At 55.5% G+C, this 222,278-nt stretch carries 247 protein-coding genes, 2 tRNA genes, 1 other RNA gene, 9 pseudogenes and 1 other annotated feature (1 of these 260 only partly in view); of the genes and pseudogenes, 138 read left to right on the forward strand and 121 right to left on the reverse strand.

Going from position 1 to position 222,278, the window contains the following annotated elements; genetic code table 11:
* Positions 1–77: 77 nt before the first annotated feature.
* Entirely contained in the window at positions 78–962 is an 885-nt protein-coding gene (locus tag ACJ69_RS04490; protein WP_059346517.1) for a D-hexose-6-phosphate mutarotase, read from the reverse strand.
* Positions 963–1,035: 73 nt separating this feature from the next.
* Complete coding sequence (gene gapA / locus ACJ69_RS04495; RefSeq protein ID WP_023311257.1) at positions 1,036–2,031, reverse strand: glyceraldehyde-3-phosphate dehydrogenase; 996 nt, start codon at positions 2,029–2,031, stop codon at positions 1,036–1,038.
* Positions 2,032–2,371: 340 nt separating this feature from the next.
* Between gapA and msrB the strand changes: the two genes are divergently transcribed.
* Together msrB and ACJ69_RS04505 are read left to right on the forward strand one after the other, a co-directional pair.
* Positions 2,372–2,785, forward strand: coding sequence for a peptide-methionine (R)-S-oxide reductase MsrB (gene msrB / locus ACJ69_RS04500; protein ID WP_029739831.1), 414 nt, complete (start codon positions 2,372–2,374; stop codon positions 2,783–2,785).
* A gap of 56 nt (positions 2,786–2,841) precedes the next feature.
* A complete protein-coding gene (locus ACJ69_RS04505; protein ID WP_196239757.1) occupies positions 2,842–3,105 on the forward strand; it encodes a YeaC family protein in 264 nt (87 codons plus the stop codon).
* Positions 3,106–3,150: 45 nt separating this feature from the next.
* Here ACJ69_RS04505 and pncA read toward each other — a convergent pair whose 3' ends face one another.
* From pncA to sppA, 3 genes are all read right to left on the reverse strand, one after another.
* Positions 3,151–3,792 carry a bifunctional nicotinamidase/pyrazinamidase gene (gene pncA / locus ACJ69_RS04510; protein ID WP_029739829.1) on the reverse strand — a complete coding sequence of 214 codons (642 nt, stop codon included), beginning with the start codon at positions 3,790–3,792 and terminating at the stop codon, positions 3,151–3,153.
* Positions 3,793–3,801: 9 nt separating this feature from the next.
* Complete coding sequence (gene ansA, locus ACJ69_RS04515) at positions 3,802–4,818, reverse strand: asparaginase (protein WP_008500705.1); 1,017 nt, start codon at positions 4,816–4,818, stop codon at positions 3,802–3,804.
* A gap of 62 nt (positions 4,819–4,880) precedes the next feature.
* Entirely contained in the window at positions 4,881–6,737 is a 1,857-nt protein-coding gene (sppA, locus tag ACJ69_RS04520; protein ID WP_059346520.1) for a signal peptide peptidase SppA, read from the reverse strand.
* A gap of 167 nt (positions 6,738–6,904) precedes the next feature.
* Between sppA and ACJ69_RS04525 the strand changes: the two genes are divergently transcribed.
* The 3 genes from ACJ69_RS04525 to ACJ69_RS04535 all read left to right on the forward strand — a co-directional run bounded on the left by ACJ69_RS04525 (position 6,905) and on the right by ACJ69_RS04535 (position 10,528).
* A complete protein-coding gene (locus ACJ69_RS04525; RefSeq protein WP_047648067.1) occupies positions 6,905–7,456 on the forward strand; it encodes an NAD(P)H nitroreductase in 552 nt (183 codons plus the stop codon).
* A gap of 116 nt (positions 7,457–7,572) precedes the next feature.
* On the forward strand, positions 7,573–8,616 hold the full coding sequence (selD, locus tag ACJ69_RS04530) for a selenide, water dikinase SelD (RefSeq protein WP_059346521.1): 1,044 nt from the start codon (positions 7,573–7,575) through the stop codon (positions 8,614–8,616).
* Positions 8,617–8,620: 4 nt separating this feature from the next.
* Entirely contained in the window at positions 8,621–10,528 is a 1,908-nt protein-coding gene (locus ACJ69_RS04535) for a DNA topoisomerase III (protein WP_059346524.1), read from the forward strand.
* Between the two features lie 71 nt (positions 10,529–10,599).
* Here ACJ69_RS04535 and gdhA read toward each other — a convergent pair whose 3' ends face one another.
* Positions 10,600–11,943 carry an NADP-specific glutamate dehydrogenase gene (gdhA, locus tag ACJ69_RS04540; protein ID WP_059346525.1) on the reverse strand — a complete coding sequence of 448 codons (1,344 nt, stop codon included), beginning with the start codon at positions 11,941–11,943 and terminating at the stop codon, positions 10,600–10,602.
* Positions 11,944–12,171: 228 nt separating this feature from the next.
* Between gdhA and ACJ69_RS04545 the strand changes: the two genes are divergently transcribed.
* Positions 12,172–12,450, forward strand: a complete 279-nt coding sequence (locus ACJ69_RS04545; protein WP_054829931.1) for a DUF1496 domain-containing protein — start codon at positions 12,172–12,174, stop codon at positions 12,448–12,450.
* Here the strand turns inward: ACJ69_RS04545 and ACJ69_RS04550 are convergent.
* Positions 12,410–12,826, reverse strand: a complete 417-nt coding sequence (locus tag ACJ69_RS04550; RefSeq protein WP_032657918.1) for a pyrimidine (deoxy)nucleoside triphosphate diphosphatase — start codon at positions 12,824–12,826, stop codon at positions 12,410–12,412. The two genes, ACJ69_RS04545 and ACJ69_RS04550, sit on opposite strands and share 41 nt — an antisense overlap.
* 75 nt (positions 12,827–12,901) lie before the next feature.
* On the opposite strand from ACJ69_RS04550, the gene ACJ69_RS04555 reads away from it, so the two are divergent.
* Positions 12,902–13,471 carry a carboxymuconolactone decarboxylase family protein gene (locus ACJ69_RS04555; protein WP_054829932.1) on the forward strand — a complete coding sequence of 190 codons (570 nt, stop codon included), beginning with the start codon at positions 12,902–12,904 and terminating at the stop codon, positions 13,469–13,471.
* Positions 13,464–14,080, forward strand: a pseudogene (locus ACJ69_RS04560) (CDP-alcohol phosphatidyltransferase family protein). The gene ACJ69_RS04555 and the pseudogene ACJ69_RS04560 overlap by 8 nt, the downstream one beginning before the upstream one ends.
* On the opposite strand, the gene ACJ69_RS04565 reads toward ACJ69_RS04560, so the two are convergent.
* The 6 genes from ACJ69_RS04565 to xthA all read right to left on the reverse strand — a co-directional run bounded on the left by ACJ69_RS04565 (position 14,077) and on the right by xthA (position 20,252).
* Entirely contained in the window at positions 14,077–15,384 is a 1,308-nt protein-coding gene (locus ACJ69_RS04565; protein ID WP_059346527.1) for a sulfurtransferase, read from the reverse strand. The pseudogene ACJ69_RS04560 and the gene ACJ69_RS04565 sit on opposite strands and share 4 nt — an antisense overlap.
* Before the next feature lie 73 nt (positions 15,385–15,457).
* Positions 15,458–16,078 (reverse strand): ATP-binding cassette domain-containing protein, encoded by a 621-nt coding sequence (locus ACJ69_RS04570; RefSeq protein ID WP_059346529.1) that lies wholly within the window; start codon positions 16,076–16,078, stop codon positions 15,458–15,460.
* Positions 16,078–17,607 carry an ABC transporter permease family protein gene (locus tag ACJ69_RS04575; RefSeq protein WP_059346532.1) on the reverse strand — a complete coding sequence of 510 codons (1,530 nt, stop codon included), beginning with the start codon at positions 17,605–17,607 and terminating at the stop codon, positions 16,078–16,080. The genes ACJ69_RS04570 and ACJ69_RS04575 overlap by 1 nt, the downstream gene beginning before the upstream one ends.
* Entirely contained in the window at positions 17,580–18,740 is a 1,161-nt protein-coding gene (locus tag ACJ69_RS04580; RefSeq protein WP_407027164.1) for an ABC transporter substrate-binding protein, read from the reverse strand. The genes ACJ69_RS04575 and ACJ69_RS04580 overlap by 28 nt, the downstream gene beginning before the upstream one ends.
* Positions 18,741–18,755: 15 nt before the next feature.
* A complete protein-coding gene (locus ACJ69_RS04585) occupies positions 18,756–19,439 on the reverse strand; it encodes a TVP38/TMEM64 family protein (RefSeq protein ID WP_059346534.1) in 684 nt (227 codons plus the stop codon).
* Positions 19,440–19,445: 6 nt separating this feature from the next.
* Positions 19,446–20,252, reverse strand: coding sequence for an exodeoxyribonuclease III (gene xthA, locus ACJ69_RS04590; RefSeq protein WP_023311273.1), 807 nt, complete (start codon positions 20,250–20,252; stop codon positions 19,446–19,448).
* A 433-nt stretch (positions 20,253–20,685) separates the two neighbouring features.
* On the opposite strand from xthA, the gene astC reads away from it, so the two are divergent.
* The 7 genes and pseudogenes from astC (at position 20,686) to ves (ending at position 28,396) form a co-directional block, all read left to right on the forward strand.
* Entirely contained in the window at positions 20,686–21,906 is a 1,221-nt protein-coding gene (gene astC, locus ACJ69_RS04595; protein ID WP_029742016.1) for a succinylornithine/acetylornithine transaminase, read from the forward strand.
* On the forward strand, positions 21,903–22,937 hold the full coding sequence (gene astA / locus ACJ69_RS04600; RefSeq protein ID WP_023311275.1) for an arginine N-succinyltransferase: 1,035 nt from the start codon (positions 21,903–21,905) through the stop codon (positions 22,935–22,937). The genes astC and astA overlap by 4 nt, the downstream gene beginning before the upstream one ends.
* A complete protein-coding gene (gene astD, locus ACJ69_RS04605; RefSeq protein ID WP_054829545.1) occupies positions 22,934–24,421 on the forward strand; it encodes a succinylglutamate-semialdehyde dehydrogenase in 1,488 nt (495 codons plus the stop codon). The genes astA and astD overlap by 4 nt, the downstream gene beginning before the upstream one ends.
* A complete protein-coding gene (gene astB, locus ACJ69_RS04610; RefSeq protein WP_059346536.1) occupies positions 24,408–25,733 on the forward strand; it encodes an N-succinylarginine dihydrolase in 1,326 nt (441 codons plus the stop codon). Before astD ends, astB begins: the two co-directional genes overlap by 14 nt.
* A gap of 10 nt (positions 25,734–25,743) precedes the next feature.
* The gene (gene astE / locus ACJ69_RS04615; RefSeq protein WP_054829546.1) at positions 25,744–26,709 is read left to right on the forward strand and encodes a succinylglutamate desuccinylase; all 966 of its coding nucleotides are present in this window, start codon (positions 25,744–25,746) and stop codon (positions 26,707–26,709) included.
* 338 nt (positions 26,710–27,047) lie between these two features.
* Positions 27,048–27,542: an ATP-independent periplasmic protein-refolding chaperone Spy gene (gene spy / locus ACJ69_RS04620; RefSeq protein WP_023311279.1), complete on the forward strand. Its 495-nt coding sequence runs from the start codon at positions 27,048–27,050 to the stop codon at positions 27,540–27,542.
* Between the two features lie 297 nt (positions 27,543–27,839).
* Positions 27,840–28,396, forward strand: a pseudogene (ves, locus tag ACJ69_RS04625) (environmental stress-induced protein Ves).
* Here ves and cho read toward each other — a convergent pair.
* Complete coding sequence (gene cho, locus ACJ69_RS04630; RefSeq protein ID WP_197937158.1) at positions 28,374–29,252, reverse strand: excinuclease Cho; 879 nt, start codon at positions 29,250–29,252, stop codon at positions 28,374–28,376. The pseudogene ves and the gene cho sit on opposite strands and share 23 nt — an antisense overlap.
* Positions 29,253–29,430: 178 nt before the next feature.
* Positions 29,431–30,255: an ammonia-dependent NAD(+) synthetase gene (nadE, locus tag ACJ69_RS04635; RefSeq protein WP_059346538.1), complete on the reverse strand. Its 825-nt coding sequence runs from the start codon at positions 30,253–30,255 to the stop codon at positions 29,431–29,433.
* Between the two features lie 232 nt (positions 30,256–30,487).
* Here nadE and osmE point away from each other — a divergent pair, with 232 nt between their 5' ends.
* The 7 genes from osmE to chbG all read left to right on the forward strand — a co-directional run bounded on the left by osmE (position 30,488) and on the right by chbG (position 36,337).
* Positions 30,488–30,832 (forward strand): osmotically-inducible lipoprotein OsmE, encoded by a 345-nt coding sequence (gene osmE, locus ACJ69_RS04640; RefSeq protein WP_010430142.1) that lies wholly within the window; start codon positions 30,488–30,490, stop codon positions 30,830–30,832.
* A 280-nt stretch (positions 30,833–31,112) separates the two neighbouring features.
* The gene (chbB, locus tag ACJ69_RS04645; RefSeq protein WP_008500676.1) at positions 31,113–31,430 is read left to right on the forward strand and encodes a PTS N,N'-diacetylchitobiose transporter subunit IIB; all 318 of its coding nucleotides are present in this window, start codon (positions 31,113–31,115) and stop codon (positions 31,428–31,430) included.
* A gap of 79 nt (positions 31,431–31,509) precedes the next feature.
* A complete protein-coding gene (gene chbC, locus ACJ69_RS04650) occupies positions 31,510–32,868 on the forward strand; it encodes a PTS N,N'-diacetylchitobiose transporter subunit IIC (RefSeq protein WP_054829549.1) in 1,359 nt (452 codons plus the stop codon).
* Between the two features lie 47 nt (positions 32,869–32,915).
* Complete coding sequence (chbA, locus tag ACJ69_RS04655; RefSeq protein WP_023311284.1) at positions 32,916–33,263, forward strand: PTS N,N'-diacetylchitobiose transporter subunit IIA; 348 nt, start codon at positions 32,916–32,918, stop codon at positions 33,261–33,263.
* A gap of 5 nt (positions 33,264–33,268) precedes the next feature.
* Positions 33,269–34,111 (forward strand): transcriptional regulator ChbR, encoded by an 843-nt coding sequence (gene chbR / locus ACJ69_RS04660; RefSeq protein ID WP_071789366.1) that lies wholly within the window; start codon positions 33,269–33,271, stop codon positions 34,109–34,111.
* A gap of 109 nt (positions 34,112–34,220) precedes the next feature.
* Positions 34,221–35,576 carry a 6-phospho-beta-glucosidase gene (locus ACJ69_RS04665; RefSeq protein ID WP_059346539.1) on the forward strand — a complete coding sequence of 452 codons (1,356 nt, stop codon included), beginning with the start codon at positions 34,221–34,223 and terminating at the stop codon, positions 35,574–35,576.
* 11 nt (positions 35,577–35,587) lie between these two features.
* The gene (gene chbG / locus ACJ69_RS04670; RefSeq protein WP_059346541.1) at positions 35,588–36,337 is read left to right on the forward strand and encodes a chitin disaccharide deacetylase; all 750 of its coding nucleotides are present in this window, start codon (positions 35,588–35,590) and stop codon (positions 36,335–36,337) included.
* 124 nt (positions 36,338–36,461) lie between these two features.
* Here the strand turns inward: chbG and katE are convergent, their stop codons facing one another.
* Positions 36,462–38,711 (reverse strand): catalase HPII, encoded by a 2,250-nt coding sequence (gene katE, locus ACJ69_RS04675; RefSeq protein ID WP_059346543.1) that lies wholly within the window; start codon positions 38,709–38,711, stop codon positions 36,462–36,464.
* Positions 38,712–38,797: 86 nt separating this feature from the next.
* On the opposite strand from katE, the gene cedA reads away from it, so the two are divergent.
* Complete coding sequence (gene cedA / locus ACJ69_RS04680) at positions 38,798–39,154, forward strand: cell division activator CedA (RefSeq protein WP_074166726.1); 357 nt, start codon at positions 38,798–38,800, stop codon at positions 39,152–39,154.
* A 48-nt stretch (positions 39,155–39,202) separates the two neighbouring features.
* Here the strand turns inward: cedA and ACJ69_RS04685 are convergent, their stop codons facing one another.
* The 3 genes from ACJ69_RS04685 to hxpB all read right to left on the reverse strand — a co-directional run bounded on the left by ACJ69_RS04685 (position 39,203) and on the right by hxpB (position 42,085).
* Complete coding sequence (locus ACJ69_RS04685) at positions 39,203–40,594, reverse strand: L-cystine transporter (protein ID WP_029740442.1); 1,392 nt, start codon at positions 40,592–40,594, stop codon at positions 39,203–39,205.
* A 127-nt stretch (positions 40,595–40,721) separates the two neighbouring features.
* On the reverse strand, positions 40,722–41,312 hold the full coding sequence (locus tag ACJ69_RS04690; RefSeq protein ID WP_014883483.1) for a metal-dependent hydrolase: 591 nt from the start codon (positions 41,310–41,312) through the stop codon (positions 40,722–40,724).
* A 101-nt stretch (positions 41,313–41,413) separates the two neighbouring features.
* Complete coding sequence (gene hxpB / locus ACJ69_RS04695; RefSeq protein WP_033145270.1) at positions 41,414–42,085, reverse strand: hexitol phosphatase HxpB; 672 nt, start codon at positions 42,083–42,085, stop codon at positions 41,414–41,416.
* Between the two features lie 148 nt (positions 42,086–42,233).
* Between hxpB and ACJ69_RS04700 the strand changes: the two genes are divergently transcribed.
* A complete protein-coding gene (locus ACJ69_RS04700) occupies positions 42,234–42,770 on the forward strand; it encodes a YniB family protein (protein ID WP_047648045.1) in 537 nt (178 codons plus the stop codon).
* Between the two features lie 35 nt (positions 42,771–42,805).
* Here ACJ69_RS04700 and ACJ69_RS04705 read toward each other — a convergent pair whose 3' ends face one another.
* From ACJ69_RS04705 to pfkB, 3 genes are all read right to left on the reverse strand, one after another.
* Positions 42,806–43,666 carry a fructosamine kinase family protein gene (locus ACJ69_RS04705; protein ID WP_029740438.1) on the reverse strand — a complete coding sequence of 287 codons (861 nt, stop codon included), beginning with the start codon at positions 43,664–43,666 and terminating at the stop codon, positions 42,806–42,808.
* A 105-nt stretch (positions 43,667–43,771) separates the two neighbouring features.
* Complete coding sequence (ghoS, locus tag ACJ69_RS04710) at positions 43,772–44,062, reverse strand: type V toxin-antitoxin system endoribonuclease antitoxin GhoS (protein ID WP_054829550.1); 291 nt, start codon at positions 44,060–44,062, stop codon at positions 43,772–43,774.
* Positions 44,063–44,168: 106 nt separating this feature from the next.
* The gene (pfkB, locus tag ACJ69_RS04715) at positions 44,169–45,101 is read right to left on the reverse strand and encodes a 6-phosphofructokinase II (RefSeq protein ID WP_059346545.1); all 933 of its coding nucleotides are present in this window, start codon (positions 45,099–45,101) and stop codon (positions 44,169–44,171) included.
* A 295-nt stretch (positions 45,102–45,396) separates the two neighbouring features.
* Between pfkB and ACJ69_RS04720 the strand changes: the two genes are divergently transcribed.
* Complete coding sequence (locus ACJ69_RS04720) at positions 45,397–46,155, forward strand: DUF481 domain-containing protein (protein WP_059346547.1); 759 nt, start codon at positions 45,397–45,399, stop codon at positions 46,153–46,155.
* Positions 46,156–46,235: 80 nt separating this feature from the next.
* On the opposite strand, the gene yniD is transcribed toward ACJ69_RS04720, so the two are convergent.
* Positions 46,236–46,343, reverse strand: a complete 108-nt coding sequence (gene yniD / locus ACJ69_RS25140; RefSeq protein ID WP_008500658.1) for a small membrane protein YniD — start codon at positions 46,341–46,343, stop codon at positions 46,236–46,238.
* A gap of 98 nt (positions 46,344–46,441) precedes the next feature.
* Positions 46,442–46,534 carry a stress response membrane protein YncL gene (gene yncL / locus ACJ69_RS23840; RefSeq protein WP_071886547.1) on the reverse strand — a complete coding sequence of 31 codons (93 nt, stop codon included), beginning with the start codon at positions 46,532–46,534 and terminating at the stop codon, positions 46,442–46,444.
* A gap of 321 nt (positions 46,535–46,855) precedes the next feature.
* Here yncL and thrS point away from each other — a divergent pair, with 321 nt between their 5' ends.
* The 16 genes and pseudogenes from thrS to selO all read left to right on the forward strand — a co-directional run bounded on the left by thrS (position 46,856) and on the right by selO (position 60,705).
* On the forward strand, positions 46,856–48,784 hold the full coding sequence (gene thrS / locus ACJ69_RS04725) for a threonine--tRNA ligase (RefSeq protein ID WP_008500657.1): 1,929 nt from the start codon (positions 46,856–46,858) through the stop codon (positions 48,782–48,784).
* Between the two features lie 3 nt (positions 48,785–48,787).
* On the forward strand, positions 48,788–49,330 hold the full coding sequence (gene infC / locus ACJ69_RS04730) for a translation initiation factor IF-3 (RefSeq protein ID WP_014069901.1): 543 nt from the start codon (positions 48,788–48,790) through the stop codon (positions 49,328–49,330).
* 97 nt (positions 49,331–49,427) lie between these two features.
* Positions 49,428–49,625: a 50S ribosomal protein L35 gene (rpmI, locus tag ACJ69_RS04735; protein WP_003030583.1), complete on the forward strand. Its 198-nt coding sequence runs from the start codon at positions 49,428–49,430 to the stop codon at positions 49,623–49,625.
* A 51-nt stretch (positions 49,626–49,676) separates the two neighbouring features.
* On the forward strand, positions 49,677–50,033 hold the full coding sequence (gene rplT, locus ACJ69_RS04740; protein ID WP_000124850.1) for a 50S ribosomal protein L20: 357 nt from the start codon (positions 49,677–49,679) through the stop codon (positions 50,031–50,033).
* 116 nt (positions 50,034–50,149) lie between these two features.
* Positions 50,150–50,274 (forward strand) — a sequence feature (Phe leader region).
* Complete coding sequence (gene pheM, locus ACJ69_RS25145) at positions 50,155–50,199, forward strand: pheST operon leader peptide PheM (protein ID WP_001386830.1); 45 nt, start codon at positions 50,155–50,157, stop codon at positions 50,197–50,199. (Overlaps the previous feature by 45 nt.)
* Before the next feature lie 62 nt (positions 50,275–50,336).
* Positions 50,337–51,320: a phenylalanine--tRNA ligase subunit alpha gene (gene pheS / locus ACJ69_RS04745; RefSeq protein WP_029740434.1), complete on the forward strand. Its 984-nt coding sequence runs from the start codon at positions 50,337–50,339 to the stop codon at positions 51,318–51,320.
* A gap of 15 nt (positions 51,321–51,335) precedes the next feature.
* Positions 51,336–53,723 (forward strand): phenylalanine--tRNA ligase subunit beta, encoded by a 2,388-nt coding sequence (gene pheT / locus ACJ69_RS04750; RefSeq protein WP_059346549.1) that lies wholly within the window; start codon positions 51,336–51,338, stop codon positions 53,721–53,723.
* Between the two features lie 4 nt (positions 53,724–53,727).
* Complete coding sequence (ihfA, locus tag ACJ69_RS04755; protein ID WP_003857805.1) at positions 53,728–54,027, forward strand: integration host factor subunit alpha; 300 nt, start codon at positions 53,728–53,730, stop codon at positions 54,025–54,027.
* Positions 54,028–54,130: 103 nt separating this feature from the next.
* Entirely contained in the window at positions 54,131–55,111 is a 981-nt protein-coding gene (gene btuC / locus ACJ69_RS04760; protein ID WP_054829551.1) for a vitamin B12 ABC transporter permease BtuC, read from the forward strand.
* A 34-nt stretch (positions 55,112–55,145) separates the two neighbouring features.
* A complete protein-coding gene (locus ACJ69_RS04765) occupies positions 55,146–55,697 on the forward strand; it encodes a glutathione peroxidase (RefSeq protein ID WP_059346550.1) in 552 nt (183 codons plus the stop codon).
* On the forward strand, positions 55,697–56,452 hold the full coding sequence (gene btuD, locus ACJ69_RS04770; protein WP_059346552.1) for a vitamin B12 ABC transporter ATP-binding protein BtuD: 756 nt from the start codon (positions 55,697–55,699) through the stop codon (positions 56,450–56,452). Before ACJ69_RS04765 ends, btuD begins: the two co-directional genes overlap by 1 nt.
* A gap of 74 nt (positions 56,453–56,526) precedes the next feature.
* Positions 56,527–56,991, forward strand: a complete 465-nt coding sequence (locus ACJ69_RS04775) for a C40 family peptidase (RefSeq protein ID WP_023335377.1) — start codon at positions 56,527–56,529, stop codon at positions 56,989–56,991.
* 294 nt (positions 56,992–57,285) lie between these two features.
* A pseudogene (locus ACJ69_RS25150) lies at positions 57,286–57,459 on the forward strand (EAL domain-containing protein); the annotation flags it as partial.
* Positions 57,460–57,528: 69 nt separating this feature from the next.
* On the forward strand, positions 57,529–58,509 hold the full coding sequence (locus tag ACJ69_RS04785; RefSeq protein WP_000019402.1) for an IS5-like element IS5 family transposase: 981 nt from the start codon (positions 57,529–57,531) through the stop codon (positions 58,507–58,509).
* Positions 58,510–58,652: 143 nt separating this feature from the next.
* Positions 58,653–59,201: pseudogene (locus tag ACJ69_RS04790) on the forward strand (EAL domain-containing protein); the annotation flags it as partial.
* Between the two features lie 61 nt (positions 59,202–59,262).
* Positions 59,263–60,705, forward strand: a complete 1,443-nt coding sequence (selO, locus tag ACJ69_RS04795; protein ID WP_059346555.1) for a protein adenylyltransferase SelO — start codon at positions 59,263–59,265, stop codon at positions 60,703–60,705.
* Between the two features lie 40 nt (positions 60,706–60,745).
* Here the strand turns inward: selO and ACJ69_RS04800 are convergent, their stop codons facing one another.
* The 5 genes and pseudogenes from ACJ69_RS04800 to ACJ69_RS04820 all read right to left on the reverse strand — a co-directional run bounded on the left by ACJ69_RS04800 (position 60,746) and on the right by ACJ69_RS04820 (position 65,519).
* A complete protein-coding gene (locus ACJ69_RS04800) occupies positions 60,746–61,516 on the reverse strand; it encodes a 3-hydroxybutyrate dehydrogenase (RefSeq protein ID WP_059346557.1) in 771 nt (256 codons plus the stop codon).
* A gap of 10 nt (positions 61,517–61,526) precedes the next feature.
* Positions 61,527–62,918, reverse strand: coding sequence for a GntP family permease (locus ACJ69_RS04805; protein WP_054829552.1), 1,392 nt, complete (start codon positions 62,916–62,918; stop codon positions 61,527–61,529).
* 44 nt (positions 62,919–62,962) lie between these two features.
* Positions 62,963–64,144 carry an acetyl-CoA C-acetyltransferase gene (locus ACJ69_RS04810; protein WP_059346560.1) on the reverse strand — a complete coding sequence of 394 codons (1,182 nt, stop codon included), beginning with the start codon at positions 64,142–64,144 and terminating at the stop codon, positions 62,963–62,965.
* 9 nt (positions 64,145–64,153) lie between these two features.
* The gene (locus tag ACJ69_RS04815) at positions 64,154–64,810 is read right to left on the reverse strand and encodes a CoA transferase subunit B (RefSeq protein WP_059346562.1); all 657 of its coding nucleotides are present in this window, start codon (positions 64,808–64,810) and stop codon (positions 64,154–64,156) included.
* Positions 64,811–64,812: 2 nt separating this feature from the next.
* Positions 64,813–65,519: pseudogene (locus ACJ69_RS04820) on the reverse strand (CoA transferase subunit A).
* A gap of 140 nt (positions 65,520–65,659) precedes the next feature.
* Between ACJ69_RS04820 and ACJ69_RS04825 the strand changes: the two are divergent.
* Positions 65,660–66,562 (forward strand): LysR family transcriptional regulator, encoded by a 903-nt coding sequence (locus ACJ69_RS04825; RefSeq protein ID WP_059346564.1) that lies wholly within the window; start codon positions 65,660–65,662, stop codon positions 66,560–66,562.
* Between the two features lie 19 nt (positions 66,563–66,581).
* Here the strand turns inward: ACJ69_RS04825 and aroH are convergent, their stop codons facing one another.
* Positions 66,582–67,628, reverse strand: coding sequence for a 3-deoxy-7-phosphoheptulonate synthase AroH (aroH, locus tag ACJ69_RS04830; protein ID WP_059346566.1), 1,047 nt, complete (start codon positions 67,626–67,628; stop codon positions 66,582–66,584).
* Positions 67,629–67,780: 152 nt separating this feature from the next.
* Positions 67,781–68,614 (reverse strand): posphoenolpyruvate synthetase regulatory kinase/phosphorylase PpsR, encoded by an 834-nt coding sequence (gene ppsR, locus ACJ69_RS04835; protein WP_029740422.1) that lies wholly within the window; start codon positions 68,612–68,614, stop codon positions 67,781–67,783.
* A gap of 335 nt (positions 68,615–68,949) precedes the next feature.
* Between ppsR and ppsA the strand changes: the two genes are divergently transcribed.
* From ppsA to ACJ69_RS04850, 3 genes are all read left to right on the forward strand, one after another.
* A complete protein-coding gene (gene ppsA / locus ACJ69_RS04840) occupies positions 68,950–71,328 on the forward strand; it encodes a phosphoenolpyruvate synthase (protein WP_023311316.1) in 2,379 nt (792 codons plus the stop codon).
* Between the two features lie 233 nt (positions 71,329–71,561).
* Complete coding sequence (locus ACJ69_RS04845) at positions 71,562–72,962, forward strand: MFS transporter (protein WP_059346568.1); 1,401 nt, start codon at positions 71,562–71,564, stop codon at positions 72,960–72,962.
* A gap of 3 nt (positions 72,963–72,965) precedes the next feature.
* A complete protein-coding gene (locus ACJ69_RS04850) occupies positions 72,966–75,341 on the forward strand; it encodes a glycoside hydrolase family 3 N-terminal domain-containing protein (RefSeq protein WP_059346569.1) in 2,376 nt (791 codons plus the stop codon).
* Between the two features lie 6 nt (positions 75,342–75,347).
* On the opposite strand, the gene rprA is transcribed toward ACJ69_RS04850, so the two are convergent.
* Positions 75,348–75,455: antisense sRNA RprA (gene rprA / locus ACJ69_RS04855), an RNA gene on the reverse strand.
* 209 nt (positions 75,456–75,664) lie between these two features.
* Entirely contained in the window at positions 75,665–76,780 is a 1,116-nt protein-coding gene (gene ydiK, locus ACJ69_RS04860; protein ID WP_029739766.1) for an AI-2E family transporter YdiK, read from the reverse strand.
* Positions 76,781–76,979: 199 nt separating this feature from the next.
* On the opposite strand from ydiK, the gene ydiJ reads away from it, so the two are divergent.
* The 3 genes from ydiJ to ACJ69_RS04875 all read left to right on the forward strand — a co-directional run bounded on the left by ydiJ (position 76,980) and on the right by ACJ69_RS04875 (position 80,723).
* The gene (gene ydiJ / locus ACJ69_RS04865; RefSeq protein WP_059346572.1) at positions 76,980–80,036 is read left to right on the forward strand and encodes a D-2-hydroxyglutarate dehydrogenase YdiJ; all 3,057 of its coding nucleotides are present in this window, start codon (positions 76,980–76,982) and stop codon (positions 80,034–80,036) included.
* Entirely contained in the window at positions 80,033–80,443 is a 411-nt protein-coding gene (gene menI, locus ACJ69_RS04870) for a 1,4-dihydroxy-2-naphthoyl-CoA hydrolase (RefSeq protein WP_023311321.1), read from the forward strand. Before ydiJ ends, menI begins: the two co-directional genes overlap by 4 nt.
* Positions 80,444–80,528: 85 nt before the next feature.
* Positions 80,529–80,723 (forward strand): YdiH family protein, encoded by a 195-nt coding sequence (locus ACJ69_RS04875; protein WP_003857766.1) that lies wholly within the window; start codon positions 80,529–80,531, stop codon positions 80,721–80,723.
* Positions 80,724–80,811: 88 nt separating this feature from the next.
* Here ACJ69_RS04875 and fdhF read toward each other — a convergent pair whose 3' ends face one another.
* The 4 genes from fdhF to ycgZ all read right to left on the reverse strand — a co-directional run bounded on the left by fdhF (position 80,812) and on the right by ycgZ (position 84,026).
* Positions 80,812–82,962, reverse strand: a complete 2,151-nt coding sequence (gene fdhF, locus ACJ69_RS04880) for a formate dehydrogenase subunit alpha (protein WP_054829555.1) — start codon at positions 82,960–82,962, stop codon at positions 80,812–80,814.
* Positions 82,963–83,153: 191 nt separating this feature from the next.
* Positions 83,154–83,432: a biofilm/acid-resistance regulator YmgB/AriR gene (locus ACJ69_RS04885; protein ID WP_023311323.1), complete on the reverse strand. Its 279-nt coding sequence runs from the start codon at positions 83,430–83,432 to the stop codon at positions 83,154–83,156.
* Positions 83,433–83,461: 29 nt separating this feature from the next.
* Positions 83,462–83,782 carry a hypothetical protein gene (locus tag ACJ69_RS04890; RefSeq protein ID WP_059346574.1) on the reverse strand — a complete coding sequence of 107 codons (321 nt, stop codon included), beginning with the start codon at positions 83,780–83,782 and terminating at the stop codon, positions 83,462–83,464.
* A gap of 4 nt (positions 83,783–83,786) precedes the next feature.
* Positions 83,787–84,026, reverse strand: coding sequence for a regulatory protein YcgZ (gene ycgZ, locus ACJ69_RS04895; protein ID WP_029739771.1), 240 nt, complete (start codon positions 84,024–84,026; stop codon positions 83,787–83,789).
* A 337-nt stretch (positions 84,027–84,363) separates the two neighbouring features.
* On the opposite strand from ycgZ, the gene ACJ69_RS04900 reads away from it, so the two are divergent.
* The 9 genes from ACJ69_RS04900 (at position 84,364) to ldtE (ending at position 93,443) form a co-directional block, all read left to right on the forward strand.
* A complete protein-coding gene (locus ACJ69_RS04900) occupies positions 84,364–85,584 on the forward strand; it encodes a diguanylate phosphodiesterase (RefSeq protein ID WP_029739772.1) in 1,221 nt (406 codons plus the stop codon).
* 188 nt (positions 85,585–85,772) lie between these two features.
* Positions 85,773–86,501, forward strand: coding sequence for a MerR family transcriptional regulator (locus ACJ69_RS04905; RefSeq protein ID WP_029739773.1), 729 nt, complete (start codon positions 85,773–85,775; stop codon positions 86,499–86,501).
* Positions 86,502–86,814: 313 nt separating this feature from the next.
* On the forward strand, positions 86,815–87,183 hold the full coding sequence (gene sufA / locus ACJ69_RS04910; RefSeq protein WP_008500631.1) for a Fe-S cluster assembly scaffold SufA: 369 nt from the start codon (positions 86,815–86,817) through the stop codon (positions 87,181–87,183).
* A gap of 8 nt (positions 87,184–87,191) precedes the next feature.
* A complete protein-coding gene (gene sufB / locus ACJ69_RS04915; RefSeq protein ID WP_059346575.1) occupies positions 87,192–88,682 on the forward strand; it encodes a Fe-S cluster assembly protein SufB in 1,491 nt (496 codons plus the stop codon).
* A 9-nt stretch (positions 88,683–88,691) separates the two neighbouring features.
* Positions 88,692–89,438: a Fe-S cluster assembly ATPase SufC gene (gene sufC / locus ACJ69_RS04920; RefSeq protein WP_059346577.1), complete on the forward strand. Its 747-nt coding sequence runs from the start codon at positions 88,692–88,694 to the stop codon at positions 89,436–89,438.
* Complete coding sequence (gene sufD, locus ACJ69_RS04925) at positions 89,413–90,684, forward strand: Fe-S cluster assembly protein SufD (protein WP_054829556.1); 1,272 nt, start codon at positions 89,413–89,415, stop codon at positions 90,682–90,684. Before sufC ends, sufD begins: the two co-directional genes overlap by 26 nt.
* The gene (sufS, locus tag ACJ69_RS04930; RefSeq protein WP_054829557.1) at positions 90,681–91,901 is read left to right on the forward strand and encodes a cysteine desulfurase SufS; all 1,221 of its coding nucleotides are present in this window, start codon (positions 90,681–90,683) and stop codon (positions 91,899–91,901) included. Before sufD ends, sufS begins: the two co-directional genes overlap by 4 nt.
* A gap of 14 nt (positions 91,902–91,915) precedes the next feature.
* Entirely contained in the window at positions 91,916–92,332 is a 417-nt protein-coding gene (gene sufE, locus ACJ69_RS04935; RefSeq protein ID WP_047648025.1) for a cysteine desulfuration protein SufE, read from the forward strand.
* 97 nt (positions 92,333–92,429) lie between these two features.
* A complete protein-coding gene (gene ldtE, locus ACJ69_RS04940) occupies positions 92,430–93,443 on the forward strand; it encodes a L,D-transpeptidase LdtE (protein ID WP_054829558.1) in 1,014 nt (337 codons plus the stop codon).
* Between the two features lie 60 nt (positions 93,444–93,503).
* Here ldtE and lpp read toward each other — a convergent pair whose 3' ends face one another.
* The 5 genes from lpp to ACJ69_RS04960 form a co-directional block, all read right to left on the reverse strand.
* Entirely contained in the window at positions 93,504–93,740 is a 237-nt protein-coding gene (gene lpp, locus ACJ69_RS04945; protein ID WP_001082307.1) for a murein lipoprotein Lpp, read from the reverse strand.
* 309 nt (positions 93,741–94,049) lie between these two features.
* Positions 94,050–95,471, reverse strand: a complete 1,422-nt coding sequence (gene pykF, locus ACJ69_RS04950) for a pyruvate kinase PykF (RefSeq protein ID WP_029739779.1) — start codon at positions 95,469–95,471, stop codon at positions 94,050–94,052.
* A gap of 7 nt (positions 95,472–95,478) precedes the next feature.
* Entirely contained in the window at positions 95,479–95,775 is a 297-nt protein-coding gene (ynhH, locus tag ACJ69_RS26030) for a protein YnhH (RefSeq protein WP_423250730.1), read from the reverse strand.
* A 73-nt stretch (positions 95,776–95,848) separates the two neighbouring features.
* Positions 95,849–96,994, reverse strand: coding sequence for a trans-sulfuration enzyme family protein (locus ACJ69_RS04955; RefSeq protein ID WP_059346579.1), 1,146 nt, complete (start codon positions 96,992–96,994; stop codon positions 95,849–95,851).
* Between the two features lie 11 nt (positions 96,995–97,005).
* Positions 97,006–98,376: a pyridoxal-phosphate dependent enzyme gene (locus ACJ69_RS04960; RefSeq protein WP_059346581.1), complete on the reverse strand. Its 1,371-nt coding sequence runs from the start codon at positions 98,374–98,376 to the stop codon at positions 97,006–97,008.
* A 400-nt stretch (positions 98,377–98,776) separates the two neighbouring features.
* On the opposite strand from ACJ69_RS04960, the gene ACJ69_RS04965 reads away from it, so the two are divergent.
* The 4 genes from ACJ69_RS04965 to fumD all read left to right on the forward strand — a co-directional run bounded on the left by ACJ69_RS04965 (position 98,777) and on the right by fumD (position 101,620).
* Positions 98,777–99,799 (forward strand): methionine ABC transporter ATP-binding protein, encoded by a 1,023-nt coding sequence (locus tag ACJ69_RS04965; RefSeq protein WP_029739782.1) that lies wholly within the window; start codon positions 98,777–98,779, stop codon positions 99,797–99,799.
* Positions 99,792–100,460 (forward strand): methionine ABC transporter permease, encoded by a 669-nt coding sequence (locus ACJ69_RS04970; protein WP_054829559.1) that lies wholly within the window; start codon positions 99,792–99,794, stop codon positions 100,458–100,460. Before ACJ69_RS04965 ends, ACJ69_RS04970 begins: the two co-directional genes overlap by 8 nt.
* A 27-nt stretch (positions 100,461–100,487) precedes the next feature.
* Positions 100,488–101,300: a MetQ/NlpA family ABC transporter substrate-binding protein gene (locus tag ACJ69_RS04975; protein WP_008500616.1), complete on the forward strand. Its 813-nt coding sequence runs from the start codon at positions 100,488–100,490 to the stop codon at positions 101,298–101,300.
* A 110-nt stretch (positions 101,301–101,410) separates the two neighbouring features.
* Complete coding sequence (gene fumD / locus ACJ69_RS04980; protein WP_008500615.1) at positions 101,411–101,620, forward strand: fumarate hydratase FumD; 210 nt, start codon at positions 101,411–101,413, stop codon at positions 101,618–101,620.
* Here the strand turns inward: fumD and ACJ69_RS04985 are convergent.
* Genes ACJ69_RS04985 through ACJ69_RS05000 form a run of 4 tightly spaced genes read right to left on the reverse strand, consistent with a single transcriptional unit; the run spans position 101,601 to position 104,695 of the window.
* Positions 101,601–102,287 (reverse strand): amino acid ABC transporter permease, encoded by a 687-nt coding sequence (locus ACJ69_RS04985; protein ID WP_059346583.1) that lies wholly within the window; start codon positions 102,285–102,287, stop codon positions 101,601–101,603. The two genes, fumD and ACJ69_RS04985, sit on opposite strands and share 20 nt — an antisense overlap.
* Positions 102,271–103,047 carry an amino acid ABC transporter permease gene (locus ACJ69_RS04990; RefSeq protein WP_054829561.1) on the reverse strand — a complete coding sequence of 259 codons (777 nt, stop codon included), beginning with the start codon at positions 103,045–103,047 and terminating at the stop codon, positions 102,271–102,273. Before ACJ69_RS04990 ends, ACJ69_RS04985 begins: the two co-directional genes overlap by 17 nt.
* Positions 103,047–103,862, reverse strand: a complete 816-nt coding sequence (locus ACJ69_RS04995; protein WP_054829562.1) for an amino acid ABC transporter ATP-binding protein — start codon at positions 103,860–103,862, stop codon at positions 103,047–103,049. Before ACJ69_RS04995 ends, ACJ69_RS04990 begins: the two co-directional genes overlap by 1 nt.
* Before the next feature lie 2 nt (positions 103,863–103,864).
* Complete coding sequence (locus ACJ69_RS05000; protein ID WP_167347084.1) at positions 103,865–104,695, reverse strand: ABC transporter substrate-binding protein; 831 nt, start codon at positions 104,693–104,695, stop codon at positions 103,865–103,867.
* 245 nt (positions 104,696–104,940) lie between these two features.
* On the opposite strand from ACJ69_RS05000, the gene ACJ69_RS25440 reads away from it, so the two are divergent.
* Positions 104,941–105,108, forward strand: coding sequence for a hypothetical protein (locus ACJ69_RS25440; protein WP_014831607.1), 168 nt, complete (start codon positions 104,941–104,943; stop codon positions 105,106–105,108).
* A gap of 92 nt (positions 105,109–105,200) precedes the next feature.
* Here ACJ69_RS25440 and ACJ69_RS25155 read toward each other — a convergent pair whose 3' ends face one another.
* On the reverse strand, positions 105,201–105,341 hold the full coding sequence (locus ACJ69_RS25155) for a hypothetical protein (RefSeq protein ID WP_003857665.1): 141 nt from the start codon (positions 105,339–105,341) through the stop codon (positions 105,201–105,203).
* 125 nt (positions 105,342–105,466) lie between these two features.
* Between ACJ69_RS25155 and ACJ69_RS05015 the strand changes: the two genes are divergently transcribed.
* Together ACJ69_RS05015 and ACJ69_RS05020 are read left to right on the forward strand one after the other, a co-directional pair.
* A complete protein-coding gene (locus tag ACJ69_RS05015) occupies positions 105,467–106,249 on the forward strand; it encodes an MBL fold metallo-hydrolase (protein WP_059346585.1) in 783 nt (260 codons plus the stop codon).
* Between the two features lie 72 nt (positions 106,250–106,321).
* The gene (locus tag ACJ69_RS05020; protein WP_023335425.1) at positions 106,322–106,957 is read left to right on the forward strand and encodes a carbonic anhydrase; all 636 of its coding nucleotides are present in this window, start codon (positions 106,322–106,324) and stop codon (positions 106,955–106,957) included.
* Between the two features lie 28 nt (positions 106,958–106,985).
* Here ACJ69_RS05020 and ACJ69_RS05025 read toward each other — a convergent pair whose 3' ends face one another.
* From ACJ69_RS05025 to mdtK, 4 genes are all read right to left on the reverse strand, one after another.
* Complete coding sequence (locus ACJ69_RS05025; protein ID WP_059346587.1) at positions 106,986–108,581, reverse strand: FAD-NAD(P)-binding protein; 1,596 nt, start codon at positions 108,579–108,581, stop codon at positions 106,986–106,988.
* A gap of 118 nt (positions 108,582–108,699) precedes the next feature.
* Positions 108,700–108,776: transfer RNA gene (locus ACJ69_RS05030), tRNA-Val, on the reverse strand.
* Positions 108,777–108,780: 4 nt separating this feature from the next.
* Positions 108,781–108,857 (reverse strand) — tRNA-Val (locus tag ACJ69_RS05035).
* A gap of 153 nt (positions 108,858–109,010) precedes the next feature.
* Complete coding sequence (gene mdtK, locus ACJ69_RS05040) at positions 109,011–110,384, reverse strand: MdtK family multidrug efflux MATE transporter (RefSeq protein ID WP_029739789.1); 1,374 nt, start codon at positions 110,382–110,384, stop codon at positions 109,011–109,013.
* Between the two features lie 225 nt (positions 110,385–110,609).
* On the opposite strand from mdtK, the gene ACJ69_RS05045 reads away from it, so the two are divergent.
* The gene (locus ACJ69_RS05045) at positions 110,610–111,254 is read left to right on the forward strand and encodes a riboflavin synthase (protein WP_059346588.1); all 645 of its coding nucleotides are present in this window, start codon (positions 110,610–110,612) and stop codon (positions 111,252–111,254) included.
* A 30-nt stretch (positions 111,255–111,284) separates the two neighbouring features.
* Here ACJ69_RS05045 and cfa read toward each other — a convergent pair whose 3' ends face one another.
* Entirely contained in the window at positions 111,285–112,433 is a 1,149-nt protein-coding gene (gene cfa / locus ACJ69_RS05050) for a cyclopropane fatty acyl phospholipid synthase (RefSeq protein WP_029739791.1), read from the reverse strand.
* A 298-nt stretch (positions 112,434–112,731) separates the two neighbouring features.
* Complete coding sequence (gene punC, locus ACJ69_RS05055) at positions 112,732–113,931, reverse strand: purine nucleoside transporter PunC (protein ID WP_059346590.1); 1,200 nt, start codon at positions 113,929–113,931, stop codon at positions 112,732–112,734.
* 114 nt (positions 113,932–114,045) lie between these two features.
* Here punC and punR point away from each other — a divergent pair, with 114 nt between their 5' ends.
* The gene (punR, locus tag ACJ69_RS05060) at positions 114,046–114,957 is read left to right on the forward strand and encodes a DNA-binding transcriptional activator PunR (protein WP_059346592.1); all 912 of its coding nucleotides are present in this window, start codon (positions 114,046–114,048) and stop codon (positions 114,955–114,957) included.
* 17 nt (positions 114,958–114,974) lie between these two features.
* On the opposite strand, the gene purR is transcribed toward punR, so the two are convergent.
* Positions 114,975–116,000 (reverse strand): HTH-type transcriptional repressor PurR, encoded by a 1,026-nt coding sequence (gene purR, locus ACJ69_RS05065; protein ID WP_023335431.1) that lies wholly within the window; start codon positions 115,998–116,000, stop codon positions 114,975–114,977.
* A 297-nt stretch (positions 116,001–116,297) separates the two neighbouring features.
* On the opposite strand from purR, the gene cydH reads away from it, so the two are divergent.
* The gene (gene cydH, locus ACJ69_RS25160; RefSeq protein ID WP_008500596.1) at positions 116,298–116,387 is read left to right on the forward strand and encodes a cytochrome bd-I oxidase subunit CydH; all 90 of its coding nucleotides are present in this window, start codon (positions 116,298–116,300) and stop codon (positions 116,385–116,387) included.
* A 163-nt stretch (positions 116,388–116,550) separates the two neighbouring features.
* Positions 116,551–117,717, forward strand: a complete 1,167-nt coding sequence (locus tag ACJ69_RS05075; RefSeq protein WP_059346594.1) for an MFS transporter — start codon at positions 116,551–116,553, stop codon at positions 117,715–117,717.
* Positions 117,718–117,755: 38 nt separating this feature from the next.
* Here the strand turns inward: ACJ69_RS05075 and sodB are convergent, their stop codons facing one another.
* Together sodB and ACJ69_RS05085 are read right to left on the reverse strand one after the other, a co-directional pair.
* Positions 117,756–118,337, reverse strand: a complete 582-nt coding sequence (gene sodB / locus ACJ69_RS05080) for a superoxide dismutase [Fe] (protein ID WP_023311353.1) — start codon at positions 118,335–118,337, stop codon at positions 117,756–117,758.
* 122 nt (positions 118,338–118,459) lie between these two features.
* On the reverse strand, positions 118,460–119,233 hold the full coding sequence (locus ACJ69_RS05085; protein ID WP_029739796.1) for a C40 family peptidase: 774 nt from the start codon (positions 119,231–119,233) through the stop codon (positions 118,460–118,462).
* Between the two features lie 338 nt (positions 119,234–119,571).
* Between ACJ69_RS05085 and grxD the strand changes: the two genes are divergently transcribed.
* Positions 119,572–119,919 (forward strand): monothiol glutaredoxin 4, encoded by a 348-nt coding sequence (gene grxD, locus ACJ69_RS05090; protein ID WP_003832760.1) that lies wholly within the window; start codon positions 119,572–119,574, stop codon positions 119,917–119,919.
* A 44-nt stretch (positions 119,920–119,963) separates the two neighbouring features.
* Here grxD and rnt read toward each other — a convergent pair whose 3' ends face one another.
* The 5 genes from rnt to eptA form a co-directional block, all read right to left on the reverse strand.
* Entirely contained in the window at positions 119,964–120,614 is a 651-nt protein-coding gene (gene rnt, locus ACJ69_RS05095; protein ID WP_059346595.1) for a ribonuclease T, read from the reverse strand.
* Between the two features lie 95 nt (positions 120,615–120,709).
* Entirely contained in the window at positions 120,710–121,117 is a 408-nt protein-coding gene (gene gloA / locus ACJ69_RS05100) for a lactoylglutathione lyase (protein ID WP_013096923.1), read from the reverse strand.
* Positions 121,118–121,217: 100 nt separating this feature from the next.
* Complete coding sequence (gene nemA, locus ACJ69_RS05105; RefSeq protein WP_023311356.1) at positions 121,218–122,315, reverse strand: alkene reductase; 1,098 nt, start codon at positions 122,313–122,315, stop codon at positions 121,218–121,220.
* A gap of 53 nt (positions 122,316–122,368) precedes the next feature.
* Positions 122,369–122,968 (reverse strand): TetR/AcrR family transcriptional regulator, encoded by a 600-nt coding sequence (locus ACJ69_RS05110; protein WP_054829564.1) that lies wholly within the window; start codon positions 122,966–122,968, stop codon positions 122,369–122,371.
* Positions 122,969–123,009: 41 nt separating this feature from the next.
* A complete protein-coding gene (eptA, locus tag ACJ69_RS05115; protein WP_059346597.1) occupies positions 123,010–124,635 on the reverse strand; it encodes a phosphoethanolamine transferase EptA in 1,626 nt (541 codons plus the stop codon).
* Positions 124,636–124,784: 149 nt separating this feature from the next.
* Between eptA and ACJ69_RS05120 the strand changes: the two genes are divergently transcribed.
* The 3 genes from ACJ69_RS05120 (at position 124,785) to sodC (ending at position 126,568) form a co-directional block, all read left to right on the forward strand.
* Entirely contained in the window at positions 124,785–125,024 is a 240-nt protein-coding gene (locus tag ACJ69_RS05120) for a DUF1289 domain-containing protein (protein WP_008500587.1), read from the forward strand.
* A 48-nt stretch (positions 125,025–125,072) separates the two neighbouring features.
* The gene (locus ACJ69_RS05125; RefSeq protein WP_032638255.1) at positions 125,073–125,969 is read left to right on the forward strand and encodes an aldo/keto reductase; all 897 of its coding nucleotides are present in this window, start codon (positions 125,073–125,075) and stop codon (positions 125,967–125,969) included.
* 80 nt (positions 125,970–126,049) lie between these two features.
* The gene (gene sodC, locus ACJ69_RS05130) at positions 126,050–126,568 is read left to right on the forward strand and encodes a superoxide dismutase [Cu-Zn] SodC (protein WP_045887807.1); all 519 of its coding nucleotides are present in this window, start codon (positions 126,050–126,052) and stop codon (positions 126,566–126,568) included.
* On the opposite strand, the gene ACJ69_RS05135 is transcribed toward sodC, so the two are convergent.
* The 3 genes from ACJ69_RS05135 to ACJ69_RS05145 are packed head-to-tail and all read right to left on the reverse strand — an operon-like array spanning position 126,547 to position 129,679.
* Positions 126,547–128,580, reverse strand: coding sequence for an FUSC family protein (locus ACJ69_RS05135; RefSeq protein ID WP_059346599.1), 2,034 nt, complete (start codon positions 128,578–128,580; stop codon positions 126,547–126,549). The genes sodC and ACJ69_RS05135 overlap by 22 nt on opposite strands.
* Positions 128,580–129,440, reverse strand: a complete 861-nt coding sequence (locus ACJ69_RS05140; RefSeq protein WP_059346602.1) for an efflux RND transporter periplasmic adaptor subunit — start codon at positions 129,438–129,440, stop codon at positions 128,580–128,582. The genes ACJ69_RS05135 and ACJ69_RS05140 overlap by 1 nt, the downstream gene beginning before the upstream one ends.
* A gap of 2 nt (positions 129,441–129,442) precedes the next feature.
* Positions 129,443–129,679 (reverse strand): DUF1656 domain-containing protein, encoded by a 237-nt coding sequence (locus ACJ69_RS05145; protein ID WP_054829565.1) that lies wholly within the window; start codon positions 129,677–129,679, stop codon positions 129,443–129,445.
* 186 nt (positions 129,680–129,865) lie between these two features.
* Here ACJ69_RS05145 and slyA point away from each other — a divergent pair, with 186 nt between their 5' ends.
* Positions 129,866–130,306 (forward strand): transcriptional regulator SlyA, encoded by a 441-nt coding sequence (gene slyA, locus ACJ69_RS05150; RefSeq protein WP_032651029.1) that lies wholly within the window; start codon positions 129,866–129,868, stop codon positions 130,304–130,306.
* A gap of 36 nt (positions 130,307–130,342) precedes the next feature.
* Here the strand turns inward: slyA and ACJ69_RS05155 are convergent.
* Positions 130,343–131,704: pseudogene (locus ACJ69_RS05155) on the reverse strand (MASE4 domain-containing protein).
* 199 nt (positions 131,705–131,903) lie between these two features.
* Positions 131,904–132,371, reverse strand: a complete 468-nt coding sequence (gene slyB / locus ACJ69_RS05160; RefSeq protein WP_023311367.1) for an outer membrane lipoprotein SlyB — start codon at positions 132,369–132,371, stop codon at positions 131,904–131,906.
* A gap of 255 nt (positions 132,372–132,626) precedes the next feature.
* On the opposite strand from slyB, the gene anmK reads away from it, so the two are divergent.
* From anmK to pdxY, 5 genes are all read left to right on the forward strand, one after another.
* Positions 132,627–133,751 (forward strand): anhydro-N-acetylmuramic acid kinase, encoded by a 1,125-nt coding sequence (gene anmK, locus ACJ69_RS05165; protein ID WP_047648005.1) that lies wholly within the window; start codon positions 132,627–132,629, stop codon positions 133,749–133,751.
* 93 nt (positions 133,752–133,844) lie between these two features.
* Positions 133,845–134,168, forward strand: coding sequence for a C-type lysozyme inhibitor (gene mliC / locus ACJ69_RS05170; RefSeq protein WP_059346604.1), 324 nt, complete (start codon positions 133,845–133,847; stop codon positions 134,166–134,168).
* A gap of 57 nt (positions 134,169–134,225) precedes the next feature.
* The gene (gene pdxH, locus ACJ69_RS05175; protein ID WP_059347809.1) at positions 134,226–134,882 is read left to right on the forward strand and encodes a pyridoxamine 5'-phosphate oxidase; all 657 of its coding nucleotides are present in this window, start codon (positions 134,226–134,228) and stop codon (positions 134,880–134,882) included.
* Between the two features lie 125 nt (positions 134,883–135,007).
* Positions 135,008–136,282, forward strand: coding sequence for a tyrosine--tRNA ligase (gene tyrS / locus ACJ69_RS05180; protein ID WP_059346606.1), 1,275 nt, complete (start codon positions 135,008–135,010; stop codon positions 136,280–136,282).
* A 66-nt stretch (positions 136,283–136,348) separates the two neighbouring features.
* Positions 136,349–137,209, forward strand: coding sequence for a pyridoxal kinase PdxY (pdxY, locus tag ACJ69_RS05185; protein ID WP_054829567.1), 861 nt, complete (start codon positions 136,349–136,351; stop codon positions 137,207–137,209).
* Between the two features lie 60 nt (positions 137,210–137,269).
* Here pdxY and gstA read toward each other — a convergent pair whose 3' ends face one another.
* The 12 genes from gstA to blr form a co-directional block, all read right to left on the reverse strand.
* On the reverse strand, positions 137,270–137,875 hold the full coding sequence (gstA, locus tag ACJ69_RS05190; protein ID WP_054829568.1) for a glutathione transferase GstA: 606 nt from the start codon (positions 137,873–137,875) through the stop codon (positions 137,270–137,272).
* A gap of 100 nt (positions 137,876–137,975) precedes the next feature.
* A complete protein-coding gene (gene dtpA / locus ACJ69_RS05195) occupies positions 137,976–139,484 on the reverse strand; it encodes a dipeptide/tripeptide permease DtpA (protein WP_032657721.1) in 1,509 nt (502 codons plus the stop codon).
* A 591-nt stretch (positions 139,485–140,075) separates the two neighbouring features.
* Entirely contained in the window at positions 140,076–140,711 is a 636-nt protein-coding gene (gene nth, locus ACJ69_RS05200; protein WP_008500570.1) for an endonuclease III, read from the reverse strand.
* Positions 140,708–141,394, reverse strand: a complete 687-nt coding sequence (locus tag ACJ69_RS05205; RefSeq protein WP_029740314.1) for an electron transport complex subunit E — start codon at positions 141,392–141,394, stop codon at positions 140,708–140,710. The genes nth and ACJ69_RS05205 overlap by 4 nt, the downstream gene beginning before the upstream one ends.
* 2 nt (positions 141,395–141,396) lie before the next feature.
* Positions 141,397–142,017, reverse strand: coding sequence for an electron transport complex subunit RsxG (gene rsxG / locus ACJ69_RS05210; protein WP_029740313.1), 621 nt, complete (start codon positions 142,015–142,017; stop codon positions 141,397–141,399).
* A 10-nt stretch (positions 142,018–142,027) separates the two neighbouring features.
* Complete coding sequence (gene rsxD / locus ACJ69_RS05215; protein ID WP_047648002.1) at positions 142,028–143,080, reverse strand: electron transport complex subunit RsxD; 1,053 nt, start codon at positions 143,078–143,080, stop codon at positions 142,028–142,030.
* On the reverse strand, positions 143,081–145,216 hold the full coding sequence (gene rsxC / locus ACJ69_RS05220) for an electron transport complex subunit RsxC (RefSeq protein WP_059346609.1): 2,136 nt from the start codon (positions 145,214–145,216) through the stop codon (positions 143,081–143,083).
* Positions 145,209–145,787: an electron transport complex subunit RsxB gene (gene rsxB, locus ACJ69_RS05225; protein WP_059346611.1), complete on the reverse strand. Its 579-nt coding sequence runs from the start codon at positions 145,785–145,787 to the stop codon at positions 145,209–145,211. Before rsxB ends, rsxC begins: the two co-directional genes overlap by 8 nt.
* The gene (gene rsxA, locus ACJ69_RS05230) at positions 145,787–146,368 is read right to left on the reverse strand and encodes an electron transport complex subunit RsxA (protein WP_014883581.1); all 582 of its coding nucleotides are present in this window, start codon (positions 146,366–146,368) and stop codon (positions 145,787–145,789) included. The genes rsxB and rsxA overlap by 1 nt, the downstream gene beginning before the upstream one ends.
* A gap of 75 nt (positions 146,369–146,443) precedes the next feature.
* Positions 146,444–146,884, reverse strand: a complete 441-nt coding sequence (locus ACJ69_RS05235; RefSeq protein WP_029740310.1) for a DUF2569 domain-containing protein — start codon at positions 146,882–146,884, stop codon at positions 146,444–146,446.
* An 86-nt stretch (positions 146,885–146,970) separates the two neighbouring features.
* Positions 146,971–147,186, reverse strand: coding sequence for a transcription modulator YdgT (gene ydgT / locus ACJ69_RS05240; RefSeq protein WP_013096896.1), 216 nt, complete (start codon positions 147,184–147,186; stop codon positions 146,971–146,973).
* Between the two features lie 231 nt (positions 147,187–147,417).
* Positions 147,418–147,543 (reverse strand): division septum protein Blr, encoded by a 126-nt coding sequence (blr, locus tag ACJ69_RS05245; protein WP_168112406.1) that lies wholly within the window; start codon positions 147,541–147,543, stop codon positions 147,418–147,420.
* Between the two features lie 243 nt (positions 147,544–147,786).
* Between blr and ACJ69_RS05250 the strand changes: the two genes are divergently transcribed.
* On the forward strand, positions 147,787–148,827 hold the full coding sequence (locus ACJ69_RS05250) for an oxidoreductase (protein WP_059346612.1): 1,041 nt from the start codon (positions 147,787–147,789) through the stop codon (positions 148,825–148,827).
* A 52-nt stretch (positions 148,828–148,879) separates the two neighbouring features.
* Here the strand turns inward: ACJ69_RS05250 and add are convergent, their stop codons facing one another.
* The 25 genes and pseudogenes from add to ACJ69_RS05365 all read right to left on the reverse strand — a co-directional run bounded on the left by add (position 148,880) and on the right by ACJ69_RS05365 (position 162,828).
* Positions 148,880–149,881: an adenosine deaminase gene (add, locus tag ACJ69_RS05255; RefSeq protein ID WP_029740308.1), complete on the reverse strand. Its 1,002-nt coding sequence runs from the start codon at positions 149,879–149,881 to the stop codon at positions 148,880–148,882.
* Positions 149,882–149,977: 96 nt separating this feature from the next.
* Positions 149,978–151,150 (reverse strand): MalY/PatB family protein, encoded by a 1,173-nt coding sequence (locus tag ACJ69_RS05260; protein WP_059346614.1) that lies wholly within the window; start codon positions 151,148–151,150, stop codon positions 149,978–149,980.
* 48 nt (positions 151,151–151,198) lie between these two features.
* Positions 151,199–152,605, reverse strand: a pseudogene (gene malX / locus ACJ69_RS05265) (maltose/glucose-specific PTS transporter subunit IIBC); the annotation flags it as partial.
* A 44-nt stretch (positions 152,606–152,649) separates the two neighbouring features.
* Positions 152,650–153,930 (reverse strand): site-specific integrase, encoded by a 1,281-nt coding sequence (locus tag ACJ69_RS05270; protein WP_059346617.1) that lies wholly within the window; start codon positions 153,928–153,930, stop codon positions 152,650–152,652.
* A gap of 32 nt (positions 153,931–153,962) precedes the next feature.
* A complete protein-coding gene (locus tag ACJ69_RS05275; RefSeq protein WP_054830143.1) occupies positions 153,963–154,211 on the reverse strand; it encodes an excisionase family protein in 249 nt (82 codons plus the stop codon).
* A 112-nt stretch (positions 154,212–154,323) separates the two neighbouring features.
* Positions 154,324–154,560 carry a hypothetical protein gene (locus tag ACJ69_RS05280; protein ID WP_153251231.1) on the reverse strand — a complete coding sequence of 79 codons (237 nt, stop codon included), beginning with the start codon at positions 154,558–154,560 and terminating at the stop codon, positions 154,324–154,326.
* An 8-nt stretch (positions 154,561–154,568) separates the two neighbouring features.
* A complete protein-coding gene (locus ACJ69_RS05285) occupies positions 154,569–154,760 on the reverse strand; it encodes a hypothetical protein (protein ID WP_054830141.1) in 192 nt (63 codons plus the stop codon).
* Between the two features lie 9 nt (positions 154,761–154,769).
* Positions 154,770–155,009, reverse strand: coding sequence for a DUF4222 domain-containing protein (locus ACJ69_RS05290; protein ID WP_054830140.1), 240 nt, complete (start codon positions 155,007–155,009; stop codon positions 154,770–154,772).
* Complete coding sequence (locus ACJ69_RS05295; protein ID WP_054830139.1) at positions 154,987–155,331, reverse strand: phage protein NinX family protein; 345 nt, start codon at positions 155,329–155,331, stop codon at positions 154,987–154,989. The genes ACJ69_RS05290 and ACJ69_RS05295 overlap by 23 nt, the downstream gene beginning before the upstream one ends.
* A complete protein-coding gene (locus ACJ69_RS05300) occupies positions 155,328–155,546 on the reverse strand; it encodes a TraR/DksA family transcriptional regulator (protein ID WP_054830138.1) in 219 nt (72 codons plus the stop codon). Before ACJ69_RS05300 ends, ACJ69_RS05295 begins: the two co-directional genes overlap by 4 nt.
* Before the next feature lies 1 nt (position 155,547).
* Positions 155,548–155,973: a hypothetical protein gene (locus tag ACJ69_RS05305; protein ID WP_054830137.1), complete on the reverse strand. Its 426-nt coding sequence runs from the start codon at positions 155,971–155,973 to the stop codon at positions 155,548–155,550.
* A gap of 91 nt (positions 155,974–156,064) precedes the next feature.
* Positions 156,065–156,256, reverse strand: a complete 192-nt coding sequence (locus tag ACJ69_RS05310; RefSeq protein WP_054830136.1) for a DUF1382 family protein — start codon at positions 156,254–156,256, stop codon at positions 156,065–156,067.
* Positions 156,253–156,570: a hypothetical protein gene (locus tag ACJ69_RS05315; RefSeq protein ID WP_054830135.1), complete on the reverse strand. Its 318-nt coding sequence runs from the start codon at positions 156,568–156,570 to the stop codon at positions 156,253–156,255. The genes ACJ69_RS05310 and ACJ69_RS05315 overlap by 4 nt, the downstream gene beginning before the upstream one ends.
* Entirely contained in the window at positions 156,567–156,785 is a 219-nt protein-coding gene (locus ACJ69_RS05320) for a hypothetical protein (RefSeq protein ID WP_054830134.1), read from the reverse strand. The genes ACJ69_RS05315 and ACJ69_RS05320 overlap by 4 nt, the downstream gene beginning before the upstream one ends.
* Positions 156,782–157,384, reverse strand: coding sequence for a phage N-6-adenine-methyltransferase (locus tag ACJ69_RS25905; protein ID WP_320204344.1), 603 nt, complete (start codon positions 157,382–157,384; stop codon positions 156,782–156,784). Before ACJ69_RS25905 ends, ACJ69_RS05320 begins: the two co-directional genes overlap by 4 nt.
* Positions 157,373–158,692 (reverse strand): annotated as a pseudogene (locus ACJ69_RS05325) (DNA cytosine methyltransferase); the annotation flags it as partial. The gene ACJ69_RS25905 and the pseudogene ACJ69_RS05325, both read right to left, overlap by 12 nt.
* Positions 158,689–158,853 (reverse strand): hypothetical protein, encoded by a 165-nt coding sequence (locus ACJ69_RS25445; RefSeq protein WP_167347073.1) that lies wholly within the window; start codon positions 158,851–158,853, stop codon positions 158,689–158,691. The gene ACJ69_RS25445 and the pseudogene ACJ69_RS05325, both read right to left, overlap by 4 nt.
* Positions 158,850–159,278 (reverse strand): hypothetical protein, encoded by a 429-nt coding sequence (locus tag ACJ69_RS05330; RefSeq protein WP_054830133.1) that lies wholly within the window; start codon positions 159,276–159,278, stop codon positions 158,850–158,852. The genes ACJ69_RS25445 and ACJ69_RS05330 overlap by 4 nt, the downstream gene beginning before the upstream one ends.
* Positions 159,275–159,955: a lambda exonuclease family protein gene (locus ACJ69_RS05335; protein ID WP_059346619.1), complete on the reverse strand. Its 681-nt coding sequence runs from the start codon at positions 159,953–159,955 to the stop codon at positions 159,275–159,277. The genes ACJ69_RS05330 and ACJ69_RS05335 overlap by 4 nt, the downstream gene beginning before the upstream one ends.
* Positions 159,952–160,797, reverse strand: coding sequence for a phage recombination protein Bet (gene bet, locus ACJ69_RS05340; RefSeq protein WP_059346621.1), 846 nt, complete (start codon positions 160,795–160,797; stop codon positions 159,952–159,954). Before bet ends, ACJ69_RS05335 begins: the two co-directional genes overlap by 4 nt.
* A gap of 18 nt (positions 160,798–160,815) precedes the next feature.
* Positions 160,816–161,097 carry a host nuclease inhibitor GamL gene (gene gamL, locus ACJ69_RS05345; RefSeq protein WP_054830131.1) on the reverse strand — a complete coding sequence of 94 codons (282 nt, stop codon included), beginning with the start codon at positions 161,095–161,097 and terminating at the stop codon, positions 160,816–160,818.
* 7 nt (positions 161,098–161,104) lie between these two features.
* Entirely contained in the window at positions 161,105–162,181 is a 1,077-nt protein-coding gene (locus tag ACJ69_RS05350; protein ID WP_059346623.1) for a V-type ATP synthase subunit I domain-containing protein, read from the reverse strand.
* A gap of 70 nt (positions 162,182–162,251) precedes the next feature.
* A complete protein-coding gene (locus tag ACJ69_RS05355) occupies positions 162,252–162,461 on the reverse strand; it encodes a cell division protein FtsZ (protein ID WP_000607101.1) in 210 nt (69 codons plus the stop codon).
* Complete coding sequence (locus ACJ69_RS25450; RefSeq protein WP_000218995.1) at positions 162,458–162,616, reverse strand: hypothetical protein; 159 nt, start codon at positions 162,614–162,616, stop codon at positions 162,458–162,460. Before ACJ69_RS25450 ends, ACJ69_RS05355 begins: the two co-directional genes overlap by 4 nt.
* Entirely contained in the window at positions 162,613–162,828 is a 216-nt protein-coding gene (locus ACJ69_RS05365; RefSeq protein WP_023330697.1) for a hypothetical protein, read from the reverse strand. Before ACJ69_RS05365 ends, ACJ69_RS25450 begins: the two co-directional genes overlap by 4 nt.
* A gap of 275 nt (positions 162,829–163,103) precedes the next feature.
* Here ACJ69_RS05365 and ACJ69_RS05370 point away from each other — a divergent pair, with 275 nt between their 5' ends.
* On the forward strand, positions 163,104–163,313 hold the full coding sequence (locus tag ACJ69_RS05370) for a hypothetical protein (RefSeq protein ID WP_023303584.1): 210 nt from the start codon (positions 163,104–163,106) through the stop codon (positions 163,311–163,313).
* Here the strand turns inward: ACJ69_RS05370 and ACJ69_RS05375 are convergent.
* The gene (locus tag ACJ69_RS05375; protein WP_063945715.1) at positions 163,300–163,482 is read right to left on the reverse strand and encodes a hypothetical protein; all 183 of its coding nucleotides are present in this window, start codon (positions 163,480–163,482) and stop codon (positions 163,300–163,302) included. The two genes, ACJ69_RS05370 and ACJ69_RS05375, sit on opposite strands and share 14 nt — an antisense overlap.
* Before the next feature lie 347 nt (positions 163,483–163,829).
* Between ACJ69_RS05375 and ACJ69_RS05380 the strand changes: the two genes are divergently transcribed.
* Entirely contained in the window at positions 163,830–164,039 is a 210-nt protein-coding gene (locus ACJ69_RS05380) for a hypothetical protein (protein WP_054830145.1), read from the forward strand.
* A 27-nt stretch (positions 164,040–164,066) separates the two neighbouring features.
* Here the strand turns inward: ACJ69_RS05380 and ACJ69_RS05385 are convergent, their stop codons facing one another.
* The 3 genes from ACJ69_RS05385 to ACJ69_RS05395 all read right to left on the reverse strand — a co-directional run bounded on the left by ACJ69_RS05385 (position 164,067) and on the right by ACJ69_RS05395 (position 165,664).
* On the reverse strand, positions 164,067–164,375 hold the full coding sequence (locus ACJ69_RS05385; protein WP_225381483.1) for a hypothetical protein: 309 nt from the start codon (positions 164,373–164,375) through the stop codon (positions 164,067–164,069).
* A complete protein-coding gene (locus ACJ69_RS05390) occupies positions 164,376–164,810 on the reverse strand; it encodes a hypothetical protein (protein ID WP_054830130.1) in 435 nt (144 codons plus the stop codon).
* Positions 164,811–164,971: 161 nt separating this feature from the next.
* Positions 164,972–165,664: an XRE family transcriptional regulator gene (locus ACJ69_RS05395; RefSeq protein ID WP_015571542.1), complete on the reverse strand. Its 693-nt coding sequence runs from the start codon at positions 165,662–165,664 to the stop codon at positions 164,972–164,974.
* Between the two features lie 105 nt (positions 165,665–165,769).
* Here ACJ69_RS05395 and ACJ69_RS05400 point away from each other — a divergent pair, with 105 nt between their 5' ends.
* The 9 genes from ACJ69_RS05400 to ACJ69_RS25460 all read left to right on the forward strand — a co-directional run bounded on the left by ACJ69_RS05400 (position 165,770) and on the right by ACJ69_RS25460 (position 170,569).
* Positions 165,770–166,003: a transcriptional regulator gene (locus ACJ69_RS05400; RefSeq protein WP_054830129.1), complete on the forward strand. Its 234-nt coding sequence runs from the start codon at positions 165,770–165,772 to the stop codon at positions 166,001–166,003.
* Between the two features lie 30 nt (positions 166,004–166,033).
* Positions 166,034–166,600 (forward strand): toxin YdaT family protein, encoded by a 567-nt coding sequence (locus ACJ69_RS05405; RefSeq protein WP_054830128.1) that lies wholly within the window; start codon positions 166,034–166,036, stop codon positions 166,598–166,600.
* 89 nt (positions 166,601–166,689) lie between these two features.
* Complete coding sequence (locus ACJ69_RS25455) at positions 166,690–166,836, forward strand: hypothetical protein (protein ID WP_015571544.1); 147 nt, start codon at positions 166,690–166,692, stop codon at positions 166,834–166,836.
* Positions 166,829–167,725: a hypothetical protein gene (locus ACJ69_RS05410; protein ID WP_048982990.1), complete on the forward strand. Its 897-nt coding sequence runs from the start codon at positions 166,829–166,831 to the stop codon at positions 167,723–167,725. The genes ACJ69_RS25455 and ACJ69_RS05410 overlap by 8 nt, the downstream gene beginning before the upstream one ends.
* Complete coding sequence (locus tag ACJ69_RS05415) at positions 167,715–169,148, forward strand: DnaB-like helicase C-terminal domain-containing protein (protein WP_059346627.1); 1,434 nt, start codon at positions 167,715–167,717, stop codon at positions 169,146–169,148. The genes ACJ69_RS05410 and ACJ69_RS05415 overlap by 11 nt, the downstream gene beginning before the upstream one ends.
* Entirely contained in the window at positions 169,148–169,444 is a 297-nt protein-coding gene (locus ACJ69_RS05420) for a hypothetical protein (RefSeq protein WP_054830127.1), read from the forward strand. Before ACJ69_RS05415 ends, ACJ69_RS05420 begins: the two co-directional genes overlap by 1 nt.
* Positions 169,441–170,013: an ead/Ea22-like family protein gene (locus tag ACJ69_RS05425; protein WP_054830126.1), complete on the forward strand. Its 573-nt coding sequence runs from the start codon at positions 169,441–169,443 to the stop codon at positions 170,011–170,013. The genes ACJ69_RS05420 and ACJ69_RS05425 overlap by 4 nt, the downstream gene beginning before the upstream one ends.
* Entirely contained in the window at positions 170,010–170,390 is a 381-nt protein-coding gene (locus tag ACJ69_RS05430; protein WP_054830125.1) for a hypothetical protein, read from the forward strand. The genes ACJ69_RS05425 and ACJ69_RS05430 overlap by 4 nt, the downstream gene beginning before the upstream one ends.
* 2 nt (positions 170,391–170,392) lie before the next feature.
* Complete coding sequence (locus tag ACJ69_RS25460) at positions 170,393–170,569, forward strand: hypothetical protein (protein WP_167347074.1); 177 nt, start codon at positions 170,393–170,395, stop codon at positions 170,567–170,569.
* A 93-nt stretch (positions 170,570–170,662) separates the two neighbouring features.
* On the opposite strand, the gene ACJ69_RS05435 is transcribed toward ACJ69_RS25460, so the two are convergent.
* A protein-coding gene (locus tag ACJ69_RS05435) for an IS3 family transposase (RefSeq protein WP_116799391.1) occupies positions 170,663–171,870 on the reverse strand; the annotation gives its coding sequence in 2 pieces (ribosomal slippage) (positions 170,663–171,549 and positions 171,549–171,870; 1,209 coding nt in all).
* Positions 171,871–171,940: 70 nt separating this feature from the next.
* Here ACJ69_RS05435 and ACJ69_RS25640 point away from each other — a divergent pair.
* From ACJ69_RS25640 to ACJ69_RS25175, 34 genes are all read left to right on the forward strand, one after another.
* Complete coding sequence (locus tag ACJ69_RS25640) at positions 171,941–172,573, forward strand: hypothetical protein (protein ID WP_059346629.1); 633 nt, start codon at positions 171,941–171,943, stop codon at positions 172,571–172,573.
* Between the two features lie 503 nt (positions 172,574–173,076).
* Positions 173,077–173,532, forward strand: coding sequence for a YbcN family protein (locus tag ACJ69_RS05450; protein WP_054829861.1), 456 nt, complete (start codon positions 173,077–173,079; stop codon positions 173,530–173,532).
* Positions 173,532–173,702 (forward strand): NinE family protein, encoded by a 171-nt coding sequence (locus ACJ69_RS05455; RefSeq protein ID WP_000106777.1) that lies wholly within the window; start codon positions 173,532–173,534, stop codon positions 173,700–173,702. The genes ACJ69_RS05450 and ACJ69_RS05455 overlap by 1 nt, the downstream gene beginning before the upstream one ends.
* Positions 173,699–174,367 (forward strand): serine/threonine protein phosphatase, encoded by a 669-nt coding sequence (locus ACJ69_RS05460; RefSeq protein ID WP_054829860.1) that lies wholly within the window; start codon positions 173,699–173,701, stop codon positions 174,365–174,367. Before ACJ69_RS05455 ends, ACJ69_RS05460 begins: the two co-directional genes overlap by 4 nt.
* Positions 174,360–174,644 (forward strand): hypothetical protein, encoded by a 285-nt coding sequence (locus ACJ69_RS05465; protein WP_000048136.1) that lies wholly within the window; start codon positions 174,360–174,362, stop codon positions 174,642–174,644. The genes ACJ69_RS05460 and ACJ69_RS05465 overlap by 8 nt, the downstream gene beginning before the upstream one ends.
* On the forward strand, positions 174,641–175,000 hold the full coding sequence (locus ACJ69_RS05470; protein WP_021571188.1) for a RusA family crossover junction endodeoxyribonuclease: 360 nt from the start codon (positions 174,641–174,643) through the stop codon (positions 174,998–175,000). Before ACJ69_RS05465 ends, ACJ69_RS05470 begins: the two co-directional genes overlap by 4 nt.
* Positions 174,997–175,113 carry a hypothetical protein gene (locus ACJ69_RS25170; RefSeq protein WP_153251232.1) on the forward strand — a complete coding sequence of 39 codons (117 nt, stop codon included), beginning with the start codon at positions 174,997–174,999 and terminating at the stop codon, positions 175,111–175,113. Before ACJ69_RS05470 ends, ACJ69_RS25170 begins: the two co-directional genes overlap by 4 nt.
* Positions 175,113–175,613, forward strand: coding sequence for an antiterminator Q family protein (locus ACJ69_RS05475; RefSeq protein ID WP_059346630.1), 501 nt, complete (start codon positions 175,113–175,115; stop codon positions 175,611–175,613). Before ACJ69_RS25170 ends, ACJ69_RS05475 begins: the two co-directional genes overlap by 1 nt.
* Before the next feature lie 859 nt (positions 175,614–176,472).
* Entirely contained in the window at positions 176,473–176,814 is a 342-nt protein-coding gene (locus tag ACJ69_RS05490) for a phage holin, lambda family (protein ID WP_023311421.1), read from the forward strand.
* A complete protein-coding gene (locus tag ACJ69_RS05495) occupies positions 176,798–177,241 on the forward strand; it encodes a lysozyme (RefSeq protein ID WP_102046760.1) in 444 nt (147 codons plus the stop codon). The genes ACJ69_RS05490 and ACJ69_RS05495 overlap by 17 nt, the downstream gene beginning before the upstream one ends.
* Positions 177,238–177,708: a lysis protein gene (locus tag ACJ69_RS24855; protein WP_054829858.1), complete on the forward strand. Its 471-nt coding sequence runs from the start codon at positions 177,238–177,240 to the stop codon at positions 177,706–177,708. Before ACJ69_RS05495 ends, ACJ69_RS24855 begins: the two co-directional genes overlap by 4 nt.
* 189 nt (positions 177,709–177,897) lie before the next feature.
* Complete coding sequence (locus ACJ69_RS05505; protein ID WP_032665504.1) at positions 177,898–178,584, forward strand: Rha family transcriptional regulator; 687 nt, start codon at positions 177,898–177,900, stop codon at positions 178,582–178,584.
* A gap of 141 nt (positions 178,585–178,725) precedes the next feature.
* Positions 178,726–179,097: a hypothetical protein gene (locus ACJ69_RS05510; protein WP_023277179.1), complete on the forward strand. Its 372-nt coding sequence runs from the start codon at positions 178,726–178,728 to the stop codon at positions 179,095–179,097.
* Between the two features lie 3 nt (positions 179,098–179,100).
* Positions 179,101–179,739 (forward strand): putative metallopeptidase, encoded by a 639-nt coding sequence (locus tag ACJ69_RS05515; protein WP_054829857.1) that lies wholly within the window; start codon positions 179,101–179,103, stop codon positions 179,737–179,739.
* Positions 179,740–179,770: 31 nt separating this feature from the next.
* Positions 179,771–180,229, forward strand: a complete 459-nt coding sequence (locus ACJ69_RS05520) for a DUF2280 domain-containing protein (protein ID WP_054829856.1) — start codon at positions 179,771–179,773, stop codon at positions 180,227–180,229.
* On the forward strand, positions 180,222–181,469 hold the full coding sequence (locus ACJ69_RS05525; RefSeq protein WP_054829855.1) for a PBSX family phage terminase large subunit: 1,248 nt from the start codon (positions 180,222–180,224) through the stop codon (positions 181,467–181,469). Before ACJ69_RS05520 ends, ACJ69_RS05525 begins: the two co-directional genes overlap by 8 nt.
* A gap of 14 nt (positions 181,470–181,483) precedes the next feature.
* Entirely contained in the window at positions 181,484–182,836 is a 1,353-nt protein-coding gene (locus ACJ69_RS05530) for an anti-CBASS protein Acb1 family protein (RefSeq protein ID WP_054829854.1), read from the forward strand.
* Positions 182,790–183,719, forward strand: a complete 930-nt coding sequence (locus ACJ69_RS05535; RefSeq protein ID WP_059346632.1) for a phage minor head protein — start codon at positions 182,790–182,792, stop codon at positions 183,717–183,719. The genes ACJ69_RS05530 and ACJ69_RS05535 overlap by 47 nt, the downstream gene beginning before the upstream one ends.
* Positions 183,720–183,722: 3 nt before the next feature.
* The gene (locus tag ACJ69_RS05540) at positions 183,723–184,985 is read left to right on the forward strand and encodes a hypothetical protein (protein WP_047064334.1); all 1,263 of its coding nucleotides are present in this window, start codon (positions 183,723–183,725) and stop codon (positions 184,983–184,985) included.
* A 12-nt stretch (positions 184,986–184,997) separates the two neighbouring features.
* Positions 184,998–185,453, forward strand: coding sequence for a gp53 minor capsid family protein (locus ACJ69_RS05545; protein WP_032676278.1), 456 nt, complete (start codon positions 184,998–185,000; stop codon positions 185,451–185,453).
* A gap of 14 nt (positions 185,454–185,467) precedes the next feature.
* Complete coding sequence (locus ACJ69_RS05550; RefSeq protein ID WP_032676277.1) at positions 185,468–186,565, forward strand: major capsid protein; 1,098 nt, start codon at positions 185,468–185,470, stop codon at positions 186,563–186,565.
* A 9-nt stretch (positions 186,566–186,574) separates the two neighbouring features.
* Positions 186,575–186,871: a hypothetical protein gene (locus ACJ69_RS05555; protein WP_032676276.1), complete on the forward strand. Its 297-nt coding sequence runs from the start codon at positions 186,575–186,577 to the stop codon at positions 186,869–186,871.
* Between the two features lie 58 nt (positions 186,872–186,929).
* On the forward strand, positions 186,930–187,331 hold the full coding sequence (locus tag ACJ69_RS05560; RefSeq protein WP_054829867.1) for a DUF7370 family protein: 402 nt from the start codon (positions 186,930–186,932) through the stop codon (positions 187,329–187,331).
* Positions 187,331–187,519 (forward strand): hypothetical protein, encoded by a 189-nt coding sequence (locus tag ACJ69_RS25645; RefSeq protein ID WP_054829866.1) that lies wholly within the window; start codon positions 187,331–187,333, stop codon positions 187,517–187,519. Before ACJ69_RS05560 ends, ACJ69_RS25645 begins: the two co-directional genes overlap by 1 nt.
* Positions 187,503–187,865, forward strand: coding sequence for a hypothetical protein (locus tag ACJ69_RS05570; protein ID WP_054829865.1), 363 nt, complete (start codon positions 187,503–187,505; stop codon positions 187,863–187,865). Before ACJ69_RS25645 ends, ACJ69_RS05570 begins: the two co-directional genes overlap by 17 nt.
* Positions 187,866–187,872: 7 nt before the next feature.
* On the forward strand, positions 187,873–188,310 hold the full coding sequence (locus ACJ69_RS05575) for a hypothetical protein (protein WP_017384090.1): 438 nt from the start codon (positions 187,873–187,875) through the stop codon (positions 188,308–188,310).
* Positions 188,307–188,693 carry a phage tail termination protein gene (locus tag ACJ69_RS05580; RefSeq protein WP_045339753.1) on the forward strand — a complete coding sequence of 129 codons (387 nt, stop codon included), beginning with the start codon at positions 188,307–188,309 and terminating at the stop codon, positions 188,691–188,693. Before ACJ69_RS05575 ends, ACJ69_RS05580 begins: the two co-directional genes overlap by 4 nt.
* Before the next feature lie 15 nt (positions 188,694–188,708).
* A complete protein-coding gene (locus tag ACJ69_RS05585; protein WP_045339749.1) occupies positions 188,709–189,443 on the forward strand; it encodes a phage tail tube protein in 735 nt (244 codons plus the stop codon).
* A 40-nt stretch (positions 189,444–189,483) separates the two neighbouring features.
* On the forward strand, positions 189,484–190,227 hold the full coding sequence (locus ACJ69_RS05590) for a DUF6246 family protein (protein WP_232248375.1): 744 nt from the start codon (positions 189,484–189,486) through the stop codon (positions 190,225–190,227).
* Positions 190,228–190,319: 92 nt separating this feature from the next.
* The gene (locus ACJ69_RS05595) at positions 190,320–190,850 is read left to right on the forward strand and encodes a KilA-N domain-containing protein (RefSeq protein ID WP_059346634.1); all 531 of its coding nucleotides are present in this window, start codon (positions 190,320–190,322) and stop codon (positions 190,848–190,850) included.
* A 346-nt stretch (positions 190,851–191,196) separates the two neighbouring features.
* On the forward strand, positions 191,197–191,718 hold the full coding sequence (locus ACJ69_RS05600; protein ID WP_048962465.1) for a hypothetical protein: 522 nt from the start codon (positions 191,197–191,199) through the stop codon (positions 191,716–191,718).
* 47 nt (positions 191,719–191,765) lie between these two features.
* On the forward strand, positions 191,766–195,128 hold the full coding sequence (locus ACJ69_RS05605; protein WP_059346636.1) for a tape measure protein: 3,363 nt from the start codon (positions 191,766–191,768) through the stop codon (positions 195,126–195,128).
* Positions 195,128–195,475, forward strand: coding sequence for a phage tail protein (locus ACJ69_RS05610; protein WP_054829853.1), 348 nt, complete (start codon positions 195,128–195,130; stop codon positions 195,473–195,475). Before ACJ69_RS05605 ends, ACJ69_RS05610 begins: the two co-directional genes overlap by 1 nt.
* 21 nt (positions 195,476–195,496) lie before the next feature.
* Entirely contained in the window at positions 195,497–195,652 is a 156-nt protein-coding gene (locus ACJ69_RS25175) for a hypothetical protein (protein ID WP_022651023.1), read from the forward strand.
* Here ACJ69_RS25175 and ACJ69_RS05615 read toward each other — a convergent pair.
* The gene (locus ACJ69_RS05615; protein WP_022651024.1) at positions 195,631–195,828 is read right to left on the reverse strand and encodes a hypothetical protein; all 198 of its coding nucleotides are present in this window, start codon (positions 195,826–195,828) and stop codon (positions 195,631–195,633) included. The genes ACJ69_RS25175 and ACJ69_RS05615 overlap by 22 nt on opposite strands.
* A gap of 165 nt (positions 195,829–195,993) precedes the next feature.
* Here ACJ69_RS05615 and ACJ69_RS05620 point away from each other — a divergent pair, with 165 nt between their 5' ends.
* From ACJ69_RS05620 to ACJ69_RS23880, 6 genes are read left to right on the forward strand one after another with little or no spacing between them, the layout of a single operon-like run.
* Positions 195,994–196,698, forward strand: a complete 705-nt coding sequence (locus tag ACJ69_RS05620; protein ID WP_023303627.1) for a phage minor tail protein L — start codon at positions 195,994–195,996, stop codon at positions 196,696–196,698.
* Positions 196,698–197,417 (forward strand): C40 family peptidase, encoded by a 720-nt coding sequence (locus tag ACJ69_RS05625; protein WP_054829864.1) that lies wholly within the window; start codon positions 196,698–196,700, stop codon positions 197,415–197,417. Before ACJ69_RS05620 ends, ACJ69_RS05625 begins: the two co-directional genes overlap by 1 nt.
* Positions 197,360–197,893 carry a tail assembly protein gene (locus tag ACJ69_RS05630; protein ID WP_059346638.1) on the forward strand — a complete coding sequence of 178 codons (534 nt, stop codon included), beginning with the start codon at positions 197,360–197,362 and terminating at the stop codon, positions 197,891–197,893. The genes ACJ69_RS05625 and ACJ69_RS05630 overlap by 58 nt, the downstream gene beginning before the upstream one ends.
* A 9-nt stretch (positions 197,894–197,902) precedes the next feature.
* A complete protein-coding gene (locus ACJ69_RS05635) occupies positions 197,903–201,682 on the forward strand; it encodes a TipJ family phage tail tip protein (RefSeq protein ID WP_081051419.1) in 3,780 nt (1,259 codons plus the stop codon).
* Positions 201,682–202,629, forward strand: a complete 948-nt coding sequence (locus ACJ69_RS05640; RefSeq protein WP_054829852.1) for a DUF6453 family protein — start codon at positions 201,682–201,684, stop codon at positions 202,627–202,629. Before ACJ69_RS05635 ends, ACJ69_RS05640 begins: the two co-directional genes overlap by 1 nt.
* A 56-nt stretch (positions 202,630–202,685) precedes the next feature.
* Positions 202,686–203,894 (forward strand): tail fiber domain-containing protein, encoded by a 1,209-nt coding sequence (locus ACJ69_RS23880; RefSeq protein ID WP_063849362.1) that lies wholly within the window; start codon positions 202,686–202,688, stop codon positions 203,892–203,894.
* A gap of 94 nt (positions 203,895–203,988) precedes the next feature.
* Here the strand turns inward: ACJ69_RS23880 and ACJ69_RS05650 are convergent, their stop codons facing one another.
* Positions 203,989–204,255: a DinI family protein gene (locus tag ACJ69_RS05650; protein WP_054829850.1), complete on the reverse strand. Its 267-nt coding sequence runs from the start codon at positions 204,253–204,255 to the stop codon at positions 203,989–203,991.
* 86 nt (positions 204,256–204,341) lie between these two features.
* Here ACJ69_RS05650 and ACJ69_RS25650 point away from each other — a divergent pair, with 86 nt between their 5' ends.
* Together ACJ69_RS25650 and ACJ69_RS05660 are read left to right on the forward strand one after the other, a co-directional pair.
* Positions 204,342–204,581 carry a hypothetical protein gene (locus tag ACJ69_RS25650; RefSeq protein WP_054829849.1) on the forward strand — a complete coding sequence of 80 codons (240 nt, stop codon included), beginning with the start codon at positions 204,342–204,344 and terminating at the stop codon, positions 204,579–204,581.
* The gene (locus ACJ69_RS05660; RefSeq protein WP_023306078.1) at positions 204,581–204,898 is read left to right on the forward strand and encodes a hypothetical protein; all 318 of its coding nucleotides are present in this window, start codon (positions 204,581–204,583) and stop codon (positions 204,896–204,898) included. The genes ACJ69_RS25650 and ACJ69_RS05660 overlap by 1 nt, the downstream gene beginning before the upstream one ends.
* 139 nt (positions 204,899–205,037) lie before the next feature.
* Here the strand turns inward: ACJ69_RS05660 and ACJ69_RS05665 are convergent.
* Positions 205,038–205,232: pseudogene (locus ACJ69_RS05665) on the reverse strand (PTS sugar transporter subunit IIBC); the annotation flags it as partial.
* 177 nt (positions 205,233–205,409) lie between these two features.
* Here ACJ69_RS05665 and ACJ69_RS05670 point away from each other — a divergent pair.
* The gene (locus tag ACJ69_RS05670; RefSeq protein WP_023311457.1) at positions 205,410–206,438 is read left to right on the forward strand and encodes a Mal regulon transcriptional regulator MalI; all 1,029 of its coding nucleotides are present in this window, start codon (positions 205,410–205,412) and stop codon (positions 206,436–206,438) included.
* A gap of 2 nt (positions 206,439–206,440) precedes the next feature.
* On the opposite strand, the gene ACJ69_RS05675 is transcribed toward ACJ69_RS05670, so the two are convergent.
* Positions 206,441–207,337, reverse strand: coding sequence for a LysR family transcriptional regulator (locus ACJ69_RS05675; protein WP_054829848.1), 897 nt, complete (start codon positions 207,335–207,337; stop codon positions 206,441–206,443).
* A gap of 107 nt (positions 207,338–207,444) precedes the next feature.
* Between ACJ69_RS05675 and ACJ69_RS05680 the strand changes: the two genes are divergently transcribed.
* Positions 207,445–208,425: an MBL fold metallo-hydrolase gene (locus ACJ69_RS05680; protein WP_059346641.1), complete on the forward strand. Its 981-nt coding sequence runs from the start codon at positions 207,445–207,447 to the stop codon at positions 208,423–208,425.
* Positions 208,426–208,440: 15 nt separating this feature from the next.
* The gene (locus ACJ69_RS05685; protein WP_059346643.1) at positions 208,441–209,295 is read left to right on the forward strand and encodes an alpha/beta fold hydrolase; all 855 of its coding nucleotides are present in this window, start codon (positions 208,441–208,443) and stop codon (positions 209,293–209,295) included.
* A 38-nt stretch (positions 209,296–209,333) separates the two neighbouring features.
* Here the strand turns inward: ACJ69_RS05685 and ACJ69_RS05690 are convergent, their stop codons facing one another.
* Together ACJ69_RS05690 and manA are read right to left on the reverse strand one after the other, a co-directional pair.
* Positions 209,334–210,875 (reverse strand): YdgA family protein, encoded by a 1,542-nt coding sequence (locus tag ACJ69_RS05690; protein ID WP_054829847.1) that lies wholly within the window; start codon positions 210,873–210,875, stop codon positions 209,334–209,336.
* Between the two features lie 99 nt (positions 210,876–210,974).
* Complete coding sequence (manA, locus tag ACJ69_RS05695) at positions 210,975–212,150, reverse strand: mannose-6-phosphate isomerase (RefSeq protein WP_059346645.1); 1,176 nt, start codon at positions 212,148–212,150, stop codon at positions 210,975–210,977.
* Between the two features lie 199 nt (positions 212,151–212,349).
* Here manA and fumA point away from each other — a divergent pair, with 199 nt between their 5' ends.
* Both fumA and fumC read left to right on the forward strand, forming a co-directional pair.
* The gene (gene fumA / locus ACJ69_RS05700; protein ID WP_029740299.1) at positions 212,350–213,996 is read left to right on the forward strand and encodes a class I fumarate hydratase FumA; all 1,647 of its coding nucleotides are present in this window, start codon (positions 212,350–212,352) and stop codon (positions 213,994–213,996) included.
* A gap of 139 nt (positions 213,997–214,135) precedes the next feature.
* Positions 214,136–215,530 carry a class II fumarate hydratase gene (gene fumC, locus ACJ69_RS05705; RefSeq protein WP_029740298.1) on the forward strand — a complete coding sequence of 465 codons (1,395 nt, stop codon included), beginning with the start codon at positions 214,136–214,138 and terminating at the stop codon, positions 215,528–215,530.
* Here fumC and tus read toward each other — a convergent pair whose 3' ends face one another.
* From tus to rstA, 4 genes are all read right to left on the reverse strand, one after another.
* Entirely contained in the window at positions 215,531–216,460 is a 930-nt protein-coding gene (gene tus, locus ACJ69_RS05710) for a DNA replication terminus site-binding protein (RefSeq protein ID WP_054829862.1), read from the reverse strand.
* A gap of 73 nt (positions 216,461–216,533) precedes the next feature.
* Positions 216,534–217,832 (reverse strand): two-component system sensor histidine kinase RstB, encoded by a 1,299-nt coding sequence (gene rstB / locus ACJ69_RS05715; RefSeq protein ID WP_047647993.1) that lies wholly within the window; start codon positions 217,830–217,832, stop codon positions 216,534–216,536.
* Between the two features lie 75 nt (positions 217,833–217,907).
* Entirely contained in the window at positions 217,908–218,168 is a 261-nt protein-coding gene (locus ACJ69_RS05720; RefSeq protein ID WP_059346647.1) for a hypothetical protein, read from the reverse strand.
* Between the two features lie 253 nt (positions 218,169–218,421).
* A complete protein-coding gene (gene rstA / locus ACJ69_RS05725; protein ID WP_021241154.1) occupies positions 218,422–219,138 on the reverse strand; it encodes a two-component system response regulator RstA in 717 nt (238 codons plus the stop codon).
* 128 nt (positions 219,139–219,266) lie between these two features.
* On the opposite strand from rstA, the gene ACJ69_RS05730 reads away from it, so the two are divergent.
* On the forward strand, positions 219,267–219,602 hold the full coding sequence (locus ACJ69_RS05730) for a GlpM family protein (protein WP_054829846.1): 336 nt from the start codon (positions 219,267–219,269) through the stop codon (positions 219,600–219,602).
* Here ACJ69_RS05730 and folM read toward each other — a convergent pair.
* From folM to ydgH, 3 genes are all read right to left on the reverse strand, one after another.
* Positions 219,599–220,321: a dihydromonapterin reductase gene (folM, locus tag ACJ69_RS05735; protein WP_059346649.1), complete on the reverse strand. Its 723-nt coding sequence runs from the start codon at positions 220,319–220,321 to the stop codon at positions 219,599–219,601. The genes ACJ69_RS05730 and folM overlap by 4 nt on opposite strands.
* Before the next feature lie 39 nt (positions 220,322–220,360).
* Positions 220,361–221,743, reverse strand: a complete 1,383-nt coding sequence (locus tag ACJ69_RS05740; protein ID WP_029740292.1) for an amino acid permease — start codon at positions 221,741–221,743, stop codon at positions 220,361–220,363.
* Between the two features lie 185 nt (positions 221,744–221,928).
* Positions 221,929–222,278: the 3' portion of a DUF1471 family protein YdgH gene (gene ydgH, locus ACJ69_RS05745; protein WP_024909331.1), read on the reverse strand. It continues 595 nt past the right edge of the window; 350 of the gene's 945 nt are visible here — the last part of the coding sequence; the start codon falls outside the window, past its right edge — the gene reads right to left on this strand; its stop codon occupies positions 221,929–221,931.

Raw genomic sequence — 222,278 nt, forward strand, 5'->3', positions numbered from 1 at the left:
TGTGCATTAATTCAGTGCAATCTATGCATTAAAACGGGGCGCTTGCGCCCCGTTTGCATTAGTGTGGTGCAGGGAAATTATCGCTTAACAATCCGAATCGTCTGCCCTAAACGAGACGGTTTTTCTTCACTCGCTTTCTGCGGGTTGGTCACGCGAGCCGTTTCCACGCAGACAAACGTTTTATATCCATCATCCGTCATGTCGGCCATGCTGACGGACAGCGCAGGACCCGGGTTCCAGCCCACCACGTCGCTGTGATGATGATGGACCACTTCAATGCCGCGGTTCAGGGCGCCGTCGTGAATCACGCTGCACGGTTCCGGGTGCAGGTAAACGCGATCGGTACGGTCAGGGAATGCCTGAACGCCGTCGCTCAGTTTGCCTTCTTTCGCGTTATCCACTTTATCGATATAGGTATCGCCCAGGCCGCTCACCTTCACTGCGCTGATATCACCCACGTTGAAATAGGTGTGCAGGGCAGAGGTGGTTTCGAACTCGCCGTGAGCTTCCAGTTCTATTTCACAGGTTTTACCCAGCTTGAAGCGGGCATACAGGGTGAAATCGTGCGGCCAGAGGGCGCGGGTTTCATCATTAGCCTGCAGCTCAAAGGTCAGCACTGCGCCGTTGTCATCTTCGTTATGCGCTTTCAGCGTCCACTGCTGGTTGCGGGCAAAACCGTGAGACGGCAAACCCGGCTGTGCGGACGGGCCGAACCACGGCCAGCAGATCGGTACGCCACCGCGGATTGCGGCCCCTTTTTTGAAGGAGGTCGCATCGCTCAGCCATAAGCCTTCAGCTTCGCCTTCCGGTTTCCAGGAGAGCAGGTGAGCGCCGTTCAGCGCCACGGATGCTTTGACGCGCGGATGGTCAACGACGATAACGTCGGCACCGTCAATCTGACGGCGGGAGAGCACAGGGGTAAGTTGTTCGACTACCGGAAGTGCAAAAATTTTATTAATCATTAAGCAATCCTCTGTCTTATAAATAAAAAAAGGCGACCGAAGTCGCCTTTTTGGATCAAGCACTCATCTCAACTTATTTAGAGATGTGAGCGATCAGGTCCAGTACTTTGTTAGAGTAGCCGGTTTCGTTGTCGTACCAGGAAACCAGTTTCACGAAGTTGTCGTTCAGTGCGATACCTGCTTTAGCATCGAACACGGAAGTGCAGATTTCGCCGTTGAAATCGGTAGATACAACGTCGTCTTCGGTGTAGCCCAGAACGCCTTTCATTGCGCCTTCGGAAGCAGCTTTGATTGCTTTCTTAATTTCTTCATAAGAAGCAGCTTTTTCCAGACGAACGGTCAGGTCAACAACGGATACGTTAGGAGTTGGAACGCGGAACGCCATACCAGTCAGTTTGCCATTCAGTTCTGGCAGTACTTTACCTACAGCTTTAGCAGCACCGGTAGAAGATGGGATGATGTTCTGAGCCGCGCCACGGCCGCCGCGCCAGTCTTTGTGAGACGGGCCATCAACGGTTTTCTGAGTAGCGGTGGTTGCGTGAACGGTAGTCATCAGACCTTCGATGATGCCGAAGTTGTCGTTGATAACTTTAGCCAGCGGTGCCAGGCAGTTGGTGGTGCAGGATGCGTTAGACACGATATCCTGGCCAGCGTAAGTTTCGAAGTTTGCACCACGAACAAACATTGGGGTGTTGTCTTTGGAAGGACCAGTCAGAACAACTTTCTTCGCACCCGCAGTGATGTGTTTACGTGCAGTTTCGTCGGTCAGGAAGATACCGGTTGCTTCAGCAACAACGTCAACACCGATTTCGTTCCATTTCAGGTTAGCTGGGTCTTTTTCAGCAGTAACGCGGATGGTTTTGCCATTAACAACCAGGTGGCCGTCTTTCACTTCAACGGTGCCGTCGAAACGACCGTGAGTTGAGTCGTACTTCAGCATGTACGCCATGTATTCAGCGTCCAGGAGATCGTTGATACCAACGATTTCGATGTCAGAACGTTTCTGAGCAGCACGGAAAACAATACGGCCGATACGGCCAAAACCGTTGATACCTACTTTGATAGTCATATATTCCACCAGCTATTTGTTAGTGAATAAAAGGTTGCCTGTAAAATTACAAAAACCTTACGCAGCGTCAAGCGGAATCGTGTCAATCATTGCGACAAATCAATCCTGTGACTAACGTTTGTGCGACTGACTCGCCTCACTTTCCCTTTGAGCTTGCACCCATATGGGGGCTGAGCCGGGATTTTAAAGTCCTCGCAGGATAAAAATGTGAACATGATCACAATTGCCTGACCGCTTATTCGCGACACATAAGTTTAGATCAAAAGTGCACGCAAGGGTGTTAATGTTTTGTTAGAATCCGGGTTGAAAGATGTCTGTTTCTACAGCGAGATGTAAGCATATGTCGAACCAACGTAACCCTGACGATTTGAAAAAAAACCTCACAGAAATGCAGTTTTACGTGACGCAGAATCACGGGACGGAACCGCCGTTCACCGGGCGTTTACTGCACAATAAGCGAGACGGCGTCTACCACTGTCTGGTCTGTGATGCCCCGCTGTTCAATTCACAAACGAAATTTGATTCTGGCTGCGGCTGGCCGAGTTTCTACGAGCCGGTGAGCGATGAGGCCATCCGCTACCTGACCGACTCGTCGCACGGCATGGTGCGCACGGAAATTCGCTGCGGCAACTGCGATGCGCACCTTGGGCACGTCTTCCCGGATGGCCCACAGCCTACGGGCGAGCGTTTCTGCGTAAACTCAGCCTCAATGAGCTTCACTGACGACGAAAACGGCGACCAGGTGAAGGGTTGAAAAAACGATTCAGCAAATTATTCCTCTAAAAGGGCGCGAGTGTGAATATTGATGACATGATTAGCGGCATGACGCCGGAAATTTATCAGCGTCTGGTGACCGCCGTAGAGCTGGGAAAATGGCCCGACGGCGTCGCGCTGACGCCGGAGCAAAAAGAGAACAGCCTGCAGCTGGTGATGCTGTGGCAGGCGCGCAATAACACCGACGCGCAGCACATGACTATCGACACCCAGGGCCAGATGGTGATGAAAAGCAAGCGCGAGCTGAAAGAAGACTTCGGCATTACGCCGAAGCCGATTGCGACGATGAAAATGCAATAACGGTGCGGGTTGATACCCTCTCCCACAGGGAGAGGGCGTAAAAGACTACGCCTGCGTTTCCAGCCAGTCTTCGAGCGTATACAGCGTTGCGCCTTCCGCAGCCATATCCATAAACGCCTGAGCGCTGTCCTGCGGGTTAATGTTCACCCCGCGGCAGCCGTCGGTGATGACGCTGACGGTATAACCTAACTGGAGCGCGTCCAGCACGGTAAACTTCACGCAGTAATCCGTCGCCAGGCCCAGCACGACCAGCTCCGTGATTTCGTGATGACGTAACCACGCGTCCAGCGCCGTTTTCTGGCGATGCCCGTTATCAAAAAACGCGCTATAGCTGTCGATAGCCGGGTTTTCACCTTTATGGAACACCGCGTCGATGGCTTTCTGATTCAGAAGCGGATGCAGTTCCGCGCCTTCCGTCTGCTGTACGCAGTGATCCGGCCAGAAGGTTTGCGCCAGCCCATCGAGTTCCCCCTGAGTGAACGGCTCAACGTTGTGCTGGCTGGCAAAGCTGCCGTGATTCGCCGGGTGCCAGTCCTGGCTTGCGACAACGGCTTCGCCGCGGGCTTTACACCAGTCAATCAGCGTGTTTGCCACGTCAACGGTGCTGTCACCTTCGGCGACGGCCAGCGCACCGCCCGCGCAGAAATCATTTTGCAAATCGACCAGTAGCAGGGCGCGTTGCTTCATGAGCACTCCTTATTCGTCCGGGGTCAGCTCGCCGCGCAGGTTTTGCATCATCGCGCTGCGAATGGACTGAATGTCCAGATCCTGACTCAGTAAATAGTGAAGTTTAGTCAGCGTTGCCTCAACGGTCATATCGAAGCCGCTGATGACTCCCGCATGCGCCAGCGCGTTGCCGGTGGCATAGCCGCCCATGTTGACCTTTCCGGACATACACTGGGTCAGGTTCACGACCACAATTCCGCGCTCGCTGGCTTCCTGGAGCTCTTTCAGGAACTCGCCGTTCTGCGGGGCATTACCTACGCCATAGGAGCGCAGAATCAGCGCTTTCACCGGCTGGCGAAGGAAGTTACGCACCACGTCAGCAGAGATACCCGGGTAGATAGTGACCACGCCAATCGGTTGCGGAGTGATCGGATGCACGATCAGCTCGCCGGCGGTGTTCGGCGCAGGCGGCGTGCCCAGACGACGAATATGAATCCCGGCCTCCAGCAGCGGCTGCAGGTTAGGGGAGGCGAAGGCGTCAAAACCGTCGGCATGGGCTTTGGTGGTGCGGTTGCCGCGATACAGACGGTTATTAAAGAACAGCGACACTTCGTTGATCGGGTAATTCGCCGCTACGTACAGGGAGTTCAGCAGGTTGATCTGCCCGTCTGAGCGCAGCTCCGCCAGCGGGATTTGCGACCCGGTGACGATAACCGGCTTGCTCAGGTTCTCCAGCATGAAGGAGAGCGCCGAGGCGGTAAACGCCATGGTGTCGGTGCCGTGCAGGATCACGAAGCCGTCGTACTGGTCGTAATGGGCTTTAATGTCATCCGCGATGTGCTGCCAGTCTTCCGGCGTCATGTCGGAGGAGTCCATCAGCGGCTCGTATTCATGGATGGTGAAGTCAGGCATTTCCGGACGGTGGAATTCTGGCATCAGCGCAAGCTGACGCTGAAGGTGGCCGGAGACAGGGATATAGCCGTTTTCAGAGCGCTGCATACCGATGGTACCGCCAGTGTAGGCTACATAAATCGATTTCTTCTGCATGGTAGTGAGTTCTTGTTCTTCAAAAGAAAAAATCCCCTCTTCGCGGGAAGAGGGGACGGTTTTTAACGGACGTTAGCGCAGGTCAGGCAAAACGCGTAACGACTCTGTGGATCGTTAAAGGCCGCAAGCTTATCGCTTTCCGCCTTCATCGCTTTCGCTGCCGTGGCGACCGGCGCAGGCAGGTAAGCCTGCATCGCCTCCGGCAGCATGGCGCGTACCGAGCCGGACATACTGTCCATGACCATATCGAAGAACGACGGCTCGTCCTGGTAATACTCGATATGCCACTGCTTGAGCTTCGCCAGCTCGGCGGCTTTCTTCACCGCGTCATCGAAGTCGCCCAGGCTGTCCACCAGACCGTTGCTCTTCGCATCCTGGCCGGTCCAGACGTGGCCCTGTGCGATCAGGTCGATCTGCTCAGGCGTCTTTTTACGCGAGTCTGCGACTAGGGTGATAAAGCGTTTATAGCCGTTCTCAATGCTGAGCTGCATCATCTCAGAGACTTCCGGCGGCAGGGATTTGGTCACCGACACATCCGCCAGCGGAGAGGTGGCCACGCCATCGGTATGCACGCCCAGAGAATCCAGGCTGTTCTCCACGGTGTTGATCACCCCGAAGATGCCAATCGAACCGGTCAGCGTGCTTGGGTTGGCCACGATGTAGTTGGCTGGCGTTGAGATCCAGTACCCCCCGGAGGCGGCCATTCCACCCATGGATACGACGACCGGCTTGCCGGCGGCACGCGCCGCGGCCAGTTCAGCGCGGATCACCTCGGAGGCGCTGACGCTGCCGCCAGGGCTGTTCACCCGCAGGACGATCGCTTTCACTTTTGGATCCAGGCGAGCATCGCGGATTTGTGACGCGGTAGTATCGCCGCCCACGTTCCCCGGAGTCTCCTGGCCGTCCATGATGGCGCCGTTGGTAAACACCACCGCGACGCTGTCACCGCTGTCATCCGGTTTTTTCGTCGAGTAATCATACATGCTGATGGCGCTGTAATTTTTATCCTCTTTGCTCCAGCCAAACTGCTTGCTCAGGGATTTTTCAATCTCGGCGCTGGTGCCCAGGGCATCAACCAGTTTGTTATCCAGCGCGTATTTCGCGGTATCACCGTCAACCTTACGCAGGCCATCCAGCACGCCCTGCGCGCCCGGGAACGCCTGCTCAGGCGTAATCTGGCGGTTAGCGGCAACGGTGCCCAGATAGTTCTGCCACAGCTCGCCAATCCAGCGGCTGTCCGCTTCACGGGCGGCAGGAGACATATCGTCGCGGATAAACGGCTCGACGGCTGATTTATACGTGCCGACGCGGAAGACGTGGGTGGTGACCTTCAGCTTGTCGAGCAGGGATTTGTAGTACAGGCCGTTGGTGGCAAAGCCGTGCAGATCCACCGTCCCCTGCGGGGAGAGCCAGATTTTATTGGCAAAGCTCGCCAGATAATATTGTCCCTGGCTGTAGCTGTCGCCCACGGCAATCACCGGCTTGCCGCTGTCGCGGAATTCGCGCAGCGCTTTACCGATGTACTGCATTGAAGGCTGATCGCCTCCGGCAAAATCTTTCAGATCCAGTACGATCCCGGTGATGTTCCGGTCGTCTTTTGCCTTGCGGATGGTATCGACGATATCGAACAGGGAGTTTTCCTGCAGACGATCTGAGGTTGCGCCAAACAGCTGGCGACCAATCACGCTCAGGCGACTGCTGGTGGACGGCTTATCAACGATGACGCCGGTGATATCGAGTAATAGCGCGCCGCGCGTTGAATGCTGCGCCTGATTCGCATTGCTGATATGCATCCAGATGCCCGCGCAAACCAGAACCAGGAAGATGAAGAAGATGTTCATCACCAGGTTGCGGACGAAGTTGAGCAGTCTCCACGTCCATTTAAAGAAACCGGCAATGATTCGCCAAAGGGTTCGCATGTATTCTCCCTAACCAGAAAATGACTGTTTCCGTCGCCACTGGACGGTAATGTTGGGTTATCGTAATGACCCAACCGCCACTTGTCAGCAGGAATCGCCTGCCAGGCTGTAACAAAATCTGCCGTCGTGTTAATTTTGTGAGTAAATTTCAAGAAAGGAGTTAACCAATGGACGCACTCGAACTGCTTGTTAACCGCCGTAGCGCTTCCCGTCTGGCCGAACCTGCCCCGGCAGGCGAGCAGCTGGAGAACATTCTGCGTGCTGGCATGCGTGCCCCCGATCACGGCACGCTGCAGCCGTGGCACTTCTTTGTGATTGAAGGCGAAGGCCGCGATCGTTTCAGCCAGCTGCTGGAGCAGGGCGCGGTTGCCGCCGGGCAGGATGAGAAAGGTATCGACAAGGCGCGCAATGCCCCGTTCCGCGCCCCGATGATTATCGCCGTCGTGGCGAAATGCCAGGCTGACCATAAGGTGCCGGTCTGGGAACAGGAAATGTCCGCAGGCTGTGCGGTCATGGCGATGCAAATGGCCGCCGTCGCGCAGGGCTTTAACGGTATCTGGCGTACCGGTGCGCTGACCGAAAGCCCGGCGGTCCGTGACGGTTTTGGCTGCGGCGAGCATGACAAAATTGTCGGTTTCCTCTATCTCGGCACCCCGCAGCTTAAAGCCTCGAGCACCATCAGCGTGCCGGACACCACGCCTTTCGTCAGCCGTTTCTGATCACGCACGCTAAACTGTCTGGATTCTGAGCATCTGCCGCAGAATTCAGACAGTCATACTTACCTCTTTATGGAATGAGCGCTACCATAGCGCGATTGAGATGACAGGAGACGTCCATGAGCGAGCAAACCATTCGTTTAACGCAGTACAGCCACGGAGCCGGTTGCGGTTGTAAAATTTCCCCGAAAGTGCTGGAGACCATCCTGCACAGTGAACAGGCGAAGTTTGTCGACCCGAACCTGCTTGTCGGCAACGAAACGCGTGACGATGCTGCAGTTTATGACTTAGGTAACGGCACCAGCATTATCAGTACTACCGACTTCTTTATGCCGATTGTCGACAACCCGTTCGACTTCGGGCGCATTGCGGCTACCAACGCCATCAGCGATATCTTCGCGATGGGCGGTAAGCCGATCATGGCGATTGCCATTCTGGGCTGGCCGATCAACACCATCCCGCCGGAAGTGGCCCGTGAAGTGATTGATGGCGGTCGTTTTGCCTGCCAGCAGGCGGGGATTGCGCTGGCCGGTGGTCACTCTATTGATACGCCCGAACCGATCTTCGGCCTGGCCGTTACCGGCGTGGTGCCGACCGAACGCGTGAAGCGCAACAGCACCGCCCAGGCGGGCTGCAAACTGTTCCTCACCAAACCTCTGGGCATTGGCGTGCTGACTACCGCCGAGAAAAAATCGCTGCTGAAACCGGAGCACAAAGGTCTGGCAACGGAAGTCATGTGCCAGATGAACCTCGCCGGTGCGGCGTTTGCCAATATCGACGGCGTAAAGGCGATGACCGACGTTACCGGTTTTGGCCTGCTGGGGCACCTTTCTGAAGTGTGTCAGGGCGCGGGCGTGCAGGCGCAGGTCTGGTATCAGGACGTGCCGAAGCTGCCGGGCGTGGAGGAGTATATTGCTCAGGGAGCGGTTCCGGGCGGTACCCAGCGCAACTTCGCCAGCTATGGTCACCTGATGGGCGAAATGCCCGAGGAGTGGCGCAACCTGCTGTGCGATCCGCAAACCTCCGGCGGCCTGCTGCTGGCGGTCACGCCGGAATCCGAAGCTGAGGTTCAGGCCACTGCCGCCGAGTTCGGCATCACCCTGACGGCGATCGGCGAGCTGGTGACCGCGCGCGGCGGCCGCCCGATGATCGAGATCCGTTAATTCGATGCGGTTGTTTATTGCCGAAAAGCCGAGCCTGGCCCGCGCCATTGCCGACGTGCTGCCTAAACCGCATCGCAAGGGCGACGGCTTTATCGAATGCGGTAACGGACAGGTGGTCACCTGGTGTATTGGTCACCTGCTTGAGCAGGCGCAGCCGGATGTCTATGACAGCCGCTACGCCCGCTGGAATTTAAACGATCTGCCCATCGTGCCGGAAAAATGGCGCCTGCAGCCCCGTCCTTCGGTTACCAAACAGCTCAACGTGATCAAGCGCTTCCTGCATGAAGCCGCTGAAATCGTTCACGCGGGTGACCCGGACAGGGAAGGACAGCTGCTGGTGGATGAGGTGCTGGACTACCTGGAGCTGGCGCCGGAAAAGCGCCAGCAGGTGCAGCGCTGCCTGATCAACGATCTCAACCCGCAGGCCGTCGAGCGGGCGATTTCGCGCCTGCGCGCCAACAGCGAGTTTATTCCGCTGTGCGTCTCGGCTTTAGCCCGCGCCCGCGCCGACTGGCTGTACGGCATCAACATGACCCGCGCATACACCATTCTTGGGCGCAACGCGGGCTATCAGGGCGTACTTTCCGTGGGGCGCGTGCAGACGCCGGTGCTGGGGCTGGTGGTGCGTCGTGATGAAGAGATTGAGAACTTCGTCGCCAAAGATTTTTTCGAAGTGAAAGCGCATATCGTCACGCCTAAAGACGAGCGCTTTACCGCCGTCTGGCAGCCGAGCGATGCCTGCGAATCGTACCAGGATGATGAGGGGCGCCTGCTGCACCGTCCGCTGGCGGATCATGTGGTTAACCGCATTACCGGCCAGCCTGCTATTGTTACCAGCTATAACGATAAACGGGAATCAGAACCCGCGCCGCTGCCGTTTTCGCTTTCTGCACTTCAGATTGAGGCGGCAAAAAAGTTTGGCCTGAGCGCGCAGAACGTTCTGGATATCTGCCAGAAGCTCTACGAAACCCATAAGCTCATCACCTATCCGCGTTCGGACAGCCGCTATCTGCCGGAAGAGCACTTTGCCGGTCGCCACTCGGTGATGAACGCCATCGGCGTGCACGCGCCGGATCTGCTCCCGCAGCCGGCGGTAAACCCGGACACCCATAACCGCTGCTGGGATGATAAAAAAGTCGATGCCCACCACGCGATTATCCCGACGGCCCGCGCCAGCAGCGTCAACCTGACCGAGAACGAAGCGAAGGTCTATAACCTGATCGCCCGTCAGTACCTGATGCAGTTCTGCCCGGACGCGGTATTCCGTAAGTGCCTGATTGAGCTTGAGATTGCCAAAGGTAAGTTTGTCGCCAAAGCGCGTTTCCTCGCAGAAGCGGGCTGGCGCACGCTGCTCGGTAACAAAGAGCGCGATGAAGAAAACGACGGTACGCCGCTGCCGGTGGTCGCTAAAGATGACGAACTGCTGTGCGAGAAGGGCGAAGTGGTTGAACGTCAGACCCAGCCTCCGCGCCATTTCACCGATGCGACGCTGCTGTCGGCGATGACCGGGATCGCCCGGTTTGTACAGGATAAAGATCTGAAGAAGATCCTGCGCGCCACCGACGGTCTGGGGACGGAAGCAACCCGCGCGGGGATCATCGAGCTGCTCTTTAAGCGCGGCTTCCTGGAGAAAAAGGGACGCTATATCCACTCAACGGAGCCGGGCCGGGCGCTAATCCACTCTCTGCCGGAGCTGGCCGCGAGGCCGGACATGACCGCGCACTGGGAATCGGTGCTGACGCAGATCAGCGAGAAGCAGTGCCGCTATCAGGACTTTATGCAGCCGCTGGTTGGGACGCTTTATCAGCTGATCGATCAGGCGCGCAGCACGCCGGTGAAAACGTTCAGAGGGATGGTTGCACCCGGTAGCGGCGCGAAGAAACCGTTCAAGAAGAAAAAGAGCGCGGCCTGATACGCCCGGTTTTCTCCCTCTCCCTGTGGGAGAGGGCCGGGGTGAGGGCACCCGGCCGCACGCTGTAAACCTTAAATCACGCCTTGACCAATCATCGCATCCGCCACCTTCACGAACCCGGCGATATTCGCCCCGCGCACGTAGTTGGTTTGCGATGCCTCGCCGCCGTACTCCACACAGGCATGGTGAATATCCAGCATGATATGGTGCAGGCGCGCATCCACTTTCTCGGCCTTCCAGCCGAGACGCGCGGCGTTTTGCGCCATCTCGAGGCCGGAGGTCGCCACGCCGCCCGCGTTAGCGGCCTTGCCCGGTGCAAACAGCACGCCCGCCTCAAGGAACAGGTCCGTCGCGTCGATGGTGGTCGGCATATTCGCCCCTTCGGCCACCGCTTTTACGCCGTTGCTAATCAGGGTACGCGCGGCGTCCGCATCCAGCTCGTTTTGTGTTGCGCACGGCAGGGCGATATCCACCGGCACGCCCCACGGCTGTTTCCCTTCCAGGTAGGTCAGGCCAAACTCCCGGGCATAATCCGCCACGCGGCCGTCGCGGCTGGCTTTGATCTCACACAGGCGCGCCAGCTTCTCTGCCGTGAAGCCCGCTTCATCCACCACCGTGCCGCTGGAGTCAGAGGCGGTCACCACGCGAGCGCCAAACTGCATCGCTTTCTCAATCGCATACTGCGCCACGTTACCGGAGCCGGACACCGCGACGCGCATGCCTTCAAAGCCTAAACCGTGACGCTTGAGCATCGCCTCGGTGAAGTAAACCAGGCCGTATCCTGTCGCTTCCGGGCGGATCAGGCTGCCGCCAAACGACAGCCCCTTGCCGGTAAAGACGCAGGCGCTGTTGTTGGAGAGCTTTTTCATCATCCCGGCCATAAAGCCCACTTCACGTCCGCCCACGCCGATATCACCGGCAGGAACGTCGGTATCCGGGCCGAGGTGGCGGTAGAGTTCGGTCATCAGCGCCTGGCAGAAGCGCATCACTTCGCCTTCGCTTTTGCCTTTCGGGTCGAAATCGCTGCCGCCTTTCCCGCCGCCCATCGGTAGCGTGGTGAGGGCGTTTTTAAAGGTCTGCTCGAAGCCGAGGAATTTCAGAATCGACAGGTTCACGGACGGATGAAAACGCATGCCGCCCTTAAACGGACCAATCGCCGAGTTAAACTGAACGCGCCACGCGCGGTTAACCTGTACCTGGTTGCGATCGTCAACCCACGTCACGCGGAACTGGATCACGCGCTCTGGCTCGACAAGGCGTTCAAGCAAAGACATCTGGCGATAACGCGGGTTTTGTTCAAGGAAGGGCCACAGGGTGGTCATAACTTCACGCACGGCCTGCGCGAACTCGCTTTGGTGCGGGTCGCGCTGCTGAACATAGGCAAGGAAACTTTCCAGAGAGCGTGTCTGATCCATAGATATAAGAACCTCTTATCGTATTTTATGTTTATTACTTATGCGATTTGTGTTGTTTTTTTGACTATACCACCCGTACCGCTTTGTGAGGCAAGCAGAAATTTATGACGAAAGGGAAATTAATGAGAGGACGGGCGTCATAACGAAAAGCGATGAAGAGATAAATTAAAGGTTCGGCTCTGGTTTACCGTTATAGTCATTATCAAGGAACTACTGGAAGATGTGTCTATGAAACGTTATCTACTCACCGCGTTATGTCTGATCTTTACCGCAGGCGTGCAGGCCAACCCCATTCTCCCGGACGTGGAGGTGAATGTGCCGCCGGAAGTGTTTAGCTCCAGCGGCCAGAATCAAACGGTGCAGCCCTGCAATCAGTGCTGTATCTATCAGAATCAGAACTACTCGGAAGGGGCCATTGTGAAAGCGGACGGCATTCTGCTGCAGTGCCAGCGCGACGAGCGCGCCATCAGCACGAACCCGCTGGTCTGGCGTCGCGTAAAACAATAAACGCTTCCAGCAGCGGAATATCCGCCGGGGCTAAGGCGTAGCCAAACGCCTCTTCCGGCGTACACCACGCGAGCGCGCTGTGGTAGTGCGCCGTGAGTTCGCCGCGAAAAGCAGGGACGTGCCAGGCATGCAGGTTGATCAACCGCTGCGACACTTCCCGCTGGTGGCTTGCCACGTATTGCCCCGGCAGGGCGTCAATGCCCAACTCTTCACGCAGCTCGCGGATAAGCGCTTCTGGCTGGGTTTCTCCGGCCTCGACTTTACCGCCTGCAAATTCCCACATTCCCGGCTGATCGGCGTGGGCAGGGCGCTGCGCCAGTAAAATGTTGCCGTCTTTTTCGATGATGGCGGCAACGACATCGAGTGTTTTTAGCATGATCGTCAATAATTGATAGCGAAAAAAGACATATTATCGTGCCCTTTCTCAGAGTCCAGTAAACAGGAGAATCAGGTGAAAGAGTCCACCGCCTGGGTTGCCCCCCTCGAATCCCTTCCCGCCAGCCTAAAACCGATAGCCGCCATGCAGAAAAAGCATTTTGGCGCGGTGCTGAATCCCACCCGCTGGTGGGGGCGAATGCCGCGTCTGTTCTGGCTGGTGGCGCTGTTTGTCGGCTTTCTGGAACGCCGTCGCGCGCGCCTGACGCCCGCGCTGCGCTCGCTGCTCATGACGCGGGTATCCCAGCTCTGTCACTGCGCTTTCTGTATTGATGCCAACAGCCTGCGTCTGGCCGAGCGCTGCGGCGCGCTGGATAAGGTTCACGCCGTGAGCGACTGGCATGATTCCACTTTGTTCACCGAGCAGGAGCGCGCGGCGCTGGCCTACGCCGAGGCGGTGACCGCCACGCCGCCCAGAGCGGATGAGGCTATCAGAACGACGCTGAAACGCCACTTCGCGGACGATGCCATCACCGAGATGACGGCGCTGATTGCGTTTCAGAATCTCTCCGCCCGCTTTAATGCCGCGCTGGATATTCCGGCGCAGGGGCTGTGCGCCACGTTTAACGAGACTCCTCATGCTTGACCGTCACCTGCACCCGCGGGTTAAGCCCGTTCTGAATCGTCTGGTTTCCGTGATGGATAAGCCGGGCATCACGCCCGACGGATTGACCCTGACCGGGTTTGCCATCGGCGTGCTGGCGCTGCCGCTTCTGGCCCTCGGCTGGTATCCGGCTGCGCTGGCTGCCATCGTGCTTAACCGCCTGCTGGACGGTCTGGACGGCGCGCTGGCGCGGAGGAGAGGGCTGACCGATGCGGGGGGATTTCTCGACATCGCGCTCGATTTTCTGTTCTACGCCCTGGTGCCGTTTGGCTTTGCGCTCGCGGCTCCCGCAGAAAATGCGCTGGCGGCCGCCTGGCTGCTTTTGCGTTTATCGGTACCGGCAGCAGCTTTCTGGCGTTTGCGGCGCTGGCCGCGAAGCACGACATCGACAACCCCGGCTATGCGCACAAGTCGTTTTATTACATCGGTGGGTTAACGGAAGGGACGGAGACCATCGCGCTGTTCGTGCTGTGCTGCCTGTTTCCGGCGCACTTTACGCTATTCGCGTGGGTATTCGGCGCCCTGTGCTGGCTGACCACCACAACGCGCGTCTGGAGCGGTTATGTGACGCTGAAGTCACTCAACCCTTAGAGAGCGCTTTCTGGCCCGCGCTCTCCGGTGGTGACCGGGTTCTGCGGGTGACTGCTCCATTCGTACCAGCCGCCGTCATAGACGGCGACATTCTTCCAGCCCATCGCCCGGGCGTACATAAAGGTTTCTGACGCCCGCCACCCGGTGCCGCAGTAAAACGCGACGTGCTGTTCCGGCAGAATATTCCAGCGCTTCCACTGGGCGGCGATATCGTCCGCGCTGCGCATGGTGCCATCCGGGTTATGGAAGTCTTCCATATGGGTCGCGTCGCTGCCCGCGTGACCCCAACGGGCACCGGCTATTTCACCTTTTGGCTTGATGTAGCTGTAGCCGCTGGTTTCGCCGATGAACTCCGGCCACGAACGAATGCTGACCAGGGAGGCATCCTGACGGTGCAGCATCCCGCGCGCCTGTTCCATATCAACCATCAGCTGCGGCTGGCCGGGGATCGGCGCGCCGAAATCGGGTGCTGGCGTCACTTTGCCGGGCGTGCCGCGTTCAACCGGGAGGCCTGCATCCGACCACGCCTTCCAGCCACCGTCGAGAATGCGCACATCCTGCACGCCCGCATACAGCATGATCTGCGCCACGCGCGCGGCGGCGTAAACGTCACGGCCATACAAAATAACGGTGGTGTCGTGACGGATCCCGTGCTTCGCCAGCATCGCTTTCAGCTTGTCGTCGGAGACTTTATTCCACAGCGGCTCGCTTTCCACCTCGTTGGTGTCGATGTAGCCCGCGCCGGGAATGTGGTTCAGCAGGTAAAACTTCGGTGCGCCCCAGGCGGCTTCAATCACTTTCCAGTCACCAGCCGGCGCGGCGGTCACGGGTTTACCCTGCTGGAGGCAGTGGATCCACTGCGGGTAAACCAGCTGTTCAAAGTGAGGCAGGCGCTGAAGGCGGTCGGGCGTCTGCAGCGCGTCGCTGAGCAGCGAGACCTGGCGGTATCCGGCTTTCTCCAGGCGGGACTTCACCGCCAGGTTATCGTTCTCGTCGCCGTACAGGGCGATGGCGGTTGCAGGCGTAAGCTGATGTTGTTTTGCCCAGCTCGCAATCTGCTCGTCGCTCATTGCGCCCAGCCAGGCGGCAGCAAGGTTGAGTGCGGCGGGTTCGTGGCCGGAGGGGCCGCTGAGGGTCTGCGGCCAGCCGTTGTAAAACGTGCTGGGACGGGTATCGACAGGCGTGCCGTGCTGCGCCTGAAGCTGAGACAGCGTCATCACGTTGGGCATATCAGCCGCCAGAGAGGAAAAGGAAGCGAGGCCGCAGAGCAGGGCCAGCGCGGTCAGTTGAGAAACACGTTTCATCGAATAACCTGACGTCAGTAAAAGAGGGGGGCATTGTCGTCTCTCCGGAAACGGAAAACATTGCGTTAGCACATTATTGCCAGCGAGAAATCTCAATCAGCTTGCCGCCGGGCGGAATATCGTCTTCATCGTGCGTGACCAGCACCACCGGGATATTGCGCGCGCGGACGGCGACAAATACCCATGTCCGAAACGTTGTGCGCAGCGTTTTATCGAGGCGGCTGAACGGTTCGTCCAGCAGCAGCGCCTGCGGCTCTGCGAGCAGGGCGCGCAGCAGGCTGACCCGTGCACGCTCACCGCCGGAGAGGGTGGCCGGATCGCTGGCGTAATGGCCGCTCAGCCCGGCGGAATCCAGCGCCTGCTCGACCGCTTCCCGACGCGCTCTCCCGACGATCCGCTCAGGCAGCGCCAGCAGCAAATTTTGCCCGACGCTGAACTGTTCAAACAGCAGCGCGTCCTGAAAAAGTATGCCCAGCCCGCGGGATTCAACGGGAAGGCCGTCGCAGCGACGCGCGTCGAGCCACAGTTCGCCCCGCGCCTGAAAATCGTCTGACAGCGCGCCGACCATCCACGCAAAAAGGGTCGATTTGCCGCTGCCGGACGGCCCCATCAGGGTAACGATCTCCCCGCGAGGAACGAAAAAACTGACCTCGCGGAAAAGTGGTTCGATGGTGAGATGGTTTACCTTCAGCATTATCGTAATCCTTGACGGTAGCGGCCCGCGAGCCGGGATATCAGGGCGGCAAGACCGAACACCGTGCCCGTCACCAGCAGTAATCCCAGCGCCCTGCTGGCGAGAACGGGGATGCTGCCCCCGCTGCTGAGCGCGACGGTTTCGGTGGTCAGCGTGGCGAAACGCCCCGCGCCAAGCCAGAGCGTCGGCATGTATTGCGCCATGCTGACGGAAAAGCCGGTGGCAAACGCCAGCAGCGCCGGGCGCACCAGAAGGGGGCATTTCAGCAGTAAGAATATTTTCGCCCGTCGCCAGCCGAGCGTTCTGGCGGTAAGGATAAGCCGGGGATCGATCCGCCGCCAGGCGGGCTGCAGAACCAGCAGCATCCACGGCAACACCCACAGCAGATGGCTCCAGAGCACGGCGGCATAGTGCCCGTCGAGCCCCAGACGCAATGCAATAAAATATTGCCCGGTGACGAGCGGCAGCGCCGGAAGAGCGAGCGGTGACCACACCCACGCAGCGCCTCGCTGCGGTCCCCATTCCAGCCAGAGAAAAATGACGATGAGGGCGATCAGGCTCGACAGCAGGCCGAAGGAAAGGCTGGTCCCCACGGGACCCACGTCGCCCCCTTGTGCCAGCATCAGCAGTACCGCGGCGCACAGGATGCCGCACGCGGGCAGTAACCCGCCTAATGCCCGCTCAGGCAGGACGAGTGGAGAACGGGGGCGCGTCCCCGCGAGATTCGGGATCGTGCGACGCCATGCTTTCCAGAGGCCGTACCCGAGGGCGGCAAGCGCGGCCAGCAGCATAAGGAGAAGCAGGCACAGCAGCATTCCTTTTGCCTGCTGCTGCTCGTCGCCCTGGCTTAGCCATTGCCAGGCCAGCACGGCCAGGGTGGGCGGGTTACCGGGCCCGAGAACGATCGCCACGTCCACGACCGAGAGCGACCATGCCAGCACCGCCAGCATCACCGCGCCGAGGACAGGGGCGATCGCCGGGAGGATCAGCCAGCTGAGCGTCTGATAACGCCCGTAGCCAAAGGTTTGCAGGACGATCTTCTGCTGCGCGAGCCGTTGTTCCGGCAGTACGGCGTAAATGGCCCACAGCACGAACGCGCTCTCTTTGACCGCGAGCGTCAGGCCCAGCCCGACGCCGTGGCGGTCAAACGGAGCCGTACAGACGGTACAGAGCTGATAAAACAGACCGCCCTCGGCAAACAGCAGCAACGCGCTGGTGGCGAACGCCACATGGGGGATCGTCAGTAGCCAGGGCAGTCGGGTCGTGAGGCGCCGCCAGCGTTGACCGGGCCACAAAAGGCAGACGAAGAAAAGGGCAATCAGCAACGCCCCCAGCGTGGCGATGAGCGTTGAGACCAGCGTGGCGACGGTCGCCTGAGGCAGCTGCGGATCGTTCAGCAGCCGCTGCCAGTTTGTCGCAGAAAGCGCCGGTGCGAACAGCATCACGCCAGCGGGCAGGATCGGCAGATAAATCACCGCCATCGCCAGCCAGACAAGCCCGCTCAGCGGGTGCCGTAACGACGCAGCCATTCCTGCTCCAGCGCGTTCACCCAGGCGGACTGCGGCTCTGCAAGCACCTGCGGCAGCCCCTGAGGCGTATGGTCCAGCAGCTGTTTCGCGTTACCTTCGGGCAGCGTTTTCGCATCCAGTACGCTCGGGTCTCCCCAGACGGCCGGGTCGGCCTTGCGGATTTGCGCCTGAGGCGACAGCAGGAAATTGGCGACCACTTTTGCACCCGCGCTCGCGCCGGCATTGGCCGGGATAGCCACAAAATGGACGTTGCCGAGCATCCCGCTATGGAAACCAAAGCTGTAGCTGTCGGCAGGCAGTTCGCCGCTCGCCACTTTCTGCTGCGCATGGGCCGGGTTAAAGGTCAGCGACAGGTTCAGACTGCCGCTGGCAAGCAGGGCATCCATCCGCGCAGGCGAGGGAGGGAAATCTTTTCCTTCGCGCCACAGCAGCGGATGCAGCTTATCGAGGTAGGTCCACAGCGGCGCCGTAACCTGAGCAAACGTTGCATCGGGCGCTTTTTGTAAAGCCTCAGGGCGATCGGTGAGCGTCAGAAGCAGCTGCTCAAGAAATGCCGTGCCGGTAAAATCGGGCGGGCGGGGATAGCTGACCTTGCCCGGGTGCTGCTGCGCGTAGGCCAGCAGCGCCTGAGGATCCTCCGGCGGCGTCGGCATGCTGGATTTGCGGGCGATAAAGGTCAGCTGCGCGCCGCCCCATGGGGATTCCGTCCCGTCGGTGGGAATAGCAAAATCTTCCGTGACGGGTTTACGGGTATCGACATAGCGCCAGTTTGGCAACGACTGCGCCCATCCGGTTTGCAGCAGGTTCGCCTCTTTTAACGTGCGGAAGTTTTCGCCGTTGACCCACAGCAGGTCAACCGAGCCGTTGGCCTTACGCCCCGCGGCGGCTTCCGTCTGGATCCGTTTTACCGCATCGGCGGCATCCGCCAGCGGGACGATTTTTAGGGTAATGGCGTAGTGCGTTTGCATCTCACCGCTGACCCACTCAAGGTAGCGGTTGACCGCCGGATCGCCGCCCCAGGCGTTAAACCAGACGGTCTGGCCTTTGGCCTGCTGTTGGATAGCGTGCCAGCTTTCGGCGGCACAGAGGGGGGCTGCCAGCAGCAGACCGGTCAGGAACGCGCAAAAACGCACACGGCGCATAATGCCTCACTTTTTAGCAGACGGGAGATAACGGGAAAACAGCCGGCGCGTGGCCAGCGGCAATAACCCCAGTAGTGTAAAGGCGATTAGCATGCCCGGCGACAAAATATCGCGCAGCGACGCCACTTTCCCCAGCTCGCGCCCGGCATTCAGAAAGACAAACGTCGCGGGCAGCATGGCGACCTGGCTGACCCACCAGTAGTGATATACGCCAATGCGGGTCAGCCCCATCAGCAAATTCACCAGGAAAAACGGGAACAGCGGCATCAGGCGCAGGGCAAAAAGATAGCCCGCGCCGTCATGCGCCATACCGGCGTTCACCGTTTTCATCTGCTGAGCAAACCGACGCTGGACCCATTCGCGAAGCAGATAACGGCTGGCGAGCATCGCAAGCGTGGCTCCGAGCGTGGAGGCAAACGAGACCAGCACGGTGCCTTCCCACAGGGGAAATAACGCCCCGCCCAGCAGGGTGAGGATCGCCGCGCCGGGGATCGACAGAGCGGAGACCACCACATAGAGCGCAAAAAAGATCAGCGCGCTTCGCAGCGGCGCGTGGTCAACATGGGAGAGGAGTGCCTGCTGGTGGGTTTTAATCCCTTCCAGGGAGAGCGTGCCTGGGGGAAGCATGACAAACGTCAGAATAAATGCGCCCAGAAGGGCGCACAGGAAAGCGAGTTTTCGAATGTTCACGCGTCATTACAGCTTGAATTTAGCCCACACCGGCGCGTGGTCAGACGGTTTTTCCATGCTGCGGATCTCATAGTCGATCCCGGTTTCGATGCAGCGCTCTGCCAGCGGCGAACTGGCGAGCAGCAGGTCGATACGCAGGCCGCGGTTGTCGTCAAAGCCTTTTGAGCGGTAGTCAAACCACGAGAAGCGATCCTGCGTGTCCGGGTTGGCGGTACGGAAGGTATCCACCAGCCCCCAGTCCAGCAGGCGCTGCATCCACTCGCGCTCTTCCGGCAGGAAGGAGCATTTGCCGGTACGCAGCCAGCGTTTGCGGCTGTCTTCACCGATGCCAATATCCAGATCGGTCGGGCTGATATTCACATCACCCATGATCAGCACCGGATTGTCTTTGTTGAGTTCGGTTGTCAGGTAGTTCTGCAGATCCTGATAAAACTTGGCTTTGGCCGGGAATTTGGTCGGATGGTCGCGGCTTTCGCCCTGAGGAAAGTAGCCATTAATCACTGTGATGTTACCCAGCGGGGAAGGCAGCTCCGCCATGATGATGCGGCGCTGTGCTTCTTCGTCATCGCCGGGAAACCCGCGGCGGACTGAAACTGGCGTCTCTTTGGTCAACAGCGCAACGCCGTAATGGCCTTTCTGCCCATGATAGAAGACGTTGTAGCCGAGTTTCGCCACCTCTTCGAGGGGGAACATATCGTCGTGAACCTTGGTCTCCTGCAGGCCGATCACATCTGGCTGATGTTGTTCAACGATAGCTTCAAGCTGATGGGGGCGGGCGCGCAGGCCGTTGATATTAAAAGAGACAAATTTCATAGTCGCTGCCAGTGCAAGGTGAATAGTGCATGGATGGTAGCAGAATTTGCGTCAACTGTTACCGGGTTCGACCAATAACTGCGACAGATAATGCCGCTGGTGCAATATTTGCACCATTCTGACGCGCCTCGCCCTCAAACAGGGCGTAAATGACCGATAAATTTCGCGAGCGATCACAATTCCAGAATTATATTTGGCCTGTGCATACTCTTTCTGATTTTCATGCGGCAAAGCGCCGCTTGTCGTAAAAATATTCACTTATTATGCAGTAACAGTGAATAACTCCATATCGTAACTTGTTGATATTCTGTTACCCAAATCCGTTTATGCATTTTTATCGCTGGCTGGCACGAAGGCTGCAATCTACATTCACAGTGCAAACACCCAATTATTTAACATTCAAATAACTTTTTATTTACCGGATGAGGTCGCTATGTCTCTGTCAATTACGCGTGAAAATTTCGATGAATGGATGATGCCGGTTTACGCTCCGGCGGCTTTTATTCCGGTTCGTGGGGAAGGCTCGCGCCTGTGGGATCAGCAGGGTAAAGAGTATATCGACTTTGCAGGTGGGATTGCGGTCAACGCGCTGGGTCATGCGCACCCTGCGCTGCGTCAGGCGCTGAATGACCAGGCGGCGAAGTTCTGGCATACCGGCAACGGCTTTACCAACGAGCCTGCGCTGCGCCTGGCCAAAAAACTGATCGACGCGACGTTTGCCGAAAAAGTCTTTTTCTGTAATTCGGGGGCGGAAGCCAACGAAGCGGCGCTGAAGCTGGCGCGCAAATATGCGCATGATAAATTTGGTACCCACAAGAGCGGCATCGTGGCGTTTAAAAATGCCTTCCACGGGCGCACGCTGTTTACCGTCAGCGCGGGCGGCCAGCCTTCCTACTCGCAGGATTTCGCCCCGCTGCCGCCGGATATTCGTCACGGCATCTATAACGATCTGCAGTCCGCCAGCGAGCTGATTAACGACACCACCTGCGCGGTGATCGTCGAACCGATGCAGGGCGAGGGCGGCGTGCTTCCGGCGCAAAAAGCCTTCCTGCAGGGGCTGCGCGAGCTGTGCGATCGCCACAACGCGGTCCTGATTTTCGACGAAGTGCAGACCGGCGTGGGCCGCACCGGCGAGCTGTATGCCTATATGCACTACGGCGTGACGCCGGACGTGCTGTCGACCGCCAAAGCGCTGGGCGGCGGCTTCCCGATTGGGGCGACGCTGACCACCGATAAATTCGCCAGCGTGATGACCGTGGGTACCCATGGCACCACCTACGGCGGCAACCCGCTGGCCACCGCCGTCGCCGGGCAGGTTCTCGACATCATTAACACGCCTGAGGTGCTGAAAGGCGTTAAGCAGCGTCACGACTGGTTTGTCGAGCGCCTGAATGCCATCAACGGCAAAACGGGGCTGTTTAAAGAAATTCGCGGTCTGGGGCTGTTAATCGGCTGCGAGCTCACCGCTGAGTTTGCCGGGAAAGCTAAACTTATTTCACAGGAAGCGGCAAAAGTGGGCGTGATGGTGCTGATTGCCGGTGCCAACGTAGTGCGTTTCGCGCCGGCGCTGATCGTCAGCGAGGAAGAGGTGCAAACCGGTCTCGACCGTTTTGCGCTGGCGTGTGAAAAAGTGAAATCCGGGGTGTCATCATGATGGTCATCCGTCCCGTTGAGCGCGGCGATCTCGCCGGGCTCATGCAGCTTGCCGGTAAGACGGGAGGCGGGCTGACCTCGCTTCCTGCCGATGAAAAAACGCTGTCGGCGCGCATTGAGCGCGCCCTGCAAACCTGGCAGGGGACGTTGCCAAAAAGCGAACAGGGGTATGTGTTCGTGCTGGAAGACACCGACACGGGGACCGTAGCCGGGATCTGCGCCATTGAAGTGGCCGTCGGGCTTAACGACCCGTGGTACAACTACCGCGTCGGCACCATGGTTCACGCCTCGAAAGAGCTGAACGTCTATAACGCGCTGCCCACGCTGTTTCTCTGCAATGACCACACGGGCGCCAGCGAGCTGTGCACGCTGTTCCTCGACCCGGCGTGGCGCAAAGAGGGCAACGGCTATCTGCTCTCCAAATCGCGCTTTATGTTTATGGCCGCCTTCCGCGATCGCTTTAACGAAAAAGTGGTCGCTGAGATGCGCGGCGTGATCGACGACACCGGCTACTCGCCGTTCTGGGAGAGCCTGGGCGAGCGCTTCTTCTCGATGGAGTTCAGCAGGGCGGACTATCTCTGCGGCACCGGCCAGAAAGCCTTTATTGCCGAGCTGATGCCGAAGCATCCTATTTATACCCATTTCCTCAGCCCGGAAGCGCAGGCGGTGATTGGCGAAGTCCATCCGCAGACCGCGCCTGCCCGCGCGGTGCTGGAGAAAGAGGGGTTCCGCTACCGGAACTATGTCGACATCTTTGACGGCGGCCCAACGCTTGAGTGCGATATCGACCGCGTGCGCGCGATCCGTAAAAGCCGTCTGGTTGAGGTCTCTGAAGGTCAGCCCGCGCCGGGTGACTGGCCCGCCTGTCTGGTGTCGAACGAAAATTACGCCAATTTCCGCGCCATGCTGGTGCGTACCAACCCGAAATGTGAACGTCTGGTGCTGACGGCTGCAGAACTGGATGCCCTGAAATGTAACGCCGGCGATACGGTTCGCCTGGTGCGTCTCTGCCCTGAGGAGAAAACAGCATGACATTATGGATTAACGGTGACTGGGTCACGGGCGAAGGCGAAGAGCGCGTAAAAACCAATCCGGTCGGAAAAGAGGTGCTCTGGAAGGGGCATGACGCCAGCGCCGGGCAGGTAGAACAAGCCTGCCGCGCCGCGCGCCGCGCGTTTCCGGCGTGGGCAAAACAGCCTTTCGCCGTGCGCCAGGAAATTGTTGAAAAGTTTGCCGGGCTGCTGGAGGCAAATAAGGCCGAACTGACGCGCATCATCGCGTCTGAAACCAGTAAACCGCGCTGGGAAGCGACAACCGAAGTGACGGCGATGATCAACAAAATCGCCATTTCGGTGAAGGCGTACCACACCCGTACCGGCGAACAGCGCACCGACATGCCGGACGGCGCGGCCACGCTGCGTCACCGTCCGCACGGCGTGTTGGCGGTATTTGGCCCGTATAACTTCCCGGGACACCTGCCGAATGGCCACATTGTGCCTGCGCTGCTGGCGGGCAATACCGTTATTTTCAAACCGAGCGAGCTCACGCCACTCACCGGCGAGGCGGTGGTTAAGCTGTGGGAACAGGCCGGCCTGCCGCCGGGCGTGCTGAACCTGGTGCAGGGCGGGCGGGAAACCGGTCAGGCGCTGAGCGCGCTGAGCGATATCGACGGCCTGCTGTTTACCGGCAGCGCCGGTACGGGCTATCAGCTGCACCGCCAGCTGGCAGGGCAGCCGGAGAAAATTCTGGCGCTGGAGATGGGCGGCAACAACCCGCTGATTGTGGAAGACCCTGACGATATCGACGCCGCGGTGCACCTGACGATTCAGTCCGCCTTTATTACCGCCGGACAGCGCTGCACCTGTTCCCGCCGTCTGCTGGTGAAGCGGGGCGCGCAGGGGGATGCCTTCCTGAAGCGTCTGGTTGAAGTGAGCGCGCGTCTGGTGCCTGCCGCGTGGGATGCCGACCCGCAGCCGTTTATCGGCGGGCTGATTTCCGAACAGGCCGCGCTGAACGTGCTGAAGGCCTGGCAGGACCACGTCGCGCGCGGCGCGAAAACCCTGCTGGAGCCGAAGCAGGTTCAGCCGGGTACCTCGCTGCTGACGCCGGGCATCGTGGAAATGAGCGGCGCGAGCAACGTGCCGGATGAAGAGGTCTTTGGCCCGCTGCTGTGCGTCTGGCGTTACGACGATTTCGATGCGGCCATTGCGATGGCGAATAACACCCGCTACGGCCTGTCGAGCGGTCTGATTTCACCGCATCGCGAGAAGTTTGACCAACTGCTGCTGGAAGCGCGCGCCGGGATTGTGAACTGGAATAAACCGCTGACCGGGGCCGCGAGCACAGCGCCGTTCGGCGGCGTAGGCGCGTCGGGCAACCATCGCGCCAGCGCGTGGTATGCCGCCGATTACTGCGCGTGGCCGATGGCGAGCCTGGAAACTCCGACGCTGACGCTGCCGGAGACGCTTAATCCGGGGCTGGATTTTACCGGAGGGGATCGTCATGAAAGCGCGTGAGGTTAACTTTGACGGGCTGGTGGGGCTGACGCACCACTATGCCGGTCTCTCTTTTGGTAATGAAGCCTCGACGAAGCACCGTTTTCAGGTCTCCAACCCGAAGCTGGCGGCGAAGCAGGGGCTGCTGAAGATGAAAGCACTGGCGGATGCCGGTTTCCCGCAGGCGGTGATCCCGCCTCAGGAACGCCCGAACGTGGCAGTCCTTCGTCAGCTCGGCTTTAGCGGTACCGATGAGCAGGTGGTTGAAAAAGCGGGTACGCAGACCCCGCACCTGCTCTCCGCGGCAAGCTCCGCCTCCTCGATGTGGGTGGCAAACGCCGCGACCGTCGCGCCGTCAGCCGACACGCTGGATGGCAAAGTCCATCTGACGGTGGCGAACCTGAACAACAAATTCCACCGCGCTACAGAAGCGGAAACCACCGAGCGCGTGCTGCGCGCCATTTTCAACCATGACGCCCATTTTGAGGTGCATCAGGCTCTGCCGCAGGTAGCGATGTTTGGCGACGAAGGCGCGGCCAACCATAACCGCCTGGGGGGCGACTATGGCGATCCGGGCCTGCAGCTGTTTATCTACGGGCGAGAAGAGGGGGGGCACGCCGCGCCAACCCGTTATCCTGCTCGTCAGACGCTGGCGGCCAGCCAGGCGGTTGCTCGCCTGAACCAGGTCAATCCTTCCCAGGTGGTTTTTGCCCAGCAAAACCCGCATGTGATTGACCAGGGCGTTTTCCATAACGACGTGATTGCCGTCTCTAACCGCCAGGTACTGTTCTGCCACGAGCAGGCGTTTGCCCATCAGGATAAGCTGCTCGCCACGCTGCATGAGCGCGTGCGCGGGTTCACGCCAGTCCAGGTGCCCACGGAGGCGGTGAGCGTGCAGGACGCGGTAGAAACCTATCTGTTCAATAGCCAGCTGCTGAGCCGTGACGATGGCAGCATGATGCTGGTCCTGCCGCAGGAGTCCCGGGATCATCAAGGCGTGTGGCGCTACCTGACGGAGCTGGTCAAGGCCGATAACCCGATTGACGAGCTGCGCGTGTTTGATCTGCGCGAAAGCATGGCTAACGGCGGCGGTCCAGCCTGTTTACGTCTGCGCGTGGTCCTGACCCAGGACGAAATGCAGGCGGTGAACCCCGCGGTCATGATGAACGATACGCTTTTTACGCGGCTGAATGACTGGGTCGATCGCTACTATCGCGATCGTCTGACGCAGGCGGATCTGGTTGACCCGCAGCTTCTGCGTGAAGGGCGCGAGGCGCTGGACGCGTTATCGACAATCCTGCAGCTGGGATCGGTTTATCCGTTCCAGCGCTAAAGGAGTGGATATGGAAAATTTACTGGCGCTGACCCTGGCCGATGAGACGCCGGAACAGAAAGAGGGGGACGGCCCCTCGTTTCGCTGGCGGTGGCTGGGGCGCGGGGTGCTTGAACTGACGCCGACCGTCAAAAGCGATCTCTCTCTGCTGCTTTCCACGGGTATCCACGGGAATGAAACCGCACCCGTTGAGATTGTTGATCTGCTGCTGCGTGCGCTGTATCGCAATGAGATCGCCCTGAAGTGCCGCGTGCTGGTGGTGCTCGGCAATCCACCTGCGCTGGCGCAAAACAAACGGTATCTGGTGAGCGACATTAACCGCATGTTCGGCGGCCGCTGGTCGCAGTTTCCTCAGAGCGATGAAACGGCGCGGGCAGAGTGGCTGGAGAACGTCGTGACCGCGTTTTTTGCCACCGCGGGACCGGCGCGCTGGCATCTGGATCTGCATACGGCAATCCGCGCGTCCTACCACGTTCGCTTCGGCGTTCTGCCGCAGCGCAGTCAGCCGTGGGATGAAGCGTTCCTGAGCTGGCTGGGTGACGCCGGGCTGGAGGCGCTGGTATTTCATCAGGCGCCGGGCGGAACGTTTACCCATTTCACCTGTGAACGTTTCGCTGCGCTGGCCTGCACGCTGGAGCTGGGAAAAGCGCTGCCGTTCGGCCAGAACGATCTGACCCGCTTTGCGCCTACGCATCTCGCCCTTCGGGCGCTGCTGGGAGGAAAGGCTCCCGAGCACGTGCATCAGCCCGTTGAGCGCTATCGTGTCGTACAGCAGATCACGCGCCGCAGCGATGCCTTCCTGCTCCATATGGCCGCGCACACCCTGAACTTCACGCCGTTCCGCAAAGGGGCGCTGCTGGCTGAGGATGGCGAGGAACGTTACGAGGTGCAGAAAAACACCGAGTATGTTTTATTCCCTAACCCCACCGTCGCGTTTGGCCTGCGGGCCGGGCTGATGCTGGAAAAAATATCCTGAACCTTTCCCCTCTCATCGTCCGGGAGGGGGAAGCAAAAAACTTTTCTTAACGATTAAAGCGCTTGCGCTTGTTTTGCAGAATATTCCTGGTGAATTGCTTTATTATTGATCTGCACTTCGCTATACTTCTGCTAAATTTCTTTAAAATCATCGCATTGAATATTTATTGTTGCAACTCTCCACGCTTTATCCTTATTTCCTCCACATTTGACGAAAATTTGTTTTTTACACTTTCATTGTTTTACCGTTGCTCTGACTAATTGACGATAAACCCCGTAAAGTTAATCTCGTCAACACGGCATAGCGCCGAAGAATAACTGAAAGAAAGGAAATAAATTATGCGTAAGTTTACTGCACTGTTTGTTGCTTCTACCCTGGCTCTGGGCGCTACCAGCATGGCGTTCGCCGCAGATACTGCGACCACTACGACTGCCGCGCCTGCTGAAGGCAAAATGATGATGCATCATAAAGGTCCGGGTATGCACAACGAGATGATGATGTTTAAGGATCTCAACCTGACGGATGCGCAGAAGCAGCAGATCCGCGACATCAGAAAAGGTGAGCGCGACCAGATGAAACGTCCTCCGCTTGAAGAGCGCCGTGCGATGCATGACATCATCGCCAGCGACAGCTTCGATAAGGCGAAAGCCGAAGCGCAGATCGACAAAATGGCCGAGCAGCACAAAGCCCGCATGCTGGCTCACATGGAAACCCAGAACAAGATCTACAACATTCTGACCCCGGAACAGAAAAAACAATTTAATGCGAATTTTGAGAAGCGTCTGACAGAACGTCCGGCGATGGAAGGTAAAATGCCAGCACCAACCGAATAATCGGTTCACACTCTTAAGACCGCCGGGATCCTGTCCACAAAAGCGCAACCGCTGTGGACAGGACCGGCGGTTTTTCTTTCCTGCCCTCTTGCCTGCCGCCGCCAGCGCGGTATCCTCCTGTAGTCGCTTCAGAGAATGTTTGCAGAGTCATGGCGTTAGAATTTTTATTAACGTTCCGCTAAGGCCTGCCCGCTCTGCTGCCGATACTGTTTCTGTGAATACCCAACGATAACAAACAAGACAGCAACGATAGCGATATCCTTGCCCTGGCACGGGTTGTGCCATTCAGGAGTGGTGATGGAGTTCTTTGATATCCGTAAGATGCCGGTCAGCCTCTGGCGCAATGGTGCTGGCGAAACGCGTGAGATTTGCTGCTTCCCTCCCGCGACGCGCATTTTCACTGGCGTGCCAGTATTGCGACGATTGCCAGCAACGGCGAATTCTCCTCGTTTCCCGGTGTTGACCGGGTGATTACCTTGCTGGAAGGGGGAGAGGTGACGCTGGATGCGGGACAGGCGTTCTCCCATACTCTCAAGCATCATCAGCCCTACAGTTTTGCCGGCGATTTGCCGGTGAAAGCGCTGCTTTGTGATGGGCGGATGGCGATGGACTTTAACATCATGACCCGGCGCGACTGCTGCCGGGCGAAGGTGCGCGTTGCTGACCGAACCTTTACCACCTTTGGCTCACGTGGGGGCGTGGTATTCGTGCTAAGCGGGGCGTGGCAGCTGGGCGATAAACTGCTGACAGCCGATCAGGGGGCCAGCTGGGAGGAGGGTACCCATACGCTGCGTCTGCTGGAGGCTCAGGGCACCTTATTGTTCAGCGAAATCACGTGGCTGCCGGGTCATTGAGCACTATGATCTCAAACTTTCCGGCCAGGACAGGTTTACAGAGAATTTTATAGCCATCGTGGTCAAATCCGGCGGGCGTGCGCAGCAGGGTTGCCGCGTCGTTGATGTCGTCGACGGCGCCCAGCCAGAGCCAGTTGTTGACGATGTGATACTGGGTCATTGCCTCGCCCACCTCTTTTAGCGCAACGGCGCTTTCCCAGGGCCAGCAGTTCACGCTGATGGCCGCCAGACCGGTGAGAAGCCGGGCGTGATGCGCCTCAACGCTCTCTTTCCCGCAGCAGGCACCGGCGCAGCGCTTCAGCGCGGATCGAAAACAGGCGCGTCCGCGGGTGGTTGCCTCCAGACCTAAAAGGCTGTAGCAAAGCTGTAAATCGTCCGCCAGCGTCTGCAGCGCCTGGAGCGCGGCGCGTTTATTGGCGAACAGCCCATAGAGATTCGGGGCATGAGAAAAATCGACGTCGCGCGCGTAGACGACCTGCGGCTTGCCATTGTTTATCTGCAGGGAGCAGAGCTGACGGTTGCGGCGCAGGCGCTTATTGAACAGCGGCTGTTGTTCTTTTATCAACCGCGCCTCCAGCAGCAGCGCGCCCATTTCTCCCGCCGTCTGGAACCAGGTAATGCGTCGCGACTGGCGCAGCATGGCGGCCTCGTCCGGCGTACGCAGATGGGATAACACCCGGCTGCGAATGTTAACGCTCTTGCCGATATAAAGCGGCAGGGTGTCGCTTTCGCCATGAAAGATGTATACGCCCGGCTGTTTAGGCAGTGCCTCAAGCCAGGGGCGAAGTTGTTCGGGATATTCGTAGATAGCCGCCGCTTCAAACTCAAGACGCGGGGCGGATTGACGCCTGCTCACATACTGCTCCATATACTGTTCAGACATACAGTGTAGCAGGAGTGCGGTGGTTAAAAAAGAGCCGGGTGGGGCTACGCCTTACCCGGCCAGGACGTGCGGCCTGATGCCCTCACCCCAACCCTCTCCCACGGGAGAGGGTGCAAACACTAAAAACGGTAACCTGGTTACCGTTTTGCGTTTATTTCCAAAAATCGTCAAACACCGTAATGGGCGTGTGGCGCTTGTGCTCGGTTTTCAGATACCAGCCTTCAATGATTTTCGCGGTACCTTCATCCAGCTTTTTGCCTTCCAGATAATCATCAATGTTGTCATAGGTGACGCCAAGGGCCGCTTCATCCGGCAGGGAAGGGCGATCGTCTTCAAGGTCCGCTGTCGGCGCTTTCTTATAAAGATGCTCAGGACATCCCAGCGCGGCCAGCAGTTGCTTACCCTGACGCTTGTTGAGACGGAAGATAGGGTTAATGTCGGTGCCGCCGTCGCCGTATTTGGTGAAGAAACCGGTGATCGCTTCTGCCGCGTGGTCGGTGCCGACGACGACGCCTTTGGTCATCCCGGCGATGCTGTACTGCGCTTTCATGCGCTCGCGGGCTTTCTCGTTGCCGCGAACAAAATCGCTCAGCTCAATGCCCGCTTCGCGAAGCGCCTGCTCGCTTGCCAGCACCGAGCCTTTAATATTCACGGTCAGCACGCGGTCAGGCTGGATAAAGGTAATCGCATCCTGGCAATCCTGCTCGTCCGCCTGTACGCCATAAGGAAGACGCACCGCGATAAACTGCAGTTTCTCATCGCCCGTCTCTTCGCGAAGCTCTGAAATCGCCATCTGGCAGAGTTTACCGGTCAGGGTAGAGTCCTGGCCGCCGCTGATGCCCAGCACCAGGGATTTCAGGAACGCGTTCTTTTTTAAGTACGATTTTAAAAAATCCACGCTGCGGCGGATCTCTTCATGTGCATCTACCGTAGGCTTTGCGCCCAGTGCCTGAATAATCTCTTGTTGCAGAGCCATCACGCCCTCCATATGCAGTACATAAACAGAATGTGTTAGCTGTTAAAACTAACCCTTTGGGCGAGAAACGACAAGGATCACAGTTTCGAGTGCGCTAATTTGCGCCGATTTAGCAGGTTATCGTTGTTTTATTAGAATTTTCCGAAATTCGTCTGGCGTAATCCACAAAGTTGAACAATAGTACTTTTTATCCCATGCTTAGATAACACGCTGATAAACAAGAGGACGGAATATGAACAAGAACGTAGCAGGAATTCTTAGCGCAGCGGCGGTACTGACTATGCTGGCAGGGTGTACGGCTTACGATCGCACTAAGGATCAGTTTACGCAGCCCGTAGTAAAAGACGTTAAAAAAGGCATGACCCGTTCGCAGGTTGCTGCGATTGCCGGTAAACCTTCTTCTGAAGTGACCATGATTCATGCGAAAGGGACCTGCCAGACCTATATCCTGGGTCAACGTGATGGTAAGGCAGAAACCTACTTCGTCGCTCTGGATGATACCGGTCATGTGATCAACTCCGGCTATCAGACCTGTGCTGAATACGACACCGATCCGCAGGCACCTAAGGCGCAGTAACCCTGCTTGCCTGAGGATGTTAACAAACCGGCCCATGGGCCGGTTTTTTTATGCATCAGAAAATCTTATTTCTTTGCGCGAATTATTTGCCCGAAATGTGAAGGGAGTCAACAAGCCAGGTCAATGAGAGACAATTTGAGTCTATCCAGAATTATCCCCTGTCTGTACCATTGCGTATACTCACTCCAACGATAAACAACAGTACGCAAGCTACCTGTCTGCCGGGACAGCGAGTCGAGTGATAGCGCGATGGCAGGTAGTCATATAAGAGGGAATCACGATGGAAAAGAAACATATCTACCTGTTCTGCTCAGCGGGCATGTCAACGTCGCTTCTGGTGTCAAAGATGCGTGCGCAGGCTGAAAAGTATGAAGTCCCTGTGGTGATTGAAGCGTTTCCAGAGACGCTGGCGGGCGAAAAAGGCCAGACAGCCGATGTTGTTTTACTGGGGCCGCAAATTGCCTATATGTTGCCCGAAATTCAACGACTGTTACCCAATAAACCGGTCGAAGTGATCGACTCGGGGCTGTACGGCAAGATTGATGGTTTAGGTGTTCTTAAAGCTGCTGTTGCAGCCATTAAAAAAGCTGCTAATTAATTTTTATTTTTCCCGTCAAAGAGTTATTTCACACACAATACGCCGTAACATGCGTTACGGCATTTAAGGGTATTTTCCTATGAGTAAAGTCATCGCTTCACTTGAAAAGGTACTCCTTCCTTTTGCTGTTAAAATAGGAAAGCAGCCTCACGTTAACGCCATCAAAAACGGCTTTATTAAATTAATGCCGTTGACGCTGGCCGGGGCCATGTTCGTTTTAATTAACAACGTTTTTCTGAGCTTTGGTGAAGGTTCCTTCTTTTATTCATTAGGAATTCGGTTAGACGCTTCCACTATTGAAACCCTTAATGGTTTTAAAGCCATTGGCGGCAACGTCTATAACGGTACGTTAGGGATTATGTCGCTGATGGCGCCCTTCTTTATTGGGATGGCACTGGCAGAAGAGCGTAAAGTGGATCCGCTGGCTGCCGGGTTATTATCCGTCGCCGCCTTTATGACCGTAACGCCTTACAGCGTGGGTGAAGCCTACGCCGTTGGCGCCAACTGGCTGGGCGGGGCCAACATCATCTCCGGTATTGTTATCGGCCTGGTGGTGGCAGAAATGTTCACCTTTATTATCCGCCGCAACTGGGTTATCCGCCTGCCGGATAGCGTACCGGCTTCCGTTTCTCGTTCATTTTCCGCGTTGATTCCAGGCTTCATTATTCTCTCCATCATGGGGATTATCGCCTGGGCGCTCTCCCACTGGGGCACAAACTTCCACCAGATCATCATGGACTCTATCTCTACGCCGCTGGCGTCGATGGGTGGCGTGGTCGGTTGGGCGTATGTGATTTTCACCTCTCTGCTGTGGTTCTTTGGCGTGCATGGTTCACTGGCACTGGCCGCGCTGGACAGCGGGATTATGACCCCCTGGGCACTGGAAAACGTTGCGCTTTACCAGCAGTACGGCCCCGTTGACGCGGCGCTTGCAGCGGGTAAAACCTTCCATGTGTGGGCGAAGCCGATGCTTGACTCCTATATCTTCCTGGGCGGTACCGGGGCGACCTTGGGTCTGATCATCGCGGTCTTTATTGTCTCTCGACGTGCTGACTACCGTCAGGTCGCGAAGCTGGCGCTGCCATCAGGCATCTTCCAGATTAACGAACCGATTCTGTTCGGTCTGCCAATTATCATGAACCCGGTAATGTTCATTCCGTTCATCCTGATTCAGCCGCTGCTGGCCGCGATCACCCTGACGGCGTATTACATGGGCATCATTCCACCGGTCACCAACATTGCACCGTGGACCATGCCGGCGGGCCTGGGCGCCTTCTTCAACACCAACGGTAGCGTCGCGGCCTTCCTGCTGGCGATATTCAACCTCGGGATTGCCACCCTGCTGTACATGCCGTTCGTGGCGATTGCCAACAAAGCCGCCACCATTATTGATGAAGAAGAGAGCGAAGAGGATATTGCCCTCTCACTGAAATTCTAAGATTGACCGGCGCGGGGAAGCCCGCGCCAGCCACAAGGAGCTTAAAAATGTTAGATTTGGATAGTATTGTCGCAGACGAAGCCGTCGAGAACGATCTCGAAGAAGTGGTGATGGGGCTTATCATCAACTCCGGACAGGCTCGCAGCCTGGCCTATGCCGCGCTGAAACAGGCCAAGCAGGGGGATTTCGCCGCGGCGAAAACCATGATGGACCAGTCCCGCACGGCGCTCAACGAAGCGCACCTGGTGCAGACAAAGCTGATTGAAGGCGATCAGGGCGAAGGGAAGATGAAGGTCAGCCTGGTGCTGGTCCACGCGCAGGATCACCTGATGACCTCGATGCTGGCGCGTGAGCTGGTGGCGGAGCTCATCGAGCTTCACGAGAAAATGCACTGAGTCGGATTTCGCAGCAGGAGGTCAGCACGATGGAAATTAAAACCGCACTTGAACAGCAGCTGTTTAACGGCAAAAATTTTCACGTGGTTATCTACAACAAGACGGAGAGCGCCAGCGGTCTGCACCAGCATGACTACTACGAATTCACGATTGTTCTGACCGGCCGCTACTACCAGGAGATCAACGGTAAGCGCGTCCTCCTTGAGCGAGGGGATTTTGTCTTCCTGCCGATGGGTTCTTATCACCAGAGCTTTTACGAATTTGGTGCCACCCGTATTCTGAATGTGGGCGTCAGCAGACGCTTCTTTGAGAAGCACTATCTGCCACTGGTGCCGTTCTGCTTTGTGGCCTCCCAGGTCTATCGGGTCAAAAACGAGTTCATGACCTGGATTGAAACGGTTATCGCCTCGCTTAACTTCCGCGACAATGAATTTGATGAGTTTATTGAAACGGTGACCTTCTACGTGATGAACCGGCTGCGCCATCATCGTGAGGAGCAACAGGTGACGGATGATATTCCACAGTGGCTGCGCAGCACCGTTGAGCTGATGCACGATAAAGGCCAGTTCAGCGAAAATGCGCTGGAAAATATGGTGTCCCTGTCGGGGAAATCCCAGGAATATCTCACCCGCGCGACGCAGCGCTATTATCGTAAAACACCCGTGCAAATTATTAATGAAATCCGCATTAATTTTGCGAAGAAACAGCTGGAAATTACCAACTACTCTGTCACCGATATTGCATACGAGTCAGGATACAGCAGTCCCAGCCTGTTTATTAAGACCTTTAAAAAATTGACTTCATTCACACCGAACAGTTACCGGAAGAATTTGACGGTAATTAATTAACTTTCGGCGGATTACCCGCCACAAATATTGCTTTAATGGCTTGCCCAAATAGCGGGAAGAGTACGCTATACCTTGCAGGCGATTAACCTGATACGCTAAGGGAGATATTATGCAGAAGAAATTAAAAGTCGTAACCATTGGTGGCGGCAGCAGCTATACCCCGGAATTACTTGAAGGTTTTCTGAAACGTTATCATGAATTACCGGTCAGCGAATTATGGCTGGTGGATGTGGAGGAAGGTCAGGAAAAGCTGAATATTATTTTCGACCTGTGCAAGCGCATGGTGGAGAAAGCGGGCGTGCCTCTGACCGTGCATAAAACCCTGGACCGCCGTCTGGCGCTGAAAGATGCGGATTTCGTCACCACCCAGCTGCGCGTGGGCCAGCTGAAGGCGCGAGAGCTGGACGAGCGTATTCCGCTGAGCCACGGCTATCTCGGGCAGGAAACTAACGGCGCGGGCGGCCTGTTCAAAGGCTTGCGTACCATCCCGGTGATTTTCGACATCGTCAAAGACGTACAGGAGATCTGCCCCAACGCGTGGGTGATTAACTTCACCAACCCGGCCGGGATGGTGACCGAGGCGGTCTATCGTCATACCGGTTTCAAGCGCTTTATCGGCGTCTGTAATATTCCGATCGGTATGAAGATGTTTATCCGCGACGTGCTGGCGCTCACCGACGGTGACGATCTTTCCATCGACCTGTTCGGCCTGAACCACATGGTATTCATTAAAGACGTTATCGTGAACGGTAAATCGCGCTTTGCCGAACTGCTCGACGGCGTGGCTTCCGGTCGCCTGACGGCGGCATCGGTGAAAAACATCTTTGACCTGCCGTTCAGCGAAGGGCTGATCCGCTCGCTGAACCTGCTGCCGTGCTCGTACCTGCTTTACTACTTCAAGCAGAAAGAGATGCTGGCCATTGAAATGGGCGAGTACTATAAGGGCGGCGCGCGCGCGCAGATCGTTCAGAAAGTCGAGAAGCAGCTGTTCGATTTGTATAAAGATCCGAACCTGAACGTTAAACCGAAAGAGCTGGAGCAGCGCGGCGGGGCCTACTACTCCGATGCGGCGTGCGAGGTGATTAACGCCATCTACAACGACAAGCAGGCGGAGCACTATGTCAACGTGCCGCACCACGGCCATATCGACAATATCCCGGCGGACTGGGCCGTCGAGATGACCTGCATCCTGGGACGCGATGGCGCTAAACCGCATCCACGCATCACCCACTTCGATGATAAGGTCATGGGCCTTATCCACACCATCAAAGGCTTTGAAGTGGCGGCAAGCAATGCGGCGCTGAGCGGCGAGCTCAATGACGTGCTTCTGGCGCTGAACCTCAGCCCGCTGGTGCATTCCGACCGCGATGCGGAGCAGCTGGCCAGCGAGATGATCCTGGCGCATGAAAAATGGTTGCCGAACTTTGCCGCCACGATCGAGAAGCTGAAGTTCAAACACCACTAAGAGGACGCACAATGGAAAACCTGCTGATCGTTAATGCTGATGATTTTGGCCTCTCGAAAGGCCAGAACTACGGCATTATTGAAGCCTGTCGCCGGGGAGTTGTGACCTCTACTACGGCACTGGTGAATGGCGAGGCGGTTGAACACGCGGCGCAGCTGAGCCGCGAGGTGCCTGAGCTGGGCGTCGGCATGCATTTTGTGCTGACGCTCGGGATGCCGCTTTCGCCAATGCCGGGCCTGACGCGCGACGGCCAGCTGGGCAAATGGATTTGGGAACTGGCAGAGCAGGATGCTCTGCCGCTCGAAGAGATTGCCGGCGAGCTGGAGCGTCAGTTCAACCGCTTTATTGACGCGTTTGGTAAGGCGCCGACGCACATCGACAGCCATCACCACGTGCATATGATCCCGGCGATTTTCCCGATTGTCGCGGAGTTTGCGCAGCGCAAAGGCGTGGCGATGCGCGTGGACAGGGAGGCGCGCGGCGTGCCCGACTGCGCCGTGACCACCACGGAGGGGTTCAGCAGCGCATTTTACGGCGACGAGATCGACGAAGCGCTGTTCCTGAAGGTGCTGGATGATTCCGCAGCGCGGGGGGAAAAGTCGCTGGAGGTCATGGCGCATCCTGCTTTTGTCGATAACACCGTGCGGAAAAGCGCCTACTGCTGGCCGCGCCTGGCAGAACTTGACGTGCTGACGTCGGCGTCGCTGAAGTATGCGATTGCCGAGCGTGGGTATCGGTTGGGAACGTTCGGGGATCTTTAAGACAAAGCCCGGTGGCGAGGTAAAAGCAAAACGGTAACCTGGGTTACCGTTTTTATTGTTTTCTCCCTCTCCCGTGGGAGAGGGGCGGGGTGAGGGCATCAGGCCGCACAATCGGGAATGATTTTTACGCCGGTATCTGATCAATCTTGCTGCTGCGCGACCACACCCTGTGCGCGGCGAGCAAATCAAACAGCTTCGTCATGAACGCATCGTCAACGTTGTCGCCCTCGACAATGCCGTCCTCACCCTGATCGGCCACCTTCAGCTGCGCCTTAAACCGTCGCGCGTCGCCGGACAGCGCGATCGGTTTCAGGTGCTTGTAGGCTTCCAGCAGATAATACACGGCGTCACCGTTGGTCAGCAGGCTGTCTATATCCCCGCACGGCACAATCACCGCGTCAACGGTCAGCGATGGCGCCCCGGCAAAGGTCGCCGCCACCGGCAGCACGGAGCCGTCATCGGCGGTCACTTCCCCCATGCGGGAATAAAGCAGTTTCGCATGCACGCCCTGGGTTTTCAGCGCCTGCATAATCCCCAGCACGTCGCTGGCGCGGGTTTTGTCGTTCAGCAGGATGGCGACCACGCGGCCTTTAATCGAGCCACCCGGCACGGCATACAGGCTCAGCGACGGATCTTTCTTCACGCCGTTAACTTCTTTTGGCGGGGCAAGGTTGCGCTGCTCATCGGTCAGCGTAATGCCCAGGTTATCCGCAACGCTCTGGGCGAGCTGAATATCAATGCGCGCCAGCTGACCGACGACCCGCTCGCGGATGTAGGTACGCACCACTTTGCTCAGCTCAAAGCTGAAGCCGCCGATAATGTGCTGCTGCTCAATCGGCGTCTGGCTGTTCCAGAACAGGCGAGGGTGGGCGTAATACTCGCCGAACGACGGGCTGCGCTCGCGAATTTTGTTGCCGTCGACACGCTCCTGGTACGATTCGAATCCACCGCGTTTCGGCGCCGGTGGCGTTTCGCGCGGCCAGTTATCGTTAATCGAGTTCGGCTCATAGTTAGCCGGGTTGGTATCAATATCCTGACGGTGCATCCCGTCGCGCTGGAAATTATGGTACGGGCAGGTTGGGCGGTTAATCGGAATTTCGTGGAAGTTCGGCCCGCCAAGACGGCTGATCTGCGTATCGGTGTACGAGAACAAACGTCCCTGCAGGAGCGGATCGTTGGTGAAATCCAGCCCCGGCACGATATGCCCCGGGTGGAACGCAACCTGCTCGTTTTCGGCAAAGAAGTTATCCGGGTTGCGGTTGAGCACCATTTTACCCACCAGCTGAACCGGCACCAGCTCTTCCGGGATCAGCTTCGTCGGGTCAAGCAGGTCGAAATCGAACTTAAATTCATCCTCTTCCGGTATGAGCTGCAGGCCCAGTTCGTATTCCGGGAAGTCGCCCGCTTCAATGGATTCCCACAGCTCGCGGCGATGGAAGTCCGGATCGCGCCCGGTCAGCTTCTGCGCCTCGTCCCATACCAGCGAGGCTTTACCCGCCACCGGCTTCCAGTGGAAGCGGACAAACGTGGCTTTACCCTCGGCGTTGATCAGACGGAAGGTGTGGATGCCAAACCCCTCCATGGTGCGATAGCTGCGCGGAATGCCGCGGTCTGACATCGCCCACATCACGTTGTGTAAGGTTTCAGGCTGAAGGGAGACATAGTCCCAGAAGGTGTCGTGCGCGCTTTGTCCCTGCGGTATGGCCCAGTGGGGCTCCGGTTTTACCGCATGGACAAAGTCAGGAAATTTATGCGCATCCTGAATGAAGAACACCGGGGTGTTATTGCCCACCAGATCGAAAATACCCTCTTCGGTATAAAACTTGGTGGCAAAGCCGCGGATATCCCGGACGGTATCTGCCGAACCCGCGCCGCCCTGTACGGTGGAGAAGCGCACAAATACCGGGGTGATTTTGTCCGGGTCAGAGAGGAAGTCCGCTTTGGTGATCGCTTTCAGGCTCTTGTAGGGCTGGAAGTAGCCGTGCGCAGCGGAACCGCGCGCGTGGACGATGCGTTCCGGAATTCGCTCATGGTCGAAATGGGTGATTTTTTCCCGCAGGATGAAGTCTTCCAGCAGGGTTGGCCCGCGCGCGCCTGCGCGAAGGGAGTTCTGATCGTCAGCAATGCGCACGCCCTGATTGGTGGTGAGCGCAAAACCTTCGCCGCCTTTGCGGTGCGGCTCAAGCGATTTCAGCTTCTCGTTTTCCGCGTCCGGTGATTTCATGCTTCCCGGTGCGGTAGGTTGTTCGCCCGGTGCGGAAGGGCCAGGGGAGGGGCGGTGAGAGCCGTCAGCAGGGGCGAGAGAGTCCATGCCCGGTTGAGATTCCTCAGTGCCATGAATCGGTGATTGATGAGTTTTATCTTTGTTCGACATTGCACGCTTCTCCTTTATCCATTGCTAAAAACCCTATTAAGGATAGAACAATGTCGCGAGATGGCTCGCGAACTAAGAGTTTTCACATGCCGTCATTGACGAAAGGAGCCATCCCGCCCACTCGGAGCGCGACGGAAGGCAGCAGGATCGGCTATCATAGAATTTTCCTGCTTCAAGAATTTGCTTTAGTGAACCAGTCGCTTATGAAACCTCTTCGTCAACAAAACCGCCAGGTTATTAGCTATGTGCCCCGCGTTGAGCCCGCGCCGCCTGACCATGCCCTGAAAGTGGAGGGTTTTCGCGATGTCTGGCAGCTGCGGGGAAAATACGTGGCCTTCGTGCTGATCGGCGAACACTTCCGTCGTTCACCCACGTTTACGGTGCCGGAATCGGCGCAGCGGTGGGCGATGCAGATCCGCCAGGATGAAGAGGTTGAAGAATAACAGCCATAAAAAAACCGCCATCAGGCGGTTTTTTTATTTCTACCGTGATTAACGGTGCGCCAGCTCGGCGTCGTCTTCACTTTCCAGAATCGCTTTGTCGGTCTGCTTCAGCCACTGGCTGGTCAGCGTACCGGCGGTCATGGAGCCGCTCACGTTCAGCGCGGTACGGCCCATGTCGATCAGCGGCTCAACGGAGATTAGCAGCGCGACCAGCGTCACGGGCAGGCCCAGCGCAGGCAGCACAATCAGCGCGGCGAAGGTTGCGCCACCGCCAACGCCCGCAACGCCTGCGGAGCTGATGGTAACAATCCCGACCAGCGTGGCAATCCAGACCGGATCCAGCGGGTTGATGCCCACCGTCGGGGCGACCATCACGGCCAGCATCGCCGGGTACAGACCCGCACAGCCGTTCTGACCAATGGTGGCACCAAAGGAGGCAGAGAAGCTGGCGATGGATTCAGGCACGCCCAGACGACGGGTTTGCGCTTCAACGTTCAGCGGAATAGACGCGGCGCTGGAACGGCTGGTGAAGGCAAAGGTCAGTACCGGCCAGACTTTACGGAAGTATTTCAGCGGGCTGACGCCGTTCACGCCCAGCAGGATGCCGTGCACCACGAACATAATGCCCAGGCCCAGATAAGAGGCGACAACGAAGCTGCCTAGCTTGATGATGTCCTGCAGGTTAGAGCCGGCAACCACTTTGGTCATCAGCGCCAGCACGCCGTAAGGAGTGAGCTGCATGACCAGACGAACCAGCTTCATCACCCAGCTTTGCAGGGTATCAATCGCGGTCAGCACGCGTTCGCCTTTAGGCGCGTCGTCTTTCAGCAGCTTCAGCGCCGCTACGCCCAGGAACGCGGCGAAAATAACCACGCTGATGATCGAGGTTGGACTCGCACCGGTCAGGTCAGCAAACGGGTTCTTCGGAATGAAGGAGAGCACCATCTGCGGCACGGTCAGATCAGCCACTTTACCAACGTAGTTGGTTTGAATCGCGGTCAGACGCGCCGTTTCAGCGGTACCCTGAACCAGGCCTTCTGCGGTCAGGCCAAACAGGTTGGTGACCAGCACACCCACCAGCGCGGCAATCAGCGTGGTGAACAGCAGCGTACCAATGGTGAGGAAGCTGATTTTTCCCAGCTGCGTGGCGTTATGCAGGCGGGCCACGGCGCTCAGAATAGAGGCGAACACCAGCGGCATAACGATCATCTGCAGCAGCTGGACATAGCCGTTACCGACGATGTTGAACCACTGAATAGAGTCTTTCAGAACTGGATTATCGGAGCCATAAATTGCCTGTAATGCCAGACCAAATACGACACCCATGGCCAGACCAACCAGCACTTTTTTCGCCAGGCTCCACTGTTTGTGGCGCGCCTGCGCGAGAAGCAATAGCAATACAACGAACACAACGACGTTCGCGATGAGTGGAAAATTCATCCCCGTTCTCCTGATTTATTATTGGGTCGGTTTTTACCGATCCTGTTGGCGGAAGGTTAGCAGAAGTGTGATGTAGCGCTTATATCCAAATGGAATGGGTTATGACAAATGGGATAATTTTGTCGGTTTACTGTTCAATCTGGTGATGAATAAAGCGATTGAACTGAAATTGCAGCGAATTAATCATCTGGGATGACCAGCGAACTGCACTGTTTTCGGGCAAGGTTTGCGGCATCCAGACGGCGTAAGCAAACAGCGCCATGCACAATACGCGCTCAAGCTGGTTGCCTTTCTGCGGTGCGAGGATGGGAAAACGGAAACGCCATCGGCAGGGCCAAAGCAGCGGCACGCCCGCAGGCGTCAGCATATCGGCGAGAATATGGCTTAAATAGCCCAGCACCATCCCCTGGATGGCATCGGCGGGGACTATCCAGCTTTCAGGCACTTTTAAATAAAAAAGCGTCAGCAGGCCAAACACGGCCAGCAGGCTGTGCGTAAACCCCCGGTGGCCGAACGCGCGGGCGATGGGTTTCGACACCCACTTCAGGCGTTGTCCGAGGAAAGATTTAGGATGGTCAATGTCGGGCAGCAGACAGGTCAATACGGCGGAAGGGACAATATGCCACCAGTCCCCCTGTGCCAGCACGGGGGTGAGTTCAGCGTTTTTGGCAAATACTGCGCACGCAATAGAAAAAAGCAGGTGGCCTTCCGCCGTCATGATAAAACCCACAAAACTGTCAATTCATACAGTATAGGGTTTTTATACAGTAGGCGGAAGAGGTGACGGTGTAACTGTTTGTCACAAACCGGAGGAGGGCGTTAACCGCCCTGCAGATGATGCGCCGTGAGTTCTGCCAGTGAATTAAGCTTCACATCGGCAAGCGCAAACCGGGGATCGTGACGGCCTTCTTCAGCGGGCACCACAATGGAGCGCATCCGCGCAGCCTTCGACGCCACCATACCGTTAACGGAATCTTCCAGCGCAACGCAGTTGAGGGGATCCAGGCCCAGCTTTGCGGCGCAGTCCAGATAGACCTGCGGGTGCGGCTTGCTGTAAGGCAATTTTTCAGCGGACGCCAGCGCGTCGAAACTGTCGCGCAGTTCAAACATCGTGAGCACTTTTTCCAGCATATGCAGCGGTGAAGCGGAAGCCAGGCCAACCTTCAGCCCCTGGGCTTTACACAGCGCAACGGCCTCACGTACGCCGGGCAGCAACGGCCTGTTCTCTTCCACCAGCGAAATGGCGCGGCTGATAATGCGTGCGGTCACCTCATCGCGATTGGGACCTACCCACGGCTGTTGGGCAAACCACAGGTCAACCACCATATCGATGCGCAGGCCCAGCGTATCGGGAAGTTCATTACGGCGGCTGATATCCACGCCCAGGCTGGCCATAACGTCCAGTTCGGCGCGATCCCACAGCGGTTCGGAATCGATCAGCAATCCATCCATGTCAAAAATTGCGGCAAGAATTTGGCGCGGTGTCGACATCACAACGTCTCCTTATCCAGGGTGTTCGACAGACGATACGTGCTAAGCACAATCTGCAATTTAGCATATTGCTTTTAAAGAGCGGGCGAAATTGATGGCCAGCAGGTAGACTTAGGCACAAATAACGCGTCTTTATGAAGAGGAACTGATGACGTATCAACAAGCTGGACGCATTGCAGTCTTAAAACGTATTGCTGGCTGGGTGATTTTTATTCCTGCCGTCATTTCTACGCTGATTTCTGTACTCAAATTTATGTACGATCACAGCGAAAAACAGCCGGGTATCAATGCGGTAATGCTTGATTTCGCTCATGTCATGATTGAGATGATGCGTTTTAATACGCCATTTTTGAATGTCTTCTGGTTTAACTCACCCACCCCGGATTTTCATCAACAGCTGAATATCGGCTTTTGGGTGATATATGCCCTGATCTTTGTCGCGCTGGCGCTGCAGGCCTCTGGCGCGAGAATGAGTCGCCAGACGCGCTTTTTACGCGAAGGCGTTGAGGATCAGTTGATTCTGGAGCAGGCCAAAGGCCCGGAAGGAATGAGTCGGGATCAGATTGAATCCCGCATCGTTGTGCCGCGTCACACCATTTTCCTGCAAATTTTCCCGCTCTATATCCTTCCCGTGATTATCATTGTGGCGGGCTACTTCTTCTTCTCACTGCTCGGTTTTCTGTAAGCGACAGGGGTGGCGGCAAGGCCACCCTTTTCTTCTCAGGCGGCAAGCATACGCTCGAGTGCCCGCTGCGCGTTAACAAGGTGTTCTCCGCCAAAAAGAATGGCACGGTTCATCAGCGTATATAGCTGATACACCGGCTGGCGGTCCAGGAAACCGGGCGGCAGGGGGGAAACAGACTGGTATCCGTCGTATATTTGCGGCGGCTGCTCAGGATGAAGCGGCAGCATGGCAAGATCGCACTCTCTGTCACCCCAGTAGCAGGCCGGGTCAAAGATGTACGGGCCGTTGGGACCCAGCGCGCAGTTATTGGACCACAAATCGCCGTGAAGCAGCGACGCCTGAGGCTGGTGGGATGCCAGACGCTGTTGAACGTGCTCAACGATGGCATCAATATTGCCAAATTCCAGTCCTTTTTCGGCGGCCAGCTCAAGCTGCCAGCCAATGCGCTGCTCGGCAAAAAATGTCGACCAGCGACGCTGCCAGGCATTGGGCTGTGGCGTGGTGGAGAGATCGTTGTCAAAATCGAGACCAAACTGCGGCTGGTCGCTCCATTGGTGCAGGCGCGCTAACTGTTGGCCAAGGATGAACGCATTATGGGCATCTAGCGGGCGGGCGGGGAGATATTCCATTACCAGGAAGCTGTAGTCGCGGTCGCTCCCCACGGCCAGAACCTGCGGGACCGTGACCGTTTTACTGCGCGACAACAGCTCCAGCTGGTCGGCTTCGGCGGTAAATATTGGAAGCAGCTCTCGCTCATCGCACTTAACGAAAAGATCGCGTCCTGCGTAGCGTAAATGCCACGCGGCGTGGATCTCACCGCCTGGCAGTTCGTTACGCAGTTCAATTTCACCTTCACCCAGCTGCTCACGTAAAAGATGACTGATAGCCTGCCACATGTTGTCTCTCCCATGTTGTCTGCCAGATCATAAAGTTAGCGCATAACTGCGGTAAAAAAATACGAACTAACGCACACCTGAGCGGTTTAAATTCATACAGCGCACTTATTGTTCTTTTTTCCGCCAGCTTTCCCAGGTATCCACGTCAATCCCGGCAGGCTTATCGGTCACGCTCTCCACCAGACTGGCGGCCAGCGCATGAACCTCTTCCTGGCTAAGGGCACCGATCAGACCAAATGTCAGGGTGCCTAAATCATGAATGTTGCCCTCGTCATCCGTCAGCGTGAGGAGAAAATTAGCCCGGGTGAAAGCATTGTTGAGCTCATTCAGCTCGGTCAGCGATGCTTCATGAAGGTTGATGGTCACGACGTAGCGTGTGATGTCACCACTGCTCATAATTCACCTCATTGTTATCATGGAAGTTTTCTTAGCATAGTCGATAGTTTGCGTTTGGCGACCCAGAGAGGACATTCCCCTCCGTAAAGACGAAGGGGAACAGGCGTTAATTTCGGGACAGGTAATCGACGATTTTTTGCGTATCGGCAAGTGAACAGAGACGCGTGCCCTGGTTGATGGTGGCGGCGCTGCCCGCCGCCACGCCGTAGCGTGTCATCTCGAGCAGAGACGCGCCCTGCGCCAGTTTTAGCGTCATCGCACCCACCATGCTATCGCCCGCGCCAACCGTGCTCTGACTCTTCATCGGCGGTGGGACAACCTGAACGGACGAAGACTCATCGACTGCCAGCGCCCCCTGAGGGCCAAGGGAGACTACTACGCGCCGCGCTTTTCCGCTGCGCACCAGCTCCTGCGCGGCGGTGCGCACATCATCAGGCTGCGTCAGTTCGCGGTTGACCAGCGCGCTTAACTCTTTCTGGTTGGGTTTGACCAGCTCCAGATTGCCCGGCACCAGGGCCGCCTGCAGGGCCTCGCCGCTGCTGTCGACAATGCAGCGGATGCCGCGCTGTTGCGCAGCCTGAATCAGCGCTGTTAATTTTTCCGTGCTTACGCCGGGCGGCAGGCTGCCGCTTATCACCAGCAGCGCGCCGCTTTCTATCGTCAGCACTTTCTCTTCAAGCTGACGAAACTCGTCATCGCTGAGTTTCGCGCCCGGCATGACAAAACGGTACTGCTCGCCGCTGGATCCCACGTGGACATGCAGGTTTTGCCGCGTCCAGTCTTTGGCCTCAACGGTTTCAACCGCCACCTGTTCATCGGCCAGTAGAGAGATCAGATGTTCACCGGTGGCACCGCCTGCGGGGAAAATTGCCGTGGCTTTGCCGCCGAGATGTGTAATGGCGCGCGCCACGTTGATCCCGCCGCCGCCGGGCTCAAAGACCGGGGCGCTGCAGCGCAATTTACCTTCCGGGTAAATCTGCGGCGTCAGGGTGGCGGAATCCAGGGAAGGGGAGAGCGTCAGAGTATAAATAGAAACCATCATTACCTCCTTTTAGCATGGGTTCTTATTAGCCTGGCACCATTTGTCAGGAAGGCAATGTAAATAACAGTATGATTTTAAATATGAATACTGACAAAAAGTGAGGCGGAGGATATATAAAATAAAACGCTTTTTGAGATCGTTCTTATTCAAAAAATGAAATAAGAAAACATTGCTATGTTATTTGCGGCTTTTTATAATTTGTTACCTTTCTCTGGACGCCTTGTCATTGATCCTCAAGAAAGATTCCGGGACCGTGTGGTCTCTTTTTTTGTTGTACGGACTCCTTAATAAAATGAAGCTTTTAAAGACAGTGCCCGCTGCACTGATGCTGGCGGGTGGCGTGTTTGCGGCTATGAACGCAACCGCTGATGATACCGTTTTTACTGTCATGGACGATCCTTCCACCGCGAAAAAACCGTTTGAAGGTAACCTGAACGCCGGGTACCTGGCACAATCCGGTAACACGAAAAGCTCTTCTCTGACGGCGGACAGTACGCTCACCTGGTACGGCAACACTACCGCCTGGTCTCTGTGGGGTAATGCCAGCAACACTTCCGCTAATGACGAACGTTCTTCCGAGAAATATGCGGTAGGCGGACGTAGCCGTTACAACATGACCGACTATGACTACCTGTTTGGACAGGCAAGCTGGTTAACTGACCGTTACAACGGTTATCGCCAGCGCGATGTGTTCACCGCCGGTTATGGTCGCCAGTTCCTGAACGGTCCGGTACACAGCCTCCGTTTTGAATTCGGTCCTGGTGTACGTTATGACGAGTACACTAATGGCGGTACCAAAACCCAACCGCTCGGTTACGCTTCCGGTACCTATGCCTGGCAGATGACTGACAACACCAAATTTACCCAGGGTGTTTCTGTATTTGGTGCCGACGACACGACGCTGAACTCTGAGACGGCGCTGAACGTGGCTATCAACGAACACTTTGGCCTGAAAGTCGCCTACAACGTGACCTGGAACTCTTCACCACCAGAATCTGCGCCGGATCATACCGACCGCAGAACCACGGTTTCACTGGGTTATAGAATGTAATAAAAGCGGGCCGATGATAATGTCGGCCCGTTTATTGTCTGCGGTCTTTTGACGTCCCTTCTGATGACCTGCCTTCGCCACTAGCCCCAAATCATTGCCGCCCAACGGAGTAGCAGCATTGCGCCGCAGATGGCAATCAGCACCAGCACCATTTTCCAGTGTTTTACGGCAAATCGTTTAGTTGGCATAACCTAATCCTTATTGGTTGATACCCACAGTCTACCAAACAGGGCCGAAATATGCCCCTTCTCAGGATCGATTGGGTTATGCCAGCGCAGGGTTCGGCTCAGAACCAGTGGAATCGTTCGGCGAGAATCAATAATAAACCTGTGGCGGAAAGGACATTCAATATCACAACCGTTCTGCTGGATACGTTCATGGTATGCACCTTTGGGTTTAAAGACCTGTTCAAGAGTAGCCCAGCATCTTCGAAATGCGAGCGCAGGGGAGAAGCAACCTGCAAATTCGTACAAAAGTGCCAGCCATCAATCTGGCCGCAGAGGGTGCAATCTCCTTTCCGTTAGTGTTAACATTACGTCGCTTGCCGTAAATCCGCATTAATCTGAATTCGGCAGGTGAATGATGACGAACCAATTTGACGATTGTTGGTCAGATGGTGTCGTAATCTATTGTCAAATCACGATTATTTTCTTTGTATATGCTCTTATGTGTGGGGCATCACTGCAAATAAGGATATAAAATGCCTGTAATTACTCTTCCTGATGGCAGTCAACGCCATTTCGACCGTGCTGTTAGCCCAATGGATGTTGCCCTGGACATCGGTCCTGGTCTCGCGAAAGCGACTATCGCTGGCCGCGTTAACGGTGAGCTGGTGGATGCTTCCGATCTGATCGAAAACGATGCGACGCTTGCAATCATCACTGCTAAAGACGAAGAAGGTCTGGAGATCATTCGTCACTCCTGCGCGCACCTGTTAGGCCATGCCATCAAACAGCTGTGGCCAAACACCAAAATGGCGATCGGTCCGGTTATCGACAACGGTTTCTACTATGACGTTGACCTTGACCACACCCTGACTCAGGAAGATATCGACGCGCTCGAAAAACGCATGCACGAGCTCGCCGAAACGAACTATGACGTCATCAAGAAGAAAGTCAGCTGGCACGAAGCGCGTGAAACCTTCGTGAAGCGCGGCGAGAGCTATAAAGTCTCTATTCTTGACGAAAACATTTCGCATGATGACAAGCCTGGCTTGTACCATCACGAAGAATACGTCGACATGTGCCGTGGACCGCACGTGCCGAACATGCGCTTCTGTCATCACTTTAAGCTGATGAAGATCGCGGGCGCCTACTGGCGTGGCGACAGCAACAACAAGATGTTGCAGCGTATTTATGGTACCGCGTGGGCCGATAAAAAAGCCCTGAACGCGTACCTGCTGCGCCTGGAAGAGGCGGCGAAGCGTGACCACCGTAAAATCGGTAAGCAGCTTGACCTGTACCACATGCAGGAAGAAGCGCCGGGTATGGTGTTCTGGCATAACGACGGCTGGACTATCTTCCGTGAACTGGAAACTTTCGTACGCTCCAAGCTGAAAGAGTACCAGTATCAGGAAGTGAAAGGCCCGTTCATGATGGACCGTGTGCTGTGGGAAAAAACCGGCCACTGGGACAACTACAAAGATGCGATGTTCACCACCTCGTCTGAGAACCGTGAATACTGCATCAAGCCAATGAACTGTCCGGGCCACGTTCAGATCTTCAACCAGGGTCTGAAATCCTACCGCGACCTGCCGCTGCGTATGGCTGAGTTCGGTAGCTGCCACCGTAACGAACCATCAGGTGCGCTGCACGGTCTGATGCGCGTTCGTGGCTTTACTCAGGATGATGCGCATATCTTCTGTACTGAAGATCAGGTCCGTGACGAAGTTAACGCCTGTATTCGTATGGTCTACGATATGTACAGCACCTTTGGCTTCGAGAAGATCGTCGTCAAACTCTCAACGCGTCCGGAAAAACGTATCGGTAGCGATGAGACCTGGGATCGCGCAGAAGCGGATCTCGCCGTGGCGCTGGAAGAGAACGGCATTCCGTTCGAATACCAGCTGGGCGAGGGCGCATTCTACGGTCCGAAAATTGAATTTACCCTGTATGACTGCCTCGATCGCGCATGGCAGTGCGGTACTGTACAGCTGGACTTCTCCCTGCCGCAGCGTTTAAGCGCCTCTTATGTTGGCGAAGACAACGAGCGTCAGGTACCGGTAATGATTCACCGTGCAATTCTCGGTTCTCTGGAGCGCTTCATCGGCATCCTGACCGAAGAGTTCGCTGGCTTCTTCCCAACCTGGCTTGCGCCAGTGCAGGTCGTGGTGATGAACATTACCGATTCTCAGGCAGATTACGTTAAAGAATTGACGCAGAAACTACAAAATGCGGGCATTCGCGTAAAAGCAGACTTGAGAAATGAGAAGATTGGCTTTAAAATCCGCGAGCACACTTTACGTCGTGTCCCGTATATGTTGGTCTGTGGTGATAAAGAGGTGGAAGCAGGCAAAGTTGCCGTTCGCACCCGCCGTGGTAAAGACCTGGGCAGCCTGGACGTAAGTGAAGTGATTGAGAAGCTGCAACAAGAGATTCGCAGCCGCAGTCTTCAACAACTGGAGGAATAAGGTATTAAAGGCGGAAAACGAGTTCAAACGGCACGTCCGAATCGTATCAATGGCGAGATTCGCGCCCAGGAAGTTCGCTTAACAGATCTTGAAGGTGAACCACTGGGGATTGTGAGTCTGAGAGAAGCGATCGAAAAAGCTGAAGAAGCTGGAGTAGATTTAGTTGAAATCAGCCCTAACGCCGAACCGCCAGTTTGTCGTATCATGGACTACGGCAAGTTCCTTTATGAAAAGAGTAAGTCTTCTAAGGAACAGAAGAAGAAGCAAAAAGTTATCCAGGTTAAGGAAATCAAATTCCGTCCTGGTACCGACGATGGCGATTATCAGGTAAAACTCCGCAGCCTGATTCGCTTTCTGGAAGATGGCGATAAGGCCAAGATCACACTGCGTTTCCGCGGTCGTGAGATGGCCCACCAACAGATTGGTATGGAAGTGCTTAACCGCGTCCGTGACGATCTGAGTGAACTGGCAGTAGTCGAATCCTTCCCTACGAAGATCGAAGGCCGCCAGATGATCATGGTGCTCGCTCCTAAGAAGAAACAGTAAGGCCTTCAAGCAGCAAAATCTGTGGAGCCTTCGGGTTTCATAGGTTTTGTTCGCCTATGTTTCGTTTATTTAACAATGCGAAGTGGAAGTTATTAAGATGCCAAAAATTAAGACCGTACGCGGTGCTGCTAAGCGCTTCAAAAAAACCGGTGGTGGTGGATTTAAGCGTAAGCACGCAAACCTGCGTCATATTCTGACCAAAAAATCTACTAAGCGTAAACGTCACCTGCGTCCAAAAGGCCTCGTTTCTAAAGGCGATCTGGGTCTGGTTATCGCGTGCCTGCCGTACGCATAAGCCGTTAACGTTTAATTTTTTTACTAAGAATATAGATACAGGAGAGCACATATGGCTCGCGTAAAACGTGGTGTAATTGCACGTGCACGTCACAAGAAAATTTTGAAACAAGCTAAAGGCTACTACGGTGCGCGTTCACGCGTTTACCGCGTTGCCTTCCAGGCTGTTATCAAAGCAGGTCAGTACGCTTACCGTGACCGTCGTCAGCGTAAGCGTCAGTTCCGTCAACTGTGGATTGCGCGTATCAACGCAGCAGCACGTCAGAACGGTATTTCTTACAGCAAATTCATCAACGGCCTGAAAAAAGCCTCTGTTGAAATCGACCGTAAGATCCTGGCTGACATCGCAGTATTCGACAAAGTAGCGTTCACCGCTCTGGTCGAAAAAGCGAAAGCAGCACTGGCATAAGCCAGTTGAAAGAGGGGGCTTTGCTCCCTCTTTTCATTTAACACCATCAGAAGATTGACATTTATCCGTCCAGGCTTTTCAATAAGGTCTTAACGGTTTTACCAGACAAGGTAACGCAAGCATGAATGCTGCTATTTTCCGCTTCTTCTTTTACTTTAGCACCTGATTTCAGGAGGCTAGCGCGTGAAAGATGAAACGAAAAACAGCGCCAGATAAGCCTCCCGATGGAGGCTTTTTTTGTGCCTGAATTTGAGAGAATAACTCCACCAAATCGGTGTCTGCACCGACATAATGAGGAAAATCATGTCACATCTCGCAGAGCTGGTTGCCAGTGCAACAGCCGCCATTAATCAGGCCTCAGATGTTGCCGCGTTAGACAATGTCCGCGTCGAATATCTTGGGAAGAAAGGGCACCTGACCCTTCAGATGACAACCCTGCGTGAGCTGCCGGCAGAAGAACGCCCGGCAGCGGGTGCGGTGATTAACGAAGCTAAAGAGCAGGTACAGCAGGCGCTGAACGCGCGCAAAGCTGAGCTGGAAAGCGCGGTGCTGAATGCGCGTCTGGCCGCAGAGACGATCGACGTTTCTCTGCCGGGTCGCCGTATCGAAAACGGTGGTCTGCATCCGGTTACCCGCACCATCGATCGTATTGAAAGTTTCTTCGGTGAGCTCGGCTTTACCGTGGCGACTGGCCCGGAAATCGAAGATGATTACCACAACTTCGACGCCCTGAACATTCCTGGCCATCATCCGGCACGCGCTGACCACGACACTTTCTGGTTCGACGCTACGCGTCTGCTGCGTACTCAGACCTCCGGCGTTCAGATCCGTACCATGAAGGATCAGGCGCCGCCAATTCGTATTATCGCGCCGGGCCGCGTCTATCGTAACGACTACGATCAGACCCACACCCCAATGTTCCACCAGATGGAAGGTCTGATTGTTGATAAAAACATCAGCTTCACCAACCTGAAGGGCACGCTGCACGATTTCCTGAACAACTTCTTTGAGGAAGATCTGCAGGTTCGTTTCCGCCCGTCCTACTTCCCGTTCACCGAACCGTCTGCGGAAGTTGACGTGATGGGTAAAAACGGCAAATGGCTGGAAGTGCTGGGCTGCGGCATGGTGCATCCAAACGTACTGCGCAACGTGGGTATCGATCCGGAAGTTTACTCCGGCTTTGCCTTCGGCATGGGCATGGAGCGTCTGACCATGCTGCGTTACGGCGTGACCGACTTACGTGCATTCTTCGAAAACGATCTGCGTTTCCTCAAACAGTTTAAATAAGGGCAGGACAGAACAATGAAATTCAGTGAACTGTGGTTACGCGAGTGGGTGAACACCACGCTGGACAGCGACGCGCTTTCTAACCAGATCACCATGGCGGGTCTGGAAGTGGACGGTGTTGAGCCGGTTTCCGGAGCCTTCAACGGCGTGGTCGTCGGCGAAGTAGTCGAGTGCGGTCAGCACCCTAACGCTGACAAACTGCGCGTAACAAAAGTAAACGTGGGCGGTGACCGTCTGCTGGATATCGTCTGCGGTGCGCCAAACTGCCGTCAGGGCCTGAAGGTAGCCGTGGCGACAGTCGGTGCGGTACTGCCAGGTGATTTCAAAATTAAAGCGGCTAAGCTGCGCGGCGAGCCGTCTGAAGGCATGCTGTGCTCCTTCTCCGAGCTGGGTATTTCCGACGATCACAACGGCATCATTGAGCTGCCGCTGGATGCGCCAGTCGGCACCGATATCCGTGAATACCTGAAGCTTGATGACAACACCATTGAAATCAGCGTCACGCCAAACCGCGCCGACTGCTTAGGCATCATCGGCGTGGCGCGCGACGTGGCCGTGCTGAACCAGACTGAACTGAATGCGCCGGAAATCGCGCCGGTTGAAGCGACCATCGGTGACGTGCTGCCTATTCAGGTTGACGCTGCGGATGCTTGCCCGCGCTACCTCGGTCGCGTGGTGAAAGGCATCAACGTGAAAGCGCCAACCCCGCTGTGGATGAAAGAGAAGCTGCGCCGCTGCGGTATTCGCTCTATCGACGCCGTGGTCGACGTGACCAACTACGTTCTGCTGGAGCTGGGCCAGCCAATGCACGCGTTCGATAAAGATCGTATCGACGGCGGCATCGTTGTGCGCATGGCGAAAGAGGGCGAAACCCTGGTTCTGCTGGACGGCAGCGAAGCGAAACTGAACGCCGATACCCTGGTAATTGCTGACCACAGCAAAGCGCTGGCAATGGGCGGTATCTTCGGTGGCGAGCATTCGGGCGTCAACGACGAGACGCAAAACGTCCTGCTGGAATGCGCGTTCTTCAGCCCACTCTCCATCACCGGTCGCGCACGCCGTCACGGCCTGCATACCGATGCCTCTCATCGCTACGAGCGCGGCGTTGACCCGGCGCTGCAGTACAAAGCGATGGAACGTGCGACCCGCCTGCTGATCGACATCTGCGGCGGCGAAGCGGGCCCGGTTATCGACGTCACCAACGAAGCGACCCTGCCGAAGCGTGCGACCATCACCCTGCGCCGCAGCAAGCTGGATCGCCTGATTGGCCACCACGTTGCCGATGCGCAGGTAACTGACATCCTGAAACGTCTGGGCTGTGAAGTAACCGAAGGCCAGGACGAGTGGAAAGCAGTTGCGCCATCATGGCGTTTCGACATGGAAATTGAAGAAGATCTGGTGGAAGAAGTGGCCCGCGTTTACGGCTACAACAACATTCCTGACGAGCCTGTCCAGGCGGGTCTGGTGATGGGCACCCACCGTGAAGCCGACCTGTCCCTGAAGCGTGTGAAAACCATGCTGAACGACAAAGGCTACCAGGAAGTGATCACCTACAGCTTCGTTGATCCAAAGTTGCAGCAACTGATCCATCCGGGTCAGGAGGCGCTGATCCTGCCAAGCCCAATCTCCAGCGAAATGTCCGCGATGCGTCTGTCTCTGTGGACGGGCCTGCTGGGCACTGTCGTTTATAACCAGAATCGCCAGCAAAACCGCGTGCGAATTTTCGAAAGCGGTTTGCGCTTTGTACCGGATAATCAGGCAAATTTAGGCATCCGTCAGGATCTCATGCTGGCTGGCGCCATCAGCGGCAACCGCTATGAAGAGCACTGGGACCTGGCAAAAGGCACGGTTGATTTCTACGATATGAAGGGCGATCTGGAAGCGATTCTGGATCTGACCGGTAAATTATCTGAAATTGAATTCCGCGCAGAAGCCATTCCGGCCCTGCATCCGGGCCAGAGCGCAGCCATCTATTTAGACGGCAAACGCGTTGGTTTTATTGGGGTTGTTCATCCTGAGCTGGAGCGTAAGCTGGACCTGAATGGCCGTACCATCGTGTTCGAGCTGGAATGGAACCCGGTGGCTGACCGCGTTATTCCTCAGGCTCAGGACGTCTCCCGCTTCCCGGCAAACCGCCGTGATATCGCGGTTGTGGTCGCGGAAAATGTGCCCGCAGCAGATATTTTGGCCGAATGTAAGAAAGTTGGCGTAAATCAGGTAGTTGGCGTAAACTTATTTGACGTGTACCGCGGCAAGGGCGTAGCAGAAGGTTTCAAGAGCCTCGCTATTAGCCTTATCCTTCAGGATACCAGCCGTACACTCGAAGAAGAGGAGATTGCCGCTACCGTCGCCAAATGTGTAGAGGCATTAAAAGAGCGATTCCAGGCATCATTGAGGGATTGAACCTATGGCGCTTACAAAAGCTGAAATGTCAGAATATCTGTTTGATAAGCTTGGGCTTAGCAAACGGGATGCCAAAGAGCTGGTAGAGCTGTTTTTCGAAGAGATCCGTCGTGCTCTGGAAAATGGTGAGCAGGTAAAACTCTCCGGTTTTGGCAATTTTGATTTGCGAGACAAAAACCAACGTCCGGGCCGCAACCCGAAGACGGGGGAAGATATTCCCATTACAGCCCGCCGCGTGGTGACCTTCAGACCCGGCCAGAAGTTGAAAAGCCGTGTCGAAAACGCAACGCCCAAAGCAGAGTAATATGAACTAACTAAAAAGGCCGCCCACGCGGCCTTTTTTCTTTGCGCTCTCCGGTAAACCCGCCGTAAAATCAATTACATCTCACGCTACTAAAACCGTACACATGCTTGATTATGCCCATCGCCAGCACCGTTCCGATAAGCGTCGCCTGTTTTTGCTGGTGATGTTGCTCATTGTCGCCGCAGGCGTGAGCCTCTGCGCGGGCGACAGATGGATCGGGCCTGAAAGCTGGTTGGGGCCGGACGGGCAGCTCTTCGTCTGGCAAATTCGCCTGCCGCGCACCGTCGCGGTGCTTCTGGTCGGCGCCGCGCTGGCGCTGTGCGGCACCATAATGCAGGCGTTGTTTGAAAACCCTCTGGCGGAGCCCGGGCTGCTCGGCGTGTCAAACGGCGCAGGCGTAGGCCTGATTGCGGCGGTAATGCTCGGCGGAGGAGAACTCTCCGGATGGAGTATTAGCCTGAGCGCTATCCTCGGCGCGCTGCTAATCACCGCGATCCTTATTCGTTTTGCCAGACGGCACTTATCGACCAGCCGCCTGCTGCTTGCCGGCGTGGCGCTGGGGATCATCTGTAGCGCGCTGATGACCTGGGCGGTCTACTTCTCAACATCCTTTGACTTGCGTCAGCTGATGTACTGGATGATGGGCGGCTTTGGAGGCGTTGACTGGCACCAGGGCTGGCTGATGGCGCTGCTGGTGCCGGTCATCGTCTGGGCTGCCCTGCAGGCGCAGCCGCTTAATATGCTCGCGCTGGGTGAAACCTCTGCCCGCCAGCTCGGCATGCCGATTGGGTTCTGGCGTAATGTGCTGGTAATAGCTATTGGCTGGCTGGTCGGCGTCAGCGTGGCTCTGGCGGGCGCGATCGGCTTCATCGGGCTGGTTATTCCGCACATGCTGCGCCTGTGTGGCCTCACGAACCATCGGACCCTGCTTCCGGCCTCGGCGGTTGCCGGGGCCGTCACGCTGCTGGTGGCTGATATCATCGCCCGGCTTGCCCTGACGGCCGCAGAGCTGCCGATTGGCGTGGTGACCGCCACGCTGGGCGCGCCGGTATTTATCTGGCTACTATTAAAAGCTGGACGTTAAATCAACAAGCCGTAAGACAACCTGAGGGAATGCTATGCAGTCAGATATCCTGAATACTGAAGTGACCACCATTGATGGCGATAAAACCACGCTGGAAGGCTACAAAGGCAACGTGCTGCTTATCGTCAACGTAGCATCGAAATGTGGCCTGACGCCGCAGTACGAGCAGCTGGAAAACATTCAGAAGGCCTGGGAGAAAGACGGTTTCACCGTGCTGGGCTTCCCGTGCAACCAGTTCCTGGGCCAGGAGCCGGGCAGCGAAGAGGAGATTAAAACCTTCTGCAGCACCACCTATGGCGTGACGTTCCCGATGTTCAGCAAAATCGATGTCAATGGCGAAGACCGCCATCCTCTGTATGCGAAGCTGATCGCTGCCGCGCCGAAGGCCGTTGCGCCTGAAGGAAGCGGTTTTTATGAACGCATGGCCAGTAAAGGCCGCGCGCCGCTTTACCCGGACGATATCCTGTGGAATTTTGAAAAATTCCTGATTGGCCGCGACGGCCAGGTCGTTCAGCGTTTTTCGCCGGATATGACCCCTGAGGATCCGATCGTCATGGAATCGATCAAGCTGGCGCTGGCGAAATAATGTCGTTGCTGATGCAGCTCACGGACGTCGCCGAGAGGGGACGTCTGGAGCCGATAACCGGTACCATCAATGCGGGAGAAATCCTGCATCTTGTCGGGCCAAACGGTGCAGGGAAGAGCACGCTGCTGGCACGGATGGCAGGCATGACCGACGGAGAAGGGCAGATAACGCTGCTGGAGCATACGCTCGCCGACTGGTCACCGGTCTCGCTGGCGCACCGGCGCAGTTACCTTGTGCAGCAGCAGGTGCCGCCTTTTGCGATGCCGGTCTGGCACTATCTGATGCTGCATTTGCACGACAAACAACAAACGTCACTGCTGACGGACGTTGCCGCGGCCCTGGGGCTGGAAGATAAACTGTCCCGGCATGCCAGCCAGCTTTCCGGCGGCGAGTGGCAGCGGGTGCGTCTGGCGGCGGTCATTCTTCAGATCCACCCGGCAGGTAATCCTCACGGGCGAATGCTGCTTCTCGATGAACCCATGAGCGGTCTGGACGTGGCGCAGCAGGCGGCACTGGATACGCTGTTAAGCGCCCTGAGCCGAAAAGGTATCGCCGTGGTGATGAGCAGTCATGACCTCAACCACACCCTGCGTCATGCCCACCGGGTGTGGCTGCTGTCGAAGGGAAAGATGATCGCCAGCGGCGCGCGGGATCGGGTTCTTACGCCGCCCCATCTTGCCCGCGCGTACAACATGGCGTTCCGCAGGCTGGATATAGAGGGACACAAGATGCTGATTTCTACCGGGCAGACGTAACCGTTTCTTGCCTCTTAGCACAATTGCACGCTAAATTACGAAAAGAACAAAAAAAGCAGAGGATTCGTCTGAAAATGCGATTCTGGTTTCTCCTGATGGCCACACTTTTTCTTGCGGGATGCAGTAGCCATCGTGCGCCGCCGCCTAACCCACGGCTTTCAGATTCGATCACCGTCATTGCCAGCCTCAACGATCAGCTGAGCAACTGGCGCGGTACGCCTTATCGCTACGGCGGAATGAGCCGCGGCGGTGTGGATTGCTCCGGTTTCGTTCTGATGACGTTCCGCGATAAGTTTGATTTACAGCTTCCGCGCGAAACGCGCAAACAGGCAGAAATAGGCACTGAAATTGATAAAGACGATCTTCTGCCCGGAGACCTGGTTTTCTTCAAAACCGGATCGGGTGAAAGCGGTCTTCATGTGGGGATATATGATACAGACAATCAGTTCATTCACGCCTCGACAAGCCGCGGCGTGATGCGCTCTTCTCTTGATAATGTTTACTGGCGTAAAAATTTCTGGCAGGCTCGACGTATATAGTCATTGTCAGACACTTCTCTTATGACGGCATGGTATCTAATAAATCATGCCGTTTTTTCTCAAATAAGATGCTTAAAGTTAAATTTATCTAAAATTAGCGAATCCTGCATGTGTCTGTTTTATCTAAAACTGGCTATTATTCGACAACCAGGATAAAATTAATTTAGATTCAGGGATAAATCTGAAAATAAATACGGAACTAATGAAATTAATCTTATTAAAATCAAGACAGTGGAATTGTGTCGGCAATTGCTCCAGGATGTCCTCTCTCATCTTTAATGTGGAGCGAGTGCAATGATTATTACGCTAGATAATGCTTACCAGTCTGAACTGCTGCTTCTGCCTGCCCGTAATAGCGCAGGGGAGCTTAAAGGTTTAGAGGTTCTGGTTAACTTTACTGGCGTCGGCAGCGATGTGCGGATCCCCACTGAGCTTGTTATCCCTCGGCTTTCAGCAGCTGAAGAGTTAGGGAAGGTGCGAACAAGTCCCTGATATGAGATCATGTTTGTCATCTGGAGCCATGGAACAGGGTTCATCATGAGTCATCAACTTACCTTCGCCGACAGTGAATTCAGCAGTAAGCGCCGTCAGACCAGAAAAGAGATTTTCTTGTCCCGCATGGAGCAGATTCTGCCATGGCAAAACATGGTGGAAGTCATCGAGCCGTTTTACCCCAAGGCTGGTAATGGCCGGCGACCTTATCCGCTGGAAACCATGCTACGCATTCACTGCATGCAGCATTGGTACAACCTGAGCGATGGCGCGATGGAAGATGCTCTGTACGAAATCGCCTCCATGCGTCTGTTTGCCCGGTTATCCCTGGATAGCGCCTTGCCGGACCGCACCACCATCATGAATTTCCGCCACCTGCTGGAGCAGCATCAACTGGCCCGCCAATTGTTCAAGACCATCAATCGCTGGCTGGCCGAAGCAGGCGTCATGATGACTCAAGGCACCTTGGTCGATGCCACCATCATTGAGGCACCCAGCTCGACCAAGAACAAAGAGCAGCAACGCGATCCGGAGATGCATCAGACCAAGAAAGGCAATCAGTGGCACTTTGGCATGAAGGCCCACATTGGTGTCGATGCCAAGAGTGGCCTGACCCACAGCCTAGTCACCACCGCGGCCAACGAGCATGACCTCAATCAGCTGGGTAATCTGCTGCATGGAGAGGAGCAATTTGTCTCAGCCGATGCCGGCTACCAAGGGGCGCCACAGCGCGAGGAGCTGGCCGAGGTGGATGTGGACTGGCTGATCGCCGAGCGCCCCGGCAAGGTAAGAACCTTGAAACAGCATCCACGCAAGAACAAAACGGCCATCAACATCGAATACATGAAAGCCAGCATCCGGGCCAAGGTGGAGCACCCATTTCGCATCATCAAGCGACAGTTCGGCTTCGTGAAAGCCAGATACAAGGGGTTGCTGAAAAACGATAACCAACTGGCGATGTTATTCACGCTGGCCAACCTGTTTCGGGCGGACCAAATGATACGTCAGTGGGAGAGATCTCACTAAAAACTGGGGATAACACCTTAAATGGCGAAGAAACGGTCTAAATAGGCTGATTCAAGGCATTTACGGGAGAAAAAATCGGCTCAAACATGAAGAAATGAAATGACTGAGTCAGCCGAGAAGAATTTCCCCGCTTATTCGCACCTTCCTTAGTGCTGTTTAACGAAAAATTGCAATTGCTTGATACCTGTAAACTGTTTTTTATTCAGCATCAGTTAATTGCATGGATCAATATTACACCTGCAATAGTTGAATTTTTATTAAGTAATGGAAACGCTGTTTCAATCCTTGAGCGTTACCCGTTTCTTGAGTTTACTGTTAATGAGAATTATCCAGGTTTAAATAACGGAAAGGACGATCTGCAGCTGGCGAGAATGGCAATCCATTTCCCGTTGGTCCTGGCAAACTTTGGCGCAGGCGCTGCATCGCTCAAAGCGGTCTATGATGGATTATTTAAACGGGTTATTCTCGACAAAGGCTTCATTCAGCAGCGTGCCCCGGAGCTCTCTTTTGAACCTTTTATGCGCGCCATCCTCTGGCAAATCACACCGCACTGCCAGTCAGTGATCGTCTCGGGCATTGACGACCACGGCCTGTTGCAACGCGTTTTGTCCTTCAATTTTGGCGCCATGCAGGGCGCACTCTGGCCAGCCGTCTCTGCGGAGCACGTTACATCGCTGGTTCAGCAGCGATAACCCTTGCTTTCGCCCGTGTTTAAGTCCGGGTAAACCCTCTACACTAAAAGCAGGAGGACTTATGACCCTGTCTTTTACTGCTCACTGGCATGATGAGTTGCCTGGCTTTTACACCGCACTCAAACCAACACCCTTACAAAATTCACGCCTTATCTGGCATAACGATTTGCTGGCAGAAGAACTGGCCATTCCGCCTGAGCTGTTTCAGCCTTCAGAAGGCGCAGGCGTCTGGGGCGGGGAAACGCTTCTCGCCGGTATGCAACCTCTGGCTCAGGTCTATAGCGGACATCAGTTTGGCGTCTGGGCGGGACAGCTTGGCGACGGCAGGGGGATCCTGCTCGGCGAACAACAGCTTCCCAACGGGGAGACGGTCGACTGGCACCTGAAAGGCGCAGGCCTTACTCCCTGGTCGAGAATGGGCGACGGGCGCGCGGTGCTGCGTTCAACGATTCGCGAGTGCCTGGCGTCCGAAGCGATGCATGCCCTGGGGATTCCCACTACGCGCGCGCTGTCGATTGTCACCAGCGATACGCCGGTAGCGCGCGAAACGGTGGAAAAAGGGGCAATGCTGATGCGTATTGCGCAAAGCCATTTGCGCTTTGGTCATTTCGAACACTTTTACTATCGCCGCGAGCCGGACAAGGTTCGCCATCTGGCTGACTTTGCCATTCGTCACCACTGGGTGCATTTGCAGGACGAGGCAGATAAATACGTTCTCTGGTTCAGGGATGTGGTTGCCCGTACCGCAAGCCTGATTGCCCGCTGGCAAACGGTGGGCTTTGCGCATGGCGTCATGAATACGGACAATATGTCGATCCTCGGGCTGACCTTTGATTACGGTCCGTTTGGTTTCCTGGACGATTATCAGCCTGGCTATATCTGCAACCACTCCGACTATCAGGGACGTTACAGCTTTGATAATCAGCCAGCGGTTGGCCTGTGGAACCTGCAGCGGCTTGCGCAAACCCTGTCGCCGTTCATCGACGTAGATGCCCTCAACGATGCGCTCGACAGCTATCAGGACATATTGCTGCGAGAATATGGCACGCTGATGCGCAACAAGCTGGGGCTGATGAAGCAGGAGAGGGGCGATAACGACATCCTCAACGGCCTGTTTGCTCTGATGGCGCGTGAGGGCAGCGATTATACCCGTACCTTCCGGATGCTGAGCCAGACGGAGCAGCATAGTGCGGCCTCGCCGCTGCGCGACGAGTTTATTGACAGACAGGCGTTTGACGACTGGTTTGCCACTTACCGCGCGCGGCTGCAGCAGGAGCAGGTGGACGACGCCACTCGCCAGACGCAGATGAACGCGACTAATCCCGCGATGGTGTTGCGCAACTGGCTGGCGCAGCGGGCGATTGAGCAGGCAGAGCAGGGGGAGTATGACGAGCTACACCGTTTGCATGTGGCGCTGCGCACGCCGTTTGCCGACCGGGATGATGACTACGTCAGCCGCCCGCCCGACTGGGGCAAGCGGCTGGAGGTCAGCTGCTCAAGTTAGAAATTTTGCCGGGTGGCGGCGTCGCCTTACCCGGCAAAAATTACTGCGCAACCCAGCCGCCATCCATATTCCACGCGGCGCCGCGAACGTTCACGGCGCCCTCGCTGCACAAAAACAGCGCCAGTTCACCCAGCTGCTCCGGGGTAACAAACTCGCCCGAAGGCTGTTTCTCCGCGAGAAGCCGATCGCGAGCCTGCTCCGGCGGGACGCCTTCAGCGATGCGCTTGTCGATTTGCTGTTGCACCAGCGGCGTCAGCACCCAGCCCGGGCAGATGGTATTGGCGGTAATACCGGTGCGGGCGGTTTCCAGCGCCAGCGATTTCGTAAAGCCCACTACGCCATGCTTGGCGGCCACGTAGGCTGACTTCTCTTTTGACGCGACCAGCCCGTGAACGGAGGCGATATTGATGATGCGCCCCCAGTTTTTCTCACGCATGGCGGGCAGCGCCAGCCGGCTGGTGTGAAACACCGAGGAGAGATTAATGGCGATAATGTCGTTCCATTTCTCCACCGGAAACGCATCAACTGGGGCGACATGCTGTATCCCGGCGTTGTTGACAAGAATGTCCACGCCGCCAAACTGCGATTCGGCGTAGTGCATCATGGCTTCAATTTGCAGCACGTCACACAGGTCCGCATCGTGATAGCCCGGCTTTTTGCCCAGTTGCGCAATCTCTTCTCTTGCTGATTCGCTGTCGCCGAAACCGTTGAGGATCAGCTGCGCCCCGGCCTTCGCCAGTACGCGGGCGATCCCAAGTCCAATGCCGCTGGTCGAGCCCGTCACCAGCGCGGTCTTACCGTTCAGATTCATCTTTCTCTCCTTACACAATGCCGGTCAGATAGAACACGGCAATGACAAAAAGCACTGCCAGACTTTTAATGATGGTGATAGCGAAAATGCCGCCGTAGGCCTGACGATGGCTCAGGCCGGTAATCGCCAGCAGGGTAATCACCGCGCCGTTATGGGGCAGCGTATCCATCCCGCCGCTCGCCATTGAGGCCACGCGGTGCAGCACCTCAAGCGGGATATTGGCGGCGTGGGCGGCGGCGACAAACGAGTCGGACATGGCGGCGAGCGCAATACTCATCCCGCCGGACGCCGAGCCGGTGATCCCCGCAAGCACCGTCACGCTGATGGCTTCATTCAGCAGCGGATTCGGGATGGCCGCCAGCGCTTTGGATAACACCAGGAACCCGGGCAGGGCGGCGATCACAGCGCCGAAACCGTACTCAGAGGCGGTATTCATCGCCGCCAGAATGGCGCCGCTCACCGCGGTCCGGCTGCCTTCTGCCAGACGCCCCCGGATATTGCGAAAGCCAAAAATCAGCACCAGCACGATACCGGAGATCAGCGCCGCTTCCACGGCCCAGATGGCGGTGATCTTGCCAACCTCGGTCACAATGGGTTTCGCCAGTCCTGGCAGAGTCAGCTCGTGGGTCGTGCCGTACCAGCCGGGGATCCAGCGGGTAAACAGCAGGTTAAGTATGCCCACCACCAGCAGCGGGGAGATAGCAATCAGCGGGTGCGGAAGGTTAATGTTATCCGGCGTTTCGGGTTCATTTTTCAGATCCGTGCCGTAACCTTCGTTGTTATTGAATGCCTTACGACGCTGGCGCTCCAGCCAGAGCAGGCCAAAGACGATAATAAACAGAGAGCCGATAAGCCCCAGCCACGGTGCGGCCCATGCGTTCGTGCCAAAGAAGCTGGTGGGGATGATATTCTGGATCTGCGGCGTGCCGGGCAGGGCGTCCATGGTAAACGAGAATGCCCCCAGCGCCACGGTGGCCGGGATCAGCCGCTTGGGGATACCGCTCTGGCGGAACAGCTCCGCGGCGAAAGGGTAAACCGCAAACGCCACCACGAACAGCGACACGCCGCCGTAGGTTAACAGCGCGCACACCAGGACAATCACCGGAATGGCGTGGCGACGACCGAGGATCTGAATCGCGGCGGCGACGATGGAGCGTGAGAAACCGGAAAGCTCAATCAGCTTGCCAAACACCGCCCCCAGCAGGAACACCGGGAAGTAGAGCTTAACAAAGCCGACCATCTTTTCCATAAACAGGCCGGAAAACGTCGGGCCGACGGCTCCCGGATCGGTCAGCAGCACGGCACCGAGTGCCGCAATCGGCGCAAACAAAATAACGCTGTATCCGCGATAGGCCGCCAGCATCAGCAGCGCCAGCGCCGCCAGGGCAATTAACACACTCATTACGACTCCTCACTTTAATTATTATTCGGGTACCAACGAGAGGCTTAACGCTCGACGGTGAGAGCAATGCCTTGCCCACCGCCTACGCACAGGGTGACGAGCCCTTTTTTAACGTCACGGCGCTTCATTTCGTACAGCAGCGTCACGAGGATGCGGCAGCCGGAGGCACCAATCGGATGGCCCAGGGCGATAGCGCCGCCGTTCACGTTCACCTTGCGTTCATCCCAGCCGAGCTGCTTGCCCACCGCCAGCGCCTGGGCGGCAAAGGCCTCATTGGCTTCAATGAGGTCCACGTCATCCAGCGTCCAGCCCGCCCGCGACAGCGCCGTCCGGCAGGCGCTGACCGGACCGATGCCCATCACCGACGGGTCAACGCCCGTCACGGCGTAGCTCACGATGCGACCTAGAATGGGCAAACCGCTCTCCCGCACTTTTTCGCCGCTCATCAGCAGCACCGCAGCTGCACCGTCGTTGAGCGTTGACGCATTTCCGGCAGTGACCGTGCCTTCCACCTGCAGAAAGGCGGGGCGCAGCTGCGCCAGCTGCTCAGCGGTAGTGCCTGGCCGGGGCTGTTCGTCACGGCTGACAATAAGCGGCGGTTTTTTGCCCTGTTTTACCGTCACCGGCGCTATCTCGTCGTCAAAGCGACCCGCTTCGATGGCGGAGGCCGCTTTGTGCTGCGACCGGGCGGCAAAGGCGTCCTGCTGCTCGCGGGAAATGGCATTCTCACGGGCGACGCTTTCAGCGGTGATACCCATGTGATAATCGTTGAACGCGTCCCACAGCCCGTCGGTAATCATGCTGTCCTGCAGGCCCGTATGGCCAAAACGCAGCCCTGAACGCGCGCCGTCCAGCAGATAGGGGGCGTTGCTCATGCTCTCCTGACCGCCAGCGATAGCCACGTCCGCGTCGCCGCAGCGGATCGCCTGCGCGGCGAGCTGCACCGCTTTTAGGCCCGCGCCGCACACCAGGTTGACCGTTGTCGCCGGCGTGCTGACGGATAATCCGGCGGTGATGGCCGTCTGACGCGCCGGGTTTTGCCCGCATCCCGCCGTCAGCACCTGCCCGAAAATCAGTTCATCTACCTGTTCTTCGCGAAGACCGCTGTTCTCCAGCAGGTGCCGCACCGCTACGGCCCCCAGCTCAACCGCTGAAAGGGACGATAGCGAGCCGCGAAAACTGCCAATGGGGGTTCGCGTTGCCCCGACAATCATGACTTCTTTCATCGTGAGTCCTCAGTTGAAGCGCATCTCGCGAACGTCGTCCGCCACAATCATTTTCCCGGCTGTCTTAGCCGCAATTTCGTCGATGCTGACGCTGGGGGCGTATTCCCGCAGGATGAACGCGCCGTCCTCGATCTCCAGCAGTGCGAGGTCGGTTAAGACCCGACGGATACAGCCCGCGCCCGTGAGCGGCAGCGTGCAGCGCGGCAGCAGCTTTGATTCACCGTTTTTCGACGCGTGGGTCATCACCACAATGATGTTCTGCGCCCCGGCCACGAGATCCATCGCGCCGCCCATGCCCTTCACCATCTTTCCGGGGATCATCCACGAGGCGATATTGCCCTCGACGTCCACTTCAAACGCGCCCAGCACGGTCAGATCCACATGACCGCCGCGGATCATGGCAAACGACTGGGCCGAGTCGAAAATGGCCGCGCCGGTGCGCGCGGTTACGGTCTGTTTACCGGCGTTGATCATGTCGGCGTCAAGGCTCTGCTCGTCAGGAAAAGCCCCCATCCCCAGCAGCCCGTTTTCCGACTGAAGCATCACGTCCATCCCGTCCGGAATGTAGTTCGCCACCAGGGTGGGGATGCCGATCCCCAGGTTGACGTAATACCCGTCGCGCAGCTCGCGGGCGACGCGCATGGCCATCTGTTCACGGGTTAACATCGTCACACTCCTTCCGCGCGCAGGGTGCGCTGTTCAATGCGTTTTTCAAACTGGCCGACAATCAGCCTGTCGACGTAAATTCCCGGGGTATGAATGGCCGACGGGGCAGCTCGCCCGGGGGAACTATCTCTTCCACCTCGACGACCGTTATCCGGCCTGCCGTTGCCATCAGCGGGTTAAAATTTTGCGCGGTATGCCGATAGACAACGTTGCCGTACCAGTCCGCTTTCCAGCCCTTAATGAGCGCGAAATCGCCGGTAATGGCCTCTTCAAGGATGTAGTCCTTCCCCGCAAACTGGCGCACGTCTTTGCCGGTAGCCACGGGCGTGCCGTAGCCGGTGGCCGTGTAAAATGCCGGAATGCCCGCGCCGCCCGCGCGCACCTTTTCCGCCAGCGTGCCCTGAGGCGTGAGTTCAATCTCCAGTTCGCCGCTCAGCACCTGCTGTTCGAACAGGGCGTTCTCGCCGACGTAAGAGGCCACCACTTTGCGAACCTGCCGCGTTTCGAGCAGTATCCCGAGACCGAAACCGTCCACGCCGCAGTTGTTTGATACCACCGTCAGATCTTTCACCTGACGGCGTCTGACCTCTGCAATCAGGTTCTCCGGAATCCCGCACAGGCCGAAGCCGCCCGCCAGCAAGGTCATTCCGTCCGTCAGCCCATCCAGCGCCTGCGCATAGCTGCCGACGCGCTTATCCAGTCCCGCCATAGTCATCACTCCCGTTATCCGTGCCGGTATCATTAGGGGCGGCGACTCATTTGTTAATTTTGAATTTGTGACCCACTCATTTGGTTTTTTTATTAATTTCCTGTTAACTAAATTTTTTCAATTAGTTAACAGGATGAAAAATGAGAATGAGTGTCAAACAGTTACGCGCGTTTTTAGCGGTAGCTCACACTCTCAATTTCGCGCACGCCAGCGAACGGCTGAATCTTTCCCAGCCGGCCCTGAGCCTGACGATTAAAGCGCTGGAGGATGCGCTCGGCGGACCGCTGCTGCAGCGGAGCACGCGCAAGGTCGCGCTGACGCAGGAGGGAGAGACGTTTTTGCCGATGGCGCGTCAGCTGCTTGCCGACTGGGATAACGTCGAAGAGGCGATGCACCAGTGCTTTACCCTGCAGCGCGGTAAAATTTCGGTTGCTGCCATGCCGTCGTTTGCCGCGAATGTCCTGCCCGAGGTGCTAAAAGCGTTTCGCGATCGTCATGCCGGGATCAACGTCACCGTGCACGATGTCATTAACGAGCAGGTGATAGAGATGGTGCGGGAAGGGCGGGTCGAGATGGGCATCGCCTTTGAGCCCGCGCCAACTCACAACCTGCTGTTTACTCCGCTGGGCCTCGACAGGTTTGTTGCCATTGTGCCGAAAGATTCCTCGCTGGCAGGCAAGAAGCGCCTGTCATGGGATGATCTGCTGACGCTGGATTTCATCACCCTGCAGCGCCCGTCGGCGGTACGTCTGATGATGGAGGAGGAGCTGGCGCGAAGCGGCAGAAAGCTGGACGTGGCGCTGGAGAGTCATCAGCTGGTGACGGTCGGGCGAATGGTCGCGAGCGGGCTGGGCGGCAGTGCCGTTCCGGCGCTCTGCGAGGCGCAGATGACGGCGCTGGGCGCGGTCTGTATCCCGCTGGATAACCCGCCCATTGAAAAGTGCATCGGGGCGATCCATCCAGGGCATACGCAGCTCTCTAAGGCAGCGCATGCCCTGCTGGAAACGCTGAAGGATTTTTACCAGCCGGGTCAGGCGGAGTGACCCGGCCGACCCGATTGCTTCAGAAGCGGGTATCTACCGCAGAGGCCAATTTTTCCAGCAGCAGTTCGCTGTCTTCCCAGCTCAGGCACGGGTCGGTGATCGACTGGCCGTAAACCATCTGCTGCCCGGCAACGATTTTCTGCGTGCCTTCTTTGATAAAGCTCTCAGCCATAATCCCTGCAACGGCGGTCAAGCCGCTGCGGATCTGCTGACAGATCTCATCGCAGACGTCCAGCTGGCGGCGATGCTGCTTCTGGCAGTTGCCGTGGCTGAAATCCACCACCAGATGTTCCGGCAGGTCGAACTCGGCCAGCGTTTCACAGGCCGCCGCAATATCTTGTGCATGGTAATTGGGTTTCTTCCCGCCGCGCATAATGATATGCCCGTAAGGGTTACCGCTGGTCTGGTAGATGGTCATATGACCGCTCTTATCCGGCGACAGGAACATGTGGCTGGCACGGGCAGCGCGGATGGCATCAACCGCGATACGGGTGTTGCCGTCGGTCCCGTTTTTAAAGCCGACCGGGCAGGAGAGGGCAGAGGCCATCTCACGGTGGATCTGGCTTTCGGTAGTGCGCGCGCCAATCGCGCCCCAGCTGATCAGATCGGCGATAAACTGCCCGGTCACCATATCGAGAAACTCGGTCGCCGTCGGCACGCCCAGCTCGTTGACCTGTAAAAGCAGCTTCCGCGCCAGCTCGATACCGTGGTTAACGCGATAGCTGCCGTTGAGGTCAGGGTCGGAAATCAGGCCTTTCCAGCCCACCACGGTCCGCGGTTTTTCAAAGTAGGTGCGCATCACGATCTCAAGGCGATGCTGGTACTTATCCCGCAGTCCCTGAAGTCGTTTCGCATAATCCATCGCGGCATCCAGATCGTGGATGGAGCAAGGCCCAATCACCACCAGAAGACGTTTGTCTTCACCGTTCAGGATTTTTTCAATGCGGCGGCGGGAGGCCGTCACATGTTCCGCGACGGCGGCGGAAACGGGATGCCGCTGTGCCAGTTCAGCCGGCGTGACCAGGCTGTCAATGCGAGCAGTGCGGAGTTCATCGGTTTTATTCATGGAATGTCTCAGAAAATTTTTGCTTCATCGGCAGACTACCGGGAAGTGATGGGCATCACCTTAAACCAATCCCTGCTGATTTCAAGTTCGGGGCGACACCGCCCCGTGGTTGCCGATGATGATACCTGAATCTGAGCTAATGTACTAGCATATTAGTACATGCGGCGATTAAGCCCCATGATGTCGAGAATTTTGGTGGCAATTTCTTCAACCGAATAGTTGGTGCTGTTCAGCCACGGGATCTGGTTTTTGCGGTACAGCGCTTCCACTTCGGAAACCTCCATCCGGCACTGGCGCATGGAGGCGTAGCGGCTGTTTTCGCGTCGCTCCTCGCGGATGGCGGCAAGGCGTTCCGGGTTGATCGTCAGGCCGAACAGCTTGTGCTGCAGCGGCTTAAGGGCGGCGGGCAGGACCAGGTTATCCATATCGTCGGCGATAAACGGGTAGTTTGCAGCGCGAATGCCAAACTGCATCGCCAGATAGAGGCTGGTCGGGGTTTTGCCGCAGCGCGACACGCCAAGCAGGATCACCTGCGCCTGGTCGAGATTACGCAGGGAGATACCGTCGTCGTGTGCGAGGGTGTAGTCAATGGCGGCGATACGCGCGTCGTACTTAATCAGGTTGCCGGGGTTAAGCCCGTGGGTACGGTGGGCGATAGGCGTCGGGTCGAGCTTAAGCTCGCTCTGCAGCGGAGCCACCAGCGCCTGCACAATATCCTGGCAGAAGCCTTCACTTTGCAGAATGATGGCGCGAATCTCGGGGATCACGATAGAGTAGAACACCAGCGGGCGGATGCCGGTCTGCTGGTAGATGGCGTCAATCTGGTCCTTCACCGCTTTGGCGCGGCTTTCGTTTTCGACAAACGGCAGCGTGATGCTGTTAATCGAAACGGGAAACTGCGACATCACCGCGTGGCCCAGCACCTCGGCGGTGATCGCCGTACCATCAGAAATATAAAAAACGTGGCGATCGACAGCACTATCCATTTTACTCACCCTGAATATCAGACCTAATTGTCTGAAAGCATAAATTAAAAAAGTAAATTACACAGCAAAGAACTTATCTTAATTATAAATGAAACGGTGTTTTTGATTTTCCTGAAAAGTGGATTTCATTTTTCAAATAGCGACTTTATTTTTGGGGTTTCTGGCTGAATATAGAGGAATCATCGGGTTAATCGTTGATGGGAAAGTATCCGAAAAGTTGAAAATTTAAATTGCTTACACGATTCACCGTTTTTTTAGCGGAAATAAATATGCCAGTATAAATACGTAGTCAGGTGTTACTTACTCCGATCAAATATCACAAAAGGATTGTTTCGATGTCCAACAATGGCTCGTCACCGCTGGTGCTTTGGTATAACCAACTCGGCATGAATGATGTAGACAGAGTTGGGGGCAAAAATGCCTCCCTGGGTGAAATGATTACAAATCTGTCGGGTATGGGTGTCTCCGTACCGAACGGGTTTGCCACCACCGCTGATGCCTTTAACCTGTTTTTAGACCAGAGCGGTGTTAACCAGCGCATTTACGACCTGCTGGATAAAACGGATATTGATGACGTTACCGAGCTTGCCAAAGCCGGGGCGCAGATCCGCCAGTGGATCATCGACACACCTTTCCAGCCGGAACTGGAAAAAGCCATTCACGACGCGTACAACCAGCTCTCTGCTGACGATGCGCAGGCCTCCTTTGCCGTGCGTTCCTCTGCAACCGCAGAAGATATGCCGGACGCCTCGTTCGCCGGGCAGCAGGAAACTTTTCTGAACGTCCAGGGTTACGATGCGGTGCTGGTGGCGGTGAAGCACGTGTTTGCTTCCCTGTTCAACGACCGGGCCATCTCCTATCGCGTGCACCAGGGCTACGACCATCGCGGCGTGGCGCTCTCCGCTGGCGTGCAGCGCATGGTGCGCTCGGACGTGGGCTCATCCGGCGTGATGTTCTCCATTGATACCGAATCCGGCTTCGACCAGGTGGTGTTTATCACCTCCGCGTGGGGGCTGGGTGAGATGGTGGTGCAGGGCGCGGTAAACCCTGACGAATTCTACGTCCACAAGCCTACGCTGGCCGCTGGCCGTCCGGCGGTGGTGCGCCGCACCATGGGCTCGAAAAAAATCCGCATGATCTATGCCCCGACCCAGGAGCACGGCAAGCAGGTTAAAATTGAAGATGTACCGCAGGAGCAGCGCGACCGCTTCTCCCTGACCGACGCCGAAGTGCAGGAACTGGCGAAGCAGGCGGTGCAGATCGAAAAACACTACGGCCGTCCGATGGACATCGAATGGGCGAAAGACGGGAACACCGGCAAGCTGTTTATCGTGCAGGCGCGTCCGGAAACCGTCCGCTCTCGCGGTCAGGTGATGGAGCGTTATACGCTGCACGCGCAGGGTAAAATCGTGGCGGAAGGCCGCGCCATCGGTCACCGCATCGGTGCCGGTCCGGTCAAAGTGATCCACGACATCAGCGAGATGAACCGTATTGAGCCAGGCGACGTGCTGGTGACCGACATGACCGACCCGGACTGGGAACCGATCATGAAGAAAGCGGCGGCTATCGTCACCAACCGCGGCGGTCGTACCTGTCACGCGGCGATCATTGCCCGCGAGCTGGGTATTCCTGCGGTTGTCGGCTGCGGTGACGCCACCGAGCGCATGAAGGACGGGCAGAACGTGACCGTCTCCTGTGCCGAAGGCGATACCGGCTACGTCTACGCCGATATCCTCGACTTCAGCGTGAAGAGCTCAAGCGTGGATACCATGCCGGACCTGCCGCTGAAGATCATGATGAACGTCGGCAACCCGGACCGCGCGTTTGACTTCGCCTGCCTGCCGAACGAAGGCGTTGGCCTGGCGCGTCTGGAATTTATCATCAACCGTATGATCGGCGTTCACCCACGCGCGCTGCTGGAGTTTGACGACCAGGATCCGAAGCTGCAGAACGAAATCCGCGAGATGATGAAAGGCTACGACTCGCCGAAAGAGTTCTACGTCGGCCGTCTGACCGAAGGGATCGCGACGCTGGGCGCCGCCTTCTATCCGAAACGCGTGATCGTGCGTCTGTCTGACTTTAAGTCTAACGAATATGCCAACCTGGTCGGCGGCGAGCGCTACGAACCGGAAGAAGAGAACCCGATGCTGGGCTTCCGCGGGGCCGGACGCTACGTGTCCGACAGCTTCCGCGACTGCTTCGCGCTGGAGTGTGAGGCGGTGAAACGCGTGCGCAACGACATGGGGCTGACCAACGTTGAAATCATGATCCCGTTCGTGCGTACCGTAGATCAGGCGAAAGCCGTGGTGGACGAGCTGGCGCGTCAGGGTCTGAAGCGCGGCGAGAACGGGCTTAAGATCATTATGATGTGCGAAATCCCGTCCAACGCCCTGCTGGCCGAGCAGTTCCTGGAGCACTTCGACGGCTTCTCTATCGGCTCGAACGACATGACGCAGCTAACGCTGGGTCTGGACCGCGACTCCGGCGTGGTCTCCGAGCTGTTTGACGAGCGCAACGAGGCGGTGAAAGCGCTGCTCTCCATGTCCATCCGCGCGGCGAAGAAGCAGGGTAAATACGTCGGGATCTGCGGTCAGGGTCCATCCGACCATGAAGACTTTGCCGCATGGCTGATGGAAGAGGGGATCGATAGCCTGTCCCTTAACCCGGACACCGTGGTGCAAACCTGGCTGAGCCTGGCAGAACTGAACAAGTAACGCCACGCTGACCCGAAAAGGCGAGGATATTATTCCTCGCCTTTTTTATTTCATTTCTTATTTGCTCCCCATCACAAATAAAGTAAAAAACCAAATATCATAATTTGTCTGTCAATTTAGACAATTGTTAGCGCGCAAACCGTTGCTAATACTTGAGCCTTACTGCGCATTTCCCTTAAGAAGATGCGCAACTGGTTGAAATACGTTTTAACCTGATAAAAAGGCAAATAACAATGACACTTTCCTCTGTATTGCGTACCAAAGATAAAATAGGTTATGGCTTAGGCGATATGGCCAGCGCGCTGGTCTGGCAAACGGCAACGTTATTTCTCGCTTATTTTTATACAGATGTTTTTGGGCTACCCGCCGCGATTATGGGCACCATGTTTTTAGTGGTGCGCGTGGTTGATGCGTTTGTCGATCCGTGCATTGGCGCACTGGTTGACCGCACCCGGACGCGTCACGGACGTTTCCGTCCCTGGCTGCTGTGGTTTGCCATCCCGTTTGGCGTGAGCTGCCTCATTACCTTCTATGTGCCGGACGTTGGGCCGACGGCGAAAATCGTGTACGCCTGCGTGACCTACGCGATTTTAAGCCTGATTTACTCCGCGATTAACGTGCCTTACTGCGCCATGCCCGGCGCGCTGACGCTGGATCCGCGCGAGCGTCATTCTCTGCAGTCGTGGCGCTTTGGCCTGTCGTTTATCGGCGGGCTGATCGTGACGGTTATTGCCCTGCCGCTGGTCTCACTGTTAGGCCAGGGCAACGTGCAGAAAGGCTATTTCTATGCCATGAGCCTGATGGGGTTGCTGGGCATTGTGCTGTTCTTCTGCTGTTTCCTGATGACCCGCGAGCGTTATTCTCCGCGCAATGATACCTCCGGCTCCATGCTCACCGATTTAAAACTGCTGGCCGGGAACAGCCAGTGGCGTATTGTGTTCCTGTTTAATATTTTGCTGTTAACGGCGGTGGTGACGCGCGGTTCCGCCACCCTGTATTACGTAAACTATGTGCTGCTGCGTCCGGATCTGGTTTTTGCCTTTATTGTTTCCGGCATGGTGGCCTCCTTAAGCGGCGCATTATTATCTGAACGGCTGCTGGGGAAATTTGACCGCGTTCGCGCCTACCAGTGGACGATTATCTCCTTCGTTATCTTCGGCGCGCTGATTTTCTTCCTGCCTCCTTCACAGGTGTGGCTCATCTTTGGCCTTAACATCGTCTTTAGCTTTATTCAAAACCTCACCACGCCGCTGCAGTGGACCATGTTCTCCGATGTGGTCGACTACGAAGAGCACCGCAGCGGCCGTCGTCTGGACGGGCTGGTTTTCTCCACCGCGCTGTTTGCCATCAAGTTTGGCCTGGCGCTGGGCGGGGCGGTCGTCGGCTGGGTGCTTGGCATGGTGGATTACGCCCCGGGCCAGGCAACCCAGGCGCCAGGCGTTCTCTCGACCATCAACGCGCTGTTCACCCTTATCCCGTGCGCGCTGTTCCTCTGCATGGTCGCGCTGCTTGCCATCTACAAGCTAAACAGCCGGCTGGTGGATTCCATCGCCCGGGAGCTGGCCAGCAAGCGTGAAGTCAGACCCGAAGCGGGGCAGCTCAGCCCGGCAACCCCTTCCGCACTACAGGAGTAAAACATGACGACTATCTATAAGGACGCGGGACGTCCCGTGCACGAGCGCGTCGCCGATTTACTGGCGCGCATGACCCCGGAGGAGAAGTTCGCCCAGATGCACGCGTACTGGCTGATCCTCGATGAAAACGGTAACCACCGCGAGCGCAGCGACCTCAGCGACGAATTCGCCGGCGTGAGCGAGCAGGCTGCGCTCAGCGAACGGCTCAAGCTTGGCGTCGGGCAGATCACGCGGCCGCTGGGCACCCACATCGTTGACGCGAAAACCGGCGTGCGCGCGGCGAACCGCCTGCAGCGCATGATGATGGAAGAGACGCGTCTTGGCATTCCGGCGCTGTTCCATGAAGAGTGTCTGGTGGGGCTGCTGTGCAAAGACGCCACCTTGTTCCCGTCGTCATTGAACTACGGTTCGACCTGGGATCCGGAGCTTGTTCAGCGGGCGGCAGAGCAGATTGGCAAAGAGGCGCGCTCCGTCGGCTGCCAGCAGGGGCTTGCGCCGGTGCTGGACGTGTCCCGCGACGTGCGCTGGGGGCGAACCGAAGAGACCTTCGGGGAAGACCCCTGGCTGGTGGGCGTAATGGCGACCGCCTACGTGAAGGGCTTACAGGGCGATAAACGCGACCTACTGGCAACCCTAAAACATTACGTGGGGCACTCGTTCAGCGAGGGGGCGCGCAACCACGCGCCGGTACACCTGGGGTTCAGCGAGCTGAACGACACCTTCCTGCTGCCGTTTGAAATGGCGGTCAAGCTGGCAAACGCCGGTTCGGTGATGCCCGCGTACCACGATATCGATAACCAGCCGGGGCACAGCGACAGCTTCCTGCTGACCACCGTCCTGCGCGAGCAGTGGGGGTTCGACGGGATTATTGTCGCGGATTACGGCGGCGTCAGCCTGCTGCACCAGCACCACGGGATTTCCCACGACGCGGCCGAATCTGCCGCGCTGGCGTTCAACGCCGGGCTGGACGTTGAGCTGCCGAAAGACGACTGCGCGCGGCATCTGGCGGAAGCGGTAGAGCGCGGGCTGATCTCTATGTCGAAGGTCGATGAGATCGTGGCGCGTACGCTGACTGAAAAATTCCGCCTTGGCCTGTTTGAAAACCCGTACGCGGATGAAAACGGTATCGATCTGCAAAACGATATGACCCGCCAGGCCGCGCGGGAGGTGGCGACGAAATCGCTCACGCTGCTGGAAAACAACGGAATTTTACCCCTCGGCGGCAAACCTCGGGTGGCGGTAGTGGGGCCGACGGCAGACGATCCGCTGGCGTTACTGAGTGGCTACAGCTTCCCGGTGCATTTGATCATCAGCGATATGGTGGAAGAGACCTCGCAGGTCACGACCCCGCGCGCGGCGCTGGAGCAGTATCTCGGTGCATCGAACGTCCGCTATGCCAAAGGGTGCCACATCATCGAAAAACGGATGGCGGGCGCGCCGGTCTTCCCTGGCGACAGCGGCGGCAAACCGATGCAGCAGTCGCCGGTTTCACTAAGTACCGCCCTGATCCCCGAGGCCGTGAACGCCGCGCGGGAGAGTGATGTGGTGGTGGCCTGCGTGGGCGATCTCGCCGGGCTGTTCCAGAGCGGTACCGTGGGGGAAGGTTCCGATACTGATTCCCTGAACCTGCCGGGCGTGCAGCAACAGCTGCTGGAAGCGCTGGTCGCCACCGGTAAACCGGTGATTGTGGTCATGACCGGGGGGCGTCCATATAACCTGCAGGGTCTGGAAGACAAGGTCGCGGCGCTGATGATGGCCTGGGCGCCGGGACAGGAAGGGGGCTGGGCGATTGCGGACGTGCTGACGGGGCGGGCGGAGCCGCAGGGGCGTCTGGTGGTGAGCGTGCCGAAAAGCGCCGGGGCGATGCCGTATTACTACAATCACAAGCTCAAAAGCGGCGGTACGCCGTTTGCGTTCCATTTCGGTTCGCGTTACCCGTTTGGCTTCGGCCTCGGCTGGACGACGTTTAGCTGGGGTGCTGTCCGCGTCGCCGCAAGCAGCGTGCCGGTCGACGGTGAGGTGACGCTGAGTGTGGATATCACCAATACCGGAGAGCGCAGCGGCAGCGAGGTGGTGCAGGTTTACGTCAGGGATAAGGTCGCCACGCAGGTGCGGCCGCTTCAGGAGCTGAAGGCCTTCCAGCGTGTCACCCTCTCGCCGGGAGAAACCGCCACGCTCGCCTTTACGCTGCCGGTTGAGATGTTCAACTTCACCCGTCGCGACGGAAAACGCATCGTTGAGCCGGGCGAGTTTGAGCTGCAGGTTGGCGCATCGTCGGCGGATATTCGCGGGGCGGTGACGGTCAATGCGACAGGGGAAACGCGGGTGCTGCCTGTTGAGTGGCGGATGCTCAGTACCTGTGAGGTCAGGCGCGCGTAGTCAGGATAAAAAAAAAGCCCATCGTGGGAGATGGGCAAAGACTACACACAGCAATTCGTTGTTTCACTCAGGGGATTTCCATGCTTATAAATCAAGGTGTTGATTTATAACCGTGTGCTAATAGTAGGCATTGTGTTATTTAGCGTCGATCGGATTCGTCTCAATAGTTAAAGAGACGTAAAGAATTCTTGAGGTTATTAGCAGACTTAATGCTGAAAAGGCGGGTCTGACCAGTGAGCAACGAATAAATACTTTAGCAGCGTTTAAGTATTGTGCGAGAGAGTGTAGGCCGGGTGAGCATTAACGCCACCCGGCAGCATACCTTAATGCGTGTTCTTCTCTTCCAGCTCTTCCAGTTCGCTCAAAATCACGTCCGGGTCAGTTCCCGGCGGCGGAATTTCATGCACCCAGGCAGAGAACAGACGCCAGGTGACGGCGAGCAGCACCGGGCCAATAAACAGGCCAATCATGCCAAAGGCAATCAATCCGCCAATGACCCCGGAGAGGATCAGGATCAGCGGCAGGTCTGCACCCATGCGGATGAGGATCGGACGAATGACGTTATCCATGGTGCCGACCACGCAGCTCCAGACCAGCAGCACCGTTCCCCACGTGGTATCACCCGTCCAGTAGAGCCAGATAATGCAGGGTACCAGCACCAGCAGCGGTCCCAGTTGCGCAAGACAGGTCATCAGCATAACAACGGTAAACACGGTGGCGTACGGTACGCCGGAAATCGCCAGACCGATCCCGCCCAGCACCGCCTGCACCAGCGCGGTGACCACCACGCCCAGCGCAACCGCGCGCACGGCCTGTGCGGCCAGCAGTACCGCAGCGTCACCGCGTTTGCCAGCCAGGCGGGTGGCAAAGTGACGAACGCCTAAAGCTACCTGCTCACCGCGCCAGTAGAGCAGGGCGCTGAAGAGCAGCATCAGGGTACAGTGCATCATAAAGCGGCCAATATGCGCCGCCTGACCGACAAACCAGGTGGTGGTGGTGCCAATGTACGGGCGGACTTTTGCCATCAGCGCGCTGCCGCCCATCTCCAGCAGGCTATGCCAGCCGCTGTAGAGTTTTGAGCCCACCACCGGAATGCTGTTCAGCCAGGCGAGATCCGGCAGCGTCAGGTCGCCGCTGCTAATGGCGCGAATAACCGGACCACTGGAATCCACCAGGCTATTCACCAGCAGGGCAATAGGAATAATAAACAGCAGGAACAGCAGGAGCGTCATGACCAGCACGGCGAGCCCGCGACGGCCAAACAGCAGCTTCTGCAGGCGCAGCAGCAAAGGCCACGTGGCGACGACAACGGTCGCAGCCCACGCAAAGCCGAGAATAAAGGGTTGAACAATCCACAGACACGCAATAATCATGAGGGCCAGAAACAGCACCGACAGCAAAATTTGCGCAACATCCCTGGGCTGGCGAAGATTGACCATAAATGAAACTTTCCTTAAAAGAACGCCAGTACCACTGGCGGGAACGGAAAACCGCGTCTCTTTAATCATTAATGATCTCAGCGGTTTTTAACAGGCGAATTCTGCCTGTAATTCAGCAGAGATTATAAGAAAAAAATGTGATAAAACTTTTAAGATACACGCAAACGATTTCATACAACTCTAATTAGGGTCGACGGTCATGATCCCACAGATTTCTCAGGCACCTGGCGTCGTTCAGCTGGTGCTTAATTTTTTGCAGGCACTGGAGCAACAGGGTTTTACAGGTGATACCGCCACGAACTATGCCGACAGGCTGACGATGGCGACCGATAACAGTATCTACCAGCTTCTTCCCGATGCCGTGGTTTTCCCCCGTTCAACGGCCGACGTCGCGCTTATCGCCCGGCTGGCCACGCAGGAGCGGTTTGCCTCGCTGGTCTTTACGCCGCGCGGCGGCGGCACCGGGACCAACGGTCAGGCGCTGAACCAGGGCATCATTGTTGATATGTCGCGCTATATGAACCGCATCATTGAGATCAACCCGGAAGAGGGATGGGTGCGGGTCGAAGCGGGCGTCATCAAAGATCAGCTTAATCAGTATCTCAAGCCGTACGGCTACTTTTTTGCCCCTGAGCTCTCCACCAGCAACCGCGCGACCCTTGGCGGGATGATTAACACGGATGCCTCCGGGCAGGGCTCGCTGGTCTACGGTAAAACCTCCGATCACGTGCTGGGCGTGCGTGCGGTGCTGCTGGGCGGCGATATCCTCGATACCCAGCCGATGCCGGTCGAACTGGCGGAAACGCTGGGTAAAGACAACACCGCCAGCGGGCGCATCTATCGCACCGTGCTGGAACGCTGCCGCGACAACCGCCAGCTTATTCTCGATAAATTCCCCAAGCTGAACCGCTTCCTGACCGGGTACGATCTGCGTCACGTCTTTAACGATGACCTGACCCAGTTTGATTTAACCCGCGTGCTGACCGGCTCTGAGGGAACGCTGGCGTTTATTACCGAAGCGCGGCTGGATATCACCCGGTTGCCGAAAGTGCGCCGTCTGGTGAACGTCAAATATGACTCCTTCGACTCCGCGCTGCGCAATGCGCCGTTTATGGTGCAAGCGCAGGCGCTGTCGGTGGAGACCGTCGACTCTAAGGTGCTCAATCTGGCCCGGGAAGATATTGTCTGGCACTCCGTGAGTGACCTCATTACCGACGTGCCGGACAAAGAGATGCTCGGTCTCAATATCGTGGAATTTGCCGGCGATGATGCGGAGCTGATTGAGCGCCAGGTCACCACGCTCTGCCAGCGTCTGGATGAGCTGATTGCGCAGGGGGAAGGCGGCGTGATCGGCTGGCAGCTCTGTAACGATCTGGCCGGGATTGAGCGTATCTATGGGATGCGTAAAAAAGCCGTGGGCCTGCTCGGCAATGCGAAAGGGGCGGCGAAGCCCATTCCCTTTGCCGAAGATACCTGCGTGCCGCCTGAGCATCTGGCGGATTATATCGTTGAGTTTCGCGCCCTGCTGGACAGCCACGGCCTGAGCTACGGCATGTTCGGCCACGTCGACGCCGGGGTACTCCACGTGCGTCCGGCGCTGGATATGTGCGACCCGCAGCAGGAGATCCTGATGAAGCAGATCTCCGACGACGTGGTGGCCTTAACCGCCAAATACGGCGGTCTGCTGTGGGGAGAGCACGGAAAAGGGTTCCGCGCGGAGTACAGCCCGGCATTCTTCGGCGAACAGCTCTACGCGGAGTTGCGTAAGGTGAAAGCGGCTTTCGACCCGCATAACCGCCTCAACCCGGGTAAAATCTGCCCGCCTGAGGGTGTTGATGCCCCGATGCTGCAGGTGGATGCCGTCAAGCGCGGCACGTACGACAGGCAGATCCCGATTGCGGTGCGCTCGTCCTGGCGCGGCGCGATGGAGTGCAACGGCAACGGCCTGTGCTTTAACTTTGATGTGAAAAGCCCGATGTGCCCGTCGATGAAAATCACCAGCAACCGTATCCACTCGCCGAAAGGGCGGGCGACGCTGGTGCGCGAGTGGCTGCGTCTGCTGGCCGACCGCGGGGTGGATCCGCTCAAGCTGGAGCAGGAGCTGCCGGAAAAAAGGGCCAGCCTGCGCTCGCTGATTGAGCGCACCCGCAACAGCTGGCATGCCAACAAGGGCGAGTATGATTTCTCCCATGAGGTGAAAGAGGCGATGTCCGGCTGTCTGGCCTGTAAAGCCTGCTCCACCCAGTGCCCGATTAAAATCGACGTGCCGGAATTCCGCTCGCGTTTCCTGCAGCTTTATCACACCCGATACCTCCGCCCGGTGCGCGACCATCTGGTGGCGACGGTGGAAAGCTACGCGCCGCTGATGGCGCGAGCGCCAAAGACCTTCAACTTCTTTATCAACCAGCCGCTGGTGCGCAAGCTCTCCGAAAAACACATCGGCATGGTCGATCTGCCGCTGCTGTCGGTCCCGTCTCTGCAGCGCCAGCTTGTTGGCCACCGTTCGGCAAACATGACCCTGGAACAGCTGGAGGCGCTCGCTCCGGAGCAAAAAGCCAATGTAGTGCTGGTGGTGCAGGATCCCTTCACCAGCTACTACGATGCGCAGGTGGTGGCCGATTTCGTCCGTCTGGCGGAGAAAGTGGGCTACCAGCCGGTGGTTCTGCCGTTCTCTCCCAACGGCAAGGCGCAGCACATTAAGGGTTTCCTGAAGCGATTTGCGAAGACCGCGCAGAAAACGTCTGACTTCTTAAACCGCGTGGCGCAGCTCGGGATACCGATGGTCGGCGTCGATCCGGCGCTGGTGCTTTGCTATCGCGATGAATACAAGCAGACGCTGGGCGATAAGCGCGGCGATTTCAACGTCATGCTGGTGCACGAGTGGCTTCCGGTGGCGCTGGAAGATAAGGCTGTTCAGGATGTCAGCGGTGAGCCGTGGTATCTGTTCGGCCACTGCACGGAAGTGACCGCGCTGCCGGGTGCCCCCGCGCAGTGGGCGTCTGTTTTTGCCCGCTTTGGTGCGAAGCTGGAGAGCGTCAACGTAGGCTGCTGCGGGATGGCCGGAACCTACGGACACGAAGTGAAAAACCACGCCAACTCGCTCGGCATCTATGAGCTGTCCTGGCATCAGGCGATGCAGCGTTTGCCGCGAAACCGCTGCCTGGCAACGGGCTACTCCTGCCGCAGCCAGGTAAAACGGGTAGAAGGTAACGGTGTGCGTCACCCATTGCAGGCTTTACTGGAGATAATAGGATGATCTGGAAACGTGCCGTGACGCTGCAGGCGCTGAACGCCATGGGTGAGGGGAATATGGTGGGGCTGCTGGATATCCAGTTCATCCGCATTGGCGACGATGAGATTGAGGCCACCATGCCCGTCGACAGTCGCACCCACCAGCCGTTTGGTTTATTGCACGGCGGTGCCTCCGTCGTGCTGGCCGAAACGCTGGGCTCGGTGGCGGGGTATCTCTGTACCGAAGGGGAGCAGAAGGTTGTCGGGCTAGAGGTGAATGCTAACCACATTCGCTCGGTGCGCAGCGGGCGCGTGCGCGGTGTGTGCCGCGCGCTGCATGCCGGAAGCCGCCATCAGGTGTGGCAAATAGATATTCTCGATGAGCAGGATCGCCTGTGCTGCTCGTCGCGGCTGACCACGGCGGTTGTGTAAAGTTTTCAGATGTTTTGCCTTTGGTCAAAAACTAGCCAGTCCGTTGTGATATAGTGGTCAGGTTTTGTACATAAGCGAGGACATCATGGATACTGAAATAACCCCAACACAGCTGGCAATTGAATATTTACGTCGCGATAAGAGCAACCTGTCTCCGGCGCAGTACCTGAAAAAGCTGAAACAGCTTGAGCTGGAATTTACAGATTTGCTGGCGCTCTCTTCGAATGAACTGAAAGAAGAGATCTACTTTGCCTGGCGGTTGGGCGTTCACGTCCATTGAGTACATGAGAGTAAAAGGGCCGCGAGTGCGGCCTTTTTTGTGTCTGAAATTCAGTATCGGGCGGCGGTGACGCCACCCGGCATTGTCCTCAAACATTGACGGCGTTGATCAGCCGCGACTTCATGGACTGATACGCCGACGCCGCAAAATCCTCCGCCCAGCGCTGGTCCTCAATCGCCTCCAGCTGCACCGCGCAGTACTTCGTTTCCGGCGTTTTGGAGATGGGATCGAGATTATCCTGGGTCAGCTCGTTGCAGGCGCCAATCCACCATTGATAGGTCATATAGACGGCCCCGGCGTTGATACGCTCGCTGATGCTGGCGCGGGTAATCACTTTGCCGCGACGCGAGCGCACCCAGACCAGCTGGCCCTCCGCGATGCCCAGCTTGTCCGCATCGGCAGGGTTCATTTGCACCCGGCCCGGCTCATCGGCCAGGCTTTGCAGCGCGGCGCAGTTCCCGGTCATCGAGCGGCAGGAGTAGTGCCCCACTTCACGTACCGTACACAGCACCAGCGGGAAATCTGCGTCCGGAGTTTCCGCCGGTGCGCGCCACGGTGCGGCAAAGAGCTGGCCTTTACCGGTTGGGGTGTCGAACTGATTGTCTTTGTACAGGTACGGCGTTCCCGGATGATCCAGCGTCGGGCACGGCCACTGCACGTGGCCCATCTCGCCCATTTTTTCATACGTCACGCCGTAAAAGAGAGGGCACAGCTCGCGCATCTCATCCCAGATCTGCTGGTTGGAGTCATAATGCATCGGGTAGCCCATCTCGGTGGCGAGCAGGCTGATGATTTCCCAGTCGCGCTTCACGTTGCCGCTGGCCTCAATGGCTTTGCCGAAACGCTGGAACCCGCGATCGGCACAGGTAAAGACGCCGCCGTGTTCACCCCAGGAGGTGGCAGGAAGCAGGACGTCCGCCACTTCTGCCGTTTTGGTCATAAAGATGTCCTGAACCACGACAAAGTCGAGCGCCTCAAAACCGCTGCGAACGAGACCGAGATCGGCTTCGGTCTGTAGCGGATCTTCCCCCATGATGTAGTAGGCCTTGACCTTGCCTTCCAGCGCCAGATGGGGCACCTCGGTAATGCGCGTCCCGACCCGATCGTCCATTTTATTGACGTCAATTCCCCATGCATCGGCAAACTTCTGCCTGACCGCCGGGTCGGTCACATCCTGATAGCCCGGGAACATATTCGGCAGAACGCCCATATCGCAGGCGCCCTGAACGTTATTTTGTCCGCGCACCGGCCCGACGCCGACGGCAGGGCGCCCGAGGTTGCCGGTCAGCAGCGCCAGGCTGGAAAGCCCTTTGACCACATCCACGGCCTGACCAAACTGGGTTACGCCCATCCCCCACATCACGGTGGCGGAAGGGGCCGCCGCGAAGGTACGCATTGCCTGGCGAACGTCGCGGGCGGGAATGCCGGTAAGATGCTCAACCTTCTCCGGCGCATAGTCTTTCACCGTCTGGCGATAGGCCTCAAGCCCCTCGGTAAAGCGCGCCACGTAGCTTTTGTCGTAGAGCTCCTCTTCCAGCAGCACGTAGCCAAAGGCGTTCACCAGCGCCATGTTGCTGCCGTTTTTCAGCTGCAGATGCTGGTCGGCGATGCGCGCCGTTTCAATGCGCCGAGGATCGCAGACGATGATTTTTGCGCCGTTTTCCCGCGCTTTCAGCACGCGCCGGGCGACGATAGGGTGGGAGTCCGCGCAGTTATAGCCAAACACCAGCAGGCATTTTGAGTTTTCAATATCGTTGATTGAGTTGCTCATCGCGCCGTTGCCGAGCGTTTCCTGTAAACCGGCTACGGAAGGGCCGTGACAGACGCGCGCGCAGCAGTCCACGTTGTTGGTGTTCAGCACCGCGCGGGCAAATTTTTGCATCACATAGTTTGTTTCATTGCCGGTTCCGCGAGAGGAACCGGTGGTCATGATCGACCGCGGCCCTTGCTGCGCTTTAATATTGCTGAGCCTGTGGGCGGTGTAGCGGATAGCCTCTTCCCAGGTAACGGGAGTGAATGCCTCGCCTTTGCGGTAGCGGATCATCGGCTGGGTCAGGCGCGGGGTGAGCAGACGGGTATCGTTGAGGAAGTCCCAGCCGTAAAAGCCTTTCAGACACAGGGTGCCCTGGTTTGTGACGCCTTCTGCGGCTTCGGCACGGATGATACGGTTATTTTCAACGACAAGGTTTAATTTACAGCCTGCACCGCAGTAGGGGCAGACGCTGGCGATCTTTTTCATCAATAACAGACCTGTTAAGAAATGAAGCAAAGTTGACTGGAAAACCCAGTCCCGTAAGCAGAGCTAAGCAAGAACCGTGCCAGGTTGGCTTTGCTGGTTTAACAGGGTGTCAAGCGGGGAAGGCGCGTGTCATCGTCAGGCTGTTCGTCAGTTTTGACGATGACACGAAAGCAGGATGAGTGGCCGTGAAATTACAGGTCGTCCATGGTGTAGCCCACGACAATTTCCAGCGTCTTGCGAATCACATCCGCCTGGACAACATCGTGGGTCGCTTCCAGCGTCTGAATGAGCCAGAGGATTATCGCTTTGTTGGACAGATGGCCTTCGGAGGCCAGAACACAGCGTACTGCAGTAGAAAAAACAGCGGACTCTTCAGCAAAACGATCGCCTGCGTGACGGAAATATTCCGACAGCGCACTGTCTAAAAAAGCAGAGTGGTATTCGGGTTGAAGCTGAATATTTTGTCTCATTTGTTCTCACCGTAGCTGTTAAATTGCAGTCAATGTATTTTTTTGGGGTCGGACGGTTTTCCACTTCCAAATAAAGGCACTACATTGTCTCTGTTATCGTTGAGAGGTCCCTCTCTGTTCGTTCGTCCTTGCGCGGTTCTGCGACGTTTAAAGGCGATGCTGTTTGAGCCGATCTCGGCAATCACCACCGCAAGTGTCTCCCGCCGCCGGGGATTCTTTTCATGTTCTTTCATTACCCGCAGACGCTGCAGCAATCCTTCGGTTGTCACTGGCCCCCGCTCTTTCAGAAGAGAGAGAACGGCTTCACCGATAAGCGTGTCGATCAGTCGGTCTGCGTCACTGCTATTCATCACGTTACCGTTCGAAGAGCAGACCAAGCAGCATGTGGTAGTGCTCTTCCTCTTCCGGACCATCGGCCCTTTCGAGGCGGCTGAGCAGTTTGGTACAGAGCGATTTGCGATTCAGGTTTCGCCCGTCGCTGAGGATTTCGACAACCACCTGGCCCAGCGTCTCCTGCTGGGTGGGAAGTGCTGCCTTTTCGAAGTACTGTGCGATCGCTGCTGCGGAATCTGTGGCGTAACCTTTCTGCTGCATGTTTCGCTCCTGTAAAATTTTGTAATCACTAACGTTACAATTAAGGTATACACAATTCCTAAATCTGTACATACAAAATGTACAGATTTTTAATATTTTTATGATATATTTTATAAAATGCTTTATTTTCAATATGTTGTTTGGTTGTCATGAACCGGTAATGTTACAGGATATATTGTACAAAAAGGTCTGACACTGGTAAGTTGTACAGCGCAGAAAAATGTTTCATTAACTGCCGTAAATGATTGAGATGTAAATTATTTGTCAGGCAATGAATGTGCTATAAATGATACTTATCCACCTTTTTTGTGGCCAAAACCCTAACCCCAGGAATCGCATGCTCACAACCATCATTTACCGCAGTCATATCTGCGAGGACGTTCCAGTGAAAGCGCTGGAAGCCATGGTCGCTGCAGCAAATAGTAAAAACCGGCAATCCAACGTCACGGGGATCCTGCTGTTTAACGGCACACATTTTTTTCAGCTGCTTGAAGGGCCAGTGGAACACGTCTCTGCCATCTATGAGCAGATCTGCAACGATCGGCGCCACCATAACGTGGTGGAGCTGATGCGCGATCACGGACCTGTCCGGCGTTTTGGCAACGTGGGCATGGAGCTTTTTGATTTGCGCCACTTCGACAGGGACGAAGTGCTGCAGCAGGTGCTCAACAGGGGGACGACACGCTATCAGCTGACGTATAACGACCGCCCGCTGCAGTTTTTCCGCACCTTTGTCGAGGCCACGGAAAAAGCGAACTATTTTGAACTGCCGCCTGCGGATTCCTGGGAGTTCGTTCGCGAAGAAACGCGCCTGTCCGCTCAGCCCGAGGTGGTCGCAAAAGGGGCGGATTGCAGCTTTGCGTTCCAGCCGATAGTCGATCCGTTTATGCAGCAGGTCGTCTCCTGGGAGGCGCTTCTCCGCACGCCTGACGGCGGCGCTCCGGGAGATTACTTTGCCAATTTGCCGCGTGACGAGGTGTACGCATCTGATTTACACAGCAAGCAGGTGGCGCTGTCCATGGCCAGCGCGCTGGGGCTCCAGGACCAGACGTTATCCCTCAACCTGCGGCCCATGACGCTGGTCAACATTCCCAACGCCGTGGATTTCCTGCTCACCGCGATTGAAGCCAATGGGTTTGTCCCCGAGCAAATTGTGGTGGAGTTCACCGAGAGCGAAGCCATTTCCCGTTTTGATGAATTCACGGATTCGGTCAGGCAGTTAAAAAGCGCGGGTATTAGCGTGACGATCGATCACTTTGGCGCCGGTTTTGCCGGTCTGCAGCTGCTGGCGCAGTTCCAGCCGGACAGAATTAAGATTAATCGCGATCTGGTCGCGAACGTGCATAAAAGTGGCCCCCGGCAGGCCATTATTCAGGCGATTATCAAATGCTGTTCCTCGCTTGAGATCCAGTTCTGCGCGGTAGGGGTAGAGAAGGCTGAAGAGTGGATGTGGCTGGAGTCCGCGGGGATTTCCCAGTTCCAGGGACATCTTTTTGCCAGCCCGCGACACGGCGGTATTCCCGCGATTGCGTGGCCGGAGAAAAAGTTCGACTTCTGATAAAGCTGTACACATTCCGGCAGAGTTAACTGTACGAATGGTAAATTTTATACAACAATGTATTAACAGGTGGATGGGAAAGAACCCCGTTCACCCATTCAAAATGCGGTCTTAGTTATACAAATGGTGTGTACAATCTGATAAGGTTGGTGCAGTTAGGTATGGAAGTTCTGAGCGTGAGGGAGTTAATGGCCTATTACAGTATCGGCGAAGTGGCCGAACGATGCGGTATCAACCCCGTTACGCTGCGTGCCTGGCAGCGCCGTTATGGATTGTTGAAGCCGCAGCGAAGCGAAGGGGGTCATCGTCAGTTTGACGATGAAGATATCCTGCGCATTGAAGAGATCAAGCGCCTGATGAAAAGCGGCGTCTCGGTCGGAAAAGTCAAAGCTTTGCTGGAAAACAAAGAAGTGTTGACTCAGGGCAACTGGGTTTCGTTCCAGGAAGAGATGATGACCGTTCTGCGTTACGCCAGCCCGGCAAAGCTGCGCGCCAAAATGGGCGAATTCCGCCGCGATCACGCGATAGACGCGCTGATTGACAATATCATTTCTCCCGTTCGTCAGCGCATGAATCAGGATCAAAACACCGTGCGCCACATGGCGAGCCTGTTTGACGGCGTACTGATCGAATTCGCCATTGCAAGCCTGGCGGAATCCCGCAAAAAAATCGGTAAAGACGCGCTCCTGATAGGCTGGGAATGCGATGACCGCACCCACCTGTGGCTGGAAGCCGCGCGCTTATCGCAGAAGGGTTGGCACATTGACGTCCTGGCGGAACCCATTGATTCGCCGCGTCCTGAACTGTTCCCTGGGCAAAAAATCTTCGTCTGGACGGGGAAATCCCCAACGCCTCGCCAGCAGGAACAGCTCGATCACTGGCGTGAACAGGGGTTTGCTGTCTCATTTCATCACTGATCTTCAGAGGCCCAGAGGGGCTTTTTTTGTTTTAGTCATTTTCTGAGCAAAAGCTATCTCAAAAATAGGCATTTCCGATGCATATTTTACTTTTCTCTTCCCCGTCATAAATGCCGCGATGAAATGCATTATTAATCAATGCATTGAACAAATACATCCATCCTGACTGCATCCTCTCACAGGGTCTATGCTTAATAAAAGTAGGCAAAAAGGGCGGTTTAGCCGAATGCCCCTGCTGACAGAGGGTTGAAGTGATAATCGTTATCACTAACATGGTGTTATGCCCTGATGGCTTATCAGATGAGGTGGACCTATGGAACTGCATTCAGAAACCTTTAATCCTGCCGATTTTGCCTGGCGCGGCTTAACGCTCACGCCAGCGGCGGCGGCACATATTCACGAGCTGGTGGCGAAAAAGCCCGAGATCCTCGGCGTACGTTTGGGCGTCAAACAGACCGGCTGCGCGGGTTTCGGCTACGTGCTCGATACCGTCACCGAGCCCGAGAAAGATGACCTGGTGTTCGAGACGGACGGCGCGAAACTGTACGTCGCGCTGCAGGCCATGCCGTTTATTGACGGTACCGAAGTGGACTACGTCCGCGAAGGCTTAAACCAGTTATTCAAATTTCATAACCCGAAAGCCCAGAACGAATGCGGCTGCGGCGAAAGCTTTGGGGTATAGGCGGAACTATGTCTCGTAATACTGAAGCAACGAGTGATGTAAATACCTGGAGCGGTGGGCACCTCAACTATAAAGAGGGGTTCTTCACCCAGCTGCAGACCGATGAGCTGGCGAAAGGCATTAACGAAGATGTCGTGCGGGCGATCTCGGCGAAACGTAACGAGCCGGAGTGGATGCTGGAGTTCCGCCTGAGCGCCTTCCGCGCCTGGCTGGAGATGGAAGAGCCGCACTGGCTGAAAGCGCATTATGACAAGCTGAACTATCAGGATTACAGCTACTACTCTGCGCCGTCCTGCGGCAGCTGTGACGATACCTGCGCCTCGCAGCCCGGCGCGGTGCAGCAAACCGGTGCGGAGAACAACTTCCTCAGCAAAGAAGTGGAAGAAGCCTTTAACCAGCTTGGCGTGCCCGTGCGTGAAGGGAGAGAGGTGGCGGTGGACGCCATTTTCGACTCCGTCTCGGTGGCGACCACCTACCGCGAGAAGCTGGCAGAGCAGGGGATCATTTTCTGCTCCTTCGGCGAAGCGATTCACGATCATCCGGAACTGGTGAAAAAGTACATTGGGACCGTGGTGCCCTCTAACGACAACTTCTTTGCGGCGCTCAACGCGGCGGTAGCCTCTGACGGCACCTTTATCTATGTGCCGAAAGGCGTGCGCTGTCCGATGGAGCTTTCCACCTATTTCCGCATCAATGCCGAAAAAACCGGCCAGTTCGAACGCACGATTCTGGTCGCGGATGAAGGCAGCTACGTCAGCTACATCGAAGGGTGTTCCGCCCCGGTCCGCGACAGCTACCAGCTGCACGCGGCGGTAGTGGAGGTCATCATCCACAAAGATGCCGAGGTGAAATACTCCACGGTGCAAAACTGGTTCCCGGGCGACGGCAATACCGGCGGTATCCTGAACTTCGTCACCAAGCGCGCGCTGTGCGAAGGCGAAAACAGCAAGATGTCGTGGACCCAGTCTGAAACCGGCTCGGCCATCACCTGGAAATACCCGAGCTGCATCCTGCGCGGGGATAACTCCATCGGCGAGTTTTACTCGGTGGCGCTGACCAGCGGTCATCAGCAGGCCGATACCGGCACCAAGATGATCCACATCGGTAAAAACACCAAATCGACCATCATCTCGAAAGGGATCTCTGCCGGGCATAGCCAGAACAGCTATCGCGGGCTGGTGAAAATCATGCCGACGGCCACCAACGCGCGTAACTTTACCCAGTGTGACTCGATGCTGATTGGCGCTGACTGCGGGGCGCATACCTTCCCGTACGTCGAGTGCCGTAACAACACGGCCCAGCTTGAGCACGAGGCGACGACGTCGCGGATTGGGGAAGATCAGCTCTTCTACTGCCTGCAGCGCGGGATCAGCGAAGAAGACGCCATCTCAATGATCGTCAATGGCTTCTGTAAGGACGTGTTCTCAGAACTGCCGCTGGAATTTGCCGTTGAAGCCCAGAAACTCCTCGCCATTAGTCTTGAACACAGCGTCGGTTAAGGAAAGCACATGTTAAGCATTAAAGATTTACAGGTTAGCGTAGAAGACAAAGCCATCCTGCGTGGCCTCAATTTTGACGTCAAGCCGGGTGAAGTTCACGCCATCATGGGGCCAAACGGCTCCGGGAAAAGTACGCTTTCTGCGACGCTGGCGGGGCGCGAAGATTATGAGGTGACCCACGGCTCGGTCGAGTTTAACGGCAAGGATCTGCTGGAGATGTCGCCGGAAGACCGCGCGGGAGAGGGCATCTTCATGGCCTTCCAGTATCCGGTCGAAATTCCGGGCGTCAGCAACCAGTTCTTCCTGCAGACGGCGCTGAACGCGGTGCGCAAGTATCGCGACCTGGAGGCGCTGGACCGCTTTGACTTCCAGGACCTGATGGAAGAGAAGATCAAGTTGCTGAAAATGCCGGAAGATCTGCTGACCCGTTCGGTGAACGTTGGCTTTTCCGGCGGCGAGAAAAAGCGTAACGACATCCTGCAGATGGCGGTTCTGGAGCCCGAGCTGTGCATACTGGATGAGACCGACTCCGGCCTGGATATCGACGCCCTGAAGATCGTTGCTGACGGGGTGAACTCCCTGCGTGACGGCAAGCGTTCGTTCATTATCGTCACCCACTACCAGCGCATTCTGGACTACATCAAGCCGGATTACGTCCACGTGCTTTACCAGGGGCGTATTGTGAAATCCGGTGATTTCACGCTGGTTAAACAACTGGAGGAGCAGGGCTATGGCTGGCTTACCGAACAGCAGTAATGCGCTCCAGCAGTGGCACAGGCTGTTTGAAGCCCAGGGCGGCACGCGCTCTGAGCAGGCGCAGCAGCATCTGCAGCAGATGCTGCGTCTCGGCCTGCCGACGCGTAAGCATGAGAACTGGAAATATACCCCGCTTGATGGCCTGCTGAACGCCGAGTTTGTGACCCGCCTGGCGGATCTCACCCCGGCGCAGCGTGACGCGCTGGCCGTAAACGTGGATGCCGTGCGCCTGGTGTTTGTCGACGGTGAGTTCCGTCCGGAACTGAGCGACGCCCTTCAGGGGAGCGGATTTGAGATTGTGATAAACGACGATCGCCAGCCCCTTAGCGCCCCGGTTCAGCCTGAGGTGTTCCTGCACCTGACCGAGAGCCTGGCCCGCAGCGTAACGCACATCCGCGTGAAGCGTAACCAGCGTCCGGCAAAACCGCTGCTGCTGATGCACATCACCCAGGGGCTGGACGGCGACGAAATCAACACCGCGCACTATCGCCATCATCTTGAGCTGGCGGAGGGGGCGGAGGCCACGGTGATTGAACATTACGTCAGCCTCAACGATATCCGACACTTTACCGGATCCCGTCTGACGATGAACGTTGCCGCCAATGCCCAGCTTCACCACGTTAAGCTGGCGTTTGAGAACCCGCAGAGCCACCACTTTGCCCATAACGACATTTTACTTGGGCAAGATGCCGCAGCCTACAGCCACAGCTTCCTGCTCGGCGGGTCGGTGCTGCGCCACAACACCAGCACGCAGCTTAACGGTGAAAACACCACGCTGCGCATCAACAGCCTGGCGATGCCGGTTAAATCTGAAGTATGCGACACGCGCACCTGGCTGGAGCACAACAAGGGCTACTGCAACAGCCGCCAGCTGCATAAAACCATCGTCAGCGACAGAGGTCGCGCGGTATTTAACGGACTGATTAACGTGGCGCAGCACGCCATCAAAACCGACGGGCAGATGACCAACAACAATCTGCTGTTAGGGCGCCTGGCGGAGGTGGACACCAAACCGCAGCTTGAGATCTACGCCGACGACGTGAAGTGCAGCCACGGTGCGACGGTCGGGCGCATCGACGACGAGCAGATGTTCTACCTGCGTTCACGCGGCATCGACGAGCAGGCGGCGCAGAAAATGATTATCTATGCGTTTGCCGCCGAGCTGACGGAAGCGCTGAACGATGGTCAGTTAAAACAGCAGGTGCTGGCGCGTATCGGCCAGCGTCTGCCTGGAGGCGAAGCATGAGTTTTCCCGTCGAGAAAGTACGGGCAGATTTTCCGGTTCTGACCCGTGAAGTGAACGGTCTTCCTCTGGCCTATCTGGACAGCGCGGCCAGCGCCCAGAAGCCGAATCAGGTGGTGGATGCGGAAGCCGAGTTTTATCGCCACGGCTACGCCGCCGTGCATCGCGGTATTCATACCCTGAGCGCCGAGGCGACCCAGCGTATGGAAAACGTGCGCACGCAAATTGCCGCCTTCCTCAATGCAAAATCGCCTGAGGAGCTGGTCTTCGTGCGCGGAACCACCGAAGGGATCAACCTTGTCGCTAACAGCTGGGGCAACGCGCAGGTCCACGCGGGGGATAACATTATCATCACCCAGATGGAGCACCACGCCAATATCGTGCCGTGGCAGATGCTCTGCGAGCGCGTTGGTGCGCAATTGCGGGTCATTCCGCTCAACGTTGACGGGACGCTGCAGCTCGAGCAGCTCGACGCATTGCTTGATGACCGCACGCGGCTGGTGGCGGTCACCCAGGTCTCTAACGTGCTGGGGACGGAAAACCAGGTGGCAGAGATTGTCGAAAAAGCCCATCAGGCCGGCGCGAAGGTGCTGATTGACGGCGCCCAGGCGGTAATGCACCACGCGGTTGACGTTCAGGCGCTGGACTGCGATTTCTACGTCTTCTCAGGCCACAAGCTCTATGGGCCGACCGGGATTGGCGTGCTCTACGTGAAGGAAGACATCCTGCAGGCGATGCCGCCGTGGGAAGGGGGCGGATCGATGATCGCCACCGTAAGCCTGACGGAAGGCACCACCTACGCGCGCGCGCCGTGGCGTTTTGAGGCGGGTACGCCCAACACCGGCGGGATTATCGGTTTGGGTGCGGCGGTTTCTTATGTCTCGGCAATCGGCCTTGATAGCATTCAGGAGTACGAACAGCTGCTGATGCACTATGCGCTTGCCGAGCTTGCCAACGTGCCGGATCTGACCCTCTACGGGCCTGCCGACCGGCAAGGGGTGATCGCGTTCAATCTCGGGAAACATCACGCCTATGACGTGGGCAGTTTCCTTGATAACTACGGCGTGGCGGTCCGTACCGGGCACCACTGCGCCATGCCCCTGATGGCGTTTTACCAGGTGCCGGCAATGTGCCGCGCGTCGCTGGTGATGTACAACACAACGGAAGAGGTCGACAGGCTGGTGGCGGGGCTTAAGCGTATTCACCAGCTGCTGGGCTAACGGAGAGGCAAAAGATGGCAGAACTGCCGGACAGAGACAAATTACTGCGCAACTTCTCGCGTTGCGCAAACTGGGAAGAGAAGTACCTCTATATCATCGAGCTGGGGCAGCGTCTGCCGCCGCTCGCTGAAGAGGCGCACAACCCGGAAAATATTATTCAGGGCTGTCAGAGCCAGGTGTGGATTGTGATGGAACAGTCTGACGACGGCACGATAGCACTGCACGGCGACAGCGATGCGGCCATTGTAAAAGGACTTATTGCGGTCGTCTTTATTCTTTACCACCGGATGTCGGCGCAGGATATTGTCGCGTTTGATGTCCGCCCGTGGTTTGAAAAAATGGCCCTGACCCAACACCTCACTCCGTCTCGTTCCCAGGGTCTGGAAGCGATGATTCGCGCTATTCGCGCCAAAGCTGCAATCCTTAGCTAGACTTACAGAACAGCATTCATTCTGTTTCGCGAGGTGGTTCCCGCCTCGCTGGTTTTTCAGCTTTCTGGCGTCCTGTCAGTGAATAAGGAATCTCAGCATGAAGCGCGCGTCTCTAATAACTCTATTACTCCTCAGTTCGCTCGGCGCACTTAATTCGGCCCGCGCGATGGACTATCCGTTGCCGCCCGCAGGCAGTCGCCTGATTGGGCAAAATCAAACCTACACGATACAGGAAGGGGATAATAAGCTGCAGACCATCGCCCGTCGGTTTAACACGGCGGCACAGGTAATCCTGGAAACAAACAATACCATTGCGCCGGTAAACCCTGCCCCGGGAACCGTCATTACCATTCCGTCGCAGATGCTGCTGCCGGACACGCCGCGCGAGGGCATTGTGGTAAACCTCGCAGAGCTTCGGCTCTATTACTTCCCGCCGGGAGAAAACATTGTTCAGGTCTTCCCGCTCGGCATTGGACAGCTGGGGCTGGAAACACCGGTCACGACCACGCGCGTAAGCCAGAAAATCCCGAATCCTACCTGGACACCCACGCCGGGCATCAGAGCACGCTCTCTGGAGCAGGGAATTAAATTACCTCCGGTGGTACCTGCCGGGCCAAATAACCCGCTGGGACGCTTCGCACTGCGTTTAGGGATAGGCAACGGGGAATATCTCATCCACGGCACCAGCGCGCCGGACAGCGTAGGCCTGCGGGTCAGCTCAGGCTGTATGCGGATGAACGCCCCGGACATTAAAGCCCTGTTCGAACAGGTGCGGGTTGGCACGCGGGTACAGATTATCAATGAACCCGTGAAGTTCTCCGTGGAGCCGGATGGTAAACGCTATATTGAAGTCCATCGCCCGCTGGCGCAGGCTGAGGGAGAAAACCCGCAGGTCTCGCCCATTACCCATTCCGCAGACTTTGCGACCTTTGTTTCTCAGTCGGGAAGCGATAAGGCGCTGATTGAGAAAGCCCTGTCACGCCGCGCCGGGATCCCGGTTATCGTGTCGTCAGGGAGCGGTCCGTCAGCCAGCAATAGCGTGTTGTCGGTGCAGAACAGTCGGGTGTCCGCAGCGGTAGCGGAAGATGAAGGGGAGAAGGTGACGCAGTAGCCGTTTTACGCAGGCAAAAAAAATGGCGCACAATGTGCGCCATTTTATTAACAGGTACTATTACTTACGGTATTTAGTAGCCTGGTTGTCCAGACGCTGGTTAGCGCGAGCTGCGTCGTCTTTAGCAGCCTGAACGTCGGAACGCATTGCGTTCACGTCGTTGCTCAGCTGGTCAACTTTAGCGTTCAGAGTCTGAACGTCAGAAGACAGCTGATCGATTTTAGCGTTGCTGGAGCAACCAGCCAGCAGAGTAGAACCCAGGATTACCGCGCCCAGTACCAGTTTAGTACGATTCATTATTAATACCCTCTAGATTGAGTTAATCTCCATGTAGCGTTACAAGTATTACACAAAGTTTTTTGGGTTGAGAATATTTTTTTGATGGGAATACACCTATTTTTGATCGTTCGCTCAAAGAAGCATCGAATCGGCCCTTTTTGAGCAAAAATCTATGTAAAAAAAGGCATTTATCATCGGATTCATCTTAGATAATTCGCAATTAAATAGAGAAACCCGATTTGCAATTTGAATGACTTTGGCTAATGCCAGGAATAAAAAAAGCGCCCTGAGGGCGCTTTTTATCAAAATTAATTCGTTCGGGAATTATTACAGCACGTGAACAGATGCGGTATTGGTAGTTCCGCTTGGTACCAGCGCGCCAGAAACCATGACCACAACGTCACCTTTCTGTGCCAGACCACGATCAACCAGCTCCAGCGCCACTTCTTTACCCAGACGGTAGAAATCATCCGTAGAGGCGATCTCTTTCACCAGGTGAGGGATCACGCCTTTGCTCAGCACCAGCTGACGAGCCGTGGTTTCGTTGGTGGTCAGCGCCAGGATAGTCGCATCCGGGAAGTATTTACGCACCGCGCGAGCAGATTTACCGCCCTGGGTGGCAACCACGATCAGCGGTGCTTCCAGCTTCTCAGCCGTTTCTACTGCACCGCGGCAAACCGCTTCGGTGATGCGCAGCTTGCGGCTGTCGTTGTTGTAGTCCAGACGGCTTTTCATTACGCGGTCGGTACGTTCGCAGATGGTGGCCATGATGGACACCGCTTCCAGCGGATATTTACCTTTTGCGGATTCGCCGGACAGCATAACGGCATCAGTACCGTCGAGGATGGCGTTAGCCACGTCGCCTGCTTCTGCACGGGTTGGGCGTGGGTTTTTGATCATGGAGTCCAGCATCTGCGTTGCGGTGATAACCACTTTGCGCGCGCGAACACATTTCTCGATCATCATCTTCTGCGCGAAGATCACTTCTTCAACCGGGATTTCTACGCCCAGGTCGCCACGTGCAACCATGATGCCGTCAGACGCTTCGAGGATTTCGTCGAAGTTGTTCAGGCCTTCCTGGTTTTCAATTTTGGAGATGATCTGGATCTTCTCGCCGCCGTGCGCTTTCAGGTGCTCACGAATTTCAACCACGTCAGAACGCTTACGGATGAAGGATGCCGCAACAAAGTCAACGCCTTGTTCACAGCCGAAGATCAGGTCCTGTTTGTCTTTTTCAGCCAGTGCTGGCAGTGCGATAGAAACGCCCGGCAGGTTAACGCCTTTGTTTTCGCCAAGGTCGCCGTTGTTCAGCACTTTACAGATAACCTTGTTGCCTTCGATCGCGGTGACTTCCATACCGATCAGACCATCGTCTACCAGCACGGTGTTACCGACGGACAGGTCGTTGGTGAAGCCTTCGTAGGTCACTGCAACGATTTCGCTGTTGCCGACAACGGATTTGTCGGTGGTGAAGGTGAAGGTCTGGCCCGCTTTCAGAGAGACGTCGTTACCGCCTTCCAGTTTGATGGTACGGATTTCTGGACCTTTGGTGTCCAGCAGGATGGCCGCTTTTTTACCGGTCTTGCTCATTACGTTGCGCAAGTTCTGGATACGCTGACCGTGTTCTGCGTAATCACCGTGGGAGAAGTTCAGACGCATCACGTTCATGCCGGCGTCCAGCATCTTGGTCAGCATCTCTTCAGATTCGGTTTTCGGGCCGATAGTACAAACAATTTTCGTCTTTTTCATGACAGTCTTAGTCTTTAAGTTGGGAAGGATATGGAAATCTCGCTCCGGGGGCGCACTGCCGCGGAGTCAAACCTGTGTTGCAAAAGAGTATATGACACGCACTAAGGATAGGAGACATCAAATGAGCGTGCAGAAGAAAGTGTGCCTGAGTGACAGCCCAACGAAGGAGTGGAGAAGTTGTACGTTGTTTTTTGTATTCCAAGCGCTGAAACCATTCACCAGGGATTAGGCGCGCATTATACGCTGATTTTAAGATAAAAGGAAAATGGAAACGGTGTTTCAGAAATATTCTGTGCAGTTTCACATAATATTGTTATCAAGGCGTTAAGCCATGATGACAACTTATGGCGGCAGGTGATTGACCTGCCGCGTTTTGCTTATTTTTGCAGCGCCTGGCTGAGGTCGGCAATCAGGTCTTTGGGATCTTCAATCCCGACCGACAGACGGATCAGCTGCGGCACAATGCCGTTTGCCAGGCGTTGCTCCAGCGGTATCGAGGCGTGCGTCATGCTGTAAGGCTGGCTCACCAGACTTTCCACGCCGCCGAGGCTTTCCGCGAGGGTGAACAGCTTCAGGTTGCGAATCACCTCGGCGGCGCGTTGCGCATCGCCTTTTACCACGACGGAAATCATCCCACCGGGCAGGGCCATCTGCGTGCGGGCAAGCTGATACTGTGGATGCGATTCCAGGCCGGGATAGAACACCTTTTCGACCAGAGGATGCTGATCCAGCCATTGCGCAATCGCCAGCGCGTTGGTGCTGTGCTTTTCTACCCTCAACGCAAGCGTGCGAATACCGCGCAGCGTCAGGAAGCTGCTGAACGGATCCAGGACGCCGCCCACCGCGTTTTGCAGATAGCCCAGCTTATCGGCCAGTTCCCTGTTGTCCCCGACAATCGCCAGCCCGGCCACCACGTCAGAGTGGCCGTTCAGGTATTTGGTGGCGGAGTGCACCACGATATCGAAACCCGACTCCAGCGGACGGTGGATCACCGGTGACGCGAAGGTGTTATCCGCCACGCTGATGACGTTATGACGACGGGCGATCGCCGCAATGGCTGCCAGATCTGCCAGCTTCAGCAGCGGGTTGGTTGGCGTTTCGACCCATACCATGCGGGTATCCGGGCGAATGGCGGCCTCAAGCCCGGCCAGGTCGTCCGGTTTAACCCAGCTGACCTGCAGGCCGGTGCTGCGCTTGCGCACGTTTTCAATCAGGCGGTACGTCCCGCCGTAAACGTCATCAATGGCGACGATATGGCTGTCTTTGTCCAGCAGTTCGAGCACCGTGGAGATGGCCGCCAGACCGGAGGCGAAGGCGTAGCCGCGCGTGCCGCCTTCCAGTTCGGCGATGGCGGTTTCCAGCGCGTGGCGGGTAGGGTTGCCGCTGCGGGAATACTCATAGCCGGTATGCTCGCCGGGTGACGGTTGCGCAAACGTTGAGGTGGCGTAAATCGGCGGCATGACGGCGCCGTGCTGGTCGTTGAACTCGCCGCTGTGTACGCTCAGGGTAGCCAGGTTTTTCATCATCGATTCCTTTATTGCTGAAGACGGTTGCGCCAGGCGGTCAGAACGTCGCTGCGCGTAATCAGACCGAGAAAACGGTCGTTGTCATTAATCACGGCCACCAGACCGCGGTCGAAGATGGCGTTCAGGGCGCTTTCCGGGGCGTGTTTATCAAGAAACTCCACCTGACGCGTCATGGCTGCCGTCACCGGAAGCGCGAAGCGGTCGCCGTCGCCGCCGATGTGCCGCAGGAGATCCCACTCGTCGATAATGCCCACCACCTTGCCGTTCTCCAGCACCGGCAGCTGGGAGATGTCATACAGGCGCATGCGTGCCAGTACGGTGGAGAGCGTATCGTCCGGGGCGGCGGTAACGGTGGCGCCTTCATCGTGGCGCAGGGCGATGTAGTCGGAGAGATCGCCGGCCTGAGGGCGCGTAATGAGCCCTTGCTGACGCATCCAGTCGTCGTTGAACATCTTCGAGAGATACTTATTGCCGCTGTCGCAGGCGAAGGTCACCACGCGCTTCGGCGCGGTCTGCGCCTGGCAATATTTCAGCGCGGCCGCCAGCAGCGTGCCGCTGGAGGAGCCCGCCAGAATGCCTACCGTTTTCAGCAGATCGCGCGCGGTGGTGAAGGCCTCGCGGTCGGTGATGCGCCAGGCGCGATTCACCCCTTCGATGTGGGCCAGCGGTGGAATAAAGTCTTCGCCAATACCCTCAACCAGCCAGGAGCCCGCGTCGTGGTAGCGTCCGGTTTCAACCTGGTCTGCGAGAACCGATCCGGCCGGGTCTGCCAGGACAAACTCCGTGTGCGGAGAGTGCTCGGCGAACCACACCTGCAGGCCGCCCAGGGTACCGCCTGAGCCGACGCCCACCACGATGGCGTCGATCTGGCCGTCAAGCTGCTCGTACAGTTCCGGTGCCGTGGTGGTGCGGTGCGCCAGCGGGTTGGCTTCGTTATTGAACTGGTCGATGTAAAACGCGCCGGGCAGCTCGTTGGCCAGGCGCTGGGCGTAATCCTGGTAGTAGGCAGGGTGGCCTTTGTTAACGTCGGAGCGGGTCAGCACCACCTGGGCACCCAGCGCGCGCAGGTGGAAAATCTTCTCGCGGCTCATTTTGTCCGGCACCACCAGGATCAGCGAGTAGCCTTTCTGGGCGGCAATCAGGGCCAGGCCGAGACCGGTATTTCCCGCCGTTGCCTCAATAATCGTGCCGCCCGGCTTCAGCTGGCCGGTACGCTCCGCTTCGTTAATCATCGACAGCGCAACGCGATCCTTAATAGAGCCGCCCGGATTCTGGTTTTCCAGCTTCAGGAACAGCGAGCAGGGGCCGGTATCAAGCTTGTGCAGCTGGATAAGCGGGGTACGGCCAATCAGTTCGGTGACGGAGTGGTAAATCGTCATGATGTTTTCCTTTCTGGATGTCATGACGGGATGATAGAGCGGCGAAATTTTCGCAATAAAGAACCATTCACTGCTCTTTAGAACAGAAAAGAATATAAATGCCATATTTGGATGTCAGGACAGCAAGACGTAAAGTTGTCTGGATGTGAGGATGGCTATATCGGCATGAAATGCTGAAAAAATGACCGTTTTTAGCGGGCATCTACCAGCAGATATGCATCCGGCAGATAATCATTGCTGAAATTGGTCTAAATGCTTCCCACCCTGTAAATCCGCTGTTTATTTCCCAAAGTTATAACAAATTCTTTTTTGTTCATTTGAAAGCTGATCGCGCCTGTTTACTATCGTTTGGACATCCATACTGCTAAACAGCCATGCGCGAAACGGATAAAGAATAAGAATGATCGTACTCAGGAATATTTCGAAGGTTTTTGACAACGGAAAGGTCGCGCTGACTGCCGTTGATAACGTCAATTTGACGATAGAGCAGGGACAGATTTACGGAATTATTGGCTACAGCGGCGCCGGGAAAAGCACGCTGATTCGTCTGCTGAACGGCCTGGAAAAACCCAGCGCCGGAAGCGTGACCATTAACGGGCAGGATATCTCTGCCGCAAAGGGTGAAGCGCTGCGCCAGGCGCGTCTGAAAATCAGCATGGTGTTCCAGCACTTCAACCTGCTGTGGTCCCGCACGGTGAGCGAGAACATCGCTTTCTCGATGCAAATCGCCGGTGTGCCAAAAGCCAATATCAAGGCGCGCGTCGCCGAGCTGGTGGAGCTGGTAGGCCTGAAGGGGCGTGAGCATGCCTACCCGTCCCAGCTGAGCGGCGGGCAAAAGCAGCGCGTCGGTATTGCGCGCGCTTTGGCTAACAGCCCTGACGTGCTGCTCTGCGATGAAGCCACGTCCGCGCTAGACCCGCAGACCACCGATCAGATACTCGATCTGCTGCTGGATATTAACCGCCGCTTCAGGCTGACCATCGTGCTGATCACCCACGAGATGCACGTGGTGCGCAAAATCTGCGACCGCGTGGCGGTGATGGAGAACGGTAAAGTGGTGGAGGAGGGCGACGTGCTGAGCGTCTTTACCCATCCGCAGCAGCCGATTACCCAGCAGTTTGTCCGCCAGGTGAGCCAGTATGCCGAAGAGGAAACCTTCAATACCGAACTGGCAAACGATCTGGAAGGCACGGTCATCAGGCTGACCTTTACCGGGCATAGCACCCATAAGCCGATCGTGGGTGAACTGACCCTGCGCTACGGCCTGCCGTTTAACATCCTGCACGGGAAAATGACGCAAACCGCCCACGGCGTGTTTGGTCAGCTCTGGGTACATGTCGTGGCTTCCGATGAACAACTGAACAATATCCTCGCCGACCTGCAGCACAGCGATATTGAAGGCGAGGTGATTAAACATGGTTGAGAATCTCTTTCCGCATCTCAAGTGGGATCAGCTCTGGGCGGCGACGCTGGAGACGCTGTACATGACCGCGCTGTCCGGCGTGGCGACGTTTGTGCTGGGCATCGTGCTGGGGCTGGCGCTGTTTTTAACCGCGCGCGGCGGGCTGTTCCACAACCGCACGGTTTACAGCGTGATTTCGATTGTGGTGAACGTGTTCCGCTCTATTCCGTTCATCATTTTGATTGTCCTGCTGATCCCATTCACCAAGACCGTCGTCGGCACCATTCTTGGCGCCAACGCGGCGCTGCCGGCGCTGATTGTGGGCGCGGCACCGTTCTACGCACGCCTGGTGGAAATTGCCCTGCGTGAAGTGGATAAAGGCGTTATAGAAGCAACGCGCTCGATGGGCGCACGACTGAGCACGTTAGTGTTTCGGGTTTTACTGCCGGAATCATCACCCGCACTGGTATCGGGTATTACGGTGACGCTGATTGCGCTGGTGAGCTACAGCGCAATGGCGGGGGTGATTGGCGCCGGTGGTTTGGGAAATCTGGCTTATCTGGAAGGATTCCAGCGCAACCATGGTGACGTCACGCTGGTGGCAACGGTGACCATTCTGATCATCGTTTTCATTATCCAGTTCTGCGGCGATGTCATTACTTCACTGTTAGACAAAAGATAATCTCTAATAACACACAGGAACCACATCATGAAAAAAACACTGACACTGATCGCCGCCGCAACCCTGAGCGCCCTGAGCTTCGCCTCCTGGGCCGACACCCTGACCGTGGGCGCATCCAATACGCCGCACGCCGAAATTCTGGAGCAGGCTAAGCCGATTCTGGCGAAGCAGGGTATCGACCTGGAGATTAAACCGTTCCAGGACTACATTCTGCCGAACACCGCGCTGGCGGGTCATGACATCGACGCGAACTATTTCCAGCACATTCCTTACCTGAACAGCGTGCTGAAGGATCATGCGGGCGATAAAGACTACGATTTCGTCAGCGCGGGCGCGATCCACATTGAGCCAATCGGCATCTACTCCAAAAAATACAAGTCGCTGAAAGACCTGCCGGAAGGTGGCAAGATCATCATGCGTGACGCGGTTTCTGAAGAGGGGCGTATTCTCTCCATCTTTGAGAAAGAGGGCGTGATCAAGCTGAAGCCGGGCATCGATAAAGTGACCGCGCGCATCAGCGACATCGTTGAGAACCCGAAAAAGCTGAAGTTCACGCCGAACGTGGAAGCCTCTCTGCTGCCGCAGATGTACAACAACAACGAAGGTGATGCGGTAGTGATTAACGCCAACTACGCGATTGACGCCGGTCTGGATCCGGTTCACGACCCGATTGCGGTAGAGAGCGGTGAAAATAACCCGTACGCCAACATCATTACCGTGCATCGCGGTGACGAGAAGAAGAAAGATATCGTTGCGCTGGTGAACGTGCTGCACTCGAAAGAGATTCAGGACTGGATCCGCACCAAGTACAAAGGCGCGGTAATCCCAGTAAACAACTAATTTACTGATTTTTCAGATGAAGCCCGGCGAGACTCTCGCCGGGCTTCTTTTTTGTATCCGGCAGGAGAATCATTTAAGCTCAACGTTTAAAAGGCAATGGAGTGATGACGATGGGTAACGTGACCAAAGATGAAGCGCTGTACCAGGAGATGTGCCGGGTGGTCGGGAAGGTGGTGCTCGAGATGCGTGATTTAGGGCAGGAGCCAAAGCATATTGTCATTGCCGGAGTCCTGCGTACCGCGCTGGCGAACCAGCGCGTTAAACGCAGTGAACTGACAACCGAAGCGATGGAAACGGTGGTTAAAGCGCTGGCCGGGTAATGCGCCAGCGTTTCGCAAGCTGCTCGAGCGAGCAGCAGAGCAGGTAGTAGACCACGCCCGTAAAGATAAAAATGGCCGCCGGGTAGATTTGCACCCGGTTGTTGACCTGTCCCGCCACCGTGGTCAGCTCCGGTACGTTCACGATAAACGCCAGCGACGTATCCTTCAGCAGGCTGATAAAAATCCCCACCAGCGACGGCAGAATATTCCTCAGCGCCTGCGGCAGCAGCACGCGCAGGAGGGTTTGCTGCGTGCTGAATCCCTGAGACAGTGCGGCCTCATATTGTCCGGACGGTAGCGCGTTAAGCCCTGCCAGTACCGAGTGCATCACCGTTGCCGCGGTAAACCAGGCCAGGGCCAGCGTGACGGTCAGTGCCCCCGGCAGATCGCTTCCGGTCATAAGCGGCAGGAGATACCACATCCAGAAAATCACGAAGATGAGCGGGATACCGCGAATCAGCTCTGCCCACAAAAAGAGGGCCTTTCGCACGAGCCCGGTAAAGCGCCAGGCCAGACACGCGAGCGCTATCCCTCCGGGCAGAGCGATGATGGCGGCCCCGGCAGCCATCATTAACGAGAGCAATACGCCCCCCGGTTCACCCGTTGCCGCGCGTCCCCACAGCAGATAATCGAGGTTATCGGTGATGACGTTAAGTCCGGCAATCATGTTTTTCACTCCCTGAGGTGGCGACGTTTGGGCGTTTACGTTTCGCTTCAGGTCCGATGCGAACCAGCACTATCCCCATGACCAGGCCGGTCAGCAGATAGAGCGCGGTACCGAGGGTAAACGCCTCCAGCGCATGCGCGTTATAGCTCTCGATCTGTCTGACCTGATAGGTCAGCTCGGCAAAGCCAATTCCGCTTGCGAGCGAGGAGAGCTTCATCAGATTAAGGTACTGGCCCACGACCGGCTGCCAGGCGTTGGCCAGGCCCTGCGGCAGAAGGATGTAACGAAACAGACGCCACGCGGAGAATCCCTGAGCGAGCGCCGCCTCCCGCTGTCCGGCAGGCACGGAGCGTAAGCCCGACTCCACCTCTTCGATTAGAAACGCCGAGGTAAAGACGCCCAAACCCCAGGCAGAACATAAAAATTCGGGCGTAAACCACCAGACGTCGCCGGGCAGAATTGACCAGCTGTGATCCGCGTTCACCGCGTCGCGGAACGCCTGCGGTAGTCCGTTCCAGGCGGCAAAATACCAGAACAGCAGCTGCACCAGCAGCGGCGTATTGCGAAACAGCGACACCCAGCTGCTGACGACCGCGTTCCCGGGGCGTCCGCCGGAAAGGCGCAGAAGCATAAAGAGCAGTGCGAGCAGGCTGGCCAGCAGCATCCCGGCAAGCGTTACCCACAGGGTGGTGAGAAATCCGGAGAGAATCCACTGCAGAGGCTGTCCGGTCAGTACTCCCTGCCAGTCGAGCGCGGGCATTACAGATGCTCCTGATGCAGCGGGTTGAGCACCTTTTGCAGGAACCGCTGCGCGCGCGGATGCGACGGCTGGCTGAAAAACTGCGCCGGCGGCGCGGTTTCCAGAATTTGCCCACCGTCGATAAAGACAATCCGGTCGGCAATTTCCCGGGCAAACTGCATCTCGTGGGTCACCACGATCATCGTGATCCCGCTGTGGGCGAGGGCTTTCATCACGTACAGCACTTCACCAATCATCTCCGGATCCAGCGCGGAGGTGGGTTCATCGAACAGAATGATTTGCGGTGAAGAGGCGAGGGCGCGGGCAATCGCGACGCGCTGCTGCTGTCCACCGGAAAGCTCCGCCGGGAAATGGTGGGCTTTTTCCAGCATCCCGACCTTCTCCAGCAGGGCCAGCGCGCGCTCCCGGGCAGGCTGCGGCTTCCAGCCGTGAACGTGCTCCAGCGCCAGGGTGATGTTCTGGCTGGCGGTGAGGTGGGCGTAAAGATTGAACTGCTGGAACACAAACCCCACGCGGCTGCGCAGCTGGCGCAGCCCGCTACCGGAGAGCTTTCCGGTAGGCTTGTTGTCGACCAGAATCTCCCCGGCGCTCAGGGTTTCAAGCTGGTTGATGAGACGGATCAGGGTGGATTTACCGGAACCCGAAGGGCCGAGGATGGCGACCACTTCACCGGGCGTGATGGTGAGGTTAATGTCGTTTAAAACCTGATGGTCACCGTAGCGTTTGTCCGCATGACGAAACTCGACGCTGGCCTGTTCCAGATGTGAAAAATCCGCGGCACCGGCCGCGGAGTGTGAAAATAAACCTGAGAGCATAATTATCTGGCTTCTATTTTAAAGGCGCGAGGCTGTGGGGCAGGCGTGTTTGGGCCAAACCAGACGTCGTAAATTTTTGCTGCCTGACCGTTCTTCTCGAGATTAACCAGCTCGTCGTTAACGGCCTTCAACAGCGCGGTTTCACCTTTCTTCACCCCAACGCCAATCTCTTCTTTACTGAGCAGGTCGGGCAGGATTTTAAAGTTCGTTTTATCCGGCGCCTGCGCCAGCAGACCGGCCAGAATGGTGCTGTCCTGGGTGATGGCTTGCACGTTACCGTTGCGCAGTGCCGTCAGCGCCAGCGGAATATCGTCATACGAGAGCACGCGTGACTGCGGGAAACGCTGGTGCAGCGCCTGCTCGCCCGTCGTTCCTTTGACCGCGCCAATGCGCGCCCGGCTGTAGTCATCAAGCTTGTCCGGTGATTTAGCCGGAACCAGGAACTGCTGGCCGGTGACAAAGTAAGGGGTCGAGAAATCAATCACCTGCGCGCGTTCAGGGGTGATAGTAATATCCGCCACGATCAGGTCTGCTTTTCCGGACTGCAGCAGCGGAATACGGTTAGCCGGATTGGTGGCGACCAGTTGAAGCTTCACGCCGAGCGATTTTGCCAGCGCTTTGGCGAAGTCCACGTCATAACCCACGATCTCGTGCGTTTTGGCATCAATAGAGCCAAACGGCGGGTTGGCGTCAAATGTGGCCACTTTCACCACCCCTGCGGCCTTAATATCCGCCAGCTGATCGGCCTGTGCCTGCGCTGAAAGCAGGCTGCCCGCCGCCAGTAATCCCAGAACCAGTGTCCGTTTGGTAAACCCTTTCATGTTTGCTGCCATAGTCATTCGCCATCCCGTTGTTTTTGTTTTACCCCGCTACGCTCCCATAAGCGAAAGCTATCGCCAAATAAGAAATCGTTCTTTGCTATGAGCAAAAAAGCATTAGTGAACAAGGTGTTAATGAAGAGTGAAAAGAGCGGGATGCTATTTGCAAATCCTGCACATCGACAGTGGATTTTGGTATTTCCCCCGCGCGGCATTTGAGTGCTTAACTGAGGTCAGACACGGCGAGAGAGGGTAAGACGATGAAAAAATGGATCAGCACGTTACGGCGGTTTTTTGCGACCCGACCAGTGAATGCGGAGAACAGCGCGCAACGTGTTCTTGAGTCAATCCTGCCTGTCGCCAGCCTGTATGGCGTCGACGTTGCCAACATTGACCCGGAGTGGTTCCATGATAAAACGTCACGCTGAACTGCGCCGCACGCGCGAAACGTACTGGAACGAGGTGTGCGTGACGTTTAACGAGTGAAATAAAAAAGCACCGGGAAACCGGTGCTTTTTTATTAGATCTTGCAGGCGTCGCCGCAGTCGTCGTCGGCGACAATCGCCTGCGCTTTTTTGTCTGCATCGTCCAGACGTTCCGCATTACGCTCTTCGGCTTCATCCAGACCGTTAAAGACTAAGTTATCGAGATCAATTTCCATGTGGCACCTGCTCTGTTCAGTTTTTGATACTGGCACAGTATAGGGCAAAAAAAGCCAGCAATGTACCTCGCAGCACATAAGGATAATCCCTGCCATACTCAGTGCTTTATCGCTGAGGAGAGCACATGATTACACTCTGTAAAACCTGTGGAACAGCCTACGATACGCAGCCGGACCGATGTCCGATTTGTGAGGATGAGCGCCAGTACGTGCCCGCCACGGGCCAGGCGTGGACCGATCTCGACACCGTCACCGCCACGCATAGCAACAAATGGCAGCAGCTGGAGCCCCGGCTGTTCGGGATCAAAACGGTGCCCGCGTTTGCGATAAACCAGCGGGCGCTATTCCTGCAAACGCCCCACGGCAATATCCTCTGGGACTGCATCGCCAACCTCGACCCCGCAACCAAAGCGCTCGTTACCGCCCTCGGCGGCATCAGCGCAATTGCGATTTCACATCCGCACTATTACACCACGATGCAGGAGTGGGCTGCGGCGTTTGATGCGCCGGTGTACCTGCACGCCAGCGACAGAGAGTGGGTCATGCGCGACAGCCCGGCCATTCATTTCTGGGAGGGGGACGCGCTGGACGTTTTCCCGTCGGTCACCTTGCTGCGTCTGGGCGGGCATTTTGCCGGTGGAACCGTGCTGCACTGGCAGGAGGGGGATGGGGTACTGCTGGTGGGCGATATTCTGCAGGTCACGCCGGGTAAAGACGCCGTCTCGTTTATGTGGAGCTATCCGAATTATCTTCCGCTGCCGGCCCGCACCGTGGCGTCGGTGGTGAGTCATCTCGAAGGCAAAACCTTTGAACGTCTTTACGGCGCGTTCGAAGGGCAGAACATCCAGGCCAGTGCGGACGAGATTGTGCAGCGGTCGGGCCAGAAATATATTGCTTGTCTGAAGTAAACCACGATGGGTAAACTTTACGAGTGTGATCTCGATCATGCCTAAACTAAAACAGATAAAAGAGACATTGCTATGCAACATATCATTGAAGGTTTTCTCAGCTTTCAAAAAGAGATTTTCCCGCAACGTAAAGAACTCTTCCGCAGTTTAGCGTCCAGCCAGAATCCCAAAGCGCTGTTCATCTCATGCTCCGACAGCCGTCTGGTCCCGGAACTGGTCACCCAGCAAGAGCCAGGACAACTCTTTGTCATTCGTAATGCTGGCAACATCGTACCGCCTTTCGGGCCGGAGCCTGGCGGCGTGTCCGCTACTATCGAATACGCCGTGGTGGCGCTGGGCGTCACGGATATCGTGATTTGCGGTCACTCCAACTGTGGCGCGATGAAGGCGATTGCCGATAACGCGAACCTGGAGCCGATGCCTGCTGTGTCACACTGGCTGCGCTATTCCGACGCGGCGAAAGCCGTGGTAGAGAAGAAAACCTGGGATAAGCCGATCGATAAGGTCAATGCGATGGTGCAGGAGAACGTCTTTGCGCAGCTGAGCAACATTAAGACCCACCCGTCCGTCGCGGTGGGCCTGCGTAATAACTCCATCCGACTGCATGGCTGGGTGTACGACATTGAAAGCGGCAAAATTCTTGCCCTGGATAAAGAGACGAAAACCTTCGTTTCGCTGTCTGAAAACCCGGAAGTCTTCTTCGAGTAATCCGCGACAGCAGGGCATGGAAGCCCTGTCAGTTCTCGATATACGGTAATCTGCGCCGCGATCCCGACGCGGGTTTTTCCGCCGCTTTCGCCATTGCTTGCGCAATCTCTGCACACTCCGCCAGCCCCTGAACGAAGGGTCGATCGTGCATCAGCCACGGTATCGCGCCGAAGGCGATGCGACCGCGAACGGCGTCAGGCGCATTTAAGGTGTAATCCTCACCGACGTCCGGTATCTCTTCGCCCGTGGCTTCCAGCTGTTTGCGCAGCGTCGGAAAGGGCAAATCTTTCGTTTTGAGCGGCTTCTGCCCGCGTGCATCAATAAACACGTCGAAACGGTAAACGGTCTCTTCTGTGGTGATTACCGTGCGATCGCTGCTAACGTCCAGCGCGTAATCGTCACCGAGCGTCGCCACGCTGATGATGCCGGCTTCGCGAAGCGCGAGCAGCCTGCGGATAGACTGAGGAGGAATGGCCGCATAGTTGTCGATAAATACGCGGGCGAGGCCTTGCTTAAAGCGCTCTCTGTCCCGTTCGTTGAGGTGGGGAACAATCTCCTGAACCACCTCATGCAGCCGAAGCACGGTATAGCGCCAGGCTACGGTGCGCCGCTCGCGTTTGTTTCGCTCCACCTCGTTGAGATTCTCCTCCGCCCAGGTAAAGGGGCCGTGCCGTTTACGATCCTCAAACCAGGCCTCACGAATGCTGTCCGCATTCTGCTTATGCAGCGATATTTTCTCGCACCACGTCGGGTCAGCGAGCTGAAGCTCTTTGACCATCAGTGTAAAAATGCGGTCGAGCAGGCCATCCGATCCTTTGGCAATCTCGCTTTCAGCCGCGCCTTCGGTCAATACCGACAGCGGTTCGTAAGGGATAGGGCAGTAAAAATCGGCTTCCGGCAGAATGCCCGTCCGGGACATCAGGACAATCTTCAACGCGTCGCTGCCTTTATCCAGCACGAATTTATCATCACGAAATTCACCGTGCTGCATCACTACCGCCATGGCCGCGTCGAGACCGCTTAACGATGTCCCCATAATACCGACGCGGCAGGAAGGGATACTGGCGTCCATCAGACCGGACCACGGGCTTGGGAAGAACGTGCGCGTGGCTTCATCCTCTTCTGGCCAGACGTGGCCGGTGGCGATAACCGCAAGGTCGAATTGTTCGGGCAAGACGCTGCCGTTGACGGAAAGCGTAACGCCGGTTGTCGTGGGAATGATGTCAGTGACCTTCGCAGATTCATGGACATCAACGTGGAATTCCAGCCTTTTTGCCTCTTTTACGATGGAAAGAAAGCTGTCGCGAAAATACTCGCCCAGCAGGAGCCGGGGCAGGAACTGTCGGTCATGCAGGCGGGCTTTATCAACCTTAAAGCGCGCAAGATGGGCGTCACTCTGTTCCTTGAGCCAGTCGAGGTAGGTGATAAAAATGGGCGGGATTTCAATGCTCGCAATGTTCGCCAGCATCAGCCGGGAATTATCGTCGTCGTTATAGGGCATACCCACGCCAGCGTCTTCGGATTGTTCAAAGATGGAAACTGAGAGCGGCGCGCTGTTTTTAAGGAGATGATAAAAAGTATAAATCCCTGTGGGGCCGGAGCCGATAATCGCGATTTTCTTCATCGACGGTCTTCCTGTTTTTTTTCCATAAGAAAAGCGTAGCAGGAGAATAATGATGAAAATAAGGGATTAGGAAAATTCAGGATATCAGAAGAGGATTTGCACCATTTCAGGACTGAAATGGTGCGTCCGAGTGGACTCGAACCACCGACCCCCACCATGTCAAGGTGGTGCTCTAACCAACTGAGCTACGGACGCAGAATGGTGCGTTCAATTGGACTCGAACCAACGACCCCCACCATGTCAAGGTGGTGCTCTAACCAACTGAGCTATGAACGCAACGTGTTGTCGGTGACAACGGGGACGAATATTAGCGGCACAGCACCGAGGTGGCAAGAGGGAAAATGCATTTTTCTCTCTGATTTCACGCGATTGCTTCATTACCGCGCAAAGTGAAGAGAAAGTAGCCGCCGGGCGGCGGCTACCGCGTCGTTAACGTGCCGCGCGCTGCAAAATGACCGTTGATGGCTGGCGTTGCAGGAAGCGCATTCGCATCATCATCATAATCGCCGCCGACGTCAGGCCGATGATAAAGCCCATCCAGAACCCTGCCGGACCCATGCGCTCAACCACTAAGTCAGTCAGGGCCAGAATATAGCCAGCCGGCAGTCCCAGCACCCAGTAGGCGATAAAGGTGATAAAGAAGATGGAGCGCGTGTCTTTATATCCGCGTAATACGCCGCTGCCAATCACCTGAATGGAGTCAGAGATCTGGTAAATCGCGGCCAGCAGCATCAGGTGCGAGGCCAGCGCCACCACTTCCGGGTTGTCGTTATAGAGCAGGGCAATTTGCTCGCGTAATGCAACGGTAAAGAGCGCCGTACAGATAGCCATGCACACGCCGACGCCCAGCCCGGTCCGGGCGGCCGTTTGCGCATCCAGCGTTGAGCCCTGGCCCAGGCGGAAGCCGACGCGGATCGTCACCGCCGCCGCCAGCGACATCGGCAGGACGAACATCAGGGAGCTGAAGTTCAGCGCAATCTGGTGCCCGGCCACGTTCACAATGCCCAGCGGGGAGACCAGCAGGGCGACTACGGCAAACAGGGTCACCTCAAAGAACAGCGCGAGGGCGATCGGCAACCCTAACTGCACCAGACGCGTCATGATGTTCCAGTCCGGCGTGCTAAATCTTTTCTCGTTGCGAATATCGCGCATGGAGCGGGCGCGTTTTACAAAGGCGATCATGGAGAAGAACATCACCCAGTAAACGGCTGCCGTCGCCACGCCGCAGCCGACGCCGCCGAGCTCCGGCATCCCGAAATGACCGTAAATAAAGACATAGTTCACCGGAATGTTGACCAGCAGGCCGATAAAGCCCATCACCATCCCGGGCTTGGTTTTCGCCAGGCCCTCACACTGGTTACGCGCTACCTGGAAAAAGAGGTAGCCGGGCGCACCCCAGAGCAGAGCGCGCAGATAGCCCACGGCTTTATCAGCCAGTGCGGGGTCAATGTTATGCATAGCGCGAATGATGTGGCCCGCGTTCCAGAGCACGACCATGATCAGCACGGAGACAAACCCTGCCAGCCAGAAACCCTGACGGACCTGATGGGCAATGCGCTCGCGACGACCCGAGCCATTGAGCTGAGCGATAACCGGCGTGAGCGCGAGCAGCAGACCGTGGCCGAATAGGATGGCCGGAAGCCAGATTGACGTGCCGATAGCAACGGCCGCCATATCGGTGGCGCTGTAGCCACCTGCCATTACCGTATCCACAAATCCCATTGCGGTCTGGGCCACTTGCGCGACGATCACTGGTATAGCCAGTGCCAATAGCTGGCGCGCTTCATTCATGTACTTCTGCACGTGAACACCTTTATTTTGTTGTTATTTGAGAGACTAAAAAAGCCGCCGAAACGGGCAGCAAGAAGAAAATGCAGGGGGGTGCCAGCTATTGTAGCGGGCTTTAGCTATTTATCTAGTGAAAAAATCGCCAGAAAATGCGCTCCGCTGGCAACCTCTTTTTCCAACTGTTATTGTGGTGGGATTAAACGGTGTCACCACCGTCCGGAAAAAACAGGAGTTGTAAGCATGTTTACTGGTATTGTGCAGGGCACCGCCAAAGTGGTGTCCATTGATGAAAAACCTAATTTCCGTACTCATGTTGTTGAGCTGCCGGAATATATGCTTGAGGGTATTGAAACCGGCGCGTCGATTGCTCACAACGGCTGCTGTCTGACCGTTACCGAAATTAACGGCAACCAGATTAGCTTTGATTTAATGAAAGAGACGCTGCGCATCACCAACCTGGGCGAGCTGGCGGTGGGAGATACCGTCAACGTTGAGCGGGCGGCAAAGTTCAGCGATGAGATTGGCGGGCACCTGATGTCCGGCCACATCTTGACCACCGCTGAAGTGGCAAAAATCGTGACCTCGGAAAATAACCGTCAAATCTGGTTTAAAATGCAGGATCCTTCATTAATGAAATACATCCTCTATAAAGGATTTATTGGCATTGATGGGATTAGCCTGACGGTGGGTGAAGTAACGCCAACGCGTTTTTGCGTGCATTTAATTCCTGAAACGCTGCAGCGCACCACGCTGGGCGCCAAAAAACTGGGGCACCGCGTGAATATTGAAATCGATCCGCAAACCCAGGCGGTGGTGGATACGGTTGAGCGCGTGCTGGCAGCAAAAGAAGCGGCAATAATAAAGACCGCTGCAGAAGAAGAATAAAAAATAACCCCGGGTATCCGGGGTTATTTTTTAGCGTGCGACACGTAGTCCGTGTTCAATCCCACGGCTGAATACCACCTGCCAGAGCTGAATATCCCGTGCGCGAAACGCCCCCGCGCAGGCATTCAGATAATAGCTAAACATCCGCCTGAATCGTTCAGAATAGTTGTCCGCAATCTCAGGCCAGGTCTCCTGAAAACGCGCGTGCCAGGCCATCAACGTGGTGTCGTAATCCGCGCCAAAGTTATGCCAGTCTTCCATCACGAAATGGGGTTCACTGGCGTTGGCAATCTGGCGGACGGACGGTAAACAGCCATTCGGAAAGATGTATTTGTTGATCCACGGGTCGACGTTATTGTCGGTCCGCTTAGAGCCGATGGTGTGCAGCAGGAAGATGCCGTCCGGTTTCAGATTCCGATCCACCACCTCAAAATAGGTAGCGTAGTTTTTCGGCCCGACGTGTTCGAACATGCCGACGGAAACGATCCGGTCAAACTGTTCGTTCAGGTCACGGTAGTCCTGCAGCCGGATATCCACATCGAGGCCCTGGCAGCGTTCCCGCGCCATTTTTTGCTGTTCCGCTGAAATCGTGACGCCGACGACGCTGACGCCATAGTGCTTCGCCATAAAATACGCCAGCCCGCCCCAGCCGCAGCCGATATCCAGCACGCGCATACCGGGCTGGAGCTGTAGCTTCTCGCTAATCAGACGCAGCTTGGCCTGCTGTGCCTCTTCAAGCGTCGACGCCTCTTTCCAGTAGGCGCAGGAGTATTGCATGAAAGGGTCCAGCATACGGCTGAACAGGTCGTTGCCAAGATCGTAGTGTTCTTTACCTACGATCCACGCGCGCTTTTTACTTTGCAGATTGAACAGTCGGGAAGAGGCGACGCGCAGGGTGTCTTTGAGATTGCGAGGGAGTTGATTTTCAAGACCGGCACGCAGCACGCTGGCGAAAAAGGTGTCCAGACGTTCGCACTCCCACCAGCCGTCCATATAGCTTTCTCCCAGGCCTAACGATCCCTCTCGCAGCACGCGTTTAAAAAAGTCGGGATGTTTAACCTGAGGATCGGATGGCGATGATCCATTGATAGTGATGCCTGCTCGACCTAACAGTTCACTGACGATCCGGGACCAGTTGTCGTCCGGAACGCTGACTTCTTCTATACACGATGAACTCATAGCTTCTCCATCACCCTACTGTGATCAGAACCTTAAAACAGCGTAGACGCTTTTTTTGGTTTGTGAGAAATCTCACGGTAAATACCGCGAGGCTAATATCCGACGTAGAACAGAGGAAGGGAGATAGCCCTTGCCGAAATGCCTTCCATGGTAAAACGGGAGCGCTCCGGCTCCCGTTAACACTTAATATTTATCGTATTTAATCGAACCAAATTTAGTATAGGCCTCAAAATTTGGTGATTCAATAGAAAATTCTTAGCAACCTAATCACTGAAAATTAACATGATTTCCGGCGCGATTATGCATGCGACGTTTCAACCTGAGTGCGGTTAGCCTGCTCACGCTGCGCGGAGGCCTGCATGCGATAGCCCAACACCGCCAGCGCAACGGTCACCAGCATCACGCTGGTGGTGGTCAGGAGCGGCGTGGCAATCAGCGCCGATACCACCAGGCTTGCCAGGAAACACAGCCCCAGCTGCAGGGTGTTCTGCAGCGCGGCGGCGCGGCCTGTCGCCTGCGGGAAGGGACGCAGCGCCTGGGCTACGACAATCGGGTAAATCGCCCCGTTCGCGACGGCCATCACGCAGAATGGGATCAAAATTTCGGCCAGACCGGCACCCGGAATAAAGCCAACGGCCCAGGTCCCGATGACGCTCAGCGCATACAGCACCAGCAGCCACGGCAGCATCTGCTGACCTTCCCACTTTTGAAGCGCCGCGCGGCAGCCGTACCCGCCCACCAGGAACGCGATAGTCTGCGGAACATAGCTCAGGCCGATGGCTGCCGGGCTGTAGCCCATATCGTGCAGAATGAACGGCGAACCGGTGAGCCACGCGAAGAAGCTTGCCGAGCAGGCGGCATAGATCAGGACATTACCGCGATACGCTTTGGTGCTGAGCAGGGAAGTGAAGGTAATCGGCTTCGCGTCAGCATGCGCTTCTTTTTTATGCGCGGGCTTGAGGGCGAACGCCGGCAGCATCAGTACCAGGGTAATGGCAAACAGCGTGGCGAAGATGGCCTGCCAGTCGAAATGCGCGAGGATCCAGCTGCCCAGCAGAGGGGCGAGGGCAGGTGAGAGACCCACAAGCGGCATAATGGTGGCGAAAATACGGTTAGTGCGATTAGCCGGGTAATAGTCGGTGACCAGCGCCTGCCAGGTCACGGCCGCGGCACAGACGCCCACGGCCTGAATAAAACGCAGCACCAGCAGCCAGGTGGCATCGCGTACCCATAACATCCCCAGGCAGCCCACGGCAAAAATGGCCAGGCCCAGCAGCAGCACCGGTTTACGACCAAAGCGATCCGAGAGCGGTCCCCAGAGCAGCTGAGCGAAGGCAAAGCCGGCGAGGAATAAACTCAGGCTGGCGCTGATGGCGGCAGCCGGGGTTTGCAAATCTTCCTGCATGGCGGCAAACGCCGGCAGGTACATATCGGTGGCCAAAAAGCCCAGCACGCTTAAGCCGCCGAGCCAGACTAAAAAACCGTTCCTGGGTTGCATTATTTTATTCTCCTGAGGAGGCAGGTATACATTGGCGCTGAGTGTAGGGAGTGCAAAGCCGCTTGTGAAACACTAATATTTGGCGGGTGCATTCAAAAATTTTGCAGGCAGAAAATGTGGTCAGATTATTCTCTTGAAGTAGTCGATGCTGTTGCGCGTAACGGCAGCTTTAGCGGTGCGGCACTGGAGCTGCACCGCGTTCCTTCGGCAATCAGCTACACGGTGCGTCAGCTGGAGGAGTGGCTAGCGGTTCCGCTGTTTGAACGGCGGCATCGTGATGTGGAATTAACGCCCGCAGGCGCGTGGTTTTTGAAGGAAGGGCGTTCTGTTATCAAAAAAATGCAGATCACCCGCGAACAGTGTCAGCAGATCGCTAACGGCTGGCGGGGACATCTTTCCATCGCCGTGGATAATATCGTTAAGCCGGAACGCACCCGGCAGATGATCGTCGATTTCTATCGTCATTTTTCTGACGTCGAGCTGCGGGTCTCGCAGGAGGTGTTCAACGGCGTCTGGGATGCGCTGGCGGACGGCAGGGCAGAGATGGCGATTGGGGCCACGCAGGCGATCCCGGTTGGGGGACGTTACGCCTTTCGCGATATGGGGATGCTGAGCTGGAAATGCGTGGTGGCAAGCGATCATCCGCTGGCGTCGATGGAAGGGCCGCTCAGCGATGACACGCTGCGCAACTGGCCGTCGCTGGTGCTGGAGGATACGTCCCGTTCGTTGCCCAAGCGTATCACCTGGCTTCTGGACAACCAGCGGCGGGTGGTAGCCCCTGACTGGGAATCGTCGGCGACGTGCCTCAGCGCCGGGCTGTGCGTCGCGATGGTGCCCGTTCATTTTGCGCGTCCGCGCATCGATACCGGAGAGTGGGTTGAGCTGACGCTGGAGAATCCGTTCCCGGATGCGGCCTGCTGCCTCACCTGGCAGCAAAATGACGTCTCGCCTGCGATGGCATGGCTGCTGGATTATCTGGGAGACAGCGAAACGCTGAACCGGGAATGGTTACGGGAGCCAGCATAGCTGGCCCCGTAAAGCGATTAACGACGGTAGTCGCGGAACGGACCATCCGCTACGGAACGGCGTTCGATAAGACGCGGGTGAACTTCAATGGACTGCGACTCTTCACGCTTGTTGACGATTCTGTCCATCAGCATGTTGAAAGCCGTTTCGCCCAGCGAGTCTTTTGGCTGGTGAATGGTGGTCAACGCCGGGGTAAAGAAGCGCGCGTTACGCACGTTGTCATACCCGATCACGGAAATATCCTGCGGTACGCGCAGGCCCAGCTCGTCGGCAGCGCAGAGCGCGCCCATGGCCATGATGTCGCCCCCGCAGAACACGGCGGTCGGACGGTGCGGCTGGGAGACGATCTGCTGCATCGCGCGGTAGCCCGATTCCGGCTCAAAGTCGCCCTGCACAATCCAGTTTTCCGGCACGTTGATCAGCGCTTCTTCCATCGCTTTCATAAAACCGGCCAGACGGCCCGCGCCGGTGTTGCGCTCCAGCGGACCGGGGATCACGCCAATCTCGCGGTGACCGCGTTCGATCAGATAGCGACCGGCCATATAGCCGCCTTCAAAGGCGTTATCGATAACGGAATCGGTGAAATCCGCGCGCGCTTCGCCCCAGTCCATCACCACCATCGGAATATGGCGATACTCTTCCAGCATCGACAGCACGGACTCCGGATACTCGGAACACATCACCAGCAGGCCATCAACGCGCTTTTGCGCCATCATCGACAGGTAGGCACGCTGTTTTTCAATGCTGTTCCACGCGTTGCCCAAAATCAGGGTATAGCCTTTCTGGAAGCAGTTCTTTTCAACCGCTTCAATGATCTCGGCAAAATAGGCCGCTTCACTGCTGGTCGCCAGCAATCCAATGGACTTGGTGTGATTAACCTTGAGGCTACGCGCAACCGCACTTGGCGAATAGTGCAGCTCTTTGATCGCTGCCCAGACGGCGTTGCGCGTCTCTTCCGCCACAAAGCGGGTTTTGTTAATTACATGTGATACGGTTGTAGTGGAAACGTTTGCGCGTTTTGCTACGTCTTTAATTGTTGCCATTAAATGTCACTCCAGACCATATCCTAAGCTCCTGAAAAACCTGAAGGTAAACGTTTGCCTTCTCTCACCCTTATCTCGCAATGTTGAATTGCGGCACGCCGGGAAAACGACACGGGACGTCAGGAGGGGGTCAATGGCCGGTACGCTAATAAATTTAGCGTGGAATTTTGTCCTATCTTGATGAAAAGGGGAAGAGGTAAAGTGGTTATCAGTATAAATCCAGGAAGATTTTTGACGTAATCTGTGCAAAAATGAGCAAGCTCACTTTTCGTGTGGGGATTAAAAGGAGAAAAATTGATGAGTTCCGATCTTAAGTTTTCGCTGTTCACCACCGTTGTTGTGCTGGCTCTGATTGTTGCGGCCGGTCTGACGGCTGCGCTGCACTGATTTACGCGGAGGGAGAGCCTTCTCCCTCCCGACTCCCCGGATTGTTACTTCTCTGGCAAAAATCTTTTGCCATTTTGTTAACTTCTCATTTTTTGTGATTGATGTCATGCTTTCCGCTTCTTTGTTCTGTGTCACCACATGACACGGCATCCGGAGTTGACGCATGAAAATCAATTTTCCCCTGCTGGCCCTGGCGATTGGCGCTTTTGGGATTGGCACCACTGAATTCTCCCCGATGGGGTTACTGCCTGTTATTGCCCGGGGCGTAGATGTCTCTATCCCTGCGGCAGGGATGTTAATCAGCGCCTACGCTATCGGCGTGATGGTCGGGGCGCCGTTGATGACGCTTTTGCTTTCTCATCGCGCGCGCCGCAATGCGCTGATATTCCTGATGGCGATTTTCACCCTGGGCAACGTGCTTTCGGCCATTGCGCCGGACTACACCACATTGATGCTGTCACGCATTCTGACCAGCCTTAACCACGGCGCGTTCTTTGGGCTGGGGTCGGTCGTTGCTGCCAGCGTGGTGCCAAAACACAAGCAGGCGAGCGCCGTGGCAACCATGTTCATGGGGCTAACAATTGCCAATATCGGCGGGGTGCCTGCGGCAACCTGGCTGGGGGAAGCGATCGGCTGGCGTATGTCCTTCCTGGCGACTGCCGGGCTTGGCGTGGTTGCAATGGTGGCGCTGTTCTTCTCCTTGCCGAAAGGCAGCGCGGGGGAACGTCCTGACGTGCGCAGAGAACTGTCGGTGCTAATGCGCCCGCAGGTGCTCTCCGCGCTGCTCACCACCGTGCTGGGGGCAGGGGCGATGTTTACCCTCTACACCTATATTTCACCGGTATTGCATGACATCACGCACGCAACGCCTCTCTTTGTCACCGCGATGCTGGTGCTGATTGGCGTGGGCTTCTCGATTGGCAACTATCTCGGCGGGAAATTTGCCGACCGTTCCGTGAGCGGGACGCTGAAGGGTTTCTTAACCCTGCTGATTGTCATCATGGTTGCCATTCCGTGGCTTGCGCGTAATGAGTTTGGGGCCGCGATTGCGATGGTCGTCTGGGGAGCCGCCACCTTTGCCGTGGTGCCGCCGCTGCAGATGCGCGTAATGCGTGTCGCGCATGAGGCACCGGGACTTTCATCTTCCGTGAATATCGGTGCGTTTAACCTGGGTAATGCCCTGGGCGCCGCGGCCGGTGGAGCCGTGATTTCAGGTGGTCTGGGATACAGCTTTGTGCCGGTGATGGGGGCGATTATTGCCGCGCTCGGCCTGCTGCTGGTGATGATGTCGGGTCGTAAACAGCCTGAAGCAGCCTGCGCTGCGGAATAAACCAAAAACGCAGAAGGGCGAACCCTTCTGCGTGTCTCTTACGCGGCGAAGTTCTTCGCGACAAAGTCCCAGTTAACCAGTGCCCAGAAGTGCTCCAGGTAGTTCGGACGCGCGTTGCGGTAGTCAATGTAGTATGCGTGTTCCCACACGTCCACGGTCATCAGCGGCTTCGCGCTGGTGGTCAGCGGGGTACCCGCGTTAGAGGTGGACACGATAGCCAGTTTGCCATCCGCCTCTTTAACCAGCCACGTCCAGCCAGAACCGAAGTTCTTGATGGCTGCATCGGTAAATTTCGCTTTGAAATCCGCGAAGCTGCCAAATGCGGCGTTGATTGCGGTAGCCAGTTCACCGGCAGGTTCACCGCCGGCATTCGGCGCCAGGCAGTGCCAGTAGAAGGTGTGGTTCCACACCTGAGCCGCGTTGTTAAATACGCCACCCTCTGAGCTGCGGACGATCTCTTCCAGCGTTTTGCCTTCAAAATCGGTGCCCTTGATCAGATTGTTCAGGTTGGTGACGTACGTCTGGTGATGCTTGCCGTAATGATATTCCAGGGTTTCCGCAGAAATGTGCGGTGCCAGGGCGTCTTTTGCATACGGTAGTGCAGGTAATTCGAACGACATTGCTTCTCTCCTTATTGTATTTTGTGTTGCCAATAACCACACAGACAACATGGACAGGATAGCAAATTGAAAGGGTATGCAAAAGAGGAACTTACCCTGCCACGGATGTGGCAAGGCAGGGGTTAGCGAATGGTTTTCGGCGTCATCACGCGACGCGCGCCGACGTAGTGGCGTACCCAGTAGTCTTCACTGAGAGAGGTGATCTGAATATCCTGGCCGCTACGCGGTGACTGGATGAATTTCCCATTGCCGACATACACGCCGACGTGGTCAGCCGTGCCGCGACCCTGAGTGCGGAAGAACACCAGATCGCCGTTTTCCAGCTCACCGCGGTCAACCGGTGAGGCATCGCGCAGGTGGTACATCTCATTGGCGGTACGAGGAATGCGGAATTTGACCAGATCTTTATAGGCGTAATAGACGAGGCCGCTGCAGTCAAAACCGGTACGCGGCGAGCTGCCACCCCAGTGATAAGGTTTGCCAATCTGCCCCATCAGTTTGTTCATCGCGGTTTTTTGCGCTTTCTGTACACGCACTTTATGCACTTCCGCTATTTTCGTGACCTTCGTGCATTTCGCCTTGTGGCCTTTACGCGTGATGCATTTTTCAGTAACGAGGTTAGCGGCGGTTTGCGAAGCTTTACTTTTGGAGGAGTGTGCAGTGCGGGAAGGTTTTGTTTTCGTCTTGCTAGAAGCGGTCTGTTTCGTCTGAGCCGGTGTTTTTTTCTTGTCGTTCTTAGCGGTGGTTTTTTTCTTACGTTCTGTGGCTTTCACCAGATGGTTTTTTTGTACAGCAGAATGCCGCGCCTGCTGAGAGGCGTTTGCCACTGGCGTGAAAGTGAGTGAAGTAAACAGTAAAGCACAGAGCGTGATCGAGATTTTATTTATCCGCGCCACTGGGCAGTCCCCTGATAAATGCAGGTCATCAATAATACCCGCGTGTGATTTACAAAGCCCGTCGATTCTAATCTATAAAAACCCAGAAAGTTAATAGCATTTTTCAATCTACAATCCTGTTTCGTTAGCAAGTGCAAAAAAATTCATCGTTCTGTCGCACATTTGCCCACTCCCTAAGCAAAACCCAGACCGTCGCAGGGGTAAACACCATTTGCAATGCAACTTTTCGTGACTCGGGGTAGAATGTATAAACGTGACAAAAATGTTATTTTCCGATGCCAGTCTGAACCGCTACAATGTCAGACGAATGCCGTAACAGAAGTTAAAGGAAGCAAGACATGAGCACCACTATTGAAAAAATCCAGCGCCAGATCGCTGAAAACCCGATTCTGCTGTATATGAAAGGTTCTCCGAAGCTGCCAAGCTGCGGCTTCTCCGCACAAGCGGTTCAGGCGCTGTCAGCCTGTGGTGAGCGTTTTGCTTACGTTGATATCCTGCAGAACCCGGACATCCGCGCTGAGCTGCCTAAGTACGCTAACTGGCCGACTTTCCCACAGCTGTGGGTTGACGGTGAGCTGGTTGGCGGCTGCGATATCCTGATTGAAATGTATCAGCGCGGCGAACTGCAGCAGCTCATCAAAGAGACGGCGGCGAAGTACAAAACCGAAGAGCCGGACGCAGAGTAATTTTCTGCGCAAATAAAAAAGCGACCTGATAAGGTCGCTTTTTTTTATTCTTCGCTGTCGCCCAACGGCAGCGGCCAGCCGCCCAGACGCTTCCAGCGGTTGACGATCTCACAGAACAGCTCTGCGGTGCGCTCCGTGTCGTATAAAGCGGAATGCGCCTGCGTACCGTCAAAAGGTATACCCGCCGTGATGCAGGCTTTAGATAACACCGTTTGTCCCAGAGCCAGGCCGCTCAGCGCGGCGGTGTCGAAGGTCACAAAAGGATGGAAGGGGTTGCGTTTGAGCGCGGCGCGCTCCGCGGCGGCCATGGTAAAGCTGTGATCGAAGGTGGCGTTATGGGCCACCATGATGGCGCGGCTGCAGTTACTCTCTTTCATGCCTTTACGCACCATTTTGAAAATGGCGTGCAGCGCATCATATTCACTGACTGCGCCACGCAGCGGGTTATGCGGATCGATACCGTTAAACGCCAGCGCTTCCGGCTGTAAGTTTGCTCCTTCGAAAGGTTCAACGTGGAAATGCAGCGTGGTGTCCGGTGTAAGCCAGCCCTGTTCATCCATCTTCAGCGTGATGGCGGCAATTTCGAGCAGCGCATCGGTTTTAGCGTTAAATCCGGCTGTTTCTACATCAATGACAACGGGATAAAAACCACGAAAACGGTCGCACAGACCGCTAAATTGAGCGTTATCGGACATCAGGGTCTCTTACAAGGGGAAAAAGCAGAGTGCATTATGGCAAATTTTGCAGGGTGATGCAGTAAAACTACGGGCGCATGTTGCGCCCTGAGGGATCAGTTGCCCAGACCGCGACCCGCGTCTTTGGCTTCAATCAGCTCGATTTTGTAACCGTCCGGATCTTCCACAAACGCAATCACGGTGGTGCCGCCTTTTACCGGGCCCGCTTCGCGCGTCACGTTACCGCCGTTGCTGCGAATGCGCTCACACGCTTCGGCCGCGTTGTCCACTTCCAGCGCGATGTGGCCGTAGGCGGTGCCCAGCTCATAGCTGTCTACGCCCCAGTTATAGGTCAGCTCGATTACCGCTTCATCCGTTTCCGGGCCGTAACCCACAAACGCCAGCGAGTATTTGTATTCCGGGTTTTCGCTGGTGCGCAGCAGCTTCATGCCCAGGACGTTAGTGTAGAAATCAATGGAACGTTGCAGGTCGCCAACGCGCAGCATGGTGTGAAGTAGGCGCATAATTTCCTCATTAACCAATGGAATAGACTGTCTTTTTGAACAGAAACGATGTTTTAGTATAGCGGCGAAGTATCGCCGCTATCAATGAACAACGGCGAGATTACAGAGAAGGGTAGTCGGTGTAGCCTTCCGCGCCGCCGCCGTAGAAGCTTTCCGGGCGCTGCGGGTTCAGGGCCGCTTTTTTCTGCAGACGGGCAACCAGATCCGGGTTGGCGATGTAGTCGCGGCCAAACGCGACGGCATCGATTAGCCCTTTGCCGATCAGGTCTTCGGCTTTCTCCGGGGTATAAGCCCCCGCACCGATGATCACCCCGTGGAAACGCTCGCGCACTTTCTGACGGAAAGCGTCCGTGTAAGGCTTACCGCCAGCCCAGTCCGGCTCGGACATGTGCAGATAGGCGATGCCACGTTTTGCCAGTTCTTCGATCAGATAAAGAGCATCGGCTTCTTCGTTTGGACCGTTGTCGACGTTCTGGAAAGAACCGATTGGGGAGACGCGGATCCCGATACGATCCGGGCTCCACTCCTGGCATACGGCATCAACCACTTCCAGCACCAGGCGAGCGCGGTTTTCGACGCTGCCGCCGTACTGGTCGGTGCGGTGGTTAGACGACGGTGACAGGAACTGGTGCAGCAGGTAGCCATGCGCAGAGTGCAGCTCAATCAGGTCAAAACCGGCTTCACGGGCGTTGGCCACGGCCTGGCGGAAGTCGTTCACGATACCCGGGATCTCGTCCAGCTCAAGCGCGCGCGGCATAGAGGTATCCACGCGGATCGCATTGCCGTTTTCATCACGCAGGGAAGTACGGGTGTTTGCGCTCAGGGCTGAAGCGGAGACCGGTGCCTGGCCGCCAGGCTGAATGCTGCTGTGAGAGATACGACCGGTGTGCCACAGCTGGACCGCAATGCGACCCTCTTCAGCGTGAACGCCCGCGGTGATTTTCTGCCATGCGGCGATCTGTTCCGGGCTGTGAAGACCCGGCGCACCCGCATAACCCTTAGCCTGAGCAGAAATCTGCGTGGCTTCGGTGATGATCAGGCCAGAGCTTGCGCGCTGACGATAGTATTCACCCATCAGTGGGGTTGGGATGTCGCCCGGCTCAATGCTGCGCAGACGGGTAAGCGGAGCCATAAACACGCGGTTTGGCGCAGTGACGGCACCCACTTTCAGTGGGGTAAATAATTTTTCAGCTGACATAAAGACTCCTGAGTAGACCAGTCGACTAGTAGTTGGGTAAATAAAAACGCCTGTTAAATGCCAGGCGCAGTAATGCTGTTTTTCACATGTGCCAGCGCGCTTTCCAGCGGCACGGCACTGCGCGAAATTTTTGCCTGCAGGTTAGCGCCTAGCCAGAGCGCATATAACACCTGCGCCTGGGTTAACGGCTCGCCGGAAAAGGCCAGCGTTTTTTCATCGCGGCCTTTCTCCAGCGCCTGGGCCAGCAGGGCGATAACGCCGCGGGCACCTTTATCCATCGCCGTGCGCATATCTTCAGAAAGATCGCACACTTCTGCAGACAGCTTAACGGTCAGGCATCCGCTGATAATGCCCTGCTGACAGAACTGGTTCAGCGTTTCCTGATAGTAGTTCAGAACATGATCCCGGTAGTTACCTTCACCCGACGCAAAGTGGCTCGCCAGACGCTGGTGGTAGCCAGCATAATGACGCTCCAGCATCGCCACGCCGAAGGCCTCTTTGGACCGAAAGTAGTGGTAAAACGATCCCTTCGGTACCTCAGCGGTTTTTAACAGCTCGCTCAACCCCATACCGGTGAACCCGCGATGCATGCAAAGCTGCTCGCCGGTCGCCAGTAAATGTTCGCGGGTATCGTGTTCAGTATTTCTGCTCATGGCCGCACTCTAATAGACCGTTCGGTCTAATGCAAGCGAGTTTACGGGCGACATGCGCTCAGTATATCCAGCTGCGGTTGATAAACCGTTGATTTCACGTCCATCATACCCAATACGGTTGAGAATAAATTGTCCTGGGAAACCGCATTTTTTGCTGCATGGTCGCGCAAACACTGTTCGTTGATGCCAAAGTTTTTCGCGTAATCCGGTGACAGCCAGAACATAAACGGAATATGCGTTTGCTGTTCCGGCGCCAGCATGTACGGCGTACCGTGCAGATAAATACCGCTTTCACCCAGCGATTCACCGTGATCTGAAAGATAAATCAGGGCGGTGTTCATGCTCGACTGGCGCGCTTTCAGCGCATCAATGGTTTTGCTGACCATGCTGTCGGTATAGAGGATGGTGTTGTCATAGGTATTTATCAGCGCCTGATGATCGCAATCCTGAATCTCATTGGTGTCGCAGGTTGGGGTGAATTTACGGAAGTTGTCCGGGTAACGGCGATAGTATGCCGGACCGTGGCTCCCCATCAGGTGGATAACCAGCACCGTATCTTGCTTCACGCCATCCAGCACGTTGTCCAGACGATAGAAGTTCACGTCGTCAATGCAGGATTTGTCTTTGCAGAACTGATCCAGCTGCCACTGCGTCATGTCGGTATGGGGCACGCGATCGCAGGCGCCTTTACAGCCGCCGTCGTTGTCGCGCCACAGCAGGTTGATACCCGCATGCTTGAGCACGTCGAGCAGTCCCTCGCGATGGTGAGCCAGGTCGGCATCGTATTTGCTGCGCGTCATGCCGGAGAACATGCAGGGAACGGAAACCGCGGTTTCGGTACCACACGAGGAGGCCTGCGGGAAGTTAATCACGTCCTGCTTTTTCAGCTCCGGGTTGGTTTCGCGTTCGTAACCGTTCAGGGAGTAGTTTGCCGCGCGAGAGGCTTCGCCGACGACAAGCACCAGAACGGTTTTCTTTTGTTGACCGGTAATCAGTGACCCTTTATGGGCATCTTCACCAATGCGCACCAGCGTTTGATCGCCGGCAAACCAGCGCATCTTGCTGTACTTCACCACGGCGCTGACATAGTTCGCCGGGGTGACCATTTTGACGATGCTTTTGTTATTGCGGAACAGCGACGCGTAATCTTTATAAAACAGCGCGGCAATGAGAATAATCACCAGCAGAGCGCCGAGCATCGCGGCAACGCGCGTCAGCAGCGCGTACCACCATTTTCCGGTACGAATCCGGGTCAACGCCAGCACCACGGAGGGAACGAGGCCGGCTATAACAATCCACAGAATCATCTGCGGGGTCACCAGGGCGGTCGCTTCCTGAGAGTTGGTTTCGAACACGTTCACAATCATGTTCTGATCGATCACCGCGCCATAGGTGTACATAAAGTAGGTTGCCGCGGCGCATCCGATCGTCAATACAATCAGCAGCGGCTTGCGGAGATACGGGATGTTAAGCAGGCTAAAGACAATCACCCAGCCGCAAAATAGCACCAGCGGTACGGAGGCGGCAAAGAGGAAGTCGTGCAGATGGACTGGGCCGATAATGGCCCAGCTGCGCTGGATAAACAGCCCGTTCAGCAGAGTAAAGAAAAGTGCACAGCCCAGAGTAAATTTAATGTCGTTACATTGTAACTTTTTGATTAACCACATCGATCGGTAAACCCGTTATTGTCATGATGGGCCGAGTATAGAGAGGGAAGATTAGTGAAACCTTAATGCCACAAATCTGTGATATAGGCCTTGCACGTGGCGCGATTAACGTCTTCACTGTAGGTGAGAGGTGCTTTCGGGAGGTGAGTGTGGCAGAGCAGCTGGAGTTTTTCCCCATCCAGAGCCCGTGCCGGGGTATTTGTCAGGTCGATGAACGCGGATATTGCCGCGGGTGCATGCGTACCCGCGATGAGCGTTTTAACTGGCAAAACTTTAGCGACACTCAAAAGCAGGAGGTGTTACGCCTCTGCCGACAGCGTCTTCTGCGCAAAATACGCGCAAACAAAGCGGGTGAAACCGAAGAACCCCAGCAACCTTCACTTTTTTAACACGGTAATTGCGTATACTCATGACATTACGTCCTTGAGGAAAATGTTATGGTTCAGCGAATTACCCTTGCCCCCCAGGGGCCAGAATTCTCCCGTTTTGTAATGGGCTACTGGCGTCTGATGGACTGGAATATGTCCCCCCTCCAGCTGGCGAGCTTTATTGAAGAGCACCTTGATTTAGGCATCACCACGGTCGATCATGCGGATATTTACGGTGGCTACCAGTGCGAGGCCGCGTTCGGCGAGGCGCTCAAGCTGGTTCCGGCCCTGCGCGATCGCATGGAGATCGTCACGAAGTGTGGGATTGCCACCACGGCAAAACCTGAACACGCCCTCGGCCATTACATCACCGACAGTGCGCATATCATTAAGAGCGCCGAGCAGTCGCTGGTCAATCTGGCGACCGACCGTATCGACCTGCTGTTAATCCACCGCCCCGACCCGCTGATGGATGCCGATGAGGTGGCGGAAGCCTTCCTGAACCTGCACCAGAGTGGGAAAGTGCGTCACTTCGGCGTCTCTAACTTTACCCCGGCACAGTTTGCGCTGCTTCAGTCGCGCCTGCCGTTTACGCTGGCCACTAACCAGGTTGAGATCTCCCCGGTCCACCAGCCGCTGCTGCTGGACGGTACCCTCGATCAGCTGCAGCAGCTGCGCATTCGCCCAATGGCGTGGTCGTGCCTGGGGGGCGGACGTCTGTTCAATGATGATGAGTTCCAGCCGCTGCGCAACGAGCTTGAAACCATCGCCCGTGAACTGAACGCGGAGAGCATCGAACAGGTGGTTTACGCATGGATCCTGCGCCTGCCATCAAAACCGCTGCCGATTATCGGTTCCGGCAAAATTGAGCGCGTGCGTTCTGCGCTGGCCGCTGAAGAGCTGCAGATGACCCGTCAGCAGTGGTTCCGCATCCGTAAGGCCGCGCTGGGTTACGACGTACCATAAACCGCCTGAAGGTGACTTTCCGGTCAAATCTTTGCCCCTGGTATACACTTAAGGGGCAAAAAATAACCCGCGGAGGTCATATGAAGCGTTTTGCTCTGGCACTGGTCACGCTGGTTGTTTGCGCAGGGGCGCAGGCAGCCAGTGACGAAGTGGAAATGAATCTCGTCACCCCACAGGGTGTGGGTCAGTCCATCGGAACGGTGAAAATCACTGAAACCGATAAAGGACTGGAGTTTGCACCCAACCTCAAAGCCCTCCCTCCCGGTGAACATGGTTTCCATGTTCATGCCAAAGGGAGCTGTCAGCCCGCTTTAAAAGAGGGCAAACCGTCGGCGGCGGAAGCGGCAGGGGGTCACCTCGATCCGCAGCATTCCGGCAAGCATGAAGGCCCGGATGGAATGGGGCATTTAGGCGATCTGCCAGTGCTGGTGGTGAATAACGACGGTAAAGCCACCGATCCCGTTGTCGCGCCGCGACTGAAAAAGCTGGATGAGGTGAAAGGCAAAGCGCTGATGATCCATGTCGGCGGCGACAATATGTCCGATCGGCCTAAACCGCTTGGCGGCGGCGGGGCACGCTATGCGTGCGGCGTGATCTGATCCCCAATCGTTCCCGGTGGCGGTGCCTGTTCCAGCTGCGAGAGCGAGCAGTGCAGGCGCCAGATTATCGAGGCCAAATCACGGGCTGCGGGCAGATGATGCTGTGCCAGCGTATCGCAGATCCGCTGCAGTTCATTCAGCGTGGCTTCGAGCGGCCGCTGCTGGACACCGCGCTCGCTCATTACATCGCGCAGCAGGGAGATGCAAACATCACGAACCTGCGACAGCGGATCGGAACGCGTTTCCCACGCGCGAAGCTGCCAGACCACGTGCGAGCAGTTCAACAGCACCACGCCCCAGCGCAGCAGCCAGCGCCGGGACAGCGCGTCCTGGCTGTTATTCAGCTGACTGACGTGATGATAGACCAGCGATTCATACTCGTTTTCACCCAGGTGCGGTTTACGGCTGAGCTGGTCGACAAACCCTCTGCGTAACTCCCGAATATGCCTGCGGCTCTTGCGTGCATCGGAGCCGGGACGTAACACCGCAAAAGCCAGCCACGCCAGCCCCACGCCAAGGATCTTTGCCAGGTTATCATTGAGAAAATCGGCGTAATCATAAACCGGTGGATTCGTCACGGAGATAAACGAGCCCATAAAGACAATCAGCTGTCCCCAGAGGCCCGCCAGCTTAGGCATTTGCAGCTTCAGAAGCTGCATGGTGGTTAACAGGGGAAACAGGAAAAGCAGGAACTGCCACAGATCGCTTATCTGCACCATCAGGCCAAACTTCACCACGAAGCTGAAAAGCGACAACAGCACCAGCGTGCGCAGCAGGAGCGTAAGCGAGTTGAACGGCGAGGCCGCGACGGAATAAAGCACGCAGCTGATGGCGGCAAGCGTCAGGGCCGCCGTACCGGACTCCCACTGCGTGGTAATGCTCCACGCCCCCACCAGCATCAGCGCGCAGAAGGTGCGAAAACCGCCCCACAGCGCTTCAAGATAGTCGGTATGGCGCGCAAGTGCCGGGCTGCCGGGGACGTTGAACTCCGTTAATGGGGTCGCGTTTTCGACGGCCGTAATCCAGCGGCTGCTGCGCAGGTACAGACGGCAAAAGTAATTCAGGCGCTGCCAGAAGGCGCGATGGCGGTAGTCGTACTCATCAACCGGGGCGAGCGGAGCGATAATCCGCGCTACGGTGTAAATGTCCGCATCCGGGCGCGCAAGAGCCGCGAGCAGCGTTTCAATCACGGCTCGGGTATTTTCAGGCGGCGTCGGCCAGTTGAGCAGCATCCGGCGCAGGCTGGAGATGGCGCTGGTCATGCGCAGCTGCTGGTGCAGCAGATAGTTAAGCAGGGTGTTCTGGCGGCGAAAGCGGTAGTGGCTCCAGAACGCCTGAATGCGCAACAGATTCATCGTCAGGATCTGTCCGATAACCTTTTCATGCGCGAGGCGGATATCGTCGCTGGTATCCGGTTGCCACAGCAGACTCGCGTGTTCCAGTAACCGGGTATGCATGGTTTTCAGCGCGGTGATGAGCGCGGTGCCGTCGGATGTGCTGGGGAGGATCATCATCATGAAGCCGCCGCTGAGGATCCCGACAATCACTTCGCAGACGCGCGCCTGCGCGATATCCCACAGCTCGGTGGTGTCGAGCACGTTAACCACCGGAAAGGCGATAATGGCGGCGGTATAGCCCGCCAGCTGGAATGCGTAGGCGACGTTATTGGTAAAATGGGCGCAGGCCCAGGTACAGAACCCCAGCCATGCGGCCATGCTCAGCAGGAACAGCCACGGATCGTTCAGCGTATGGCCGGCGATAATTAGCGCTGCGGTGGCGCCCAGCAGGCTGCCTGCGATGCGGCCAAGGCTTTTACTGATCACCCCGCCGACCGTCGGGAAACTCACTACCGCCGCAGACGTCATCGCCCAGTAGGGCTCATCCAGGTTCAGGTAATAAGCCACAGTCAGCGCAAGACACATGGCAATGCCGTTACGCAGCGCGTAGCGCCACTGGGGACGCGTCGCTTTCATCCACGGCGTGTTTTGCCAGGAGAGACTCTGCAGCTTCATCACCGGTTGCCGATGGAGACAGTGCAGGTGGTGCCGGACACAAGGGTAATGTCCTGCGGTAAATGGTCAAACTCCACGCGAACCGGAACGCGCTGGGCCAGACGCACCCAGGGGACGTTCGGCTTTATGTCCGGCACCAGCCCTGAATCCGTCTCAACGCTTTGATCGTAAATGGCGCGGCCAATGCTGGATACGTGACCCTGTAACTTCTGCGAGCCGCTGTAAAGCGTTATTGCGGCTGGCGAACCCTCGCGAATATGTCGAAGCTTGGTCTCTTCGAAATAGCCCACTACGTAGAAGGAGTGGCTGTCGACGAGGGCGAATATCGGTTGTCCCGTGGTGGCATAATTCCCCACGCGGGCCGAGAGGTTGGTCACCCATCCATCAACAGGTGCCGTAATCACGGTTTGGGTCAGTTGCCACTGCGCCTGCTTAAGCGTCGCCTCCGCCACGTTGACGTTCGCCTGCATGGCCTTCACATTGATGTTTGCGGTGTCTAAATCTTCCGCTGAGATGTAGTTTTGCGACAGGTGACGGCGGCGATTGGCCTCGTTGTTTGCCTTTGCCAGATCCGACTGGGCTTTCGCCAGCTGCGCCTGGGCGTTCAGGATCGCAATGTGGTACGGGGTGTCGTCGATGCGGAATAAAATGTCTCCCTTTTTGACGAACTGGTTATCCTTAACCAACAGCGTCGTAATACTTCCCGACACCTGAGGGGTAATGCTGACCTGTTCAGCGCGGACTTTGCCATCACGCGTCCAGGGCGACTGCATATAAAAATTCCACATCCACCAGCCCGCAACCAGCGCGAGGGCAAGGACAAACAGGGTGGAAAAGTATTTTAGCGTTTTCAGGGACATATTCACCACGCAGTCAAAACGACAAGGCCCAGGCATACGGAAAGGGCAAAAAGGGAAAGATCCATCAGCATGGGATGCCAGATTTCGCCGGAGTACATCCAGTCGCGAAGCAGACGATGCGCGATGAGCCAGAGGATAAAGCCCACCAGAACGGCCTTAAATAGAGGAGGAAAGTAGACTGACGCACCGAAGATCAGGTCCTGAAGGGGTAAACCCTCTGAGCGATGAAAAAACGTCACGGGCAGAAATCCTTTGCAGTGAACAGAATGCCGCGTTGGCTTGTCTTAGTATGATGAAGCATCATAATTCAGTGTAAGTCATACTTTTAAGTTCGATGAATGCAGTATTGCATTTGTTTTGGCAATACAAATGCTGCACACTATTCTAAAATCAGTATAATAACTTAGCAAGCTAATTATAAGGAGATGAAATTGGAATCGCCATTAGGTTCTGATCTGGCAAGGTTGGTACGCGTCTGGCGTGCTCTGATTGACCATCGCCTGAAACCTCTGGAACTCACACAGACGCATTGGGTCACGCTGCACAACATTCATCAGCTGCCGCCCGATCAGTCGCAAATTCAACTGGCAAAAGCGATAGGGATTGAGCAACCGTCGCTGGTGCGCACGCTTGACCAACTGGAAGAGAAGGGGTTGATCTCGCGGCAAACCTGCGCCAGCGATCGTCGCGCCAAGCGGATTAAACTCACCGAGAAAGCGGCGCCTATCATCACGGAAATGGAAGCCGTGATCACCAGGACGCGCGGTGAAATTCTGTCTGGCGTTTCACCGGCGGAGCTGGAAATGCTCATCAGCCTCATTGGGCGCCTCGAGCAAAACATCCATGAGCTGCAGTCGCGCGACTGACAAACAACAAGGCCTTGCAGCAGCAAGGCCTTTTTTTTACTTAAAGACCACCACGCGGTTACGGCCGGTCTCCTTCGCTTCATACATCGCTTTGTCGGCATTTTCCACACACGTTTCTGCGGCTACTGCGGCTGACGTCGCCGTAAACACCCCCATGCTGATGGTGATTGGCTCCGGTAATTGACCGCCGCTGCTGCTGTTATCGAAGCTGCTGAGATTTAACCTTATGCGTTCCGCCACCTGGTACGCCGCGTCTGATGAGGTGTTGCCCAGCATCAGAACGAACTCCTCACCACCGATACGGGCCGCGATGTCCTAGGGGCGCACGGAATCCATCAGCAGATTAGCGACAAACTGCAGGACCTTGTCGCCCTGAAGATGCCCGTAGGTGTCGTTGATACGCTTGAAGCGATCGAGATCGCTGACGATGACGGAAACCGGGCGGCTGGGTTTGGCGATATCCAGCGCCTGCTTTAACGTTTCATAAAAATAACTGCGGTTATACAGGCGCGTCAGCGGGTCGCGAATGGAGTTCTGGTAAGACTGCTGATACTTAACGTGCGAGTCGCGATACAGCCTGAAAACATCGTAGAGCAGAACAAAAATGATCATCAGCGTGGCGACGGTTTCAAATAAGCGAGCGCGATACCAGGAGACATCTTCAACATGTCCACCCACTAACAGCATTGAGAGCGTGACGATATAGCAGACGCACAGAAAATTACCGCCCACCCAGAATAAGTTGCGTATGCGCGTAATAAACATCAGCGTGGCTAATGTCACCACCCAGAGTGCAATTAATGCAATATTAATGAAGTGGCTCCAGAGAACCATAAACTCACGGGTTTCATTATCCACAAGATCAATGGATAAAAAGGAAGAATGACTGGAATACATCCAGGCCAAACCTACTGCAAAGACGGTAAAGAGAAACTCTCCGCTCACAATAGCGATATGCGCCAGCCGCGAAAGGGGACAATTGCGCGTGGTATAGAGTATTGCCGAAACGATTATTAGCACCGCCATTAAGAGATGGCGGAACATATAGAAGATCATCGCATCGTTGTAGTTCACCGCGTTGAACTGATAGAGGTCCAGCCAGGCGGGAAAGCTGCACAGCGTTCCGACCATCAGCGATGCCGACCCGGCAAAGGCAAAAGCGAGCGATACCAGATACAACCGTTTTCGGTCACACCAGTATTTCATTGCCATAAAGCAGGCAATAAACAGATCAAACACCAGTAAAAAAATGGTGAGCGTAGGGAACAAGTGAGACGAAAAGGTTGGAACCCATTCGGCAATTTTTGAAAACAGGGCGTGTAATATGCCGATAACAGCAATACAACCTAGACAGAACGAGATATAACGACCCTTTACAGAACGATGATTCGCATACATATACGGTTTTAATGACTTTATAATGAATTAAGGTGAGGATATTGCGGAGAGTGTAATCAATTAGCACGCTAAATACTTTGCGCAGAAACAATATATGGCGTGGTTAATAATTGGTGAGGTGAATGTATTTTGTAAATGTATTTGTGGGAGTGATAAATAATGTAAATGGATGTGGCCTGATGACCACATCCATTTTTAATTAACGTGGAGAAACGGTTACCTGACTTCCGTTGCTTGCCAGAACAACGCGCTGGCCTGCAGAGAAGCGAGTGCTGCCTTGTTTCTGTACAACCATGATCGTGCTGCCGTCGTCTTTACGAATTTCCAGCTCTACGCCCTGGGTTTTGTTCATCGCACCCTGAACGCCCTGGCCGGCTACGCCACCCGCAACGGCGCCTGCGGCTGTTGCCAGCGAGCGTCCTGTACCGCCACCGACGGTATTACCGAGGAAACCACCCAGAACGGCACCGCCGATTGCACCCATTACGTTGCTTTCATCACCACCCTGGATCTGTACAGGACGTGCGTTAACAACGGTACCGTAAGTCACGTTCTGAACCTGTTTCGCTTCAGAAGCGCTGTAAACGTCGCCAGAAAGTGAACTGTCATTCACACAGCCAGCCAGAGTTAAACCAATCAGCGAAACGCCCAGTACACGTAAAATCATTTGAATCTCCTGTTCACCAAAAACGCCCGATTGGGGGCATCCGTTATGGCTAAATTATATGGCATAAGGGGCCATAGTTCATATCTTTGCACTAACAATAAGAAAATTGTACTTGAATTTGACTTAACGAGACATAAACAGGATCCGCCCGCGTTACCCGTCTGACATTGTTAAAAAATATTATCGCCGGATGGCAAAGCTGCGCCGTTTATGGTTGAGTGGATATCCTTAGCCCACGCAACGTAAGGAAAGCGCATGAAATCGGGTCGCTACATTGGGGTGATGTCAGGCACCAGTCTGGATGGGGTAGATGTCGTTCTGGCCGCCATTGACGAAAACATGGTGGCGCAGCAGGCGAGCCTGACCTGGCCAATCCCCATTTCACTGAAAGAGGATATTCTGAGTATCTGTCAGGGGCAGCAGCTAACCCTCTCCCAGCTTGGACAGCTTGATGTTCGCCTGGGGGCGCTGTTTGCGGATGCGGTGCAGGCTTTGATGCAAAAAGAACATCTTCGCCCGCAGGACGTGGTGGCCATCGGGTGTCACGGACAAACGGTCTGGCATGAGCCCGGAGGAGATGCCCCGCATACCCTGCAAATCGGCGATAACAACCAGATTGTGGCAAAGACGGGCGTGACGGTAGTAGGCGATTTCCGTCGTCGCGATATCGCCCTTGGCGGGCAGGGCGCGCCGCTGGTGCCCGCGTTCCATCAGGCGTTACTGGCGCACCCTACAGAACGTCGCATGGTGCTCAACATTGGCGGGATTGCCAACCTGTCGATGCTCATCCCGGGGCAGCCCGTCCGCGGCTACGATACCGGCCCGGGCAATATGCTAATGGATGCCTGGATCTGGCGGCAGTGCGGACAACCGTATGATAAAAACGCCGAGTGGGCGAGCGGGGGGAAAGTGATTATTCCGCTGCTGCAGTCGATGCTAAGCGACCCTTATTTTGCCCTGCCGGCCCCTAAGAGCACGGGGCGTGAATACTTCAACTTAGGCTGGCTTGAGCGTCAGCTGGCACCATTCCCGGCGCTCGCGCCGCAGGATGTCCAGGCGACGCTTGCCGAGCTGACGGCCGTGTCGATCTCCGAACAGGTTCTGCTCAGCGGCGGATGTGAACGCCTGCTGGTGTGCGGCGGAGGAAGCCGCAACCCGCTGGTGATGGCGCGTCTTGCGGGGCTACTGCCGGGTACCGAAGTGACCACGACCGATGAGGCAGGCATCAGCGGTGATGATATGGAGGCGCTGGCCTTCGCCTGGCTTGCCTGGCGCACCATTGCCGGACTGCCGGGCAACTTGCCGTCGGTAACCGGTGCACGTGAAGCGAGCGTCCTCGGGGCGATTTTCCCGGCAAATCCTCGTCATAATCAGAGTTAACTGAAATTCAGCGCGGCGCGTCATCGTTAGAATGGAACGAAACAGGAGGGCAGCCATGCCCTCCAGGACCAGGAAAGTCTTCGGAATACGCCCATGAAAAAACTTCTTCTTATTGCCGCGCCTTTGTTGCTGTCAGGATGCAGCGTTTATAACCAGCTCCTTGAACGCATGCAGACCGATACGCTGGAGTATCGCTGCGACGAAAAACCGCTGACCGTGAAGCTGAATAACCCACGCCAGGAAGCCAGCTTTGTTTACGACAATAAACTGCTGACGCTGAAGCAGGGCATGTCGGCTTCCGGCGCGCGTTATACCGACGGTATCTACGTCTTCTGGTCAAAAGGCGAAAGCGCTACGGTCTACAAACGCGACCGCATTGTGCTGAACAATTGCCAGCTCGAAAATCCGAAGCGTTGAGATTTTTACAGGGGCGGCGCACAATAGCGCCACCCACTCTCAATGTCAGCTAACGCCATGTCAGATAACGACGAACTGCAGCAAATTGCGCATCTGCGCCGTGAATACACTAAAGGCGGCCTGCGTCGCCAGGATCTTCCCGCTGAACCCCTCGTGCTTTTCGAACGCTGGCTGAAACAGGCCTGCGAAGCGAAACTCGCCGATCCAACGGCCATGGTTGTCGCGACGGTGGATGAAATCGGTCAACCGTATCAGCGCATCGTATTGCTCAAGCATTATGACGAGAAAGGGCTGGTGTTCTATACCAACCTCGGCAGCCGCAAGGCGCACCATTTAGAAAACAATCCGCGTATCAGCCTGCTGTTCCCCTGGCACATGCTGGAACGTCAGGTAATGGTCACCGGCAAGGCGGAACGTCTCTCGACGCTGGAAGTGGTGAAGTATTTCCACAGCCGTCCGCGCGACAGCCAGATTGGCGCCTGGGTATCAAAACAGTCCAGCCGAATTTCTGCCCGCGGCGTGCTGGAAAGTAAATTCCTGGAGCTGAAACAGAAGTTCCAGCAGGGTGAAATTCCTCTGCCAAGTTTCTGGGGCGGGTTCCGCATCCCGATTGAGCAGATGGAGTTCTGGCAGGGGGGCGAACATCGCCTGCACGACCGCTTTTTATACCAGCGCGAGAATGGCGGCTGGAAAATCGACAGACTGGCACCGTAATCCCCGAAATTTGTTGATTTAAGCGCTAGCGCACACCGCGCTTGCGCTTTATTCTATGGTCCTTTCGCATCAGGCGAAAAGTCGTGCACCGGCAAAGGTGCAGTCGTTTATACATGGAGAATTTGATGGCAAGCAGTAACTTGATTAAACAATTGCAAGAGCGGGGCCTCGTGGCCCAGGTGACGGACGAGGAAGCGTTAGCAGAGCGACTGGCGCAAGGCCCGATCGCGCTCTATTGCGGCTTCGATCCCACCGCTGACAGCTTGCATTTGGGGCATCTTGTTCCATTGTTATGCCTGAAACGCTTCCAGATGGCGGGCCATAAGCCTGTTGCGCTGGTGGGCGGCGCGACCGGTCTGATTGGTGACCCAAGCTTTAAAGCCGCTGAGCGTAAACTGAATACCGAAGATACCGTGCAGGAGTGGGTGGATAAGATCCGCAAACAGGTTGCACCGTTCCTCGACTTCAACTGTGGTGATAACTCTGCCATTGCCGCGAACAACTACGACTGGTTTGGCAGCATGAACGTGCTGACCTTCCTGCGCGACATCGGCAAGCACTTCTCTGTTAACCAGATGATTAACAAAGAGGCCGTGAAGCAGCGTCTGAACCGTGACGACCAGGGTATCTCCTTTACCGAGTTCTCCTACAACCTGCTGCAGGGTTATGACTTTGCCTGTCTGAACAAGCTGCACGGCGTTTCCCTACAGATTGGCGGTTCCGATCAGTGGGGTAACATCACCTCCGGTATCGATCTGACCCGTCGTCTGCACCAGAACCAGGTCTTCGGCCTGACCGTTCCGCTGATCACCAAAGCCGACGGCACCAAATTTGGTAAAACCGAAGGCGGCGCGGTATGGCTCGATCCGAAGAAAACCAGCCCGTACAAGTTCTACCAGTTCTGGATCAACACGGCGGATGCCGATGTTTACCGCTTCCTGAAGTTCTTCACCTTTATGGACATCGAAGAGATCAACGCGCTGGAAGAAGAAGACAAGAACAGCGGTAAAGCGCCGCGCGCCCAGTACGTGCTGGCGGACGAAGTGACCAAACTGGTTCACGGTGAAGAAGGTCTGGCTGCGGCAAAACGCATTACCGCAAGCCTGTTCAACGGTACCCTGAGCGATCTGAGCGAAGCGGACTTCGAACAGCTGGCGCAGGACGGCGTGCCGATGGTTGAGATGGATAAAGGGGCTGACCTGATGCAGGCGCTGGTGGACTCTGAGCTCCAGCCTTCGCGCGGTCAGGCGCGTAAAACTATCGCCTCTAACGCTATCACCATCAACGGTGAGAAACAGGCTGACCCGGAATACACCTTCGTTGACGATGATCGTCTGTATGGTCGCTACACGCTGCTGCGTCGCGGTAAGAAAAACTACTGCCTTGTCTGCTGGAAATAATTAACAGTCTCCAGGGGCGTGGGAAACCACGCCCCTTTTGTTTTTTCAGGGTTTGGTAAGAAAAAAATGAAGAACATCCTCGCCATTCAGTCCCACGTTGTTTTTGGACACGCTGGCAATAGCGCCGCGGAATTCCCGATGCGTCGCCTCGGCGTCAACGTCTGGCCCCTTAATACCGTGCAGTTCTCTAACCACACGCAATACGGCAAATGGACCGGCTGCGTGATGCCGCCTTCGCACCTCACCGAGGTTGTGCAGGGGATTGCCGATATCGACCAGCTCAAACGCTGTGACGCCGTGCTGAGCGGTTACCTCGGCTCAGCGGAGCAGGGGGAGCGTATCCTCGGCATCGTACGCCAGGTGAAAGCCGCAAACCCGTCGGCAAAATACTTCTGCGACCCCGTCATGGGCCATCCGGAGAAAGGCTGCATCGTGGCACCAGGCGTAGCAGAGTTTCACGTCCGCCACGCGCTGCCCGCCAGCGATATCATCGCGCCAAACCTGGTCGAACTCGAAATTCTCTGCGAGCGTCCGGTTAACAGCGTTGAAGAGGCGGTAAGCGCGTCTCGTGAGCTGATCGCTCAGGGGCCTGAGGTGGTGCTGGTAAAACATCTCGCCCGCGCAGGGTTGAGCCAGGACCGTTTTGAGATGCTTCTGGTAACGAAAGATGACGCCTGGCATATTAGCCGTCCGCTGGTGGATTTCGGCCTGCGCCAGCCGGTTGGGGTCGGGGATGTCACCAGCGGTCTGCTGCTGGTGAAATTACTGCAGGGGGCGACGATGCGCGACGCGCTGGAGCACGTTACCGCGGCGGTGTACGAAATCATGATTGCGACGAAAGAGATGCAGGAATATGAACTGCAGGTGGTTGCGGCACAGGATCGTATCGCGAAGCCGGAGCACTATTTCAGCGCAACCCGGTTATAACCGGCCAAAACGTGTAGGCCGGGTGCGCGTTAGCGCCACCCGGCAACACAGGCCGCTCGGTTAGTTCAACCCTTCCGCTTTCAGCGCCGCAGCTACTGCAGGACGCTCTGTCATGCGTTTCATATACGATGCGATATGGTCTAACCCTTCCAGGTTCAGCTTAACCGCGCGCGCCCAGCGCAGCACGGTAAACAGATACGCATCGGCGATCGTGAAGCGCGAACCACAAATCCACTGTTCGTCTTTCAGCGATTCGTTAACGTAGTGCAGCTTTTTCTCAAGAAGCGCACGCAGGGTCGGTTTGAACTCCTCTGGCGTATCCGGGCGGAACAACGGCGTAAATCCTTTGTGCAGTTCGGCCGCAATGTAGTTCAGCCATTCCAGCGTCTTATAGCGAGAAACGGTACTGACCGGTGCCAGCAGCTGACGATCGGGTACGCTATCGGCCAGGAACTGCATAATCGCGACGCCTTCGGTCAGCAGAGTACCGTCATCCAGCAAGAGAGCCGGAACTTGTCCCTTGGGGTTAATGGCAAGAAAATCATCGCCATTTTCCAGACGCTTTTTCATCAGATCAACGCCATCCAGCGTGAAATCTTTGCCGCTCTCGCGCAGGGTGATATGGGAAGCAAGAGAGCACGCGCCCGGTTTGTAGAACAGTTTCATCGGTAACTCCTTTTTGCTGAGGTTTCAGCTATGTTAGTGCGCCAATGGACAAAAAAAAAGCCGCTAATCTGCATTAGCGGCTCGTCGTTTCTCAATAATCTTACGCGGTAGCGGTTTTGGTTGCTTCAGCCGTCTTGTCGTCGTCCTGAGTCATACGGTTCAGTTTCGGCGCGGTCAGCAGCATCAGAACTGCAATAACCGCAGTAGCGATACCAATCTGCATGAACACAGTGCCGTACACGTTCAGGGAAAGCAGTGGGTCAGTCACGTTTTCCGGAACCGCCATCAGGTTAGCAATCTTACCTGCGATGATTGCCGCACCCGCAGTGGTCAGGAACCAGCTACCCATGATGAAGCCCATCAGACGCTGTGGCACCAGCTGTGCAACCATCGCCAGGCCCAGACCGGAGATCATCAGTTCGCCGATAGACTGCAGCGCGTAGCTCAGGATCAGCCAGTTAACGGACACGATACCGGCGTCGGTGGCAAATTTGGTACCCAGCGGCAGCACCAGGAAGGCGCAAGAACACAGCACCATGCCCACGGCGAACTTGTGCGGCATTGGCAGACGGTCGCCCATCTTGTTATAGATAGCGGCCAGAATCGGGGAACCAATCATGATCCAGAACGGGTTCAGCGCCTGGAACTGCTCAGGTTCGAACGCGATACCGAGGATTGAATGCTCAACGTTACGGATAGCGAAGAAGTTCAGGGAAGTTGGCATCTGGCTATACAGCACGAAGAAGATAATCGCTTCCAGCATCAGAATGAACGCCACAATCATCTTACGACGGGCAGCGCCCTGCATGGCGAAGGCTTCTTTCGCAAAGATGACCACGATACCCAGCGCAACCACGCCCAGAACGGCACGGGCGATACCCTGGTTGTGCAGCAGCCAGGTGGCGATTGCCGCGAGGACAACAACGCCCACGATGGTAGCCAGCAGTTTGCCCATATGCACAGGCTCGAAGTCAGGTTTTGAACCGTAGTCTTTAACCCAGCTGCGGCAGAACAGGAAGTTCACCACGGTGATCAGCATGCCCACGAAGCTCAGCGCAAACGCCACGCTCCAGCCGAACTTCGCCGCGAGCCATGGGGTTGCCAGCATCGAGAAGAACGAACCGATGTTGATGGACATGTAGTACATGGTAAATGCACCGTCCAGGCGCGGATCGTCTTTGTTGTAGCAGGTAGAAAGCAGGGAGGACGGGTTCGCTTTGAACAGACCGTTACCGACGGCAATCGTCGCCATACCCATATACACGACAGCGGCATCATGCCCTGACCATGCAACCAGACCATAGCCAATCGCCAGGACAATGGCGCCCAGCATGATGACGCGTTTAGTTCCGAGGACTTTATCACCCAGCCAGCCGCCAATAGCGACCAGACCGTACACCAGAGCACTGAAGGAAGAGAACAGCGTGATGGAATCGGCTTCGGACATACCCAGCTGTTTTACCAGGTAAACCGCCATGATCCCTTGCAGGCCGTAATAACCAAAACGCTCCCATAACTCAATAGAGAAGATGAGATAGAACGCTTTAGGCTGTTTAAAAGCGTTGAGACTCACGCTTTCATCTGTTGGTTTATTGTTTGCAGTAGACACATATACCTCTTTTTTTACATCCCATATTAACGGGGGTGTTCATAGCGTGATGGCCGTAGTCCATACGCCTTATAGTTATATTGGGAGGAGAAACGGCGGGTAATGTTCACTATCCTGCCCCATCTGGCAATACGTTTGTAATAATCTGTTACATATATCTGAGGTGGTATAATCGTCGGCTCATATAAATGTTATTCAGCGTTAAATTTCATACGATGATTAAAGGTAGTTTTTTCGACTGGCAGTAACCCACTTCGATCAGCCTTTGGCGATATGTTCTGCTATTTGTCGCTTAGCGTAGTGATATAGCCCATATTCTGAAAAATAGCTGGTCTTATCTTCGGTGATGGAGGGGGAGTATCTTGCCAGACAAAGGGTTTAGGCGGATTTTGACAACAAAAATTCAACATGAAGTTATCAGGGTGATCGCGATCACAGATGTATAGAAATTTTTGGCTATGAAAAAAGTATTAACCTGTTTGAGCGTTAAACAACCGAACAAGTGACAGGTTGGAGGAGGCGAAAGACGGACAAATAACGGCCAAAAGAAGGGCGCCTGGTAGCCCTTCTTTTGGTAAGGGATTGTGACGATCAGGGATACACTTTTTCTTTGTATTCGCAGAGATCTTCAATAATGCAGGAGCCGCAGCGAGGCTTACGGGCAATGCAGGTATAGCGACCGTGCAGAATCAGCCAGTGATGGCAATCAACCTTAAATTCGGCTGGAACCACCTTTAACAGCTTCTCTTCGACCTGCTCAACATTTTTCCCCGGCGCGAAGTTAGTCCGGTTAGACACGCGGAAAATATGCGTATCCACGGCGATGGTCGGCCAGCCAAACGCGGTGTTGAGCACCACGTTCGCAGTCTTACGCCCCACGCCCGGTAAGGCTTCCAGCGCGGCGCGATCTTCCGGTACTTCACCCCCGTGCTGTTCCAGCAGGATCCGGCAGGTCTTAATGACATTTTCGGCTTTGCTGTTAAACAGGCCGATGGTTTTGATATAGGACTTCACGCCTTCCACGCCCAGCTCCAGCATGGCTTTCGGCGTATTGGCGACCGGATAGAGCAGGGCAGTGGCTTTATTGACGCTCACATCGGTCGCCTGCGCAGAGAGCAACACGGCGATCAGCAGCTCAAACGGGGAGGTAAAATTCAGCTCCGTCGTCGGGTGCGGGTTCTCGTCCCGCAGACGGGTCAGGATCGCAATGCGCTTTTCTTTATTCATGAAGCCTTCTCGGGTGTCCCTTCCAGAACGCCACGCTCAGCCGCGCGGCGCTTACGTTTCTCATCAATCAGATATTTTATCGCCAGCATCATGCCAAGGCCAATAAACGCGCCAGGGGGCAGCATCGCCAGCAGGAATGGCGTATCGGTGTGGAACACTTCAACGCGCAGCGCTTTGGCCCAGCCGCCCAGCAGCGCATCTGCGCCGTCAAACAGCGTACCGTTACCGAGGATCTCGCGCAGCGAGCCCAGCACGAACATGGCGCAGGTGGCGCCCATTCCAATGGAAAAACCATCCAGCGCCGACATGGCGGGGCTGTTTTTCACCGCGAACGCTTCCGCACGGCCAACGACGATACAGTTGGTGACGATCAGGGGAATAAAGATCCCGAGCGACTGGTACAGGCCAAACGCGTAGGCGTTAATCAGCATCTGGACGATACTGACCACCGACGCAATGATCATGACGTAAATCGGAATACGAATTTCCGACGGCGTCCAGCGGCGCAGGGCGGAGATGGAGAGGTTGGTCAGGGTCAGCACCAGCGTGGTTGCCAGGCCCAGACCGAGCGCGTTGGTGGCGGTGGACGTTACCGCCAGCAGTGGACACATCCCCAGAAGCTGCACCAGAGCGGAGTTGTTCTTCCACAATCCCTGGACAATAACCTCTTTAACCTGGCTCATGATTACTCCTCACAGGCCGGAAGATTGTTGATTTGCGCGGGCAGCGTTTCGGCATACAGCCCGGCTCGTTTTACGGCGTTCACCACGGCGCGCGGCGTGATGGTCGCGCCGGTGAACTGGTCGAACTCGCCGCCGTCTTTCTTCACCGCAAATGCGGTATCCCCTTCGCCATGGATAACTTTACCGGCGAAGTGCAAAATCCAGTCGCTCAGACGGGTTTCAATTTTATCGCCCAGGCCCGGCGTTTCATGATGCTGCGTCACGCGGGTACCCAGTATTGTGCCGGAGAAATCGCTGCCGACAAGCAGCTGAATGGCGCCGGAATAGCCGTCGGGCGCCGTCGCTTCCATCACCGCGCCTACCGGTTTATCCCCTTTGCGGGCAATAAAGAGGCGGTGCGGGCCTTTCCCAAGCTGCGGCGCGTCTACCACAAAGCAGCTCTTTTGCAGGTCATTATCGTAGAAATCTGACGGGATCACCTGATCGAACAGCGCCTTTTGCTGCTTTGAAGCCTGCTCTTCGATGGTCGTTTTGGTTAACGCATTCACCAGTGCCGTCAGCCCCGTCAGGACCGCGGCGAAGACAGCCAGCGTGACGCCGTGTTTTTGCATCGTTTTTAACATGGCGAAACCCTTAGCGATGTCCGTACACGCGCGGACGCGTGTAATAGTCGATGAGCGGAACGGTAATGTTGGCGAGCAGGACGGCAAACGCAACGCCGTCCGGGTAACCGCCAAAGCTGCGGATCAGCCATACCAGCAGGCCCGCCAGCGCGCCGAAGATCAGGCGGCCGCGGTTAGTCGTTGACGCAGTGACCGGGTCCGTCAGGATAAAGAAGGCACCTAGCATGGTCGCACCGGAGAGCAAATGCATCTGCGGGCTGGCGAGTGATTCAGGAGAGAAGACCCATCCCAGCGTCGCGCAAACCGTCAGCGTCACGAGGAAGCTGACCGGAATATGCCAGCGAATGGCTTTCTGCTGCAGCAGGAACAGGCCGCCCAGCAGATACGCCAGGTTGACCCACTGCCAGCCTGCACCCGCCAGCATGCCGCTGTAAATCGCGGATTTCATGATCTGCTCAACGCTGTGCCCGGCATGCAAGGACGTTTTAAAGGTATCGAGAGGCGTCGCCTGACTGATGCCGTCCACGCCCATGCGCAGCGCGTTCATATCAGCCCCGAGCGCCGTATGGCCGGTAAAGATCACGTGCAGGGCATCCATAAAGCCCGGAACAGTGGCGGCAATCTCGTGCGGCGGCAGCCAGCTGGTCATCTGCACCGGGAAGGAGATCAGCAGCACCACGTAGCCAATCATCGCCGGGTTAAACGGGTTATGACCGAGCCCGCCGTACAGCTGTTTGGCAATGATCACGGCAAACACGGTACCAAGGACCACCATCCACCATGGGGCGAAAGGCGGGATACTGATGGCCAGCAGCAGGCCGGTCAGCAGCGCGGAGTTGTCGGCAAGAATGCGTGAAACCGCCATCTTACGCAATTTCAGGACGAGTGCTTCCGCCGCGACGGCGCTGGCGCAGCCCAGGGCTATCTGGAACAGGGTTCCCCAGCCGAAAAACCAGCACTGAACGGCAATGCCCGGCAGCGCGGCCAGGCAGACCAGCATCATAATGCGCGATGTCTGCCGCTGGTTGTGGGTGTAGGGGGAACTTGCGATTCTGAAAACCATTTAATCCTCGTTTACGGCTTGCTGTGCGGCTTTCTTCGCCTGAACGCGCGCAATGGCGACGGCGACGGCGGCCTTGCGCGGGTCATCGTTGGCGGCCTGCGGCTGCTCTTCCTGTTGCGCCGCCTTACGGGCTTTGGCGCGGGCAATCGCCGCTTCGACGGCGGCTTTGCGCGGGTCGACCGGTGGTGCTTCTGCTTCTGATGCTGCCTCTGGCGCCTGCTGCGCAGCCTTACGGGCTTTGGCCCGGGCTATAGCCGCTTCAACGGCCGCTTTGCGCGGGTCGACCGGTGGCGCTTCTGCTTCTGATACTGCCGCTGGTGCCTGCTGCGCAGCCTTACGGGCTTTGGCCCGGGCAATTGCCGCTTCGACGGCCGCTTTGCGCGGATCGACCGCATCCTGCTCGATGACCACGCTTTGCTCACCCGACTTGCGGGCTTTGGCGCGGGCAATCGCCGCTTCAACGGCCGCTTTACGCGGGTCGACCTCAGTATCTGCCTGAACCGTTTGCGCTTTTTCCGCCTGACGCGCGCGAGCCGCAGCCTTTCGCGCTTCGCGGGCGGCAATCGCTTCGCTGTTATCCGGTTTTTCCCCGGCCTGGATCACCACCGTCTGGGCGGCATCGGCTTTTTTCTCGCGAACGCGAGCCAGTGCGGCGTTGATCGCGTCCTGATCTTTCCCGACAGGCTGAACGGCGGCCTGCTTGTGGCGTTCCTGACGGGCGATTTTTTCGCGCTCCAGTCGCGCCTGACGCGCTTCGAAACGTGCCTTGGCTTCCGCGGCGCGTTTTTCTTCCATGGAAATGGCATAAATCTCGGCCTTCTCCTGGCGGAAGTATTGCACCAGCGGAATGTTGCTTGGGCAGACCCAGGCGCAGGCACCGCATTCAATGCAGTCGGCCAGGTTATGGGATTTTGCCTTGTCGTGCAGCTGGCCTTTGCTGTACCAGTACAGCTGCTGCGGGAGGAGATCCGCCGGGCAGGCATCGGCACAGGCGCTGCAGCGGATGCAGCCTTTCTCTTCCTGTTCTTCACCCATTTCGGTTGGGGAAGGGGCGAGCAGACAGTTCGTGATTTTCACTACCGGAACGTCCAGCCACGGCAGCGTAAAGCCCATCAGCGGGCCGCCCATGATCACCATCTGGTCGCTGGCCGGGCAAAATTCAGCCTGTTCCAGCAGATGGCGCACCGGCGTACCCAGACGCGCCCAGACGTTGCCCGGACGGGAAACCGACTCGCCGGTCAGCGTCACCACGCGCTCGGTCAACGGCTCGCCGTCAATCACCGCGCGTTTCACCGCATAGGCGGTGCCGACGTTTTGCATCAGCACGCCAATATCCGAAGAGCGTCCGCCGTGCGGCACCTGCTTGCCGGTGAGAATTTGCGTCAGCTGTTTTGCGCCGCCAGAAGGGTACTTGGTCGGGATAACGCGCAGGCTAATATCATGACTGCCCGCCAGCACGGCGCGCAGCATCGAGATGGCCTGCGGCTTATTGTCTTCGATACCAATCAGCACTTCCCGCGGCTGCAGAATGTGCGCAAGGATTCGGATTCCTTCCACCACCTGAGCGGCGCAATCCTGCATCAGACGATCGTCTGCGGTGATGTACGGCTCGCACTCGGCGGCATTGATAATCAACGTCTGGATGTTATCGCCCCCGCCGCGCAGCTTGACGCCGGTCGGGAAGCCCGCGCCGCCCAGCCCGGCGACGCCGAACTGATGAATTCGCTCGATAAGCGCTTCGCGGCTCTGGCTGCGGTAGTCGCTCCAGCCGTCACGATCGATCCAGCGGTCTTCGCCGTCGGCTTCAATGATCACGCTCAGCTCCGACAGCCCGGATGGATGAGCCACCGTATGAGGGGCAATCGCCACCACTTTACCGGAGGTGGGGGCGTGTATCGGCAGCATGCGTCCACGGCCAAAGGTTAGCGGCTGACCGCGAAGAACCGTATCGCCTTCTTTCACGCACAGCTCGCCCTCAGCGCCAATATGCTGCTTGAGCGGCATGACGTAACGCGTCGCCAGCGGAATTTGACGCAGCGGCGTGCCGTTGGACTGGGTTTTCATTTCCGGTGGATGAATACCGCCGTCAAAGTCCCAAATCTTCTCTTTTCTGAAAGCAGAAAATAACTTAAGCATGTTGTTCCACAGGAATGATGCGAACCGGAATGGTTTGAAGATCCCACTTCCAGCTTTCGGTAGTCGTTGCAACCGGGCGCAGCTCAATACATTGCGTCGGACAGGGGGCCACGCAGAGGTTACAGCCGGTGCACAGATCCGCCACAACGGTGTGCATGGCGCGGGTGGCGCCAACAATGGCGTCAACCGGGCAGGCCTGAATACATTTGGTACAGCCGATGCAGTTGGCTTCGTCGATCACGGCCAGGGCACGGACCGGCTCCTGCACCTCCGCATCGCCATCAACGGGCTGCGGATCGACGTTGAGCAGGGCCGCAATTTTCAGCATCACCGCTTCGCCGCCGGGGGCGCAGCGGTTAATTTTTTCACCCTGAATGCCTACCGCTTCAGCGTAGGGACGGCAGCCCGGGTAGCCGCACTGCCCGCACTGGCTTTGCGGCAAAAGCTCATCAATTTTTTCAACAACGGGATCGTCCTCTACCGCGAAACGGCGGGAGGCGTAACCCAGGATAAGGCCAAACACCAACCCCAGGACGCTGATAGAGGCGATGGCAATCCAGATAGCATTCATTACAACTTCACCAGACCACTAAAGCCCATAAAGGCCAGAGACATTAAACCCGCGGTCACCAGCGCAATCGCGTTACCGCGGAAGGGAGCAGGGATATCCGCTGCCGCCAGACGCTCGCGAATCGACGCGAACAGGACCATAACAAATGAGAAACCGACGGCGGCGGAAAAACCGTACAGCGCCGACTGCATGAAGTTATGGCCAAGGTTGATGTTCAGCAGCGCAACGCCGAGAACGGCGCAGTTGGTGGTGATCAGCGGCAGGAAGATACCCAGCAGGCGATAGAGGGCCGGGCTGGTTTTACGCACCACCATCTCAGTAAATTGCACAACAACTGCAATGACCAGAATAAAAGCCAGCGTACGAAGGTAGATTAACCCCAGCGGGATGAGGATCCAGGTATCAATCAACCACGCGCAGATGGACGCCATCGTCATGACGAAGGTCGTCGCCAGCCCCATGCCCATCGCCGTTTCCAGCTTTTTGGACACGCCCATAAACGGGCACAGGCCAAGGAACTTCACCAGAACGAAGTTGTTAACCAGCACGGTGCCGACAAAGAGCAGTAAGTAATCGGTCATTATTTAGCCTGAAATAAAAAGCCGCCTATTATCGGACAAACCCACGCAGGCGACAACAGGTTATCTGTAAGGTTATTACGGGTTCACGAAGGTGTTTTTCACCCGCGTCGAACGCTTGAAATAGGGGACCAGAAGCGCGGCGGCCAGTAACGGGAAAAGCAGCTGACGAACGGCCAGAGCGTCTGATACGGGCGAAAAAGCAAACGCTTTCACCGCCAGCAGAACCGAAATCAGCAGCCAGATAATGTAGTGTTTAGGTACACTTTTGCGGCGCTTAAAGAAGGCAATGGTCAACCACAGGGTGTAGTACCACATTCCAATCGCGAAAACGAACGACACAAACCACATCGCAATATTCAGCACGCTTTGCGACATCAGGGTCTGGATGGCGTGAGGGGTAATCAGTGCGGTGGTATACAGCAGCAGCGCAAGCGATGCGCTTAATAAGGCAACCAGCAGCCATGCCAGTGGGGCGATTAACCAGCCTCCAATGCGATCTCCAGGCGTTGCGGTCATGAACTCTCCCATAATCTGCGCGAAATGTTGTACAGCCAGTTTGCAGGGCGGAGAGTATATAACATTTCGCGCGGATGGCTACTTTCTTATAAAACGTAACGCCATACGGACTTAGGCACTTCACCCACGTTGAACAAACGACCTCCGGAAACCAGCTCCGCACGGCGATGGTCAGCGGCGCGATACATATTAATGATGTCCTGATTATCCGACAGGGTGTAGTTCAGATGGTCAAACAGTTTTTCCAGGCTCTCAAGCGAATTGATCTTGCGAAATTTTAATAAATAGTCCTGAACTGTCATATTAATAAGTTTCCATATAAAAGTGAGTAATACCAGTTAAGGTAATTCGTTCGAATAATAAACGGATTAATAAAGACGTAAACAGCCCACTCAGGTAACGCGACGAAATTAGGAGTTTTCTTTGCTGAAATTCAGGCATCAGACGATGCCTGGAAGAGAAGGTTAACCGTGTTCACCAGGGCTGGCAATAAGTAACTGACATATTATGTCACTCTTTATTGCAGTAACCGGTTACTTAGGTTGGGCGACTGTGACAGGCTCCGGCGGCTGGTAGTTATCGATATGGCTGGCAACGCCCAGCAAAATGACCGAAACCCCAAGGACAATCCATCCCGCTAATTCAATGATTCGATTAATAATTGACGTCATGATTCGTAGTTGTACTTTATCCATAAATACAGGTCGCAAATGTTACAGCGACGTTTCCCCGACGGCAAGCGCTTTGGGAACGGTTCCCTTAAACAAAATCAGTGGGTTAATACTATGTAACAAAAACAACCCGTACAACCTGCTATTTTAAGTCATATGGCACATTATTAATCTGTGGTAATGCCAGGCTAGCCAGTGTGAAATAAGAACGTCATAAAAGAGGACGGCACTATGAGTGATAATATCCGCGTTGGGCTTATCGGATACGGGTATGCAAGCAAAACGTTTCATGCGCCTCTGATAGCCGGAACGCCGGGGATGACCCTGGCTGCGGTATCCAGCAGCGATGCCGCTAAAGTCCATGCCGACTGGCCCTCCGTGCCGGTTGTCTCTGAGCCAAAACACCTTTTCAACGATCCGAATATTGATTTAATCGTTATCCCCACCCCGAACGACACCCACTTCCCACTGGCAAAGGCCGCGCTGGAGGCTGGTAAGCACGTGGTGGTCGATAAGCCCTTTACCGTCACCCTGTCTCAGGCTCGCGAACTGGATGCGCTGGCAAAGAGTCTGGGCAGGCTGCTGTCGGTGTTCCATAACCGACGCTGGGACAGCGACTTTCTGACGGTAAAAAGGCTTCTCAGTGAAGGCACGCTAGGGGAGATCCTCTTTTTTGAATCGCACTTTGACCGCTTCCGTCCGCAGATACGAAACCGCTGGCGCGAGCAGGCTGGTCCGGGCAGCGGCATCTGGTACGATTTAGCCCCGCATCTGCTGGATCAGGCCGTCAATCTTTTTGGTCTGCCGGTGAGCATGACGGTCGATCTGGCCCAGCTCCGGCCCGGAGCGCAGACGACTGATTACTTCCACGCGGTGCTCAGCTACCCGCAGCGGCGGATTGTGCTGCACGGCACGATGGTCGCGGCCGCGGAATCGGCCCGCTACATTATTCACGGCACGCGCGGGAGCTACGTGAAGTTTGGCCTCGATCCGCAGGAGGACCGGCTGAAAAGCGGAGAACGTTTGCCGCAGGAAGACTGGGGCTATGATATGCGCGACGGCGTGATAACGCGGGTGGAAGGTGAGGAACTGGTAGAGGAGACCTTGCTGACGATCCCGGGCAACTATCCGGCCTATTATGCGGGCATCCGCGATGCGCTGAACGGCACGGGCGAAAATCCGGTTCCGGCCAGCCAGGCGATTCAAATTATGGAGCTGATTGAGCTGGGTATTGAATCTGCCAAACATCGCGCCACGCTCTGTCTGGCATAATTTTTTAATATTTTGTCGGCCGGGTAAGCGTCAGCGCCACCCGGCAACGGTGTTAACCGCGAGCCACTTTATCTTTAAGCGCCTGCTTCTCTTCAGGCGTCAGGAAGGCGATCTCCAGCCCGTTGATCTGCGCCTGACGGATCTGCTCGCGGCTCAGACCCGCCTGTGGTGCGGCGATGTTGTATTCGTGGATGATATCCACGCCCTGTACAGCCGGATCGTCAGTGTTCAGCGAGGCCAGCACGCCGTGCTCAAGGAACGTTTTCAGCGGATGCTGCGCCAGCGTTGCCACGGTGCTGGTCTGAATGTTAGACGTCAGGCACGACTCAATCCCGATACGCTGCTCCGCCAGGAAATCCATCAGGGCGCGATCTTCTACCGCCTTCACTCCGTGACCGATACGCTCGGCGCCAAGCTCGCGGATGGCCTGCCAGATGCTTTCCGGGCCAGCCGCTTCACCCGCATGCACGGTAATGTGCCAGCCGGCATCGCGCGCGCGGTTGAAGTGGGAGAGGAACAGACTGCCCGGGAAGCCCAGCTCGTCACCGGCGAGGTCGACGGCGGTGATGGCATCGCGATGGGCCAGCAGCGCTTCCAGCTCCTGCAGGCAGGCGGCTTCACCGAACGTACGGCTCATAATGCCAATCAGACGGGCCTGAACGTCGAAGGTTTTACATCCTTCGCGCACGCCTTCAATCACGGCTTCCACCACGCCTGCAACGGGCAGGCTGTGGGTCATCGCCATATAGCCCGGCGAGAAGCGCAGCTCGACGTAATGCAGGCCGTTACGGGCCGCATCTTCAATGTTCTCAAACGCCACGCGGCGGCAGGCATCCAGCGAGGCCAGCATCTTCACGCCCCAGTCGAGTTTGCTCAGGAAGCTGACCAGATCCGGTTCACTGGAGGTCACCTGTACGTGAGGGATCAGCGACTCAAGCGTCTGCGCAGGAAGCGATAAATTGAACTGGCGGCCAAGATCGAGGATGGTTTGGGCACGAATGTTACCGTCAAGGTGACGATGAATATCAGTTAAAGGCAGGCGTGTATCAATCATGGTCGCACTCTTTTCTGGTTAAAGTGCGCCATATTATAAAAACAAAACGGGGTAAAAAGCTATTTGCGCAAGGGAATATTCCGTTGCGCAAATCGATTAAAGGAGCGTGTTAATACCGGCAATGAGGCGTTGCACCCCTTGTTCAAGCTTGCTGCGCGGACAGCCGGCGTTCAGGCGAACAAAACCGTTTCCCACTTTGCCGTAGGTATATCCCGGCATGATGGCGACTTTTTGCTGCTCGATCAGCACTTTTTGCAGCGCCCGATCGTCAATGTTCAGCGGGCGCAGATCAATCCAGGCCAGATAGGTCGCTTCGGGCGGCCGCCAGTTCAGCTTCGGAAAGGCGCGGTTTACTTCCTGTGCGATATACAACAGATTCTCTTCCAGATAACCCCGCAGGGCATCCAGCCACGGCGCTCCCTGCTGATAGGCGGCGATATGCGCCGTCAGCGCCAGCACGGAAGGGGAAGAGAGTCCGTCCCGGCCTTTTAGCGCGCTGAGGTAGCCGTTACGGCTCGCGTCATCGCCGATCAGGCCGTAAGCGCCCGTCAATGCCGGAATATTAAAGCTTTTCGAGCCGGAGGTGAGAAGCGCCCATTTACCGCGCGCCACCGCGCTCCACGGCGTGTGACGATGCTCTCCCCACACCATATCCATATGGATTTCATCACTGATAACCGCCACGTCATAGCGTGCGCTCAGCTCCGCCATCTGCGTCAGCTCATCCCGCGTCCAGACCTTGCCGGTTGGGTTTTGCGGGCTGCACAGCAGTAAAATCTTGTTTTCAGGTTTCGCCAGCGCCGCTTCCAGCGCCGCCATATTTCCCTGCCAGCCTGCGGCATGCTTTTCCATCTCCACGGGCACCACATGACGCGCATTCCCTTCAATAGCTTTGTAAAACGCGTCGTATGCCGGGGTGTGAACCACCACACCGTCGCCGGGGTGTGACCAGAGACGAATCAGCTCTGACACCATGTAAATAACGGAAGGACCATAAACGACGGTTTCCGTATCAATCGTGCTGTTAAAGCGCTGCTGGAACCAGTGCGCGACGGCGGCGAGAAACTCATCGTTCTTCCAGCGGCTGTAGCCCAGCACGCCGTGATTGATGCGCTGATGCAGCGCGTCGGTAATGCAGGGCGCGGTGGCGAAATCCATATCCGAGATGGTGAAGGGCAGCAGGTCGGCCGCGCCAAAGCGGTCGGCGACGTAGTCCCACTGCGTACACCAGGTGCCGTGTCGATCCACGACGGTAGAGAAATCAAACATGACGTTAATCCTTAAAGTAAAACCCCCTCATGAGAGGGGGCTGAGGCATCAGGCTTCTACTGTTCGCATCAGGGTTGCCAGCTCATCCTTCACTGACTGGACCTGCGGGCCGATAACCACCTGCAAATTGTGCTGATTTAACTGTACCACGCCGATGGCCCGGTTGGCTTTCAGGGCGTTGGTATCCACTTTTGACATATCCGCCACCGACAGACGCAGGCGGGTAATGCAGTTATCGAGAGAGGTGATGTTATCCGCACCGCCCAGCGCCGCCAGAATGGCCGGGGTGTTATAGCCAGACTTGCCCACGGTCCCGGCAACCGCCTGTTCAACGCTGCTTGCCGTATCGGTATCGCGGCCAGGCGTTTTCAGGTTAAAGCGGGTGATGGCGAAGCGGAAGATGCCGTAGTACACCGCGAACCAGATAGCCGCCACGACCGGCACCAGGTACCACTTGGTGGACAGGCCGTGCAGGATGCCGAACACCACGAAGTCGATCACGTTGCCGTCGGTGTTGCCGATGGTAACGCCCAGCACCGCCATCACGGTAAAGCCCAGACCGGTCAGCACCGCGTGGATGAGGTACAGCACCGGTGCGACGAACAGGAACAGGAATTCGATTGGCTCGGTGGTACCGCCCACGACGCAGGCGATCACGCCGGAAATGAGCAGGCCTTTAATTTTATGACGATTTTCCGGGCGCGCGCAGTGGTACATCGCCAGCGCGGCACCCGGCAGGCCGCCGAGGAACGCAGGCATTTTACCCTGGGACAGGAAGCGGGTGGCGCTTTCGGAGAAGCCGTGGGTGGTCGGGCAGCTCAGCTGCGCCTGGAAGATGGTCAGCGCGCCGCTCACGTCGTGACCGCACACCTCCATCGTACCGCCCGCTTCGGTGAAGCGAATCAGGGCCACCAGAATATGCTGCAGGCCAAATGGCAGAAGCAGACGCTCGCCGGTGCCGAAGATCATCGGACCGAAATCTCCCGCGCCGTTGATGATGCGGCCAATACCGTTGATGCCCATCGCAAAGACCGGCCAGATCAGCGGAATGATTAAACCGAACAGACCCATCACGACCAGGGTAACAATCGGCACAAAGCGGGTACCGCCGAAGAAGGCCAGGGCATCCGGCAGGCGGATATTGTGGAAGCGCTCGTGCAGCATCCAGATAATCACACCCGCGATCACTGCCCCGAGGATCCCGGTATCAATAGACTGGATACCGATCACGCTCTGAATGTTGTTGGCTTTCAGCACGGCGGCGTCGGTGGTCGGCAGAATGCCTTTTGCAGTCAGCCAGAAGTTAACCGCGAGGTTCATCACGGCGTAGCCCACAAACCCGGCAAACGCCGCGACGCCTTTGTTCTCGCGCGCCAGGCCCAGCGGGATAGCGATACAGAACATCACGGGCAGGAAGCTAAACGCAAAGGAGCCGACTTTACTCATCCAGATGAATCATGATTGAAGTGAAATTGATATTTTAAATCAGATAGTTAAGGTTATGCGGTTTTTCTATGGGGCATCAGTGGGGCATTTTGAGTAAATGATGCGTTCAAAATGCCCACCTGGTCATGGTTATTCTCGGTCATCCATTTGCCGTAAACCGTGAATAGCATTTGCGCTGACGAATGTCCCATCTGGTGCGCAACGAAATTTGGGTTCGCTCCGGCGACCAGTGCCCAGCACGCATATGTGTTTCTTGTTTCATAAGACCGTCTTTGCCGGACGCCTGCACGACGCAGGGCAGTGCGCCATGCTGAATTAATGGATCCGGGAACGTAGCACATCGTCTTCTTACCGTTCATTGAAGTAATCGACGGGGAGAATATAAAGGTGCATTCATCGGTTCTCTTTTTTTTGTATTCCCGTAGGCTGACGCTTACCTTGTGGGATGCCATCATTCTGGTCAGTGGCATTTGCGCCTTGAGGGCATCAATTGCTGGCTGGGTCAGCTGTATGGTTCGAATCCCGGCGTTGGTTTTTGGCAGGGTGAAGTTACCCTTCAGGGAATAGTTCCGTGACACCGTAACAGTCCAGTTAACGGTATCCACATCCTCCCAGGCTAACGCGCTTAGTTCGCCATGCCTGACGCCTGTATTTACCGCAAAGATAACCATATTCTGAAACTGTAGCGTTGGGCAGGCCGCAACCACTCGCTGATACTCATCAGAAGTAAGAGGATCTGGAACGGGCCTTTCTTTTGCAAGTGGGGTGATGCCTGCCATCAGATCGGTTTTCAGGTAGCCACTTTTGAAAGCAAAGCCCAGCATCCCGCCAAGACATGCCATATAGCTATTGACTGTAGGAACGCTTCTTCCCTTTTTGGGTGGATGATTTAGGCCATGTCTGGTCTTCTGCCAGCCGTTCAGTAGCTCCTTCCTGGCACTAAGGATATCTTCAGTGTTCAGGCTGCCGATATACCTGTGCTCACCAATTGTTTCGATAGTGGTTGTGAGGTGGCAATCGTAACGCCTCAACGTCCCGAGGCTAAGCTCCATCTCCTTAAGCCCAAGCCATTTCGATTTCAGTTCAAGTAGTGAGATTTGCTTTCTGACAGTGCTGAATTTCTCTGCGTTCGATGAATCAGGGAATTGCGAGGCATAATTGAATGTGCCTGTCTTTATCGCAAAGCAGACTGAAGCCCGAAGTTCTCCTGCCATTTTCCTGTTTTTTGGCGTGTCAGGAACGCCGAGATTTTCCCTGACACGCTTCCCCTGATATATGAACCATATGCGTAACGATTCGCCATGAACCTCTACGCCTGTTGGGTATACTGCCATAATCATTCCTCGTTTGATGTGCCAAAGGACATTTAAGCAGATATTCTCCGGCGTTTCGCTGGGCTTTGGTGCTCGATCCAGTGGTTTATCTCATCGCGGTTATACATGATTGGGCTGTTTTGCTTGGGTGCCATATCAGGGGAAACATGACGATAATGCTTTCCCTCCATCCAGGTTGACCGGCGGGCATGCTGAATCATGTGCTTTGACATGCCAGTTGTCGCAGTTAAAAGTTCCTCTGTGACCCATTTATTCGGTACCAGCTGAATAATGTCGCTCATGGTTTTCTCCAGGCAAAAAGAAGCCCTCGCAATGGAGGGCTGAAGGGGGGGGGGTAGCGTGGCAGTGCATTCGTACCCAATAGCCGACTCAGTGAATCAGCTATCAGTTGCGTTAGTCGTCTTCATCGTCCCACCAATCTTCATCGTCATCTTCACAGCAGTGAGATAGCAATGGATTGGTAGCGGCAAGCATGTCGGTTGCAGCGCCATGACGCTGAAGTCGCCGTAATGCCTCGTATAGTTCAAATGCTTCGGTGCGCTCATCACCAACATCCAGAGAGCACGCCACCTTGTGCGCCTCTGTAGCTATGGTTGCCAGTTGGTTGCGAATATCCTGAATAGTGCTCATATCTCTCCTCAATACTGCTGCTTAACCGTGTAATTGCCATTCGGCTTAACTCCCACTTCAAAGTAGGTACCGCCGGTAATGCCGATTCCCCACACATCTCTCGTACCATCATCTGGCTTCTTCTCGCTGATGAACTTGCGCAGGGCGGTTATGGCGCTCTCAATATCCAGCGTTGAGCTAACCGTCATGGTGATGCGCATAATCTCTCCTCATGCCGCACGCATAGCGCGCAGCCGTTTAATGTGATCTGCTGTTTCGATTTCTTCTTCGATACGCTCAGCCTCTGCTTTGGTCAGTGGCTCAAATTCGTTTTGAAAGCGCATCATGCTGGCGATGCCGCGGCGACCCTTTCGGGTGTAGTGGACGACTTCATGAGTGGCGCGGAAGATTTTGCATGGTGAGCCAAACAAATCGGCATACCACGTATTAGGCTGGATTATCCTGAACATTGGCTGACTCCTGCATAAGGAGGAATACGGTCATCGCTGCACGAAGCGGGTTGGCATCAGCGGTGGCAATATTCCAGTCGCCATGATGCGCCGCCCACTTGTCAGTAGCTGTTCCCGGAACAATGCCTATCCTGTTAGAAAAGATAATCGGCCATGCGTCCGCCGGGTTGTTGCAGTAGTCGACCAGAGTTTTATTGTCATCAAGAAGGATCGAAGCGTCACCCTGGCGGATAATCCGCGCATAACTGCTAAGGCCAAGGCCGAGAGCAGCGCACACCTTCATGTTGATTTCAGCGTCGTGCAAACCTGAGTAATCCATCATCGCCTCCCATGCTTCATGCGTAATTCTTCATCCTGCTGGCAACTGGCGCATCGCTGGCATCCCGGCACCTTCACCCGGCGCAACTCCGGGATATTCTCACCGCAATCACTACAGTGCGTTGCCGATACCGCATCACGGTTAATCCGGTGAGCACTCAACGCAGCATCACGCTGCAACTCTTCGACGGCTGATGCGTCGTCTGCAAAATCTGCCATGTTATGCGTCCCAACTTATGCCAGCAGATACAAGCTTCCGGCAGTGTCTGATGATTTGAGCGCGAGTCACGTTACCTAACCGCCATGGTGAGCAGAATTGAGCGATATCGATTTCCGCGTCCCAGCCAGCCTCATTCCGTGCGTCCATCTCGCCTTCAAAGTCGTGAGTCTGAGTAATCAAGTTGTCATGGAGAACGAAAAAGGCATCGTAGCTATCGCACTCACCAGTCCAGTAATCCGGCGAATCCCATAGATGCCATTCGTCGTGGTAGACGGTGCCGTGACGCCCTTTGAAATCATCATATTCCAGACTGAAATCTTCCCGGTTGATGCTGCGTGGCCTTAGCTGAATAAGAAGGTCCATTGCCGTTTTGCTGAACTTCTTTTCAATGCGAGCTTTGCGATTAGTGAATTTGTGGCGAGCCATAATCAGTGCTCCCGGAACTGTCGGTTAATTCGGTTGAAGGTGAACGCCAGCAATAAAAAGGGAGCTTTAAGCTCCCGGGTGATTAGTGCCTTCATGCGGCACCGCCTTCATTCTTTTCGGCTTCGACCGCCATATTTTCAAGCCGTCGAGATAGCTCGGTGGCCAGCGTCTGGAATTCTTCCTCGGTCGCCACCGGGATCGGCACAAAGCGAATCCCGATGTGCGCCAGGTGGTTGGCAATTTCGAGGCTTTTCCTCAAATCAACTGGTGAGGCTCTTTTCATGCCGCACCGCCAGCGTGCCGCAGCCAGATGCAGACCGCCCCATCTTCAGTATCGTGAATTGAACCGACAAACCAACCATCACCGGCTGGGGGTTCGGGCTGCCACGCTGAGATGTCATAACCGTCCACATCGGGATCGACGTCATCCTCATCGCGGTACTCCACTTTCCACTCGAGGCCGTTCTTCTCCAGCCATGCGTTGAACTCAATGGGCGATATGGATTCGCGGCCATCGCAAAATTCATCGTAAAGCGGGTGAGTCCAGTAACCGTATTGGTCGCGTTCGACGGGTAGGGCTTTAAATTCTGTTGTCATTGTTCGGCTCCAAACCGCCCGTTAAGGCGGCCAGTTTTGACGACGAACTCCAGGAGGCCAACTCCAAGAGCTTCAATTTTCTTGTGATGCTTGTTGATGATGGGAGGCACCGTTTCGTTCCAGTTAGGCTTTGGCTTCTTGCGCATGGCCTGCTGGATTTCCTCGGTGCAGCGGCGGCAGGCTGCGCGGATGGCGTTTTCATTTGCTGGCGTCATGCGGCCTCCCGGCGGGCGAGAAGTTTCGCCCCGAAAGCCATCAGCTCGTCCCGGTCCACAGTTGCGAAGTGGCAGTGTGTACGCGGGTACGGTCGCCAGATGATGAGCATCGACCCTTTGTTATTTCCTGATACTGGTTTTCCGGTGACCGGGTTGATAAATGCCAGCCGCCCGGCGGTGATGAGACGAACCTCGCTGGCGGTCTGTATCGCTTCCTTGAACCAGCCAACCGATGTGTCTGCCGGAACCAGCATGACCGTGCCGATCTGATTGGTGCTCTCGGCAGAGGCCTTCTTAACGAACGGCGTAATGTCGCTGTAAGGTGGGTTCAGCCAGACGTAGCCGGGAATACTCAGGTAATCAGCCCAGGGCATTTCCAGCGTGTTCTGCTCGGCGGTGATGAACTTCCGGCACAGCGCGTTATGCGGTGCGGCTGCGGCATCAAGCTGGAAGCAGAACTCAGCATCAAGGGAAGCGAAGAGGGCTGGCGGAGTGCGCCAGAGGTCGCGCTGGTCGAGCGGTGTTTTACTTCCGCCATAATCACCACTCAACTTCTCTGCTGGCAGCGCGGCGGCGATGCGCTCACCAATCCAGCGCATTACCGGTACTGCCATGCTATTGCCGATGGCTTTATAGCGTGGCCCGTCCGGACATTCATCAGCATCCTTTCCGCGCCAGCCGATCAGAGTGTGATTGTCAGGAAAGCCCTGAAGGCGCTCACACTCAATCGGTGTTAGGCGGCGAACCTGCATACCCCACCCGATAGCCCCTACACCCATGCCTGCACGGCCGCCATTCGGCGTCAACAGCGCGTTGGCTGTGCCGTCATTTCTCACTTCGACCGTACTTCCTTCTGATCGCCCACGGATTGCCAATGTGAATGGTTCAGTAACTATCGCGTTTTCCTGTCCGTTGTTGCGTCCAAGAGTGTGCGCCAGTTCTCGGTTGGTGTCAGGATCCTGCGTGCCGTGCACTGCGAAAGTTTCCACTTCAAAGTCTATTCTCTGTCCTTTCGCTGTCAGGCAGGCTGCAACATCGATGTTTCCACTGGTATTTCCGCCGCCGAAAGCCACAACTGGGACACCTCTCCCGGTTCCGTCCTCACTGCCATCAAACCCTTCACCCTTTAATGTGTGGCTAACGTCACCATTAGCGCACTCAGCTATCAGGTGTCCTGCTTGTGCCTGATTGTCGTCAGCGCCACACGTTCCAACGCCTCGTGCAGTAAGGGCGGCAACAGCCTTTTGCGTTTCTCGGCGCGGCGCAGAATCCCGGCGCACGCTGTCGAGCTCAAAAAGTACCGCTGCGGGATCGAATCCTTTTCGAGCACTTGCGACAACGAACACACGGCGGCGTCGTTGGGCCACTCCGAAAAATTGAGCATCAAGGACACGCCAGGCGATAACCCTTTCTGGTCCAGACACACAACCTGCGTGCGTCCATTTTCCCCCTGCTGGCTGCAATTCACTGCTTTCTCCGGCAAGTCCTGCCAGAAAGCACCCGAAGGCATTGTCTTTGCTGCTGAGCACGCCGGGGACGTTTTCCCAGACGATGATTGCTTCTGGCTCACCGCGTTCGCGGCGCTTTGCGTCGATTGCATTGGCTAATTCCACGTAAGAGAGGGTTAACTGGCCTCGGTCGTCAGACAGGCCTTCACGTAAGCCGGCGATGCTGAATGCCTGGCAAGGCGTACCACCGACCAGAACATCAGGCGCTTCAACTTCACCAGCGCGTACCGCATCGGCGATTTTGGTCATGTCGCCGAGGTTGGTTACTTCCGGCCAGTGATGGGCGAGGACTGCGGATGGGAATGGTTCGATTTCAGAGAACCAGGCAGGTTTCCAGCCGAGAGGTTCCCACGCTTTGCTGGCAGCTTCGATACCGCTGCACACGCTTCCGTATTTCATGATGCACGCTCCGGATCGTTAACATCCCAGCAATTACGCTCAATATTGGTTTGCAGCCGCTTATCTCCGACCTCTTCAATGCTGCGGCCGGTAATCTCTGCGACTTCAGCGTTTGAGTGCCGCCACAGCAGCGCAAGCTCTTCGAGTGACCACGCTTTCATAGCACTGACTCCATTTCGTCGATGTAGAGGCCCTGAGCAATTAGGCGGCTACGGCGCGCGGCACGCGCTATGCACTCCTGCCGTCTGCCTTCCTGCGATTGCTCTATAGCGCGCCGGGTGAACAGGCGCGATTTTCCTTGCGGCGTTATGACCTTTGGCTTCGTTGCCAGCTCGAATGTACGGTCGCAGATGCCGTCCTCGTTGAGCCATTTCTCCGACTCAACGATCTGCGCTATCTGTCCGGCGCCGCGTGTAATACCGTTGGCAACCCGGTTAAACTCGATGAGCGTTACGCCAAACTTCTCAGCGATTTCGCTGCCGGTGACCGGGCGGCCACGCGTTTGAATCATCCAGATAACGCGCTCACGAAGGCCGGAGAATTGCCCGGTTCGCCCGGGCCTGCGGTAGAAGGGCGTGCGTTTCATTTCCACTGTTCCCCGAACGTGAATCCGATCTCCGCCAGCGCCTCGTCCATCTTCTCGATGAACTCAGGCACCATTTCGTTGAAATCGGTCATGTATTGCGGATCCCGCTCAACGACGACGTGGTGAATACCTTCGCGCTTCATGCGCGGGTCGTAGTTTGCAAAGAACCAGGCGTCTTTTCCGGTAACCCACATGCTGTACTGCACCTGAGCCATGTACTCTGACTTGATGGCTTCAAAACCGCCGAGGCGGAATTTCATGAAGTCGCGGGAGGTGAACGGGCATTTCAGCTCAAGGCCGAAATTGTTACTGCAAAGGCCGTCAGGGGAGCACGCGGTGCGCATGCTCTCGTCACTGAACAGGATCGGAGACTCCGTGACTTTCACGTCGGTGGTGAACTCGAAGAGGGTGCGGGCGTCTTCCTCGTACTGTTTTCCCCAGGCCAGCGCCTTGGCGTTAACCTCTGGCGCGACGCCGGTGCAAACCTCGGCGAGTAGGGTGTGGAAGTAGGACATCTTCATGCCCGTCCATTTGGTTCCAGAGCGCGGCTTGGAAATGACGTTGTGCACTTCGGAGGCTGTGATAACGCCGAGGCGCAGCCGGTGCCACGCCTCATCGCCCTGTTGGATCGTGGTTACGTCAATGCCAGTCCGGGACAGGATAATTTCGGGTGTCATGCTGCCGCCTTAGCTTTTTTCTGAAGGAAGTTGAACCCTTTCTGTGCCTCTTCTTCAGTGAGGTCTGACGCCTCAAGAATTGGCCGTTTGAAGATGTCGCTGCACAAAGGGAGGAAGTCTTTCTCCCAGTCTTTATCCAGGGTCGTTAAGAGATCGGTTATCGCCTGCAGCGTTTCTTCGCTTGCTGCTGGTGGAAGTGCTTCAGTGGTGTTGCGCGGCGTGACGTCACGGATATCTACGTCCAGTGATTTACCTTCCATTTCTTCGGCGGTAGGCTGCTGTCCAATCTCAGGCCATGCTTTACGCAACGCCTGGGCTTCTGCGCATTTCGCCAGCTGGCCGTATGGGCGCTTTTTCCACATTGCATTCGGCGCCGTGGTGTCGCGACCGCCGGTGGCATAGTTTTCAATCCAGTATTCTTTGGCGCTGAACTCGACGATCTCGCCGCTGGGCATGCGCTTGTAGACGGTGTATTTGCACCACTGAGGGAAAGTTACTTCGACACCAGAGAGCATCTGAGTCGTGTCTGGCCCGAACTCTGGTTCGCTGGCACCGGCATAATCACCTGAGCGGTCCGCCTGAATGCGGTAAAGCCCGATGCCCGGCATTACCACGTCACGCCATTCGCTTTTACCCGTTCTTGAGTCTTTGACGCTCATCGGCACGAGGTGAACAGGCTTCAGCAACGGATCCAACTGGCGGGCACGGCAGTAATCGAGCGCCATCATTACCGATTCGTCTTTGGCGCCAGGATAGATACTGTTCTTCAGCGCGCTCCAGGTAGCGACGTCGATACCTTTTTCCGCCAGCGCACTCGCCGTGATTGTTAATTCGTTTGCCATCGTTAATCCCCTCAAAAATTAAAACGGGCAGGTTGGATGAAGGCGATCCCACTCTTCTTCGGCGCGGTCGTAACAGATGCGTGTGACATAGTCGTTATAGGCTTCCTCTGCCTTTTCACCGACTAGTGCCATTTGCGCTTCTTTTGGGAGAAACAGGCTACTCATTTGCAGAGCATATTTCGGGAACATGGCGATCAGCTCTTTCGCCCGGTCGTCGATCCACTTCTCTTTCTCGTCGATGAGCTGCTGTTCAGCCCAGCGCCGGTCTTCGATACGGTCGTAAGTGAGGTATGCGTTCATGGTTGCCTCAATATTTGATGTGCGCGTCCTGCACTTTGCCGCCAGCGATCGCCAGCACTGCTTTCTGTGCGTATTCTTCTGGGATGCCCTGAGCAATCAGATCTGCGTAGACACGACGATTGACGGTGCGGCGGTGCTCTTTGTCTGCGGCGCGGCGGGCTTCTTCTTCAGCTTTGCGCTGCTCTTCGGCCAGACGGGCGGCTTCTGCCTCTTCCAGGCGGCGGCGCTCGGCGGCAACGGCTTCTTCTTTTTCGCGTCGTGCACGCTCTTCTGCTTCCTGCTTCTCGCGTTCCGCACGCTGTTCCGCTTCAATGCGCTGGCGTTCAGCCAGCTCTGCACGTGCTTTCTCTTCAGCTTCACGGCGCGCTGCGGCTTCAATCTCCGCTTTGTGCTTCGCTTCGGCATCTCGGCGGGCCCGTTCAGCTGCTTCCCGTCGAATATTTTCCTCACGTTCCAGTCGAGCTTTTTCTTCCGCTTCTTTACGAAGGCGCTCAAGCTCTGCAGCTTCATGCTCACGCTGTTTTGCGACGATTAGGGCAGATTCGAGTTGTTGGATGGTGGCGTCTTTAGCCACGCCAGCTTCAGCTGCTGCTTCCTGCCAGCTTTCATCAAGTGCAACGGCTTTTGCTGACTCAATGCGCTGCTGAATTTCAACTGACGGCAGATAGCTACCCACGCCATCAATCACATCAGCCAGGGATCGCAAATCAGCAAGCCGCTGCTGCAATGCGTCCTTTCTTGCCGACTCGGCGTTTTCCCATTCAGTGAGAGGTTTGCGCACTTCATCCTTCAGCGCGTCCAGCCGCTCACGCACAATGCGCCGGCTTTCGTCGATCTGCTTCGGCAGGGCTTTAAGCTCAGCAACCAGGTCCTTACCGGCGTTGTCGATGTAAGTTTTGGAACGGGCAACCTTGTGCGCCATGGATGCGATAGCGTCGCGGCCTTTGCGGGTCGACACATCCGGCACCAGGCTGCGAGCTTCTTTCTCGATCGCCTCAATAATCGGGTCGAGCTGCTCTTTGGTGGTGAATACCGCCATTGCGTTCTGTTTCTCAATGACGACTAAATCCGTTACTTCGCTCATAGTTTCTCCTGAAATTTGGATGTGCAGATCCCGCCCGCGTAATGCCAGGCCGAACGGTTGAATAGGGTGGTTAGTGCTGGATAGGGTTGCCGTGACCGTCAAGAAGGACGTCAATCACGCAGTCACTGAGTCGGATTATTTCTGCGTCAGTGTGCAGGTATACCCATTTGCGCTCCTGAATGACTGCTGAGACGCGATATGTGCGGCCTTCATGCAATGCCATCATGCCGGGCGTGACGCACTGGCGAATGAGCGGGGTGGTGCCGTAGTGGTTGATCATGCCTTCACCTCAACCTGTTCCAGGAGGCCAGCCAGCTTCATATGCCAGCGGTTCATCGTCAGCTTTTCACGCGGGTTAGATACCGACGTCAGCTGCCACTCGTTATCGTTGAGCTTTTTGGCGGTGTACTGCTTGCCGTTGTGGGTGACTGTCATGATGCCTCCCGGGCGCGGAGCATTGCGTCGGCAATGCTGTATGCATCGCTTGCTAAATCACTAAACGCTCCATAGTTGCATTCGCTGCTGATGATTCCCTGCATAGCCTTAGCCGCAAAGTAGTCACGCAGCGTCATGCCCGGGCCAGAGTATTTGGAGTCGTAATTATCATCGCGGGTTGGAAACGCCTGTTCGTATTCTTTATTGCTCATAAATCCTCTTGGCCTTATCGCGGCGAACGGAACGGTTAATACAAGACTTCAACGCATTTATTCAGTGTTTCAATGGGCGGTGGATGGCCGCCGATTGTCATAACTTGAGTCACTCGTAAATAACTCCAGGTATGAAAAAGGCCGCCTACCTGGCAGCCTCAACTTGAATGAGTGCCGGGATGTTTAGCCACGCCCGGCGCGTGATTTCCTTCACTTTCCACAGTCAAAGGAATGCCGTAGACTGGATATTCCACAGTCAATAAAAGGATTTCTTTATGTCCATGAATGTATTTGCAGGAAAGAGAACTGAGGAATCAGTGGCATATGATTTAGCGCTGGCGCTTGCAGTAAAAGACCCATCCGCCAACACGCCAGAAGCTTTAATTGAGCGCATTGCTGATTTGCTTCCTGCCTGTCGTGAAGCAGCAAAGGAAAAGTACAAAGCAGAAGCACCTACGCCTTTTGGGATCGCTATAAAACGATAACTGATGCCAGGGCAGTCTCCAGTGCTGCCTTTATCAAATTCTGCCGATACCAGTGGTCATCTGATGCCCCTTTAACCGCTTCTTCAGCAGCAGCATAAGCTGCGTCAGCTGCTAAAATTACGCCATTGTTGCTTTTAAACATCGCTACTTCATCGTTTTTTATATCCATCACCATCACCTCAAATAAGTGGAGTAGATTTGCCGTCAGCCCCTCGCAAAGAGCTGCTGGTAAATCGCTTTGCCATAATTGCCGCTCTTCCTGAGCCCGCCTATGGTCCGACGCATGGTTTACTGTCGCGCCGTTCGACTGACCGAATCTCCACTTCGCCGCTGGCTAACTTCGCTCAGCTGTCGATGTTTCGTTTCGATGGGCTTATTAAAAACCATAGTTGTTTTATCGTCAACAACAATAGTTGTATTAATGATTAATGTGGTTTTATTTGGTTGTTTTTAAACGAAATTTATTTTTAGCTCCGATGATGGTATGTTTGAAAAAACATCAAAAAGGAGTGGGTAATGGACTTGGATGAAGAAAGAGTGAACATGATGGTTCACGCCATGGGGCGGGCGGTCATGGAGTTGTCACTGGCAGATTTACCTATGACCCAGCAAAACATCATCGACAAGCTGGAACGGTACCGGAAGGAAACGGGAAACGTGATAGGTAAGGGGGCTAACAGGGATGCGGCGGAGTTGGTGCGGAAAGGTAGTAAGGCTGTGAAGTAAGCATTAAAACCCGGCCTGGCGCCCGGGTCATTTGATAAAGTATTTAGAAAAGACAGCTATAAGCACAGTTATGACTAGAGCTGTAATGATTTTCCATGTTTGAGCATTCAACTCTTTATGTAGCTCTGTCTTTACTGACTGAATATCTTCTTTTGAGGCTAGCTTGTCTTTGATGATTGCAACATCGGTTACAAGGGTTGCGACTTTTGTTTCAAGCTCTTTCACTCTCTGAAGCATATCGTCACCTCCGCCACTGCCGCTACCATGCTCAGTATTATGAGGTGCATAATTTTTGTTTTCAAGGTTAGGCCTGTTTAATTTAAAAAGCTCTCCCATCTACTCAAAATCCCCCGCTACGATAAAGTGACTTTCCTTAACATCAATTAGATTTCCCTTTTTCCCGTCTGCCCCGCTGTCATAGAGGGAAACCTTCGCAGTGTATAAACCTGGGTTCGTTAACCTTATGCCTTTCAGGTAGAAAGAAGAAACGGAGGAGTAGTGGTCTTTGTTTGGATATCCACTACCTAATACGTTGAAAGTACTTTCACCATCGAATGCAGGATCAATGACAGATTTATCATTAAAGGTTACGTCAATCTCGTTCCAGTAAATTTTAGATGTATCTGTTAAAAATCCGCAGGTTACGACTAATGAATAGATCTTAAGTGGGTCAACATCAAAAAGAACCACGTTTGGAGTGTTAAAACCGGCAGCCGCCATTCCTTCCTGCAATAAAGTGGTATAAACAAATAAAACCTTTTCATAAATCATAATCTTAATTCCGCAGAAAGGAACTTAAACCAGCCGCAGCTTCGTCTCTATCCAAAAGTCTCATCAGGCCACCATAAGCACGATCGCAACAACCGAGAGCAAAGTAACCACGCCTACTATCAGATATTCTCTTATCACCCAAACACCTCATCAGGCCACTGCTACAGTTTGTTGTAAGCTATCGATTCATGGATCAGCGCTTTTCCCATGATGTAGAGCTGGTCCTGATTCTCTTCTGTTACATACCAGTCTTTGTAAGCCGGGTTATCTGAAAGCACGGCTAATTGCAGGCCCTGCATTTGCAGACGCTTAACATGGAAGTGCTGCCCAAAGACAAATGCGTATACTCCGTCAACCTTGAAGTTCCTCACTGACACATCGAAGAATAGGCGATCACCAGACTGAATCGTTGGACACATACTGTCACCGTCTACAGTCATCACCTTCACATCATGCTGTGCGCGATTGCCGAAGAGGGCGCGGGCATGCTCATTTGTGAACTCAATAGCATGCAGAACTTCTACAAACTCAGAAATCATGAATGATCCCGGTCCCGCACTAACAGTGAGGTCGAGAACGTCTACGCGGAATACGTCCGAAGCTGCATTAGTTAATAAAGCTGCCCCTGATTGCTTTCCGTCATTAAGCATCGCCCCTTCTCCAGAGCTGAGCCAATCAGGCATTACCCCGAGCGCGTTAGCAATTTCCACAAGCTTGGTGGTCTGGCTGGCTTTTCCTGTTTCAATTTTCTGAATAGCCGCCTGGCTAACACCCACGAGATCCCCGAGCGCCTTTTGTGTCAGGCCTCGTGCCGCGCGTGCTTCTTTCAGTCTTCCAGCAAGTGTCGTTTTCATAAGGTTAAATGTACAACCGTGGTTTTATTCCATCAAACGAAAATGGTTGTTGACTAAATACAACCATAGTTTTATTCTTCGTTTATATTCACTATGGAGGTTGTTATGAACCCAACCATTAAAACCGCTATCACCATCGTCGGGTCACAAAAAGCCCTTGGTGAAGCGTGCGCAGTGTCGCAGCAGGCGGTTTACAAGTGGCTACACAACAAAGCGAGGGTTTCTCCGGAGCATGTGAACAGCATCGTAAAAGCAACTGGTGGCGAGATTCAGGCCTACCAGATTCGCCCTGATTTGCCGACGCTGTTCCCGTCACCGGCCGACAATAACGCCGCCTAACCGGCGGCCCTAACAACGAAAGGGAAAGCAATGCATTCACTTGCGTATCAACACAATACCGGATTCATGGCGAGTCCGATGATTTCGATAAATCAAAGCGTTCCGCGAAATACCAGTAAGCTCACTCGTATTCGCGAAGCTGTTCGCGCCTGGCAGAAGGCAACGCCTGGGAAGGCTCAGATCCACATTTCGCAGTTGGTAGCCAAAGAGTGGCTGGCGCGCGGCGGGAAGGGGTTGTTACTGGCAGGTTCTGAACACAACACGAAGCAGAACTTCTTCCGGATGATTAACGATCCGGGCCCGAAGAACGACAAGGGGTTGATGCTACTGATCCCCGTCATTATCGACGTGATGGCGCGGGATAACGAGAAAGTGGCGAGAGAGTTCGGTCTGGTCGCAAAGACTGAGGCCGAACTGATAGCCGAGGCCATGAAAGAGTGCACTGAAGCGCATCAGGCGAAGTTACTTGGTCAGCCGATACAACGCCTTGAGAAAGAGGTGAGAGAAGCTGCTGAAGCACTTCTGCGCTTTCTGCCCACTGAATCAATCGCCGCGGTGGTGACAAGTCTGGCCGCTATGGCGCCGGGAGTTATGTGATGGGAAGTATCAAAAATGGCGAAAGCCAGTCTGCGTCAACAGAACTGGCCTTCAGATGCAAATCGTGTGCACTCATTGCAGGAGGAATAATGGCAAAAAATCCACGCTATTACCATACCGCTGTACATAAAAACATAACCCGCGACCGCTTCATCCGCTCGGTTAACCCGATTGTGGCAGAGAAGATGCGCGCCATCCTGGAAGAACTGAAACGTAAGGAGAGTGGCCGTGGGTAACGTATCTAATTTAGCCGAAGCCAGAGAGGCCAGAAGGCTCCAGAAACCGCGCACGAATGACGGTAAGGGGTTTGCCTTGCTGCACCGTAAAATTATGGATGTGCCGTTCTACAAGGACGCTGAGGCGGCTCATTTATGGGTTCACCTGCTCCTGCGCGCTAATCACGAACAGACACTGGTATCGACTGATGTTGGCGATGTGATCTGCGAGCGCGGCGAGTTCATCACCGGGCGTAACACGCTGGCAATGGAAACGGGTTTGACCGCTGATCGCGTTAAATCACTGCTCCGTAAATTCCAGAATCTGGGCATGATCACCACCAAATCGAACAACCGTTTTACTGTTCTAAAAGTGGTCAAATATGACGAATATCAGTCAAATTTTTGTCCAGCCGATGTCCAGCCAGTGTCCAGCGCAAACGCAGTAGTACCAATGCCTGTGGAGGATGTGTGTCCAGCCGATGTCCAGCCAGTGTCCACAGATAACAATATATTAAATAACTCTCTTACTAACGTAAGAGAGTGTGCATCAGCAGCAGAAAAACCAGAGCAGAAAAAACCTTCTCTCAGCTGTGAGCAGGTAGTCGAGGTTTACCATCGCGTACTGCCTGAAGCCCAGAGCATCAGGATACTGACTGACAAGCGGCGTGCTCTGATCCGCACCTTCTGGCAGAAGGCCGGGAAAGTAACTCAGCAGCTCGACGGCCATAAGTTCACCTTGAGCGACTGGGAATCGTATCTGAGCTACATCGCCACTAACTGCCGCTGGATGCTGGAGAACCGCCCAGACCAGCGCACGGGACGCACATGGCGCCGCAAGGCTCTCGAATACTTCCTGAACGTGGATGTGTATGCCAAGACGCGCGAGGGGGCCTGTGATGACCTCTGAAATCCTGACCGTACCCCACAACGTCGAAGCAGAGCAGAGCGTCATCGGCGGACTCCTGCTGGACGATGACAACAGCGAGCGTGTTCAAAAAGTGCTGGCAATGCTCAAACCTGAGTCGTTTTACATCCGGGTTCATCAGATCGTCTTTGCTGAATTACGTGACATGTTCCGAGCTAACAAGCCAGTCGATGGGTTGACGCTTTTCGACTCTCTGGAAAGCAAAGGACTTACGGAGCAGATCGGCGGTTTCGCCTACATCGCGCAGATCGCAAAAAACACACCGAGCGCTGCAAACATCGTGGCATACGCTGCATCAGTCCGCGAAGCCGCAATGGAGCGCTATGGCATCAGCCGACTGACCGAAGCTACTGAGCTGCTGTATTCCCGCAACGGCATGAGCGCCACGCAGAAGTACGAGGCCATTCAGGGTATTTTCACCCAGCTCGCAGACCATTCAAAAACCGGCAGTCGTCGGGGGTTGAGGTCTTTCGGCGAGGTTATGGATGACTGGGTAGCAGATCTGGAGAAACGCTTTGACCCTTCAGGCGAACAGCGCGGAATGAGTACCGGAATCCCGTCACTCGACAGACTGCTGGCGCCGAAAGGTCTGGTTAAAGGCTCTCTGTTCGTGATTGGCGCAAGGCCAAAGATGGGCAAGACAACCCTGTACGGTCAGATGGCGATCAACTGCGCGGTTCGTGAGAAAAAGCCAGCGCTGATGTTCAGCCTGGAAATGCCGAGCGACCAGATCCTCGAAAAACTGGTTGGTCAGAAGTCCGGCGTAAATCCGAGCATTTTTTACATGCCCGCCACGGATGACGCCGATGATCAGTACCAGGGAGACTACGACGGCGACTTTAAGAAGGCGATCGCTACAGCTGGTCGGCTGAGTGAAATCGACATGCTGTACATCGACGACACTCCTGGCCTGTCACTTGCGCATATCGTTACCGAATGCCGTCGAATTAAGCGCGAGAAAGGCTGCGTAGGCATGATTCTGGTTGACTACTTGACGCTGATGACCGCCGAAAAAGCAGACCGTAATGACCTGGCCTACGGGATGATCACCAAAGGGTTGAAGAACCTGGCCAAAGAGCTTGGCTGCGTCGTCGTGCTGCTGACTCAGCTCAACCGCGAACTGGAGAAGCGAGTGAATAAACGCCCGTTACCGAGCGATTCCCGCGACACAGGACAGATTGAGCAGGACTGCGACTACTGGGTTGGCATCCACCGGGAAGGTGCTTTCGATGACAGCGTGCCGCCTGGAGAAACCGAGTTAATCCTGCGACTCAACCGCCACGGCAGTACCGGTACGGTTTATTGCAACCAGATCAACGGGGCAATTTACGACACAGACCAGCAGGCCGCAGCCGCAGAACGCCGCGGGCGCGAGCAGCAGCCGAAAAAGAAAGGGGGCTACTGATGAAAGGCAAACAGGCAATTCTGCGTTATCTAGAAACGCACCGGACCTTCACGGCGAAGGATGTGGCCACAGAGTGCGGCATGACCATCAACTGCATCACGAAGAACGCCATCGATCTGGAGCGGGCCCGGAAGATTGTGCGGATGAGCAAGGTCTGGCGAACGGTGACTTATCGCCTGGCCACGCCGGAAGAGCAGGACGGCACCGCGCGCAGCTGCACCAACGGAATATTTCAGGAGTGCCGCAACAGCGCTGCTATGAAGAGAATTTTAAGCGTATACGGGGTGAGAGCATGAAATTTAATAAACAGGAACTTAGAAAAGCAGCAGAGAAAGCGACAGAAGGAAATTACGTTGTCGGACACTGCGATATTAACAAGCACGGAAACCTGAGCAGCGTTTACATCTGTCAGGAATGGAATGGAATGGCTGGCGGCGTTGTTGCAGAGTGCCACGTTAATTGCCTGACGAAAAATAGCGATCAGGTCTATGCGAATGCAGGATTTATGGCTTTGGCCAGCCCCGCGAATGTTATATCGCTACTTGAAGAAATTAGCACACTTGAATCCAGATGCGCAGAGCTGGCTGCGGAGAATGCGGGGCTAAATAAATTCATCAAAGATGACTGTTTTATTTACACAAGCGATGACATCGAACCGCGGTGTGCCAGCGACTTCAAGCCAGAAACCCCGGCAACCGATGCTTTCCTGGCTGAATTGCGGGCGCAGGAGTCTAAACGGGTATACGAAAGCATACTGGACAACCCAGCCGTAACTGACATGGGGTCGCTTGTTGATTGGCTTGAACAAAATGCCAATGATTCCATAGCATTCGCCGCCCAACTTCGCAAGGAGGCCGCCCAATGAGCAACATCGACAAATTGAAAGCAGCCGCGGCTAAAGCGGTCGATAACTTCGACCCGAATATGTTCGTTGAAACTCGCGACGTGCTGGCGCTGCTGGATGAGCTGGAAGCCAAAGACAGAAAAATTCTCAAGCTGGAAAAGCTGGCAGAGGCTGAATCTGTAGGCGCAGATAAAGCTGCGACATCTGGTGTTGAATGGATGAAACTATACCATGCCGCAGAGAAGCGGATTGCTGAGCTGGAGCGTAAAGAACAGCACAGCGAACGCCAGTCAGTAATTGATGCGCTGGCTGGTTCTGGTGAGGAATGGAGTGATATCGAAGAATACATGCAGAAGTGGGACGCGGAACGCGCCTCCGCAGCCGGTAAAGGGGAGTGAGCATGAAATACGAAATCCCGGAATCAGAAGATATTGAATGGCAGCAGGATATGCTCCGTGAAATAGACTGCGCCCTTGACGTCTTGCGTGATGAGCATGAGCACGCAGTGGTGGTGGAAGAAATCATCAATGATATCACCGCGAGAATAGCATCACTCCGCGCGTACTCTGGATATTGAGGACTAACCTATGAGCCCTATTACCAGAGAATTCACCAAAGAGCAGTTACAGCAAATGATCTTGACCCTCCATCTCCGGACAGCTTTTGTATCTTAAGTTAACGATGTCCGCTGCCGCCGGTATTCCCTCGGGGAGTGATATCCCAGCGCGCTGTGCGGGTGGTTTTCATTGTAATGCGTGAACGCTACTGCAAGGTTTCGCAGTGCTGTTCTCACATCCGGTTTTGGCATGAACGCGATATAGTCTTCTTTCATCGTTTTCACGAACCGTTCGGCCATGCCATTACTCTGCGGGCTGCTCACCGCTGTTGTGCAGGGCTCCAGATTCAGCTCTCTCGCGAACCTCCGCGTTTCATACGCGGTATACGCTGAACCGTTATCCGTCAGCCACTGCACTGGTGTTTCCGGTAGCCTGTCGCCGAAGCGCTTTTCCACCGACCTCAGCATCACATCCTGCACGGTCGAACTGTCATAGCCTCCCGTGCTTGCTGCCCAGTCTATGGCCTCACGGTCGCAGCAGTCCAGCGCGAACGTTACCCGCAGTTTTTCGCCGTTGTCGCAGCCGAACTCGAAGCCATCTGAACACCAGCGCATATCGCTTTCTGCCACCGCTATCTTGCCCTTATGTTCACGCTTCGGTCGCTCTGGTTTGTCATGCAACAACAACAGGTTATGCTCGCTCATTATCCTGTAAAGCCGTTTGGCGTTCACAGGTGGCTGTCCCTCTGTGCGACGTTGCTTGCGCAGGATGCCCCACACGCGTCGATAACCATAACTCGGCATATCGCTGATGATGTCGAGGATAGCCGACAGTATTTCTTCGTCTGCTTCGTCATTACGCCGGTTACAGCGCCTGTCCTGCCAGTCGGCAGAACGGTTAATCCGCAGTGACAGCTGCGCACGCGACACGCCCATGGTGCGGCTGACCAGGGCTATTCCCCGTCCTTTGGCAACAAGGGCGCGTGCGCTATCCATTTTCGCGACTGGCCGTACTCCACGGCTTCTTTCAGGATCTCAACTTCCATCGTCTTCTTGCCCAGAAGGCGCTGAAGTTCCCGGACCTGCTTCAGAGCAGCAGTAAGCTCAGAAGCAGGAACGACTTCCTCTCCGGCCGCAACGGCGGTGAGGCTGCCTTCCTGATATTGCTTCTTCCACTTAAACAGCAGGCTGGGCTGGATACCATGCAGGCGGGCGACATGGGAGACATTCATGCCCGGCTCCATCGTCTGCTGGATAATGGCGATCTTCTCCTGAGGAGTTTTACGTTTACGGGCTTCTTGCCCTAACAGGATCCCGGTCATCTCAAAATTGGCGTTAGTGTTAGACATATATTCAAGCCTATCTCTTATCTGGAGATACAGCTACTGTCCGGTGTTTCAGGGGGCTACATCAGAGCAGTTACAGCAAATTATCGAAACTGACCACGTTCAATGCGGTGAGGCTTCGGCGCTGGCGCGTATCGCGCTGGCATCGCTCGAAGCGGAGGCTGTGTGCGTAATCGACCAGTCCAATCTTGATTATCTCAAATCTGGCTCTGATGCAGACGTATGGCCTGCGTCCAGAGCAGAGATGGGTGATGTTCTTCTGTATCGCTCTGCCCCGCCAGCGCCGGTATCTGTACCTGACCGCTCTATGTTTGAAAAATGGTGGGAATCTGAGTACGGCTCGCCTCTCGATAGCTGGGATTCATTACGGACGACTGACGGTTATTATGATGATGGGATTGATGGTCAGTTCGAAGCCTGGAACGCCTGCCGCGCCGCCATGCTTCAGGGTGCCGATGGCAACTCTCCGGTGATTCCGGATGGTTGGGTTCTGGTGCCGATTGAGCCTACAGAAGACATGATCGTCAATGGGTTCGAATCAGAGCCTGATGAGAGCTTCAGTGACGAGAAGGAGTGGGAAGCATACGACGCCATGAGTGGGTGCCAGCAAGCAGCGCACCGGGCGAAACTTTGCTGGGAGGCGATGATTTCAGCAGCGCCAAAGCCAACTGTGCGGTAATTCCTATCAATAATCACGGCATGTGCGATAACCGCGTTTAAACAATATTATACTATTGAAATAAAAAGATTATTTTGTAAATGAGCTTTCCCTCCGGATTTGAATTGGTACCATCATAATGCAGTTAAATTCTAACCGGAGGGTGTTATGGTCTGTCCTGATTGTGGTTCAATCGCTATCGGAAAAGAAGTTACTCGCAGAGGGTGGAGTGGCGACTACGTTTGCCATCAATGCGGATGCAACAATGCAAAAGATGCATTTGAAAGTGAGAATAAATCGAAGGAGAAAGCGCCAACATTGAAGTTAAAAAAGAAAGCTTCACCCATTTGATTTTGTAAAATCATCAAGCCATAATCATGTCATCGGAGCCTGAACAACTCCGGTGACTTCTGCGCATTTAAGGGGACTTAAATGCGACCACAATCTGAACTCCTCACCTTGTCACAGATGCAGAAATGCACCTGCGATTTTCTGCATTCTGCGGTTTCCGTTAAGGGGGCCGTATGACTCTTCCAGTAGACGGCATCAAACTCCATCGCGGCAACTTCGCGGCCATTGGCCAGCAGATTCAGCCGTTGCTGGATGACGGGCAATGTTTCCGCCTGCAGGTTAAGCCGTGGCGCGAGAAGCGCAGCCTGTCGCAAAATTCACTTCTTCACATGTGGCTGGCTGAAATCAGCGAGTACCTCATTAACTCCGGGCGCACCGACGCGACTCCGGAGTGGGTTAAGCGCAACCTCAAGAAAACCTATCTCGGCTGTGAAGAGGTGACATACACCGACTTCATCACCGGTGAGAAGACTACCACCTGGGAGCCGCGCCACACCGCAGACCTCGACACTGGGGAAATGCATATCTTCCTGGTGAAGGTTGAAATGTGGTGCGCCCAGTTCGGCCTGGCCCTGACAATCCCGAACGGTTGCGAGTACCAGCAACTGCGCGATAAGCAGGAGGCCTGATGTCTACTCCACTTTCCCGCGTCATCACAAACGAAATCTTTCGCGTTCCGGCGCGCCGCAAGCCTAAGCCCGCGGTTAAGCCGTCCGATATCCCGACCCTGAAAGACTACACCGCCCGCCTGGTGGATCAGAAATGGCTGCGTCTCGCAGCGAGGAGAAAATCAGCATGAGCATGTATCAACGAATTAATGGCGCTGACTGGCGCAATATCTTCGTCGTCGGCGATCTGCATGGGTGCTACACGCTGCTGATGAATGAGCTCGAAAAGGTTTCGTTCGACCCTGCGCGTGATTTGCTGATCTCGGTTGGTGACCTTGTTGACCGCGGCGCGGAAAACGTCGAGTGCCTGGATCTGATTACTATGCCGTGGTTCAGGGCAGTGCGCGGTAACCATGAGCAGATGATGGTTGATGGGCTTTCAGAGCATGGAAACGTCAATCACTGGCTGGTAAACGGTGGCGGTTGGTTCTTCAATCTCGACTATGACAAAGAGGTGCTGGCTAAGGCTCTGGTTCACAAGGCAGCTGAGTTACCACTCATCATCGAGCTGGTTACCTCCGATCGGAAAATCGTAATTTGCCACGCTGACTACCCGCATAACGAATATGCGTTCGAGAAGCCGGTCCCGAAAGACATGGTCATCTGGAATCGTGAGCGGGTTAGCGACGCTCAGGGCGGCATTGTCTCGCCGATAGCCGGTGCTGATCTGTTTATCTTCGGCCACACCCCTGCGCGCCAGCCCCTGAAGTATGCCAACCAGATGTACATCGACACAGGAGCGGTGTTTTGCGGAAACCTCACGCTGGTTCAGGTGCAAGGTGGTGACCATGAGTAAAACCTACCGCAGCAAGAAGTGGCTCGCCGCAGTCGGCCAGATTGAGCAATGCGTCCTGTGCGGAGCGTGGGGCGTGCAGGTGGCGCACCGCAACGAGGGTAAAGGTATCGGAATGAAAACAGACGACTGCGCCACCGCTGCTATCTGCGTCACCTGTCATTCAGAGATTGATAACGGGAAGGGGCTTAGCCGTGACGAACGCCGCCAGTTAATGGATCGAGCCATTGTCTTGACCATTATTCAGATTGCCCGTCGTGGCTTGGTGGTGCCTGCATGAAAATCTACGACATCACACCAATCGGCAAGCCTCGCATGACCCGCGCGGATAAGTGGAAGCAGCGTCCACCTGTAATGCGTTACCGCGCTTTTTGCGATGAGGTCCGCCTGCGCAAGTTGACCATGCCTGAATCCGGATCACATGTGACATTCGTCCTACCAATGCCACCAAGCTGGAGTAAGAAGAAACGAGCGGAGTTCGCCGGGAAGCCCCACCAGGCCAAGCCAGACTGCGACAACATGCTGAAAGCCCTGATGGATGCGCTTTATGAGGATGATGCTCACATCTGGGATTGCCGCATCACAAAGGTCTGGGGAGAGAAGGGGCAGATCATTATTGGGGAGTGCGCGCCGTGACCAGAGACGAGATAACCCGATACCAGGTTGAGAGCGTTAAGCGCGCCAGCATGCCGCCAATAGCAAAGCACAGCCAGACCAAAACCAACCAGCCACAGAAGGAAGCCGCATAATGAAACTGGAATTAACCAAAGACCAGCATCAATGGGTAGACCAGTGGCTCCAGTTGTGGGGCGCATGGTGCCAGACCGGCAAGATTGATAAAGCGATGATCAACATGATTGCCAGATTCATGGCTACCGTCGAGCCCCAGCAAGCATCACGGCAGGTATGTAGTGATGATGACGGGATGCTCATTGATGCTGTCATTCGCCACTACCTGAAGAATGTGGATGAAAATGCCTGGCGGGTTATCTTCGCCTACTACGTCTGCAACTCCAGCGAGATCCGAATTGCATCATGGCAGCATGCAGTAAGTAAGCCTCGCCTGATGAAGACGCGTGGCGGAAATCAGTATAAACACCCAAGCATCTCGACAATCCGTAGAGAGGTGAAGCAAATCATCAACGCCTCACTGTTCTGTTTGTACCAACCGCTGCAAAATGCGTTTAACAATCGCGAAAATGTGAGGAAAATTGCAAAAAATCCTCATAACGCGCTTGCTTTTCAATGAACAAATGAGCAGAATAAATCGTATATGTTGCCGTTGTTGTGTGTGACATGAATGAATGCCAAGCCCGAGGTTAGCGCCTTGGGCTTTTTCATTTTCAAGGTCAGAAGCACAGCGGTTGTGCGTTCGGCTGTTAACCGAAAGGTCGAAGGTTCGAATCCTCCTGTCCCGCCAAATTCGCCGGTCTAGTTCAGTGGCAGAGGTGGTAAATGCCGAGTAAAGATTACTATCATAATCGAAGGACTAGGCTTGCTAAGGCCGTGGAAAAGTTGGGTGGTCGTTGCGAGAGTTGCGGATCCGAATATTCGCTTCAGTTTGACCACATAGACCCTTCCACCAAATCAGCAAATGTAAGCGAGATGCACTATCACTCAGATTCGGTGTTTTATGCTGAGGTTGAAAAGTGCCAACTACTATGTTCTGCATGCCACATTCAGAAAACCAAATTTGACCTTAGCTACTTAGTGGCTGGTGAGCTGAATGGTATGAGTAAGCTAACAATGGACAGTGTCCAGTTCATCAGAGAAAACTACATTCCACGACATAAGGTTTATGGAGCCAGAGGGCTAGGGAGAATGTTTGGTGTAACACATCAAACAGTGCTTTCAGCCTTAAATGGCGAAACCTGGAAATAAGCTGCGCGTCAGAGGTTCGATTCCTTTGCCCGGCACACAGAACCCACTGCCTGGGACCATTCGGCCAGAGAGCCGACATTAACTTGCCCTCATCTTCCCGGCCTGTCGCCGGGTTTTTTATTTCAGGCTCCGGGAACCATCATCGACACGCCTACTTGTTAAATCGTCCCGAGGGCCTGACCCCTTTAAACACACAGCCCCCGCTTTTAAGCCGGAGGTTAGAGACTATGAAAATGCATAACGATCCCCACTCCTGGACGGAGTTTATCGAACTACTCCACAGCTGGTGGCGTGGCGAAACGCCGATGGGTGCCGTATTGCTATCGGTTGCCATGGCCGCATTGCGAATCGCTTACGGCGGTGGCGGCTGGAAGAAAATGCTCCTTGAGGGGGCAATCTGTGGAGCTCTGACCCTTACTGCTGTGTCAGCTCTTGATTACTTCAACCTTCCGCAGTCCCTGTCGATTGCTATAGGCGGCGCACTCGGTTTTGTTGGCGTAGAGCAAGTGAAGGTTATGGCTTCCCGGGTGTTTAATTCTCGGTTTGGAGGCGGTGATGCAAACCAGTGATAAAGGCATTGCCCTGATCAAACAGTTCGAAGGTTGCAAGCTCACCGCCTACCAGGACAGCGTCGGAGTGTGGACGATCGGATACGGATGGACTCAGCCTGTCGACGGTAAACCAATCCGCGCCGGGATGACGATTAAGCAGGAAACGGCAGAGCGTCTGCTGAAGACTGGACTGGTCAGCTACGAAAGCGACGTGTCACGACTGGTTAAAGTTGGCCTGACTCAGGGGCAATTCGACGCCCTGGTGTCGTTTACGTATAACCTCGGCGCCCGGTCACTGTCGACATCGACTCTCCTGCGAAAACTCAACGCCGGTGATTACGCTGGCGCAGCTGATGAGTTCCTGCGCTGGAATAAAGCTGGTGGCAAAGTCCTGAACGGGCTGACCCGTCGCCGGGAGGCAGAGCGGGCTCTGTTCCTGTCATGATTGGCGCGCTGGTTAAGCGTTACTGGTTACAGCTGCTGGTGCTGGTGTTAATCGGCGTGCTGGCGCTCCTCGTGAACCACTACCGCGACAATGCCATAACCTACAAAGACCAGCGCGATAAGGCGACTGGGAAACTCAGCCTGGCGAACGCCACCATCAAAGATATGCAGGTGCGCCAGCGTGATGTCGCTGCGCTGGATGCCAAATACACGAAGGAATTGTCCGATGCGAAAAAGCAGCTTGATGATCTGCAGCGTTGTGTTCGCGATGGCAAGTGTGGGTTGCACGTCAACGCCAGATGTCCCACGAACGGAGCGACCAGTACCGGCGGCATGGTCGATGCTTCCAGCCCCCGACTTACTGACTCCGCTGAACGGGATTATTTCACCCTCAGAGAGCGAATCGCCACAGTGACGAAGCAGGTCGGTTATCTGCAGGACTACATCAAAGAGCAGTGTCTTAAATGATTCGTTACCCAAATAACAGAGCCTGACTTCGGTCGGGCTTTTTTATGCCCGCAGTAAACCGCGCATCGCAGCGCATAACAATCCCGAGTCTTTCAGAAAGCTGAGCCTGAGAACTGCCGTATATGGTGGCGACCATCTCGGGGCGGCTTTTCTGTGCGAACAGGCTCATCTTTCTAAAGGAACATCGCCATGCAATTAGTTGAAATCAAGAAGCTCGACCTGGTCACCAACTCGGCAGTGATCGCCAGTGGTGTCATGAAGGATCACAAGCCAGTGATTCAACTCATCAGGAAGTACAAAAGCGACCTCGAAGAGTTCGGAAGGGTGGAATTTGAAATGCGACCCTTTCAAACCGATGGAGGCATGCAGAAGCAGGAAATAGCACTGCTAAACGAACAGCAAACCACGCTGTTGATCACCTACATGCGAAACAATGAAGTTGTGCGTGAATTCAAAAAGCGCCTGGTAGCTGAATTCTTCACTATGCGCAGTGCGCTGGCGAAAAAGAAGATGGACCGCAACTCCGCGCGCCTGGAATACAAACCCATGACCGACGCCATCAAGCATGAGCGTGAGGCGCAGGGTAAGCAGATCGCCCCGCATCACTTCAGCAACGAAGCTGACCTGATTAACCGACTGGCGCTGGGCATGACGGCGGCCAAGTTCCGTGTGCATCACGAAATCGGGAAGAAAGAGCCGATCCGCGATTACCTGACGCCGGAACAAATTCACTGCATCACCGAGCTACAGCGCGCCAACACGGTATTCATCAGCATGGGGTGGGACTTCGAACAACGCAAAGAAGTGCTGCGCGGCATGTTCGAGCGTAACCATCGTCAGCCACTTATCGAAGAGCAGCACCGCCTGGCCGCATAACCACAGATTTGTGGTTTGGAGAGCCTCTTTCACAACGGCTTTCCATTCCAAAGCTCATCCTCGGGTGGGCTTGATAATGGATATCCCCCTGAGCGGATAAATCAAAAATAACCCCTGCAACGGATAATGACGGAGCAACAGATGGCAAAAGCCAAATGGCACAGACTTCCGGCATTCACCATTCCGCTGTTTCAAAGTGCGCATGTCTACCTCGCAACAACCAGAGAACAGTTTCAGCACGCTGATAAATTCCTTGGTGGTAGCGGAGAGGAAAGGCCATTCAACTGTGGACTGGCAAACAACTATGAAAACACCGATACGGGAGAGCGAGTTTACCTGATTGGAGTATTCGATCAGCAGATATCAACTCTCGTTCACGAATGCGCTCACGTATGTTTTTACGTCTGCTCTGATGTGGGCGTAACGACCAAGCCGGAAGACGCAAACGAAACCTACTGCTATCTGCTCGACAGAATGTTTTCGGCATTTTTGCCGTATATAAAACAGGATTAACTCATGGTGAACGAAGACGAGCGCAGGCCACTTCCACCAGTTAATTTCATTGGCCCTGATAACTGGCAGCCCTACACCAGATTGATTCCCGCCAATGAAGTGCATGACTGGATAAGCCATCAAATCCTCAGCGATAGCGGAAGCATCCATAACCCAGACCACGCCCATTTAATGGAAGCTGATTTGTGTTTTATGTGGGCTTCTGACTCATTCGCGAAGAAAGGGCGCTACGTTCTCGGACAGGCCGAACAGGTAATGCTCCGCGCAGGTGGTTGGCAGAAAGCCAGAATGGAACAGCAGATGTATGAATGGTTCGGGCGCATCCCGAAGTTCATCATCACGCTGGCAGCCGACTACTGCTCACAATGCAGCGACCTTGAATTCTGCGCCCTGGTAGAGCATGAGCTTTACCACATCGCACAGGCCACGGATGATTTCGGCGCGCCGAAGTTCAATAAAGATACCGGGCAGCCAGTGCTTACACTGCGCGGCCACGACGTCGAAGAATTCACTGGTGTTGTACGTCGATACGGTGCCAGCAAAGAAGTACAGGAGCTCGTTGATGCGGCCAATGCGCCAGCAGAAGTGGCTCACATCGATATAGCCAGGTCATGCGGGACGTGCATGTTGAAGCTGGCGTAACGCTTTATTCAGATTGTCATGGAGGTAGCCTGTGGCAGCATTATCGACAGAGGTTAAAGCCTTCATCGTTCAATCACTCGCCTGCTACGAGACCCCGGTAAAAGTCATTGAGCTTGTAAAGGCTGAATATGGCATCGATGTCTCACGGCAGCAGGTGTCGCAATATACGCCCGGCAACGCAATGGCGGCCAAGTTGAGCCAGAAGTGGATTGACCTGTTCAACGCTACCCGTAAACGATTCCAGAATGAGATCGGTGACATTCCGATCGCAAATAAAGCGTACCGGTTGCGCGTTCTCGACCGAATGGCGACCAATGCTGAAAAGATGAAGAACTACGGCATGACCTCGCAGCTTATCGAGCAGGCCGCCAAAGAAATGGGCGATGCCTACACTAATCGCCAGAAAGTCGAGCATACAAGCCCTGATGGCAGCATGACGCCGCAGCCAACAATCATCCAGCTACTGCCTGTTGAGCCAAAGCATGAGTAACGCCGTTCAATTGCCGATCCCCGCGAAGCTTGCGCCACTGTTCACCGCCGTGAATAAGCGTTACCGATGCTCGCACGGTGGACGTGGCAGCGCCAAGACCCGCACATTCGCGCTGATGACTGCCGTAAAGGCGTATCAGTCGATGATGAACGGTGAAAGCGGCGTAGTGCTCTGCGCGCGTGAGTTCATGAACTCGCTCGAAGAGTCGAGCATGCAGGAGGTGAAACAGGCGATCCTATCTGTTCCATGGCTGGCTTCCAACTTTGACATCGGCGAGAAGTACATCCGCACCATCGACAAGAGCGTTAACTACGTGTTCTGCGGTCTCCGGCATAACCTCGACAGCATCAAGTCGAAAGCGCGCATCCTGCTCTGCTGGGTCGATGAGGCTGAATCAGTCAGCGAAATAGCCTGGCAGAAGCTGAGCCCGACCGTTCGTGAGGAAGGTTCAGAGATTTGGGTGACGTGGAACCCGGAACGAGACGGCAGCGCCACGGATAAGCGGTTTCGTAAAGAAGCCGGAGACGATTGCATCACCGTTGAGATGAACTACACGGATAACCCGTGGTTCCCTGACGTGCTTGAAGGTGAGCGACAGAACGATCAGCGCCGCCTAGATCCGGCAACATACGCATGGGTGTGGGAGGGTGCTTACCTCGAAAACTCTGATAAGCAGGTGCTGGCCGGAAAATACCGGATCGCTGAGTTCTCGGACCAACTATGGAAAGAGGCCGATCGCCTGTTCTTCGGTGCTGACTTCGGTTTCGCTAAAGACCCGAACACTCTGGTGCGCTCGTTCATCCTGCATAACCGGCTGTACATCGAATACGAGGCATACGGTCAGCAGACAGAGCTCGACCACATGCCAGAGCTGTACGACACAATTCCCGGATCGCGTGACTGGCCCATCAAGGCCGACTCCGCTCGACCCGAGACGATCAGCTATCTCAAGCGGCAGGGCTTCAACATCTCAGCCGCCGAAAAATGGCAGGGGAGCGTTGAGGACGGGATCGCACACCTTCGCGGATTTGACGAAATCATTATCCATCCGCGCTGCAAGAACGTGGCGCGGGAGGCCCGCATGTGGTCATACAAAACGGACCGCATCACCGGTGAGGTGTTGCCGAAACTGGCTGATGGTGATGAGCATACGTGGGACGCCATCCGCTATTCCCTTGATGGACATATCAAACGTAAACAGCAGGGTGTCGGCATGATGATTCCGAAACGCCTTCGATAATCAACGGACACGACATGAACGATAAATTACAGTTGGCGGTTAATCACGCGATTAACGACGCCAGGCTTGCTCGCGCCCGCATGGGGATGCTTAACCCTTCGATGGGGCTGGACGCCAAGCGTAATTCTGCGTGGTGCGAATATGGATTCCCTGAGCAGGTCACATACGAAAACCTCTACGCCCTGTACCGGCGCGGTGGTATTGCTCACGGTGCCGTTGAGAAGCTGGTGGGCAAGTGCTGGCAGACTAACCCGGAAATCATTGAGGGTGACGATGCCGACGAGAGTGAAAACGAAACCGCCTGGGAGAAAAAGTCCAAACAGGTATTCACCAACCGGTTCTGGCGCTCATTCTCTGAGGCGGACCGTCGCCGCCTTGTCGGTCGTTATGCAGGCATCCTTCTGCACGTCAATGACTCCCTCGCCTGGGATCAGCCTGTAACGAAAGGCAAGATGCTCCAGAAGGTTACTGTCGCATGGGCAGGCTCTCTGACAGTTGGTGATTGGGACACTGGCCTGAACTCGAAAACCTACGGACAGCCGAAGATGTGGCAGTACGCTGAACGGTTGCCGAATGGTTCAAGTCGCCGCGTCAACATCCACCCCGATCGCGTTTTCATCCTTGGTGATTACTCCGACGATGCCATTGGCTTCCTTGAGCCAGCTTACAACGCCTTTGTGAGCCTGGAGAAGGTAGAGGGCGGGTCTGGTGAGTCATTCCTGAAGAATGCTGCACGCCAGTTAAGTATTAATTTTGATAAAGAGGCGAAACTGGATGAAATAGCCAGAGCATACGGGGTTGATTACAGCGAACTTAATGAAATCTACGATAAAGTAGCCCGTGAAATGAATATCGGGAACGACTCCGTTCTTATTACACAGGGGGCCAATGTTGCTCCGATTGTGGCTGCTGTATCCGATCCCTCTCCAACCTATAACGTCAACCTGCAAACCGCCGCTGCTGCGCTGGATATCCCGACAAAGATACTCGTTGGCATGCAGACGGGCGAGCGAGCGAGCACGGAAGACCAGAAATACTTCAATACTCGCTGCCAGTCTCGCCGTGGCGACCTGTCATTCGAGATTGAGGACTTCTGCGACAAGCTGATCGAATTAAGCATCCTCGATCCGGTCAGTCAGAAGACCGTTATCTGGGACGACCTCAATGCGCAAAGCGACAGTGAAAAACTGGATGCCGCTCAGAAGATGTCGCAAATCAACAGCGCTTCCATCGGCACGGGTGAGCAGGTGTTTACTGGTGAAGAAATTCGCGTGGCCGCCGGGTATGAGGGTTCGCCCGAACCACTTCCAGAGGTAGATGATGACGAAGAGGAAAGCGAAGTCACCGATACTTCCGGGAAACCTTAAAGACCCGACGGGTGCCGACCGACTTGAGCGCGGGGCAATGAGCGAGTTCGCCAGGCGAATGAAGCGAATTGGCAAGGCGTACAAGGGCATTCTCGACCGCATTCCTGCATCGCCATCAGTAAACCAGCGTTACACCTTCGACCTCGATTCCACCCAGCTATCAATGCTCCTCAGCAATGCCTCATTGCTGGTTGATGAGATTTTAGGTGCAGATAACGAGACAGGATTCTGGTTCTGGGCTGATTACGTCAACCCGGCGTATCAGCGCGGCACGGCGCAGGAGTTTGCCAATCTGGCGCAGCAATCAGCCGTGTACGCTGCCGGACAGGAAAGCGTATCGACAATCCTTCTCAGCGAACCGTACCGACGTAGGCTGATTCTTGTTCGCGCTCGTACCTTCGAGGAAATGAAGAACCTCAGCGCCAGTGTGAAAGCGGATATGGCGCGGATACTGACCGATGGACTTGGGCGCGGACAAAATCCACTGGAGATAGCTAAGCGCCTTACTGAGCAGACGGGGATTGAGTCTCGCCGGGCTAATCGTATTGCCAGGACGGAGATTACCACCGCGCTGCGCCGTGCGCGCCTGGACGAAGAAGACGAAGCCAGAGAACGATATGGCATCCGTACAAAGCAGATGCACATATCAGCGCTCAGCCCGACGACCAGAAGCACCCATGCCGCGCGTCACGCCCATCTGTATACCGCAGAAGAGCAGCGGGAGTGGTGGGCTAAGGATGCAAACGGCGTGAACTGCAAATGCTCCACGATCGCGGTTATGGTCGATGAAAGCGGCAAGCCGTTAAGTGACACCATCATCGATAAAGCTAAGAAAACATTTAACACAATGAAAGCCCGTGGCTACCAATGGGCTAAGGGTTAACTCATGCCAATGCAAGTTAATGTCACCTCGAAGGTGAACAGTAAGGCCATCCGGCGCGAACAGCACAACGGACGCGAGCACTGGGTTGTTCCTTCCTACACCCTTCCGGCGAACGTGGTCATGAACGGCGGTCTGTATCCGGCCAGTGAGATTGACCAGCACTACAGTGGCCTGGAGGGGACACTGGCACCGCTTGGACATCCACAGGTCAACGGTCAGTTTGTTTCTGCTTTTAGTCCTGAGGGGCTGAATGTGGGTTATGTAGGGGCATGGAACAAAAACGTCAAGAAGTCCGGCAACCGCGTCTACGTCGAGAAGTGGATCGATACAGAAGTGGCAAAGCGCACGGATGACGGAAAGCGCCTCCTTGAGCGTCTTGAAGCGCTGGAGAAAGGCGAGGATGTTCCGCCAATCCATACCAGCGTTGCCGTATTCCTGGAGGAGCTTGAAGCGAACGATGAGCAGAAAGCTCAGGGGGCTTCATGGGTTGCGAAAATTCACGCGATGGACCATGACGCCATCCTTCTGGATGAGGTTGGCGCAGCTACGCCAGAACAGGGGGTAGGGATGATGGTAAATGCTGATCTTGCCACTCCACTGAAAGCTAATTCCGGCGCTCTGGTGGGGGAAACCTATCGCGAGCGTGAGCGGAGGCTGGAGAAGGCAGCGAAAGATAAATTCGCTCCTGGCGAGAAAGAATACGCCTGGGTGGCTGACTTCACTGACTCGCAAGCGGTAATCATCCTCAACAATGGCGAGCCGAAGGTTTACGGATACAAGTCTGAAGGCGGAAAGATTGTCTTTGACGATACCGGTACAGAGGTTCAGCGCCAGAGTTCATGGGTTGCTGTCGTCAACAAGCTCAAATCATTTTTCACACCGCAGGAACAGCCTGCACCAAACCACAAAACGGAGGGCGACATGCCTTTAACCAAAGAAGAACTGGAACAAATCGGCAGCATGGTTAGCGAGGCCGTTGCCACCAATACCGAAAAGGCGATCAAGCCTCTTGCGGAAAAAGTTGATGCGCTGCAGGTCAATCAGAATCAGCTCGCGGAAACCCTGACCGCCAACTCACGCGCTGAAGAGAAAGCCAAGCGTGATGCGGTTGCTAAGGTCCATGGTGACATCGTGGCCAACGCGCTTTCTGGCGATGCCCTGGACGCAATGTTCAAGTCGCTGGGCGAAGCTGCTCCGCTGGGCACCAACAATGCGCAGCAGCAGAAAGAAACCGGTGCACCTAACCCTGCCGAATACTTCAAATAAGGAGCCAGAATAATGGCACGTTATCGTCGCGTTAATATCGACGGTCAGTCTCTGTACAAGACCGAAACCCGCGTTACTGCCGCATCCTTGCTGCCCGGTACCGCTGCAGTCATCAATGACGACAATGAGTTTGCGCAGGCAACTGCGCTGGCTGGTCGTATCTACATCATCGATGTTGCCTATCATCAGGGCCTCAAAATCACTGAAGCAGTGCCAGCCGGCGACTCCGCAGTGGGTAACTACGTAGAAGAGGGCCGCGAGCTGGCGCTGCTGTGCGTGGCGGGGACTTATGCCAAAGACGATCCAATCAAGCTGGGTAGTAATGGGCAATTTACCAAAGCTACTGCAGACACCGATTCGGTGATTGGCTATAGCCAGGACGATGCGACCATCGCAGCCAGCACTACCGATTTCATCCGCGTGCGTATGCGCGTCGGTACCGTAGCCGCTGCAGGTGCTGGCGCTTAATCAGGAGAATAATAATGTATTTTACCGCTGAAACACTGGCTACTAACCGCCGACTGCAAGGGCACTGGAGTGAGCTGTGGGCCAATCGTGATATCTATAACGCCCAGCATGACATGATGGTCAACGCGTACCGCACGCGCATGACGCATGAAATGCTGGCGGCGAATGCCATCGGAGGCTTTACGCGTGAATTCTGGGCCGAAATTGACCGCCAGATTATCCAGATGCGCGATCAGGAAATTGGCATGGAAATCGTCAATGACCTGATGGGTGTGCAGACCGTGCTGCCGATTGGGAAAACTGCAAAGCTGTATAACGTCTCTGGCGATATCGCGGATGATGTGTCTATCAGCATCGATGGTCAGGCGTCTTACTCTTTCGATAATACTGAGTTTGGTTCTGATGGCGACCCGATCCCGGTATTCACTGCTGGTTACGGCGTTAACTGGCGCCATGCTGCCGGACTGAGCACTGTCGGCATCGATCTGGCTCTGGAGTCTCAGTCGGCCAAGATGCGTAAATTCCACAAGAAGCGCGTAGACTTTTACCTGAATGGCGCTCCAAGCATTGTTGTGGAAGGTATGCCGGCTCAGGGCATGAAGAACCATCGCAACACTCAGAAAATTAACCTGGGTAGTGGCGCTGGCGGCGCCAATATCAATCTCACCACCGCTACACCGGCTGAGCTACTGGCATTCTTTGGCCCTACAGGTCCATTTGGCCTCACTGCCCGCCGTAACAAGGTTACAGCTTACGACAAGCTGTGGGTGAGCCCTGAAGTCTGGGCCAACATGGCTAAGCCGTATCTGGTGGATATCAACACCGGCACAAATGCGCTGCTTAGCGGAACCGTTCTGGATGCGATCAGCAAGTTTATTCCTGCTAAGTCTATCCAGATGACCTATGCACTGGAAGGTAACGAGTTCCTGGCGTACGAGCGCCGACAGGATGTGATTTCTCCTCTGGTAGGTATGGCTGTGGGCGTTGTACCGCTCCCGCGCCTGATGCCGCAGAGCAACTACAACTTCCAGATCATGTCCGCAGAAGGTTTGCAGATCAAGAAGGACGGCGAAGGCCTGTCCGGTGTGGTCTACGGCGCTAACCTGGCTTAAGGAGCAATCATGGCTGAAAAATACGAAGTGGTTAAGCCGTGGCACGGCGTTGCGCTTGGTGACGTTGTTGAGCTGGGCAAAGTACACCCGTCACTTAAATCGCATGTGCGCAAGCTGTCCGATAAAGCTGCTGCGGAACTGCTACCTGCAACTCCGGGTGCTGGCACTGACAACAAAGCGCGCAAAGAGGCAGTCATTGCCCGACTCGATGCGCTGGGCATTGAGCATAAAGGCAACCTGGGTCTGGAGAAGCTCACCGAGTTGTTGCCGGAAGGTGAGTTCGAACAGCTTTTCCCTGCTGAATAACGGCCGCCTCTAAGGCGGTTTTTTTATGCCCTCTTCGGAGGGCTTATCAGAGGCCCGCATGATTACCACAGAACAGGCCAAAGAATATCTGGAGTCAGTCGGTATCACGCTGCCTGATTTCATCCTGCAGGCTCTTTTAGAGCAGGCTGGCAGCATTCAGGAGTGTCTGGATGCGCATTACCCTCCGGCAACCGCTCTGCTAATACAGTCCTACCTGCTGGGGCTAATGGCGCTGGGTCAGGGTGACAAGTACATCAGTTCTCAGACAGGGCCCAACGGCGCATCACGCTCATTTCGGTACCTGTCTTTTGCTGACCGATGGAAAGCCTCTCTGGGGCTTCTGAGGGGACTAGATAAGTATGGATGCGCTACAAGCCTTATCCCGCCTGATCCGACTAACACCGCTTTTGCTGGCATCTGGATTGCCCGTGGCGGCTGCATGTGCAACGGGAGTCGATGATGGCGTTGATATCGGTCAAGCAGAGGCTCCCTGAGCCCTTCGTAAAGGTATGGGTTATCACTGACAGCGGGCGGCGGGTCACGGGCTACGTTAAAAGTAACGGTGAATGGTATTTGCTGTGCCGGAAGGTCGCCGCTGAGAATCCGGAGGTTATCCGGTGGGAGGATGAAAGTGTCAGTCACGGCTAACTGGTCTTACACCAACGTCGCCACTGTCTACCCTCGCGTCTATGACGACTGGAACAACACCTGGACAAACGGCACCCCATACCTGATTGACTGCACCTGGACGGCGAACAATGAAGTTGCCGTTGATGCCAGTGGTAAAGAGTTCACCACGAACCTGATTTTCTTTACTGAATTGAAGCGTAATGGCATTACCGCAACCATGCCACAGCGAGACTGGTACATCGCCAGAGGTGACACTACGGCGCTATCAGATCCGCTAAAAGCAGGAGCCAACGTCATTCGGGCCGTAACCGACTGGGATATGTCATTTTTCGGTGAAGAGCCCGACTACAAAATCCTGACGTGAGGTAATCATGCCCGTTAAAGGTATCAAGCGCGTCCAGATGAACACCCGCAAGGTGCTGGCAAACATCGCTGGGCCACGCACCGAAAAAGTGCTGACTGAAGTAATGATTGTCGGTTCGTCTTATGCCGCGGCACTTACCCCCATAGATACATCCAATCTTATCAATAGCCAATACAGGACGCTTGTATCAATTCCGGGCGGGATGCAGGGAAAGGTTGGGTACACGGCTGCATACGCTGCCGCCGTTCATGGCATGTCAGGGAAGCTAAAAGGTCAGCCGCGTGAACATTTTGGCAGAACTCGCGCCGGAAAAGAATTCGGTGGTGGAACGGGGAAAGGCAATTATTGGGATCCTGATGCTGAGCCGGGATTTCTGACCAAAGGCTTTGAGCGCGACGGCCTTAACGAGATTAAGGCCATCATCAGGCAAGGATACAAAGTATGACGCGTAGCGAGGTGTATGACGCTCTGAGAGCGTGGTTGCAGTCCCACGGTTTTGATGTCGGCTATCGCGTCCAGAAACGCTTCTGGAACGAGCTGGAAGGAACTGAAGGGGAAAGATACCTCGTCATCCAGCAGGGCGGTGGCGGCAAGCCTGATGAGGCTATAACACGAGATTATTTCAGATTCCTTGTTCTTTCCGGTCAGAACGACAGCGACATTAACGAAGTTGAAGACCACGCTGATGCAATACGTCAGGCGATGATCGACGACTACCAGACTGAGTGCATCATCTCGATGCAGCCAATCGGCGGTATCCCCGCCATCCAGACCGAAGAAGGTCGCTACCTCTTCGATATTTCCTTTCAAACCATCATTTCCCGATAACACGGAGATAAAGACATGGCATGTGAAGCAGGTGCTTTCACAGGGCGTGATGTCGTCGTTTACTACGCGATTGGCTGCCCCGAATCACAACCCGCCAACGGTGACTATAAGCGCCTTGGTATGATGCGCGGGAAGACTGTTTCCGCTGAATGGGATACTGCAGACGCTACCGCTGATATGAGCGCGGCGTACACGCAGGAAAATCTCGTAACCTACAAAAACATCTCGTTCTCTGGAGATGGCGTAACCCGAAAAGAAGATGTCTATGCGCAGAACGCGCTGAAGCGTCACGTTTACAACCCGCCAGCAGAGACCAGCAATCAGCCGTATGTCTGGCTGAAAATCATCTCTCCAAACGACATTACCGAAGGCCCGTTTATGGTGACTTCGTGGGAAGATGAAGCCCCTCATGATGACGTGGCCACATGGTCAATTGAGGCTTCAAGCGCGGGTCAGGTGGATGTGCGTGATGTCGGCGCCGTAATCACGATCACTACTCAGCCGCAGAACCGCACGCTCACGGTGGGTGATGCACTAAACCTGTCAGTGGCGGCAAATGTCTCTGATGGTTCCACTCTGACCTATCAGTGGAAGAAGGGCGGCACTGACATCACCGGCGCAACAAACGCTACATACACGAAGGCGAGCGTCGTTACTGGTGACGCGGGTTCTTACTCCTGTCAGGTAACATCCTCAACCGCCGGCTCGGTAACCTCCAGCCCAGCTACTGTAACCGTGAACGCAGCCTAAATCCATGGGAGGCTTGGCCTCCCTATTATTGAGAGTTTCCATGAAAGCAATCACCGATATCGGTCAGGCTGTCATTCGCGCCAGCGGCAAAGAGATATTCCTCAACCCTTCATTCCTGGCTATGTCCCGAATCGGCACGCCTGAGCAAATCGTTGATGCTTTCGTGAAAGTTCATGCAGGCCATTACCCAAAGCACAGAATTGCAGACCCCCAGATTCTGAAAGCGGCTAATGCACGCTGCTTTGCGGATATGGCAGCGGCCGCAGCTAGTGTAGTCAAACACTGCTCTGAAGGCGACATTGCTGAAATCATCGGCTCCTACTCGGTGACTACGGCGGGGCGCCTCCTGTTTAAGCCTGGCTCGTTGCCAGTTGAAGACGTTATCCAGCTGGCGCGCCACCTGATTCTGCATGGCGTGATGGGTGATCAGCCGCCCGAAGAGTTCGAGAGCAAGAAGGGCGAGTACAGCGACAAATTCGATGTGCGGTCATTCGTTTACACCGCCGTTGCCCACCTCGGAATGAGCGAGTCGGACGCCTGGAACATGACGATGACCAGCTTCCGGGCTGCCATGAATGCCAAGTTCCCGCAAAAGGATAAAGGCAAGGTGCCAACCCAGGAGAGATACGACGAGGTTATGGACTGGGCGGAGCAGATGCTGGCAATGGATGCACAGAGGCATGGTCCGCATAGCAACCTACGAAATGAAACGATAAGCCCTGCGTCCGTGGGGCTTTTTTGCATCCGCAATAAACCCACCGCGCTTCACACGCGCACGTTATAATCCCAGAGCCTACAGAAAGCGAGCCTGAGAGTTAGTTGTACTCTGGGGCGGCTATCTCTGTGTGACAGGCTCACTTTCTATAGGTAAACCTCATGCAATATCCAACCGTATCAGTAAACGGCGTTTCCGTTCGTGTTGACGACGAAGGGCGCTATAACCTCAATGATCTTCATGCAGCCGCAGTGGCAAACGGAGAGGCAACAGAACAGCAGCGCCCAAGTCAGTTTTTGCGTAGCGCTCAAGTTAAGCGCTTCATAAAAGCACTAAAATCCAAAGTGCAAAAAAGCACTCTGGAACAAATTCAACCACTTAAAGTAATTAAAGGTGGTGATGAGCCTGGGGTGTGGGGTATCGAGCTACTTGCTATTCGCTACGCAGCCTGGATTAAGCCAGAATTCGAAATTGAGGTATACGAGGTTTTCAGAACAGTAGTACGCCTCGGCATTAATGCAATGTCCCGCCTGAACAAAATTGACCACATCATTAATAACGAATCCAAAGCGATTAGCCAGTGCGCCAGCCAGATGGCCCGGTGGGGAGTTGGTGGACGCAAAAAGCTACTCCATGGAGCGCGTGATCGCATTGCTGATGAGGTGCAGATGTATTTGCCTGGCATTATGTAGGCAGCGATAACCCGCTTAACTGCGGGTTTTCCTGTTGCCATATATGACGGAGGCGATATGTACACACGCGAGAGACTTGCAAGACTTGAAGCCACAGACTAACTGCGAGAGCGAAACATCCGAGGTATTGAATCCGAGCTGAAAAGCATCAACCAAAACCTTTCCTCAATGGAAAAGCGGTTCATTGATAAGATCGACGACAACCAAAAATGGCTGGTTGGCCTTTTGGTATCGGCAATACTTGTTCCCTTGTTCATTGCCCTAGTCACCAAGTGACATGTAACTAGTTTTGTCGTCGCCCGATACCTGCTACTCTTTTGGCACATTTACCAAAGGGGATAGGGATATGAAGAGGTTGCTTTCGATTGCTATTTTGGCAATGGCGCTATTGGGCTGTGGGCAAGATACCGCAACAGACAAAGTAGAAAAATTCATAAAAAGCAAAGACATTGGACTGCTTTCAAAAAGTAAAATTTCACAGTGCTCGGAAAGCTTCGTCAGAAATTTTCATTACTTTGACGAAAACACATTGCCGACAACTAATAAGTACTACGAATTGAGTGAATACCTCTATGGTAAAGTGAAATTTGAACCAGTGAGTGAGAGTCAAGTCGGGAATGCCACAGAGGTAATGCTGAAGGTTAGTATCCCAAAACCAATAGAGGATGCTAAATCATTCATCTTTGCTGATGAAAACCACGCCCCCAGTGAAGAAATATCAGCATTAAACAATTTGCTTGCTCTCTATAAACGCGGTGGCTTGAAAGATATGCAATACACCACTTTCGATATGAAGTGGGTAGTGCTTCCCGATGGCATAGATCCGAATTTTACACCTGAGCAGATAAAAGCCTGCTCACAAAAATAATAATGACCCCGGCCATCCGGGGTTTTTTATTGCCCGGAGAAAGTGAAATGACCCAAAACGTCGGTGATATTGAATATGTGATTAAGGCCGATACGGCACAGTTGCTGCGTGCTGATAAACAGGTTCGTGACGTAACCGACGACATGGAAGGTGGTTTCAAGCGGGCTGATAAGGCCGCTTCATCGCTAACATCATCCTTTGGTAGCCTGAGTCGTGTAGCCACTTCTCTGATGGCTATCCTGTCGGTTCAACAGGTATCTCAATACGCCGACGCATGGACTACGCTCAATAACAAACTGGCCAACGCCCTCCGCCCAAGCGAGCAGCTGGTTGACGTTACTGAGCGGGTGTTCAATATCACCCAGCAAACTCGCGGAAGCCTCGACGCTACGGCGTCTCTGTATGCGAGACTGGAGCGTGCCACCAGGGAATATGGAACCAGTGCCGACGATCTGGCTAAACTGACGACCATCATTAACCAGGGATTTGTTGTCTCCGGTGCTACTGCGCAAGAGGCCGAAAACGCTATTATCCAGCTGTCTCAGGGGCTGGCATCTGGCGCTCTGCGCGGCGAAGAATTTAACTCAGTGAATGAGCAGGGCAACAGGATAATTGTCGCGCTTGCTGATTCAATGGGGGTCAGCATCGGGCAAATGCGCCAGATGGCCGCTGCCGGGAAGTTGACTACTGATGTTGTGGTTAACGGATTACTTTCGCAGGGAACTGCGATCGGCAACGAGTTTGCTAACACCACGACAACTATCAGTCAGGCATTGCAGGTTGCCGGGAACAACATCACCAAGTTCTTTGGTGAAAACTCCACGGTAAAAACCGGTACAGCAATTTTCAACGATGCCGTGATCAGCGTCAGTGAGAACATCGGCGCTCTTAGTGCCATCTTGACCGCTACCGCTGCTGTAATGGGTAGCCGCTACGTTGGCGCACTGACAATGGCTACTGCTGCGAAGGTAAAGGCCGCAGTTGCTGCAAGAAATCAGTCGGCAGCAGAGATGCAGGCGGCGCAAGCCGTTGCAAATAAAGCCGCCGCAGATCTCCGCGCAGCTGCTATCGCAAAAGAACGGGCGCTGGACGAGATCCGGCTTGCGGAGATGATGAAGCAGACAGCGATCAGCGCGGCGAATGCCGCAGCCGCCGAGCAACGCTTATCTGTCGCCAGGGTAGCGGCTACTGCTGCTGTTGCAAATTACAATCGAGCATTAGTAGCAAGTAACGCTGCTCAAGCGGCAGCGTCATCCGGGGCTGGCCTGGCAAGCAGGGCGTTAAGATTAATAGGCGGAGCCGGTGGTGCAGCCATGCTCGCGGCCAGTGCGATCCTATATTTCTCTCAGCGAGCTAAAGAGGCCAGAGACGATGCCAATAACCTGGCAGATAGCGTCAACGATCTGAGCGCTAAGTTCCAGACCATGTCGCATACCGAGCTGGCAGCCACCATTGGCAAGTTAAGCCAGAATCTGCCAACCCTTAGCGATGCGGTAGCCGACGCACAGAAAGAATTTAACGACGCTACAGCTGCTGTTCAGAGGCAAGAAAGGGAGATCGCAAACTGGGGAACGAACACTACTCGAGGCCGTCAGGCCGCTGAAGCATTAGGTGGTGCCCAGGATAAATTAGCGATTGCAACTCTCGAGCTTGAACGTGCGCAGAATCGCCTTAGCCAGACGCAGAACGCTATTAACATAGGACGCGCCACGCTCAATGGCACGATGAGGCAAGGGATTGACCTGCTTCGCCGGGATGGTGAGGAAGCGGGTGTCGCCGCCGGAATGATGGGCAAGCTTGGCGATATGATCAATTTCGCCGCAAAAGCTAAGGAGAAATTCAACTCCAGCAGTTTGATGGTAGATCGCCCGAAAGATGCTCAGGACTACCTTGATAAACTTCAGGACCAGGTGACACTCCAGAGCGAGCTTAACGACCGCAAGCGTGCGCAGTTGAAGGCTGAGCAGGATATAAGGAAGTTATACGCCGGAAGCGCTAATGATGAAAAATCGAAGTTGCAGATGGAAAGGGATGTGGCCTTGGCTCGTGAAAGGGCTGCTGCCGAATATGACGCACAGCAAGCTCAGCAGAAAGGGAAAAAGGAAACTAAAGACGCCGCATCCGAAGCATCCAGGGCAGCCAACCAGCAGGAAGCTGTTACCCAAAAACTTGCCAATCTTAAGCAGCAAACAGACCTCGCAGCCGATTCTACAAAAGAATTAAGCCGCGAACAGGCAGTTCTCGCATCCCAGCAATCACTTGGGAAAGGCGCAACTCAAGAGCAGATCGCGCTGGCTGGTAAATATCGCGGGGAAATTTGGGATACAGCAAATGCCCTTAAAGCCCAGGCCGCTGCTGAAAAACTACTACCGGAAGCCAAAGAGAATGCTAGCTACAAACAGGATGTTGAAGACCTTAGAACCGCTCTGGCCGCCAAGAAGATAAGTCAGGAGCAATTCAACGAAACATCTCTGCGTATCGAGCAGCAGCATCAGGCTAACCTGGCAAAAATCCGGGCCCAGCAGGCAGTAACACCGCAACAATCTGCAATTGGTGAAATCGACCCGGTTCAGCAATTAGCAAATCAGCACGCGCAGGAACTGGCTCTCATCCAGCAGTTTGAAACCCAAAAGGGCCAGATCACTCAGCGTGGTCTCGAACTGATGAATGCTGCCAATACTCAATACGAGCAGGCTCGTATCGCTGCGCAATGGGAAATCTATCGCAACCAGAGCACCACCAACCAGCTCATGGCTGACGCTGTAGATTCGCTTCAGGGCGGGGCGACCAATGCCATAACCGGGCTGATTAACGGCACTCAGAGCCTTCAACAATCACTGGCTAACATCGGCACTACCATCCTTAACAGTGTCGTTGGCAGCTTTGTTCAGATGGGCGTGGAGTGGGTTAAGAGTCAGTTAATGGGGCAAGCTGCAGCCGCTGCATCACTGGCATCGACTATGGCACAGGCTACCGCCGCCGCCTCTGCATGGGCGCCAGCCGCAATGAGCGCTTCAATCGCCACATACGGCAGCGCGGCAGGGGTAGGCCAGGCTGCGTATGCTCAGTCTTTGGTTGCTGCTAAGGGGCTGGCTCTTGCAGGTGGCCGTCGCTACGGTGGTGGGGTATCTGCAGGAAACGCTTACCGCATCAACGAAGATGGACGCTCTGAAATCTTCCAGACAGCAGGTGGGCAGCAGGCATTCATCCCGAACCAGTCAGGGAAGATCATTCCTGCTGATAAGGTTGGAGGAGGCGGTGGGGTGGTGCAGCACATCACTTTCGAAATCAACACCACTGGCGGCATAGACGATGCGACCATGGCTAAGATGGCGCAGATGATGAAGCAGGTTAGCCTCAGCACCATTCGTGATCAGCAGCGCCCTAACGGGTTACTACGGAGGTCATAGTGCCAGAAACATTCACATGGACACCACAGAAAGCATACTCCGTTGAGCGCACGCCGAATGTTGCCGTCGTTAAGCTCGGCGACGGTTACGAACAGCGACAGGTGAAGGGTATCAATCCACTGATGGATAAATACTCGCTCACCTTTCGCGGCGTCAGCGGAGCGTGCCGCAGTAACCCTGCGAAGGATGCTGAGGCATTCCTCAAGGCCAGGGGGGCGGTTGAATCGTTCTACTGGACGTCATCCGATACGGGAGTGAGGAAGCTGTTTGTCTGCCGATCCTGGAATATGACAAAGACCGGGCCGCTGTTTGAACTGACGGCCACTTTTGAACAAGTACCACGATAAGCCGAAAGGCGGGAGACAGTTATGACTTTAGAACAACGTGTTGAAGAGTTAGAGGCTATGGTTGATTCAATGAAAGCACAGATGGAAGAAGTTATTAGCGCTCACACCTGTGCTTATAATCAAATCACTGCGAAATTAGATCAAATTGCCGTAATTCAAGCTGAACGCAAGGCTTGAATAGCAAGTTTTTCAATCTCACCGATGGTTTTATTCTTTATCTCATCTGGCGCTATATCTAGGTTTACCGAATGAAATTGGTCATTAGGGCCAATCAAATTAGCTTTTAATTTAAATGTATTTCCAGCGACCGCAAAAGAAATAAAGTCAATAGCGTTTAATTTCAATTCTGACATTATTTTTCCTTTATCAGAGGTAATCAGCCATCCCCCTTCGATGGTTACGTCAGTGTCCCACCACTGACGGGCTGAGCTTACACGTTAACCAGGGTTATCAGTAAGCAACATCCTGATATTCAAACAGTAGCCACCACTTGGTGGCTTTTTTTATGGGAGTTTGCCGTGCGCGACATACCAGCCAGTATGATTATTGATAGCGTCGACGCCGGAGTAGGCGCGTTTATCGACCTGTTCGAAGCCGACCTGCAACCCTTTGGCGGAGACCTTATCCGGTTCCATTCCGGCACCAATGGATATTACGGAAATGTGATCTGGAAGGGGAATCAGTATCAGGCATACCCGATAGCAGTCGAAGGGTTCGAGTCAAAGAACGAAGGCACATATGCCCGGCCAACAATGGTGGTGGCGAACGTCACGGGTTTACTGACGGGCATAAACCATGACTTCGACGACATGCTTGGGGTGGTGATCACCCGCCGTCAGGTTCCGGTGAAATACCTGGACGCGGTGAACTTCCCCAATGGCAACCCTGACGCAGATCCGACGCAGGAAGCGGTTTCCCGCTACGTTGTGGAAGAGATGACCGAAGAGACATTCGAGCAGGTCACTTACACGCTGGCGACACCGATTGACTGCGACAACGCTATCATCCCGGCGCGAACCATCCTTGCCGACGTCTGCCAGTGGCTGTATCGCGGCGTCGGGTGCGGATATGACGGGCCGCCGGTTGCAGATGAGCGCGACAATCCAACCACTGACCCGGCGAAAGATAAGTGCTCTCACCGCCGTAGCGGCTGCCGCTTCCGTTATCCACGACCGGAACCAATGCCAATCAGCAGCTTCCCCGGCTCTCAGAAGGTTTCATGATGCAAGAATTACTCGATTATGCGGCATCGTCGCAGGATGAGGTGTGCGGCTTAATCCTGGATGGCGGGCAGTTGTTCCGCTGTCGGAATGTTCACCCGGAGCCTGGAAAGCACTTCCGAATCAGTGATGATGAGTGGCTGGCGGCCGAGGAGGCTGGAGAGGTGACTGCGGTATTTCACTCTCACCCAATGAACAGCCCGGTTCTGTCCGGCGCCGACCGTAAATGCCAGGTTGCATCGGGCCTTCCATGGGTGCTGGCCTGTAACGGGAAAATCAGAACGTTCAGGCCGGTGGATTACCTTTTGGGGAGGCGGTTCGAGCACGGAGTGACTGATTGTTACACGCTATTCCGTGATGCGTATCACCTGTGTGGCATTGACCTCCCTGACTTCGAAAGGACGAATGGCTGGTGGCTGAGAGGGGAGAACCTTTATCTGAACAACATGTCGCGCAATGGCTTCAATCAGGTATCGCCGGGAGAAGCGCTGCCAGGTGACGTAATAATCAGGCAACCATTCCCCGGAGCTGACCCTTGCCACGCAATGATTCTGCTCGATGACAATATGGTTCTTCACCACGATTGCTCAGGGCATTTAAGCCGGAGAGAGCAAATGCGCCCGGCATACGTTAAGCAGATGCATTCCATATGGAGACATGAACAGTGCTCATCTTTAAATTTGCAGGGCATTTACGCCGACATTTCCGCAAAGTCGAGCTGAGCGTTGATACCCCTGCCCAGGGCATTCGTCTTTTGCTTGCTCAGAATCAGGAGTTCAAAAAAGCATTCCTGAACGCCAGAGTAAGAATGCGAGTGGCGGGTGAGGATGTTGAAACGTCTTCGGTGCAGTGGCACATGGATCGGCGCCTGAAGGATGGCTCTGTAGTGCTGTTTGTCCCGGTGATTGAGGGGGCGGGACTTGAGACCAGTACGATAGTTCTCATTGCCTCACTGGTGCTGTCTGCCGCCTCGGTTGCTTACTCCATCTACATGTCCCGGAACATGAAAAGCAAAACTTCAGCGGAAGCGGCCGAAACAAACACCCTCACGAATAACTCGTTTACCAGTGCAGAAAACAGGGTCGGACAGGGGCATCCTGTCCCCATACTCCTCGGCGAGATGGAGGTCGGCAGCAACGTAATAAGTCTCGGGATCGACACATCTAATAATTCCGACTGGGAAGAATCAATCAGCTAAGGTGGCGCTATGTCTTCAGGTGGCGGTAAAGCATCAACCCCAAAACTACTCGACGACAACCTCAAATCAAAACAATTCTATCGGGTACTGGATCTGATATCTGAGGGGCCAATCGCGGGCCCGGTGGATCAGGAGCACCTGTCTTCATTCAAGCTGAATAAGACGCCTATCACTGACTCGAACGGTAATGTCAACGTGAACGGCATTAGTGTTGCCTGGCGACCTGGATCGGAAACTCAGGAGCCAATCAACGGCTTCTCTGCAATCGAAGCGACGACCATTGTTAACACTGAGGTCACTTACGATACCCCGCTGGTTAGAACCGTGACAGATCAGGACGTGACCCGCGTTCGTTTTAACATCGGCGTCACCGGGCTCATGGAGCAGGACTCCAAGGGTAACCAGAAAAACACCTCTGTAACGATGGTTATCGAGACCAGAACTGGCTCGTCGGGCTGGGTCATGGAGAAGACGGTGACGATTACAGGGAAAATCTCTGGCGAGTACCTTGAGGCGCACGTCATTGATGCCCCCGACACCAAACCGTTTGATATCCGCGTTCGCCGCATTACGCCTGACAGCAGCAGCGATTTGCTGTCAAACGGGACTGTTTGGAACAGCTACAGCGAGATCACCGACGACAACCTTAGCTATCCGTTCTCTGCTGTTGCCGGCTCAGTCATCGACCGTGACCAGTACACCGACACGCCGAGCCGCACATATCATCTTCGCGGGCTGATCGTTGACGTACCGGATAACTACGAGCCAATTGCCAGAACTTACTCCGGGCTGTGGACGGGGGGCTTCAAAAAGGCATGGACTAACAACCCGGCGTGGCTGTTCCGTGAGCTGGCGAAAAACACCCGATTTGGCCTGGCGAAACGCGCCGGATACATCGATGTTGACGATGGCGCACTCTACATTCTGTCGCAATATTGCGATCAGCTTGTAGATGATGGGTATGGCGGCAAAGAGCCACGCATGACGCTCAACGCCTACATCACAGAGCAGGCGAGTGCGCGAGACATTCTCGACAAGATAGCGAGCATGTTCCGTGGCATTGCGCTGTGGGACGGCCTGCGCCTGTCCGTAATGCTGGACGCTCCACAGGATCCGATTGCGACAATCACGAACGCCAACGTTGTGAATGGCGAGTTCAAACGAAGCTCTGTAAAGCGTTCAGAGAAATACAATGCGGTTGTAGTGTCCTGGACTGACCCCGACAACGGATGGGAGCAGGTGAAAGAGTACGTTTCCGACGATGAGATGATAGCCAAAGGGAACTACAACGAAACCACTCTGGAGGCGTTTGGCTGCACCTCTCGCGGACAGGCATGGCGGGCAGGTAAATGGCTGCTGGAAACAGCAAAGCGTGAAAGCAGCAGACTGTCTTTCCAGATGGCACGCGATGCTATCCACTTCACGCCGGGTGATATCGTTGAGGTCATGGATAATGACTACGCAGGAACTCGCCTCGGGGGGAGAATTGTTTCTCATTCCGGGAGGGTGATAACGGTTGACGCGGTTGATTCCTCGGTAGTAACGGACGGCTCCACTATGTCGATTATGGGGAGGGACGGAAAGTTCTCTCGCTATGAGATTGATGGCGTTAACGGAAACAACGTCACACTCAAAAACGAACCTGAATGGGTGAGGGCGGGAACTGTATTTGCCATTTCAACCGCAAGCGTTGCGATTCGCCTTTTCCGGATACTGAGCGTTGCCGAAACGGAAAACAACTCCGTATACAGCATAACGGCCTCATTGCACGACCCCAACAAACAGGCCATCGTTGACGAGGGTGCAGTGTTTGAAGTTCCCAGCGATACGCTGAACGGCTACCGCGTGCCTAACGTGGAAAACCTGCGAATCCTGAACACAAACACCGAGACCGTCCAGGTTACAGCAACGTGGGAGACGGCAACCACTACTAAAAAGCTGGTGTTTGAGCTGTACATCTACAGTGCTGATGGGAAGCTGGTATCTCAGTACGAAACTGACCAGTTCCGGTATGAGTTTTACGGCCTTGCTGCCGGTAGCTACACGCTCGGCGTTCGTGGGCGCAATGAAAACGGGATGAAAGGCGCCGAAACTCAGGTGAGTCTTATTATAGGCGCGCCAAAGGCTCCTAACTCCGTTCAGTGGATACCCGGACCATTACAGGCCACTCTGGTGCCAGTTATGTCTGTAACGGCAACATCAGATACCTCTTTTGAGTTCTGGTACGCTGGCGAGACGCCAATCCCATTAACCGATGATATTGAGAACAAAACTCAATTCCTCGGAAGGGGGAACCAGTGGACCATTCAAAAGCTCAAGTTTGACCACGTCTATTACGTTTATGTCCGGACACGCAACGCGTTCGGGGTTTCTGATTTTGTTGAGGCTTCAGGAAAGCCAACGGATGACTTTAGCGATATCACCGATGCAATCCTGGAGGAAATTAAAGAGAGCGATACCTTTAAAGACCTCATCGAGAGCGCCGTCGAGAGCAGTGAAAAGTTCGCAGAACTGGCTGATGCCATCAAAGATAACGCGGATGGTCTCGCGGCGGTGGTTGGCTCTAACAAGCAGACCGCAGAGGCAATCATCAGTAACGCACTTGCCATTGCTGATGTTGTTGTGCGCCAGACTGCGCAGCAGGGGGCTAACTCTGCGACATTCGAACAGCTCCGGGTGGTGATCGCCACTGAGACGGAAGCGCGCGTCACGGATGTTACTCGCCTTGAGGCAAAAACTGCGCAGAATGAAGCCGGAATTACTGATGTTCGCCAGGCTTTAGCAACGGAAACTGAAGCGCGCGCTTCTGCTGTAAGCCAGTTGACGGCTGCCACTCAGGCCGCATCTGACAAAGCTGATTCAGCAGCTGCTGTAGGTGCTCAGAATACAGCATCAATCACTGACCTTAGCCAGGTTGTCACGGACCTCGATTCCTCAATGGCATCACGTCTGGAAGAACTGGGTGCACAAACTGATAAGGCCAGCGGCGGTATTCAGAGCAATGCTATCGCGCTGATCACCAGCACGCTCGCGCAGGTTAACCAGCGTAATCTTCTGAGCGTGCAATATGGCGATAACAAAGCCGGTATTGAGCGGGTCGATAATGTAATGGCCGATGCCAGTAAAGCTGTTGCTGAGTCGTTTCGCACCCTTGACTCCAGTACCGGTGGGAATACCGCGAATGTCACTGACCTGTCAAAGACGCTTGCTGATTTCACACAGGCTTCGGCTACTCAGATCAATTCGCTGAAGGTTACCGTTAATGGCCAGCAGGCCTCCATTGTTCAGAATGCGCAGGTATCAGCAGACATCAACAATAATCTGAATGCGATGTACAGCATTAAGGTGGCTGTTGATGCTAACGGCCGTCAGTATGCTGCAGGCATGGGTATTGGTGTTCAGAACACTCCATCCGGAATGCAGTCGCAGGTGTTGTTCGTGGCTGACCGATTTGCGGTGATGTCTCAGGCTGGTGGAGCTGTAAATTTGCCCTTCGTCATTCAGAACGGGCAGACGTTTATCCGTGACACCTTCATTCAGGATGGCACTATCACCAATGCCAAGATCGGAAATGTCATTCAGTCGAATAATTACAGTGCGGGTACAGCAGGCTGGACCATCAACAAGAATGGTTCTGCTGAACTCAACAATGTCACGGTTCGTGGAGGGGTTTACGCCCAGAATGGGCAGTTTGGATTCACCAACTCAACGGGAGGAGTCACGATCAATAACAACGGTGTCACTGTCAATTTGTCGAACGGTGGGCGCATTGTTCTGGGAGAGTTTTGATGGCCAGGGGACTTTATATCGATTTGAATGACGGGCGTCCGGCAATGACCATCACTGCCGGAATGAAATGTCCGTCGTATGGTGGGGAGGCTGTGGAGGCATGGGGCCAGCAGACCATGACTGTTCAGGGCTATGTTGCCGGAGCTACCCCTTTTTTCATTCCATCAAATTCGGTTGTGAATGTGACTCGCTCGCCGAATCTGATAACAACGATTATGGTTCTCGATGGGATAACCAATAACGGAAACGGAACCCTGACGCAGAGTGTCTGGTCATCAGATGGCTGGGGGAAAGATAAAACATTTCCCGGCACAGTCTGGCAGATTTTACCCGCAGGGCAGAGTGGAAACCGTGGTTTGCTCATTGAGGATTCGACAGACTTTATTGCGATCACTGATGTCAGCCGTGTTGCTTCCTGTGTTTTCAGTGGAACGGTCAATGTAAATGGTACTTACACACTTCCGGCCAAAGGGCTCGTTTTTGCCCGCTGGAATGACAGCGCAGCTACGCTTGAATGTGATGGTAATAATATTTACTCCCGGCAGGATTACACGGGCTATGACGATATTGCCCGTTCTGTGAATGTCGATATTGCGATTTTTGCGGTTCAGGCTCCTGTACCCGGGAGAGGATTAAATTTCATCAACGCTGCTGGCCAGTGCACTTTCTCTACCACCCGCCGTCCGTTTATATTCCGCAATCAGTTTTATTCACCGGGCAATAGCTGGGTCGATATTGGCAACAGCATGATTGCGCTTGGCTGCTATGGTTTCAACTCTTCAACAGCCAGCGGGTGGTGCAACATGCGATCCAAGGGACTGGTGATGAGCGGGAACTCGGTAAAATGTGGGAATGGCCGCGTCCGTTCCCGATGGACCGACAAGTATTCTGTGACCGGCGAGAGATATACCGGAATGAGTATTCCCATCATCCCCGCAATGTATTGACACAACCCCACTAACAAGCCCCGCCATGGCGGGGTTTTTTATTACCTGGAGAAAATATGATTTATACCACTGGCACTATTGCCATCAGCGGAAATACCCTAACAGGTACCGGAACAAATTTTACAGCAGCTGGCACTCTAATCCGTAATGGTTGCACCGTAATCGCGCTAACCAGCCCGCCGCAGGTATTCCAGATTACCGCTATCGGCGGGGCAACCAGTCTCACCGTGACACCAGCGGCAAACCCTGCAATCCCTGCAGGAACGAAGTATTCGATTTTGCTAAGCGACAGCCTTAGTGTCGATGGCCTGGCGCAGGATATTGCTGAAACATTCACGATGTACCAGCGCTATATGAGCGGATTCGCTGATGTGATGAACGGTACTACAGACGTCACCATCACAATTAACGGCGTGGCTGTCACGGTACCGGGTCAGAAATCACTGGCCAAGAAAGGGGCAAACAGTGACATTACCAGCCTTTCCGGGCTGACTACAGCGCTAAGTATTTCACAGGGAGGGACTGGTGATAAGACTGCCGCTGGCGCTCGCACAAACCTCGGTTTAGGAAACAGCGCCACCAGGGACGTTGGAACAACTGCGGGAACGGTGGCGGCCGGTGACGACAGTCGCCTGAATACGGTGAACGGGAAGACCGGGGGTACGCTGACATCACCATCACTTTTTACATCGGCATTTAATTCTGGAGCAGGTAACAAAGTTGGAATCCAGTCATTTGATACTGGCTCTGTAGGTGGTGTTATTGGCAGGTCGTCATTTCAATATTTTAACGATACTGGTTACATAGGTGCCCGCCGGGGTGGTGGATATGATATTCAGGATATTGCAATTGGCATCGACAAGGCTAATGGCACATACACCAACTGGGTTTTTTCCGCCGGGGGGAACGCCACAGCGAATAATGGTTCATGGGTCAATAATTCCGACCATCGCATTAAAACAAATACCAGGCCGATTGAGTCTCCGCTTGAAAAAATGAAGATGTTACGTGGCTATACGTGGGAACGACTGGATAACGCACCTCCGGGCCAGGGGTTTATCGCTCAGGAACTGATGGAAGTGATCCCGACAGCGGTTTTCACTGGTGGTACGACTATCCTTGATGACGGCACAGAGATTGAAAATACATTATCGGTGGATGTGGCAGGTGCGGCCGCAGCTCTTCACCATGAAGCTATTCTGGCGTTAATGGTTCAAATAGAAGATTTAAAGAAACAGGTCGAAGCGTTGCGGTCTGGAAGCTGAGGAAACCGCCGCCCATTCTTGCATACTATGGGCGACGGCTGGCTGCTCAGTGTTCATGCCCGAGCAAACGTCGGGAATATTACCCGAGTAGAATTTAAAGGCCAACCTGGCGAACGGTCGGGAACTCCGAAACCAGCCACATATCGGACTCTTCAAACATTTCCTCCAGCATGCGGTTCAGTTTTTCCCGATCGCTTTTGCTGGCATCGCTATTCAGTCCGTTTGCCTGCATCGGCTTCACCTTCACTTCGGCATCAGGGAAAATCTGGTGCACCCGCTTCGTCAGCTCAGCCAGAATGATCTCTCTGGCCCCTTCGAGCCCCGCAACATTACGCTTGTCATATACTAGTTCAACAAACATTACTATCCCTCTTGCCTAACTTGATCTGTAATTACAAAAATACTACTGTGTATACATACAGTCAATAATCCAGTGAGGGCGCTCTTATGCCTCGTCAAGCTGATATACGTGCAGCCTTTTTAGCGGCCATACAACAGAACCCCAAGGGATATCTTTGTTTGAACACTGACAAATTTATCACTGAATTACGCGTTAGGAATTGGCATTTCAGTCAGGTAGATGCCAATACATGGATTGAGAGATACCAACCAGACTTTGCTGATAAGACGACGGATGGAAGCGATAACCGTTACTGGATCCTGCGTAACATGGGGAGGGTGCACTGATGGGATTTCCTTCACCGGCGGCTGATTTCGTAGCACCGCGTTTATCTCCGGAAATTATCTGCGGGATCGGCATGGACAGCCGCATCCTCGAAACCTCGTCTGGCTTTGCGGTTATCGAGCCGTGCACCAGACTGGTACAGAATCAGGTTCTGCTAATCCTCAGCGGCGGACGGACTCAGTTTGCCAGGGTCATGGGCAGGGCGCTGATTTGTGATGATGGTGAAGCGATAGAGGGGGAGGCTGCGGAAGAGGTTGAGGTGATGGGGCGGGTGACATTCTTCATCAACAGCGTGATGCAGGATGACAGGGTGGTGTGATGGGGCATGGGTGGGGCATAAAGTTACCGCGAAACGACGTTAGTTCATTGCACATGACAAATCGTATCGCGGCAACATAGCAGAAGTTACCTCACATCAATCCAACATCAAGCCACTTCGTTAAAAGACTTAATAGTCTCCAGATAAAGATCGCCTGCAGCACCGGGGTACCGAGGAACGGGATCAGCGTGATGACGTCTTTACTGCTCAGCGAGCTGCCGATCCCGAGCATGATCCCGCAGAACGAGAGGAGTGCCACGGGCAGCATAAAGGTTTTACCCAGTTGCTGGAAAAATTCCCACAGCGATATTTTTTGTGCTGCTTTCGCCGTCATAAAACGACTCCTTTATTGTTAAAATCAGTTTGTCTGCCTCAATGCTGCGAGAAGATAAAACGTTTTATCAAAGTTTAGTGCGTGCTAAATCACATTCTCAGGCTTTGACTGGTAGTATAAAGATAACGTATTGATAAAACGTTTTACCGATCTCATTTCAGGGAGTCACGCCAACACATGGCTGTAGCGAAAAAAATCACCATCAACGATGTTGCGCTGGCGGCGGGCGTTTCCGTCAGCACCGTTTCTCTGGTGCTGAGCGGAAAAGGGCGCATCTCTCCTGCGACCGGTCAGCGGGTGAACGAGGCGGTTGAGCAGCTGGGTTTTGTGCGTAACCGTCAGGCGTCGGCGCTGCGCGGCGGGCAAAGCGGAGTGATTGGCCTGATTGTTCGCGACCTGACGTCACCTTTCTATGCGGAGCTGACCGCCGGGTTAACCGAAGCGCTTGAAGCGCAGGGGCGGATGGTCTTTCTTCTGCACGGCGGTCGCGAGGCCGATCAGCTTCTCTCCCGGCTCGATATGCTGCTGAACCAGGGTGTTGACGGGGTGATCGTCGCCGGAGCGTCTGGCGTGGGCAGCGAGCTGTGCGAGCGCGCCGCCGAAAAAGGCGTGCCGCTGGTGTTTGCTTCGCGCGCCAGCTACCTGGACGAGGCCGATACGCTGCGCCCTGATAACATGCAGGCCGCGCAAATGTTGACCGAGCATCTTATTCGTCGCGGGCATCAGCGCATTGCCTGGCTGGGTGGGAAAAGCTCGTCCCTGACGCGCGCCGAGCGGGTCGGCGGCTACTGCGCGACGCTAATAAAATACGGCCTGCCGTTCCACAGCGAATGGGTCGTGGAGTGTGAATCCAGCCAGAAGAAAGCGGCGGAAGCGATAGGCGCGCTGCTGCGCAGCAGTCCGACGATCAGCGCCGTGATTTGCTATAACGATGTGATTGCCATGGGCGCCTGGTTTGGCCTGATCCGCGCCGGGCGTCAGAGCGGCGAGGGCGGGGTGGAAACCTTCTTCGGCCACCAGGTGGCGCTCGGGGCGTTCGCCGACGTCGGTGAAAATGCGCTAGACGATCTACCGATCGTCTGGGCTACCACCCCTGCGCGGGAGATGGGCTACACGCTGGCGGACAGGATCATGCAGCGCATCGACAATACGGATGTGCAGGCCGGGCACCAGATTGTGGCGGCGCGGCTGGTGACGGTGAAATAATATCAGGTGGGTTGCGTTAGCGGATTGAGCAACAGTTCGGCTTCCAGCGCTTCCACAAACTTTCGTACTTTTGCCGGGATCAGCCGGGAGGTCGGGTAAACCGCCCAAACGGCCAGCGATTCCGGCTGAGCGTCCTCCAGGACGATCCGCACGAGTTTACCCTCTCTGAACGCCGGCTCTACGTACCAGCGGGATAAATTGGCGATCCCCAACCCTCCCAGGCAGGCTTCGAAAATTGCCTCAATAGAGTTCGCGGAGAATCGGCCCGACACCTTTTGTTTGTAGTGCTGTTCGCCCTGTTCGAATGACCAGTGGACGGAATCTGACGTGGTCAGACAGCTGTGTGCCGCCAGATCGTTAAACGATTTTGGATAGCCATTCGCGGCAAGATACGCCGCGCTGGCGCAGAGATCGCGAGGGTTGTGACACAGGCGATGGGCAACCAGCCGGTTATCGCGCAGCGGCGCAATGCGTAACGCCACGTCTATGCCTTTTCCGACAATATCAACCTGTTCGTCGGTGGCGAGTAAATCGACCTGCAGGGCGGGATGTTGCTGCATGAACCGGGTCAGCATGGGAGCAACAATCTTACGGCCAAACCCCGCTGAGGCGGTAATGCGCAGACGTCCGGAAAGATGCGTCCCCTCGGGAAACAGATCGGCCAGCGCGTTATTTTTATCTTCCAGCAACGCCTGCGCATGGGGCAAAAAAACGGCCCCGTCGCTGGTGGGTGAGAGGGAACGCGTGGTGCGGTGAACCAGCCTGACCCCCAGTTCAGCCTCAAGATTATTAAGAGAGCGTGATGCCGCCATGGCGCTCACAGAGAGCCGACGCGCGGCGCCCGCCAGGCTACCCGCCTTGACGGCTTCGACAAACACTTCAACGTCTTCCAGTTTCATTGTATCGATTTTCGTTATGCTGACTTAACAAAGTACATATCTACATTATTTATCGTTACGCTGCCATAGTCTCTTCACAACCTGAAAAATATCAATCTGGAGTGAAGATGAAAAAGTTGAAAACGGTTCTGGCGCTCAGCGGCCTGCTCCTGGCAAGCACATCGTGGGCAGATGCCCCGGCGCAGGTGAAACAGCAGGTGCCGGGCTATTATCGTCTGGCAGTCGGGGAATATGAGGTGACGGCGCTGTTCGACGGCTATAACGATCTTTCGCCTGCCTTACTACACGGGCTCTCAGGGGACAAGGTTCGCGAACTGCTGGCTCAACACAAAATTGATGCCGAACGCATGCCTACCGCCTTTAACGCCTTTCTGGTGAATACCGGTAAACACCTGGTCATGATTGACAGCGGGGGTGGCCACTGCATGGCGGAAACGGCCGGCCAGCTGGTCAGCAATATGAACGCATCAGGGTATCGTCCCGAGCAGGTTGATACCATTTTCCTGACCCACCTGCATCTTGACCACGTGTGCGGCCTGAGCGATGCGGAGGGTAAGGCGTTGTTCCCCAATGCCACCGTCTACGTACCGCAGGGGGAGGCCGACTACTGGCTTGACCCCGCAAAAGAAGCGAGCGCGCCGGCTAATGCGAAGGAGTATTTCGCTATCGCCAGGCATGCGCTGTCCGCGTATAAAGCCGCCGGACACTTTAAAACCTTCGTCCCGCCAGCTTCGCCTGTCCCGGAAGTCCAGACGTCATATGCCATTGGTCATACGCCAGGCAGCACCGTTTATCGCTTCGCGTCGCAGGGGACGGCTATCAACTTCATTGGGGATTTGATTCATGCTCCTGCCGTCCAGTTCCCGCACCCTGAAGTGTCTATTCGCTTTGATGTCGATCCGAAAAAAGCCATCTCATCCAGGGCGCAGGAGTTTAACGCGCTGGCAAAAGACGGTGAGTGGATGGCCGCAGCGCATCTGCCTTTCCCTGGTATCGGGCATATCACTTCCGGGCAGCAGGGCTATAGCTGGAATCCTGTCAATTACGGTCCTTATCAACGTGCGGCCAACGTGCCTCTGCTGAAATAAAGTGAGGTGACGAGCATGAAAAGTTACACCGTAACGGCGAACGGTATCCGACAGTTCGTCGTAGAAGAGGGTGAAGGCGCACCGGTTATTCTTCTGCATGGTTTTCCAGAAACAAACTATGCCTGGCGGTACCAGATACCCGTTTTGTCCCGACACTATCGTGTGATTGCGCCGGATTTACGCGGGTATGGCGAAACGGATAAACCTGCTTCTGGCTATGATAAGCGCAACATGGCGCGGGACATCCGGGAACTGATGCGTGTGCTGGGTTTACAGAAAGTGGTGCTGGTGGGGCACGATCGCGGGGCGCGCGTCGCGACGCGGTTTGCAAAAGATTACCCTGAGCTGGTGGATCGACTAGTGGTGATGGATAACGTGCCAACGCGTATTGTGGCGCGCGATCTGAATGCGTCGATTGCGCGTGCGTACTGGTTCTTCCTGTTTCATCTTGTGCCAGACCTGCCGGAAGCGCTGATTGCGGGTCGGGAGCATATCTGGCTACGCCACTTTTTCTCGGACTGGACCTACAATCCGTCGACCATTAGCGACGAGGCGTTTGACACTTATGTTCGGGCGTATCAGGCGCCGGGTGCCGTGCGTGGCGCTATGGCTGACTATCGCGCCAACGCAGAGGATGTGGCGCAGGATATGGCTGACGCTGAGGTGAAAATCACCTGCCCGGTAATGTCGCTGTGGGGTAATGATTTTCATGCGGTCGGCAAGCTTTTCGATATGGAAAGCGTCTGGGCAGAAATGGCGGAGAACCTTCGGGCGCAGGGTATTGATGAGTGCGGCCATCTGCCGCAGGAGGAGCAGCCAGAGAAAGTGAACACGCTTCTGCTGGATTTCCTTGCTGGATGGAAAAGTTAGCGGGCAATAAAAACCCCTCATGCGAGGGGTTTTGACGTTTACTGCTGCGGTGCCGCCGGTTCGGCTGGTGCTGCCGGTGCTGCCGGTGCTGCCGGTTCCGGCATCCCCAGCGTCGGCATACCAAACATGCCGACGAAGTCTTCCAGCGGCATCTTGTCGCCGTTGAGCGTGACCTGGCCGTTGGCGTACTGCAGGCTGGTGGAAATCGTGTTGTTTTCCACTTTAGTGATGCGGAACATCTGGCCCATGGCCGCCAGGCCTTTCACCTGCTGGTTCGCAAGCTTGCCGGCGTCTTCATCGCCGTAACCTTCCAGCTTCGCAATCTGGGTCATAAACTCGGTCGCCATATCCATCGGGATGGTCAGCTTGCTGTCGAGCGACTTCACGCTGCGATCCACTTCCTGCGCCAGCGTCTGCGGTTCACCCGTTGCGGTTGCCGGATCTTTCAGGAACAGAGACAGGTTGAAGCTGGTTTCGCCTTTGCTGTTTTTCCAGCTCAGCGGCGCAACGGTTATCACCGGCTCGCCTTTCAGCAGGACAGGCAGGTTGTTGAACAGCACCGCCATCGCCTGCTGCTGATATACCTCAGGGTTCTGCTGCAGCGCGGCATCGGTCAGCAGCGCCTGGCTCTCTTTGCTGTATTTCTGGCTAAACTCGTGCCACGCCTGGCCGTCGATATTGCCGATCTTCAGCGACAGTTTGCCGGTGCCCAGATCCTGATTCTGCACCTTCAGGCTCTTCAGCGTGTAATCCAGCTGCGTGTTAATGCTTTTACCGTCTTTGGAAACGTCGGATTTGCCGATGACGTCCATACCTTCCAGCACGGCCATCTCTTTTCCTTCAACCGCAATGGCAACCTTGTCGAGAGACAGTTTTTGATCGCCGATACGCTCCTGGAAATCGGTCATTCGGCTGTTGCCGTCGGCTTTCAGGTTGTTGAAGGTTAGCTGAACCTTTTGGTTATATTCGTTCACGGCATTGACCAGGCCGCTTTCCGCTTCACCCGTCAGGGAGAACACGTTTCCGTCGCGGTCAGCATCGAGTTTGAAGTGACCGCCGCTGAAGGCGACTTTCTCATTCTCTTTCTCGTAGTTCAGCGCTTTCAGGGCAATATCGGAACTTGTGTCACCGGCATAGCTAATTCGGGTATTGATGTCGAAAGGCGACTCATTCTTCGCCAGGTCAAACAGCGGTTTGGTGACGTCGTTATTCACCAGCACGGTATGAACAGAAGCCATCGACGGGATCAGGTTAAAGGACTTCAGCTGCGCCAGCGGTAGCGGGCCGTGGCTCACCACCTCGTCCAGCACCACGCTCTGGCCCGGTTTCAGCCAGCCGTTTTCAGCACCGGCAACCGGCTTCACCACCAGCTGCATACGGCTGGTAAACACGCCGCGATGATAATTCTGGTAGCTCAGCTCAAGGCCCGCCTCCGGCGCGCTGCGCTTAATCTCTCCGTTAGCCTGCGCCACCATCTCAGCCAGACGGCCTTCCAGCTGTTTCCCGGTAAACCAGGAGACACCCGTCCAGACCACGCCTAACGCTACAATCACTCCAACCGCTACGACCGATTTTTTCATTGCGACTATCCCTAAAATGAAACCAGGCGGTAAAAACCGCCTGGAGATATTAAGCCTGCAACTAGCTTAGCAAGAGTTGTTAAAAAATTCAGTAAGTGCTTAAAGCTTATTGAAAACGCGCGCCAGACGACCGGTGCCGTTTACGCTGACCGGAGATTCATTGGCTGCAACGAATGCTGACTCACCGGGCTTAAGCACCAGGCGCTGTTCGCCTTTGCGCAGCGTCGCTTCGCCCTCCACGCAGAACAGAATCGCCGCGCTTTCCTGCGCGATGGCGGTTTCGGCCTGGCTCAGGTCGTGCAGGGAGAAGGCAAAATCCTCAACCGGAATCGGGAAGTCCAGCTCTGCGCCGTTTTTCACCGGCTGAGTCAGCAGCTCCGCGGCAGGTTTCGCCACGAACTTCACGTTGGCAACCAGCTCAGGAATATCGATGTATTTCGGCGTCAGGCCCGCGCGCAGCACGTTATCGGAGTTGGCCATCACCTCCAGCGCCACGCCCTGCAGGTAGGCGTGCGGGGTTTCGGCAAACAGGAACATCGCTTCGCCCGGGTTCAGCTTCACCACGTTCAGCAGCAGAGGGGAGAACAGGCCGCTGTCGTCCGGGTAGAATTCGGAGATCAGGCGGATGGTCTCCCACGGTTCACCCTGCTGGCTGCCCAGAGCCGCTTTCAGCACCGCCAGCGCGTGAGATTTCTCTTCACCCTGCATATTCAGCAGGCTGGCAAACAGCTGGCTCAGCGCGTCCGCGTTCGGGTTTTCAAGGAAGTGGGCGATAGCCTTGTGGGCACCCGCGACCGGTTGCAGCAGGGAAACGATCTCTGAAAACTCGCGGAACGCGTTCATCGCCAGGAACGGGGTCAGCGCAAAGACCAGCTCCGGCTTGTGGTTAGGATCTTTGTAGTTACGCTCGGCTGCGTCTAACGGAATACCCGCCGCGTTCTCTTTCGCAAAGCCGATTTCAGAGGCTTTCTTGTTCGGGTGAACCTGAATGGAGAGCGGCTGGTCGGCGCACAGCACCTTAAACAGGAACGGCAGTTCGCCGAAGCGCTGAGCCACCTTGTCGCCCAGCAGCGCGGCTTTATCGGCATCAATCACGTCACGCAGGCTGCGTACCTGGCCGCTGGCGTCTTCAATTTTTGAGCTGCTCTTCGGGTGCGCACCCATCCACAGTTCTGCCATCGGCAGGTTGTTCGGGTTCGCGATACCGTAGAGATCCGTTAACGCAGTTTTACTTCCCCAGGCGTAGTTTTGCACTGAGTTAATGAGTTTTTGCATTATCAAGCCCTGATTCAATTATGGAATTAACTCCGGGTATTAAAGCAATAAACCTCATGGAAGTAACCTGTGGATGTAAAAAGTCGTACTAGTCTCAGTTTTTGTTAAAAAATTGTGTAGGATAAGCTGACTCGCTTTTAAGCCGGGCAGCGGAACATCTGCCCTGAATAAACAGACCGAAGCAGTAAGTGAGAGACCAATGTCGAATAAACCCTTCCATTATCAGGATCCTTTCCCCCTCAGTAAGGATCGGACCGAGTATTACCTGTTAACCCGCGATCACGTCTCCGTCTCTGAGTTTGAAGGACAAGAGATCCTCAAGGTTGATCCGCAGGCGCTGACGCTGCTGGCGCAGCACGCTTTCCACGACGCCTCGTTTATGCTCCGCCCAGCGCACCAGCAGCAGGTTGCCGATATCCTGAGCGACCCGCAGGCCAGCGAAAACGATAAATACGTTGCCCTGCAGTTCCTGCGTAACTCAGACATCGCCGCGAAAGGTGTTCTGCCTACCTGTCAGGACACCGGTACGGCGATCATCGTCGGCAAAAAGGGCCAGCGCGTCTGGACCGGTGGCGGTGACGAAGCGGCCCTGGCGCACGGCGTCTACAACACCTACACCGAAGATAACCTGCGCTATTCGCAAAACGCGGCGCTGGATATGTACAAAGAGGTCAACACCGGCACCAACCTGCCTGCCCAGATCGATCTCTACAGCGTCGACGGTGACGAGTACAAATTCCTCTGTATCGCCAAGGGCGGCGGTTCGGCCAACAAAACCTACCTCTACCAGGAAACCAAGGCGCTGCTCACCCCGGGCAAGCTGAAGAACTACCTGGTTGAGAAGATGCGCACCCTCGGCACCGCGGCGTGCCCGCCGTACCATATCGCGTTTGTGATCGGCGGTACGTCGGCGGAGAGTACGCTGAAAACCGTCAAGCTGGCCTCAACCAAATACTACGACGGCCTGCCTACCGAAGGTAACGAGCACGGCCAGGCGTTCCGCGACGTACAGCTTGAGCAGGAACTGCTGGAAGAAGCTCGCAATCTGGGCCTCGGCGCGCAGTTTGGCGGCAAATACTTTGCCCACGACGTGCGCGTGATACGTCTGCCGCGTCACGGTGCCTCCTGTCCGGTCGGGATGGGCGTGTCCTGCTCTGCGGATCGCAACATCAAGGCGAAGATCAACCGTGAAGGCGTGTGGATCGAAAAACTGGAAAACAACCCGGGCAAATACATCCCGGAAGAGCTGCGTAAAGCGGGTGAGGGTGAAGCGGTTCGCGTCGACCTGAACCGTCCGATGAAAGAGATTCTGGCGCAGCTTTCGCAGTATCCGGTCTCGACCCGTCTCTCGCTGAACGGCACGATCATCGTGGGCCGCGACATCGCGCACGCGAAGCTGAAAGAGCGTCTGGACAACGGCGAAGGGCTGCCGCAGTACATTAAAGATCATCCGATCTACTACGCAGGCCCGGCAAAAACGCCTGAAGGCTACGCGTCCGGCTCGTTAGGCCCAACCACCGCAGGGCGTATGGACTCGTACGTTGACCAGCTGCAGGCCAACGGCGGCAGCATGATCATGCTGGCGAAAGGCAACCGCAGCCAGCAGGTGACGGATGCCTGCCACAAGCACGGCGGCTTCTACCTCGGCAGCATCGGCGGCCCGGCAGCGGTTCTGGCGCAGGGCAGCATAAAGAGCCTGGAGTGCGTGGAATACCCGGAACTGGGTATGGAAGCGATCTGGAAAATTGAAGTGGAAGACTTCCCGGCGTTTATCCTGGTGGATGACAAAGGCAACGACTTCTTCAAGCAGATCCAGTCGTCCCAGTGTTCGGCGTGCGTGAAGTAATTCTGTAAATTGTCGGGTGGCGCCAGCGCCACCCGACACCAATAAGAGCGCACAAAGCGCCATATCGTTTCTCAGAAGTCATCAATACTTATCCCTTAAGCATGTGAGCAATCCCTCTTTTGTTATCAAGGAGAAAGTAATGACCACGGTACGCCATGAGAAAGATTCGATGGGCGCCATCGACGTCCCGGCCGACAAGCTATGGGGCGCGCAAACCCAGCGTTCGCTGGAGCACTTCCGTATTTCGACCGAAAAAATGCCCGTCTCGCTGATTCAGGCGCTGGCGCTCACCAAACGCGCCGCCGCGAAAGTGAACCAGGATTTAGGCCTGCTGACGGCAGACAAAGCGACCGCCATCATCAACGCCGCCGACGAAGTGCTGGCGGGTAAGCATCCCGATGAATTCCCCCTCGCCATCTGGCAGACCGGTTCCGGCACCCAGAGCAACATGAACATGAACGAAGTGCTGGCGAACCGGGCCAGCGAACTGCTGGGCGGCGTGCGCGGCATGGAGCGTAAGGTCCATCCGAACGATGACGTCAACAAAAGCCAGAGTTCTAACGACGTTTTCCCGACGGCGATGCACGTGGCGGCGGTGATTGCTATCCGCGAGCAGCTTATTCCGCAGCTCAACGTGCTGAAATCCACGCTCAACGAGAAAGCGCAGGCCTTCCGCGACATCGTCAAAATTGGCCGTACGCACCTGCAGGACGCCACGCCGCTGACGCTCGGCCAGGAGATTTCCGGCTGGGTGGCGATGCTGGAACATAACCTGAAGCATATTGAGTACAGCCTGCCGCATCTGGCGGAGCTGGCGCTCGGCGGGACGGCGGTCGGGACCGGGTTAAACACCCATCCAGAATACGCGGTACGCGTGGCGGAGGAGCTGGCAAACATCACCGGGCAGCCGTTCGTCACGGCGCCCAATAAGTTTGAAGCGCTGGCGACCTGCGATGCGCTGGTCCACACCCACGGCGCGCTGAAAGGGCTGGCGGCCTCGCTGATGAAAATCGCCAACGACGTGCGCTGGCTGGCCTCGGGTCCGCGCTGCGGCATCGGTGAAATCAGCATTCCGGAAAACGAGCCGGGCAGCTCCATCATGCCGGGTAAAGTGAACCCGACCCAGTGCGAAGCCATGACCATGCTCTGCTGTCAGGTGTTGGGCAACGACGTGGCCGTCAACCTGGGCGGTGCGTCCGGCAACTTCGAGCTGAACGTCTATCGCCCGATGGTGATCCACAACGTTCTGCAATCAATTCGTCTGCTGGCGGACGGAATGGAGAGCTTTAACGAGCACTGTGCGGTAGGCATTGAGCCGAATCGCGAGCGTATCAGCCAGCTGCTCAATGAATCCCTGATGCTGGTGACGGCGCTGAATACCCATATCGGCTACGACAAAGCCGCCGAGATCGCTAAAAAAGCGCATAAAGAGGGGCTGACGCTGAAAGCCTCCGCCCTGGCGCTGGGCTATCTCACGGAGGCAGAGTTCGACGCCTGGGTTCGCCCGGAAGCGATGGTCGGCAGCCTGAAATAGTCATCCCGCCACGTACAGGTGCAGCCGCGGAATAATCAGCTGCAGCGGCTGCGCCTGAGGTCTGTAACGGTGCTGGACATTGTCCGCATCGTAATTCAAAAGCTCACCAATATCCGGCACGATGGCCCCCCGATCGGCGTCATAAAGCGCAATCAGCGGTGTCGGACAGGCATACTGAACCTGTTTTTGCTGTCCGGAATACCAGACGCGGGCGATAGGCTGCACCTTCACCGGGCGCTTTATCTTGAGGCGCGTGTCCGCCGGCAGCGAGGCGATGCTGTGATACTCCTGCTCCAGGCGCTCAATCCACTGTTCACGCGACCACGGCGCGACGGTGCGCGGCGTCTTCAGGCTTTTCTCCAGCTGCGCCAGAATCTCATCGCGGGTGAAGTTTTTAATGATGTGCTTATTCGCCCAGCCGAAGCGCAGCGTGGCGGGGTGACGCAGTACCGTCAGCGTGCGATAGGCGTTCAGGGTAATCAGCCCCGGAAGCTGTCGGTGCACCCATTCAAACCGGGCGGCAGGGGCGAGGCTGGACTCTTCGGTGATGATCTTTTCAAAGGCCGCTTTCAGGGCGTTGATATGGGTAATCTGGCTTTCCAGCGCGTCGCGCGTTGTCGCATCGGTTTGCAGGCAGATCACGCCGGGCAGACGCACGGCCGCCTTACTGCTGCGGTTTTCTGACTGCTGCTGGATAAACAGGCGGCGATAGTGCTTCAGCGCCAGCTCAAGGGCCGCGCTGCCGATGTGCTGTTCAACCTCGATGGCGTCCAGCGGGTCGTGCTCGGCCCCTTTAGCCACCTCGGGCAGGGTAAAGACGCGCGCGGCCAGCAGGCGGCAGGCCTGCAAACGTTCGGTCAGGGTCAGGAGCTCGTGTTCTATTTCCCGAAACGTGCTGTTCAGCCGTTCGAGGAGATCGTAGGTCGCCATAAACACTCTCATTAGTTACAACATACTTATCATATAGCACAGCACGCCGGGTCAGGCCAGCGTGCGGTTGAGGTCAGGCAGGGACGGGAAGGGCGATGTTATGGTACACCGGCCAGCTAAAGCAGAAGCGCGCGCCGCCGAGCTCGCTCTCTTCGCAATGCACCGTGCCGCCCATCGCCTGCGCGATAGAGTAGACAATCGCCAGCCCCAGGCCGCATCCGCCGGTGGCGCGATCGCGGCTGGGGTCGAGGCGGACAAATGGTTCAAACACGGTTTCTCGCGCTTCCGGGGCGATCCCCGGCCCGTCATCCTCTACCGTCAGGCTGGCCTGATTGCCCTGCAAATCCAGCCCAATCTGTAGCGTGCTTTCGCTGTAGCGCATAGCGTTGTTCATAAGATTGTCCAGCACGCGCTCCATCAGGCGCATATCGAGCGCGCCGTAATCACCCGGCGTGACGCGTGTTAACAGCGTGCGCTGCGGGTTCACGCTCTGAACGTCATCGATGTGGGTTTGCAGCCAGGCGGGAAGGTCCGGCGTGCTGAGGTTCAGCTCGTTTTGCGGGCGATCGAGGCGCGCATAGGTCAGCAGCTCCTCAATCAGCCCTTCAAGCTGGCCGATATCGCGGTTAAGCGCCTGAGACTCCGCTTCCGTCAGATTCTCGCTCATCTCCAGACGATAGCGCAGGCGAACCAGCGGCGTGCGCAGCTCGTGGGCAATCCCGTCGATCAGCTGCTTCTTACTGGCGATAAGGGCATTGATGTTATCGGCCATCTGGTTAAAGGCCACGCCCAGGCGTTCAAAGCTGGAACCGCTGTCGAAGTGGATGCGTTCGGTAAAATGCCCCTCGCCAAAACGCTGCGCGGCGGATTCCAGCTTCAGCATGTCCTGCCAGTGGGGGCGCATCCAGATAAAGACCGGAAACGCGAGCGAAATGGCGATAAAGGCCATCAGCGCCATGTCCAGCAGACGCATCTGGTGCAGATAATAGAGATAGGGCACCGGCCCGACGGCCAGCACGTAATGGCTGCGCGGAATGCGCTGGATAAAGGTGTATTTCTCATCCAGCGCGACGATGTCCCCGTCGCGCAAGCGCTGCATGGCGGGCGGGTCCAGCTCAAAATCTTTTAACGGCTCGATGCGTAAATCGAACGACAGGTTCAGATCCAGCTCTTTCAGGGTTTTCGCCCAGTCGTGCGGCGGGATCTCTCTCAGCTCGCTGCGCATCAGATAGAGCGAGCTTTTCATCAGATCGTCCAGCGACTGCCTGCCCGCACGTTCGGCGGTGAATTTATAGACCAGCCCGACCAGCATGGTCATGACCAGGAAGCAGACAAACAGCAAAAGATAAAACTGCACAAACAGCTTTTTCATTGGATCTCACCGAAGAAACGCTTTGTGCAGAATATACATGAAAACCCGTCGATATTTTCATGTCTGTGAAGCGTGTTACATGGCTTTCGCGCTGTTTTTTACCTTGGCGATGAGTGTTTCCGTTACGGCCAGTCCTTCCGCAATGTGCATATCAATCACATCGGTCCCAAATTCGTTAATTAAATCCAGGAGAATTTCGTAAGTCTGGATGAGTTCAAGGAGATCAAAGAGCGCTTTTTGATCGGCGCGTGAGGGGGAGGAATGGCTAAGCGCAGCCTGATTAACAATCCATTCAAGATTGGTCTTGATGGCTTCTGCCTGACTGTAGCTATACATATTTCATGGGCTTAAATCCTCATTTCAAGATTTTATGGGAAAGGTATCGTGAGAGCTTCACGGTGAAAAAAGAGTCTGCATGTCGTCGGGGCAGTGCTGGCTGTAGAAAGGATGGATGAAGATTTAATTATGGGATAGTTCGCGTGCTTAGCAAGTTAATTGTTGCGCAAACGTAAAAATAAACGCGCGAAAGAGAGGACATCGCTGTGTAACGCCTTCATTTCGCGCACGTTATGCTAGCCAGATAACGGAATCAGGTTTCCCAGGCGTGCGGGGCAAACAGATAACCCTTGTTACGCACGGTTTTAATGCGGTAGGGCTCGGTAGCGTTATCCTGCAGCTTTTTGCGCAGACGCGAAATTGCTACGTCAACGCTGCGGTCCATGCCGTCATAGCTCACGCCACGCAGGTTTTTCAGCAGCGCGTCGCGGTCCATGATTTGCCCGGCGTGCGTTGCCAGCTCCCACAGCAGGTCAAAATCTGCGGTGGAGAGGGCGATAAGCTCGCCGGAAAGCAGCACCTGGCGGTTAATGGGGTCAATAGACAGCGTACCGAAGCGCATCGCTTTGTGCGGCGTCAGAGACGGCGCGGGCGCTTCGCGTTCGATGCTGGCGTGCTGGCGCAAATGCAGGCGCAGGCGGGCAAGCAGGACGGCAGGCGGCGTGGTTTTCAGAATGTAGTCATTGGCGCCCATCTCCAGCGACAAAATGTGGTTCATATCGCTGTCCAGTGAGGTGAGCAGGACGATAGGGCCCTCCCAACGGGCGCGCAGGTCACGGCAAAGCGTCATGCCGTCTTTGCCTGGCAACATGATATCCAGCAGCACCAGATCCGGGTTTTCACGGACGACCACCTCTTCGGCACGATCGCCGCGAGGTTCAACAATGACGTCCATATCATGTTTACCCAGATAGGCGGCGATCAGTTGCCCGACCTCGGGTTCGTCTTCAACATAAACAATCTTATTCATACAGCGTCTGTTTTCGTGAAAAAAGCCAACATACACCGCGAAACCTTAACCTTCCATTAATCTTTCAAAATTAACGCCGGTTCCGTTATTCTGGCTCTTATTGTTACTTGATTGTTATAGGGAAAAGTATGGGGCTGGTGATTAAAGCCGCACTGGGCGCGATGGTGGTGTTACTGATTGGCATTCTGGCAAAAACGAAAAACTACTATATTGCCGGGCTAATCCCGCTGTTCCCGACCTTTGCGCTGATTGCCCACTATATCGTGGCTTCTGAGCGGGGTACGGAAGCGTTACGTACGACCATCGTGTTTGGCATGTGGTCTATCATTCCGTATTTTCTCTACCTGCTTTCGCTGTGGTATTTCACCGGTTTTCTGCGTCTTCCCCTGGCGCTGAGCGGGGCGGTGGCCTGCTGGGGACTCAGCGCCTGGGTGTTAATTTTCTTCTGGAGCCGCTTTCACTAGCGCAGCGGTCGTCCGCCGTCCACGGCAAAGGTTCTGCCCGTGACGTAGCAGCTGGTCAGGAGGTAATCCACAAGATCGATGACCTCTTTCTCGCCCGGGGCGATTTTCATGAGCGACTTATTCAGCGCCTGCTGGCGATACTCCGCATCATCGTTTTCGTTAAACAAAATCATCGCCGGGGCGATGGCGTTCACCTTCACCTCGGGCGCGAGCTTGCGGGCGAACGAGCGCGTCATATTATCCAGCGCGGCTTTACTGGCCGCGTAGGCGATGTGCTTTTCGCTGCCGCGCTCCACCACATAATCGGTGAAGTGAATAATGTCGCCTGCCGCGTGCCCATGGCCGCGCAGCAGGTCCTGCAAAGCGTGGTTAAGCAGATAAGGCGCATTGACGTGGATCTGCAGCATGGCGGAGAGCGTTTCGCTGAGTGACGTACCGGGTTTTTCGGCTCGCCATGCGCTGGCGTTATGGATCACGGCGCGCAGTCCCGTCGTGGTGGCTTTTACCTTTTCCGCGAAAGTCAGAATGCCTTCATCGGTCGAAAAATCAGCCTGAATGCAGACCGCCCCGGCTTTGCGTAACCCTTCAATCGACGGGTATTCCGTACGGTAGCTGACAATGACCGGATGGCGAAGGTTGAGAAAGTGATGGGCGAGGGCGAGGCCGATACGGCGGCCTCCACCGGTAATCAGTATTGGGCGAAGCGGTGCATTTCCCATCGTATTCTCCTTTACAGTTCAACAATGGGAAAGGCGATGCTAACCCATTAACATCCAGGTTGCCGGCAGGGCAGCAACCAGTAACAGTCCAATTAATGCCATTTCACGGCGTTTCAGCGCGTTCTCCAGCTGATGCGTGCGGCGGGCATAGATAAACACCAGCAGACCCGGTGCGTACAGCACCACCGACAGCAGCAGATGCATAGGCCCGGAAGCATACAACAACCACAGGCCGTAAATACAGGCTCCGACACCCACGACATAATGCGCCGGGCGTGTGGCAATTTTTAACAGATACGCACCCACTAAGAAATAGGGTACCAGAATCATCTCCGAGGCGATGGTCAGCAGGGTGTTATAGTCTGAACCTGTGAGCCAGATCAGCACCAGACAGACCTGAACGCTGATGTTGGTCAGCCAGAGCGATGCCGACGGCGCGCTGTTTTGGTTTTGACGGGCGAACAGGCGTGGAAACGCCTTGTGCGTTGCGGCCAGGAACGGCACTTCAGCCGCCATGATGGTCCAGCTAAGGTAAGCGCCGCAGACGGAGACGATCAGCCCTGCGGCAATCACCACGTCGCCCCAGGGACCGAGCATTTTCACCATCAGGCCTGCCATTGACGGGTTACGCATTTCAGCCAGCTCAGGACGCGCCACCACGCCCAGCGACAGCAGCGTCACCAGCAGATAGACCCCGAGCGCGGCCAGTACGGCCAGCAGCGTCGCGCGGCCCACATCGCGTTTATTCCTGGCCCGGGCTGAAACCACGACCGCGCCTTCAACGCCGATGAACACCCACAGGGTAATCAGCATCGTGTTTTTCACCTGCTCCCAGACGGGAACGCCCAGCGCAACGCCGCTGAAATCAAGCTTGAAAACGTCCATACGGAACGCAATAAAGGCCAGAACGATAAACAGGCCGAGCGGAACCAGTTTCGCCAGCGTCGCCACCAGGTTGATGCTGGCGGCCGTTTGTACGCCACGTAACACCAGCCAGTGGACGAACCACAGCAACACCGAGGCGCCCACAATAGACTGCCAGGTATTCCCGTCGCCAAAGAGGCGCAGCTCAGGCGTATCGGTAAAGAAACTGAGCGCCGAAAAGACGATCACCAGGTAGGAGACGTTGGCGATAACGGCACACAGCCAGTATCCCCACGCGGAACAGAAGCCAATCAGCTCGCCGAAACCTTCACGCGCATAGGTGAAAATGCCGCCGTCCAGATCCGGGCGAATGCGGGTGAGCAGCAGCATCGCGAAGGCCAGCAGCAGTATGCCGACACCCGTAATGCCCCAGCCAATGATGAGCGCGGAAGGGCTGGCGACGGCCGCCATATTTTGCGGCAAACTGAATACGCCTGCACCCAGCATTGAGCTTAAAACGAGTGCAGTCAGAGCACTCAGGCCAAGTTTCTTTTCCATTGGCTTCCTGTTATGAAAGGTCAAAATCCAGAATAATTATTTCGCTCAGGCGCATAAAAATGGTGGATCACACTAAGGCGCGGGATTTTACGGAGTGTAACGAATGCATGCAATGACGTGAGGCAGAAATTCAAAAAAAGTAACAAAAAAAGGCGGCATTGCGCCGCCTTTCGTAAACGATGTTGTTACTTGTACAGATCGGCGCTGATGGTCACGTTGTTACCACGTTCCTGCCACTGGCGGGTGATGTGGTAGTACTTCGCCCCTTTCTTCGCCGCACGCTTCGCGACCTGGTAAGAGACTTCCGTCATGTTGCCATAGTTGCCGGTAAACTTGATGCTGTCGAACGGCACCATCTGCGCTGCAGTGGCGTTGTTCAACTCTTCAATTTTGGTACCGTCCGGCAGCGTAACGGAATAACGGCCACCTTTCGTGGACTGCGTTTCGAAGAAACGGCCCACTTCAGCGCTTGGAGCAGCCGTCGTTGCTACGCCTGGAATTTCAACTTTCTTCGCTTCTTCGCCGCCTTTAGCTA

It is taken from the genome of Enterobacter asburiae (genome assembly GCF_001521715.1).
Lineage (GTDB): Bacteria > Pseudomonadota > Gammaproteobacteria > Enterobacterales > Enterobacteriaceae > Enterobacter > Enterobacter asburiae.

Bases quoted from the DNA above. Each gene is read 5' to 3' on its own strand.
- rsxD (WP_047648002.1), bottom strand. From the start codon at position 143,080: ATGGTTTTCAGAATCGCAAGTTCCCCCTACACCCACAACCAGCGGCAG.
- ACJ69_RS05025 (WP_059346587.1), bottom strand. From the start codon at position 108,581: ATGAAGAAAATCGCGATTATCGGCTCCGGCCCCACAGGGATTTATACT.
- ACJ69_RS04810 (WP_059346560.1), bottom strand. From the start codon at position 64,144: ATGAAAGAAGTCATGATTGTCGGGGCAACGCGAACCCCCATTGGCAGT.
- pdxY (WP_054829567.1), top strand. From the start codon at position 136,349: ATGAAGAACATCCTCGCCATTCAGTCCCACGTTGTTTTTGGACACGCT.
- ACJ69_RS05680 (WP_059346641.1), top strand. From the start codon at position 207,445: ATGAAAAAGTTGAAAACGGTTCTGGCGCTCAGCGGCCTGCTCCTGGCA.
- ACJ69_RS25650 (WP_054829849.1), top strand. From the start codon at position 204,342: ATGCCTCGTCAAGCTGATATACGTGCAGCCTTTTTAGCGGCCATACAA.
- ACJ69_RS05015 (WP_059346585.1), top strand. From the start codon at position 105,467: ATGATTACACTCTGTAAAACCTGTGGAACAGCCTACGATACGCAGCCG.
- fumC (WP_029740298.1), top strand. From the start codon at position 214,136: ATGACCACGGTACGCCATGAGAAAGATTCGATGGGCGCCATCGACGTC.
- ACJ69_RS04900 (WP_029739772.1), top strand. From the start codon at position 84,364: ATGCTCACAACCATCATTTACCGCAGTCATATCTGCGAGGACGTTCCA.
- ACJ69_RS05690 (WP_054829847.1), bottom strand. From the start codon at position 210,875: ATGAAAAAATCGGTCGTAGCGGTTGGAGTGATTGTAGCGTTAGGCGTG.
- pheS (WP_029740434.1), top strand. From the start codon at position 50,337: ATGTCACATCTCGCAGAGCTGGTTGCCAGTGCAACAGCCGCCATTAAT.
- ACJ69_RS05505 (WP_032665504.1), top strand. From the start codon at position 177,898: ATGCAATTAGTTGAAATCAAGAAGCTCGACCTGGTCACCAACTCGGCA.
- ACJ69_RS05250 (WP_059346612.1), top strand. From the start codon at position 147,787: ATGAGTGATAATATCCGCGTTGGGCTTATCGGATACGGGTATGCAAGC.
- pfkB (WP_059346545.1), bottom strand. From the start codon at position 45,101: ATGGTTTCTATTTATACTCTGACGCTCTCCCCTTCCCTGGATTCCGCC.
- ghoS (WP_054829550.1), bottom strand. From the start codon at position 44,062: ATGAGCAGTGGTGACATCACACGCTACGTCGTGACCATCAACCTTCAT.
- ACJ69_RS05515 (WP_054829857.1), top strand. From the start codon at position 179,101: ATGGTGAACGAAGACGAGCGCAGGCCACTTCCACCAGTTAATTTCATT.
- ansA (WP_008500705.1), bottom strand. From the start codon at position 4,818: ATGCAGAAGAAATCGATTTATGTAGCCTACACTGGCGGTACCATCGGT.
- ACJ69_RS05465 (WP_000048136.1), top strand. From the start codon at position 174,360: ATGAGTAAAACCTACCGCAGCAAGAAGTGGCTCGCCGCAGTCGGCCAG.
- ACJ69_RS25445 (WP_167347073.1), bottom strand. From the start codon at position 158,853: ATGAAAGCGTGGTCACTCGAAGAGCTTGCGCTGCTGTGGCGGCACTCA.
- ACJ69_RS05370 (WP_023303584.1), top strand. From the start codon at position 163,104: ATGTCCATGAATGTATTTGCAGGAAAGAGAACTGAGGAATCAGTGGCA.
- ACJ69_RS05590 (WP_232248375.1), top strand. From the start codon at position 189,484: ATGAAAGCAATCACCGATATCGGTCAGGCTGTCATTCGCGCCAGCGGC.
- cydH (WP_008500596.1), top strand. From the start codon at position 116,298: ATGAGTTCCGATCTTAAGTTTTCGCTGTTCACCACCGTTGTTGTGCTG.
- lpp (WP_001082307.1), bottom strand. From the start codon at position 93,740: ATGAATCGTACTAAACTGGTACTGGGCGCGGTAATCCTGGGTTCTACT.
- ACJ69_RS05685 (WP_059346643.1), top strand. From the start codon at position 208,441: ATGAAAAGTTACACCGTAACGGCGAACGGTATCCGACAGTTCGTCGTA.
- pncA (WP_029739829.1), bottom strand. From the start codon at position 3,792: ATGAAGCAACGCGCCCTGCTACTGGTCGATTTGCAAAATGATTTCTGC.
- sppA (WP_059346520.1), bottom strand. From the start codon at position 6,737: ATGCGAACCCTTTGGCGAATCATTGCCGGTTTCTTTAAATGGACGTGG.
- ACJ69_RS04720 (WP_059346547.1), top strand. From the start codon at position 45,397: ATGAAGCTTTTAAAGACAGTGCCCGCTGCACTGATGCTGGCGGGTGGC.
- sodB (WP_023311353.1), bottom strand. From the start codon at position 118,337: ATGTCGTTCGAATTACCTGCACTACCGTATGCAAAAGACGCCCTGGCA.
- ACJ69_RS04690 (WP_014883483.1), bottom strand. From the start codon at position 41,312: ATGACGGCGGAAGGCCACCTGCTTTTTTCTATTGCGTGCGCAGTATTT.
- bet (WP_059346621.1), bottom strand. From the start codon at position 160,797: ATGGCAAACGAATTAACAATCACGGCGAGTGCGCTGGCGGAAAAAGGT.
- ACJ69_RS05740 (WP_029740292.1), bottom strand. From the start codon at position 221,743: ATGGAAAAGAAACTTGGCCTGAGTGCTCTGACTGCACTCGTTTTAAGC.
- rstB (WP_047647993.1), bottom strand. From the start codon at position 217,832: ATGAAAAAGCTGTTTGTGCAGTTTTATCTTTTGCTGTTTGTCTGCTTC.
- ACJ69_RS04535 (WP_059346524.1), top strand. From the start codon at position 8,621: ATGCGGTTGTTTATTGCCGAAAAGCCGAGCCTGGCCCGCGCCATTGCC.
- ACJ69_RS05455 (WP_000106777.1), top strand. From the start codon at position 173,532: ATGTCTACTCCACTTTCCCGCGTCATCACAAACGAAATCTTTCGCGTT.
- eptA (WP_059346597.1), bottom strand. From the start codon at position 124,635: ATGTGGTTAATCAAAAAGTTACAATGTAACGACATTAAATTTACTCTG.
- ACJ69_RS05300 (WP_054830138.1), bottom strand. From the start codon at position 155,546: ATGGCAGATTTTGCAGACGACGCATCAGCCGTCGAAGAGTTGCAGCGT.
- ACJ69_RS04490 (WP_059346517.1), bottom strand. From the start codon at position 962: ATGATTAATAAAATTTTTGCACTTCCGGTAGTCGAACAACTTACCCCT.
- ACJ69_RS05390 (WP_054830130.1), bottom strand. From the start codon at position 164,810: ATGATTTATGAAAAGGTTTTATTTGTTTATACCACTTTATTGCAGGAA.
- ACJ69_RS05275 (WP_054830143.1), bottom strand. From the start codon at position 154,211: ATGAGCGACATTATTCAGCTGGTACCGAATAAATGGGTCACAGAGGAA.
- ACJ69_RS04990 (WP_054829561.1), bottom strand. From the start codon at position 103,047: ATGCCCGCGCTCGACTGGCAGGGAGTACTGACCGGACAGCCTCTGCAG.
- thrS (WP_008500657.1), top strand. From the start codon at position 46,856: ATGCCTGTAATTACTCTTCCTGATGGCAGTCAACGCCATTTCGACCGT.
- ACJ69_RS05350 (WP_059346623.1), bottom strand. From the start codon at position 162,181: ATGAGCGAAGTAACGGATTTAGTCGTCATTGAGAAACAGAACGCAATG.
- astB (WP_059346536.1), top strand. From the start codon at position 24,408: ATGAAAGCGCGTGAGGTTAACTTTGACGGGCTGGTGGGGCTGACGCAC.
- ACJ69_RS04805 (WP_054829552.1), bottom strand. From the start codon at position 62,918: ATGAGTGTGTTAATTGCCCTGGCGGCGCTGGCGCTGCTGATGCTGGCG.
- ACJ69_RS05650 (WP_054829850.1), bottom strand. From the start codon at position 204,255: ATGTTTGTTGAACTAGTATATGACAAGCGTAATGTTGCGGGGCTCGAA.
- ACJ69_RS04970 (WP_054829559.1), top strand. From the start codon at position 99,792: ATGGTTGAGAATCTCTTTCCGCATCTCAAGTGGGATCAGCTCTGGGCG.
- ihfA (WP_003857805.1), top strand. From the start codon at position 53,728: ATGGCGCTTACAAAAGCTGAAATGTCAGAATATCTGTTTGATAAGCTT.
- ACJ69_RS05270 (WP_059346617.1), bottom strand. From the start codon at position 153,930: ATGGCAGTATACCCAACAGGCGTAGAGGTTCATGGCGAATCGTTACGC.
- add (WP_029740308.1), bottom strand. From the start codon at position 149,881: ATGATTGATACACGCCTGCCTTTAACTGATATTCATCGTCACCTTGAC.
- punC (WP_059346590.1), bottom strand. From the start codon at position 113,931: ATGCAACCCAGGAACGGTTTTTTAGTCTGGCTCGGCGGCTTAAGCGTG.
- ACJ69_RS04665 (WP_059346539.1), top strand. From the start codon at position 34,221: ATGCAGAAGAAATTAAAAGTCGTAACCATTGGTGGCGGCAGCAGCTAT.
- gstA (WP_054829568.1), bottom strand. From the start codon at position 137,875: ATGAAACTGTTCTACAAACCGGGCGCGTGCTCTCTTGCTTCCCATATC.
- ACJ69_RS04875 (WP_003857766.1), top strand. From the start codon at position 80,529: ATGGATACTGAAATAACCCCAACACAGCTGGCAATTGAATATTTACGT.
- ACJ69_RS05615 (WP_022651024.1), bottom strand. From the start codon at position 195,828: ATGTCAGAATTGAAATTAAACGCTATTGACTTTATTTCTTTTGCGGTC.
- gapA (WP_023311257.1), bottom strand. From the start codon at position 2,031: ATGACTATCAAAGTAGGTATCAACGGTTTTGGCCGTATCGGCCGTATT.
- ACJ69_RS24855 (WP_054829858.1), top strand. From the start codon at position 177,238: ATGATTGGCGCGCTGGTTAAGCGTTACTGGTTACAGCTGCTGGTGCTG.
- btuC (WP_054829551.1), top strand. From the start codon at position 54,131: ATGCTTGATTATGCCCATCGCCAGCACCGTTCCGATAAGCGTCGCCTG.
- ACJ69_RS04575 (WP_059346532.1), bottom strand. From the start codon at position 17,607: ATGGCTGCGTCGTTACGGCACCCGCTGAGCGGGCTTGTCTGGCTGGCG.
- ACJ69_RS05330 (WP_054830133.1), bottom strand. From the start codon at position 159,278: ATGAAACGCACGCCCTTCTACCGCAGGCCCGGGCGAACCGGGCAATTC.
- ACJ69_RS04700 (WP_047648045.1), top strand. From the start codon at position 42,234: ATGACGTATCAACAAGCTGGACGCATTGCAGTCTTAAAACGTATTGCT.
- nth (WP_008500570.1), bottom strand. From the start codon at position 140,711: ATGAATAAAGAAAAGCGCATTGCGATCCTGACCCGTCTGCGGGACGAG.
- chbC (WP_054829549.1), top strand. From the start codon at position 31,510: ATGAGTAAAGTCATCGCTTCACTTGAAAAGGTACTCCTTCCTTTTGCT.
- ACJ69_RS25440 (WP_014831607.1), top strand. From the start codon at position 104,941: ATGAAAAAATGGATCAGCACGTTACGGCGGTTTTTTGCGACCCGACCA.
- ACJ69_RS05430 (WP_054830125.1), top strand. From the start codon at position 170,010: ATGAGCAACATCGACAAATTGAAAGCAGCCGCGGCTAAAGCGGTCGAT.
- ACJ69_RS04525 (WP_047648067.1), top strand. From the start codon at position 6,905: ATGGACGCACTCGAACTGCTTGTTAACCGCCGTAGCGCTTCCCGTCTG.
- ydiJ (WP_059346572.1), top strand. From the start codon at position 76,980: ATGATCCCACAGATTTCTCAGGCACCTGGCGTCGTTCAGCTGGTGCTT.
- tyrS (WP_059346606.1), top strand. From the start codon at position 135,008: ATGGCAAGCAGTAACTTGATTAAACAATTGCAAGAGCGGGGCCTCGTG.
- ACJ69_RS05595 (WP_059346634.1), top strand. From the start codon at position 190,320: ATGCAATATCCAACCGTATCAGTAAACGGCGTTTCCGTTCGTGTTGAC.
- yniD (WP_008500658.1), bottom strand. From the start codon at position 46,343: ATGCCAACTAAACGATTTGCCGTAAAACACTGGAAAATGGTGCTGGTG.
- ACJ69_RS04565 (WP_059346527.1), bottom strand. From the start codon at position 15,384: ATGAAACGTGTTTCTCAACTGACCGCGCTGGCCCTGCTCTGCGGCCTC.
- nadE (WP_059346538.1), bottom strand. From the start codon at position 30,255: ATGGCTCTGCAACAAGAGATTATTCAGGCACTGGGCGCAAAGCCTACG.
- selD (WP_059346521.1), top strand. From the start codon at position 7,573: ATGAGCGAGCAAACCATTCGTTTAACGCAGTACAGCCACGGAGCCGGT.
- ACJ69_RS05550 (WP_032676277.1), top strand. From the start codon at position 185,468: ATGTATTTTACCGCTGAAACACTGGCTACTAACCGCCGACTGCAAGGG.
- ACJ69_RS04775 (WP_023335377.1), top strand. From the start codon at position 56,527: ATGCGATTCTGGTTTCTCCTGATGGCCACACTTTTTCTTGCGGGATGC.
- ACJ69_RS04890 (WP_059346574.1), bottom strand. From the start codon at position 83,782: ATGAATAGCAGTGACGCAGACCGACTGATCGACACGCTTATCGGTGAA.
- ACJ69_RS05280 (WP_153251231.1), bottom strand. From the start codon at position 154,560: ATGAGCACTATTCAGGATATTCGCAACCAACTGGCAACCATAGCTACA.
- ACJ69_RS05605 (WP_059346636.1), top strand. From the start codon at position 191,766: ATGACCCAAAACGTCGGTGATATTGAATATGTGATTAAGGCCGATACG.
- rpmI (WP_003030583.1), top strand. From the start codon at position 49,428: ATGCCAAAAATTAAGACCGTACGCGGTGCTGCTAAGCGCTTCAAAAAA.
- chbB (WP_008500676.1), top strand. From the start codon at position 31,113: ATGGAAAAGAAACATATCTACCTGTTCTGCTCAGCGGGCATGTCAACG.
- katE (WP_059346543.1), bottom strand. From the start codon at position 38,711: ATGTCGAACAAAGATAAAACTCATCAATCACCGATTCATGGCACTGAG.
- btuD (WP_059346552.1), top strand. From the start codon at position 55,697: ATGTCGTTGCTGATGCAGCTCACGGACGTCGCCGAGAGGGGACGTCTG.
- ACJ69_RS04545 (WP_054829931.1), top strand. From the start codon at position 12,172: ATGAAACGTTATCTACTCACCGCGTTATGTCTGATCTTTACCGCAGGC.
- ACJ69_RS05530 (WP_054829854.1), top strand. From the start codon at position 181,484: ATGAACGATAAATTACAGTTGGCGGTTAATCACGCGATTAACGACGCC.
- ACJ69_RS05020 (WP_023335425.1), top strand. From the start codon at position 106,322: ATGCAACATATCATTGAAGGTTTTCTCAGCTTTCAAAAAGAGATTTTC.
- ACJ69_RS05560 (WP_054829867.1), top strand. From the start codon at position 186,930: ATGATTACCACAGAACAGGCCAAAGAATATCTGGAGTCAGTCGGTATC.
- ACJ69_RS05290 (WP_054830140.1), bottom strand. From the start codon at position 155,009: ATGTTCAGGATAATCCAGCCTAATACGTGGTATGCCGATTTGTTTGGC.
- ACJ69_RS04955 (WP_059346579.1), bottom strand. From the start codon at position 96,994: ATGAAAAACCTGGCTACCCTGAGCGTACACAGCGGCGAGTTCAACGAC.
- ACJ69_RS05535 (WP_059346632.1), top strand. From the start codon at position 182,790: ATGACGAAGAGGAAAGCGAAGTCACCGATACTTCCGGGAAACCTTAAA.
- yncL (WP_071886547.1), bottom strand. From the start codon at position 46,534: ATGAACGTATCCAGCAGAACGGTTGTGATATTGAATGTCCTTTCCGCC.
- ACJ69_RS04995 (WP_054829562.1), bottom strand. From the start codon at position 103,862: ATGCTCTCAGGTTTATTTTCACACTCCGCGGCCGGTGCCGCGGATTTT.
- gdhA (WP_059346525.1), bottom strand. From the start codon at position 11,943: ATGGATCAGACACGCTCTCTGGAAAGTTTCCTTGCCTATGTTCAGCAG.
- ACJ69_RS23880 (WP_063849362.1), top strand. From the start codon at position 202,686: ATGATTTATACCACTGGCACTATTGCCATCAGCGGAAATACCCTAACA.
- ppsR (WP_029740422.1), bottom strand. From the start codon at position 68,614: ATGGATAGTGCTGTCGATCGCCACGTTTTTTATATTTCTGATGGTACG.
- ACJ69_RS05640 (WP_054829852.1), top strand. From the start codon at position 201,682: ATGGCCAGGGGACTTTATATCGATTTGAATGACGGGCGTCCGGCAATG.
- selO (WP_059346555.1), top strand. From the start codon at position 59,263: ATGACCCTGTCTTTTACTGCTCACTGGCATGATGAGTTGCCTGGCTTT.
- ACJ69_RS05400 (WP_054830129.1), top strand. From the start codon at position 165,770: ATGAACCCAACCATTAAAACCGCTATCACCATCGTCGGGTCACAAAAA.
- ACJ69_RS05635 (WP_081051419.1), top strand. From the start codon at position 197,903: ATGTCTTCAGGTGGCGGTAAAGCATCAACCCCAAAACTACTCGACGAC.
- sufE (WP_047648025.1), top strand. From the start codon at position 91,916: ATGGCAGAACTGCCGGACAGAGACAAATTACTGCGCAACTTCTCGCGT.
- aroH (WP_059346566.1), bottom strand. From the start codon at position 67,628: ATGAATAAAACCGATGAACTCCGCACTGCTCGCATTGACAGCCTGGTC.
- ACJ69_RS05450 (WP_054829861.1), top strand. From the start codon at position 173,077: ATGACTCTTCCAGTAGACGGCATCAAACTCCATCGCGGCAACTTCGCG.
- ACJ69_RS05205 (WP_029740314.1), bottom strand. From the start codon at position 141,394: ATGAGCCAGGTTAAAGAGGTTATTGTCCAGGGATTGTGGAAGAACAAC.
- ppsA (WP_023311316.1), top strand. From the start codon at position 68,950: ATGTCCAACAATGGCTCGTCACCGCTGGTGCTTTGGTATAACCAACTC.
- ACJ69_RS05675 (WP_054829848.1), bottom strand. From the start codon at position 207,337: ATGAAACTGGAAGACGTTGAAGTGTTTGTCGAAGCCGTCAAGGCGGGT.
- ACJ69_RS05720 (WP_059346647.1), bottom strand. From the start codon at position 218,168: ATGTATAGCTACAGTCAGGCAGAAGCCATCAAGACCAATCTTGAATGG.
- rplT (WP_000124850.1), top strand. From the start codon at position 49,677: ATGGCTCGCGTAAAACGTGGTGTAATTGCACGTGCACGTCACAAGAAA.
- manA (WP_059346645.1), bottom strand. From the start codon at position 212,150: ATGCAAAAACTCATTAACTCAGTGCAAAACTACGCCTGGGGAAGTAAA.
- ACJ69_RS05135 (WP_059346599.1), bottom strand. From the start codon at position 128,580: ATGAAGCTGCAGAGTCTCTCCTGGCAAAACACGCCGTGGATGAAAGCG.
- ACJ69_RS05470 (WP_021571188.1), top strand. From the start codon at position 174,641: ATGAAAATCTACGACATCACACCAATCGGCAAGCCTCGCATGACCCGC.
- fdhF (WP_054829555.1), bottom strand. From the start codon at position 82,962: ATGAAAAAGATCGCCAGCGTCTGCCCCTACTGCGGTGCAGGCTGTAAA.
- ACJ69_RS25175 (WP_022651023.1), top strand. From the start codon at position 195,497: ATGACTTTAGAACAACGTGTTGAAGAGTTAGAGGCTATGGTTGATTCA.
- ACJ69_RS05625 (WP_054829864.1), top strand. From the start codon at position 196,698: ATGCAAGAATTACTCGATTATGCGGCATCGTCGCAGGATGAGGTGTGC.
- slyA (WP_032651029.1), top strand. From the start codon at position 129,866: ATGAAATTGGAATCGCCATTAGGTTCTGATCTGGCAAGGTTGGTACGC.
- ACJ69_RS04965 (WP_029739782.1), top strand. From the start codon at position 98,777: ATGATCGTACTCAGGAATATTTCGAAGGTTTTTGACAACGGAAAGGTC.
- ACJ69_RS04505 (WP_196239757.1), top strand. From the start codon at position 2,842: ATGATTAGCGGCATGACGCCGGAAATTTATCAGCGTCTGGTGACCGCC.
- ACJ69_RS04785 (WP_000019402.1), top strand. From the start codon at position 57,529: ATGAGTCATCAACTTACCTTCGCCGACAGTGAATTCAGCAGTAAGCGC.
- sufA (WP_008500631.1), top strand. From the start codon at position 86,815: ATGGAACTGCATTCAGAAACCTTTAATCCTGCCGATTTTGCCTGGCGC.
- ACJ69_RS05600 (WP_048962465.1), top strand. From the start codon at position 191,197: ATGAAGAGGTTGCTTTCGATTGCTATTTTGGCAATGGCGCTATTGGGC.
- astA (WP_023311275.1), top strand. From the start codon at position 21,903: ATGATGGTCATCCGTCCCGTTGAGCGCGGCGATCTCGCCGGGCTCATG.
- gamL (WP_054830131.1), bottom strand. From the start codon at position 161,097: ATGAACGCATACCTCACTTACGACCGTATCGAAGACCGGCGCTGGGCT.
- ACJ69_RS04825 (WP_059346564.1), top strand. From the start codon at position 65,660: ATGAGAATGAGTGTCAAACAGTTACGCGCGTTTTTAGCGGTAGCTCAC.
- ACJ69_RS05405 (WP_054830128.1), top strand. From the start codon at position 166,034: ATGCATTCACTTGCGTATCAACACAATACCGGATTCATGGCGAGTCCG.
- ldtE (WP_054829558.1), top strand. From the start codon at position 92,430: ATGAAGCGCGCGTCTCTAATAACTCTATTACTCCTCAGTTCGCTCGGC.
- ACJ69_RS05380 (WP_054830145.1), top strand. From the start codon at position 163,830: ATGGACTTGGATGAAGAAAGAGTGAACATGATGGTTCACGCCATGGGG.
- ACJ69_RS05475 (WP_059346630.1), top strand. From the start codon at position 175,113: ATGAAACTGGAATTAACCAAAGACCAGCATCAATGGGTAGACCAGTGG.
- ACJ69_RS05510 (WP_023277179.1), top strand. From the start codon at position 178,726: ATGGCAAAAGCCAAATGGCACAGACTTCCGGCATTCACCATTCCGCTG.
- ACJ69_RS04975 (WP_008500616.1), top strand. From the start codon at position 100,488: ATGAAAAAAACACTGACACTGATCGCCGCCGCAACCCTGAGCGCCCTG.
- ACJ69_RS05585 (WP_045339749.1), top strand. From the start codon at position 188,709: ATGGCATGTGAAGCAGGTGCTTTCACAGGGCGTGATGTCGTCGTTTAC.
- ACJ69_RS04985 (WP_059346583.1), bottom strand. From the start codon at position 102,287: ATGATTGCCGGACTTAACGTCATCACCGATAACCTCGATTATCTGCTG.
- grxD (WP_003832760.1), top strand. From the start codon at position 119,572: ATGAGCACCACTATTGAAAAAATCCAGCGCCAGATCGCTGAAAACCCG.
- ydiK (WP_029739766.1), bottom strand. From the start codon at position 76,780: ATGGTCAATCTTCGCCAGCCCAGGGATGTTGCGCAAATTTTGCTGTCG.
- ACJ69_RS05420 (WP_054830127.1), top strand. From the start codon at position 169,148: ATGAAAGGCAAACAGGCAATTCTGCGTTATCTAGAAACGCACCGGACC.
- ACJ69_RS05490 (WP_023311421.1), top strand. From the start codon at position 176,473: ATGAAAATGCATAACGATCCCCACTCCTGGACGGAGTTTATCGAACTA.
- ACJ69_RS05385 (WP_225381483.1), bottom strand. From the start codon at position 164,375: ATGGGAGAGCTTTTTAAATTAAACAGGCCTAACCTTGAAAACAAAAAT.
- cedA (WP_074166726.1), top strand. From the start codon at position 38,798: ATGCCGTCATTGACGAAAGGAGCCATCCCGCCCACTCGGAGCGCGACG.
- astD (WP_054829545.1), top strand. From the start codon at position 22,934: ATGACATTATGGATTAACGGTGACTGGGTCACGGGCGAAGGCGAAGAG.
- ACJ69_RS04815 (WP_059346562.1), bottom strand. From the start codon at position 64,810: ATGTTAACCCGTGAACAGATGGCCATGCGCGTCGCCCGCGAGCTGCGC.
- ACJ69_RS05540 (WP_047064334.1), top strand. From the start codon at position 183,723: ATGCCAATGCAAGTTAATGTCACCTCGAAGGTGAACAGTAAGGCCATC.
- pdxH (WP_059347809.1), top strand. From the start codon at position 134,226: ATGTCAGATAACGACGAACTGCAGCAAATTGCGCATCTGCGCCGTGAA.
- ACJ69_RS05075 (WP_059346594.1), top strand. From the start codon at position 116,551: ATGAAAATCAATTTTCCCCTGCTGGCCCTGGCGATTGGCGCTTTTGGG.
- ACJ69_RS05315 (WP_054830135.1), bottom strand. From the start codon at position 156,570: ATGACAACAGAATTTAAAGCCCTACCCGTCGAACGCGACCAATACGGT.
- gloA (WP_013096923.1), bottom strand. From the start codon at position 121,117: ATGCGCCTACTTCACACCATGCTGCGCGTTGGCGACCTGCAACGTTCC.
- ACJ69_RS05335 (WP_059346619.1), bottom strand. From the start codon at position 159,955: ATGACACCCGAAATTATCCTGTCCCGGACTGGCATTGACGTAACCACG.
- ACJ69_RS05460 (WP_054829860.1), top strand. From the start codon at position 173,699: ATGAGCATGTATCAACGAATTAATGGCGCTGACTGGCGCAATATCTTC.
- astE (WP_054829546.1), top strand. From the start codon at position 25,744: ATGGAAAATTTACTGGCGCTGACCCTGGCCGATGAGACGCCGGAACAG.
- nemA (WP_023311356.1), bottom strand. From the start codon at position 122,315: ATGTCAGCTGAAAAATTATTTACCCCACTGAAAGTGGGTGCCGTCACT.
- ACJ69_RS05110 (WP_054829564.1), bottom strand. From the start codon at position 122,968: ATGAGCAGAAATACTGAACACGATACCCGCGAACATTTACTGGCGACC.
- ACJ69_RS05285 (WP_054830141.1), bottom strand. From the start codon at position 154,760: ATGCGCATCACCATGACGGTTAGCTCAACGCTGGATATTGAGAGCGCC.
- ACJ69_RS25645 (WP_054829866.1), top strand. From the start codon at position 187,331: ATGGCGTTGATATCGGTCAAGCAGAGGCTCCCTGAGCCCTTCGTAAAG.
- ACJ69_RS05525 (WP_054829855.1), top strand. From the start codon at position 180,222: ATGAGTAACGCCGTTCAATTGCCGATCCCCGCGAAGCTTGCGCCACTG.
- osmE (WP_010430142.1), top strand. From the start codon at position 30,488: ATGAACAAGAACGTAGCAGGAATTCTTAGCGCAGCGGCGGTACTGACT.
- msrB (WP_029739831.1), top strand. From the start codon at position 2,372: ATGTCGAACCAACGTAACCCTGACGATTTGAAAAAAAACCTCACAGAA.
- anmK (WP_047648005.1), top strand. From the start codon at position 132,627: ATGAAATCGGGTCGCTACATTGGGGTGATGTCAGGCACCAGTCTGGAT.
- ACJ69_RS04570 (WP_059346529.1), bottom strand. From the start codon at position 16,078: ATGCTGAAGGTAAACCATCTCACCATCGAACCACTTTTCCGCGAGGTC.
- sodC (WP_045887807.1), top strand. From the start codon at position 126,050: ATGAAGCGTTTTGCTCTGGCACTGGTCACGCTGGTTGTTTGCGCAGGG.
- ACJ69_RS05260 (WP_059346614.1), bottom strand. From the start codon at position 151,150: ATGTTTGATTTCTCTACCGTCGTGGATCGACACGGCACCTGGTGTACG.
- ycgZ (WP_029739771.1), bottom strand. From the start codon at position 84,026: ATGCAGCAGAAAGGTTACGCCACAGATTCCGCAGCAGCGATCGCACAG.
- sufB (WP_059346575.1), top strand. From the start codon at position 87,192: ATGTCTCGTAATACTGAAGCAACGAGTGATGTAAATACCTGGAGCGGT.
- chbA (WP_023311284.1), top strand. From the start codon at position 32,916: ATGTTAGATTTGGATAGTATTGTCGCAGACGAAGCCGTCGAGAACGAT.
- purR (WP_023335431.1), bottom strand. From the start codon at position 116,000: ATGGCAACAATTAAAGACGTAGCAAAACGCGCAAACGTTTCCACTACA.
- ACJ69_RS05575 (WP_017384090.1), top strand. From the start codon at position 187,873: ATGCCCGTTAAAGGTATCAAGCGCGTCCAGATGAACACCCGCAAGGTG.
- ACJ69_RS05125 (WP_032638255.1), top strand. From the start codon at position 125,073: ATGGTTCAGCGAATTACCCTTGCCCCCCAGGGGCCAGAATTCTCCCGT.
- rsxG (WP_029740313.1), bottom strand. From the start codon at position 142,017: ATGTTAAAAACGATGCAAAAACACGGCGTCACGCTGGCTGTCTTCGCC.
- ACJ69_RS05365 (WP_023330697.1), bottom strand. From the start codon at position 162,828: ATGAGCAATAAAGAATACGAACAGGCGTTTCCAACCCGCGATGATAAT.
- ACJ69_RS05305 (WP_054830137.1), bottom strand. From the start codon at position 155,973: ATGGCTCGCCACAAATTCACTAATCGCAAAGCTCGCATTGAAAAGAAG.
- ACJ69_RS25455 (WP_015571544.1), top strand. From the start codon at position 166,690: ATGGCAAAAAATCCACGCTATTACCATACCGCTGTACATAAAAACATA.
- spy (WP_023311279.1), top strand. From the start codon at position 27,048: ATGCGTAAGTTTACTGCACTGTTTGTTGCTTCTACCCTGGCTCTGGGC.
- ACJ69_RS05730 (WP_054829846.1), top strand. From the start codon at position 219,267: ATGGGGCTGGTGATTAAAGCCGCACTGGGCGCGATGGTGGTGTTACTG.
- sufC (WP_059346577.1), top strand. From the start codon at position 88,692: ATGTTAAGCATTAAAGATTTACAGGTTAGCGTAGAAGACAAAGCCATC.
- ACJ69_RS05235 (WP_029740310.1), bottom strand. From the start codon at position 146,884: ATGACCGCAACGCCTGGAGATCGCATTGGAGGCTGGTTAATCGCCCCA.
- ACJ69_RS25155 (WP_003857665.1), bottom strand. From the start codon at position 105,341: ATGGAAATTGATCTCGATAACTTAGTCTTTAACGGTCTGGATGAAGCC.
- ACJ69_RS25460 (WP_167347074.1), top strand. From the start codon at position 170,393: ATGAAATACGAAATCCCGGAATCAGAAGATATTGAATGGCAGCAGGAT.
- sufS (WP_054829557.1), top strand. From the start codon at position 90,681: ATGAGTTTTCCCGTCGAGAAAGTACGGGCAGATTTTCCGGTTCTGACC.
- sufD (WP_054829556.1), top strand. From the start codon at position 89,413: ATGGCTGGCTTACCGAACAGCAGTAATGCGCTCCAGCAGTGGCACAGG.
- ACJ69_RS05045 (WP_059346588.1), top strand. From the start codon at position 110,610: ATGTTTACTGGTATTGTGCAGGGCACCGCCAAAGTGGTGTCCATTGAT.
- ACJ69_RS05295 (WP_054830139.1), bottom strand. From the start codon at position 155,331: ATGATGGATTACTCAGGTTTGCACGACGCTGAAATCAACATGAAGGTG.
- menI (WP_023311321.1), top strand. From the start codon at position 80,033: ATGATCTGGAAACGTGCCGTGACGCTGCAGGCGCTGAACGCCATGGGT.
- fumA (WP_029740299.1), top strand. From the start codon at position 212,350: ATGTCGAATAAACCCTTCCATTATCAGGATCCTTTCCCCCTCAGTAAG.
- ACJ69_RS04850 (WP_059346569.1), top strand. From the start codon at position 72,966: ATGACGACTATCTATAAGGACGCGGGACGTCCCGTGCACGAGCGCGTC.
- ACJ69_RS05000 (WP_167347084.1), bottom strand. From the start codon at position 104,695: ATGGCAGCAAACATGAAAGGGTTTACCAAACGGACACTGGTTCTGGGA.
- ACJ69_RS04550 (WP_032657918.1), bottom strand. From the start codon at position 12,826: ATGCTAAAAACACTCGATGTCGTTGCCGCCATCATCGAAAAAGACGGC.
- ACJ69_RS05555 (WP_032676276.1), top strand. From the start codon at position 186,575: ATGGCTGAAAAATACGAAGTGGTTAAGCCGTGGCACGGCGTTGCGCTT.
- xthA (WP_023311273.1), bottom strand. From the start codon at position 20,252: ATGAAATTTGTCTCTTTTAATATCAACGGCCTGCGCGCCCGCCCCCAT.
- tus (WP_054829862.1), bottom strand. From the start codon at position 216,460: ATGGCGACCTACGATCTCCTCGAACGGCTGAACAGCACGTTTCGGGAA.
- ACJ69_RS05580 (WP_045339753.1), top strand. From the start codon at position 188,307: ATGACGCGTAGCGAGGTGTATGACGCTCTGAGAGCGTGGTTGCAGTCC.
- rsxA (WP_014883581.1), bottom strand. From the start codon at position 146,368: ATGACCGATTACTTACTGCTCTTTGTCGGCACCGTGCTGGTTAACAAC.
- ACJ69_RS04885 (WP_023311323.1), bottom strand. From the start codon at position 83,432: ATGAGACAAAATATTCAGCTTCAACCCGAATACCACTCTGCTTTTTTA.
- chbG (WP_059346541.1), top strand. From the start codon at position 35,588: ATGGAAAACCTGCTGATCGTTAATGCTGATGATTTTGGCCTCTCGAAA.
- punR (WP_059346592.1), top strand. From the start codon at position 114,046: ATGTGGTCAGATTATTCTCTTGAAGTAGTCGATGCTGTTGCGCGTAAC.
- ACJ69_RS25450 (WP_000218995.1), bottom strand. From the start codon at position 162,616: ATGACAGTCACCCACAACGGCAAGCAGTACACCGCCAAAAAGCTCAAC.
- rstA (WP_021241154.1), bottom strand. From the start codon at position 219,138: ATGAATAAGATTGTTTATGTTGAAGACGAACCCGAGGTCGGGCAACTG.
- rsxB (WP_059346611.1), bottom strand. From the start codon at position 145,787: ATGAATGCTATCTGGATTGCCATCGCCTCTATCAGCGTCCTGGGGTTG.
- pheT (WP_059346549.1), top strand. From the start codon at position 51,336: ATGAAATTCAGTGAACTGTGGTTACGCGAGTGGGTGAACACCACGCTG.
- ACJ69_RS05395 (WP_015571542.1), bottom strand. From the start codon at position 165,664: ATGAAAACGACACTTGCTGGAAGACTGAAAGAAGCACGCGCGGCACGA.
- ACJ69_RS05375 (WP_063945715.1), bottom strand. From the start codon at position 163,482: ATGGATATAAAAAACGATGAAGTAGCGATGTTTAAAAGCAACAATGGC.
- rnt (WP_059346595.1), bottom strand. From the start codon at position 120,614: ATGTCCGATAACGCTCAATTTAGCGGTCTGTGCGACCGTTTTCGTGGT.
- ACJ69_RS04960 (WP_059346581.1), bottom strand. From the start codon at position 98,376: ATGACGATTTACCACTCCGTCACCGAACTGATTGGCCGTACCCCGCTT.
- ACJ69_RS04765 (WP_059346550.1), top strand. From the start codon at position 55,146: ATGCAGTCAGATATCCTGAATACTGAAGTGACCACCATTGATGGCGAT.
- ACJ69_RS05425 (WP_054830126.1), top strand. From the start codon at position 169,441: ATGAAATTTAATAAACAGGAACTTAGAAAAGCAGCAGAGAAAGCGACA.
- ACJ69_RS05140 (WP_059346602.1), bottom strand. From the start codon at position 129,440: ATGTCCCTGAAAACGCTAAAATACTTTTCCACCCTGTTTGTCCTTGCC.
- fumD (WP_008500615.1), top strand. From the start codon at position 101,411: ATGGGTAACGTGACCAAAGATGAAGCGCTGTACCAGGAGATGTGCCGG.
- ACJ69_RS05415 (WP_059346627.1), top strand. From the start codon at position 167,715: ATGACCTCTGAAATCCTGACCGTACCCCACAACGTCGAAGCAGAGCAG.
- ACJ69_RS04800 (WP_059346557.1), bottom strand. From the start codon at position 61,516: ATGAATCTGAACGGTAAGACCGCGCTGGTGACGGGCTCGACCAGCGGC.
- cfa (WP_029739791.1), bottom strand. From the start codon at position 112,433: ATGAGTTCATCGTGTATAGAAGAAGTCAGCGTTCCGGACGACAACTGG.
- slyB (WP_023311367.1), bottom strand. From the start codon at position 132,371: ATGATTTTACGTGTACTGGGCGTTTCGCTGATTGGTTTAACTCTGGCT.
- hxpB (WP_033145270.1), bottom strand. From the start codon at position 42,085: ATGTCGACACCGCGCCAAATTCTTGCCGCAATTTTTGACATGGATGGA.
- ACJ69_RS05670 (WP_023311457.1), top strand. From the start codon at position 205,410: ATGGCTGTAGCGAAAAAAATCACCATCAACGATGTTGCGCTGGCGGCG.
- ydgT (WP_013096896.1), bottom strand. From the start codon at position 147,186: ATGACAGTTCAGGACTATTTATTAAAATTTCGCAAGATCAATTCGCTT.
- ACJ69_RS25905 (WP_320204344.1), bottom strand. From the start codon at position 157,384: ATGCGCTGGATTGGTGAGCGCATCGCCGCCGCGCTGCCAGCAGAGAAG.
- rsxC (WP_059346609.1), bottom strand. From the start codon at position 145,216: ATGCTTAAGTTATTTTCTGCTTTCAGAAAAGAGAAGATTTGGGACTTT.
- ACJ69_RS05355 (WP_000607101.1), bottom strand. From the start codon at position 162,461: ATGATCAACCACTACGGCACCACCCCGCTCATTCGCCAGTGCGTCACG.
- astC (WP_029742016.1), top strand. From the start codon at position 20,686: ATGTCTCTGTCAATTACGCGTGAAAATTTCGATGAATGGATGATGCCG.
- mliC (WP_059346604.1), top strand. From the start codon at position 133,845: ATGAAAAAACTTCTTCTTATTGCCGCGCCTTTGTTGCTGTCAGGATGC.
- ACJ69_RS05310 (WP_054830136.1), bottom strand. From the start codon at position 156,256: ATGAAAAGAGCCTCACCAGTTGATTTGAGGAAAAGCCTCGAAATTGCC.
- ACJ69_RS05660 (WP_023306078.1), top strand. From the start codon at position 204,581: ATGGGATTTCCTTCACCGGCGGCTGATTTCGTAGCACCGCGTTTATCT.
- ACJ69_RS04905 (WP_029739773.1), top strand. From the start codon at position 85,773: ATGGCCTATTACAGTATCGGCGAAGTGGCCGAACGATGCGGTATCAAC.
- ACJ69_RS04705 (WP_029740438.1), bottom strand. From the start codon at position 43,666: ATGTGGCAGGCTATCAGTCATCTTTTACGTGAGCAGCTGGGTGAAGGT.
- ACJ69_RS05545 (WP_032676278.1), top strand. From the start codon at position 184,998: ATGGCACGTTATCGTCGCGTTAATATCGACGGTCAGTCTCTGTACAAG.
- pykF (WP_029739779.1), bottom strand. From the start codon at position 95,471: ATGAAAAAGACGAAAATTGTTTGTACTATCGGCCCGAAAACCGAATCT.
- folM (WP_059346649.1), bottom strand. From the start codon at position 220,321: ATGGGAAATGCACCGCTTCGCCCAATACTGATTACCGGTGGAGGCCGC.
- ACJ69_RS04845 (WP_059346568.1), top strand. From the start codon at position 71,562: ATGACACTTTCCTCTGTATTGCGTACCAAAGATAAAATAGGTTATGGC.
- ACJ69_RS04685 (WP_029740442.1), bottom strand. From the start codon at position 40,594: ATGAATTTTCCACTCATCGCGAACGTCGTTGTGTTCGTTGTATTGCTA.
- ACJ69_RS05320 (WP_054830134.1), bottom strand. From the start codon at position 156,785: ATGACGCCAGCAAATGAAAACGCCATCCGCGCAGCCTGCCGCCGCTGC.